A 227,200-nucleotide genomic window follows, 5' to 3' on the forward strand; every position below is an offset into this window, starting at 1 on the left:
GATTTTTTTTGCCGGTAAGAAACACGCTAAGTGATGAAAGGGCTGAATGTCAGCCAATAAAAAACCCCGGACTCGCCGAGGTTTGATGTTTACTGACTTGCTAAAGCTTACGCGCTTTCCGGACGTGTTGCCGGTGCGGTGGCTTGATGCGTTGCGCTATGACCACCCGCAGAACCACGTCCATCAAAGTCGAACGGTGGACGAACCCATTCGCTGTGACGAGCCGGCTCCGGTTGCCACGCTGGTGCAGGCGCTTTGGTCATCGGTGCAGTAGCATGATGTTTAAAGCGTGTTTCAGCTGTGGTTACTGCAGTGTCACGTGCCGCAACTGGCGCATGAGGTTCAGTTACCGGCGTGACTTCAGCAACAGCCGCCACTGGCGCAGCCAGAACCTCTTCAACCTGAGCTTCCACTGCTGGCGAAACATCTGCCGGTGCCTGCTCAACCACCGCAGCCACTTCACTGGCTTCTGGCTTCGCTTCTTCAACGATTGCCGCAGGCTCAGCTTCAGCAGCAATTTGCTGTGCAACAGGTTCATCGGCAGCAGTAATCACCGCGGGCTCTTCGTTGACTGGCGCAGCAATTGGCGAGACGTCATCAGTGTTTACCACTGGCACATCAATATGCGCCTGCGGTTCAGCCTGATGTACTGCCTCTTCTGCAGCTGCCTGCTCAACGGCCGGTTCAACAGCGGCAACTTCAGCGGGTTGTTCCACGGTCGCTGCGGCTTGTTGGTAGCCATAATCCGATACCTCATGCATGGCATCTTGCGTGGTGTATTCTTCCTGCGCTTGTGCCACCGGATAGTTAAGCCACACTTTTCCTGAGGCCATTTCTGGGGAAGCAGCAGCAGATTCCAGCGGCATCGGAGACTGCGTTGGGTAACGCTCATCACGATAACGGCGGCGGCGCTGACCACTCACGCGCAGGTGACGCGGTGAACGACGTGAACGACGCGGCATATTGGCGTTGTCACGGTTATCGCTATCATCTTGCTCGTCATTACTGGCTTCAGGTTGCTCGTGGTACTGGGTACGTGGCGCAGTTTCTACAGCAGCTTCATGCACAACCGGAGCGGGCGTTTCGGCTGCAACTTCACTGTTTTCGCCAACCCGCACACGTTGAGACAGCTGACGCTGTTTACGACGTGGCATCACTTGTACACGTTCTTCTTCCTGAGCAACGCTTTCATCGATGACATCCGCTTTTACTGCGGGTTCAGCGACTTTCTGATCCTGCTGTTGCGCACGTTTCTCTTCCTGACGACGACGCTGGCGCTCGGCGCGCTGTTCGCGGCGCTGCTGCTGCTGCTCATCGCGCTGCTCAAGGGCTTCATCGCTCAGCACAGGACGAGCTTCACGCGGCTCGCTATTTTGACGCTTGTTGCGACGATTATCCTGATTGTCACGCGGTTCGCGGGATTCACGTGGCTCACGCGCTTCACGCGGCTCGCGAGGTTCACGACCTTCGCGCACCTGCTGGCCATTCTCACCATTGCGCGGAGTGCGTTCGCGACGGTTGTTGCGACGATTGTTATTGTTGCGACGTTCGCCACGCTGCTGGGTATTTTCAGATTCAGCCGCCGCTGGTGCTTCTTGCTGAGTTTCAGCAGGCGCTGCAGCTGGTGTATCACCGGCGAACATCTTCTTCAAACCGTTCAGCAGACGGGCAACGAAACCAGTGCTGGTGACAGCCGGAGCGGCAACTGCGGGTTTGGTTTTCGCTTCCGCTGCAGGCTGAACGTCTTTCACCACTTCAACCGGTGCTGGTGGTGCATCTGGCATTGCGAAAGCGGCTAGTGCTGGCTGCTCCGGACGACGACGCTCAGCGTGCTCTTCTTCAGAAGGCAGCGCCATTTCCGCTTCGTGCAGTTTCGGCAGATGATAGCTAAGAGTTTGCGTCTCTTCGCCGTTGCGTACGCGCAGCACAGAGTAGTGTGGCGTTTCCATCTGATCGTTTGGCACGATGATGGCTCGCACGCCGCCCTGGCGTTTCTCGATGGCGCTGACTGCATCACGCTTTTCGTTCAGCAGGTAGGACGCCACCGGGACGGGAACAATCGCATGGACTTCTTTGGTGTTGTCTTTCAGCGCTTCTTCTTCAATCAGACGCAGAATCGACAGCGACAGTGATTCGTTATCACGGATGGTGCCGGTACCGCTACAGCGAGGGCAGACGTGATGGCTGGATTCACCCAATGATGGGCTGAGGCGCTGACGCGACATCTCCAGCAAACCGAAGCGGGAAATGTGGCTGATCTGGATGCGAGCACGATCCTGGCGCACCGCTTCACGCAGACGATTTTCCACGGCGCGCTGGTGGCGCACTGGCGTCATATCAATGAAGTCGATAACAATTAAACCGCCGAGATCGCGCAGACGCAGTTGACGCGCAATCTCATCGGCCGCTTCCAGATTGGTATTGAAAGCTGTTTCTTCGATATCGCCACCGCGGGTCGCGCGTGCGGAGTTGATATCAATAGCGGTCAATGCTTCGGTGCTATCAATAACAATTGAACCGCCTGACGGCAGACGAACTTCACGCTGGAAAGCGGATTCAATCTGCGATTCGATTTGATAATGGCTGAACAGCGGGATTTCACCGGTGTACAGTTTGATTTTGCTGCTAAAGTCAGGACGGCCGAGGGCAGCAATATGCTGACGCGCCAGATCCAAAACTTTCGGGTTATCGATGAGGATTTCACCAATATCCTGACGCAGATAGTCGCGGAAAGCGCGCACGATCACGTTGCTTTCCTGATGGATCAGGAAAGGGGCCGGGCGACTGTCTGCGGCTTTTTTGATTGCTTCCCAGTGTTTCAAACGGAAGCTGAGATCCCACTGTAGCGACTCGGCAGATTTACCGACGCCAGCGGTGCGGACGATTAACCCCATACCGTCTGGCAGTTCCAGCGCGGAGAGGGCTTCTTTCAACTCGGTACGATCGTCGCCCTCTATACGGCGAGAAATGCCGCCAGCACGAGGATTGTTCGGCATCAATACCAGATAGCTACCGGCTAACGAAATAAAGGTTGTCAGTGCTGCACCTTTATTACCGCGTTCCTCTTTATCAATTTGAACGATAACTTCCTGACCTTCACGCAGCACATCTTTGATATTCGGACGACCATGTGCATTGTAGTTGGATGGGAAATATTCGCGGGAAATTTCTTTTAGAGGGAGGAAACCGTGACGTTCTGCACCGTAATCGACAAATGCAGCTTCAAGGCTCGGTTCAACGCGGGTGATTTTACCTTTGTATATGTTGGCTTTTTTCTGTTCGTGTCCAGGACTTTCAATATCCAGATCGTACAGACGTTGTCCATCAACCAGGGCAACGCGCAACTCCTCCTGCTGAGTTGCGTTTATTAACATTCTTTTCATCGTGACTTACTCGTTATTCTCACATGAGTGATGTAGCTGCGGGCATCGTTACCCTGGACGAGAATCAACCGATGGCCCCGTGTCTTAATGCACTGACGTCAACCTCACGGTTGTCGGCGGCTAAAGGGGCGCAAATCTTGTCGGTGGCCTGTTTTTCATAAGGAAATCCAGCGCCTGAAGGTGGAAGTGCTACAGAGTATTCAGAAATCCACGCATCCTAGTCTGTCGTCCAGGCCGCAACCCGCAGCCCGCTAAGTGCCTGATTTAACATTACGTCTTACGCCATTGCTGCGTGTCCGTTCAATCCGGCAAAATGACTTATTTCGCTCTTTTTCCTGCCTGAATCTTTCCAGGGCAGAAACCCCTGCATTATTCCATTGCTCACCAACATATAGCAAGGCGACTTTTGCCAAGCTGCGAAGTTTATTCATCCATAACCTGTTCATTTGCAGGGCTAATCATCGCATCGGTGAAAATGTCGCCATTTTCACCGTTTAACTGTGCGACAAAGAGAGAGTTAAGCACAGAAAAAGGGGTGGCGCTATCCGGGTACACTATTTAGAATCGCCGCCATGAAAACAGAGAATCCGGGCGTACAGTATGTCGCCATCACGGCTGAAAATGCCGGACAACGTATTGATAATTTTCTGCGTACCCAGCTCAAGGGCGTGCCGAAAAGCATGATTTATCGCATTTTGCGTAAAGGCGAAGTGCGGGTGAATAAAAAGCGGGTTAAACCTGAATATAAGCTGGAAGACGGCGATGAGCTCCGTATTCCCCCGGTGCGCGTTGCTGAACGCGAAGAGCAGGCGGTTTCACCTAAGCTGGATAAAGTAGCTGCGCTCACCAATGCCATCCTTTATGAGGATGATTATTTACTGGTGTTGAACAAACCATCAGGTACGGCGGTACACGGTGGCAGCGGATTAAGTTTTGGCGTGATTGAAGGACTGCGCGCCTTACGTCCAGAAGCGCGCTTCCTTGAGCTGGTTCACCGACTCGATCGCGACACTTCCGGCATCTTGCTGGTGGCTAAAAAGCGTTCGGCGTTGCGTTCGCTGCATGAGCAACTGCGCGAGAAGGGCATGCAAAAGGATTATCTGGCGCTGGTACGCGGTGATTGGCCATCGCATTTGAAAGTTGTTCAGGCACCGCTGCTGAAAAACATTTTGCAGAGCGGCGAACGCGTGGTGCGCGTGAGTGCAGAAGGCAAGCCTTCGGAGACGCGTTTTAAAGTTGAAGAGCGATTCGGTTTTGCGACCTTAGTCAAAGCCAGCCCGGTAACGGGCCGTACGCACCAGATCCGCGTCCATACGCTGCACGGCGGCCATCCGATCGCTTTTGACGATCGTTATGGCGACCGTGAATTTGATGCGCAACTGGGCTCAACCGGCCTATCGCGACTTTTTTTACATGCTGCCGCGCTGACTTTTACCCATCCTAATACCGGCGAACTCTTGCGAATGGAAGCGCCATTGGATGGCGCTTTGAAGCACTGCCTTGCCCAGCTGCGTCAGAAAAAAGCCTGATGACCAGGGTATCAACTCAATGCGTTGATGCCCGCACTTCTTAACATTTCGTTTAACGCAATCAGCGGTAAGCCAACTAAGGTATTGGGATCGCGGCCTTCCAGTCTTTCAAACAGGCAAATACCTAATCCTTCGCTTTTGAAACTGCCTGCACATTGAAGCGGCATCTCCTTCTCAACATATGCGTGAATCTCTGCGCGACTTAACGTGCGAAAATGTACGGTAAAAGGTTCGCAAATCACGGATTGTTTGCCGCTCTGCGGCTGGATGAGCGCCAAACCCGTGTAAAATGTGATCGCATTGCCGCTCGCCGCCGCCAACTGCCGACAAGCCTGCTCCACGGTATAAGGCTTACCCGCAATCTCACCATCCAGAACGCACACCTGATCTGAACCGATAATCCAGCTATCAGGGTAATGCTCAGCCAGCGCCTGAGCTTTGGCTAATGCCAGGCGCTGCACCAGTTCTGGCGCAGATTCATTGAGATACGGCGTTTCATCACTGTTGGGGGCGGCTGTTATAAAAGGCAGGCCCAGTTTGGCCAGCAATGCCTGACGAAAAGGGGAGGTGGATGCTAAAACTAAAGGTGTCATCATTTTTTTTCAGAATAGATAGCGTAAAGATGACAGTCATTTTAAACTATGCGCCGCACTGGATGCGACTAACGGGTGAAAGATGCCGTAAACCGGCCTTTTTCTTTGACTCTATGACGTTACAAAGTTAATATGCGCGCCCTATGCAAAAGGTAAAATTACCCCTGACGCTCGATCCGGTCCGCGCCGCGCAAAAACGCCTTGATTATCATGGTGTTTATGCACCTGAATTGGTGGCGCGCTTGGCCGAAACGGTCGTGAGTGTGGACAGTGATGTTGAATGCGATATGTCGTTTGCGGTTGACAACCAGCGCCTCGCCGTTCTGCAAGGAACAGCCGAAGTGCAGGTGACTTTGTCATGTCAACGCTGCAACCAGTCGTTTCCACGTCATGTTCACGTAAGCTATTGCTTCAGTCCTGTCTCTTCTGATGAGCAGGCCGAGGCACTACCGGAAGCCTACGAGCCAGTTGATGTCAATGATTTTGGTGAGATCGACTTGCTGGCGGTGATCGAAGATGAACTCATCCTCGCGCTGCCCGTGGTTCCGGTGCATGATTCTGAACACTGTGAAGTGTCCGACGCGGACATGGTATTTGGTCAATTGCCTCCCGAGGCAGAAAAACCAAATCCGTTTGCCGTATTAGCCAGTTTAAAGCGTAAGTAATAGGAGTAAGGTCCATGGCCGTACAACAGAATAAACCAACCCGTTCTAAGCGTGGTATGCGTCGTTCACACGATGCTCTGACCACTGCTGCTCTGTCAGTAGATAAAGTTTCTGGCGAAACTCATCTGCGTCACCATATCACTGCGGATGGTTACTACCGCGGTCGCAAGGTTATCACCAAGTAATCCTCGCGATTACACAAGGCGATACCTTGACACGTTTGACCCTGGCAGTTGATGCCATGGGCGGGGACTTCGGTCCCTGCGTGACAGTGCCTGCATCCTTGCAGGCACTGGCCTCTCATTCGGAGCTGGTTCTTCTTCTGGTCGGTGATCCCGACATCATCTCGTCATTTCTTGCCAAAGCGGATTCCTCGTTACAGAGGCGTGTGCAGGTCATCCCTGCCGAATCGGTTATTGCAAGTGATGCCAAACCTTCTCAGGCAATTCGTAATAGCCGCGGCAGTTCGATGCGTGTGGCGTTAGAGTTGGTCAAAGAAGGTAAAGCGCAAGCCTGCGTTAGTGCGGGAAATACCGGCGCGCTGATGGGCCTGGCGAAAATGTTGCTTAAGCCGCTGGATGGGATTGAGCGTCCGGCGTTGATGACGGTGTTGCCGCATCAGCAGCATGGCAAAACGGTGGTGCTGGATCTCGGTGCTAACGTTGAGTCTGACAGCGATATGCTGGTGCAGTTTGCGATTATGGGCGCGGTCATGGCCGAAGAAGTGCTGGAAATTGCTCAGCCTCGGGTTGCACTGTTGAACATTGGTCAGGAAGAGACCAAAGGATTGGAAACAATCCGCGCCGCATCTGCGGTGCTACGAGCGTCACCGCAAATCAACTATATTGGTTACCTTGAGGGGAACGATCTCCTCACCGGCAAAACGGATGTGCTGGTCTGTGATGGCTTCGTGGGTAACGTCACGTTGAAGACCATGGAAGGCGTGGTAAGAATGTTCCTCTCTCTGCTGAAATCGTCAGAGGAAGGAAAAAAACGGGCCTGGTGGCTAAGATTGCTGGGGCGCTGGATTCAAAAGCGTCTGGCAACGCGTTTCGGCCACCTCAACCCCGACCAGTACAATGGCGCTTGTCTGTTAGGATTGCGCGGGACAGTGATCAAAAGCCACGGTGCGGCGAATCAACGTGCATTTGCCGTGGCGATAGAGCAGGCAGAGCAGACGGTGCGAAAGCAAGTCCCAGAGAGGATTGCGGCGCGCCTTGACACTGTATTAGCCAGGAGTGACAAAGCGTAGATGTTTACCAAAATTATCGGTACGGGCAGCTATTTGCCTGAGCAGATTCGCTCCAATGCGGATCTGGAAAAAATGGTCGAGACGACGGACGAGTGGATTGTCACCCGTACCGGTATCCGTGAGCGTCGTATTGCCGCTCCGGAAGAAACGGTTGCCACCATGGGCTTCACCGCAGCACAGCGTGCGCTTGAGATGGCGGGTGTGCATGCGAATGACGTTGGCCTGATTATTGTGGCCACTACGTCCTCGAGTCACGCTTTCCCAAGCTCAGCCTGCATGATCCAGCAAATGCTGGAGATTGAAGATTGTGCTGCTTTTGATTTGGCTGCCGCCTGCGCAGGCTTCACCTATGCGCTGAGCGTTGCCGATCAATACATTAAAAATGGCGTGGTTAAGCATGCGCTGGTGATCGGTGCAGATGTGCTGGCACGTACGCTCGATCCCAACGATCGTGGCACTATCATTCTGTTTGGCGATGGCGCGGGAGCTGTTGTTCTGAGTCAGAGCGAAGAGCCGGGTATCCTCTCTACTCATCTGCATGCCGATGGTCGCTACAGCAAATTGCTGACGCTGCCATATCAGGATCGCGCCCATCAGGATGAGCCCGCTTACCTGACAATGGCGGGTAATGAAGTCTTCAAAGTGGCCGTAACTGAACTGGCACACATCGTTGACGAAACCCTGCAGGCTAACAACCTTGATCGTGAAATGCTCGACTGGCTGGTTCCGCATCAGGCGAACCTGCGCATCATTAGCGCAACGGCCAAAAAACTCGGTATGGGCATGGATAAAGTCGTAGTCACACTGGATCGTCACGGTAATACCTCGGCCGCTTCCGTGCCAAGTGCACTGGACGAGGCGGTGCGCGATGGCCGTATCAAGCCGGGACATCTGATTTTGCTGGAGGCCTTCGGTGGTGGTTTCACCTGGGGTTCCGCACTGGTTCGCTTTTGATTGACAGGAACGAAAGATGACGCAATTTGCTTATGTTTTTCCTGGACAGGGATCGCAGACCGTCGGCATGTTAGCCGACCTGGCTGCTGAAAACCCGCAGGTTGAAGCCACTTTTGGTGAAGCTTCCGCTGCGCTGGGTTATGACTTGTGGCAGCTGGTCCAGCAGGGGCCAGCTGAAGAGTTGAATAAAACCTGGCAGACGCAGCCAGCGTTGCTGGCCGCTTCTGTGGCTATTTATCGCGTATTGCAAAGCAAAAATGCGGTAAAACCCACGCTGATGGCAGGTCATAGCCTGGGTGAATACTCAGCGCTGGTTTGTGCCGGCGTGTTGAATTTCGCTGATGCTATCAAGCTGGTTGAGCTGCGCGGGAAATTGATGCAGGAAGCCGTACCGGAAGGTACCGGCGCGATGCAAGCCATTATTGGCCTGGACGATGCATCGATCCGTAAAGCCTGCGAAGAAAGTGCGCAAGGCCAGGTGGTTTCACCGGTTAACTTCAACTCGCCAGGCCAGGTGGTTATCGCCGGTAATAAAGAAGCGGTTGAACGTGCTGGCGCAGCGTGTAAGGCTGCAGGCGCCAAACGTGCGCTGCCGCTGCCGGTTAGCGTGCCGTCGCACTGCGCGCTAATGAAACCCGCTGCGGATAAACTGGCGGTTGCGTTAGAAGCTATCACTTTCAACGCGCCTAACGTACCGGTTGTGAACAATGTTGACGTGAAATGTGAAACCGATGGCGCGGCAATTCGTAGCGCGCTGGTCCGTCAGCTCTACAGCCCAGTGCGCTGGACCGAATCGGTCGAGTTTATTGCTGCGCAGGGCGTTGAACAGCTGCTCGAGGTTGGCCCAGGCAAAGTGCTGACCGGCTTGACCAAACGTATTGTGGATAGCCTGAGCGCTGCTGCAGTGAACGATCCTGCTTCACTGAGCGCAGCCCTTTCACAGGAATAAGAGGAAAAACATGAGCTTTGAAGGTAAAGTAGCGCTGGTTACCGGTGCAAGCCGTGGTATCGGTCGCGCCATTGCGGAAACGCTGGCTGCGCGCGGTGCTAAAGTGGTGGGAACCGCCACCAGTGCAAGCGGTGCGGAAGCAATCAGTGCTTACCTCGGCGACAAGGGCAAAGGCCTGCTGCTGAACGTAACCGATGCGGCCTCAATTGAGAGCGTGCTCGAACAAGTTCGTGCTGAATTTGGCGAAGTGGACATTTTAGTCAATAATGCAGGCATTACGCGTGACAATCTGTTGATGCGCATGAAAGACGATGAGTGGGCGGATATCCTTGATACCAACCTGACATCGGTGTTCCGCCTTTCTAAGGCGGTTATGCGTGCCATGATGAAAAAACGCGTGGGCCGTATCATTACCATCGGTTCTGTAGTTGGAACCATGGGTAACGCGGGTCAGGCAAACTATGCGGCAGCAAAAGCAGGTTTGATTGGCTTTAGCAAATCACTGGCGCGAGAAATTGCGTCACGTGGCATTACTGTAAACGTCGTGGCTCCGGGCTTTATCGAGACGGACATGACGCGTGCACTGAACGATGATCAACGTTCGGGTATTTTGGCAGAAGTTCCAGCAGGCCGTTTAGGCGACCCGCAGGAGATTGCCAATGCTGTTGCATTCTTAGCCTCTGACGAAGCAGCCTACATCACGGGTGAGACGCTTCATGTCAATGGCGGTATGTACATGGTCTGATAATCACGAAATGATTTGCTTTATCTGAGGTAAACACCGCAGAATAACGCAAAATCGTGGTTAGACCAGCCGGGATTTTGTTGCATCTTTTTCAACATTTTATACACTACGAAAACCATCGCGAAAGCGAGTTTTGATAGGAAATTAAATAGTATGAGCGATATCGAACAACGCGTTAAGAAAATCGTAGCTGAGCAGCTGGGTGTTAAAGAAGACGAAGTGATCAACTCTGCTTCTTTCGTAGAAGACCTGGGTGCAGATTCTCTTGACACCGTTGAGCTGGTAATGGCTCTGGAAGAAGAGTTTGATACTGAAATTCCAGACGAAGAAGCTGAGAAAATCACTACCGTTCAGGCAGCGATCGACTACATCAATAGCCATAAAGGCTAATGAATATCTTCAGGCGGTCATCTCGACCGCCTGAGTTTTATGTTTGCCCCACATAGCGTTATTTTTTCCCTCCCTGGAGGACGTGCGTGTCTAAGCGTCGTGTAGTTGTGACTGGTCTTGGCATGTTGTCTCCTGTCGGCAATACCGTAGAGTCTACCTGGAGTGCTCTCCTTGCCGGTCAGAGCGGCATTAGCCTGATCGACCATTTTGATACTAGTGCCTATGCAACGCGTTTTGCAGGCTTAGTAAGAGATTTCAATTGCGATGATTTCATCTCGCGCAAAGATCAGCGCAAGATGGATGACTTCATCCAATACGGCATCGTTGCGGGTATTCAGGCTATGGCAGACTCAGGTCTGGTCGTAACCGATGAGAATGCTGGTCGCATTGGTGCGGCAATCGGTTCTGGCATTGGCGGACTGGGTTTGATCGAAGATAACCACAGCTCGCTGGTCAAAGGTGGACCGCGCAAAATCAGCCCCTTCTTCGTGCCTTCTACCATTGTAAATATGGTGGCCGGTCACCTCACCATCATGTATGGCCTAAAAGGTCCTAGCATCTCAATCGCGACTGCGTGTACGTCTGGTGTGCATAACATTGGTCACGCTGCGCGTATCATCGCGTATAACGATGCTGATGTGATGCTGGCAGGTGGTGCGGAGAAAGCCAGTACGCCATTGGGTGTGGGTGGTTTTGGTGCTGCACGTGCGCTCTCCACGCGTAACGACAATCCGCAGGCGGCGAGCCGTCCGTGGGATAAAGATCGTGACGGTTTCGTGTTGGGTGATGGTGCAGGCATTGTCGTACTGGAAGAGTACGAACACGCTAAGAAACGCGGCGCGAAAATTTATGCTGAAATCATTGGTTTTGGTATGAGCAGCGATGCTTACCACATGACGTCACCGCCAGAAGATGGTTCAGGTGCAGCAGCAGCGATGGTTAACGCACTGCGTGATGCACAGCTGAACGCTGAGCAGATCGGTTATGTCAACGCGCATGGCACCTCGACGCCAGCCGGTGATAAAGCGGAAGCTCAGGCGGTGAAATCGGTGTTTGGTGCTGCGGCTCATAGCGTGATGGTGAGCTCAACCAAATCGATGACGGGCCATCTGCTGGGTGCAGCAGGCGCGGTAGAAGCGATTTATTCGATTCTGGCGCTGCGCGATCAGGCGGTTCCACCAACGATTAACCTCGACAATCCTGACGAAGGTTGTGACCTGGACTTTGTGCCACACACGGCGCGCCAGGTCAGCGGATTGGAGTATACCTTGTGTAACTCCTTCGGATTTGGCGGCACTAACGGCTCGCTGATCTTCCGCAAAGTTTAATCGCTACTTAGCTGAACAGAGGCCCGCAATGCGGGCCTTTTTTATATTTTGACACGCAGTAGCGTGGAATTTTACGTGCTGCAGTGGTATTGAAAACAGGCACAACGCTCAGGGTAATCAACATGTGGATAAACGGGGTAAAGCAGACCGAACTTTCAGCACGCGATCGCGCTGTGCAATTTGGTGATGGCTGTTTTACTACCGCGGCGGTGGTTAATGGCCAGGTTGTCATGCTTGCTGCCCATCTGCAACGCCTTAAAGATGGCTGTGAAAGGTTATTGATGCGCATTCCGGACTTGCAGCAGCTGGCTAAAGAAATGCAGCAGGCTGCTCATGGGCAAGCACAGGCGGTGCTAAAGGTGATTTTGACGCCAGGCGCAGGTGGCCGCGGTTACAGCCGTAGCGGCTGCACCATGCCTACCCGCATCCTTTCGCTTTCTCCCTGGCCACATCATTATGCCGCGCTGCAACAGCAGGGTGTCGTGCTAAATACCAGCCCTGTTCGCCTGGCGCGAAATCCGCTGCTGGCCGGCGTTAAGCATCTCAATCGCCTGGAGCAGGTGCTCATTCGGCACCATCTTGATCAGACGGGCGGGGACGAGGCGCTGGTGCTTGACACTAACGGGACGGTGGTGGAATGCTGTGCGGCCAATTTATTCTGGCGCAAAGACAATACCCTTTATACGCCGCGCCTGGAGCAAGCCGGTGTAGATGGCATTATGCGCCGTTATCTGCTGGCAGAAATGGCGGCATCTGGCCAGAATTGTCAGCTGATAGATAGCCGCAGGGAGGAGGTTTTGAATGCCGATGAAGTGGTGATCTGCAATGCCCTGATGCCGGTTTTACCCGTGCGACAAATTGACGATGTTTCGTTCACCGCACGTTCGCTGTACCAGCAACTGCGCACCAGTTGCCCGACGATGGAAGTATCATGACTCGAATGAAAAAGATTCTCGCAGGTGTAGTGGCATTAGCGGGGCTCGCCGCCGCCTTTAGCTATTGGCAGGTTCAACGCTTAGCTGATGCACCACTCACTTTGCAACAGGAAACCATTTACACATTGCCGGCCGGTAGTGGCCGCGTGGTATTGGAAGCCCAGCTCGAAAGCCAGCACATTATTCCCACCAGTATCTGGTTTGGTCCGCTATTAAAACTGGAGCCAGAACTGGCAAAGTTTAAAGCAGGCACCTATCGGCTGGAAAAAGGCATGACGGTACGACAACTGCTGCAACTGCTGGCCAGCGGTAAAGAAGCTCAGTTTCCGGTACGCTTTGTTGAAGGTTCAAGGCTGAAGGAGTGGCTGGCTGAGTTGCGCAAGTCGCCTTACCTCAAACACACGCTCACCGACGATGAGTTTGCCACCGTTGCCACGGCGCTCAAAATTGAGCCCAGCCAACTCGAGGGCAGTTTCTATCCCGATACCTATCTTTATACGGCAAATACCAGCGATGTGGCGCTGCTGGAGCGGGCTCATGCACGCATGAATAAGCTGGTTGATGAGATCTGGCAGGGCCGCATGGATAACCTGCCTTATAAAAAAGAGCAGGATCTGGTGACCATGGCGTCAATCATTGAGAAAGAAACGGGCGTCAGCGAAGAGCGCGCACGCGTGGCATCAGTATTCATCAATCGCCTGCGTACGGGCATGAAACTGCAGACCGATCCTACGGTGATTTACGGCATGGGTGATAGCTATACCGGCTCGTTAACGCGTAAAGATCTCGAAACCCCAACCGACTACAATACCTACACCATTAGCGGTATGCCTCCGGGTCCGATTGCCATGCCGAGCCGTGCTTCGCTTGAGGCGGCAGCACATCCAGAGAAGACCAATTACCTCTATTTTGTCGCAGATGGTAAAGGCGGCCACACTTTCACGACTAATTTGGCCAGTCACAACAAAGCGGTGCAGGTTTATCGGCTGGCAATGAAGGAAAAAAATGAAAAGTAAGTTTATCGTCATTGAAGGCCTTGAAGGCGCAGGTAAAACCACTGCGCGTAATGTGGTAGTCGCTGCGCTGCATGAACATGGCATCAATGATGTCGTCTTTACCCGTGAGCCAGGTGGAACGCCGCTGGCGGAACAGCTGCGTGTACTGGTTAAGCAGGGTATTGATGGTGAACAGGTCACCGATAAAGCCGAATTGTTGATGCTTTATGCGGCTCGCGTGCAGCTGGTGGAGAACGTGATTAAACCAGCACTAGCACGTGGTGCATGGGTGATTGGCGACCGCCACGATCTCTCTTCTCAAGCGTATCAGGGCGGCGGACGTGGTGTAGATGCAAAATTAATGACCACGCTACGCGATGCGGTCCTCGGTGATTTCCGGCCCGATCTCACGCTTTACCTCGATGTCACGCCAGAAGTGGGTTTGCAGCGCGCCCGAGCTCGCGGCGAGTTAGATCGTATTGAGCAAGAGTCGTTACGCTTCTTTGAGCGTACACGTGAATGCTATCTGGCATTAGCCGCGCAGGATCCTTCTATCCTCACTATTGATGCGACGCAAAATATTGATGAGGTGACATTGTCACTTAAAACGGCGCTGCGTCGCTGGCTGGCAGGTCAATCAGCATGAACTGGTATCCCTGGTTGAATCAACCTTACCGACAGATTATCGCCCGCCATCAGAGCGGTCAGGCACATCATGCGCTGCTGGTGCAGGCTATCGAGGGAATGGGCGATGATGCGCTGGTTTGGGGCGTCAGTCGCTGGTTGATGTGTCTGCAGCCTGAAGGGCTAAAAAGCTGCGGGCATTGTCACGGCTGCCAGCTGATGCAGGCGCATACCCACCCTGATTGGTATCGGCTCGAAGCCGAAAAGGGCAAATCGTCGCTAGGCATCGATGCGGTGCGAGATGTAACCGAAAAGCTGTATCACTTTGCCCAGCAGGGCGGTGCGAAAATCGTCTGGCTGCCTGATGCTTCACAGCTCACTGAAGCCGCAGCCAATGCGTTACTGAAAACGCTGGAAGAGCCGCCGGCGAACTGTTGGTTCTTCCTCAGCGTGCGTGAGCCTTCACGCTTGCTGGCTACGCTCCGCAGCCGCTGCATGACATGGCATCTTTCACCACCGGAAGAAGCGCATAGTCTGCAGTGGCTGCAGAAACAGCAGCCGCAACCGGAAGCCACGCTGCGTGCGGCACTGCGCTTGAGTAATGGCGCACCGGCGGCCGCACTGGCGCTGTTACAACCTGAACGCTGGCAGGCGCGTGAAAAATTGTGCGAAATGCTGATCAGCGCGCTCAATAATGATGTGCTGCAGCTGCTGCCGGCGCTCAATGCAGAGGATGTGGCTGAGCGACTAAGCTGGCTGATTTCTCTGCTGGTTGATGCAATGAAAGTGCAGCAGGGGGCAAGTCAGTGGCTCAGCAACGGCGATCGCCCGGATGTGGTTGCACAACTGGCGCAAAGGCTGAACAGCGGCGCGTTAAATAGCAGCGCACAGCAATGGATGCAGTGTCGGGATCAACTGCTACATGTGGCAGCCCTTAATCGTGAATTAATTTTGACTGACCGTTTGCTTGCTTGGGAGCGTTTACTCGCACCCGCCGTGGTCGGCTAAGAGAGAAAGAGAGAAGTATGTTTATTGTGGATTCACACTGCCATCTTGATGGCCTTGATTATGAAAAACATCATCGCGATCTCGATGATGTTATTGCCAAAGCGGCGGCGCGTGATGTGAAGTTTATGCTGGCAATCGCGACGACGCTGCCGGATTACTACAAAATCAAACAGCTGGTTGGCGATCGTGAAAACGTAGCGTTAGCCTGCGGCGTGCATCCGTTGAATCAGGAAACACCCTATGATGTTGAGGAGTTTCGCCGGCTGGCGGCTGAAGAGCGCGTGGTCGCACTCGGTGAAACCGGGCTGGATTATTTCTATCAACAAGAGACCAAAGCGCAGCAGCAAGCATCGTTTCGTGAGCATATCCGCACGGGCATTGCGCTGAATAAACCGATTATTGTTCATACCCGCGACGCACGTGAAGATACGTTGGCGATTTTGCGTGAAGAAAACGTAGAGAAATGTGGCGGTGTGCTGCACTGCTTCACTGAAGATAAAGAAACTGCGGCGAAGCTGCTGGATTTGGGCTTTTATATCTCTTTCTCAGGCATTCTCACTTTTCGCAATGCCGAACAAATTCGCGAAGCGGCGCGCTATGTACCGCTGGATCGTATGCTGGTGGAAACCGATTCTCCCTATCTGGCACCCGTGCCACACCGTGGTAAAGAGAATCAACCGGCATTTACCCGCGATGTGGCAGACTACATGGCGGTATTAAAAGGCGTCGATATTGAGACGCTGGCCGCTGTGACGACGGAAAATTTCTCCCGCCTGTTCCATATCCCAGTGAGTCGTCTCAGTAGCTAACGACTTTATTTCAAATACTGTAATTAATCAGAAAACCATCGGCTGCACTGCATCTTAACGGGTGCAGGCAGCGTTTTATTGCTGTTTTTTAAGCCGGATCTGTAAGAAACAACTGAAAAGACGCGGCCACTCTTAGCGAAATGTGATGGCCGTCAATTTAACAATTAGCGATTTATTTTACTCTTCGTAATAAATCAAAAGACGCTCAGCGTCACCCGGCGAAGGATCCTCCCCCTAAGCCATGCGCACTGCGCAAAAAAATTGCACTCATACTCAGGAGTTTCTATGTTCAAGAACGCATTTGCGAACCTGCAGAAAGTAGGTAAATCGCTGATGTTGCCGGTATCGGTTCTGCCGATTGCCGGTATTTTGTTAGGTGTTGGTTCTGCAAACTTTAGCTGGCTACCTGCCGTGGTTTCGCATGTGATGGCGGAAGCGGGCGGTTCGGTATTTGCTAATATGCCACTGATCTTCGCGATCGGTGTGGCTCTTGGCTTTACCAATAACGACGGTGTTTCAGCACTGGCTGCGGTAGTGGCTTACGGCATCATGGTGAAAACCATGGCGGTAGTAGCACCGTTAGTGCTGCATTTACCGGCTGCGGAAATCGAAGCCAAGCATCTGGCGGATACCGGTGTGCTAGGCGGGATCATCGCGGGCTCAATTGCTGCCTATATGTTCAATCGTTTCTACCGCATCAAGCTGCCTGAGTATCTTGGCTTTTTTGCGGGCAAGCGCTTTGTCCCGATCATCTCCGGTCTGACGGCGATTTTCACCGGTGTGGTGCTGTCATTCATCTGGCCGCCAATCGGTACTGCTATTCAAGACTTCTCCCAGTGGGCTGCCTATCAAAACCCGGTAGTGGCCTTTGGCCTTTACGGCCTGATTGAGCGTTCGCTGGTACCATTTGGTCTGCACCACATCTGGAACGTACCTTTCCAGATGCAAATTGGTGAATTCACCAATGCAGCCGGTCAGGTGTTCCACGGTGATATTCCGCGCTATATGGCGGGCGACCCAACGGCAGGTAAACTGTCAGGTGGCTTCCTGTTCAAAATGTATGGTCTGCCAGCGGCAGCGATTGCGATTTGGCATTCAGCTAAACCAGAAAACCGCGCCAAAGTGGGCGGCATCATGATCTCAGCGGCGCTGACCTCGTTCCTGACCGGTATAACCGAGCCGATCGAATTCTCCTTCATGTTCGTCGCGCCGATTCTGTATGTGATCCATGCGATTCTGGCTGGCCTGGCATTCCCAATCTGTATCCTGCTGGGCATGCGTGATGGCACCAGCTTCTCACACGGTTTGATCGACTTTATCGTACTGAGCGGCAACAGTAGTAAAATCTGGTTGTTCCCGATTGTCGGTATTATCTACGGCCTGATTTACTACAGCGTATTCCGTTTCCTGATTGTAAAACTGAACCTGAAAACACCGGGTCGTGAGGACACAGCAATGGAGCAGAGCAGCGCAACCGGTAGCGAAATGGCGGGCAAGCTGGTTACCGCGTTTGGTGGTAAAGAGAACATCACTAATCTGGATGCCTGTATTACCCGTCTGCGTGTGAGCGTGGCAGATGTGGGCAAAGTGGATCAGGCTGAACTGAAAAGCCTCGGCGCAAGAGGTGTGGTGGTAGCAGGTTCAGGTGTTCAGGCAATTTTCGGTACTAAGTCCGATAACCTGAAAACTGAAATGGATGACTATATCCGCAGTATGTAACCTAAGTTGGCAGGCAGAGCCGGTGCGATGAAGCGCGTCAGATCGTAAAGACGCCATAAACCATCCCTGGGGCTCGCCCCAAGCCATCCATGGCTTGAGATGCTTTACTCCTCTGCCGCCGCTTCAACGCACTTTACTTTCGGTGCCTAAAAATGCCCTCTAGTGAGGGCATTTTTTATTACAAGTAGACCCGCAAATATTCCGTCAAACATAGCAGCGCCATTGCCTGGCCATACGGCATCGAGGTAAGCGGTATCTGGCGGTAATACTCCAGATCGCTGCCCATTGCCGTGCCGAACGACACCTGTTTTAACTCCCCATCCCGATCAATATTGCCGATAACGCCGCACAACGCTTTCTCCGCCAGCGGTAAATACTCCGGCGAGAGATAACGTTTACGCACAGCTTTGAGAATGCCATAGGCGAAACCGGCGGTAGCAGAGGCTTCTGGGTAGCTATTGGGATCGTCGAGCAAGGTATGCCACAGGCCGCTGCTGTGTTGACAGGCACTTAATGCCTTGACCTGGCTCTCCAGCACCTGTTGCAGGAAGCGGCGTGTGGCGTGCTGTTGCGGCCAGTTCATCATCTCGAGGAAGTCCGGAATGACGATGGTGACCCAGCTGTTACCGCGCGCCCAACGCGCGTTGGCAAAATTATGTCGCCCCTCAAACGTCCAGCCGTGGAACCATAGGCCGGTTTGGCGATCCATCAAATATTGGCTATGAACCAGGAACTGATAGCTGGCTTCTTCCACAAACTCTGGGCGATCGAGCAGCTGACCAATTTTCGCCAGCGCCATCACGCTCATCATCAGCGTATCGTCCCACAGTTGCTGGGTATTCTCGTTGTTATAGACGATGTGCTGCAACCCGCCTTGTTCAGTACGCGGCATCTCATACATCACCCATTCAGCCCAGCGCTCAAGCACCGGGGGCCAGGCCGCATTGCGTGTTTCTTCGTAGCGATAGGCTAGCGTCAGGAACGGACAAACGGTATTGACGTTCTTCGTCGGGGTGCCTTCCGCGAGCCGCGTAGTGAACCAATCATCAATGATTTTTGACGTCGCCCGATCGCCGGTCTGCTGATAATAGTGCAGCATGCCGTACAGACCGATGCCGTGCGTCCACTCCCAGCCGGCCCAACCTTTGGTATCGATCACGCGCCCATCGTCGAGGCGCAGCAAAAATTCCCCGCTGTGATCGGTAATGTTCACCAGATTCTGCGTGAGTTGTTGAATCAACTGCACCAGTTCGGTTCGAGGTAGGAGATATTCAGGCTGACGCAGCAGCGCGCTGTGCTTTACAGGAAATACAGTCATGGTTCATTCCTATCATTAATCAGGGTGGTCGGTAGAGTAGGTAAAGATCGCGGTTGGCTCGGCAGCGGTGGGGCTGCGGGTTTATGACGATTGAGATAACCGACGTTGTTATTGCCCCACAGATTTTCATACGGCATGCCCGCCAGCATTTCGACGACGCCACGAGCCTGTGGCGTAATGCGTTCAGGCACCACGCGTCCGGCTGCACGCATCTTCAGCGTCTCTTCACGTAACACGGTGTGAGTGTGCAGGTTGAGCTTGAAACGCAGTGAGATAATGAAGCCGCAGGCCAGCACGCAAAGGGTGCCAACGCTGAGAATCGCCAAAATGGTATGGCCGACGGCAGGCACCTGGGTGGCCTGGCCGGAGGAGAAACCGGCCAACTGCAGCACGATGCCGACGAACATCACCGCGCCAGCCTGCGACGCTTTGCGCGTTAATGTCATGATGCCAGCAAAAATGCCTTCGCGACGCTGGCCGGTAATCACTTCATCGACGTCAGCAATATAGGTATAGGTATTCCAGGGTACATAGTTGATGCCGCCGCGTCCCAGACCTGCCAGGCCGGAAATCAGTACCAGCAGCGCGAAGTTGTCGTTCATGCCGGTGTACCACAATCCGGCATAGGAGAGGGCGCTGAGGCCAAACAGCACCACCACCATGCGATAGGCTGGCGCGGGACCAAGCCGAATACAGAGTGGAATCATCGCCATCACCGCAATAAACTGCATTACTGCCATGGTGCCCATCAGGTTTGAGGCAATTTGCGCACTTTGCATCAGCACAAACACCACATACCAGGTGAATACCGCGTTAAACACGTCCTGCGCGATGTAACCACCGAGATACATGCCGAGATGTTGGCGGAAAATACGAATACGCAGCGTAGAAGCCAGCTCGGTGTAAAGACGTTTTAGGCTTTGCATCAACGTTAGCCGTGATTTCTCCTGTTCCGCCCGGCGTGATTCTGCAGAGAAATCATCAGGATCGCGTTCCCAGGTAAACACCCATACCAGCGTCAGCACCAGCGCACAAATTACCGAGAACACCAGGCTGGCGTAGAAGAAGGAGATCGGATTCTCTTTGCCAAACCAGCCAATTAGCACGCCCGGCAAGAAAGCTGCCAGGATCGCCGAAAGCTGTGCCAGACCAATGCGTGCGCCGGAGAAACGGGTTTTCTGCTTAAAGTCATCGGTCATTTCCGGCACCAGCGTTTCGTATGGCACCAGAATCATGGTGTAGACCATATCGAACAGCAGATAAGTCAGCAGATACCACCAGAAGCTCATATCGCTGACCCACATCAGGCTATAGCTAAACACGCACGGGATACCGAGCAGGATAAAGAATTTGCGACGACCAAAGCGTTTGCCAAGCCAGGTCGATCCAAAGTTATCGGTCAAAAATCCCATCAGCGGGCTAACCACCGCATCCAGCACGCGGGCGGCAGCGAAAATAAACGTCGCCTGAATCGGCGATAGCCCACAAAAGGTGGTGTAGAAGTAGAGCAGCCAGGCGGCAGTTAGCGCCGTGGTGCCCGCCCCGAGGAAGTCCCCGGAACCATAGGCCAGATAGTGGCCCAGGCCAATCTTACGAGAGCGCATGGCAGGTTCTCCTTGAAATAGGCGGTAAACACGTCCCTCATCACTCCGTACAGCGTGATCGGATTGGATTGAAAATAGAGCGGCTTAAACCGGCAAACCTTCGCGATTTCGCAAGGTATTGCGCGGTGGTGGCAAAATCACAAAGAAAATGGCGAGATATCTCTAATTTATAAAACAGCGTTTCATTTTTGTGGTTAATGAAGTGTTAGAAATGCGAGTTGCAGCACAAGGCATGGCGAAGTGAAAAAGCGGTGTAAAGGCAGCCATTTAATGCAAGAAATGTGGTCCTGAGGTTGAAAGAAATGGAATTCCTCACGCATACTGCCTGACTGAACTCAGGCTTAAGGAAATGCACCATGGCTGAAGAAACCATTTTCAGTAAAATCATCCGTCGCGAAATTCCCGCTGACGTGGTTTATCAGGACGAACTGGTCACCGCCTTCCGCGATATCGCGCCCAAAGCGCCCACCCATATTCTGATCATCCCCAACGTACTGATTCCTACCGCCAACGATGTGCAGGCCGCTCATGAACAGGCGCTGGGCCGCATGATCACCGTAGCCGCGAAGATCGCGCGTGATGAAGGCATTGCCGAAGATGGCTATCGCCTGATCATGAACTGCAATAGTCATGGCGGGCAGGAGGTTTATCATATCCATATGCACCTGGTCGGCGGTCAGCCGCTGGGCCCGATGCTGGCTAGCTAACTCAGGCGGACCCGGTTATGCGTCAATGGCTGAGTGGCTTACTGTTGCTAACCCTTGCAGGTTGCAGCAGTGATAAGCCGATGATTAATACTTCGCAGTCGCTGGTTATGGAATCGGCGGTGCTGTCAGCAGGCATCATTACTGACTCTCCTAAGCTGACAGAGCAGGATGGCCAGCAGCGTGCCTTAAGCGTGCTGCAAAACCTGCGTGAAACGCCGGTAAAAGTGCACTATCGTTTCTATTGGTATGACGACAAAGGATTGGAAATCACGCCAGAAGAGCCGGCTCAGACACTTATTGTACCGGCGCATGGTAGCGTGGAAGTGGCCTCACAAATGGGTAATCCGACCGCCAGCAAGGTGCGTCTCTATCTTTATCTTTAAGGAGTAAGCTGTGATTCGCAGTGTAAAACGTTCGGGCGCATTGCTATTTGCGCTAATGCTTACCGGTTGCGTGGTGCAACAACAGACTCCGGCACCGGTTGAACCGACACAGCCGACCACACCCACTCAGCCGGTAGAACCGCCAACGCAGCCGGTGCCGCCGCCGCAAACCGTGCCGCAGCCGCCGAAGCTAAAAACCATCAACTGGGATGCCAGCGTGCAGCCGCTGGTTGGCAACATGGTGCAATCATCAGGGGTGAACCCTGGCAGCGTGCTGCTGGTGGATCGCATCAAGAACAGCACCAATGGTTCGCTGCAAACGGATAAAGCCACCGATGCCATTCAGAATGCGCTGGCTAACAACGGTAAATTCACGCTGATCACGCCGGAGCAGCTGGCGCAGGCCAAACAGACGCTGGGTTTATCGGCGGATGACAGCCTTAACTCGCGCAGTAAAGCGATTGGTCTGGCACGCAACGTGAATGCGCAGTATGTGTTGTACAGCAATGCGCAAGGCGATGTGAAAGCACCTACCCTGCAAATGCAGCTGATGCTGGTGCAAACCGGCGAAATTATCTGGTCAGGAAACGGTGTTGCTCAACCCTGATCCTCAGCTGCAAAAAATGATTCAGCAACAATGGCCGACGGCGCAAGCTGCCGGTCATTTTTTCGCGCTGCCGGGGCTCAGCGGGCAAAGCGTGCACGTGCAAACCCAGCAGGGCGATGTGCTGGCGCGTCGTGCGCCGCCGCAGCCGATTCCGTTTGTTGACCGCCAGCGCGAATATCGCGTGCTGCGGCAACTGCGGCACGCGCAGCTGGGACCGCAGCCGCTGGCGTGGCGCGCTCCGTGGCTGCTGCAAAGCTGGTTGCCGGGAGAAGTGCTGACGTCCTCACAATTCAATCAGCAGCGTGCAGCCGTGCTAGCGCTGCTGCATCGTTTGCATCAACAGCCGCTCACCGGCTATCGTTTGCGCCTGACACCGCTGCTGCAGCGTTACTGGCAGCTTTGCCAGCAGCGGCACTGGCGCTGGCAGCGGCGTCTGCAACGTTTGTTACAGCAGGGCGAGCCGCAGCCGTTGCGGCTGGCGCCGCTGCATATGGATGTACATGCCGGTAATCTTGTCGCTACACCTGATGGCTTACGTTTGATCGACTGGGAATATGCCGCTGACGGCGACGTGGCGCTGGAACTGGCAGCGGTATGTGCGGTAGATGGAGACACGCGATCGGCCTGGGTGAGCGGTTACGCCGAGCGCGCCCATCTTGATGAACAAACGCTGGCCCGACAGATGCAGCGCTGGCAGCCATGGCTGCAGCTGCTCATGGCGAGTTGGTATCAGCTGCGAGCCGAGCAGAGTCACGACGACACCTTACAACAGCTGGCGCAGGCCAGCTGGCACGACCTTTAACCTGGGATTTTAATCATGACCATAAACACGCCTGGACCGCTGATGCTCGACGTTGAGAGCTATGAGCTTGATGCCGAGGAACGTGAGATTCTGCAGCATCCGCTGGTAGGCGGGCTAATCCTGTTTGCCCGTAACTTCCACGATGTTGACCAACTGGCAGAGCTGGTGCGACAGATTCGCGCCGCTTCGCGTAATCGTTTGGTGGTGGCCGTGGATCAGGAAGGCGGCCGCGTGCAGCGTTTCCGCGACGGCTTTACTCAGTTACCGGCGATGCAATCTTTCGCTGCGCTGAACGATCTCAATAGCGCAGGTGAACTGGCACAGCAGGCAGGCTGGCAAATGGCGGCGGAGATGATCGCCATGGACATTGATATCAGCTTCGCGCCCGTGCTGGATATTGGTCACATCAGCGCGGCAATTGGCGATCGTTCATTCCATGAAGATCCTACTATCGCGCTGCAGGTGGCGCGTCGCTTTATCAACGGCATGCATGAAGCCGGCATGAAAACCACCGGCAAACACTTCCCCGGTCACGGCGCGGTCAGCGCCGACTCGCACAAAGAGACGCCGCGCGATAACCGCGATGCCGCCACGCTGCGTCAGCATGATATGGCCATCTTTAAGCAGTTGATTGACGAGCAGCTCCTCGATGCGGTGATGCCGGCGCACGTTATCTATACTGAGGTGGATCCGCTTCCTGCCAGCGGTTCGCCATACTGGCTGCAAAGCGTGCTGCGTAAAGAACTCAGCTTCAACGGCGTGATTTTCTCCGACGATTTGTCAATGGAAGGCGCCGCCGTCATGGGCAGCTACGCCGAGCGCGCGCAGCAGTCGCTGAATGCCGGTTGCGATATGATCCTGGTGTGCAATCAGCGCGCGGGCGCGGTAAGCGTGCTGGATAACTTGACGCCGATCGGGGCAGAGCGGGTAGCGCAGTTGTACCATCAGGGTCGTTTTACCCGTCAAAGCCTCTTGGCAAGCGAGCGCTGGCGGCAAAATCAGCGTCAGCTGAGCGCGTTGCAAGAGCGCTGGCTGGCGCACAAAGCTTCGGGCAGATAAGCGCCGCTGCCCGGATTTCATTCCACGCTGAGGATTATCATGATCATCTATCTGCACGGTTTTGATTCCAACAGTCCGGGCAACCATGAAAAGGTGCTGCAGCTGCAGTTTATTGACCCGGACGTCAGATTAGTCAGCTATAGCACCCGCCATCCCAAACACGACATGCAGTTTCTGTTGAAAGAGTGCGACAAGCTGTTGCAGCAGGGCGACGATGCGCATCCGCTGATTTGCGGAGTGGGCCTGGGTGGCTACTGGGCCGAACGCATTGGTTTTCTTTGCGGCATGCGGCAGGCGATTTTTAATCCTAATCTGTTTCCTTTCGAAAACATGGAGGGAAAAATCGACCGCCCGGAAGAGTATCTCGATATTGCCACCAAATGCGTCAGCGATTTTCGTGAAAAGAACCGTGAAAAGTGCCTGACTATCCTGTCGCGCCATGATGAAGCGTTGGACAATCAGCGCAGTGCGGCGCACTTGCAGCCGTTCTATGGAATTATCTGGGATGACGAAGCCAGCCATAAATTCAAAAATATTGCGCCGCATTTACAACGGATTAAAGCCTTCAAACTCCTCGCCTGAACCCCTGTGCGCCGTGTGATGCGGCGCAAAGAATGTGTAACATTCTGATAATGCAGTTGAAAGATTGATCCACATCAATTTTCTTATGTTATGTCTTCGACGCCGTGATATTCTGCCCCTAGCTCGCGATTTAACGTCGCCAACCCTATGTTTATTAAGGTTTTTATTAACCATTAATTAACTATTGGTTTACAACTTTGAGGGGGTCTTTGTTGACTATATCTATGGAAAAAATCGTTATCATCGGCGGTGGTGCTGGCGGCTTAGAGCTGGCAACGCAGCTCGGCCACAAGCTAGGACGTAACAAGAAAGCCGAGATTATTTTGGTCGATCGTAACCACAGTCATCTGTGGAAGCCGCTGCTGCATGAAGTGGCGACCGGTTCGATGGATGAAGGCATTGATGCGCTGAGCTATCTGGCGCACGCGCGCAATCACGGCTTCCAGTTCCAGCTGGGATCGCTGACGCAAATCAATCGTGAAAACAAAACCCTTGAGCTGGCCGAGATTCGTGATGCGGAAGGCGCACTGTTAGTGCCGCAGCGTGAGCTGGCCTACGATCGCCTGGTTATCGCACTGGGCAGCACCTCAAATGACTTCGGCACGCCGGGCGTAAAAGATCACTGCATCTTCCTTGATAACCCGCATCAGGCGCGTCGTTTCCATAACGAAATGCTCAATTTATTCCTGCGCTTTTCAGCTAGCGAAGGCAGTCTGGAAAAAGTGAACATCGCCATTGTCGGCGGCGGCGCTACCGGCGTGGAACTCTCTGCTGAACTGTATAATGCGGTGAAACAGCTGCACAGCTACGGCTATAAAGGCCTGGACAGCTCTTCGCTGAATGTCACACTGGTGGAAGCCGGTGAACGTATTCTGCCGGCGCTGCCACCGCGTATTTCTGCCGCGGCGCATCAGGAGCTGACTAAACTCGGCGTGCGCGTATTGACGCAAACCATGGTCACCAGCGCAACGGAAAAAGGGTTGAACACGAAAGGTGGCGAATTCATTGATGCCGATCTGATGGTGTGGGCGGCCGGTATTAAAGCCCCCGATTTCCTGAAGGAGATTGGCGGGCTGGAAACCAACCGCATCAATCAGCTGGTGGTGAAAGAGACGCTGCAAACCACGCTGGATGATGACATTTACGCCATCGGTGATTGTGCGTCCTGTGCGCTGCCGGGAGGCGGGTTTGTGCCGCCGCGCGCGCAGTCAGCGCACCAGATGGCTTCCCGCGCGCTGGAGAATATCCTCGCGCAGCGTAAAGGCAAGCCGCTGAAAGCCTATGTTTATAAAGATCATGGTTCGCTGGTATCCCTGTCGCGCTTCAGCACGGTGGGCAGTTTGATGGGCAACCTGATGCGCGGTTCGATGATGGTGGAAGGGCGCATTGCGCGTTTTGTCTACATTTCTCTGTATCGTATGCACCAGATTGCGCTCCACGGATACTTCAAAACCGGCTTGATGATGCTGGTGGGCAGCCTGAACCGTGTCCTGCGTCCGCGCCTCAAGCTGCACTGATGATTTCGGGCGGCGCAACGCCGCCTGAAGCGCCTTGCCCCGCCGTGACCCGCTGAAAAAGGTGCTTTCAGCTTAAGGTTACGGCGTTATTTCATCCGCTCTCAGAACTCTCCTAAAAGCTGGCCCTGATGGGTTTCCGCTGCGTTTCCTCCATTAATCTGATGTTGCAATTACGGGCCATCTGTAAAACTTATTACCAACAACACGGCGCGGCGCGCACGCCGGTTTTGCCTCGGCTACTCAGGATTTCGTAGCGGCGGGAATGCGCGGTAACAATCTTCAGGAGGACATTCCTGTGAATAAATCAATGTTAGCGGGTATCGGTATCGGCGTAGCAGCAGCGTTAGGTGTTGCCGCAGTCGCCAGCATGGATGTCTTCGACCGTGGTCCGCAATACGCACAAGTTTTGTCGGCGACGCCGATTAAAGAGAGCATCAAGCAGCCGCGACAAGAGTGCCGCAACGTGACGCTCACGCATCGTCGAGCCGTGCAGGATGAGAACCGCATTGCAGGTTCGGTACTGGGTGCGGTCGCAGGCGGCGTGTTAGGCCATCAGTTTGGTGGTGGACGCGGTCGTGATGTGGCGACAGTAGCGGGTGCGCTGGCCGGTGGTTACGGCGGTAATCAGGTGCAAGGTGCGTTGCAGGATCGCGATACCTACACCACCAACGAGCAGCGTTGCAAAACGGTATACGATAAACAGGAAAAAATGCTGGGTTATGACGTGACCTATAAAATAGGCGACCAGCAGGGCAAAATCCGCATGGAAAATGACCCTGGCACCCGCATTCCGCTCGACCGTAACGGTCAGCTGATCCTGAATTCGAATCAGGCCTAATTGGGCAAAGATACATCACAGCAGCTGTAATAATAAAAGCGCCGAAAGGCGCTTTTATTATTGGATTCATTGCGGTTTGCCGGGGGGCGCCATAAATGGCGCCCCTACAACCTCAAACCCGGTTTTTAGCCAGCTCGCTGACAAAACCTTGCACCCACTCCATGCGGATTTTACGGTCGGCCATATCGCGGGTGAACTTCAACCGCGTTGGGCCATCCAGCTTCCACTGCTTTGGATCCTTCTGCAGCAGCCCAATCAGCCAGCCTGGATCGACGTGGTTCTGCGGCGCGAATTCAAAGAAACCGCCTTTCTCGCTGGCTTCAATTTTACGAATACCTAATTCACGGGCCACCAGTCGCAGACCGGCAATGTCCAGCAAATTACGCGCCGCATCCGGCAGCTTGCCGAAGCGATCAATCATCTCGACCTTAAGTTCCGCCAGATCCTGCTCATCCGCCGCACTGGCCACGCGTTTATACAGTGACAAACGGGTGTTCACATCGGGGATAAAATCATCCGGCAGCAGGGCGGGCATGCGCAGTTCGATTTCGGTTTGATTGCTGGTGAGATCTTCCAGCGATGGCTCGCGACCCGCTTTCAACGCATCCACCGCGTTCTCCAGCAGCTCCATATACAGCGTGAAGCCGATGGTTTCCATCTGTCCGCTCTGATCTTCGCCGAGCAGTTCACCGGCACCGCGAATCTCCAGATCGTGTGTCGCCAGCGCGAAACCGGCGCCGAGATCTTCCAGCGAAGCGATGGCCTCAAGGCGTTTCTGCGCATCGGTGGTCATCGCTTTCGGATGCGGCGTCAGCAGCCACGCATACGCCTGATGATGCGATCGGCCAACGCGGCCACGCAGCTGATGCAGCTGCGCCAAACCAAAGTGGTCGGCGCGCTCGATGATGATGGTGTTGGCGCTTGGCACGTCGATGCCGGTTTCGATGATGGTGGTACACACCAGTACGTTAAAGCGCTGATGGTGGAAATCGTTCATCACCCGCTCCAGATCGCGCTCGCGCATCTGACCGTGGCCAATGGCGATACGCGCTTCCGGCACCAGCTCTGCCAGCCGCTGTGCTGCCTTTTCAATGTTCTCCACGTCATTGTAGAGGTAGTAAACCTGGCCGCCGCGCAGCACTTCGCGCAGGATCGCCTCGCGCACTACCAGGCTGTCATACTCGCGTACAAAGGTTTTCACCGCCATACGTCGTGCCGGCGGCGTGGCAATAATCGACAGATCGCGCATGCCGCTCATCGCCATGTTCAACGTTCGCGGAATCGGCGTGGCGGTGAGCGTCAGGATATCCACGTCGGCGCGCATCGCCTTAATACGCTCTTTATGGCGCACGCCAAAGCGGTGCTCTTCATCGACGATCAGCAGGCCGAGATCGTGCCATTTCAGATCGTTCGACAACAATTTATGGGTACCAATCAGAATATCGATTTTGCCTTCACGCGCCTGTTCCAGCACCTGACTTTGCTCTTTCGCGGTGCGGAAGCGCGACAGCATCTCAATGCGCACCGGCCAGTTGGCGAAACGATCGCGGAAGTTATCGTAGTGCTGCTGTGCCAGCAGCGTGGTCGGCACCAGCACGGCAACCTGTTTGGCATTTTCGACCGCGAGGAACGCGGCGCGCATCGCCACTTCGGTTTTACCAAAGCCCACGTCGCCGCACACCAGACGATCCATGGCCAGCGGCTGGCACATGTCGCTCAATACGGCATTGATGGCTTGGCCCTGATCCGGCGTGGTTTCAAACGGGAAGCCTTCGCAGAACAGCTGATATTGATCGCGATCGTGCTTAAAGGCGAAGCCGGTTTTGGCAGCGCGCTGAGCATAGATATCCAGCAACTCTGCCGCCACGTCGCGCACTTTTTCCGCGGCTTTCTGTCGCGCACGTGACCAGGCATCGCTGCCCAGCTTATGCAGCGGCGCATTCTCATCTGCGCCACCGGCATAGCGGCTAATTAAATGCAGCGACGAAACCGGCACGTACAGTTTGGCGTCGCCGGCATAGGAGAGCATCAGGTATTCCGCCACGATGCCGCCGGCTTCCAGCGTGGTGAGGCCGATATAGCGCCCAACGCCGTGCTCCAGATGCACCACCGGCTGGCCGGGATGCAGCTCGGCGAGGTTGCGGATCAATACGTCTGGATTGATGGTGCGGCGATTATCCTGGCGGCGGCGACTGACGCGCTCGCCGAGCAGATCGCTTTCGCAGATCAACGCCAGCTGGCGTTGGGTATCAATAAAGCCGCGCTCGCTGGCGCCGATCATCAGGCTGAGCGGCTGATCGACGGCTTGATCGAAGTGATCGATGGCGCGTGGACGCAGTTTGATACGCGTCAGCAGCTCTTGCAGACTTTCGCGGCGGCCTTCACTCTCCACCGAGAAAATCACCTGGCCGCTGAACTGCTCCAGGAACTGACGCAGGAGATCGAGCGGTGCTTTGGCCTGCGCCTGCACGGTTAATTCCGGCAGCGGCTGATAACCAAGGTTGGTATTGGCGGCTTTCTCCGACAGCGTCTCGCTGCTGAGCTGCATGCGCGGCCAGGCTTTCAGTTCACTGAGCAGCGCATCGGGGCGCAGCCACAGCGTCACCGGCTCCAGCAGCGGGCGCATCGGATCGATGCGGCGATTCTCGAAGCGCGCGTTGGCATCAAGCCAGAAGCGCTCGGCGCTCGCCAGTAAATCGCCGCTGTTGAGCAGCAGCGTATTGCCTGGCAAATAGCTGAACAGCGTCGGCAATTCCTGCTCGAAGAACAGCGGCTGCCAGTATTCAATACCGGCAGGCAGCGTGCCTTTGCTCACCTGCTGATAGACGTGCTCCGGTTCGCGGCGCACGTCAAAGGTTTCGCGCCAGCGGCTGCGGAACAGCTCGATGGCGGCTTTATCCGTCGGGAACTCATGTGCCGGTAGCAGGTTGATGGCGTTGACCGCTTCCAGCGTGCGCTGGGTATCAACATCAAACAGGCGCAGGCTATCGATTTCGTCATCAAAGAAGTCGATGCGGTAAGGCTGATCGCTGCCCATCGGGAACAGATCGAGCAGCGCACCGCGCGTGGCATATTCGCCATGCTCCATCACCTGATCGACATGGCGATAGCCGGCCTGCTCCAGCTGATCGCGCAGCGCATCGCGCGACAGCTTCTGCCCTTGCTGCATCACCAACGCATGACCGTGCAGGAAGCTGTGTGGACAGACGCGCTGCATCAGCGTGTTGACCGGCATAATCAGCATGCCGCGCGTTAAGTTCGGCAGCTGATAGAGCGTGGAGAGGCGAGCGGAGATAATGTCCTGATGCGGCGAGAAGCTGTCATAGGGCAGCGTTTCCCAGTCAGCGAGATGAGTAACCGGCAGATCGGTAAACTGACGAATCTCCTCCTGTAGACGCAGGGCAGATTGCATATCCGGGGTAATCATCAACACCGGACCGTTATGGCGTTCGGTGATGCTGGCACACTCAAGCGCCTGTGCGGCACCGACTAATTGGCCGAGCTGGCGATGGTCACCGGCTTTGACTGGCAGGGTATAACGACTCTGTTCCGACATGGGATCTCGACATTCTCTCCTTGGATTACAGGGCGTCATCATTCCATAATCCGCCCTGCGGATCATCTGTCGTTTCTGAGTTTCTGCCTGGTCGCCATAAATGACGACCCTACAAAAACGCGGAGGGTCGCCATTCATGGTGAAATAACGTAGGGTCGCCATTCATGGCGACCACAAATCACTTACTCGATTGCTGTGTGTAGTGCATCCGGGGGCGATCGACATTGGCCCATGACAGCTCTTTTTCCAGATGATAGCTGTGGTTGCCGTCATCCCATTTCACGTAATAGCCAGTGGGTGAATCGCCCTGTTCAAAAACGTTCACAATCTCCCCTCTGATCTCGCCCGATTTATGTTTAACGATGCTGCCTTTAGGAAATTTCAACATAGTCTGTACTCCCGCGCTGTGCGCTTACATCGGTACAATCGGTGCTTAATCTACTGCTTCATCACTAAGTCTACGCCAGCCCATGGGCAATAAATGTACAAATAACATCATTAATTTGTCGCAATTTTATGCATAGCCACCTGCTGGGACGGTTTTTGACACAACTTTGCCGGATACTCAGAGGGTTAGAGGTTTCATAAAACAGACGCCTCCTTTATCATCCCACTACTTATTTTCAGGCAACTGCCAAGACGGATCTCATGTATCAACCAGTCGCGTTATTCATCGGTTTACGCTACATGCGTGGACGTGCCTCAGACCGCTTTGGTCGCTTCGTCTCCTGGCTCTCTACCATTGGTATTACGCTCGGCGTGCTAGCGTTGGTTACCGTACTATCGGTGATGAACGGTTTTGAGCGCGAGCTGGAAGGCAACATTCTTGGCCTGATGCCGCAGGCGCTGGTCACCAGCGAGAAAGGCAGTATCAATCCGCAACAGCTAACGGCACAGGATCTCAAGCTGCAAGGCGTAACGCGCCTGGCGCCGCTCACGACGGCGGATGTGGTATTGCAGAGCGCACGTAACGTCTCAGTGGGCGTGATGCTGGGTATCAATCCTGATGAACAGGATCCGTTGACGCCGTTCCTCGTCAACACTCAGCAAAGCGTGCTGCAACCCGGACAGTATAACGTCATCCTCGGTGAACAGCTGGCAGCGCAGCTTGGCGTGAAGCGTGGCGATCAGCTGCGTTTGATGGTGCCTTCCGTCAGCCAGTTTACGCCAGTCGGTCGCTTGCCGAGCCAGCGTATTTTCACCGTAGCGGGCACCTACGCGGCGAACAGCGAAGTCGACGGCTATCAGATTCTGGTCAATCAGCAGGATGCATCACGCATAATGCGCTATCCGCTTGGCAACGTCACCGGCTGGCGTTTGTGGCTGGATAAGCCGCTGAACGTCGATGCGCTAAGCCAGCAAAAGCTGCCAGAAGGTCTGACGTGGAAAGACTGGCGCGAGCGCAAAGGCGATCTATTCCAGGCGGTGCGCATGGAGAAAAACATGATGGGGCTGCTGCTGAGTCTGATCATTGCGGTGGCCGCCTTCAATATCATCACGTCTCTGGGCCTGCTGATCATGGAGAAGCAGGGCGAAGTGGCGATTTTACAAACGTTGGGCTTAACTCGCCGTCAGATTGTGGCGGTATTTATGGTGCAGGGCGCCAGCGCCGGAATTATCGGCGCGCTGCTCGGCACTGGGCTCGGCGTGCTGCTGGCCAGCCAGCTGAATAATTTGATGCCGGTGATCGGCCTGTTCCTGGATGGCGCGGCGCTGCCGGTCGACATCAACGTGTTGCAGGTGATCACCATTGCGCAGGTTTCCATGGCCGTTGCGCTGCTTTCTACCCTTTATCCGTCGTGGCGCGCTGCCGCCGTTCAACCCGCTGAGGCTTTACGTTATGAGTAATACTCCTTTGTTGCAGTGTCGTGACCTGTGCAAACGCTATCAGGAAGGCAGCGTGCAGACCGATGTGCTGCGCAATGTGGCTTTCAGCCTGCAGCCGGGTGAACTGACGGCGATTGTCGGCAGCTCAGGTTCGGGTAAAAGTACCTTGCTGCACCTGTTGGGCGGCCTGGATGCGCCCACCTCGGGCGATGTGATTTTCGATGGTAAATCGCTGAATGCGATGTCATCCGCCGCTAAGGCAGAGCTGCGCAACCGCGAGCTGGGCTTTATCTATCAGTTCCACCACTTGCTGCCGGACTTTAGCGCACTGGAGAACGTGGCGATGCCGCTGCTGATTGGCAAAATCGGCAAGGCAGAAGCAGAATCCCGCGCGCGTGAAATGCTGGCGGCGGTAGGGCTGGATAAACGTGCCGCACATCGGCCTTCTGAGCTATCGGGCGGTGAACGTCAGCGCGTGGCGATTGCCCGCGCGCTGGTGAACCGTCCGCGTTTGGTGATGGCTGATGAACCCACCGGTAACCTTGATGCACGCAACGCCGACGCTATCTTCGAACTGCTGGGCGAGTTGAACGTGAAGCAGGGCACCGCCTTCCTGGTGGTGACGCACGATCTGCAGCTGGCGAAACGCCTGAGCCGCCAAATGGAGATGCGCGACGGCGAGCTGAGCGACCAACTGACGCTGGGAGTGATCTGATGGGTTCATCCTTATCCCTGCTGCTCGGGCTGCGTTTTAGCCGCGGTCGGCGGCGTGGTGGCATGGTCTCGCTGATCTCCATCATCTCTACCATCGGCATTGCGCTGGGCGTGGCGGTGCTGATCATCGGCCTGAGCGCGATGAACGGTTTCGAGCGAGAGTTAAACAACCGCATTTTGGCGGTGGTGCCGCACGGCGAAATCGAACCGGTTAATCAGCCGTTCCGCAACTGGCAGCCGATGATTGCGCCCATTGAACAGGTCTCGGGCATTGCCGCTGCGGCGCCGTATATTAATTTTACCGGGCTGATTGAGAGCGGTGCGAAGCTGCAGGCGCTGCAGGTGAAAGGCGTCGATCCGCAGCAGGAGTCACGGCTGAGCGCCTTGCCGAGCTTTGTCGCCGGCGATGCGTGGTCACAGTTTGCGGCCGGTAAACAGCAAATCATTCTCGGTGGCGGTATTGCTAAATCGCTTAACGTCAAACAGGGCGATTGGATCACCATCATGATCCCCAATAACGATGGCGACAATAAGCTGCTGCAGCCGAAACGTATTCGCCTGCAGGTTAGCGGCGTGCTGCAGCTCAGCGGTATGCTGGATCACAGCCTGGCGCTGGTGCCGCTGGCCGATGCGCAGAAATATCTGGATATGGGCGACAGCGTCAGCGGTATCGCGCTGAAGATGAATGACCCGTTCCAGGCGCAAAAGCTGGTGCGCGACGCCGGTGAAGTGACGCATTCGTACGTCTATATCAAGAGCTGGATTGAGACTTACGGCTACATGTACCGTGACATCCAGATGATTCGCGCCATTATGTATTTAGCCATGGTGCTAGTGATTGGTGTGGCGTGCTTCAACATCGTCTCAACGCTGGTGATGGCGGTAAAAGATAAAAGCAGCGACATCGCCGTGCTGCGCACGCTGGGCGCTAAAGATGGCCTGATTCGCGCCATCTTTATCTGGTACGGTTTGCTGGCGGGTCTGCTTGGCAGCGTCAGCGGCGTAGTGGTTGGCGTGCTGGTGGCACTCAATCTCACACCGGTAATGCGCGCGTTTGAGCACATTACCGGGCATCAGCTGCTGGCGGGCGATATCTACTTTATCGATTTCCTGCCGTCCGAGCTGCACTGGATTGATGTGATTTCGGTATTGGGCACTGCGATAGTGCTGAGTTTGATTGCCAGCTGGTATCCGGCACGGCGCGCCAGCCGTATCGATCCGGCCCGCGTGCTCAGCGGCCAGTAACGTCATCGCGCAGCCGCTTTAGCGGCTGCGCACATTTTCAGCGTCTGCCGCATGCAGCCGTCATACGCAGCCGCTATTATCGGGCAGATTAGCCCGAAAAATACCCGAAGCGCGGCGATCAACGCCGCAGATTAAGGAGCTTTTATGCGCATACCGCGCCGCCGCCTACGACTCGCCCGCGACAAAAAAAACCGCCGCAAAGTGCATCAGCGCTTTCGCCAGCGCATCTTCGAGCGCGATCGCAAAGCTGAACTCGCCGCGCATCCGCAGCCGCGCGTGGTGGTGCTGACCGGCGCAGGGATTTCCGCTGAGTCCGGCATTCGTACCTTCCGTGCGGCTGATGGCCTGTGGGAAGAGCATCGCGTCGAGGATGTCGCCACGCCGGAGGGTTTTCAGCGCGACCCGGCGCTGGTGCAGGCATTCTATAATGCGCGCCGCCGCCAGCTGCAGCAGTCGGAAATTCAGCCGAATGCCGCACACAAAGCGCTGGCGGAGCTGGAACAGGTGCTGGGCGATAACTTCCTGCTGGTGACGCAGAATATCGACAATCTGCACGAGCGTGCGGGCAGCCAGCGCGTGCTGCATATGCATGGCGAACTGCTGAAAGTGCGCTGCGTGCACAGTGGACAGGTGCTCGACTGGACGGGAGATCTCACCCCGGACGATCGCTGCACCTGCTGCCAGTTCCCGGCGATGCTGCGTCCGCATGTGGTGTGGTTCGGTGAAATGCCGCTGGGGATGGAAGAGATTTATCAGGCGATTGAACGGGCAAACCTGTTTATCGCGATTGGCACCTCAGGCCACGTTTATCCCGCCGCCGGTTTTGTCCATGAGGCGAAGCTGCAGGGCGCGCACACCGTGGAGCTGAATCTGGAACCCAGCCAGGTCGGCAACGAGTTTGCTGAGAGTAAATATGGATTAGCCAGTGAAGTGGTCCCGGAGTTTGTGCACACGTTTTTGCGTGGGTTGTATAAGTAAGAGCTGTGCGCGCTTTCCCTCATCCCAACCTTCTCCCGCCAGCGGGAGAAGGAGCTAAAAACAGCCCTCTCCCGCTGAAGGCGTGAGCTATTTTAGATCCCTCTCCCGCTTGCGGGAGAGGGCAGGGTGAGGGGAATCACGCAGAGGACTAACGTCCCGCCTTCAATTTCTGAAACAACGTCTCATACTGCACGCTGGCATCACCCACATCGTTCTGCCACTCGCCGTTCTTGATCACCGCCTCAGAAGGATAGAGCGAAGGATCGTTCGCCACTTCCTGCGGCAGTAGCTTCTTCGCCGCCAGGTTTGGCGTTGGATAACCAATGGTTTCAGCCACCTGCGCTGCCACTTCCGGACGCAGCAGGAAGTTAATCAGTTTCAGCGCACCTGCGCGGTTTTTCGCATTGGCCGGAATCGCCAGATTATCCATCCAGAAAATGCCCCCTTCCTGCGGCCAGATAATCTGTAGCGGCGTGCCGGCCTGGCGCGCAACGTAGGCTGATCCGTTCCAGATCATGCCCACATTCACTTCGCCTTCCATAAACGGATTGCCCGGATTATCGGAGTTGAAGGCCAGTACGTTCGGCATCAGCTTTTTCAACTCTTCATAGGCGGCTTCGATCTGTTGAGGATCGCGTGTATTACCGGAGTAGCCCAACTTGCGTAGTGCCATCTGGAACACTTCACGTGCATCGTCGGTCAGCAGCAGGCTCTGCTTGTACTCCGGCTTCCACAAATCGCCCCAGCGCGTAATGCTTTTGGCATCGATCTCATCAGTATTCACACCAATTGCCGTCGCGCCCCAGATATAGGGGATTGAGTAATCATTGTTGGGATCGAACGGTTTGTTCAGCAGGTTAGGATCGAGATTCTTAAAGTTGCTGAGCTGAGATTTATCAATCTTCTGCAGCATCCCCTCATTACGCATTTTGGCGACGAAGTACGTCGAAGGCACTACCAAATCGTAGGCGCCATCTTTCCAGGTTTTCAGCTTGGCATACATGCTCTCATTGGATTCGTAGGTGGAGTAAATCACCTTGATGCCGGTCTCTTTAGTGAACTGCTCCAGCAGTCCCGGCGGAACGTATTCCGTCCAGTTATAGAAGTAGAGCGTTTTACTGTCATCTGCCTGCGCGCCCTGCATGCCCAGTGCCAGCGCCCCAGCCGCTAGCCAGTGAGACCACTTTTTCATGGATAATCCTCTATTTAGTTTTATCACGGAGCAACAGCTGACTGAGCGCCACCAACAGTAGCGACAGCAGCAGCAAAATTGTCGCCAGCGCGTTCACTTCCGGTGACACGCCAACTTTAACCATCGAATAGATTTTTAGCGGTAAGATTTCAAAACTCGGGCCGGTGACGAACGAGGAGACCACTACATCGTCCATCGACAGCGTAAAGCTGAGGAGCCAACCCGCCGCGACCGCAGGCAGCGCCAGCGGCAGCAAAATTTTGCGCAAGATAGTGACTTCGCTGGCGCCGAGATCTTTTGCCGCCTCCAGCATACGCACATCAAATCCTTTCAGGCGCGAATAGACAGTGATCACCACAAACGGTAGACAAAAGGTGATGTGTGAGAACAGCAGCGACCAGAAACCAAGCGAAATGCCCAACAGCATAAACAGCACCAGCAGGGAAATCGCCATCACGATATCGGGCGACATCATCACCACAAACAGCATGCCGCTGACGAACGGTTTACCGCGGAAGCGATAACGATAGAGTGCAACAGCGGTTAGCGAGCCAATGATGGTTGCGCAGCTGGCCGACAGCACGCCCATCAGTAAGGAGTGCTGTGCGGCCTGAATCAGGCTGTCGTTATTCATCAACAGGCGATACCACTGAGTGCTGAAGCCCTGCCAGTTGATGCCAAACCGTGAGCTGTTAAAGGAGTTGACGATCAGAATAATGATCGGGATGTAAAACCAGGCGTAAATCATGGCCATGAAGCCGCCGCGTAGCCAGCGCGCCATCATTGCAGATCCACCTTGCTGTTTAGCATACGTGCCGCGCGCCAGTAGGCCAGCAGCATTAAACCCATTAACAGCGTCATCACGATACTGGTGGCCGCGCCAAACGGCCAATCGCGGATGTTGAGGAACTGGCTTTTTATGACGTTACCAATCAACAGGTTTTTCGCGCCGCCCATTAAATCGGAGACGAAGAACAGCCCCATCGCCGGGATAAACACCAGCAGGCAACCGGCGACAATCCCCGGCATGGTGAGTGGCAAAATAATGCGCAGGAACGTTTTCAGCTTGTTGGCACCGAGGTCACGTGCGGCTTCGAGGCAGGATTTGTCCAGCTTCTCGAGGCTTGAATAGAGCGGCAGCACCATAAACGGCAGCAGGATGTAAATCAGCCCGAGGATGACCGCTTCTGAGGTGTACATAATGCGGAAGGGTTTATCGATCACGCCGATCCACAGTAAAAACTCATTCAGCCAGCCGCGTGTGCTGAGAAAAATCTTCAGGCCGTAAATGCGGATCAGCGAGTTGGTCCAGAACGGGACAATCAGCAGGAACAGCATTAGCGCACGCAGGCGTGCCGGCAATTTGGTCAGGCACCAGGCGAACGGATAACCGAGCAGCAGGCAGCACAGCGTGGCGATAAATGCCATGTTCAGCGAGTGCAATAACACATCGGCGTAGAGTGGATCGAGCAGGCGCGTGTAGTTATTGAGGGTAAAGGCCATGCTGACAAAATGCGCATCGTCGCGCGTCAGGAAGCTGGTGACGAAAATCATCAGGTTGGGCAACAGCACAAACAGCGTCAGCCAGCTGACGTTCAGGGCGACAATCACTTTCTGTAGACGATTACGCATCCGTTTCATACGGCAGCACCACCTCCCAGTTCGGCACCCAGCTGACGGCCATTTTCTGGTTCAGCGAATGGTCAAAATCGGGATCGTCTTCGTTGAAAAATTCGCTCACCGTGAGCAGCTTACCGTTCTCCAGCTCAACGGTGGATTCCAGCGTCATGCCTTTATAGTTGCGTTCACGCACGTAGCCAACCAGATTGTCGCTGCGGCTGTCGTGATCGATCTCCTCCACGCGCAGATCTTCCGGGCGCAGCAGGACATGCAGCCGATCGCCGAGCTTCACCGCAAAATCACAGTGGAGGTCACATTCCCGGCCTTCAACCCGCGCGCGGATACTGGGGGCATTATCGCTGTTGAGCACCTCGGCATCGAACACGTTAATCTCGCCGATAAAGCGCGCGACAAACAGGTTGGCCGGTTCTTCATAGATTTCGCGCGGCGTGCCGTCCTGTTCAATGCGGCCATCGCGCATCACCACGATACGATCTGACATGGTCAGCGCTTCTTCCTGATCGTGGGTAACGAAAACAAACGTGATGCCGAGCTTGCGCTGCAGCGCTTTCAGCTCATTTTGCATCTGACGACGCAACTTATAATCCAGCGCTGAGAGCGACTCGTCCAGCAGCAGCACTTTCGGGCGGTTGACCACCGCGCGCGCAATCGCCACGCGCTGCTGCTGCCCGCCTGAGAGCTGATGCGGACGGCGATCGGCAAAGCTCTCCAGCTGCACCATCGCCAGCGCATCGTTGACGCGTGTGGTGATCTCGGCCGCCGGGGTTTTCTGCATGCGCAGGCCAAAAGCCACGTTTTCAAACACCGACATGTGTGGAAACAGCGCATAGCTCTGAAACACGGTGTTGATATGGCGATGTTCAGCCGGCAAATCGGTGATGTCGTTATCATCAAGGATGATGCGACCGTGGTCGGCCTCTTCCAGCCCGGCTATCAGGCGCAAGATGGTGGTTTTTCCGCAGCCGGAGGGGCCGAGCAGCGTGATAAATTCGCCGTGACGGATGGTCAGGTCGAAGTCAGAGATGATGGTTTTGCCATCGAAAGCTTTACTGATGCCAGAAAGCGTAACCAGCGCGAGATCGCGTGTTTGCGTCATTTTAGTCACTCAGTCTGATGGTGAATCAGGTTACAGCATAGCCGCTGAAGACGACATGCCGTGATGAAGGGCGCGATAATACCGCAAAAATGCGTCAGCGCCATGTTTTGCCACGGATTTACCTTGAAAACGCTGAAAAATGCCGGAGTATGCGTATCGGATATGTCGAACAGGCGACAGTGTGCAAATTTTCAGCGCAAAAGACGTTGAGAGAGCTAACCTGAAGGATAATGATTTGACGCAACATGGTGGTCTTAAGCCGCCATGATAATGATGCAGGTTCTTTAGAGGGATGACAAATGGATCAATTACTTGAGCGTTTTCTCAGTTATGTGGCAGTAGAAACTCAGTCAAAACCTCAGGCGCGTCAGGTGCCCAGCAGTGAAGGGCAGTGGATCCTGGCACGTCAATTACAGGAAGAGCTGATTGCACTTGGATTTGTTGATGTTTCATTGAGTGACCACTGCTGCGTTATGGGCACGCTGCCGGCCAACGTCGACTGGGCTACCCCGGTGATCGGCTTTATTTCGCATATGGATACCTCACCGGATTTCACAGCCAAAAACGTTAATCCACAGATTATTGAAAACTATCGCGGTGGCGACATTGCTTTAGGCATCGGCGATGAAGTTCTGTCGCCGGTGATGTTCCCAATCCTGCATAAACTGGTGGGTCATACGCTGATCACCACCGACGGTAAAACCCTGCTTGGGGCGGATGACAAAGCCGGCATCGCCGAGATCATGACGGCGATGGCGCGCCTGGCGAACAGTGATATTCCGCACGGCGCGATCCGTGTGGCGTTTACCCCTGATGAAGAGATCGGCCGCGGTGCTTCGCACTTCGATGTTGAAGGTTTTGCCGCCGATTGGGCCTATACCGTTGACGGTAGCGATCTCGGAGAATTCGAGTTCGAGAACTTTAACGCGGCGACCGCGATGGTGAAAATCACCGGTAATAACGTGCATCCGGGCAGCGCTAAAAATGTGATGGTCAATGCGCTGGATCTGGCGATGCGTTTCCACGCGGAGCTACCGCCAAAGGAGAAGCCGCAATATACCGATGGCTACGAAGGCTTTTTCCATTTGCATACCATTAAAGGCACGGTTGAGCATGCCGAGTTGATGTATCTGATTCGTGATTTCGATGCGGATAGCTATGACAAACGCAAGCAGCTGCTGGAAGAGATCGGACAGCGCGTCAGCAAAGGGTTGCAAAGCGAGTGTTCGGTGAAAGTGGAAATTACCGACAGCTATCGCAATATGCGCGAGAAGGTTGAACCGCATCCGCATATCATTGAGTTAGCGCTCCAGGCAATGCGCGATTGCGGCATTGAACCAAACGTCAAACCGATTCGCGGCGGCACCGACGGCTCTGCACTGTCGTGGAAAGGTCTGCCATGCCCGAATCTGTTCACCGGCGGCTATAACTATCACGGCAAGCACGAGTTCGCTTCGCTTAATGTCATGGCGCAGTCGGTAGAAGTGATTGTGCGTTTGGCTGAGCTGGCGGGGCAGAAGAAAGGGTAGCAACAGGATGCGCATAAATGCGCATCCTATAACATTGTACGGTCGCCATTCATGGCGACCGTAACACCAACTTATTCGCCGAAGAACCAATATCCGCTATTCACCAGCGCAGCCAGCTGCGCCAGCATTGAGGGATCGTCCAGCGCATCGCCAAAATCTTCCAGCGTCAGCACATGATGATGTGCCAGTGCCGCCAGCACTTGCGGATGGGTGCAGCTGATCGATTCGCCGTTTACGAACACGGTATCGCCCAAGGTTAATACGCGCAGGCCACCAAGACGCGTCAGCGCGTCGCCCTGTTGCAACGCATCATAGATTTCATCCGGCTGATAAGGCGGTTCCGGCGGTGCGATATCCAGCTCGTGACGCGATTGGGAAATAAACTCGCCAAACCACTGGTTAAACTGCTCCGGCTGATTAATGACATCAATCATCACTTTGCGGATGCCTTCCAGCTCTGACGGCAAGATTTGCGATGGGCAATCACGCGATGGCACATCCGGATCGCTATAGCGATAGCTACCCAACTCGTTGGCCAGCATATGATCGGCAAAGCCGCTGATCAGCTCGCGACCATTTGGCGCGCGGAAGCCCACCGAATAGTTGATAGCATTTTCCAGCGAGTAGCCTTCATGTGGGAATCCAGGCGGAATATAGAGAATATCGCCGGGCTCCATCTCTTCATCAATGATGGCGTCAAACGGTTCAACCTGCAGCAGATCCGGGTGCGGACAGTGCTGTTTCAACGGCACTTTCTCACCTACGCGCCAGCGACGGCGACCGGTACCCTGAATAATAAACACGTCATACTGGTCGAAATGCGGGCCAACGCCGCCGCCGGGCACGGCAAAGGAGATCATCAGATCGTCAACGCGCCAGTCAGGCAAAAAACGGAACGGGCGCATCAGCGCGGCAGAAGGTTCATGCCAGTGGTTTACCGCCTGTACCAGCAGTGACCAATTGCTCTCACCAAGATGATCGTAGCTTTCAAACGGGCCATGACTGACTTGCCATTTGCCATTGTTATGGCTAACAAGGCGGCTATCCACCTCATTTTCCATCGCCAAACCGGCCAGCTCATCAGGAGAAATAGGATCTACGAAGTTTTTGAAACCCCGCTTGAGCACTACCGGGCGTTTCTGCCAGTAGCGCTGAATAAAATCGGGCCAGTTGATGTCGAGCTGATAGTCCATACGAGGATTCCGTTTGCGGCAAAGAATGAAGGCAAGTATAACAGTCTGCGTCCCTTTCTACTCGCGGTGATGCTCACCTTCCTGACGTTGAAAAATCACTTCCATGCGTGCGCCGCCGAGCGGGCTGGTGGTGGCAATCACCTGACCTGCATACTGTTCGAGGATATCGCGTACCACGGCTAAACCTAACCCCTGGCCGGGACGCAGGGTATCGGCGCGCTGACCGCGCACGAAAATCAGATCGCGTTTGCTTTCCGGAATGCCAGGGCCATCATCGTCGATAAACAGATGCAGCGCTTTATCAGTTTGGCGGGCGGTGACTTCAATAAATTCCAGGCAATATTTGCAGGCGTTATCCAGCACGTTGCCCAGTACTTCCATAAAATCGTTTTGATCGCCGATAAAGGTCAGCTCAGGTGAAATGTCCAGGGTGATCTCCACGCCTTTACGCTGATACACCTTATTCAACGCCGAACACAGGCTATCGAGCAATGCCGATACCGAATGCACATCGCGCTGCAACGGATTGTGGTCGGCCTGCATGCTGGCACGATGCAGGTAATAACCAATTTGCTGCGAGATACGGCTGATCTGTTCCAGCATCACCGGCTCGGCTTGTTCCACCGTCAGCTCTTTGCCGCTGCGTAACGAACGCAGCGTACTTTGCAGCACCGCTAACGGGGTTTTCAGGCTGTGCGTCACGTCCGAAAGCGTGGTGCGATAGCGCGTATAGCGCTGGCGTTCATTGGTCAGCAGCAGGTTGAGATTTCGCACCAGGCTCCGCAATTCCAGCGGCGGGTTATCATCAAGATTTTCGCGGTGGCCCGTTTCCAGCTCGCGCACCTGCGAGGTGAGATCGCCAATCGGCCGCAAACTCCAGTGCGCCGCCAGCCACAGCAGGGGAATGACCAACAGCAGATTGGCGGCCAGCACATAGCTAAACCACGACCACACCACATCGGAATGCTGCAGTTCCTGCGGGATTGAATCGACAACCACGATCGTCAGCGCGGGTAAATTGGTGGTGGCATCGTAGCGATTCACCGCCACCGAGTGCGTAAAGGTGTCGTTGCTGTCACTGTCCAGCGCGTGCAGTCGCTCTTTTGCTAGTGGGTTATTGCCCATCGCCGCCATGCTGGTGCTGTTGTTGGTATCGATTTCGTAAAAGTCAGGCTTAAGCAGCCACTCGCGGCGAATCTTTTTACGAATATCAGGCACATCGCGCTGTTGCCACAGCAACTTGCCATGCTCATCGTAAATAAACACCAGCGTAGGGAAGTTGAGCGTCATACGCTCAGGCTGGCCGATGGTGAGTTTATTGTCTTGCCACTGTGCCAGCGTGAAGAACAGATTGCTCTCGCCACGCATCACGCGATAGGTGTTTTTATCGAAGCTGACAACATAGCCCACCACCGCCACCATGCCGTAAGAGAGCGATAAAAACAGGACAATCGCGGCGGTTGCCAGCAGAAAGCGAGCACGCAGCGAGAAGGGGCGAAAGCGCTGGAACCACGTCATAAATTAGAGATCAAAGCGATAACCCTGGCCGCGCACGGTGTTAATCACTTCGGTCGGATAGAGGGAAAGAATTTTTTTACGCAGACGTCCCATCAATACATCAATGGTATGGCTTTCGCGCAGTTCGGCATCCGGATAAAGCTGCAGCATTAGGGAATCTTTACTTACCACTTTACCGGCATTGCGAATCAAGGTTTCAACGATGGTGTATTCAAACGCGGTCAGTTTGACCGGCTCATCCTGCACAGTCAGCTCGCGGCGTGATAAATCCACCTGGAATGGCGGCATGGAGATGATTTGTGAAGCATGTCCGCTGTTGCGACGCATCAGCGCCTGCAAGCGAGCAGCCACTTCTTCAATATGGAACGGCTTGGTGACATAGTCATCGGCACCGGCTTCCAGCGCTTCGACTTTCGCCTGCCAGCCTTCACGGGCGGTTAATACCAGAATAGGTTGGCGGACGGCATCGCTTCGCCAGCGACGAATCAACGACATGCCATCTTCGTCGGGTAAACCCAGATCGACCAGGGCGATATCAGGGATATGCTCTTGCAGGAAATAGTCAGCTTCTTTGGCATCTTCTGCGGCATCGACCTGATGGCCCATTTCACGCAGTTGCACGGCGAGATGATGGCGCAGCAGTGCGTTATCTTCCACAACCAGAACACGCATAGTATTTCCTTAGCTTCCGACTCAATAATGATGGAGAAAAGTATATGCGAAGCCAGCTAAACAAGAGATCAACGTTTGTTAATAGAGGCGTGCCCAGCATTGAACACGCCTGTTGTTGAGATTTACTGCAAATCATCAACCATCTGAATCGCACGGCCAAGGTAGTTGGCTGGCGTCATCTGCTTCAGACGCACTTTCTCCTCTTCCGGCAGCGCCAGGCTATCAATGAAGGCCTGCATACCGGCGGCATCAACGCGTTTACCGCGCGTCAGCTCTTTCAGCTTTTCGTACGGTTTTTCGATGCCGTAACGACGCATCACGGTTTGAATCGGCTCAGCCAGCACTTCCCAGTTGTGATCCAGCTCATCCAATAGACGATCGCGGTTCACTTCCAGTTTAGAGATGCCTTTCAGCGTAGCTTGATAGGCGATCAGTGCATAACCGATGCCAACGCCCAGGTTACGCAGCACGGTAGAATCGGTGAGGTCACGCTGCCAGCGGGAAACCGGCAGTTTGCTGGCCAGATGCTGCATCATCGCGTTGGCCAATCCGAGGTTGCCCTCGGAATTTTCGAAGTCAATCGGGTTCACTTTGTGCGGCATGGTTGATGAACCGATTTCACCAGCGATAGTTTTCTGCTTGAAGTGATTCAGCGCAACGTAGCCCCAGATATCACGATCAAAGTCGATGAGAATGGTGTTGAAACGCGCGATGCAATCGAACAGTTCTGCAATATAGTCGTGCGGTTCAATCTGCGTGGTGTACGGGTTCCACGTGATGCCCAGCGACGTGACAAACTGCTCGCTAAGCTGATGCCAATCAACTTCCGGATAGGCAGAGATATGAGCGTTATAGTTGCCGACGGCACCGTTGATTTTGCCCAGCACTTCAATTTTGCTCAGCTGACGCAGCTGGCGTTCCAGACGGTACGCCACGTTTGCCATCTCTTTACCCATGGTCGACGGTGTAGCCGGCTGGCCGTGGGTACGCGACAGCAGCGGAATGTCGCGATATTCGTGCGCCAGGCCTTTTACGGCATCGATGAGTTTATTCCAGAACGGCACAATCACATCGCGACGTGCCGTTTCCAGCATCAGCGCATGCGAGAGGTTATTAATATCTTCAGAAGTACAGGCGAAGTGGATGAATTCAGACACCGCATGCAGCGCGGGCACATCGGCCACTTTCTCTTTCAGGAAATACTCCACGGCTTTTACGTCGTGGTTGGTGGTGCGCTCGATGGTTTTGATGCGTGCGGCGTCTTCTTCGCTGAAATTGGCGACAATAGCATCAAGGAAAGCGTTTGCGTCGGCATCAAATGCAGGAACTTCCTTGATCTCTACAGTCGTGGCCAGTTTTTGTAACCAGCGAACCTCAACCTCAACGCGGAATTTCAGCAATCCAAACTCGCTGAAAATGGCGCGCAGTGGGCTGACTTTATCGCCGTAACGACCATCGACAGGTGAAACGGCGGTCAGAGAGGATAATTCCATCAGTGCAACTCCTGAATCGTTTAACAATGATGCCGGGGCAGCGCTTAATACGCCGGGCCCAGGCGGGATAAAATGGTTTTCGCTTCACCCAGCAATCGCTGGCGCGAGAACATCAGCTGCAGGCGGCCACCGCCAACCTGCTGCCACAATACTGCAGAGCGAATACCGGCCAGCAATGCGGCGCGCACTTTACTCTGCACTTGAGAATTCTGTAATACCTGCGGCGATCCGGTTACCTGAATGCGCGGCCCTAATGGGCTAATCACATCCACGTAAATCCCAGCCATGGCGCTGGCGATGGTATCGGACTCCAGCTCATAATGCGCCAGCTGACGATCAAGCTGGCCGATACGCTGTGCCAGCGTATTCAACGCGCTTTTGTTGCCGTGAAGCTTGCGCTCCAGCACCATCATACTCAGGGTGTAGCGCGTCAATTCCGCACCCGCGCCCTGGCGGCTGCTGCTGTTCAGCACCGCCATCAGGGTTTCTAACCCCAATTTCAAATTGGCTTCGTCATTGCCATATACCGCCAGCGTCGAACCGGGGTTGAGATCGAGCAGACTGCGCAGCGACACGTTCAATGCATGGGTGTTGCATTGCCCCTGATGCGCAAGCTGTTGCACTACATGTGCGGCCTGGCAAACGCCGGCCAACGCCAGCGTAATCTCATAATAGTTCTTAGCCACGCTTAACTCCTGTCATCGCGTCGGACAGCCCCGACCTTAGGCTTCTGCCAAAGGCAGGCGTTGTTCGATAATACCGCCACCAAGGCACACTTCGCCGAGATAGAACACGGCAGATTGGCCAGGCGTGACGGCCGCAACCGGCTCGTCAAATCGGACTTCAATGCGGTCTTCGCCGTGCGGAATGATTTCGCAGGGAATATCGGTTTGACGATAGCGGGTTTTTACCGTGCAGCGTAGCGGGGCCGCGATAGGCTGACGATTGACCCAATGCAGCTGCTGGGCAATCAAGCCGACCGACATCAGGCGCGGATGGTCGCCACCTTGCGCCACGATCAGGCGATTGCGCGCCACATCTTTGTCGACCACATACCAGGGATCGTCGTTGCTCTCTTTACGACCACCGATACCCAAGCCTTTACGCTGGCCGAGCGTGTGATACATCAGGCCCTGATGTTCACCAACGATTTCGCCGTCAACGGTTTCAATCTCACCCGGCTGGGCTGGCAGATAGCGGCCAAGGAAATCGCGGAATTTGCGCTCGCCGATAAAGCAGATGCCGGTGGAGTCTTTTTTCTTCGCCGTGATGAGATCGAGCTGCTCAGCGATGCGGCGTACTTCCGGTTTCTCCAGTTCGCCAACCGGAAACAGACTTTGTGCGATCTGCTGGTGGCTCAGGGTATAGAGGAAGTAGCTCTGATCTTTATTGCCGTCGAGGCCGCGCAGCAGGTGACTCTGACCGTCAACATCCTGACGGCGCACATAGTGGCCAGTGGCGATGAAGTCTGCGCCGAGATCGTCTGCCGCGAATTCGAGAAAAGCTTTGAACTTGATCTCTTTGTTGCACAGGATGTCAGGATTCGGCGTGCGTCCCGCTTTGTACTCTTCCAGGAAGTGTTCGAACACGTTGTCCCAGTATTCAGCGGCGAAGTTAATTTTGTGCAGTTTGATGCCGAGTTTGTCACACACGGCTTGTGCGTCAGCCAGATCATCGGCGGCGGTGCAATACTCCTCGCCGTCGTCTTCCTCCCAGTTCTTCATGAACAGGCCTTCCACCTGATAGCCCTGCTGTTGCAGTAACCAGGCGGAAACGGAAGAATCGACGCCGCCGGACATCCCGACGATCACTTTTTTCTGGCTGTTGTCAGACATGACGCACTCTTAAATTACGATAAAAACAGGCGGCGCATTCTATCATGCAGAAGCGGGGCGCGCACCCTCATGAAACGGCCACTGGAACGGCGCGACCAGTTGCAGCGGATAACGCGCGCCTTGTTGCCACAGTCGTACGCTCTCTGCCACCAACGGCGACCGCAGGCGATTGGCCGTCAGAATCTGCTCTGGCGGCAGCCACCAGCAGCAATCGATGTCGCGATCGTGCGGTGAGGTTTCCACTTTTTCCGCCAGATCGAGGCCAAACAGGAAACGCACAAAAGGTGTATCGTCCGGCGCAATCCACTGCTGCACGCCGAGAAAATAGTCGGGTTGGGCATCAATGCCCGTCTCTTCAAACAGTTCGCGCTGCGCTGCTTCGAGCAGGGTTTCATCGGCTTCAAGATGACCCGCTGGCTGGTTCCAGGTAATACGGCCGTGTACGCGCTCTTCTACCACCAGTAAATGTCCCTGGGCCTGCACAATACAAGCGACCGTTACATGAGGTTTAAACATCCTTCCTCCAAAATTGTTAACTAAAAGTTATTAAACGGCGGCGCTGATATCGCGCCATTCGCCCGGTGATAAATCGCCTAACTGATGCTCACCCATCGCAAAGCGAATCAGGCGTAACGTAGGGAAACCAATGTGCGCGGTCATACGACGTACCTGCCGATTGCGCCCTTCAAATAACGTGATTTTCAGCCAGCTAGTGGGGATGGCTTTGCGCTCACGAATCGGCGGCTGGCGCGGCCACAGCCACGCAGGCTCGGTCACAAACTCAATTCCCGCCGGTAAGGTTGGACCATCATTCAGCGTCACGCCGTGACGTAATAGGGATAAATCTGATTCCTGCGGCGCACCTTCAACCTGCACAAAATAGATCTTCCCGGTGCGCTTGCCGGGCTGCGTCAGCTGGGCCTGCAGCGCGCCATCGTTGGTTAAAATCATCAACCCTTCACTGTCGCGATCGAGGCGGCCCGCGGCATAAACGTCACTTACCGGCACAAAATCTTTCAGCGTGCGGCGTCCAGCCTCATCGCTGAATTGCGGTAAAACATCGAAAGGTTTGTTAAAGAGTATGACGCGTCTTGGGCCTTTCGGGCGGGTATCTCGGCGCACAGGCTTACGCGTTGGGGCGTTAGCACGCTTATCCTGGTGAATTCGTTGAGAAGTTTTTCGCATGGGCTTTGCAGTCGGAAACATTCGGCGCATTATAGCGCGAAACTACGGTGATTGGCGTAGCGGAAATAATCAAGTAGTATTGACCCGCATCTTACAAATCATTAACAAAAAATCGCTCGAAGGAGAGGTTGATGGAAAGCAAAGTAGTTGTTCCGGCGGAAGGTCAAAAAATCACCCTGGATCAGGGAAAACTGAATGTTCCGAATAACCCGATTATTCCTTACATTGAAGGTGACGGTATCGGCGTTGATGTTTCCCCGGTAATGTTGAAAGTGGTTGATGCCGCTGTGAAGAAAGCCTACAACGGCGAGCGAAAAATTTCCTGGATGGAAATTTACACCGGCGAAAAATCAGTAGAACTCTACGGCCAGGACGTCTGGCTGCCGCAAGAAACCCTCGATTTAATCAAAGAGTACCGCGTTGCCATTAAAGGCCCGCTGACTACCCCAGTTGGTGGCGGTATTCGTTCCCTTAACGTTGCGCTGCGCCAGGAGCTGGATCTGTACGTATGTCTGCGTCCGGTTCGCTACTACAAAGGCACACCAAGCCCGGTTAAGCGTCCAGAAGATACCGATATGGTGATCTTCCGTGAAAACTCAGAAGATATCTATGCAGGTATCGAGTGGAAAGCGGGCACGCCTGAAGCCGATAAAGTGATCAAGTTCCTGCGTGAAGAGATGGGCGTGAAGAAAATTCGCTTCCCAGAGCAGTGCGGTATCGGCGTTAAGCCTTGCTCGGAAGAGGGTACCAAACGTCTGGTGCGCGCAGCGGTAGAGTACACCATCACCAACGATCGTGATTCTCTGACGCTGGTTCACAAAGGCAACATCATGAAGTTCACCGAAGGTTCTTTCAAAGACTGGGGCTACCAGTTAGTGAAAGAAGAGTTCGGCGGCGAGCTGATCGATGGCGGCCCGTGGATGAAGTTTAAGAACCCAAACACCGGTAAAGAGATCATTGTTAAAGACGTGATCGCCGATGCCTTCCTGCAGCAGATCCTGCTGCGTCCGGCTGAATACGACGTTATCGCCTGTATGAACCTGAACGGCGACTACATCTCTGATGCCCTGGCGGCACAGGTTGGCGGTATCGGTATCGCACCGGGCGCAAACATCGGTGACGAATGCGCGCTGTTCGAAGCGACGCACGGTACAGCACCTAAGTATGCTGGTCAGGACAAAGTGAACCCAGGTTCAGTGATTCTGTCAGCAGAAATGATGCTGCGTCATCTGGAGTGGTTCGAAGCGGCTGACCTGATCGTGAAAGGTGTTGAAGGCGCTATCGCTAACAAAACCGTGACTTACGATTTCGAACGTCTGATGGACGGCGCTAAGCTGCTGAAATGTTCAGAGTTTGGTGACGCAATCATCAATAACATGTAATTTGCCTGACGGCAGAAAACATAACGGGAGCCAGTGGCTCCCGTTTTTTATTCACGTGTTATGAGTTTGCGAAATTATAAAATTTTTTCTGATAAATAATGGGTTTTGTTAATACTTACTTTTTCTTCTTTAATAAAAAATCACTCACGATAAATGCCACGACAAGATATACAGCTGATGAAATTAACGCATATTCTGGCCAGCAGCGGGCAGCAATAACGGCAAAAATAACGGCAGTTAGTATGGGCAGGCGAACGCCAAATAATTCCCATATGAAGTCCTGAAGCCAGGCTTTATAGGTTTTTTTCATGATGCAACGTTTAGAATAATAGAGACTCTATCTCCTGCTTTTTGACCGGTAAAAACATCAAAAACTTCCTCAATATGAATTTCTATCAGCACGTTATTGATCATATCCCCCACAGCTTTGCTGTTTATCCTGACAACAGGGAGCCAATGGCTCCCGTGATGTTTATATCATCCAGTCTGCTGCTCATCTGAATTTGTCGTCTGCGCACGCGCTTGCGACAGCCGCCAGAAATCGCTACCGCCTGGATGTTGGTACATTCGCAATGAAAACTGACCGATAATCGCATAGATATACTCGAAAATGGCCGATTGTGAATTCTCGTAGTCAACCCATAGCACCGATGAGGTAAAGCAGTACACCTCCACCGGCAGGCCTTCAGGTGAAGGTTTCATCGCTCGCACTACGATATACATATCTTTTTTAATATCGTCGCGCTGCGACAGCCACGCCGTCAGGTATTTGCGAAAAACAGTTAAATTGGTGATGCCGTTTTCCGCAAACCAGCGCTCATTGACCGCATTCGTATCGCGCCCATCCATCAGCGCGGAAAGCTGTTCACTGACGCCGCGAATCTGGCTCATCTGCTGCACCATGTCGTGATCGAGAAAACGGATCGACATCTGATCGAGATGGAAGCTGCGCATAATGCGGCGCGCACCCGATGAGAACATCGCTTGCCAATTGGTATAGGTTTCTGTGAGGAAGTTTTTAGTTGGGATGCGCGACAGCGTGTTGTCCCAGTTGCGGATCGTAATAGTATGCAGCGCAATATCGATCACTTCGCCGCTGATCCCGTTATCGGGCATTTCAATCCAGTCACCCAGCTGCAGCACGTCATTTGATGACACCTGAATATTTGCTACCAATGACATTAGCGTATGCTGGAACACCAACATTAATACCGCAGCCACCGCACCCAAACTGGAAATGATAATCACCGGTGATTTATTCGACATAATCGCCAAAATCATGATCGCCGAAATAATGTGCACCAGAATTTTACCGATCTGAATATAGCCTTTGATCGAGTGATTCTTACGTTTGGCTTTTTTCGAGTAGGAGTTATTAACAATCTCCAGCACTTCGGTAAAGAACAGCGATAAATACACGAAGAACAGAATGCCGCAGATGGTCTTGATCGCGATTAACAGATGTTCGGGCAAATCCGGCATAAACTGCAGCAGATAATAGACCGTAATCACTGGAATGAAATTGGAGAGCTTTTCAGATAAGCGGACATCTTTATCGAGCGGCACTTCATTCTTGTGCGCGCTGAAGAACACCTTTCTGACCACTTTAACGATAAAGAATTTGCAGATTAGATGGGCGATCATGCCAGCGACCATCAGGATTAGCAGGCTAAAAGCGGCAGACAATACCGTATTGCCCTCAATAAAATTTTGGATATTACTTAAAAAAGTCATTTCAACCACATACCGGACAGTGTTGAGGAGAATTCAAACATAATTGGCGTCAAGGGCGATATGCGACGCGTGCGTAATACGCTACCTGACTGCGGGTTTACAATCCCTTTCCTGGAAGTTTGAAACAGCTAGCATTTAAACATTAACGGTAGTGTGCGTTATCTCATAAACCGCTATCTTCATCGCATTCGTGAGAGGAGGTGGTATGCAAGGTGTCATTAAGTTCGTCAAAGGTTGGCTGCTGTTTTCGCTGCTGTGGGGCATTTTTATGTGGTTTGTCTCCTGGCAAGCGCAGGGTAAAGAGATGGGCATGGTGATCGTGATGAGCTTATATGCGGGATTAATTTATCAGGCGTTAATGACCATGGTGGCGCGCTATAAAGCACGACGTGCACAGATCTGATGAGAAATGAAGCCTGATGAGTAACGGGGCCCTGGAGGCCCCGTTTTGACGGATTATTTCCGTCCGAGCAGGAAACCGACAATCACGCCAATGCTGGCTGCCACGGCCAGGCCGGTTGCTGGATTATCACGCACCGATTTCACCACGCAATCCGCTGCATCCTGAACCGCATAGCTGGCCTGAGAGGGATAACGGCGCGCTGCGCCTTTCGCTTGCTGACGGCGTGAACCGGTGACTTCGCCAAATTTTTCCTGAACGGCACCCGCCGCTTCGTTCAATTTTGCTTCCGCTTTATCGCTCATGTTAACTCCCTGATAGTGGTGGATGTCTTACTTAGCGTAGTCAGAGAAACTGCAGTCAGCAAATGACGCAGCGGGAAAGGTTGTAACAGCAATTTGCAGTAAGCAAAAATTCTGTCCAGACTAAAAAGCGGTCAAGTGCATTCAGCACGCAGGTTAACGGGCGATTCAAAGCGGAGGAATCATGAAGCGCGATGTATTAAACGAAGACGATTATGATGAAGTATGCCGCGTGATCGGCGATGCCGTCATTGTATTAACCGAACTGGGACATGAAACCCGTCGGGCGGAAATCACCAGGCTGCTGCAACGTACACGTCATCAGCGCGCCCATGATGAGCGTGATGAACAGCGTATGCTAGAGCACGCCATTCGGCTGGTTAAGCCGTAATCTACTCATCCACGACATGGTTAGCTTTTATCTCGATACGCCGGATACCAGCTGACCAGAAAATGGCGCAGATGATCAAAACACCACTCCGCATCCTCGGCCTGCTGGCAGTAATAGCGCAACGTCACTTTTTCATAGTGTCGATGCCGGAGGTGAAGCGGTGACCAGCCCCAATCCAGCACGGCGCGCGCATAATTGATTAACGTTCCACTCTGCATGTTGTGCTGCTTTTCCTGACGGCTCAGGTAAACCTCAAATGCCTGATCGAGGCTTTGTGTCTCTTCACGGCTGGCAGTGGATAGGGTTGGGCGAAAGGCGATATCGATAAAACCGCATACGCCATCCTCACGCCGCTGCCAGTCGCAGGCCAGCGTCATGAATAAGCCGTCCTGCAAATTGACCTCTTCGAGCAAGCGCCGCATATTTTCGGAATACTTTCCCGCAGCGATCTCGTCAATGCGACCGGTTTCTAACGTGAGGTCAAATCCGCAGGGATTCACCGAACCATCCACATTGGTGGTGGCAGGGAAGGGGAAATCGATATAACCGTTATTATCCAGACTTTTTTCCATCATGCAGGTCCGCAGCGTGAGATGGGCAGACAATAAACCATCTCACGTCGTGACGCACGGCTTAAGGGCACGTCCAGGTAATCATGGTGTTCTGATAAGGATTGATCAGGCGAAACTGTTTATCCGATAGTCGCTGGGCATAGAAGCCTTCGGCAGTAATGGCCGAGGGCACATACTGAAAGCGATCGGTGGAGTGCAGCGTACCGCTTTGGACTTTTACCCCATCGCGCGTAACGGCAAAGGCGTTGACCAAATCGAAGATTCGCGCCTGGGTATTGCCCATCGACTGACCATAAATTGTCGAAACCTCACCAGGACAGTCGACACCTTTTGGTGTCGAACTGCAGCCCGCTAAAACGAAAAGGGTGAGTACAACTGTGATTCGCCACATGAGCACCTGCTTCATTCCCTGGTTTGCCATGGCACGCCAATGCGTACTGATAACTGGATCATAGCAGGTCTGACGCTGCTTCCCATTTGTCATTTGTATAATCGTTAAGCGGAAGAAATGTAAAGGGGTGACTTTACTAGCTGATAAACGGTATTCTTGCCAGCGTTGCGCACCGGGTAAGCAAAACAAGGGTAAATGAATGAAAGAAGAAGAAGCGAGTTTAATGATTCTTCAGCACGCGATCGACAAATTAGAAGCCGACAAAAAAAAGCAGGTCATGAACTGCGTAGCGGCCATTCAGGAAGTGATGCAGCGTTTTGAAGCCGAAGAGGCCGGCCTGGCCTTGATGTTAGTCGCCGCACAGGTGGCTGCAGAGTAAATCCTCTCTCCCTCGTCTCACCATAAATTCTGTCAAATAGCTTTGCTGCTGCTCAGTCGACAAGACTGATGCCCAGCAGCAAAGCTATTAAGTATTAATCTTTCTCCTGGTTTTCTTTCAGACAGTCTGTGCTACACCTGTTTGTGAATCCAAAAGGAGGATGAGATGAAAAAGACACTGTTTTTAGTGGGTACTTTTAGCCTTGGCCTGCTGCTGGCGGGTTGTGCATCCGATCACGTCTTGCATACCACCGATGGTCAAACCATTGTGGTTCAGGGTAAGCCGAAGGTCGATGACGATACCGGCATGATTACTTACAAAGATATTGACGGTAAAGAACAGCAGATTAATCGCAATCAGATCAAAGACATGAACTCGATAAACTGACCTTTCCAGTTTGATTTTTTTTAGTGCGGCCCGCGTCCTGCAGGCCGCTTGCCTTCATCATCCCCACAAATGTGTTACCCTTCTGCACGAAAATCCCAACGAAATCATCATTTAACCTCAGCGGAGAATCCAATGAAGGCGATAGTTATGGCCGTTGGCGTGCTGGCTTGTCAGATTGCGCCCGCCTGGAGCGAAACCGAATATCAAATCACGTGTCCGGGTCGTCCTACCATGACGGTATCACGTGCCGAATACGGACTGAGCACCCTGATGTGGCCAGCGCGTCATTTTCAAATTGCTGCCGGGCAGCAGCGTACCAGTCTGAAAGAGGGTGACAAGGTTTCCATCACCCGCTTTCGCAATGGCGATCAGTTGATTGTGAACAAAAATAATCAAGAGACCTTTTTCGTCTACGCAGACAGCGATAAGCTGTTGCCCTGCAGTCGGACGGAAAAACGCGACGCGGAAATCCTTTCACTGGAACGTTATGACGATAGCGCCCGCCCAAACTCGTGATTGCCATTACAAGGAGCTCGTTATGCAACTCAGCATTACCGATAGCGTCTCTCATCAGGATCTTGATGAAGTCCGCCTTGGCCTCAACACCTACAATAGTCGCTTCATTAACGTTGATGAGTTAAAACCGATTGGCGTGTTTATTACCGATGCATCGGGCCGTAAACAAGGTGCATTAACCGGTTCCACTTATGGCAACTGGCTACGCATCGATATGCTGTGGGTCAGTGATGAACTGCGCGGGCAAGGGGCAGGCAGTCAGTTAATTCTGGCGGCAGAAGAGGAAGCGCGTGCGCGCGGCTGCCGCTATGCGCAAGTTGATACCGCCAGTTTCCAGGCGCGTCCGTTTTACGAGAAGCTGGGCTATACGTTACGGCTGAGTCTTGATCACTATCCCCGCCATCATCAGCGTCACTATCTCAGCAAAACGCTGTAGTTAAATCAGCTGCCGCTGACGCAGATCCAGCGGCGACTGTTCTGCTTCATCAATCGCTGCCAGCCAGCTTTGCAAGTTCACCTTTGCCCATGAAAGATGTCCGCGCGTGGTGCTCATCAACACCACATCGGGTCGCAAAGAGCGATAGAGCTCCAGCGACTGCTGCAGCTCAGTAAGGTTACTCTCCGGCATCAGTACGCTGATCCAGCGATTGTAGTCACGCGTGAGCGTATCACCCACAAACAGATAGGTATGACCCAGCGGGGAGCGATAAAGATAGCTGCTGCTGCCGGGCGTATGGCCGGGCGTCGGCAGCAGATGAAAATCGCCGAAATGCGTCTCTTGCTGGGTAAAGGTTTCATCTGGCTCAATAACCAAACTCACCGGACCCAGCGAACGGCTATGGCAGTAGAGCGCGCTATTAAAGCGTTGCTGAATGGCGCGCGCGCCGGGTGCCGCTTCATGCCAGTGCGTGAAATAGTGACGAATCACGCCACCCGCATCGTCGAGAAATTCGTGGTCGAGTGGATGCTCCACGCGCCCAATTAATAAATTGCCGCGTGGATGGCGCAGCATAAAGCCATGCATCATTAAATCGCTTGCCGTTTGTTCGGCAGGGAATTCTGGCGTGGAGATCCACAAATCGTCGTACAGTGGCTTCATTGTCGGTCTCCTGCGGCAAAACGTTAGCGCAATGTCGGGTGGCCGGTGAAGGCGAGCTGTGCTTCTCCGCTCTCAATCTGCAACGTGGCGCTGGCACCCAGCGGCAGCGTCACGGTATCAGCATCGTGTCCAAATGCCAGATCGCTAATCACGGGGATATGGTACTCATCACGGACGCGCTGCCAGACGGTGGAAAAATCAAAACCATTGTCGTAGGCCGACAGCGACGTACTGGTAAAGCTGCCGGTGATAATTGCTTTCTGGCGCGGCAAAATGCCACTCTGCTGTAGCTGAATCAGCATGCGTTCAATGCGGAAGGGATGTTCATTAACATCCTCGATCACCAAAATCCCGCCTTCGATCTGCGGCATCCACGGCGTACCAATCAGCGAGCAAATCATGGCCAGATTGCCACCCCATAACGTACCGTGCCAGCGGCCGCGATCCGGACTCTCACTTGGCCAGCTAACGTTGACTGTAGGTGAAGTTAGCGCTTGCCAAAAGTGGTACTGAGTAAATTCAGATAAAGCCTCTGCGCCGAAATTGCCCGCCAGCATTGGCCCACTGAAAGTAATCAAGCCCGTTTGCGCCAGCAATGCCAGCTGAATGGCGGTGAAATCGCTGTGTCCACATAGCGCCACCGGCTGATTAAGCAAGCGACGTTGCAGGCCGATATAATCAATCTTATCGAGCAAACGTGATGCGCCATACCCGCCGCGTACTGCCAGCATGATATCGGGCAGAGGTTCCAGTGTTGCCAACTCATTGATATCATTCAGCCGCTGCGCATCATCGCCGGCAAAACGTTGATAGCGGCGAGTAATCGCGGATTGATTCTGCAGATGATGGCCTGCGGCCTGTAAACGACTGACCGCGCGCTGGGCGGCATCCTGATTGTGGCAATAGCCGGAAGGGGCGATTAAACGTAGCGTGCGGGGCGTGAACATAACTTCCATCCTGCTGTCTATTTGCCTGCCGATGATGACGAAATGCGTTAACGAAGTCACGGCGGCATAAGGTTTTTTACCGATTTAGGATAAACGGTAATTTTGCATCGCGCTGCGCCAGGTATGATAGCTTGCGCCAACCCTATTGCGGAACCAAAAATCAGTGAAAATTCGCCTACTTATGCTTTCTGCACTGTTGCTAGCTGGCTGTTCAAGCGAGCCGGAGAAAACGGCACTGCCCGAGAAGAATACGCCATTAACGCAGGCACCCCCCTCGAAAGTAAATGATGCATGGTCAATGTTTACCGAAGATGCCGCCAGTCATTATGGCGTTGATGAGAAGTTAATCAGCGCCATTATTAGTGTCGAATCCGGAGGCAATCCCACCGTAGTGAGCCGCTCCAATGCGGTTGGTTTAATGCAAATTAAGGCTTCGACCGCCGGCCGTGAAGTTTATCGTACGCAGGGCCGTCGTGGTCAGCCATCCTCTTCAGAGCTGCGCGATCCGGCAAAAAACATCGATATCGGGGCCGCGTATCTGAAAATTCTGCAGGATTCAGCGTTAGCCGGCATTCGCGATCCGCTGACGCTGCGTTACGCCACCATTGTTTCCTATGCGAATGGTGCGGGTGCGCTGCTGCGCACCTTCTCGCGTGACCGCGATCGTGCCATTGCGATGATCAACGCCATGACGCCGGACGAGTTTTACCAACACGTACAGAACAAACATCCGGCGGCGCAGGCCCCGCGTTATCTGTGGAAAGTCACCACCGCGTACCGCACCATCGGTTAATGTGCGTAGGGTCGCCATTCATGGCGACCTGGTTAACAACCGCAATATTCATGGCGACCTGGCTAACAGCCGCACCACATCAACCCTCTGCCAATAATCGCGCCGTCGGATAATCGACAATCAACACCTGTACATAGCCGCCGCGCAACGCGCCGCGAATCGCCTGCGCTTTCTCTTTGCCGCCGGCGAGTGCCACCACTTGCGGACAGCGTTTAACCTGCGCCAGCTCCATACCAATCACCGGATCTTCTGCCGCGCTCAGCACCGGCTGACCATCGGCATCGAAATAGTGCAGGCAAATATCACCCACCGCGCCACGCTCGGCCAGCGTGCGCAGCATCTCGCCGTCGTAATAGTTGCCGGAGTTACGCAGCAGGGCGGATGGCTCAAGATCGCCAATGCCGACAATCGCCAAATCCACCTGGTCAAACTTCTCCAGTACCACCGCCACCTCGGGATTAACCGACAAACGCTGGCGATCCTGCACCGAATGCTCAATCGATTGCGATGGCAAAAGCCATGCTGGACAGTTCAGCAGCGCCGCCAGATTTTGCGTCAGGATCGTCGCCTGCACGTTGCCATTGGCGCCAACCCCGCCCAGCAGCTGAATCACCCCTTTGCAGGGGGCGCTCAGCGGATGCAGCGCATCCACCATAGCGCGGATGGTGCCGCTCCATGACGAAATGCCAATCAGCTCATCGGCGCGCAGACGCGTTTCCAGATAGTGCGCGGCAGCGGAACCGATCGCCTGTTTGATCTGCAAAGCCGATGCCTGATCCGGCACATCCACCACAATTACCTGCGGCAGTTGATACCGTTGCTCAATGGCTTTTTCCAGTTCGGGAAACACGTTGGCAGGCGGCACAACGCTGATCTTCACCACGCCTTCTTTCACGCTGCGATTGAGAATACGTGATACGAAGGATTGTGACAGCTTCAGCAGCTGCGCAATGTCGGACTGCTTCCTGCCTTCCACGTAATAGAGCGTGGCGATTTTCACCATCAGCCGCTGTTCATCCTGTTTTGCCATGGTTTTTTCTCTCTCTTAACCTGCCTGGTATTGTTAATCAGCCGCTGATAAATAACAACGCAGAACATTTTGTGATCGTTTTCGCTTTTTAAACATCGCGCATTGGACGTGCTCATTAAGGCAGCGCATAGTCACTATGCATATAAAATCATAATTGAATATATATTCAATCGGAGATCGCCAATGAAAGCCTCTGTTCTTAAAGTCTCTCTACTTGCTTCACTCATATTGATATCGGCAGCGTCGCTGGCGGCGGATAAGGGGCTGCTGGCCATCATCACGCCATCACATGACAACCCGTTCTTTAAAGCGGAAGCCGACGGCGCGCAGGAAAAAGCCAAAGCGCTGGGCTACACCACGCTGGTGGCCTCGCATGATGATGACGTCAACAAGCAGAACCAGTTGATCGAAACCGCTATCGCGCGCAAAGCCAAAGCCATCATCCTTGATAACGCCGGCGCTGATGCCACCGTTGGACCGGTACAAAAAGCCAAAGATGCCGGTATTCCCACCTTCCTTATCGATCGTGAAATCAACAAAACCGGTATCGCCGTGGCACAAATTGTCTCCAACAACTATCAAGGCGCACAGCTCGGTGCGGAGAAGTTCGCCAAGCTGCTGAACGGCAAAGGCGATTATGTGGAGCTGCTGGGTAAAGAGTCGGATACCAACGCGGGCGTGCGTTCGCAGGGTTATCACGATGTGCTGGACGATTATCCCGATCTGAAAATGGTGGCACAGCAGAGTGCCAACTGGAGCCAAACCGAAGCGTTTAGCCGGATGGAAACCATCCTGCAGAAGAACCCCAACATTGTCGGCGTGATCTCCGGTAACGACACCATGGCGCTGGGTGCGGAAGCGGCGTTAAAAGCAGCGGGTAAAACCAACGTGATTATCGTCGGCTTCGACGGCAGTGATTACACCCGCGACTCCATCATCAACAAAGGCAATATCAAAGCTACCGTGCTGCAGCCGGGCTGGGATCAGGCGCAAATGGCGGTTGAGCAGGTGGATTATTACCTGAAGAACGGCAACGCGCAGAAAGAAGAGAAGCAGCTGATGGATTGCGTGCTGATTGACGACAGCAACGCCTCGAAGCTGAAAACCTTCAAGCTGGCGCAATAAGATGGTGGTCGGCATGAAGGAGAAGATGTTGGTCGCGCTGCTGACGCTGATGTTAACCGCCTGCACCGTGGTAGATCTGGATGCCAACGGCAATCCCATCATGCCGAAAGATCCTCACGCGCAGCCGGGTTACCGCGATCAAACCCCGCAGCAGATCGCGGAATCGAGCTGGGCCAGCCGCGTGCAGCAGCCCGCAGAGAAACAGGCGCTGAGCTGGGCCGATATGGAAACCAAAAGTCATACCGTCAAACCGGGCGGCAGCGCAAGCGTGTTCGTGCGCGCCTCTGGCACGGTGACGGCATTTGACAACAGCAATGAGCGTGAGCGCAGCCTCACCATGACCATCAACGGCAAGCCGGTGAAGGTGTTGATTGGCCCGGTGTTGCGCGGCAATGCCATTCGCGACGCCGCCGGCTTTCGTTTTGAAGAGTTCACCAATCAGGTGCAGTACGCGCAGCTGACCAAAGCGCTCAATCGCCATGCGGTGCAGCAGTTGCCGACGGTTGATGCCAGCTGGGTCGGCAAACCGGCGCAGGCGCTGTTAGCCGTCAGCATGGGCGCGGGCACGGTGGACGATGCAGTGGCACTTCAGCTGCAGCAGGGGAATCCATGATGAGCGATGAAATCATTCTGCAGGCGAACCAGATGTCGATGCTGTTTCCTGGCACGCTCGCGCTAGATCGCGTGGATTACCGCGTATGGCGCGGCAAGGTCAACGTCATCATTGGCGAGAACGGGGCGGGTAAATCGACGCTCATGAAAATTATCGCCGGCGTGCAGCAGCCGACCAGTGGTGAAATGCTGCTTAACGGGCAAAAAGTGGCGTTCAGCAGCACGCGTGACGCCGCGCGCCACGGCATCGGCATGGTGCATCAGGAACTTAACCTGTTTGAAAACCTCAGCGTGGCAGAGAACATTTTTCTTGGTCGCGAAATTCAGCGCGGCATACGTCCGATCAACGAAACCGAGCAGAAACGCCGCACCGCTGCGCTGATGCAGCGCCTCGATCAGCCGATTTCACCGGATGAGAAGGTCGGCAACCTCAAAGTTGGCCAGCAGCAGCTGGTGGAGATCGCCAAAGCGCTGGCGGAGGATGCTGACATTCTCATCCTCGACGAACCCACCTCGGCGCTGAGCAAAACCGAAGTAGAGATGCTATTTCGGGTGATCCGCGAACTGACGCGTCAGGGCGTTTCCATCATCTACATCTCGCATCGGCTGGAGGAGTTGATGGCGATTGGCGATGTGATCACCATTCTGCGCGACGGCCGGTTTCAGGCTGAAGCCCAGGTGAGCGATATCGACGTGCCGTGGATCGTGCATGAAATGCTCGGCAGCGATCCGGTCAACACCTTCCTGCCAGCGAACCGGCAGTTTGGCGCACCGGTGCTGGAAGCCGAACACATCACCTGCGTCAGCCCGAATGGCAATACGTTGGTGGATGACGTCTGTTTCCAGGTGCGTTCCGGCGAAATCGTCGGCATTTACGGCTTAATGGGCGCCGGGCGCACCGAGCTGTTTGAGTGCTTACTCGGCACCCAGCGTAACTATTTGGGCAAGCTGTGGCTTGATAGCAAACCGCTGCCGACGCGCCTGCCCACCGCAGAACGCATCCGCATGGGGATGAGCCTGGTCCCGGAAGATCGCAAACGCTCAGGCATTTTTCCCATCTCGTCGGTGGCGAGCAATCTGACCATCGCCAGCCTGTGGCGACGCCTCTCCCATCGCACCGTGATTTCTGAACAGGCCGAACGCGACGTGGTGGCCAGCACCGTTGGCAATCTGGCCATCAAAATCTCCTCGCCGGATGTCGCCATCAGCGCGTTAAGCGGCGGTAATCAGCAGAAAGTGGTGATTGGCCGCTCGCTGCTGACCAACCCGCGCTTGCTGCTGCTGGATGAACCGAGTCGCGGCATTGACGTCGGTGCAAAAGGCGAAGTGTTCCGCATGATGGTGAAGTTATCGGAGCAGGGCATTGCGGTGGTGTTCTCCACCTCGGACCTGAAGGAAATTATGGCCGTTGCCGATCGCATCCTTGTGATGTCCGGCGGCAAACTGACTGCTGACCTGCCGCGCGCTGAAGCGGAAGAGGCGGCGCTGGTTAAAGCAAGCGCACAAGGGTTCTGATATGAAAAATAACGGCGCGCTCGCGCTCTCAACGCCGGGCAAAGCGTTCAATTCACGCGAAAGCCTGATATTGCTGTTGTTAAAACTGCGCACCTTTATTGCGCTGTTTCTGATTGTTGGCTTCTTTGCCATCACCGTGCCGGATTTCCTTGCGCCCGGTAGCCTGGTGATCATGGTGAAACACATCGCCATTAATGCCTTCCTCGCGCTTGGTATCACCTTTGTCATTATCACCGCGGGCATCGATCTTTCCATCGGCGCAACGCTCGGGCTGTGCGGCATGATTGCCGGTTGGCTGATTACCAAAGGCATTGTGCTGCCGATGTTCGGCATCGCCATCTTCCCCAGCGTGTGGGTGATTGTGCCCATCGTGCTGCTGATTGGCGGCGTGATTGGCGCAGCTAACGGCTGGATTATCACCCGCTACAACGTGGCGCCATTTATCTGCACGCTCGGCACCATGTATATCCTGCGCGGCACGGCGATGCTCACGTCGGGGGGCGAAACCTTCCCCGGTCTGCAGGGCAATGCGCTGCTGGGCAATACCGGATTCGACAAGATTGGCGCGGGCTATTTTCTTGGTTTGCCATGGGCCATCTGGATGATGGTGCTATTGGCGCTGATCATTGCTTACGTCGCGCGGCGCCTGCCCTTTGGCCGTCAGGTTTATGCGATTGGCGATAACGAACGCGCGGCGGAACTCTCGGGCGTGAAGGTGAAGTCGGTAAAAATCTGGGTATACGCCATTTCCGGCTTCTGTGCGGCCATTGCTGGCATCGTGGTCTCGTCACAGCTGGTGGCCAGCCATCCGGCTAACGGCACTTCATTTGAAATGAACGCCATTGCTGCCGTGGTGCTCGGCGGCACCTCGCTGGCCGGTGGGCGCGGCACCATTCTCGGCACGCTGATTGGTGCTTTCGTTATCGGCTTTCTCGCCGATGGTTTGATCATGATGGGTGTCAGCGAGTTCTGGCAGATGGTGATTAAAGGCATCGTGATTATCGTGGCGGTGATCATCGACCAGATGCAAAGTCGCATGCAGCAGAAAGCGGCAGTGGTGGCACAAAAAGCGGTGATTGAGGAGAGTGCCAGTCCGGCAAAAAGGTAATCGGTTGGATGCAGACGTAGTGAGTCTGCACCTTTTTTTCTTTATCAAGAATATATATTCATTATCGATTTAAAATTCAGAGGTATTTATGAATCCTTTCAACTACTCGATAGCGGATCTGGCTGCCAAAGCGCGTGCCGTGCGCCGCCGCATCATCCAGCTTAATGCAGGCAGCCCGGCAGGTGGGCACACGGGGGCCGATCTCTCTCAGGTGGAGATTTTGACCGCGCTCTATTTCCGCATCCTTAACTGCGCGCCGGATCGCACCAACGATCCACAGCGCGACATTTATATTCAGTCGAAAGGCCACGCGGTTGGCGGTTATTACTGCGTGCTGGCGGAAGCGGGTTATTTCCCCACCGAATGGCTGCCAACGTATCAGCATGCGGATTCACCTCTGCCGGGCCATCCGGTACGGCAGAAAACGCCGGGCGTTGAGCTGAACACCGGCGCGCTGGGTCACGGTTTACCGGTCGCCGTCGGCATTGCCTTAGCAGCGAAGAAAGATAACAGCGACCGACGCATATTTGTCGTCACCGGCGACGGTGAACTGGCGGAGGGCAGTAACTGGGAAGCGGCGCTGGTGGCGGCGCATTACGGCCTCGATAACCTGGTGATCATCAACGACAAGAACAAGCTGCAGCTGGCGGGCCATACGCGCGACATCATGAACACCGATCCGCTGCCGGAAAAATGGCGCGCCTTTGGCCTGGAGGTGAGCGAGTGTAGCGGCAATGACATGGCTGCCGTGGTTGAGGCCATCGAAAAGCTGCCACGTAACGGCGGCAAGCCGCAGGTGATTGTGGCGCATACCGAAAAAGGCTTCGGCATCTCCTTTATTCAGAGTAAACCGGAGTGGCATCACCGCGTGCCGAAAGGCGAAGAGATTGCATTGGCATTGGAGGAGCTGAAAGATGAGTAATGCAAAACACCTGGCGACGGTGATGGTCGAGGCATTTATCGATGCGGTGAATCGCGGCGTTGATTTAGTGCCGGTGGTGGCGGATTCGACCTCAACCGCCAAAATCGCGCCGTTTATTCAAGCGTTTCCCCATCGCCTGATTAATGTCGGCATCGCAGAACAAACGCTGGTGGGCACCGCCGCCGGTCTGGCGATTGGCGGCAAAGTCGCCGTCACCTGTAATGCCGCGCCGTTCCTGGTTTCCCGCGCTAATGAGCAGGTAAAAGTCGACGTCTGCTACAACAACACTAACGTCAAACTGTTTGGCCTGAATGCTGGCGCCAGCTATGGGCCGCTGGCCAGCACCCATCACAGCATCGACGACATTGCCGTGATGCGCGGCTTCGGCAACATCGAAATCTATGCGCCATCCTGCCCGCTGGAGTGTCGCCAGATCATTGAGTACGCGCTGGCGCATGTCGGCCCAGTGTACATCCGTCTCGACGGCAAAGATCTGCCGCAGCTACACGATGAAAACTATCAATTCCGTCCCGGCCAGATTGATGTTTTACGTGAAGGTGATGACATCGTGCTGGTGGCGATGGGCTCGACGGTACACGAGGTGGTTCACGCCGCCGAGCAACTGCATGCGCAAGGCATTAGCGCGGGTGTGATCGCCATTCCATCGATTCGACCTTGTGATACCCAACGGCTGCGCGAGCTGTTAAATCACTATCCAGCGGTCATCACCGTAGAGGAGCATAACGTTAACGGCGGCGTCGGCAGCCTGGTGGCAGAAGTGCTGGCTGAAGGTGGCTGTGGTATCCCGCTATTACGTTTGGGCATACCGGATGGCGAGTACGCCATTGCAGGCGATCGCGCTTCAACGCGTGCTCGTCATGGCATTGACGCAGCCAGCGTGGTGAAGCGTGCACTGCGCATCTGTGCAGGAGCGTAAAAATGGCAGGTTCGTTGATACTGGCGATTGATGAAGGCACCACCAACGCGAAAGCGATTGCGGTAGATCGCGCTGGAAACGTGGTGGCGCGCGCTAGCCAGCCGCTGACGCTGGAACATCCCCAGCCGGGCCTGTCCGAGCAGGACCCGCTGGCGATTTGGCAGGCGGTAAAACAGGTGGTGAGTGCTTGCCTGGCGCAGTGCGCAGGCGCGGAGGTGGCAGCGGTGGCGATCAGTAACCAGCGCGAATCGGTACTGATCTGGCAACGACATAACGGCGAGCCGTTGACGCCGCTCGTGAGCTGGCAGGATCGTCGCTCGGAAGCCTGTTGCCGTGATTTACGTATGGCGGGTAAAGCGCCGCGTATTACGGGTCTGACTGGATTAGCGGTCGATCCAATGTTTCCTGCCGCCAAACTCACCGGCATGCTCGCCGCGCTGCCGAAGGGTTTGGTGCGGGCGCAGGCCGGGGAACTGTGCATCGGCACGGTAGACAGCTGGCTGAGCTGGCAGCTGAGTCAGGGCGAAAGCTTCGTTACCGATCATGCTAATGCGGCGCGCACCCAACTCTATAACCTGCACAGCGGCGACTGGGATGATGAACTGCTGGCGTTATTCCACATTCCACGCGCGGCGCTACCGCAGATTGTGCCGTCGGCCAGCGCCCATGGCGTGGTAACACGTCATGATATTCCCGGTTTAACGCCAGGCACGCCAATTCTGGCACGCATCGGTGATTCGCACGCTGCGCTGCAAGCGCAGCGCAGCGGCAACGAGGAGGTGGTGAAAGCGACTTACGGCACCGGGTCGTCATTAATGATGTCAATGGCGATGCCGTTGCTCACCGAAAATGGCCTCAGCACCACGGTAGCCTGGCACGACGGGACGCTGCGCTACGCTTTTGAAGGCAACATCACCCATACCGGATCGGGTGCCGCGTGGCTTGGGCGCATGCTCGGCGTTAGCGATCCGCGCGAACTTACGGCGCTGGCCCAGCGCAGCGAGCACAATCAGGGCATCTATTTTGTGCCAGCGCTCTCCGGCCTGGGTGCGCCATGGTGGGATCTTAAAGCGCGCGGTATGGTGTGCGGGCTGACCGATGCGGCGACGCCAGAAGTACTGGCGCGCGTGGCGCTGGAATCGATCGCTTTTCAGATTGCGGATGTGTTTTTCGCGATGGAACAGGCTAGCGGCGTGCGGTTGCCAGCGTTGTGCGTTGATGGCAGCGCCACGGAAAACAGCTGGTTGATGCAGCTGCAGGCGGATGTATTGCAGCGGCCACTTAAGCGAGCGCCAACGGCGGAAGTCTCCGCATTGGGCGCAGCGTTATTGGCGGGCCGCCAACTTAACTGGTGGCAACAGGGCAGTGAGATGCAGGCATTGCAGGGCGGCAGCGTCATTGTGCCGCGTGAAGATCAGGCGAAAAGCATGCAGGATAATTATCAGGGCTGGCTCGATGCGGTGGCACGCTGTCGCTATCAGCCGCATTGACCGGTGCGATTTTCGTAGGGTGCGCATTGATGCGCACCTGGGTTACTGGAATCGATTCGCTTTATCACGCGCCAGACGCTCCAGCGCAAAAATCACCTGCTGCAGCTGACGTTCCTGAAGGGGCTCGATGGCGGTAAAGCGGAAGCTCAGGCGAGGCGTCACGCGGGTTTCATTCTTGCTGGTAACGATGCTACGTTCGCCAATGTGCAGCAGCTGCGCAGTCACCTCGAAGTGACCATATTCCGCCAGGTCAACGCGGAGATTTTTAAAGGTATCGCCGCGATTCAGACCCTCAGGCAGCGCTTCGTCCAACAGCACGCCAACGCCGCCCAGTGATAGGTCCTGCAGACGGAAACGCGCAGTGCGGCCGTCGGGCCATTGACTGTGGCAATAAAAAACGGGCTCCAGCGGCGCGTTTACGCGGAAAAATTCGCGGCGCTGAATCTGCCACACCAGGTCGGGCAGCGAGGCGGCGAAAGCAGGCAATCCTTCGAAGTCGATACGCTGTAAACCGCTGAGGCCAAACTCCACTTTCGCACCGTGTGTTTCTGCGGCGATATTCACTTCGCCCCCCTGCAGCGCTAAATCGTTATCAAGCGCGTTGCTGCCAAGGTCAAAGATCACCTGGCCCTCATCGGCTGCCAACAGGCGGCTGATAAACTGCCCACGTGAGAAACTCACCATCAGCGGCGTTTGAAAACGCAGCAGGTCCTTCATGACCCCCAAAACCGCTAATGTGCCTCGCTTGAGGTATTGTTCTTTATCGGCTTCACCCACGTCCTGCTCCACTTATCCGATTATTGTTTTACGCGCGCCAAAGTTATCCGTCAGTTATCGGCACCGCTACGCTAAGCTTTAACATGCCAACGATGTCTTACTGTGACAATTTGCGAGGCAGATCAAAAAATCCCGTCTATACTTGTTGCGGTGAACACATTGATTAATAACGTAAGGAGCAGTACATGGGTATTCTTTCATGGATTATTTTTGGTCTGATTGCCGGTATCATCGCTAAGTGGATTATGCCGGGCAAAGATGGCGGCGGCTTTATCATCACCGTGGTATTGGGTGTGGTAGGTGCGGTGGTCGGTGGCTGGATCAGTACCCTGTTTGGTTTCGGTAAAGTTGACGGTTTCAACTTCGGCAGTTTCGTGGTGGCGGTAATTGGTGCCATCGTGGTGCTGTGGATTTACCGCAAAGTTCGAAGTTAACAACGCAAAAATGATTTAATGAAATCCGCCATCCTTGCAGGGATGGCGGATTTTTTTATGCCAGGTTAAAAGTCGTAGCCCACCGTTGCCATTACGGTGCGCTCGGCGCCGCGATAGCAATAGCCGGTGCCATAACAGGCCGCCAGATACTTTTTATCCGTCAGGTTGTTGGCATTGACCTGCAGCCAGGCGCCTTTCAGCTGTGAATTCCACGCACCAAGATCCGCGCGTACCGATGCATCAAACAGCGTTACGGATGGCAAACGCGTGGTGTTTTCGTTATCTGCCCACTGTTTGCCAATATAGCGCACGCCAGCACCAGCGCTTAAGCCATAATCAAACTGATAATGACCCCATAAAGACGCCATGCTGTTCGGCGTGACATACGGCGTATGGCCATCGTTGCCGTCCACGGAATCTTTGAAGCGCAGATGATTCAACGTGTAACCGGCGATGGTGCTGAAACGCGAGGTCAGCTGATTGCGTGCTTCCAGCTCAATACCCTGTGAATGCACTTTGCCCGATGGCGTATAAGTACCGTCCAGCACGTTACGGTTGGCGACATCATCCTGGGTCAAATCGTATAAGGCGATGGTGTACATATCGCGCGTCCCGACCGGCTGATATTTCACACCCGCCTCATACTGCTCGGAAGTGGTCGGTTTCAGCTGATTACCATTAGGATCGGTTAATGACGCTGGCGTAATCGCCTGGCTCCAGCTGACGTAAGGCGATACGCCATTTTCGAAAGCATACAGCAGTGCGGCGCGTCCGCTGATGTGATCGTCCTGACGACGGCTGGTGCCGTTTTCCGACACGATGCGATCATAGCGACCGGAAAGATCCAGATGCCAGCGATCGAGCTGCAGCTCATCTTGTAAATACAGGCCGGTTTGATAGTAGCGGCGCGTTTGCGAGGTCCAGGCGAAGTCCGGCATGATGCCCACTTCATCGCCGTTCCAGGCATTCAGCGAACTGGCGGCTCCGCTGGCTTCGGTAATGTCATTTTTGTAGCGATGATACTCGGCACCCAGCGTCACGCGATGCTGCACGGCGCCCGTCGCGAAATCGGCCTGCAATTGGTTGTCGTTAGCCCATGCGCTCAGTGAAGAACGTTCGCCGGAGAAATAGCGATTCAGCAGGTCCGGATTGGTGGCATTCCAGCCAATTTGATACACCTGATCAAGCGCGGTATTCGAATGGCTATAGCTGCCGGTAGAATGCACGGACCATACATCGTTAAAGCGATGTGAGAAGTCATAGCTATAAATCTGTTCGTGGCGCTTGAACTGATCGTAGGCGCTGTCGCCCTCGTAGAAACTGTCGCTCAGCTTACGGCCATTGTGGCTGTAAAGCGTACCTTCAGCCGGCACCGAACCGTGATAGCCGCCAGAAGGATCTTTTTGCAGATAGGCGCGCAAGACTAAATTGGTGTCTTCACTCGGCTGCCACATCAGCTGCGGTGAAATCGCATACTTCTCTTCACGGGTGTGATCGTACTGGGTATCGCTGTTACGCGTGATGCCGGTTAAGCGGAATGCCCACTGATCGTTGATGGCGTTGGTGTAATCAAACGCGGCGCTGTTGGTGGCGTTGGTGCCGGTCGAAAGGCGGAAATGGCCCTCTTCAGCGAACTGCGGACGCTTACTCACCATATTCACTAGGCCGCCAGGTACGGTTTGGCCGTAGAGCGCGGAAGAGGGGCCTTTTATCACATCAATGCGATCGAGAAACCAGTTATCCACCTGCAGGATGTTGAAACTGCCGCCATCGCTCATGACGCGCAGGCCATCGAGGAAGGTGTTATCAACATCGCCACCGTGGAATCCACGCAGGGCGATGGTGTCGTAGCGCGTAGCGGCACCGCCAAAGTTGGTGAATACGCCTGGCGTGTAACCGAGCGCCTGATTGAGATCCTGTGCGCCCTGATCTTCCATCTGCTGACGCGTCACCACCGAAATGGACTGCGGCGTCGTGATCAACGGCTGATCGGTTTTACTGGCACCGCTGCTGCGCGTGGCGAGATAGCCTTGCGTGGGTGATGTTGCGCTCTCTTGCGGCTGAGCCGTGACAACAATCGATTCTTCAGCGAAGGTTGCGGCGGGTAATGCCAACGCAAGTGCGCACAGCATGCGGCCACGTTTCAGGGTAAACAGCGATGTCATGAGGGTTCCTGTTGTTATTAATGGGAATAGGTATCGATATTAGATTGAGAATTATTATCTTTTAATGCGGGTGTTTCAAGGTGTGAATTTGTTGTAAGAAGGTTGTGAGAAAAAGGCACAGAGTGGCGAGTGGATTGCCTTTTATGGCATGAGGTTGGTGGATTAAGCGCAAGCTTGGTCGCCATGAATGGCGACCTTACGACAGGATGAAGTGGTTTTTGTAGGGTGCGCATTGATGCGCACCGGGAACCGATGAGGAAATAACTTACTTAACGCTGGTCAACGCCGGCATATTGGGAATATCGCCGGCGCTATTACAGGTTTTGTCTTTCGGGCAATATTTGTCGAGCAGTTTCAGCGTCACGCCGTTGGTCCAGCCAAAGCCATCCTGCAACGGATATTCACCGCCGCCACCGCCGCCCAACTGAGCGCCTTCAACCACGTACTTCTCAACCAGCTTATGCTCCTTGTCATACGTCGCCTGTACGTTTTGCAGGAAGCGTTGACCAATCTGCTGTGCCAGCTTCGGTTGCTTATAATGCTCGAGACCTTCCACCGCAACCCATTGCAGCGGTGCCCAGCCGTTTGGCGCATCCCATTGCTGGCCGTTATTTACCGTGGTCGTTACCAAACCGCCCGGCTTCAGCAGCTGTTTCTCGACTGCGGAAGCGGTGCGTTCGGCTTGCTTATCGCTCGCCACCTGCATGTAAAGCGGGAACAGCGTCGCCGCCGTCAGCTGTGGATGAATCTGCTTTTTCTGGAAGTCGTAATCGGCATACCAGCCTTGTTTGTCGTTCCACAGATAGCGATTGATAGCCGCCTGACGTTTTTCCGCATCCGCCGCAAACGCTTTGGCTTTGTCATCCTGCTTGTCCAGTTTTGCTGCTTTGGACAGCGTTTGCTCCAGATGGAACAGCAGGCTGTTGAGATCGACCGGCGCTAGCTGGGTGGTGCGGATTGAGGCCAGATTATGCGCATCGGTAAACCAGCGCGAACTGAAATCCCAGCCTGAAGCCGCGCCCGCACGCAGGTCGCGATACACCTGCTGCTTATTACGCTCTGGCGCTTTGTTCGCCGTCGTCACGTCATCCAGCCAGGATTCGGTACGCGGCGCATCACGATCGTCCCAGTAACGGTTCAGTAGCGTGCCATCGCTAAGTTTGATAACACGTTTGCTGGCCTGGCCGGGCGCCACTTTGTCGCTATCCGCCATCCAGTAGTCGTACTCTTTCTGCAGCTGCGGCAGGTATTGGCGATAGACATCATCACCGTTATGCGTCGCTAACAGGTCAACCATTAAACTGAAGAACGGTGGCTGCGAGCGGCTGAGATAGTAGCTGCGGTTGCCGTTAGGAATATGACCATATTTGTCGAGCTCGGTAGCGAAGTTCTCCACCATATCCTGCACGCGATCCCAGTGGCCGCTCTCGGCCAGGCCCAGCATGGTGAAGTAGCTATCCCAGTAATAAACCTCGCGGAAACGTCCGCCTGGCACTACGTAGGGTTTCGGCAGCGGCAGCAGTGAATCGTACTGGCTGGCGCTCTGTGCGGTGCGCGTCAGCACCGGCCACAATCCATTGATGTGTTCGCGCAGGCTTTGACCGGCGGGCGGCACATATTTGTCCTGCTCTTGTGGCAGCGTAAAGTTGCTATCGACAAAATGCTTGAGATCAAAATTGCGCTGGCCTTTTTGCATCTGCCAGTCGGCCAGAATCGAAGAAGGATTCGATTTCGGTACCGCGTCGGCGAAGGTTTTCTGATCAGGGTAAAATTTAGCCTGCTGAACCGCATTGAACAACGGTCCCAGGCGCACATCCGGTGGCTGCGGTTGGTTGCTTAGCATGCGGCTTTGGTCATCGGCGTGTGCGGCACTGGCACCCGCCAGCAGCGCGGCACTCAATAAAAAAGTCAGACGCGCGGGCGTAAATACGGCATTTTTTATCATCGGTTTTTCTCCTTGTCCGAAAAGGTGGCGTGCTAACGCATTGACCACCCGAACAACTTTAGTCGTTATCGCGCCGCTTAGCCTCGCATAGCGGTGGAAATGTGAAGCATCCTGAATTAATCACGCGAGAAATTGCGTGAGGCGACGGTTTTTGCTTGCCCTGTATCGCTATTTGCCTGAGGCTGAAGGCAAAAAAAGGAGAGCAGTATGGAGATTATCTGGTATCACCCGTCGCTGGCGCCGCAAAGCTGGTTGGACGGTTTGCAGCAACGTTTACCCGAAGCGCGCGTGCGCCAGTGGCAGCCGGGCGACAATGCGCCGGCCGATTACGCGGTGGTACGTTCCCCGCCCGTTGAGATGCTGGCGGGGCGTGAGCTAAAAGGCGTGTTTGCGATGGGGGCAGGAGTAGACGAAATCCTCAAACAGCTGCGCGACAACCCCCAGATGCTAGCTGATGACGTGCCGCTGTTCCGCCTGGAAGACACCGGCATGGCGCGTCAGATGCAGGAGTATGCCAACTGGTGCGTGTTGGGGTGGTTCCGCCGTTTCGCTGAATACCGTCAGCAGCAACAGCGGGCGCAGTGGCAGGAGCTTGACGCTATCGATCGCGAAAACTTCACCATTGGCGTGTTGGGCGCGGGTGTCCTTGGCCGCAGCGTGTTGGAAAGCCTGCGTCAGTGGGGATTCCCGTTGCGCTGCTGGAGCCGCTCCGCCAAACAGATTGACGGCGTGCAGAGTTTCCACGGGCGCGATCGGCTGAATGCTTTCCTCGATGGCACCCAGGTGCTGATCGATCTGCTGCCCACCACACCGGAGACCACGAACTTAATCGATAGCCAATTGCTGCGCGTGTTGCCGCACGGTGCCTGTTTCCTTAATCTGGCGCGCGGTGCCCATGTGGTAGAAGCCGATTTGCTGGCCGCGTTGAACAGCGGCAAGCTTGCCGCCGCAGCGCTGGATGTGTTCCAGACCGAGCCGCTGCCGCAGGATCATCCGTTATGGTCTCATCCGCATGTCACAATTACGCCACATACTGCGGCCATTACTTTACCGGGTGAGGCGATGGATTACATTGCGGCTGCCATACTTGCTGTGCAGCAAGGCCAACAGCCGAGCGGTTTGGTCGATCGCCGACGCGGTTATTAATTCACATTGAGTCAGGAGATGAAGATGTATCCCGTTGATTTACATATGCATACCGTCGCCAGTACCCATGCTTACAGCACGCTGCATGATTATGTCGCTCAGGCGAAACAAAACGGCTTGAAGCTGTTTGCGATTACCGATCACGGTCCGGATATGGCCGATGCGCCGCATTATTGGCACTTTGTCAACATGCGTATCTGGCCACGCGTGATTGATGGCGTCGGCGTGTTGCGCGGTATTGAAGCCAACATTAAAAATCAGCAGGGCGAAATTGATTGCAGCGGCCCGATGCTGGACGCGCTGGATTTGATCGTGGCGGGCTTCCATGAACCGGTGTATGCGCCGCGCGATAAAGCGCATCACACCGAAGCGATGATTGCGGCGATGGCGGGCGGGCAGGTGCATATTATTTCGCATCCCGGCAACCCGAAGTTCCCAGTGGATATCCGCGCAATTGCTGAAGCTGCGGCGCATTACGATGTGGCGCTGGAGATCAATAACTCCTCGTTCACCCATTCGCGTCCGGGCAGCGAACCGAACTGCCGCGCCATTGCGGAAGCGGTGCGCGATGCGGGTGGTCGTCTGGCGTTTGGTTCTGATTCGCATACGGCATTCACGCTCGGACATTTCGAACACTGCCTTCGCATCACCCGCGAAGTGGATTTTCCTGAAGATCGCGTGTTAAATGTCACGCCGCGTCGCCTGCTCGATTTCCTCGAACAGCGCACCGGCAAACACATTGCTGAATTTGCTGATTTTTAACTTTTTTGCCTCAAGGAATTCTGTTGCATGAATGAGTTTTCCATTCTCTGCCGCGTCATCGGTTCGCTGTTTAATCGTCAACCTCAGGATCCGCTGTTGGTGCCGCTGTTCACTCTGCTGCGTGAAGGCAAACTGCAACAGCAGTGGCCGCTAGAGCAGGACGAACTGTTGTCGCGTTTGCAGCAGAATAGCGATCCGCAGGCGCTGGCTGCTGACTACAACGCGCTGTTTGTTGGCGGCGAGTGCAGCGTTCCGCCGTATGCGTCACAGTGGCCGAACGGTGTCGCTGAAGCGGACGTGCGCGCATTTCTTAGCGCACGCGGCATGCCGCTGAGCGACGCACCGGCCGATCATTTCGGCGTGCTGCTGCTGGCGGCATCGTGGCTGGAAGATCAGTCGGCAGAGGATGAATCCGCTGCGCAGCTGGCGCTGTTCGACGAGTATCTGCTGCCGTGGTGCGGCGCCTTCCTTGGCAAAGTGGAAGCTCACGCTACCACGGCATTTTATCGCACGCTGGCGGCGCTCAGCCGGGAAGCGATTCAGGCGATGTACGACGAGCTGAACGAAGAGCAGGGCGACGACGCCTGAGTATCACCAGCTTGCTGCGCTGCTGCCGAGCTTCACGCCTGGCGTAGCGCAGATCATTGGCGTGCCGGGCAGATATGCCGCGGCACGCAATCTCTCTGCAATCCCCCACTGATTAATCTCAATGGTGCTAAGTGCGTCATCGTGCTGTGCATGAATACCGTTTTGCCGATTTCCCGGTGCGGCGCCGTGCTGCTGCAACAGACGCGCGGTGCGGGCCAGTGACAAACGTGCCTGCCAGCCCACCCCTTGCGTGAGACGCTGACGTAAACCTTCCAGCACCGCCGCCGCCATCAGATAGCCGGTTGCGTGATCGAGCGCTTGCACCGGCAGCGGTGTCGGCTTGCCGCTGCCGCTCCAGCGCATGCCTTGCTCGGCAATACCGCAGCCCATCTGCACCAGGCTATCGAATCCGCGCCGGTTGCGCCACGGGCCGCTCCATCCCCACGCATTCAGGCTGACATCCACCAGCCCTGGCGCCAGCTGGCGTCGGGCATCCGCATCCAGCCCCAATTTTTCCAACGCATCAGCGCGGTAACCGTGTACCAGTACATCGCTGTGCTGCAATAGCTGGCACAGCTGTTCGCGGCCCGCGCGGGATTTGAGATCGAGACGCGCGCAGCGTTTGCCGTAGGTGATATCTTCTTCCAGCGTCGGCTCCTGCCAGTTCGGGGGATCGATGCGCAGCACCGTTGCGCCAAGGCTGGCAAGAAAACGTGTCGCCACCGGGCCGGCAATGATCCGCGTGAGGTCCAGCACGCGTACGCCGAGCAGCGGCCGCGCGGGGGATAATGGCCAATCTGGCGTTGGCGCTGCGTCGCTGGCCTGCTGGGCGATCAGCGCTTCCTGTTGCACCGCGCTGCCTTGCGGGTGCTGCAGCCATTGCGCTTCGCTGCGCATCTGCGCGGCGCAGCCGCCTGCCTCAATCACCGCCTGTTCCAGCGCGGCGGCGGGCCAGCGCGCCACGGCATGTGCCAAAGCGGCTCGGTTGGCCTGTTGGCCAAGCACCTGCTCCATTGCCGCCCGATGATGCGCGGCGTTGGTATGCAGGCGGATCCACCCGTCGGCGCTGGCATAATCACCGGCAAATTCATCCCAAAGCGCGGCAGGTGGACGATTCAAGGGGACAACGCTGTGTTGAAACCAGCGTGAAGCGAGGCGTACATTGACGCTCACCGGCCGGGATTGGCCAAGTAAATCGCTCAGCGCCTGGCTGGCGAGGCCAATACTGGTGGCCGCCAGTTCGCTAACGGCGAAGGCAGAGGCGAAGGTATCGGGTTGGAGAAAAGTGAGCGTGGGAAGCGGGTCCGCGCCACGCAATCCCTGCCACATTTGCTGCCACAGCGCGGCAGCACGTTGATAATCCATGTTGAGTCTCCGGATAACGCGCGAAACTCAAGCATAGCAGAGCGAATTTAACGACGGCGTAAACGCGGAAACCGCGCGTGCATGCGCAGGTTGCGCAGGTTAATCACCGCAATTGCCGTACCTAAAATCACCAGCGAAGCGCCGAGAATTTTAAAGCTGTTCATGCTATCGCCGAGCACCAGCACGCCCATCAGCACCGCCAGCACCGGCGTCAGCAGCGAGTAGGGCATGATCAGGTTGACGTTATATTTCTTCAGTAAGGCGTACCACAGCGTATAGGCCACAATAGACGAGGCGATAGCGCTGTAAAGAATGCCAAACCAGCCGCGCCAGCCCGCGTGGCTCAGCGCATAAAACTGCTGTGATTCAGTGAGCCAGGAAGCCGCGCCAACGATGGGCACGGCGAGGAAGGAGATCCAACCGGTGAGCGTCAGAGGTTTGATCGGCGGCGATTTTTTTACAATCATATTGCTGATTGCCCAGCCAAAGGCGCTGCACAGTAAGATACATAACACCCACCAGGCAGGAATGGTTGGACTGCCCGAGAGCACCGCCACGCCGCTTAACGAAATGGCGATACCTATCAACTGCACCAGCCGCAGTTTCTCTTTCAATATTACCATCGCCAGCAGCATGGCAATCGGCGTACCGAGTTGCACCACGATGGCTCCGGTGCCGGCATCGGTGTAGCGCATGCCAACAAACAGCAGCGAGAAGTGCATAAAGCCGAAGGTGAACGCCAGCGTCAGCAGCCAGGGGAGTTGCTGGCGGGTGATGCGGCAGAAGGGGATCAGCACAATCGCCACCACCACAAAGCGCATCCAGGTAAGAAACAGCGGCGGAAGTTCCAGTAATCCCCACTTTACCGCCACGTTGTTGAAGGCCCAGATGGAAACCACCATCAGAACCATAAAAAAATGCCGCACTGCCACAATGTCTTCCTTCACGGATTAATCAAAATAAGCTCCGCCTAATGATGGCATGAAGGTGATGACTTCGGGCACAGGCGGCAAAATTTTTTCTTTCGCGCATGCGCTTATGCAGGAAAAAATAAGACATGTCGCTGATTTACTGGCAAAGTGGATGTCCGAAACACGACCATTATGAGGAACGTATTCGGCATGACACAGACCCGCGCTTTACCCCTTGCCCTGATTCAACTCGACGTTCCGCCGCAGCAGGTTGTGGCGCAAATTGGTGAACAACCTCAGTGGTTTATCGACGCGCTGCAACTGCAGCCCGATGACTATGTGATTGTGCGTCCGCATCTTGGCGATGATTTTCCGGCGTTTGACCGCGTCAGCGGTGCGATTCTTAGCGGTTCCTGGGCGATGGTGACCGATCACGCCGACTGGAGCGAACGTACTGCCGCATGGATCCGGGGCGCGCTCGAAGCCGAATTGCCGCTGCTTGGCGTCTGCTACGGCCATCAGCTGATGGCATATGCGCTGGGAGGCAAAGTGGGCGATAATCCGAATGGTTGGGAGCGTGGGCTCAAACCGCTCACGCGTAGTGAATGGGCAAAAAGCGATCCGTGGCTGGCCCCTTTGCCGGGTGAATTCCAGGCGTGGCTGTCACATCGCCAATCGGTATTAACGCCGCCGCCCCATGCGCAGGTGCTGGCGAGTTCGGCGCTCGATGGCTGCCAGATTTTGCGTTATTCACCGCAGGCGCTGTCGGTACAATTTCATCCCGAGTTTACCCGCAGCATCATGACTGCCTGTTTACCGGCTGGCATCAGCGATGACGGCACGCCATTAACGGGCGAAGATTGGTCACGTGAACTGTTGCGCAGCTTCTGGCAGCAAACGCGGCCGCAGCCGCGCGAGCAGGCTCAAGGTGCGTAATGCCGCGTGCAGCGGTAAACCCATGCGGGTGGCATGTTCTTCAGCACGCGTTGGCGCTCCCAGGTAAAGTAGCGTGACAAATTAGGCTGGGTAAACGAGGTGTATTGAAACTGCACAAATACGCCGCGTGGACCCAGCGCATCATGCACCGCATTCAAAATGTTATCGCGCGTTGCCGGCGGCAATGACAGCAGCGGCAAACCAGAAAAAATCACATCATATTCGCCGGAAAGATACTCCGCAGAACAGGCGCGCACCTGCATGCGCGGGTCCGGTAAACCGCGCAGGCTTTTAACCAGCTCCGGGCTAATCTCGAACACATCCAGCTGGGCTTGCGGCGACATGCGGGCCAGCAAATGGCGTGTCAGTACGCCGTCACCGGCGCCGAGTTCAGCGATACGCAAACTGTGATCCCAATTCACCGCATCACACATGGTGCGGCACAGCGCGGCGGAAGAGGGCGTGATGCTGCCCATTTTGCGCGGGTTGCGGATAAATTGCTGAACAAAGTTCGCTTTGGCGCGCATTAACGTCAGGGCTGAAGCCAACATCTGTTTCTCCTGGTTAGTATCCTGCTTCATATTGACCGCATATTTCGCCTATGTTTCGTTTTTTGCAGCATCACCGGGAAAACTCGGAATTATCTGGCGCCTGTTGCGCAAAAGCGCGCAATAAATAACGTAATGCCGATCGGTTAAGCGCGTTGTTTATCGCGCATCGCACCCTCTATTGCGCCGGATTCCCACGGTGAGGTCACAGTTTCCGGCTCTGCGATCTGACAGGCTGGCATTGATCGCTCAATGTTAATAACAAGTTTCACAGTTGTTAATAGCCACTCAGTCCCGCAAGGAGGAATACCATGCGTTACGCTGCTCCAGGAGAACAAGGTTCTCTCATTACTTTGCAATCGCGTTATGGCAACTTTATCAACGGCGAATTTGTTGCGCCGGTGAACGGTAATTACTTCGTCAACACCTCACCGATTAATGCTTCAACCATTGGCGAGTTTCCACGTTCGGATCGTGCGGATATCGATAACGCCGTAGCAGCGGCGCAGGCGGCGGCCGATGCATGGGGCAAAACCGCACCGCAGGCACGTTCACTGGTGCTGCTCAAAATTGCCGATCGCCTTGAAGAGAATCTGGAATACATCGCGGTCAATGAAACCTGGGATAACGGTAAACCAGTGCGCGAAACGCTGGCGGCCGACCTTCCGCTGGCGGTCGATCACTTCCGCTATTTCGCCGGTTGCGTGCGGGCACAGGAAGGCACCGCCGCAGAGATTGATGAATTCACCGCCGCCTATCACTTTCACGAACCGCTCGGCGTGGTGGGCCAAATTATCCCGTGGAACTTCCCGCTGCTGATGGCCGCGTGGAAACTGGCTCCGGCGCTCGGCGCAGGCAACTGTGTGGTGCTAAAACCCGCCGAACAAACGCCACTGTCGATTACGCTGTTTATGGAGGTGATCAAGGATTTGGTGCCGCCAGGCGTGATTAACGTGGTCCACGGCTACGGCAAAGAGGCCGGCGAAGCGCTGGCGTCGCATCCGGGGATCGCCAAAATCGCCTTTACCGGTTCCACCGCAACCGGTGGTCATATTCTCGAGCTGGCCGCGAAAAGTTTGATTCCGTCAACCGTCGAGCTGGGTGGTAAATCGCCAAACATTTTCTTCGAAGACATCATGGATGCCGAAGAGAGCTTTATCGAGAAGGCGGCAGAAGGCGTGGTACTCGGCTTTCTCAATCAGGGCGAAGTGTGTACTTGCCCATCACGCGCGCTGGTGCAGGAGTCGATCTTCGAGCCGTTTATGGCGGCGGTAATGAAACGCATCAAAACCATCAAACGTGGCGATCCGCTGGATACCGAAACCATGATTGGGGCGCAAGCGTCGCAGCAGCAGTTCGACAAGATCCTCTCCTATCTGGAAATTGCGCAGCAAGAGGGCGCGCAAGTGCTGCACGGTGGCGGGGTGGAGAAAATCGGCGAGGAGTTTGCCAGCGGCTACTACATCCAACCGACCTTGCTGAAAGGCGATAACAGCATGCGCGTGTTCCAGGAAGAGATCTTTGGGCCGGTGGTTGGCGTGCTCACCTTCAAAGATGAAGCGGAAGCGCTCGCCATCGCCAACGACTCGATTTACGGCCTGGGTGCAGGCGTGTGGACGCGGGATATTAATCGCGCCTATCGTATGGGACGCGCGATTAAAGCTGGACGTGTGTGGACCAACTGTTATCACCTCTATCCAGCGCACGCGGCGTTTGGTGGCTATAAGAAATCGGGAATTGGCCGTGAAACCCACAAAATGATGCTCGATCATTATCAGCAGACCAAAAATCTGCTGGTGAGTTACAGCACCCAACCGCTGGGCTTCTTCTAATCGACGGCGGCAGCGGGGCGAACCGCTGCCGCCGTCATCACAGCGTCATTTAGGCGTGTCACAGTGCCTGAATCACGAATACAGATTTTTCCTCATGAAATTAAGCCAGGTCTTGCCGATAGTAATGACTCAGAACGAGTAAAGTGATGCACTGCTTTTAAGGAGAAAAGATGAATACGCTGTATGACTTTGCGGAACTGCACGATGAAGTGCTGGATGCCGAGGAACAAAACATCATTACCGTGAATTTGCCAGGGCGTCAGGCAATTTACGTGATTGGTCAGAATGACGACGATGTGGATATGCTGTTAGACGTGCAAATTTGTGGTGTGTAGACCCACGTAGATGATGAGAAACGAAAAAATCCGCAGCCATTGAGCCGCGGATTTTAGTTTGAGGCAGGTAAAGGGTTACTTCACGCAGGCCGCGCAGTTATTGTGAATCTGCTGGAAGAAGTCGTTACCTTTGTCATCCACCAGAATGAACGCCGGGAAGTTTTCCACTTCAATCTTCCAGATCGCTTCCATGCCCAGTTCGGCATACTCCACGCATTCCAGACTCTTAATACTCTGCTGCGCCAGCACGGCTGCCGGGCCACCGATGCTGCCAAGGTAGAAACCGCCGTGTTTGTGACACGCATCGGTAACCTGTTTGCTGCGGTTGCCTTTGGCCAGCATCACCATGCTGCCGCCGTTGGCCTGCAGCAAATCAACGTAGGAATCCATACGACCCGCAGTCGTTGGGCCGAGTGAACCGGAAGCATAGCCTTCTGGCGTCTTAGCCGGACCCGCGTAGTAAACCGGATGATCCTTGATGTACTGCGGCAAACCTTCGCCGTTATCAATACGCTCCTTCAGCTTGGCGTGCGCGATATCGCGCGCCACGATGATGGTACCATTCAGTGACAGACGGGTTGAGACAGGATAGGCCGACAGTAGCTTCAGGATCTCGCTCATTGGCTGGTTCAGGTCAACATGAACCACTTCACCTTCGCCCTGCTGGCGCAGTTCTTCCGGGATGTAGCGGCCAGGATTGTCTTCCATCTTCTCAATCCAGATACCTTCGCGGTTGATTTTGGCTTTGATATTACGGTCTGCGGAGCAGGAGACGCCCATGCCAACCGGGCAGGAGGCGCCGTGACGCGGCAGACGTACCACGCGGATATCGTGCGCGAAGTATTTACCACCAAACTGCGCGCCCAGGCCAAGTTCCTGCGATGCTTTCAGCAGCTCTTCTTCCAGCTGTACGTCGCGGAAAGCCTGACCATGCTCATTACCTTCGGTCGGCAGTGAATCGTAGTAGTGCGTTGATGCCAGCTTAACGGTTTTCAGCGTGCTTTCCGCTGAGGTACCGCCAATAACGAAGGCAATGTGGTATGGCGGACAGGCTGCAGTACCCAGCGACATCATTTTATCGACCAGGTAGTTCTTCAGCTTCGCAGGGGTAATCAACGCTTTAGTTTCCTGATACAGATAGGTTTTGTTAGCGGAACCGCCACCCTTAGCGATGCACAGGAATTTGTATTCGTCGCCGTCGACGCTGTAGAGGTCGATCTGTGCCGGCAGGTTGGTGCCGGTATTCACCTCTTTATACATATCCAGCGCGGCGTTCTGGGAATAGCGCAGGTTATCTTCGATAAAGGTGTTGTAGACGCCTTGCGACAGCGCGGCTTCATCGCCACCGCCGGTCCAGACGCGCTGGCCTTTTTTACCCATGATGATCGCGGTGCCGGTATCCTGGCAGGTTGGCAGTACGCCTTTCGCGGCAATCTCAGAGTTGCGCAGGAACTGCAGGGCAACGTATTTATCGTTTTTGCTGGCTTCGTCATCGGCGAGGATCGATGCCACTTGTGCCTGATGCGAGGCGCGCAGCATGAAGGAAGCATCGTGAAATGCCTGCTTTGCCAGCAGCGTCAGCGCTTTGGGATCCACTTTCAGCACTTCTTCACCATCGAAGTTGGCCACGGAGACGTAATCGCGGCTCAGCAGATAGTATTCGGTATCATCTTTGGCGAGAGGAAAGGGATCTTGATAATAGAAGGGTTTGTTCGACATGTTGGCTCACTTAGCTTCGTGTTGCCCGCCAGCATGACGGGCGACAAATTAGGCGATCTGTTATTTGGTTTTCTCTCGCCAGCCCTCCGCAGGGGCTGACTGGCGAGTATCATAACATTTTCACGGTAATGCGCGGCTCCGTTTTAACACCGAAGCAACATCATCAGAACATCATCACCATCCATGGATAGGCGACAACCATCAGCAGAACCAGGAATAACGCACCGAAGATGGTACCAAGACGCCAGTAATCTTTAGTTGGCAGATAGCCGCTGCCGTAGTAAATCGGGCTTGGGCCGGTGCCGTATGGCGTAATAATGCCCATCACACCTAAAGAAACACACATCATCAGACAGAATACCGGCATGTTGATGCCTGGGATTGATGCTGCAATGGTCAGCATGGCAGGCAGCAGTGCGGTGGTGTGCGCCGTGGTGCTGGCAAACAGGTAGTGCAACAGGTAGAAGGCAACCAGCAGGACCACAGCAGAAACTTGTGGGTCATAGCCCTGCAGTAACATGGCACCCTCTTTACCCAGCCAGGCGATGAAGCCAACGCGGGCTAAACCATCAGCCAGCGCAACCAGCGTGGCGAACCAGGCGAAGGTGTTCCACGCCGCTTTATTGCTGGTGATGTCATTCCAGTTCAGAACACCAGTCCACAGCATCAGCACAATAACTAACAGCGCGGCCATGGCTGGCTCAATCCACGCGGTAGCGAAGATCCACATCATCAGTGCGGCAACAACAAAGCCCAGCAGCAGGATTTCATTGCGTTTCAGTTTGCCCAGTTTAGCCAGCTCAGCGGTGGCCCAGCGTGGCACTTCATCATTGACTTTCACTTCTGGCGGATAGAGCCAGTAAGCCAGCAGCGGCATGGTGAGAATCAGCAGCACGCCCAGCGGCAGGAAGGCGAGGAACCACATGCCCCAGGATATATCGAAACCGACCACGCTTTTCACCAGCGCCAGCGCCAGCAGGTTAGGAGCCAGTGCTGAGAGGAACATGGAACTGGTGATACAGGCGGCGGTGATCGCTACCCACATCAGATAAGAACCAATTTTACGCGCGCTCGGATCGTTCGGTTTTGAACCGTACAGCGGCGGCAGGTTAGCGATAATGGGGTAGATAGTACCGCCACTGCGCGCCGTGTTTGAAGGCGTAAACGGCGCCAGCAGCAGATCGGCGAAGGTAATGGCATAACCGAGCGTCAGGCTGCGACGGCCGAGATATTTCACCAGAATCAGCGCCAGACGGCGGCCGAACTGGGTCTTATCGTAGCCCGCGGCGAACATAAAGGCACCGAAGATCAGCCAGACCGTAGAGTTGCCGAAGCCACTTACTGCCCATTTGAACGACTGCGCCGCCGTTTTGAACTTGGGATCGGCCAGTTCCGCCGGGCTAAACAGCACCCATTGGCTGAACAGCGCAATCACCACCACGCCGGTTAAGCCGATAACGGCGCCCGGCAATGGCTCGAAGATCAGCCCGACAATCACGCCGACAAAAATAGCGAAGAAGTGCCACGCATAAGGTTCCAGTCCCGCAGGGGTGGGAACCAGCAGCAACAGCACGGCCACAATAATTGGCAGGCACAACATGATCAGGCGGTTCTTTTTCCCCGGCGCCGCAGGCGGCGCTTGTAGGGATTCACTCTGGGTTGTTTGTGTGTTCATAGTTTTGGTCTGCAAGTTATGGAGAATGCGTTTGTACGCCCCGAATCAATCCGATTTTTTTAGTTACAAAACTCTTTTAACAGATTAGCCGTGACATTTAAAACTGGCTTTTAAATAAATCGCTTTCAGGAAAATTTGATACGCGAATTATCAATTGAATGTGGCTATGATGCGATTAATTAAAATATCTATTTTGATCCAGATCAATAAAATTTATTAGTGGGTTTTTTGCTTTAAGCATGCGTGCATTAATAAACGAACCATTAGGTGAAAAATAACCGTGCGGTGTTAACGAAACGCCAAAAATCAAGCAAAAAAGAGCGGGAGGAGGCATTTTATCTTTATGATAAGGCTGGATTTGTTTTAAATGTAAGGAAAAAGTTGATTTTTGTCAAGTATTGGTTAAAACTTAGCGAAGCGAAGCTTTGAGACATGAGCATCAAATATTATTTCCAAAGGTAAAACTTATATAACTAACGAATAAGGTTATGTAACTAAATAAAATGGTATATTTACACCATGAAATCGGACCACTTAAATAATTATAAAATCTCCGAACCGCCAAAGAATTGAATACAAAGTTTCTTAATTTTGGAGTTGCTCATCATGAATACGCTCACCCCGATTCTTAATCCGCTTACGTTACCGAAAGGTGCAGTGCTTAAAAACCGCCTGGTTATGGCACCGATGACCACCTGTACCGGTTACTTTGACGGCGGTGTTACCAGTGACCTTGTCGAATATTACCGCGTACGTGCCGGCAGCATCGGTACCGTCATTGTTGAATGCTGTTTTGTCGATAACCGTGGTCCGGCGTTCCCCGGCGCGCTCGGTATCGATAGCGATAACAAAATCCCCGGTCTGGCAAAAATTGCGCATGCCATCAAATCGCAGGGTTCAAAAGCGATTCTGCAGATTTATCATGGCGGCCGTATGGTGGAACCTGCGCTGATTGGCGGTAAAACGCCGGTTGCGCCAAGTGCCATTGCGGCGCCACGTGAGGGTGCAACCAAGCCGCAGGCATTGACCGCAGAAGAAGTCGACGTGATGATCACCAAGTTTGGTGATGCGGTGAACCGTGCCATTAAAGCCGGCTTCGACGGTGTCGAAATCCATGGTGCCAACACCTATTTGATTCAGCAGTTCTATTCGCCTAATTCCAACCAGCGCGACGACAAATGGGGCGGCAGCCGCGATAACCGCGCCCGCTTCCCAATGGAAGTGCTAGAGATTACCCACAAAATGGCTGACCGCTTCGCCGCGGCGGATTTCATTATTGGTTATCGCTTCTCACCGGAAGAGCTGGAAGTCCCTGGCATCCGCTGGGATGACACGCTTTATCTGCTGGAGAAACTGGCGGAACGTGGTCTGGACTATGTGCACTTCTCTGTCGGCCAGCTGCTGCGTCCGTCTATTGTCGACACGCAAGATCCGACCCCGTTAATCACCAAATATCTGGCACAGCGCTCACCTAACCTGGCAAAAGTGCCGGTGATTGGCGTTGGCGGCGTGGTGAATAAAGAAGACGCGGAGAATGCGCTGGAGCATGGCTTTGATCTGGTCGCGGTAGGTAAAGCCTGCATTGCCTATCCAGACTGGACCGACCGCGTCATGAAGAATGAGCACATGGAGCTGTACATCGACAGCACCAAGCGCGAAGCGCTCACCATCCCAGAACCGCTGTGGCGCTTCTCGCTGGTGGATGCCATGATCCGCGACGTCAGCGATACCGGTCGTAAATACAAAGCCGGCGTTTATCAGGCGAAAGTTGAAGCCGAAGCGCTGAAGCTGAAAATCAACGTCACGCTCGACACCGACCGTATCACCGATATCTCGCTGGTGCCGGACCCGAGCCTCGACGTCGATTTCACCAGCACCTTTGAAAGCCTGCGTGAACGCATTCTGGTGGCGAACAGTCCACACGTTGATGCCATTACCGGCGCCACCACGCAGAGTGAAGCGCTGAAGAAAGCGGTATCCCGCGCCATGACCACCTCGAGCAAAGAGTATGTGATTGAAGAGGGTGGCAACCCGAACGCGCCGGTCAATTACGATGTGGTGGTAGTCGGAACCGGTGGTGCCGGTTTGGCGGCGGCGATTCAGGCGCATGACGATGGCGCACGCGTCGTGATCATCGAGAAGATGCCCACCATCGGCGGTAACACCATCAAAGCGTCGGTCGGCATGAACGCGGCAGAAACCCGTTATCAGAAGCTGAAAGGCATTGAAGACAGCAAAGAGTTGTTCTACGAAGAGACGCTGAAAGGCGGCAAATTCAAAAACAATCCGGTGCTGCTGCGCGAGTTTGTTGAGCAAGCGCCCGAAGCGATTGAGTGGCTGGCGGCGAAACAGATTGAACTGTGCGACATCACCATCACCGGCGGTATGAGCATCGATCGTACGCACCGTCCGGAAGATCGCTCAGCGGTGGGTGGTTTCCTGATCAGCGGCCTGGTGAAGAACGTTAATCAGCGCAATATCGAAGTGCTGTTGGAAACATCGGTCGCCGAAATTTTGATGGAAAACGGTGCGGTCACCGGCGTGAAAGTAGTGGATGAGTATAACGATAGCCGCATCATCAACGCGAAAAGCGTGATTGTGGCGACCGGCGGCTTCAGTGCTAACCGCGAAATGGTGGTGAAATATCGCCCTGAGCTGGATGGTTTCGTCACCACGAACCATAAAGGCGCAACCGGTAGTGGCATCGCCATGCTGCAGCACATTGGTGCGGATACCGTCGATATGGGCGAAATCCAGATTCACCCAACGGTTGAGCAAACCACCTCGTACCTGATTTCCGAAGCGATGCGCGGCGGCGGGGCGATTCTGGTGAGTCAGGCGGGCAAGCGTTTCTATAACGAAATGGAAACCCGTGACAAAGTCTCTGCTGAGATCATTGCGCTGCCAGAGAAGAGCGCATGGATCGTGTTTGATGAGCAGGTACGCGCCAATAACAAAGCGGCGGATGAATATATCGCCAAAGGTTTCGTGATCAGCGCACCCACGCCGCACGAGCTGGCGGTGAAACTCAACATGGATCAGGAAGCGCTGCAAACTACGCTGGGTCGTTACAATGAGTTCGTGGCGAAGCAGGATGACGAAGACTTTGGCCGTAAAACGGCGCTGCGTCATCCGCTGAATAAAGGTCCGTACTTTGCGATTCGTATCGCACCGGGCGTGCACCACACCATGGGCGGCGTCACCATCAACACCGATACTGCGGTGCTGGATGCACAGAAAGCGGTGATTCCAGGTGCGTGGGCGGCAGGTGAAGTGGTCGGCGGCATCCACGGTGCAAACCGCATCGGCGGTAACGCGGTGGCAGATATCATCATCTTTGGTATCAAAGCTGGTCACAATGCCGCTAAACTGGCGCTAGGACACTAAGCTGTAAAGATGCCCGCCTCGTGCGGGCATCATTTTCTTTAGAGGCATGCAATGACCGCTGGCGTCTTTTCTTACTCTGCCGTGCTCATGGGTTCGCCCATTCTGCTTAAACTCTTCGATGACAATCCCACGTTAGCCCGCCAGGTTTTTCAACTCATTAAACAGCAAGAAAATCTCTTCACCGTTAATCGCGCTGAATCTGAAGTGATGTCGATCAATCAGGCGGCTGGTCATCATCCGGTGGTGGTGAGCGAGCCGGTATTTGCCTTAATCAGCGTGGCACACGCCGTGAGTTTGCTGCCGGAAAGCGCGTTTAATTTCACTATCGGGCCGGTGGTGAAGCGCTGGAAAATTGGATTTCAGGGGCGCGCGGTGCCGCCGGCAAACGAGATTGCTGCTCTATTGAAACTGACCGATCCGCATCAGGTGGTGCTTAATTCCGCCGATTGCTCGGTATTTCTGCAGCAGCCGGGCATGGAGATCGATCTGGGTGCCATCGCCAAAGGCTATATCGCCGATCGCGTGCAGGCATTTCTGCGCCAACAGGGCGTGCAGCAGGCGCTAATCAATCTGGGCGGCAACGTACAAACGCTGGGCTCGCCGCCGCATGAGCCGCAAGGTTGGGGCATCGGCCTGAAAAAACCGTTTGGCCGCGACGATGAACTGTTAGGCGTGCTGCAGGTGCAGGGAAAATCGGTGGTGACGTCGGGGATTTATGAGCGCTATTTTGAGTTGGATGGGCGCTGCTGGCACCATATTTTTGACCCGCAAACCGGTTATCCGCTCGATAACGAATTGCTGAGCGTGACGGTGATTTCCGATCGCTCAATTGATGGTGATATCTACACCACGCTGTTGTACGGCATGGGCGTAGAGCAAGGGCTGGCGTATCTCGCTGACCAGCCCGACATCGATGCGGTATTTGTCACGCGCGATCGGCAGATTATCTGCTCCTCGCCGCGCCACTTCCAGTTCCAGCAGCGCGATTTCGCCTGGCAGCTGCGTTACTGACAATATTGCTGCAGCAGCGAATGGTACTCCGGCTGCAGGCGATAGCGATATACCGGTCGACCGGTCGCGCCATAGTGAATGCTGGTAAACAGAATATTAATCTGCGCCAGCCAAATCAGATATTTACGACAGGACACGCGCGAAATATTCACTTCCGCCGCCAGCTCATCGGTTGAGAATTCGTGACCTGGATGGGCATCAATCCACTGACACAGCGTGCGCAGCGTCTGCGGCGTTAAGCCTTTTGGCAGGCGCTTATTGTCGTGCTGCGTTGCCGGGCTGCCGTGAATCAGCAAATCAACATCGGACTGCTGATAGTAATGCTGATTGTCCATCAGCGATTTCTTCTGTCGCCAACCGGTCAGTGCCTCTTCAAAGCGCGGGAACTGGAATGGTTTGATCAGATAATCCACCACGCCGTAATGCAGCGAAGTTTTGATATTCTCCGCATCCGCGGCGGACGAAATGATGATCACTTCGACTGCGCTCTGCGCCGTGCGCAATTCCGGCAACAGATCGAGACCATTTTCCTGCTGCATATAGATATCCAGCAGCACCAGATCGACCTCGGTATCACTGTTAAACAGGATCTCTTTGGCCTGCTTCAGCGTTGAGGCGGTGCCGCAGCAGTTAAAGCCCTGTATTTGGCCGATATAAGCGCGATTCAGCTCGGCGACCATGGCGTCATCGTCGACCACTAGCACATTGATCATGCGGATTGGTTTCCTCCATCCCAGGGAAGTTGGACTAAAAATTGGGTAAAGACCCCGGCTTCTGACTCTACGCTCACGCTGCCGCCGAGGTTTTCCGTTTGCTGCTTCAGCAAAAACAGCCCGACGCCGCGATTTTCACCTTTGGTAGAGAAGCCTTTTTCAAAAATGGTATTCAGGCGTTCAGCTTCAATACCGGGACCGTCGTCACTCACTTCACACGTCAGCCAGCCATTCTGATAATGCAGCATGACGTGGATCTCACCCTCAACCTGCTCGCTGAGCGCATCAAGGGCGTTCTCAATCAGATTGCCGATCACGGTGATCAGGGCCGCCATTTGTTGCTCATTGCCGCTGTCAGGCAAGAAACTGGCATCGCTAATCGTGAGGCGATGGCCACAATCTGACGCGCGATTAATTTTACTCAACAGAAAACCCGCAATCACCGGCGACTTAATTTTATCGAGCAGGAAGCCAATTTCGGTCTGATAATTGTTGGCGGTCTTGAGAATATAGGTTTCTACCTGCGCGTAATTTTTCATGTGCAGCAGGCCTAAAATCACATGCAGCTTATTCATAAACTCGTGCGAACGTTCACGCAACGCGTCAACGTAGTTTACCATGCCCGTCAGGCGCTGCATTAGCTGACTGATTTCTGTTTTATCCCTGAAGGTACACACGGCGCCGATAATCCGCCCCTGATTTCGCACCGGTACGGTATTGCTCAGTAATACGCGCCCATTCACATTAAGCTCTTCATCACGGCGCGCTCTCCCGTTGTGCAACACATGCTGCAGATGATCGTTGATCACCGAAGCATCATAAATACGGTCGCCGCTCATCATGCCGCTGGCCATCGGATCGTTAAGCAGTGAACGTGCCGCCTGATTCACCAGCGTCACCTGCGCCTGGTCGTCCATTGCCACCACGCCTTCTTTCAGCGAGTTGAGAATCGCCTGGCGCTGTTCGAACAGCGTCGAAATTTCGTAGGGTTCAAGACCAAACAGAATGCGTTTCAGCACGCGTACTAAGACAAAGGTACCGATAGCGCCCGCCAGCGTACCAATAAAAATGGTCCACAGGATACTCCAGCGGCTCTGGTTGATCTGCACGGTGACGGCATCCAGCGAGATGCCAATCGCCACCACGCCAATCTGCTGATGCTGCGCATTGAAAACCGGGGTGAAGACGCGTAGCGCTTTCGCCAGTGAACCTTGATTCACCGAGACGTTCTCATGGCCGTGCAGTGCCGGCTCAATATCTTCACCGATGAAGTGTTTACCAATCAGTTCAGGGTTGCGATGCGAATAGCGGATGCCGTCCATATTGGTCACCGTGATGAACAACAGGTTATTGCTCTCCTCAACGGCTTTGGCAATCGGTTGGATGCGCGTACCATTGGGCGGATAGGCTAAAGCGCGCTGTATTTCGGGCGAATCCGCCAGGGTGCGCGCCACCGCCATGGCTTTATCTTCCAGCTGCGCGCGGGTTGAGGCGCCAATCTGGAAAAAATAAAACATGTGCACGCTGAGCAGCACCAGCACAATGACCGCGCTGAGCATCAGGGTAACCAGCGTATTAAGCTTCATCGGCTGCTTACGCGCCGCGATTCCTTGCTGTGAAGAAGACATGATCGCTCTCGGTAGAGAAGAGGGCGCTTAGTATGACGGATAATAGAGGGGAGGTCGCGTACTCTCATCCATGGGATCGTGCCGGGTTTGATTGTGTAGGGTGCGCATATACGCGCACCTGGGGTTCGGAATTAACTCGATTTAACGCGATTAGCAAAGCTCTTACGCAGCTTCTGCAATTTCGGTGGGATCACCGCCATGCAGTAACCGTTGCGCTGCCCGGCGCCTTCCCAATAATCCTGATGATATCCTTCCGCCGCATACCACTCTTTCAGCGGCTCGATGGTGGTCACCACCGGATCGCTCAGGCCTTCCTGCGCGCGCGCAATGGCGGCAATCGCTTCGGCTTCCTGCTCGGGGTTGGCGGGGAAAATCGCCGAACGGTATTGCGTGCCAATATCGTTACCCTGGCGGTTCAGCTGGGTTGGATCGTGGGTAGCAAAGCTGATATCCAGCAGATCGCCATAGCTCACCTGCGCCGGATCGAAACCAATGCGAATCGCCTCCGCGTGGCCCGTAGCGCCGCTGCACACTTGCTCATAAGTCGGATTCGGACGTGCGCCGCCGGTATAACCGCTCTCGACTGACTCCACGCCAATCACATCTTTAAAAACTGCTTCGGTACACCAGAAACAGCCACCGGCGATCACCGCATATTCGGTTGCCATTGTTTTTTACTCCTGTCAGGGCGAAAGCATCAAAGTGGGGTCAAGCCTATAGCAATTCAAGCAGTTAAATTAACATTTCTGGCTTAAAGTCATCGCGCTTATCGAGCAGTAATTTGCTCATCACGCTAAAGCGGCCTTCGCCCGTGTAGTGCAACGTGGGCGGAAACTCTGGCGTGTCGGTGACATGCGCTTTAACGATCTCGAAAATGAAGAAGTTGTAATTATTCACCATCGAATCGTCATACAGCTGACACTCAAAGCTGGCAAAACACTCATTAATTAACGGGACATTGACCACGCTTGCCGGTTCAGGCGTCAGTTTAAAGGCATCAAACTTATCAAGGCGATCGCCGTGGCTATTACCAATCGCCACCACGTTGTCGACCAGATCCGCCGATGGGACGTTGATCACGCACTGGCCGCTCTGGCGGATCAGGTCATGGCTGTGGTTGCCGCCAGCGATCATGCAGCCAACCAGCGACGGCGAAAATTCCAGAATGGTGTGCCAGCCGAGCGTCATGATGTCGCGTCGATCCTCATACTGAGAACTCACTAACACCACCGGACCCGGCTCCAGATATTTACGCGCTTTGCTGACCGGAAAGTCGATTTTATGCATCGGGCTTCTCCTGTTGTAGGTAGCGATGTTCTAAGTGTAGCTGCCAGCCTTTACTGGGCGGCAATTTCGCGGCATGTTAATGCGTCATCTTATCTGGAGCTGTTTTATGGAATCTGTGTGCGCATCGACATCCCGCCCGACCTTACATCTGCTCTGTGGCAAAATTGCTGCCGGGAAATCAACGTTGGCCCATCAGCTGGCGCAGCACACGGGTGCGGTGATCGTCAGCGAGGATGCGTGGTTGGCCCATCTGTTTGCCGAAGAGATGCATGATGTGGCTGATTATTTGCGTTGTGCGGGTAAGTTGCGTAACGCGATGACGCCGCACCTGATCGCCTTGTTGCAGCGTGGCGTTTCGGTCGTGCTGGATTTTCCAGCCAATACTGTCAATCAACGGCAGTGGATGAAGGCGGTGATCCACAGCGCCGGGGCAGAGCATCAGCTCCATTATCTTGATGTGCCCGATGATGTGTGTAAAACACGCCTGCATGCGCGCAACGCCAGCGGGCAGCATGACTTCGCCGCAACCGATGCGCAGTTTGCGCTGATCAGCAGCTACTTCGTTGCGCCCCAGAGTGAAGAGGGCTTTAACGTGGTAACGCATAGCGAATTAAGCAGGTAAATGATGAACCCTTCTTTATGTCAGACGCTCAATCTCACCTATCCGATTATCCAGGCGCCGATGGCGGGCGTCTCCACGCCGGAAATGGCGGCGGCGGTCAGTAACAGCGGCGCGCTGGGATCGATCAGCGTAGGTGCTTCAACGCCGCAGCAGGCGGATATCATGATCCGTAAAACACGTTCTCTGACCTCCGCGCCCATTAACGTCAACGTCTTTTGTCACGCGCCGGTACAGCGCAATGCGCAGTTAGAACAGGCGTGGATTACACGCTTCCAGCCCGTATTTGAGCATTATGATGCGGCGCTGCCCGCGTCGCTGTCGGAGATTTATCAAACTTTCCTCGATAACGACGCGATGCTGGAGGTGCTGCTGGCTAACGCACCTGCCGCAGTGAGTTTCCATTTCGGGTTACCTTCCGCCGCATTTGTGCAGCGATTAAAAAGCCGCGGCATTATTACGCTGGCGAGCGCAACCAGCCTTGCGGAAGCACAGGCTATCGAAGCCGCCGACATCGATTTTATTGTCGCGCAGGGCATTGAGGCCGGGGGACATCGCGGGATGTTTAATCCTGCAGATGAAGATCAGCAGCTCAGCACCTTTACGCTGGTACAAACGCTTCGCAAGGTTTCGCGCCTGCCATTAATTGCCGCGGGTGGGGTGATGGATGGTGCGGGAATTGCTGCCATGCTCAAGCTGGGCGTGGCGGGCGTACAGTTAGGTACCGCGTTTATCTTGTGCCCGGAATCAGCCGCCAATGCGGCTTATCGTCAGGCGTTAAACAGCGAGCAGGCCAATAGCACCGAGATTATTGCGGCCATCTCTGGCCGTTCGGCCAGATGTATCACTAACGATTTTTGCCACCTGGCGCGTGGATTTGCGCAGGATTCCATTCCGCCTTATCCGCTGGCCTACGCGCTAGGCAAAGCGCTGGCTGCCGCTGCAGCGGCCAAAGGTGATCATGGATTTGGTGCTCAGTGGGCCGGTCAGGGCGCTGCACTGGCGCGAGAGATGCCTGCGGCAGAGCTAGTGAAAACGCTCGTTGCGGAGTGGCAGGCGGCGTAAGGCGGCAAAAGCGCGTTCATTGACGCTCAGCGTTCAGTAGCGGGATAACAAAGTCGATGAAGGCACGCACTTTGGCAGGGGGAAGGTGCCGCGAAGGATACAAGGCGTAAAGCGGAAAACGCTCGCCTTGCCATTCGGTGAGTAATTCTACTAAGCGGCCTTCAGCAAGCAGCGTTTCAATACCGCTGGCTTTGATGCGCGCAATACCGGCACCCGCCAGACAGGCCGCGAGCAGCGTGCCGGATTCATTGACCATCAGGCGGCTGGAAATTTTGGCCGCAACCACGTCGCCATTTAAACGGTACTCCCACTCGAGCGGCAACCCGGTCATGGTGCTTTTCATCTGGATACAGGCGTGATGAGCCAGATCGTCAGGTGTGGCAGGTTGGCCATGCTGACGCACATAGTCTGGCGATGCGACCGTCACCGTGCGCGTCTCCAGTAGCTTGCGTGCAACCAGCGAAGACGTGGGTGGATGCCCAAAGCGCACGGCAATATCAAAACCTTCAGCCACCATATCGCCAAGCCGATCGCGCACCACCAGCTCCAGAGCAATCTCCGGATAGCGCTGCATAAACCTATCAATATGCGGCGCCAGAATGTGGCGTGAGAAAAAGGGATCAACATTAATGCGCAGCCGCCCATGTATCGCGGTGGAAGCGCCGGAGGCCAGACTCACCGCATCGCCAATGCCCGCCAGCAATGGGCTTATCTCTTCATACAGTGTCCGCCCCTCATCTGTCAGGGTGACGGCGCGGGTGGTTCTGTCAAACAGTCGTACGCCGATGCTGGTTTCCAGACGTGTCACCGCACGACTTACGCCAGAGGGCGACAAATTGAGCGCGTCAGCCGCGCGAGCAAAACTGCCGCTGTGTACGATAGCGGCTAACACGCTGATATTTGACAACAAACGGCCATCAATGCTCATCAAAATTTCTCACATACGCAGGGTGATTCTATGTCATCAAAGTAATGAGTCGATGTGCATTCTGTCAATTAACCGGGTTTCCTATACTGCCGTCCGTACCGTTTCTTTAAGCAAACAGGAAATTAACCCATGTATGTGATCACTGGTATTACCGGAAAGGTTGGCGGCGCAGTTGCGCGCGCCTTACTCAGCAACAATCTTCCCGTGCGCGGCGTAATGCGAGATGTCAGTAAGGCTGCCCAGTGGCAGGACCTGGGCTGTGAGGTTGCCTTTGCCGAAATGAAGGATGCCAGCGCATTGGCCGATGCGTTTAACGGTGCGACTGGCGTGTTCATTCTTCCCCCGTCGGATTTTGATCCCGCGCCGGGATTTCCCGCCGCCCGCCTCATCATTGATGCAGTGGTCCAGGCTATTCGTTGCGCATCGCCTGAGAAAGTGGTTTGCCTCTCGACCATTGGTGCTCAGGGCGAGAAAACGAACCTGTTAACCCAGCGTACCCTGCTGGAGCAGGCGCTCAATGCACTGGATCTGCCGGTTACTTTCCTGCGTCCGGGCTGGTTTATGGAGAACTGCGCATTAGATGTCGTCTCTGCGCGTGATAATGGTGTGATTCACAGCTATTTGCATCCGCTGGATAAAGCGGTACCGATGATCGCCACCGCTGATGTCGGCACCCTGGCCGCAATGTTGCTGCAGCAAGAGTGGCAGGGGAAACGCATTGTTGAGTTAGAAGGCCCGCAGCGCGTGACACCCAACGACATTGCTAACACGTTTGCCTCCATTCTAGGGCGCCCGGTGGCTGCGGAAGCCGTCGAGCGTGATGCGTGGGAAGCGATTTTTCGTTCGCAGGGGCATCAGCATCCTTTACCGCGCATGCGGATGATCGATGGCTTCAATGAGGAGTGGATCTGCTTTGAAAAGCCGCAGGCAGAACGGGTAATGGGTGAGACGGAACTTGAAGTGGTGTTGCGCGCTTTGCTCAAAACCGCAGGCTAATGAAATCGGCGCCAAAGAAAATCTGCACCGCTAAGCCCTTCGGTGCAGATTTTTCATCCTTTCACTCTCGGTTTTCAGGGCTCATCAATACGCGCGACTTTTAATGTGGTTTGTTCCCCGTGACCATACACTTTTCCGCTGACGCGGACTTTGTCATCTGCCGAATAGGTTTTTCCCTTAAAGGCGTTTGCGTCTGCGATAATCGTTACGTTTCCGGTGTTATCGCGAAATTTGTAACTGTCACCTTTTAATTTTTCGACGATATATCCCTCCAGCGTAACGTATCCTCCCTGACGGAAATCCCGTATTTGGGATATTGCGGTCTGTCCGGTATCTTCAGAACCTTTGTAACCCGCATCCTGTTTATTCTGCGGCGGCGGGGTTTCCCCGGCTTTGAATCCACCTTCAGCGGCACTCACACCTAAACTAAACATCATTATTACCGAAGCCAAAATAATAGGTTTCATCGTCTCTCCATGGATTTATTCGTTCATGCTGGATTAAGTCTGGCACAAATATTCACGATTGCACTGCAAGCGCACCGGTAATAACAAACGCCACTTCTGAGTATTTATGCCAGGGTATAAAGGTGACTTTTTTATCAATCGGGATAAGCGAGCCATTTCATTCGCGGTGCGCTTATTAGCACACCTAAAATTAAATCCCATTAATTAGGACAATAACGCATGAAAGCTATCGTCTATAACGGACCTTTTGATGTATCGGTAAAAAATGTACCGGATGCCAAAATTGTCCGCCCAACAGATGCGCTGATTCGTATTACGACCACGAATATCTGCGGCTCAGATTTACATATGTATGAAGGGCGTACCAGCTTCGAAGAGGGGCGTATTTTTGGTCATGAAAATCTTGGAGAGGTGATTGAAGTTGGCAGCGGAATAGAACGTATCAAGGTCGGAGACTACGTTTGCATGCCTTTTAATGTCGGATGTGGTTTCTGTGAAAACTGTGAAAAAGGCTTAACCGGCTTCTGCCTGACAGCCAATCCGGGCACAGCGGGGGCTGCCTATGGATTTGCCGAGATGGGCGCCTGGGAAGGGGGCCAGGCCGAGCTGCTGCGGGTGCCTTTTGCCGATTTCAATTGCCTTGTGCTTCCTCCGGATGCGCAAGAGAAGGAGGAGGATTATGTCATGTTGTCAGATATCTTCCCCACCGGCTGGCATGCGACCGAACTCGCAGGTATGCGGCCCGGCGATAGTGTAGCCATTTATGGGGCCGGGCCAGTAGGCTTGATGGCGGCCCATTCCGCCGTGATCAAAGGGGCGTCACAGGTCTTCGTGGTGGATACGCATGCCGACCGTCTTGCGCTGGCAGAGAAAATGGGCGCTACGGCAATCAATGCCGTGGGGGAAGATGCCGTTGAGAAAATTCTTGCGCTGACCGATGGCCGTGGTACGGATTGCGGCTGCGAATGTGTGGGCTACCAATGCTGTAATCGGCATGGGCATGAAGACAATAGCGCGACGATGAATAGCCTGGTCGCCTCGACCAAAGCAACCGGCGGTATTGGCGTGGTGGGGGTATTTATTCCGCAGGATCCAAACGCAGCCAGTGAGCTGGCAAAGGTCGGTAAAATGCCGTTTGATTTTGGTAGCTTCTGGTTTAAAGGGCAGTCAATTCGTACTGGCCAAGCGAATGTAAAAGCGTATAACCGCCAGTTAGCCCGGCTAATTGCAACAGGTAAAGCTCAGCCGGGCAGTATTATCTCTCATCGCTTATCGTTGGAAGAGGGGCCCGACGGCTACCGTCATTTTGACGATCGCGACGATGGCTGGACCAAGGTTATCCTTAAACCCTAAATTGCCCGCTTGTGGCGCCACGGTCGCCATCCTTTACGCGATGTCGACCGTGACGATTAACCCGGCCTGCAACCAGAAAAGAGATGTCCCTGATTAATCCACTCTGACAAGCTATTATTTGCGTCAAGTCAACCTAAGCGAAACGGGTATTTAGTGACTGAACGAGTAAGTCTAAAAAAATAATTAAACGCTTCGTTTAAAATTACGCCTCTTTAAATCAATGTTATTGATTCATTCGCGCATCATTTATACATGAAGCGGCAATCTTTCTGATTTTATGCTCTACAGTTAATGGGGTCTTAACCTGAAGGAGCATGTGACATGTCGAAAGAAAAAAAAGAACAGAATTTAGAACATACCGCCCCGCATAAAGGGCCTGAAACATCTCAACCGGGATTAGGGGATTTAGCGCCGCAGGGCGGAGGACATAAACCTGCGGCAGAACCGACGCCACCGGGCAAACAACCCACTGCACCGGGCAGCCTTAAAGCCCCCGAGACGCAAAATGCGAAACTTGAGCAGCTTGATGAGTATCGTAAAAATGGCGAAAACGCCGGGCTTACGACCAACCAGGGCACGCGGATTGCAAACGATCAGAACTCGCTTACCGCGGGTTCGCGTGGGCCAACGTTGCTGGAAGACTTTATCATGCGTGAAAAAATCACGCATTTTGACCATGAACGTATCCCAGAGCGTATCGTCCATGCGCGTGGTTCAGCCGCACACGGCTATTTCCAGCCCTATCGTTCGTTAGAAGCCCTGACCAAAGCCGGCTTTCTCAGCGATCCCGACAAAACCACACCTGTCTTCGTGCGCTTTTCCACCGTGCAGGGGGGCGCCGGATCGGCCGATACCGTGCGTGATATCCGTGGATTCGCCACCAAGTTTTACACCGATGAGGGCGTGTTTGATTTGGTCGGCAACAATACCCCGGTATTTTTCATTCAGGATGCGCACAAATTCCCGGACTTTGTTCACGCGGTAAAACCCGAGCCGCATAACGAAATTCCACAGGGACAGAGCGCACATGATACTTTCTGGGACTATGTGTCGCTGCAGCCTGAGACGTTGCATAACGTGATTTGGGCGATGTCCGATCGCGGTATTCCGCGCAGTTATCGCACCATGGAAGGATTTGGCATTCATACCTTCCGCCTGATTAACGCGGAGGGTAAAGCCACCTTCGTGCGATTCCACTGGAAACCGGTTGCCGGTAAAGCCTCGCTGTTGTGGGATGAAGCACAGAAGCTTACGGGCCGCGATCCCGATTTCCACCGCCGCGATCTGTGGGAAGCGATTGAAGCCGGTGATTACCCGGAATACGAATTAGGCCTGCAGCTAATACCTGAGGAAGACGAGTTTACATTCGATTTTGATATTCTTGATGCGACAAAACTCATTCCTGAAGAGCTGGTACCGGTTGAGCTGGTCGGTAAAATGGTACTCAATCGCAATCCAGACAATTTCTTTGCGGAAACCGAGCAGGTAGCGTTCCATCCGGGACACATTGTTCCGGGACTGGACTTCACCAACGATCCGTTGCTACAGGGACGACTGTTCTCCTACACCGATACGCAAATTAGCCGCCTCGGTGGCCCCAACTTCCATGAGATCCCGATTAACCGTCCGGTTTGCCCTTACCATAATTTCCAGCGACAGGGCATGCATCGTACGGAAATTGACACTAACCCGGCCAACTATGAACCCAACTCGATCAACAATAACTGGCCGCGCGAAGTCCCACCGGCGGCCAAACAGGGTGGATTTGAAAGCTATCAGGAGCGGGTGGAAGGCAGCAAAGTACGCGAGCGCAGTCCGTCGTTTGGTGAATACTACTCCCAGCCAAGGCTGTTCTGGCTGAGCCAGACAGCGGAAGAGCAGCAACATATTATTGGCGCTTACTCGTTTGAGCTCAGTAAGGTGGCGCGTCCTTATATCCGTGAGCGCGTCGTTGATCATCTGCTGCAAATCGATGTCAACCTGGCGCAAGGCGTGGCGAAAAATCTGGGCCTCAAGCTGAGCGATGAGCAGCTTAAGACGGCGCCGCCAAAAGATGTGAATGGCCTGCAAAAAGATGAAAGCCTGAGTCTGTATGCGCAGCCGAGTGGTGACGTTAAAGGTCGCCAGGTGGCCTTACTGCTCAGTGACGGCACGAAAGCAGCCGACGTTCTTGCCATCCTTCAGGCACTGAAGGCAAAAGGTGTGCATGCTAAACTGCTGGCCGCGCATATGGGGCAAGTGCTGGCCGATGATGGTTCCGTTCTGCCGATCGACGCGACCTTCACCGGACTTCCTTCGCTCACCTTCGACGCGGTGATTGTGCCTGATGGCAATATCGATGCGTTACTGCTCAGCGGTGATGCGCGCTATTTCTTGCTGGAAGCCTATAAACACCTCAAAGCGATTGGCCTGAGCGGCGATGCGCGTCGGTTTAAAGCGCAGTTCAACGTGCAGGACAGCGAAACGGAGGAGGGGCTGGTGGAAGCCGCCAAAGCGGAGGGAACATTGATGGATGATTTCCTGACCGTAATGGCGTCCCACCGGGTCTGGTCGCGCAGTAAGAAAGCATTGACTGTAGCGGCATAAAAGCCGTGGGCGGAGTGAATTGCTCCGCCCTCTGCAGGCTATTTTTCCGGCTGGTGAGTGTGGGCGTCGGTCACCATTGGCTTAATCTCAAATACGCCTTGCGAGGCCATCACAGAACAGCTTAGTGCGGCCGCCAACGTTAACCCAATCCATATCTTCTTCATCGGTCCTCTCCCGCAAAAATATTATTTCACTTTCAGGTTTAGCATTGTTTATTTGAAAGTCGAGCATGATGAGGATTTTAAGAAATATCCTTCCTGATAAGTTGGATTAAAGGTGAATTTAAGTATCACCCGAAATCATTTATTAAGGTAACCAGTTATTCCTGATTGCCGCGTTAACGTGTGATTTTCATTTTTATTCTAAAATCTGAACTAGCCTTGATCGTGGCAGTTATTTAGTGGCTGCATTCGGCGTCCACATCGTTAAACTCTTCAGGAAAACCATTTTGGAAAATCAGCAATATTCTCATCCGCAACGTATTAATGGATTCGCCGGACTGGGTGACTATGCGGCAATTGGGGAAGGACGATCCGTGGCGCTTATTGCGCCAGATGGTTCTATCGACTGGTGGTGCGCACCTAATCTCGATTCAAAACCCCTTTTTGACCAAATACTTGATCCACAGATTGGCGGTTTCTTTCAGATCGTCCCCGTGGCGGATTACCGCGTCACGCGCAACTATCGCGAAAAAAGTAATGTGCTTGAGACCCGTTTCGATACCGATAGCGGGTCGGTGCTGCTAACAGAATCGATCAATAGCACGCTGGCAGGGCGCTTACCCTGGAGTGAACTGGCCAGGCGTATTGAGGGGCTGGCAGGTGAGGTGACCTTAAGAATTACGCTGCGCTTCGGCACCGCCGCCGAGACGCGTTCCCCGTGGATTGCGGACAGCGCACAGGGCAAGGTGTATCACATTGCCGATTTGATGGCGATGCTGCGCACCAGTGAAGACATTATTCTCGATCATATCGACGATGAATTAGTGACCGGCACGCTCACCGTGAGCAAAGGCGCACGTTCGCTTTGTGCCCTGCTGGTAACGGAAAAAGAGCCGCTGGCGGTCCCGGACATGAATGCCATTGATGGCCGCATCGAAACCAGCGACACGGCATGGCGTGACTGGGTCAACAGCCTGAGCTATAGCGGCCGTTATGCGCCGCTGGTGATACGTTCGGCGCTGTCGTTGAAATTTCTCTGGTACTCGCCGACGGGCGCGCTGGCGGCGGCCGCCACCACATCACTGCCTGAAGGTCTCGGCAAAGAGAAGAACTACGACTACCGCTACGCCTGGGTACGCGATGCCTGTCTGATCATTAAAGCCTTTATTTGCCTGGGCGCGCTGGAGGATTGTAAAGCCGCGTTCTCCTGGCTCACGCAGACCATCATCGATCATGGCGTACGGCTCCGCGCCTGCTACACCCTGGAAGGTGAGAAAGTCCCTGAGGAGCGCTATCCAGCGTTACGCGGCTATCAGGATTCGCAGCCGGTGCGTATTGGTAATAACGCGCGCGATCAGGTTCAGCTCAGCATGTACGGCGATATGCTGGCCACGGCGCAGGGCTTCGTGGAGGCCGGACACGTGCTGGATCTCACCACCGCGCGCCTGCTGGGTGAGCTAGCAAACTGCTGTGCGGATAGCTGGCGCCAGAAGGATTCTGGCATTTGGGAGTTGCCGGAAGAACAGCACTATACCCATTCGAAGATGGCATGCTGGCTGGCTTTAGATCGTGCGGTGGTATTGGCCGAAAAGAAATACATTGAGCCCACCTGGGTTGAACGCTGGAAACGAGAACGTGACCGCATTAGCCACTGGATCGAAACGCACTGCTGGTCTGAGACGCTGCAGAGCTATACCTTTTATGTGGGCAGTGATGAGCAGGTCGATGCTGCGCTGACGCTGATGCACCATTATGGCAACAGCGTTAATCCGCAAAGGATGCTCTCCTCTTATCGCGTAATCCGTCGCGAACTAGGGAATAACGGTGCGATGCTTTATCGCTATAGCAACGTAGATGAAGAGGAGAGTACTTTCCTGGCGTGCTCTTTCTGGATGGTGGAAGCCTGGGCGGCCATGGGCGATGGCGCCGGTGCAGAAGCGATGATGGAAGAGATTTTGGTCGCGCTTAATCGTCAGGGTAACGTCGACATTTTCAATGAAATGTATGATGTCCGCACGCAGTCATGGCGAGGGAATATGCCTCAGGGGCTCAGCCATCTGGCGCTGATCTTCGCGGCTCAGGGCATTAGTCATGCTCTGAAGCCATCATAAAAAAGCCCGCATAGCGCGGGTTTGGTCGATGCTGCGGCCCAACGATCGCGTATGTAACGCGTGCGGTATGAGTCGACCACGGAAAGTGGTCGACTCATACTACCGTACTCGCTTGTAACGGTCATAGGCGGTAGTGATGGCGCGCTAACCTGCCATTATCTGCGAGTCACCGCGGCGTTTTAAGCGGTTTTATTGATATTTCATCCCAGCCGATTATCCGCAGAGACTAATCTGATAGTTCACCTTCACTCGCTGATTTATCCACCATCAACTTCCCCTCTGTTATTTACATGCTTAACTCTGTTGTGGGCTTAAAACAGAGGACACAATGCCGTTAAAAAGGAAAATGGATAAAAAGGTCAACACCGAATCTGGCCTGCTGAAAAGCATTGTGCTGTCCGGTCTCTTCCTGATCCTCACGGTGGTCGGTATGAGTCTTTGGACGCTACGAGAAGACTGGCTGGCCACGGTGCATCAAACGCAGGAAACGGCGATGAATCTCGCCGTGTCGCAGTCGCGCCAGGCGGAAGATACCTTTCTCCAGGCAGAACTTTCGCTGAGACAGATACAGCGCGATCTGCAACTGCAGTTGGCGACAGGGATTCAGGGGGCGGATCTGAGCCATACTATGCGTGAGTTGCAGCACCGCCTGCCGCAACTGCACGGACTGTTTTATTACGATGCGGACGGCACATGGACCGCGACCTCTGCCGATCGCGTGCCCAGCAACATCAATAACGCCGATCGTGAATACTTTACTTATCAGCGCAGCAACCGACGCAATAACCTGCACATTGGCCCGGTGATTCGCAGCCGCAGCACGGGCGATCTGGTAATCCCCGTTTCCCTGCGGGTGAGCGATGCCAGTGGCGGATTCAAAGGGGTATTGTTGGCGACCATAAAGGTGGATTACTTCCGTCGTTTTTACAGCTACTACGAGCTCGGCAAACGCGATGTGCTGGTATTAATGTTGTCCGACAGCACCGTGCTTTATGCTCGTCCGATGCCAGACAGTTACATTGGTAAAGATCTCTCCTCAAGTCCGCTGTTTCAGCATATGCTCGCCAAAATGGATCGCGGCAGCGGTCAATGGAAGGCGGCGCTGGACGGGCAAGCGCGGATCTTTGGCTTTGCGCGTTCTGACCGCTATCCGATCATCGTCGCCGCGGGTTACAACGCCGACGATCTCTTTAGCATTTGGATTAATGGGCGGGGGCAGGACATTATCCTCAGCCTGATTCTGCTGTTGACCATCTTATTACTGGGGACGTTTCAGCTGCGTCATGCACGGCGCGTATTGCGCTATCAGCAGGAACTGACCAGCCTACGAGATGAGCTGCACAAGGCCAATCTGTCGCTGAACAAGCTCGCACATATTGACGGGCTTACCGGGTTAGCGAATCGCCGGGAATTCGATCGCTTCCTCCGTGAAGCGCTGGGCAACGCGGCCGCAAGCGGTAAACCCCTTTCGCTCATCATGATCGATATCGATTTTTTCAAACATTACAACGACACCTACGGACACATTGCGGGAGATGAAGGGTTGAAGGTGATAGGTGAGCTACTGGCTTCGTTATCCGTGAGGCGATCGGATATGGCGGCCCGCTACGGTGGTGAGGAGTTTGCGCTTATCTTGCCGGATACCGCATTCGATGAGGGGATAGCGCTGGCTAACCGCGCGGTAGAAGCCGTGAGGATGATGAAGCTGCCCCATGCTTCTTCACCGCTCGGTCACGTGACGCTTAGCGCCGGCTGCGCCACGACGTCCACGCCCGCCACGGTTTCCGCAGTAAAACTGCTGGAGCATGCCGACCATGCTTTGTATAGGGCGAAGCGTGGCGGGCGTAATCGTGCGCAAGGGATCGATGTGCCGGCGTTGCCAGAGCAGAGAAGGGAGTAACCGACTGACATTCTCGTCTCTGGCTTATTCCACCGTCGGCAGCTGATAGTTGATATATTGACGAAGCGCTTCGTGCATTTGGCTATTTAGCTCATCATCTAACCCGCGCTCTTCATATTCTTTTGCTAGCTGAATGATAACCTCATCATATTTTCCCTTAAAGGTGATGTTATTTACCGCAACTTGCTTGATCATCAGTTCGCGCAAGGCAGCAACTTCGATTTCCAGCCTGTTTACGTTCTCTTCAAGTTCTTTCACTCTCTCTTCACTCGACATACTGCCTCCGGGTGTTAATCAAATTTAACGGTGTAGGGGAAGGATGATATAGCCAGAATATCGCATTGGCCTGTTATTAATTCAAGGGAAAGGAAACGGTTAACGTTACCTTATTAACAATTTGCATTGGCTGGTAATAACCCATTCATGAGAAATAATTGGCCTCGATTATTTAGCGATAGGCGTCAATAAACCGAAGCGCATCGAGGTTACTTTGCCACGGGAAGATCGGATAAACGTGTTGTATATGCCGGTGAAAGCATCTCACGCTTCATTGCCCAGGGCTTCTGGATACCCTGTCCGGCAAACCATAACGCACCGCGCTGGTGGGCATTCATCTTGTCGATCAGTGCCATTAGCTGCTCGCTGTTGTGACGCGGCTGATATTCGGCAAACAGGTCGAACTGCGCCACGCCATCGCTGAAAAAATCCCCCAGCATCACGCCGCCTTTCATGTAGCGCTTACCGGGAACCCAGATGCGATCCAAACAGTTAAGCGTCGCCTGAATGATGTCACGACTATCGGCAGTTGGCGTAATAAGCGTCTGGCTAGCGGCATTCGCATAATAGGGATGATGCGGATCGTGTGGGCTGGTGCGAATAAAGGTGCCAATATGGCGACAATATTGCCGCTCGCTGCGCAGCTTTTCGGCGGCGCGGGCAGCGTAATTGGCAATAGCCTCGCGCATATCGTGATAGTCGGTAATGCGGTCGCCAAACGAGCGCGAGCACAATATATTTTGCCGATTCGGGACCACCTCATCAAACGCCAGGCAAGGCTCACCGCATAATTCACGTACGGTGCGCTCCAGAACCACGCCGAAGTGTTTGCGGATCAACGCTGTGGGCGTTTCAGCTAACTGCAGCGCGGTATCAATGCCCATGAGATTGAGCTTTTTCGATAAGCGGCGACCAACACCCCATACCTCTTCAACCTTGACCCGCTTCATCAATTCACGCTGGCGCAGCGGTGCGGAAAGATCCATCACATTCTCGGCTTTGGTCCAGCGCTTGGCGGCCCAGTTGGCCAGTTTGGCGAGGGTTTTGGTGGGGGCGATACCGACCCCCACGCGCAGATGCGTGTCCTGATAGATGCGATCGCGAATATCCCGCCCCAGCTGTTCTAGCGTCATACAGGCGTTGATGCCGGTGACATCAACAAAGGCTTCATCAATGGAGTACTCGTCGACGCGTGTGGAGATCAGCGCCAGCGTCTCCATCACGCGCCGCGACATATCGCCATAAAGCGCATAGTTGGAGGAGAACACCACCACGTTATGGCGCGTTAACTCTTCGCGATGTTTAAAGTAGGGCGCACCCATTTTAATGCCGAGCTTTTTGGCTTCTTTACTCAGCGAAATAATACAGCCGTCGTTGTTGGACAGCACCACAATCGGTTTGCCGCGCAGATCCGGGCGAAACACGGTTTCGCAGCTGGCGTAGAAAGAGTTCACGTCCACTAAGGCAAACATTAGCGGCCCAACGTTTTGATCACGTGTTTGACGATGCCGAAGACTTCGAACTGATCCACATCGGGAATGGGGATGATCGCATGGGCCGCATTCATGGGTTTGAGATGCAGGTAGGGCCGCAGCATAAGTTGTTTGACGGTGAATTCACCCGAGAGAGAGGCGACCACAATATCGCCGTGCCTGGGCTTGGGGGAGCTGTCTACCACCAGCAGGTCCCCCTCCGCAATACCGCCTTCAATCATGGAATCACCGCTTACTCTGATGAAGTAGGTTGAACTGGGGTGATCCACTAAAAAGTGGTTGAGGTCAATGCGCTGTTCAACGTAGTCCTGAGCCGGCGAGGGAAAGCCACAGGGCACCCGGCTAATGAATAAAGGAAAGTCTACAATGGCACGGATTTCCGCGGGCTGATAAAACTGCATGGCTGCGATCTCAAATTATTACTGTATGTGTATACAGTAATATCGAGTGGGCAGGTTGATCAAGCCAGTACCGGCGACTATCTGCAAAACACTTGGCAGGAAAGGGAATTTAATTTTAGTGAGAGGCCGCGGCTTGCCCATGCAGAGGCAAGCCATAAACGGGATGCGAAGGCTAAATCATCATCCCCAAAATCTGCAGCGTGCTCTGCTGCGAAGCGGTGATGAATGGAATGTCTTTGATGTGTTGCATGCCGAAGGCTTCATAGAACTTACGTGCGCGGACATTCTCGCCTAATACTTCCAGCCACAAGTAGCCTTCGCGCTTATCGCGTGCCTCATTAATAATGCTCTCGAACATCCATCTGCCGTAATTCTTGCCGGTTTCTTCCGGGTTGAGGTACAGCTTGTTCAGCAGTGCGCCGCTCATGCCTGAATCCGGTACCGGTGTGTTCCAGGTGACTTTGGCAAAGCCAATGGGTTTGTCCGTCTCGGCGATAAGCCAGCTCTCATTCGGTGCGGCCAGACTGCTGGCAAGCTCGATGAGGCCGTACTCTTTGTCGATAAAGGCATCCAGTTCTTCTGCGGAAACCCACATATGCTTGAAATGCGCACTGTAGGTCATGCGTCCCAGCTGGTGCAGCAGCTCTGCATCCTCCGCCTGGGCTTTACGTATGGTGAACTCCATGCCAGCTATCCTTTCTCATTCTTGTTATTAACCTTATCGTCGGTCATCACAATCATGACCGAAGGGCACTTACCATAGCGTGTTAGTAACAAAAACCCAAGAAAACAGGCGATTACTGTTAACAAATGCGTGCAGCAACGGCGTCGATCTTTATCTTCTTACTCAATGACCCGATAATACCGCGGTATCGTTGCAGCACGCGCTGCGTAAGGCGGGAAGCCGATGATCTATAGTTAACACTGAGAAGCAAGCGTAAGCCCATATTCTCAGGAGGTAAAAGATGTCAGATTCGCAACCTAAAATTATCGGTGAAGCGGCCTACGCCTTGCTGGTACGTCGCGAGGAAGTCAACGTCTACTCGCTGCTGGCCGAACTTGCGCGCATGTCGGAAAACGAGAAAAGTCGTCAGCGGCTGGAGCGCATTGCGCATGCCCGCCAATGGTTAATGGCGCATCGTCAGCCGGCAGAAAGCGATAATCGCGCCCATTCGGCGTTACGTGGCCTGAGTCGACAGGAAGGGAGCGTTAGAATGCCCTCTGCGGATGGAGACGACAGTTGACGCCACAGGGCTCACGCGCCGGTCGCTGCCGGCGCTGGGCTCACGAATTTGGAAATAATAAGTTTCCAATTATCCGAATCCGCTCCCATTAGCACTTTTTGCAACAAACACCCCCGTATAAGTTCAGTAAGCTTTTTGTACAGCTTTAGATTAACCTGTACAACTTTCATTAGGTCAGCTGACCTAACATTTTAATTTATTGGGGTCAATTATGCGTCAGAACGGATATACGCCAAGTTCAGTCGAGGCCATTGCCAACTATTTCAGCAAAGCGTCTCTGCCATCGCAGCAAGAAACATTAGGACAGGTCGTGGTCGAAATCCTGCGTGAAGGACGTAATCTGAACCGCAAATCGCTTTGCACCAAGCTTCTGCGCAGACTTGAACTCGCTTCCAATGCGGAAGAAGAGCACCATTATCATCAGTTGATCGGTCTGTTGTTCGAACGTGAAAGCTAAGAACTGATTTGACGTCCAGGTTGTACAACTATAAGACTTTACTCTGATAACGCACTTCCTTGTGTATGACCTGTGACAGGCTGTACTGCGCTACACTGACTTGTGTAGCGCACCCATTTTGCCGTGTGCCGGGTTGAGGGCGAAGCGGCATTCAGAGATTCGTTATGAATAGAAGTGAATACCAGAAAATAATCGATGAAATAATCGGGGAAGCGGCGCTAGTGCTGTTGCAAAAGGCGGGGCCGGTAAATACTCAAGCGCTGATTGATCAGCTTATACGTATGAAAGAGCAGAGCACCGACCACGAACAGCGTGAAGCGATTATCGCCGCTATTACCGATGTGCGTAACAGCATCCTGGCGGGTAAAAAACTGCGGGAAGAGCAACCAAACAGGGACAATGTTCTGCCGCTATTTGGTGATAAGGAACAGTCTGGCAGCAACCGCAAGCATTAAGCGTTTGCCTCGTGTTTAGTGAATTATCATTTGAACGTATCGCTATCAGTACGGGACTGGAATCATGTCGGAAAATCACGACCTCTACTCTGCACTGCCTGACATTGAGTTGGCAGAGCATTTTCGCAATGCAGACAGCAGCCTAAAGCATGAATCGGCAGTATTGGATAGAGTTATTCGCCACGTGCTGGCCACCGAAGGGCGCGTCAGTAATAAATCGATCATTCTCTGCCTGATTATGGCACTGGAATCTGCGGATACCGATGCTGAAGGCGATATCCTGCGTAGAACGCTGGAAATCGTTGTGGGCTATACGCCAGACGATGCCTGATAGTTGATTTTTGTCCCCCCAGCCGTGGGGGGCAATTTAGTGCATCATACCTGCCAGTAACCGCATCGCGGCATCGCACAGGCGCCGCAATTCTTTATCCTTTGTCCCTGACTTCATTACATGAAGCGATAAAGAAATATCATGCGCTTTGAAAACGCGCTCCTCCCTGATGAACTCCGCGACGGCCATACCGATGAGCGCATAAAGGTCCGGTGTTGGACGGTTTTCATCTCTCAACATCACCTCCGATGCTTGTATATATATACAGTCTGGCATAGGGAAATAGGCGGCGATACCTTTTTCGTGCGTTGTGTTGAGGGAAGGAATAAATAAGCGAAGCGTTAATTAAGCGATAATGTGTGATAAATGCGCGGGTTAAGCCAAAATATTATCGTGAAAAAATTTACTCTTTTTTCAATAGCGCCGCTTTCTGTTTCGCTCTATCAATGTTAAATCTGTGTAACCAGGTGCGAAACTGCTTCAGCTGGGCTTGTGAGGAGCTTTCATTAGAAAGCGTGCAAATATAAAGCTGACTCTGCGTATGATTATTCATACCCAGCGCATAGAATTCACTTTTATTTTCACGGTGTTGCAACTCAATTCCCGTGAAATGCATTTCTTTGCGCAAATGCAGAATAGCTTCGAACTTTTTAAAGTCCATCATCATGCCCTTATTATTCTAAGTTGATAGCAAGAGGAGCTGGCTTCATATAGCGTAAACCTACGCAGAGAGTAAGCCAGCACATGTTGAACTGAGTCGCTTAAATCACGGATAGCCACGTTTCGCGACGGATCGCTTCAGCCATTTACGTTTACTCCCGCTTTGCTTATCCATCGCTAATGCGCTGGCGCTGGCAGGATCAAAAAGTGACAGGCTTTCTATCTGGTGCACCATAATCACTTTACGAAATTCCAGCGCGCTTTTCGGCGTGGAAGAGAAATCAATACTGTGATTGTGGTACCACTTACTGTAGTTATGCTCGATCGCCAGATTCAGTGTACGGGCGTCGCGATAACCGCTGAGCATCGGAATCAACACAATATTTGCCGTGTTGGCATATTCGAACGTAGCGGCATGAATCATACCAATATATATACGCTTTGATTTCAGCGTCACCCACGCTAATTCACCTTCTTCCATGCACTGTAGTAACAGCTGCTCAATGCCATTAGAGCGCGAAAGTCGCTGATAAAGCTCTTTGCGGCTGCCCGGATTGAGGCGTGCGCTGACAGCCCAGTTAGAGCGATACATACAAAACAGAATGGCGAAGGCCAGCATTAATACGACCGGTGCCTGAATGCCTAAAAAGCTCCAGGTCATGAAATCGACATTCCAGTGAACATTCTCCATCGACGACAGCGCAAAAGCGTTGTTCACCCCCGATGCGATAAGCAATATGAGCCAGATTATTCCCGTTGCCAGCACGCCTTGTAGCACAAATATGCAGCCATAAAGTGCAATAAGAAAATAGACATCCCAGCCGAACGAACGCTTAATCTTTAAGCGACTCGACATATCACGACTGGTATACCAGTAGCCGCATACCATCATGACCATAAATATTGCGGTACCCATTTAAATATCCTTCAACGTCATGACATGCTGAGCAAAATCGCGCTGTACTTCAGGGCTCAATGCATTTACCGAGGCGTTACCATCTTCATCGATAATTATTCTGTCGCCTTCCTGTATCGATTCCTGAATATCCTGGCGAGTCATCACTTGCACCAGCGCCTCTGGACTACCGAACATAGACGTTAAAAAACCAAACATAGCGAGGGATCCTTTTATTCATGCCAACACAAACTATGGCACATCCCTCGACGGCTACGCGCTTAAAGGCGGCGTGATGGATGATATCGGTAACTTTCCGGATTAATCTGCCAGCAGGTAATAAAAACGGAGAGGAATAAATAGACAGCAGCCATAATAAATTACAGCTGCTTTTATTTTTGCGATCAGAAAAGCTCAAGATAGAGTGATTTAATCATCTCAACGCTACACTCACGCGGATTTCCACCGGTGCAAATATCGTCATAGGCGGCCGCGGCCAATGCTGCGGCATCCTCCACCCGCATACTGATATCGCGTAATTTGAGCGGAATACCGATGTCACGATTGAGGCGGGTCACGGCGTCAATCGCCAGCGTACGCGCCTCCGATAAAGAACATTCATAGGCACCTTTGATACCCAGCGCATGCGCGATATCGCGGTATTTCTCGCCGGTATATTCCGCATTGAAAGCCATAATATGCGGGAGCAACACGGCGTTGGCGATACCGTGCGGTGTTCCATAAAAAGCGCCCAGCGGGTGCGCCATGCCGTGTACCAGCCCCAGTCCGACATTGGAAAAGCCCATACCAGCAATGTATTGCCCCAGCGCCATATCGGCCACGCCGGCTGACACACCTTTCACGGAATCACGCAGCGAACGGCCAATAATCTCAATCGCTTTGAGATGGAACATGTCGGTCAGTTCCCAGGCGCCGCGGGTAATAAATCCTTCAATGGCGTGGGTCAGTGCGTCTACGCCGGTTGCCGCTTTCAGGCTGGCTGGCATGCTGGCCATCATGTCGGGATCGATAATAGCGATCGCCGGGATGTCATGCGGATCGTAGCAGACAAATTTGCGTTTCTTCTCTTCATCGGTGATGACGTAATTGATCGTGACTTCTGCAGCCGTGCCGGATGTGGTGGGCACAGCAATAATTGGCACCGAGGGATGGCGCGTAGCGGCACCACCTTCCAGCATGCGCACGTCGGTAAATTCGGGATTAGCAATCATCATACCGATGGCTTTGCAGGTGTCCTGCGGCGAGCCACCGCCCACGGCAATCAGATAATCCGCGCCCGCACGGCGAAATGCAGTGACGCCTGCGTGTACCACCTCTACGGTTGGATTGGGGATCACGCGATCATAAACCTCATAATCCAGGCCGTTTTGCGCCAGCAGGTCGGTAATGCGGGTGGCGACAGAAAACTTGATCAGATCTTTATCCGTGACCACCAGCGCTTTGGTAAAACCGCGCTTGTTAATCTCATCAACAATGGCGTTGATAGCACCCGAACCAAAGTAAGCCGTTTCATTGAGGATCATTCTGTTAATCATGTTAATTACCTTCACGTAGATGCCATATTTGAGTTTTTTTGATTAAAATCATCAAGATAAAGTGATTTAACCCTATTTAGATCTACGGGGTAAAAGGGATGTTTATATTGCGTTTCCTCAATAAAAGCGCTGTTTCCCGCCTGCTGGACTGGCGACGCGCAAGTGAGAGGAAAGTAACGGAGAGTCAAAGAGTGCGCAGGGCGGAAATGGCGAAAGGCTGCCAGAGATGCAGCCAGCGTTGGCGGGGGCGATCAGGAACCTAAACGCATATTCTCGGCGCGTTTTGCGGTGTCATAAACATATTGCAGCATGGGTTCCAAATCGGTATCGGGGCCGGAACTGATAATCTTGCCGCGCAGCCACTCTATTTCGCTGGTGATATCCGGAGGGAAAATGGTGTTGTTCTGCGCATTGCGCAGCCACTTAAGCAGAAAGTTATTCTTACCGCGTACGCCACCCGACTTTTTCGTTTTGGCATTGATTTTCAGCGCAATCAAAATGCAGTAATAGAAGTGAACGCGCTGGCTGTAGTTTTGCGGCATCATTTTCTACCTCCCACCCTGACATGGCCAAAATGTGAAGTTGATCGGTTTTCCATCATCCTGATTCCTGCCTGAAGTCATCTCAATGCGCTGATTTATGCTCTCAAGAGCCGTAACTCCGCACTGTCACCGCGCGGTAGACGCACCATATGACAATCTTTGCCGCCGAATCAAGTCGGCTTAATCTGGGAAATGTTTGCCGGCATGGTGGTGTCCGACGAGGTTGTGGCAGTCAGAAAACTAAGCGAAGCGCCTGAAAAGCCACGGATGCAATTTTTTTCCTGCCTGAAGCTTAAAACGGCCACTTATCCTATAGCGAAGCCGTATGCATCTGGCAATATCGTGATCTACGTCTACACTTAAAGCTGACGATGTTCGCTGTCAGGTTGCCATGTGAGTCCAGATCATGTTTGTTTGTGGGGAGTTAACTATCGAAATACCGTGTTGTCGGCAAAATCTCCTCGCACGCCATTCTGCGGTTTTTAACCGCCTCTCTCATTCAACTTGTCTCCGAACATCCACAGAAGCGAAACCCCAGGATACAGGAGGAGAGTCGTGACCCCCGCGGTTAATCAGAACAACACGTTGCCGTCGTTGAGCGGCGGACTTTATGCCTTCTTTTTTGACGTCGACGGTACGCTGGCGGCGATTCAGTCGCAGCCCGAGTCGGTTTCAATTCCCGCCTCGGTTCGCCAGCACCTGCAACACATTTCCAATCTTAGCCACGGCGCGTTAGCACTGGTCTCTGGACGCCCGATTGCGCAACTGGATGAACTGGTTGCGCCACTTGAAGCGCCAGCGGCCGGCGTGCACGGCGCTGAGCGGCGTGATGCCAGCGGACGCGTCCATCGTCACAGCTTGCCGGGCGATATCGCCCATACCTTGCAAACTGAGCTGCAGCAAACGCTGGATCAATGGCCCGACACGCTGCTGGAAGTCAAGGGTATGGCTTTCGCGCTGCACTATCGCAATGCGCCGCAGTACGAAAACGCCATTATGCAGCTGGCGGAAGATGCCGTTGCACGTTTTCCCGAGCTGGCGCTTCAGCCAGGAAAATGTGTCGTAGAACTGAAACCGCAGGGCATTGATAAAGGTGCCGCGGTGCGTGAGTTTATGCAGGAAGCCCCCTTTATCGGACGTATTCCGGTATTTGTGGGAGACGACCTGACAGATGAAAAAGGATTTCTCGCGGTGAACGCGATGCAGGGGATTTCTGTCAAAGTCGGTGAAGGTGCCAGCCACGCACGCTATCGTCTGAACAGCGTTGAGGCAGTGTGGCACTGGCTTGAACAACTATTATTACAACTAGAACATGACAATGTTGGTAAGGAGTTTAGGTTATGAGTCGTTTAGTCGTCGTATCTAACCGTATCGCTATTCCCGATGGCAGCAAGGCCAGCGCAGGCGGACTTGCTGTCGGTATTTTGGATGCACTGCAAGATACCGGAGGATTATGGTTTGGCTGGAACGGAGAGATTAGCGAGTTCTCTGGTGAAGATGAGGATGAAGAGCTCACGCAGCTCGAGCATAACGGAATTACCTACGCGTCATTGCCGCTCAATCAGAACGATTACGATCAATATTATCTCCAGTTTTCGAATACCGTGATTTGGCCGGCCTTCCACTATCGCCTTGATCTGGTTGAGTATCAACGTGAAGCCTGGGACGGTTACTGCCGGGTTAATACCTTACTGGCGCAGCGCCTAAAACCGCTGCTGCAGCCGGACGATATTTTGTGGATCCACGATTATCATCTGCTGCCGTTTGCTGCCGAGCTACGTAAACTCGGCATTAATAACCGCATTGGCTTCTTCCTGCATATTCCGTTCCCGACGCCAGAGATCTTCAACGCTCTGCCGCCGCATCAGGAGCTGCTGGAGATGATGAGCGATTACGATCTGCTGGGATTCCAGACAGAATCCGATCGCGTTGCGTTCCTCGATAGCCTGAGCCAGCTAACGCAGTTGCAGAATAAAGGTGAGAAAAAGCACCGTGCCTTTGGCAACACCTTTATGACCGAGGTGTATCCCATTGGTATCGAGCCGGACACCATTAAAGAGATGGCTGAAGGACCATTGCCACCGAAAATGGCCGCGATGAAACGCGATCTGGGTGATTTGCAAAACATTATTGCCTGCGAGCGTCTGGACTATTCAAAAGGTCTGCCAGAGCGTTTTCTGGCATACGAAGCCTTGCTGGCGAATTTCCCGCAGCATCGGGGCAAAGTGCGTTACTCGCAGATTGCGCCAACCTCACGCGGTGATGTGCAGGCGTATCAGGACATTCGTCACCAGCTGGAAACCGAAGCGGGGCGCATTAACGGTAAATACGGCACCTTGGGCTGGACGCCGCTTTATTATCTCAACCAGCACTTCGATCGCCGCCTGTTAATGAAGATCTTCCGCCTGACCAACGTTGGCTTGATAACGCCATTACGTGATGGGATGAATTTGGTGGCGAAGGAGTATGTTGCGGCGCAGGACCCCGATAACCCAGGCGTACTGGTGCTGTCGCGCTTTGCCGGTGCGGCGCAGGAGCTGACGTCCGCGCTGATCGTTAACCCTTACGATCGTGATGACGTAGCGGCCGCGCTGGATCGCGCCTTGACCATGCCGCGTACCGAGCGTATTTCGCGCTACAACGACATGATGGCCGTGTTGCGCAAACAGGACATTTCACATTGGCGTGAAAGCTTCCTGAAAGATCTGAATACCTTGCCGGTGCGTAGTGAAGATCACGGTACGGTAAATAAAGTCGCTACCTTTCCCAAATTAGCGTAAGACAGACCCTTTGGTCATGTAGGGCCGCCAACAATGGTGTAATGCTCGTCAGTTAAGCATGAATCGGTCACCATGAATGGTGACCCTACGTGGATATCGCCGGGTTTTCGTAGGGTGCGCATTCATGCGCACCTGCATAAACAGGCATTTTTTTGCTTAAGTGAGCGGCATTACGCCAACAATGGTGGCCCTACACGCATCGCATACCCCACAAACTACCCGCTCTCCATTTGCAGCCTGCCACTTTATTAGCCTGAATCGTGTCCTGCTGCCCGCTGTACTGCAAAGCGTTTTCACGCGCCACCATAACCTGACGAAATCGATTTCATTTCTTAATGCCGTAATGGGCTGACACATCAGAAAAAAAGCACATTTTGGTTAAAAAGCAGGCAGTCAAACGGCAAAAAGCGTTTTTTTTTGTCGCAACCCTAAAGATTCGTCGTGGCACGCCGATAGTTATCGTGAGATAAACCGCAAATCCGCTGATTCATTCATTTCTCTAATGTAACGCTCTGTTACATACCCTGTCGTACGCTAAACACTCCCTACGATCTACTGACAGTTCCCTGGCGCAGCGCGCCCAGTCTTCACGCTTCGCTTGCGGCATAGTAATGGTGCTTGCAGGCAATATTCCCTGTAAGTGATTAATTTAGAAGCGAATAATTTCGCTCTGTTTCGGAGTATTATCCTGCATATAACGGCTATTACAGCGGGATATAGCACTAATAGTGCAGATGGGCAGATAACTGATCGTGTGGTAATGGCAATCTCCGGCAGAGACTAAAACCGGTGACGCGTCGATGAAATATTAAGGAAACAATTCGAATTCGTACAAAAAACGCACAACATAAAAGCGATGCTGAAGGTTTCAGAAAAAAATTTGCCTTAAAAGTGTGACACAGATCACACTTTATCTAAAATTTCGCGCCACTCACGTTGTATGTCGAAATCAGACGATATAGATTTGCCTTGTTTTCGGAATAGTCTTAAAAAACTGTAAGCAGACGTCACGGAAGATGGTTACAACTCAAGCAAAGAATGGCCTGGAGTTTTGATTACTACTGATCAGCGTCCTGACAGGAAATGAAACGGTCAGGAACGCGTTGGCTCAAGCCTGATTATTTTTTTGCCATCTTTAGATTTACCAACCAGCAGCCCGAACCATAGAACATTTAATTCTGTGGCCGTATATGTGTCGCGTCTATCAGGATGGAAAAAAATGGGTACATCAGAATTACTAAAACATATATATGACATCAATTTGTCATATTTGCTTCTTGCTCAGCGTTTAATTAACCAGGAAAAAGCTTCAGCAATGTTTCGTTTAGGCATCGATGAATCGATGGCGGATGCATTGTCACAATTAACTTTACCTGAGATGGTAAAATTAGCGGAAACCAATCAACTGGTTTGCCAGTTCCGCTTTACCGATCACAACCATATTAATCGTCTGACCCAAGAGTCACGCGTGGATGACTTGCAGCAAATCCACACCGGTATTTTATTATCCAGCCGCTTACTGCGTAACGCGTCGAAAGATGACGTTTCTGCGAAGAAGAGGGCCGTTTAATGAGTGAAAAAAGTATTGTTCAGGAAGCGCGCGATATTCAGCTGGCAATGGAGCTGATTACATTGGGCGCGCGTCTGCAAATGCTCGAGAGCGAAACGCAATTGAGCCGCGGACGCCTGATTAAATTGTACAAAGAATTACGCGGTGCACCCCCACCGAAAGGCATGCTGCCATTCTCAACCGATTGGTTCATGACCTGGGAACAAAATATCCACTCCTCTATGTTCTGTAACGCCTGGCAGTTCCTGTTAAAAACCGGATTAAGCAGCGGCGTTGAAGCGGTTATCAAAGCGTATCGTTTGTACCTTGAGCAGTGTCCGCAATCGGACGAGGGCCCGCTGTTGGCGCTGACGCGCGCATGGACCCTGGTGCGATTCGTTGAAAGCGGCATGCTGGAACTTTCTGACTGTAAGTGCTGCGGTGGTAGCTTTATCAACCACGCACACCAGCCAGTCGGCAGCTTTGTCTGCAGCCTGTGCCAGCCGCCATCACGTGCCGTAAAAAGACGTAAACTTTCTGCAGATTCTGCCGATACCTTTCCACAACTGCTGGATGAACAGGTTAAACGCGCCGTTTAAGTTTGTTCGCATCGTGGAAAACATCCAGCAGCGGTTAATACCGCTGCTTTTTTTTTTGCCTGCGATTAGCGAATAACACCTGCGGCTCTCTGGCTTAACTTCCATCAACACGTTACGGACGTAAGGATTTTTTGTGCTGATTATTCTGGGTTATATCGTGGTCGTCGGTTCCGTGTTGGGCGGCTACATGATGGTCGGTGGACATTTAGGTGCGCTTTATCAACCGTCGGAGCTGCTGATTATCGGCGGGGCCGGTATTGGTGCCTTTTTAGTCGGCAATAATGGCAAGTCGATCAAGAAGACATTAAAAGCGTTGCCATTGTTAATGCGCGGCTCGAAATATAACAAAGCCGTATACATGGATTTAATGGCGCTGCTTTATCGACTGATGGCGAAATCACGCCAGCAGGGCATGCTGTCATTAGAACGCGATATTGAAGACCCGAACCAGAGTGAAATTTTTGCTAACTATCCGCGTATTTTGTCCGATAAACAGTTGGTGGACTTTATTACCGACTATTTACGTTTAATGGTTAGTGGAAATATGAATGCATTCGAAATCGAAGCCCTGATGGATGAAGAGATCGAAACTTACGAACACGAGTGTGAAGTACCAGCGCAAAGTATATCTGCAGTGGGTGATGGCTTACCGGCTTTCGGCATCGTGGCGGCGGTAATGGGCGTGGTTCACGCGCTGGCCTCGGCCGATCGTCCTGCGGCAGAGTTAGGGGCATTAGTGGCCCATGCGATGGTCGGTACTTTCCTCGGCATCCTGCTCGCCTACGGCTTTATCTCGCCGCTGGCATCCGTGCTGCGTCAGAAATGTGCCGAAACCACCAAGATGATGCAGTGCGTGAAAGTGACATTGCTCTCCAGCCTGAACGGCTACGCGCCGCAGATTGCAGTCGAGTTTGGTCGCAAAACGTTGTATTCCGCCGAGCGCCCGTCGTTTACCGAACTGGAAGAGCACGTGCGTAACGCGAAGAACCCGGCGAAACAAACTTCGGATGAGAATTCATGAAAGCTGGCAATCGCCCCATTGTGCTGGTTAAAAAGCGCAAACATAAAGGTCACCATGGCAGCCACGGTTCGTGGAAGATTGCCTATGCCGACTTTATGACGGCGATGATGGCGTTCTTTATGGTGATGTGGCTGCTCTCCATCTCCAGCCCCAAAGAGTTGGTACAAATTGCGGAATACTTCAAAACCCCGCTGCGGGTGGCATTAACCGGCGGCCAGCGCAGCAGCGACAGTGAAAGCCCAATCCCTGGCGGCGGTGACGATCCCACGCAGCAGAAGGGAGAAGTGAAGAAAATCGTTGATATGGATGCGCAGAAAAAAAAGCTGGAAGAGATTCGTCTGAATCGTCTGCGTGAAAAACTCGATCAGCTGATTGAAGCCGATCCGCGTCTGAAAGCACTGCGTCCGCACCTGATCATTAATATGGTGCAGGAGGGGCTGCGTATTCAGATTATCGATAGCCAGAATCGCCCGATGTTTAAAACCGGCAGTGCGGAAGTTGAGCCTTACATGCGCGATATTCTGCGCACCATCGCTCCGGTACTGAACGATATTCCCAACAAAATTAGCCTGTCAGGCCACACCGATGATATCCAGTATGCCAACGGCGATCGTGGCTACAGCAACTGGGAACTGTCGGCAGATCGTGCCAATGCCTCACGTCGTGAGTTGATGGTCGGTGGGTTGGACGGCAGCAAAATGCTGCGTGTGGTCGGTATGGCCGACACCATGAAGCTGAAAAACCGTGGTGCTAATGATGCAGTCAACCGCCGCATTAGCCTGCTGGTGTTGAATCACGACACCGAAGCGGCGATTGAAAAAGAGAATGCCGAGAGCGATGCCGTACAGGTGAGCGACCCGGCGCAAATAATTCCCGACATTACCGCACCGGCTGTACCGGCTGCGCCGACTGCTCCGACAGGTTCCACTGCGACACCGGCTGCGCCGGCTGCGACAGCGACACCTGCGGCAGTGGCCACTCCGGCGGCTGGCGCGGTGACACCAGACCAACCCTCACAGCCGAGGTGATCCCGTGAGCATGGACATCAGCGATTTTTACCAGACGTTTTTTGATGAAGCCGATGAGCTGTTAGCGGATATGGAGCAACACCTGTTGGGACTCGATCCCCAGGAGCCCGATTCCGAGCAGTTGAATGCCATTTTCCGCGCCGCCCACTCCATCAAAGGGGGCGCCGGTACGTTTGGCTTTACGGTTTTACAGGAAACCACCCACATCCTGGAAAACATTCTGGATGGTGCGCGCCGCGGCGAGATGCAGCTCAGCACCGATATCATCAACCTGTTTTTGGAAACCAAAGATATTATGCAAGAACAGCTCGATGCCTATAAAACGGCGCAGGAGCCGAATGCAGAAAGTTTTAAATACATCTGCGAAGCGCTGCGCCAGCTGGCCCTGGAAGCAAAAGGCATCGCGCCTGAAGCGGCAAAAATCGCCGAGGTGGTGGCCATCGCCGCGCCGGCTGCCACCTCAGGCCTGCGCCTGCAGCTGGTTGATCTGAAAGAAAAAGAACCGGAGCTAATGCTGGAAGAGCTCGGCAACCTTGGCACGGTCAGCAATGTGATAAAGAGCGCGAATTCACTCGAGGTCACGATTGATGGCGTGGGCCAGGATGACATCGTCGCCGTGCTCTGTTTTGTGCTGGAAGAAGCACAAATCCTCTTCCCGCAAGAGCGCGCCCCCGCTGCTGCCGAGACGCCGATGGCCGACGCGGTGGTCGCGGAACCGGCACCGGTACAAACTGCCACCGTGACCGAGATTACCCCCGCCGCGAAACGCGAGCCTAAGCGTGCAGCGGCACCGGCGAAAGTGAGCGAATCCAGCAGCATTCGCGTGGCGGTGGAAAAAGTTGACCAGCTGATTAACCTGGTGGGCGAACTGGTGATCACCCAATCGATGCTGGCGCAGCGTTCTGGCGCGCTGGATCCGGTGGCACACGGTGACCTGCTGAATAGCATGGGACAGCTGGAACGCAACGCCCGCGATTTGCAGGAATCGGTGATGTCGATTCGTATGATGCCGATGGAGTATGTCTTCAGCCGCTTCCCACGGCTGGTACGCGATTTGGCCAGCAAGCTGGGCAAAGAAGTGGAGCTCACGCTACTCGGCAGCTCGACTGAACTGGATAAGAGTTTGATCGAACGCATCATCGATCCGTTAACGCACCTGGTGCGAAACAGCCTCGATCACGGCATCGAAACCCCGGAGAAACGCCTCGCGTCCAGCAAAACCGCGGTCGGTAATCTCACGCTGTCTGCGGAACATCAGGGCGGCAATATCTGCATCGAAGTGATCGATGACGGTGCCGGTCTCAACCGCGAACGCATCCTGGCCAAAGCGCTCTCATCCGGCTTGCCGGTCAGCGAAAGCATGAGCGATGAAGAAGTTGGCATGTTGATCTTCGCCCCGGGCTTCTCCACCGCCGAGCAGGTTACCGACGTGTCAGGCCGTGGCGTGGGCATGGACGTGGTGAAACGAAATATTCAGGAGATGGGCGGCCACGTCGAAATTTCCTCGAAGCAGGGTAAAGGCACCACCATTCGCATTCTGCTGCCACTGACGCTGGCGATCCTTGATGGCATGTCGGTGCGCGTGGCGAATGAAGTGTTCATTCTGCCGCTCAACGCGGTGATGGAATCGCTGCAGCCAACCGCCGAAGAGTTGAAACCGCTGGCCGGCGGCGAGCGCGTGCTGGAAGTACGTGGCGAATATCTGCCGCTGGTGGAGCTGTGGAATGTGTTTGAGGTAGAGAACGCCAAAACAGACGCCACGCAAGGCATCGTGGTGATCCTGCAAAGCGCAGGCCGTCGCTACGCACTGCTGGTCGATCAGCTGATTGGGCAGCATCAGGTGGTAGTGAAGAACCTTGAAAGCAACTATCGCAAAGTGCCGGGCATCTCAGCCGCCACCATTCTTGGCGATGGTAGCGTGGCGCTGATTGTGGATGTCTCAGCACTGCAATCGTTGAACCGTGAAAAACGTGTGGCCGGTGCCGCAGCGTAATAGATAACCAAAGGGTAAAAAAATGACTGACATGGCAACCGTGACCAAAATCGCTGGCGAAACCGTTGGCCAGGAATTCTTAGTTTTCACTCTGGGTGATGAAGAGTACGGCATCGACATTCTGAAAGTGCAGGAGATCCGCGGCTACGATCAGGTCACCCGCATCGCCAATACGCCAGAGTTCATCAAAGGCGTCACCAATTTGCGCGGCGTGATCGTGCCAATTATCGACCTGCGAGTGAAATTCTCGCAGCCGGATGTGGAATATAACGAAAATACCGTGGTGATCGTGCTGAATCTGGTTCAGCGCGTGGTGGGTATTGTGGTTGACGGCGTTTCGGATGTGCTGTCGCTGACGCAAGAGCAGATTCGCCCGGCACCGGAATTTGCTGTCACCATGTCTACCGAATACCTCACCGGCCTTGGCGCGTTGGGTGAACGTATGCTGATTCTGGTCGACATCGAAAAGCTGCTGAGCAGCGAAGAGATGGCGCTGGTGGACAACCTGCGTTCCGCGTAATAAACCAACGGGTCGCTGCGGCGGCCCGTTATCATCACGTCTATGAACTAATTCTTTGTTAGTAAACAAGAAAATAGTAAAATACCCGCGTTTTTCCTCAATATTCCAGCCGCTCAGTCGATAACTGCTCTGTACGATTTTTCTTCATTTTCCAGGGCAAGCTATGTTTACGAAAATCCGCGTTGTGACCAGTTTATTGCTGGTGTTGTTGGTATTTGGTTTTCTGCAGTTGTCGTCCGGCTCGCTGTTTTTCAAAGCGCTGAGCGATGACAAAAACAGTTTTAACGTTTCACAGCTGGCGAGCAAAAATATCGCCGCCATTAACGATGCCTTCATGAGTCTGAATCAAAGCCGTGTGGTATTAACCCGCATCCAGCTCCGCATGGCAACCAGCAAGCTCAGCGGCAGTGAAGCGGATGTGGCGGGCTTGTATGAAGACAGCAAAGCCTTCCAAAAAGATGCGGCGGATAACTACCAGCTGTTTAAAGCCACGCCGGATACGCCGGGGCAGGATGCTGCGCTGAATCAGCGGGTTGATGATACCTATTCAGCTTACGCGCGCGCGCTGGCTCAGATGCAGGATGCGCTGGTGGCAAAAGATTTGGTGCAGGCCGGCAAGGTCCCGGTGGCGCCAAGCCAGAGTGCATTCCTGAAAGAGTACCGCCAGTGGCGTGCCGACCAGGACCGTTTAACGGCGGCGGGCGCGGCGGCCAACAGCCTGGCGTATCAGCACATGATATGGCTGCTGAGCGCGGTCATGGCGCTGGTGGTGGCCGTGATTGTGCTGTGCTGGTTTGGCATGCGCAAAATCCTGATTACCCCGCTCAACGCGAATATTCAACACATCCAGCATATCGCGCAGGGCGATCTCACCCAGCACATCGTTGTGACGGGCCGTAATGAGATGAGCCAGCTGGCGGCCAGCCTGCATGATATGCAGCAGTCGCTGGTGCGTACGGTGAGTGATGTGCGCGACGGTTCGGATGCCATTTTTACCGGAGCCAGTGAGATTTCCGCCGGTAATAACGATCTCTCGGCGCGTACTGAAGAGCAGGCTGCCTCACTGGAGCAGACCGCGGCCAGCATGGAACAACTAACCGCAACGGTAAAACAGAACGCGGAAAATGCGCGTCAGGCGTCGCAGCTGGCGCTGAGCGCGTCAGGAACCGCCCAGAAGGGGGGCGATGTGGTGCAGGGCGTGGTGCATACCATGAGCGACATCGCCGGTAGTTCGAGGAAAATTGCCGATATCACCAGCGTGATTGACGGCATCGCTTTCCAGACCAATATTCTGGCACTGAACGCTGCGGTAGAAGCCGCGCGTGCCGGGGAACAAGGGCGCGGATTTGCGGTCGTAGCGGGCGAGGTGCGTAATCTGGCGCAGCGTAGCGCTCAGGCGGCAAAAGAGATTAAAGCCTTGATTGAGGACTCGGTGAACCGCGTCAATTCAGGCTCGAAGCTGGTGGGCACCGCCGGTGAAACCATGAGCGATATCGTCAATGCGGTCACACGCGTCACCGATATCATGGGAGAAATTGCGTCGGCGTCAGATGAGCAGAGCCGCGGCATCGATCAGGTCGGCCAGGCCGTGACGGAGATGGATCGCGTCACGCAGCAGAACGCCTCGCTGGTGGAAGAGTCTGCCGCAGCGGCGGCCTCGCTGGAAGAGCAGGCGAGCCGCTTGAGCCAGTCGGTGGCGGTGTTCCGCGTGCCGCGTGCTGCATCTTCGCCGCCGCAGGCAACTGCGGGTATGCGTCACCCGCAGATTGCGCCGCCAACCCTCAGCGCACCGCGTAAAGCGGTGATCGCCGCAGCAGGCGACAGTAACTGGGAAACGTTTTAATTCGCTGAAAGTCCGGTCAGCATCAATACCGACCGTACACGATTGACCCGTAGGGTCGCCATTCATGGCGACCAGAACACCCCTGAAAATGCGCCTTTATCGCTCACCCGATAAAGGCGCATTTTTTTTAGTGTTAATTTCTTTAGTTATAAAACACTGCAATCACACTAAAACACAGAATTTTAATTCGTAAAGTCGCATGGGCACCCTGAAAAATTCAGGTTGCCGGTCGATAACTGGGGGAGCCGAAACACATTTCTGGAGACCCCATGTTAAAACGAATCAATGTTGTGACCAGTTTAATCGTCGTATTGCTGGTTTTTGGTGCTTTGCAGTTACTTTCTGGCGGCCTGTTCTGGTCCGCATTACAAAAGGATAAAGAGGCATTTGCCGTTGCGCAGATTTCAAGCAACAACGTGGCGGCGATGTCCGATGCCTGGATCGAACTGAATCAAACGCGCACGGTACTGAATCGCGCCATGTTGCGTATGCAAGGCACTATGGCCGCGCAGGCTAACGGCGGTCAGCTCGGCGCGCTGATTGCGCAAACCGAAAAACAGCTCGATGTCGCCGCGGGCCATTATCAGCGTTATGCCAGTTTGCCCGCCACGCCGGGCTTGCCGCAGGCGCTGCGCGATAAGTTAGAAGCCAACTACGCTGCGTTTAACGACGGGCTGAAAGCGATGCTGGAACGCCTGAAGGCGAACGATCTACAAGGCATGTTTGCGCAAAATATCGAAACCAAACAGGTGGCAATGAAAGCCACCTACGAAGAGTGGCGCAGCGCGCAAAGTGAGCTGGCAGCGGAAGGCGTGGCGCAAAATCAGCGTGCTTTCCAGACCATGATGTGGCTATTGGCGGCGGTTGCGCTGGTTGTTGTGGTGGTCATTATCGGCTGCTGGTTTGGCCTGCGCAGCGTGCTGATCCAGCCGCTGCATCAATTACTGGGACATATTCGTCATATCGCGGCGGGCGATCTTACCCAAACCATTGCGGTGGAAGGACGTAACGAAATGAGCCAGCTGGCGAGCAGCCTGCATGAGATGCAGCAGTCGCTGGTTAGCACCGTAAGCAATGTGCGTGATGGTTCCGACGCCATTTTCACGGGGGCCAGCGAAATTTCTGCCGGGAACAACGATCTGTCGGCGCGTACCGAAGAGCAAGCCGCGTCGCTGGAGCAAACGGCTGCCAGCATGGAACAGCTGACTGCCACGGTGAAACAGAACGCCGAGAATGCGCGTCAGGCATCACAGCTGGCGCTAAGCGCTTCTGATACCGCGCGCAAAGGTGGAGAAGTGGTAGACGGCGTTGTCCGTACCATGCATGACATTGCCGGTAGCTCGAAGAAAATCGCCGATATTATCAGTGTGATCGATGGCATTGCCTTCCAGACCAATATCCTGGCGCTGAACGCGGCAGTGGAAGCGGCGCGTGCCGGTGAGCAGGGCCGTGGCTTTGCGGTGGTGGCTGGTGAAGTGCGTAACCTCGCACAGCGCAGCGCCCAGGCGGCGAAAGAGATCAAAGGGCTGATTGAAGATTCAGTTAATCGCGTGAATAACGGCTCTCAGCTGGTGGGCACCGCTGGTGAAACCATGAATGATATCGTCGGCGCGGTGACGCGTGTCACCGATATCATGGGTGAAATTGCCTCGGCTTCCGATGAGCAGAGCCGTGGCATCGACCAGGTAGGGCAAGCGGTAACCGAGATGGATCGCGTCACGCAGCAGAATGCCTCGCTGGTGGAAGAGTCCGCCGCTGCTGCCGCTTCGCTGGAAGAGCAGGCCAGCCGTCTCAGCCAGTCGGTGTCGGTGTTCCGCATTCCGCGTGCATCGCAGGCTCAGCCAGTTAAAACTCCCCTCGCGCGTCAGGTCATCAACGCGCCGCGCAAAGTGGTTGCCGCGCCGGTCAGCGACGGTAACTGGGAAACGTTTTAACGCTGAGTAGCAGGTCGGCATACATGCCGACCCTACGAAATCGGTACTTCAGCCGCAGGGTCGCCATTGATGGCGACCTCCTTCCTCTTTCCCTCCACGAACACACATAAAGATCCCCTCGCATACGCCGATAACAGGAGCGTTCCGCCAACCAATGAGGTGTTTATGTTTAGTCGTATTCGTGTTGTTTCCGGCCTGCTGTTTGTGCTGGCGCTGTTTGCCTTACTGCAGCTGTTTTCGGGGGGAGTGTTCTATTCCACGGTGAAAGCCGATAAAGATAATTTTGCCTATAACCAGCGTCTCAGCACGCTGCAGCGGGCGATGGGCACCTCATGGGTATCGCTGGTGCAGGCGCGTAATACGCTGAACCGTGCGGGGATCCGCTATCTGCTGGACAGCCAGCAGGCGGGATCGGGCGCTACCGTAAAAGATCTGGTGGCGCTGGCAAGTGAGGAGTTGAAAAACGCGGATGCGGGGTTCGCCGAATTTAACGCCAATTTGTCCGAAAAGGGCAAAACGGCGGAAAACGTGCTGACGCTGCAGGCCAACTACAACGCCTATCGTGGGGCGCTGAGCGAGCTGATCGATTTCCTGGGAAGCGGGAATTTCAAAGGATTTGTCGATCAGCCGACGCAAGGATTCCAGGACAAATTTGCTAAAGATTACAACGCGTGGATGGCCTACAACATCGTACTGGCCAATAAAGGGGTGGAGTCCAATAACGCGGCCTACAGCCAATCCATCATGCTGGTGGTTGGCACGTTGCTGGTGACCTTGCTGGTGATTGCGCTGGTATGGAGCGGCATGCGCAGCGTGCTGATCCGTCCGCTGAAGCAGAGCATCGAGCATATCCGTCATATCGCCCGCGGTGACTTGACGCAGCAGGTGGAAATCAACGTGCGCAATGAGATGGGTGAGTTGCTCACGTCGCTGCAAGAGATGCAGCAAGCGCTGGCGAGTACGGTGCGTACCGTACGTGATGGCTCCGATGCCATTTATACCGGTGCCAGCGAAATCGCCATGGGCAATAACGATCTCTCCTCGCGTACCGAGCAGCAGGCGGCCTCGCTGGAAGAGACAGCGGCCAGCATGGAGCAGCTTACCGCCACGGTGAAACAGAACGCGGAAAACGCCCGCCAGGCATCGAAGCTGGCGCTAACCGCCTCAGAAACTGCGCAGCAGGGCGGCAAAGTGGTGGATGGCGTGGTTACTACCATGAAAGAGATTACCGGCAGTTCGAAGAAAATCGCTGACATCATTAGCGTGATTGATGGCATCGCCTTCCAGACCAACATCCTCGCACTGAACGCAGCGGTTGAAGCCGCGCGCGCCGGTGAGCAGGGCCGTGGTTTTGCTGTGGTGGCGGGTGAAGTGCGCAGCCTGGCACAGCGCAGTGCGCAAGCGGCCAAAGAGATTAAAACCTTGATTGAAGACTCGGTTAGCCGCGTCAACACCGGCTCAGTGCTGGTAGAGAGCGCTGGCGAAACCATGACGCATATCGTGAATGCGGTCACGCGCGTCACCGACATCATGGGCGAAATCGCCTCGGCGTCGGACGAGCAGAGTCGTGGTATCGATCAGGTTGGACTGGCGGTGAATGAGATGGATCGCGTCACGCAGCAGAACGCCGCGTTGGTTGAGGAGTCTGCCACTGCCGCCGCCGCGCTGGAAGATCAGGCAAGTCGACTGAAACAGTCGGTTGCGGTGTTCAATATTGGTAAAGAATTTGTCGTTCAGGCCGTTAACGTATCTACAGCGGCAAAAAATTTGCGTTCGGTAGCGCCAAAAACACTGGCACAACCCGCAGGCGCACGTAGCTCTGACGATAACTGGGAAACCTTTTAACCCTTGTGGCCGCCGCAGGGCGGCCCCTAAGCATGGCGCGACTGGCAGCACAGTAGCAACCGCAGTATCACAATTTAATCAGTTTGTTGCCGGGTGACCTGAAATGAAGAAATCGACGTTATTGGATCAAAGTGAAGCGACAACGCTGCTCTCGCAAATGGTGCAGCGTTTACCGCTCTCGGATACTCATTTTCGTCGTATTAGCCAGCTGATCTATCAGCGAGCGGGCATTGTGCTGGCCGACCATAAGCGCGAGATGGTTTACAACCGTTTAGTGCGCCGCCTGCGTATGCTGAATATTGATGACTTTGGCCGCTATCTGGCGCTGCTGGAACAGGACCAAAACAGTGCGGAGTGGCAGGCATTTATTAATGCGCTGACCACCAACCTGACCTCCTTCTTCCGCGAGGCGCACCACTTTCCGATCCTCGCGGAACATGCGCGCAAGCGTACGGGTAATTACAGCGTCTGGAGCACGGCCGCCTCAACGGGCGAAGAGCCATACTCCATTGCCATGACGCTGGCAGAAACGCTGGGCACCGGCCCGGGCAAGTTCCAGGTGCATGCCAGCGATATCGATACGCAGGTGTTAGAAAAAGCCGTTGCCGGCGTCTATCGCCAGGAAGAGCTGCGCACCTTGTCGCAGTCGCAGCTGCAGCGCTTTTTCCTGCGCGGTACCGGTCCGCACGAAGGCATGGTGCGCGTGCGTCCTGACCTCGCCAACATGGTGAACTATACGCAACTGAATTTACTGGCTCATGATTGGGCGTTGCCCGGTCCGTTCGACGCCATTTTTTGTCGCAACGTGATGATTTACTTCGATAAAGAGACGCAGGAACAGATTCTGCGCCGTTTCGTGCCCCTGCTGAAACCCGGCGGCCTGCTGTTTGCCGGGCATTCAGAGAACTTTAGTCAGATCAGCAAAGAGTTCTGGCTGCGTGGACAGACAGTCTATGGACTGAGCAAGGAAAGACGATGAGCAAAATCACCGTGATGTGCGTGGATGACTCTGCGCTAATGCGTCAGCTGATGACGGAAATCATCAACAGCCATCCCGATATGGAGATGGTCGCGAGTGCGCCAGATCCGCTGGTGGCACGGGATTTAATCAAACAATACAACCCACAGGTGCTAACGCTGGATGTGGAAATGCCGCGCATGGATGGCCTCGACTTCCTTGAGAAGCTGATGCGCCTGCGTCCGATGCCGGTGGTGATGGTCTCTTCACTGACCGGCAAAGGCTCTGAAGTGACGCTGCGCGCGCTGGAGTTAGGCGCGGTGGATTTCGTCACCAAACCGCAGCTCGGCATCCGCGAAGGCATGCTGGCCTATAGCCAGATGATTGCCGATAAGATTCGCGCCGCAGCGCGCGCCAAACTGCATGCGCGTGCGGCCTCGCCGATGCCGGTGACGCTTAAGGCCGGTCCACTGCTGAGTAGCGAAAAGCTGATTGCCATCGGCTCTTCCACCGGCGGCACCGAGGCGATTCGCCACGTACTCCAGCCGCTGCCGGCCACCAGCCCGGCGCTGCTGATTACGCAACATATGCCGCCAGGGTTTACCCGCTCGTTTGCCGAGCGGCTGAACAAGCTGTGCCAGATCACCGTGAAAGAAGCGGAGGATGGCGAGCGTATTTTGCCGGGCCATGCCTATATCGCGCCGGGCGCAATGCACATGGAACTGGGGCGCAGTGGCGCCAACTATGTGGTGAAACTGAATGACGGTCCGCCGGTGAACCGACACAAGCCCTCGGTGGATGTGTTGTTCCGTTCGGTGGCGATCCATGCAGGACGAAATGCGGTTGGGGTGATCCTGACGGGGATGGGGAATGACGGCGCGGCCGGGATGCTGGAAATGCATCGCGCGGGTGCCTGGACCATCGCCCAGGATGAAGCCAGCTGCGTGGTATTTGGCATGCCGCGCGAAGCGATTGCGATGGGCGGCACCAGTGAAGTGGTCGATTTAGGCCACATCAGTCAGCACATGCTGGCGAAAATTAGCGCCGGACAGGCATTGCGAATTTAACGAGCCCGTCCTGCTGGACGAGACAACACAGGAGTAGATATGGCTGATAAAAATATGCGCTTTTTGGTGGTGGATGACTTCAATACGATGCGTCGTATCGTCCGTAACCTGCTAAAAGAGCTGGGATTCAATAACGTCGAAGAAGCAGAAGACGGCGTGGATGCGCTGACCAAACTGCGTGCTGGCGGCTTTGATTTCGTGGTCTCTGATTGGAACATGCCCAACATGGACGGTCTGGAACTGCTGCAGACCATTCGTGCAGATGCCGCGCTGAGTAAACTGCCGGTGCTGATGGTGACCGCCGAAGCGAAGAAAGAAAACATCATCGCGGCAGCACAGGCGGGTGCCAGTGGCTACGTAGTGAAACCGTTCACTGCCGCCACGCTGGAAGAGAAGTTAGGCAAAATATTCGAAAAACTGGGTATGTAAGGAGATGTGATGAGCGACCTTCCGAAATCAACCGAAGAAGCCTCGGCACACGACATTATTACCCGCATCGGCTCACTGACGCGCATGCTGCGTGACAGTCTGCGTGAGCTCGGGTTAGACCAGGCGATTGCTGAAGCGGCGGAAGCGATTCCTGACGCGCGCGATCGTCTGGACTATGTTGTGCAAATGACGGCGCAGGCGGCTGAACGTGCGTTGAACTGCGTTGAAGCCGCGCAGCCACACCAGGACCAAATGGAAGCCAACGCCAACCAGCTGAAAGGCCGCTGGGACGCGTGGTTTGAAAATCCGATTGAACTGACCGATGCGCGCGAGTTGGTTTCGGATACGCGCCAGTTCCTGACTGACGTTCCGGGACACACGTCGTATACCAATAAGCAGTTGCTCGAAATCATGATGGCACAGGATTTCCAGGACCTTACCGGTCAGGTGATCAAGCGCATGATGGATGTGATTCAGGAGATCGAACGTCAACTGCTGATGGTGCTGCTGGAAAACATGCCAGAAGCGAACGCGGCGGCCCGTAAAGAGGGCAATAGCCTGCTGAACGGTCCGCAGATCCATGCCAATGCACCCGGCGTGGTGGCGAACCAGGATCAGGTTGATGATCTGCTTGATAGCTTAGGGTTTTAATTTTTGGCTAGCGGTGGGCATAAATGCCCACCCTACAAAACTGCGTAGGGTGGGCATTTATGCCCACCTGGTCAACGCGTGCCGTAACATCACGATGCCGCACGTTTTCTTAACCCTTCCGCTCAGCAAAATCGTTGTCCCCGGCTCGTCATTGTCCTAATCCGCACCCGACATCCCCGGCACTTAGCGCAGAATGTGCTACGGTAGACAGATGCAATTTTGTGATCTACCTCTAATTATGAGCTGAGCCGAACCCTATTTTTGACTATGTTATCTACTTTGCTATCACTCAAAAGCGTGCGTTACGTTTCTGGCATATCCTTACTGGCCGCTGCCACGCCCGCTCTGGCGCTGATTACCGATACTAAACTCTCGGATACGCCGTTTAGCGATCCCACACGTTTTCAGAAAATGGCCGATGCGTTGCCAGCATTGGGCTATCAGGATGAAACGGCGGCATTCGATAAAAAACTGGCGACCATCGCGAAAAGTATTGGCGAAGCCAGCCAGAACAGCAGTGATGATAATGCCCTGAGCCAGCAAGCCAGCCTCTGGGCTTTTAATCATTTCCGCGATGAGGTGGGAAGTCGGCTGGTGGATGAAGGGCAGTCGCTGCTGTCACCTTATGGCAGAGCGCAGATCGACTTTAACGTCGATATCGACGGAAACTTCAACGGTAGCGGCGCCTCACTGCTGACACCCTGGGCCGATAACTACCGTTATCTGACGTTCAGCCAGGTGGGGTTTCATCAGACCGATGATGGATTGGTGGGCAACGTTGGCCTTGGCCAGCGCTGGGTCGCGGGTAAATGGTTGCTGGGTTATAACGGTTTTGTCGATCGTATGTTCAATAGCGGGCAGCAACGTGCCTCGCTGGGAACGGAAGCGTGGGGCGATTATCTGCGTTTTTCCGCCAATTATTACACCCCGCTGTCAGGGTGGCAGGATCGCGATCCCTTCCAGCAGCAGCGTCTGGCGCGTGGCTATGACTTCACCACGCAGGGCTATTTGCCTCAGTATCGTCAGTTAGGCGCATCGGTCAGCTGGCAGCAATATCTGGGGGATGACGTTGATCTCTTTAGTTCCGGTAACCGCTACCATAATCCTTCAGCGCTGACGTTTGGTGTGACCTATACGCCGGTGCCGCTGGTCACGCTGTCGGCCAGCCATAAAACCAGCGATACCGGTGAAAGCCAGGATCAGCTGGGCTTACGCCTCAACTACCGTTTTGGTGTGGCGCTGAGCCAGCAGTTGAGCCCCAATAACGTTGCGGAAGCACACTCGCTGCGCGGCAGCCGCTACGATAATGTCACGCGTTCCACCACGCCGGTGCTGGAGTTCCGTCAGCGTAAAACGCTATCGGTATTTCTCGCTACGCCGCCGTGGCAGCTGAATGGCGGGGAAAGTTTGCCGCTTAAATTGCAGATTCGTAGCACCAATCCCATCGCGAAAGTGCTGTGGCAGGGCGATACCCAGGCGCTGAGCCTGACGCCAGGCGCAAATCCGAATGATCCACAGGGCTGGAGCGTGATTATCCCCGCGTGGGATAGCTCGCCAGGGGCTCGCAACAGTTATCGCTTGTCGGTGATGCTGGAGGACACTAAGCAGAATCACGTCACATCGAATGAAATCATCCTACAGCTGCAGCCGCCATTCTCGCTGGATCAGGACCAGGAGAGCCGCTTTAATTTGCTGGCACCATGAGAAAACAAAAAAGGGCAGCTTGCGCTGCCCTTTGCTCATCTTCAGCCGACACTAGCCGAAGCTGCCATGAGGGTACTGCCGGTTAAAACTGATACACCAAACCTACCGCGGTCACATCGTCAGTTGGAATATTCAGCGCATTGTTGTCTTTCAACAGGTTGATTTTATATTCGCTGTACACGGACATGTTTTTGTTGAAGTAGTAGGTTACGCCGACTGCAACGTATTTAAAGATGTCAGCATCGCCAATATTTTCAATGTCTTTGCCTTTCGACGAGACATAGCCAACAGAGGGACGCAGGCCGTTCAGGAACTGATACTGCGCAACCGCTTCAAAGTTCACTGCTTTGTTCGCAAAGCCACCGCTAATTGGCGTGGCGTTCAGCGTTTCGCCGTAGATGGTGGCCAGGTAGATCTGGTTAGCATCGTATTTCAGGCCGGCAGTCCAGTGCTGTGCTTTCTCGCCTTCACCACGTGTGGCCAGGTTCTGCGCATTGGTGCGATCCAGGCTGGCGTATGCGCCGACCAAACTCAAACCGAAATCGAAATCATAGGAGGTAGAGAGCGCGTAGCCATCCCCATTCGAACGGCGCACGGCGACACTCGGATCGGTGCGATCGTTTTTACCTTCATACTGAGCGGCCACGCTCCAGCCTTTTACCAGACCGAAGAAATCTTTATTGCGCCAGGTCAGCACGCCGCCCGAGCGGCCAGAAAGAAATGCATCGGTATAACCGGAATCACCGCCGAAGAATGGCAGCATATCGGTATAGCCCAGCACGTCATAGATCAGGCCATAGTTACGACCATAATCCACGGAACCGAACTGACCAAACTTCAGACCGGCAAAGCCCAGACGGGTTTTGTTGCCGGTCTGCGCGTCGCTGCCTTCAGAGTTGCTCAAGCTGTACTGGTACTGCCACTGACCATATCCGGTCAGTTGGTCATTAATTTTGGTTTCGCCTTTAAAGCCCAGACGGGTATAAGACGAATTATCACCATCGGCCGCATCGTTATCAGAAAAAAGATGCGAGACGTTAATTTTGCCGGTCAGATCCAGCTTATTGCCATCTTTGTTATAGATTTCGGCGGCCTGAGCCGTAGAAAGTCCCAGCAGTAAAGGCATCACTGCTGCCAGTAAGGAGCGCTTCATCATTTAATTTTTACCCTGTGATATTTTTTAATTTTATCCCCAGCTTTGGGGTGAAAAGAAAATGACACAAAAGGTTCAAGATCGACAGTGCAATATATGTAACTAAATATTTCCAATTGGCTTTTTGTGTGATTTTTAATCTTTAATTCCATTATGCGGAATTTTACACTGGAGAAACTTATCCATAATAAGCAAGAGTTAAAACTCGAATTAATACCTAGTTGATTGATATTAATGCAGTTTTTATAAATTGAAGATGCGTAAATATCTTAAATTCATTGTTGGTTAAATAGCACAAGCCTATGCATTATTGTTCGAAAGGAAATATTCAAATCTGGCTAATCATTAGCATGGTAATTACTTGGTTCATGGCTTTGTGTCTGTTTATTTCCATTATGATAATAACCTTCGTCATGAAATGATATTGAACGTTGGATAAACGCATGCCTGCTTAAATAATATTCAATCCCGCCACGCAATTGTTAAAACACTCTGACATTGAGCACGCCCGGTTCGACCCACTTTTTATCTTTATTTGCACCACGCGCGAGCATGTATGCCCCAAAAAAGTGCTTCAGCTGCGCCTTTTTGGCGAAATATTTCCTGTGCGATCACAAAAGCAATATTTCATTTTGCAGATGCATAAATCCGCTAAATAAATCTCTGGCGTTCAACGTTCATCAGACATTTATTCACTTTTTATGCAATTTATGTGAATAGTGGTGGTGATTAAGTTATTGATATTTCGTAGTGTCCAGGCATTTATGCATTTTCCCTGCTGGCTGGCACGCTAACTGCAATATACAGTAGAGCGGTCACTTAACATTTTTAACAATTTTAAAACAAAGGCTTTGCTAAATGTGAAGCAGGAGAACGGGCTATGTCACTGCAGGTTTCGCGTCACGATTTCGATCAATGGATGATGCCGGTTTATGCTCCGGCGGCTTTTGTACCGGTACGCGCTGAGGGCTCGACGCTGTGGGATCAGCAGGGAAAAGAGTATATCGATTTTGCCGGCGGCATTGCCGTTAACGCGCTGGGTCATGCACATCCTGCGTTACAACAGGCGCTGACTGAGCAAGCCGGTAAATTGTGGCATACCGGGAATGGCTACACCAATGAACCGATCCTGCGTCTTGCCAAACAGCTGATTGATGCCACTTTTGCCGACCGCGTGTTCTTTTGTAACTCCGGTGCTGAAGCGAATGAAGCGGCACTTAAGCTGGCGCGTAAAACGGCACACGATCGTTTCGGGGCCGAGAAAAATGGCATCGTGGCGTTTAAGAATGCCTTCCACGGCCGCACGCTGTTCACCGTGACTGCGGGTGGGCAGCCAGCTTACTCCCGTGATTTTTCTCCGCTGCCTCCGGCGATTGACCATGCTGTCTTTAACGATTTGGCGTCAGCGGCGGCGTTAATTAATGATCAAACTTGCGCGGTGATCGTCGAGCCTATCCAGGGTGAAGGTGGCGTGCTGCCTGCCGACCCTTCCTTCCTGCGCGGCCTGCGTGAACTGTGCGATAAACATCACGCGGTGCTGATCTTTGATGAGGTACAGAGCGGCGTAGGCCGTACCGGTTCGCTGTATGCCTACATGCACTACGGTGTGACGCCAGATGTGCTCACCACCGCTAAAGCGCTGGGTGGCGGCTTCCCGATTGGTGCCATGTTAACGCGCGAAGATTTGGCGCAGGTGATGGGCGTGGGTACGCATGGCACCACCTATGGCGGCAACCCGCTGGCCGGTGCCGTGGCGGGAAAAGTGATGGAGCTGATCAATCAGCCTGATTTCATGGCGGGCGTTGCCGAGCGTCATCAATGGTTTGTCGCCGCGCTGCAAGAGTTGAATCAGCGTCTGCCGGTATTTAAAGAAGTACGCGGCCTTGGCCTGTTAATTGGCGCGGTACTCAATGACGACTTCGCCGGTAAAGCCAAGCAGTTCAACCTTACTGCCGCCGAAGAGGGCGTAATGGTTCTGATTGCTGGCGCCAACGTGGTGCGCTTTGCGCCCGCGCTCAACATCAGCGAGCGTGAGGTGAAGGAAGGATTGGCACGCTTCGAACGTGCCTGTGAACGCGTGCTCAAAGGAGCCACATCATGATGGTCATTCGCCCCGTCGAACGTGACGATCTTGCGCAGTTATTGTCGCTGGCGGGCAAAACTGGAGGCGGCTTAACCTCGCTGCCTGCGGATAGCGATACGCTTAAAGCCCGCATTGAGCGGTCGCTGCTCACCTGGCAAGGCGCGCTGCCGCGTGCCGAACAAGGCTATGTGTTCGTGCTGGCCGACAGCGAAGACAATCGCGCCGTCGGCATCTGTGCCATTGAGGTCGCCGTTGGCTTGCAGGATCCCTGGTATAACTTCCGCGTGGGGACGCAGGTGCATGCCTCGAAAGAACTTAACGTTTACGCCAGTTTGCCCACGCTATCGCTGAGCAACGATCACACCGGCAGCAGCGAGATGTGTACCCTGTTTCTCGATCCCGATTACCGCGATGGCAAGAATGGTCATCTGCTATCGAAATCGCGCTTTCTGTTTATGGCTAACTTCCGCGATCGCTTTATGAAACGTGTTGTCGCGGAGATGCGTGGCGTCAGCGATGACAACGGGCATTCACCATTTTGGGATAGCGTAGGTAGCCGCTTCTTCTCCATGGAGTTCAGTAAAGCGGACTTCCTCAGCGGCACCGGACAGAAAGCGTTTATCGCCGAGCTGATGCCGAAACATCCGCTCTACATTCACTACCTGTCTGAAGCGGCGCAAAAAGTGATTGGCGAGGTTCACCCCAAAACGGCGCCGGCGCGCGCGGTGCTGGAGGCAGAAGGATTCCGCTACCTCAACTATGTCGACATCTTTGACGGCGGCCCCACGCTGGAGTGCGAAATCGATCGCATCCGCGCCATTCGCAAGAGTCGGCTACTGCATGCCGCCGAGGGAGAAGCCGAGGAGAGCTGGCCGCTTTGCCTGGTGGCCAATGCAGATTACCAACATTTCCGGGTAGCGATGCTGCCGGTAGATATCGCTTCCGGCGTGGTACGTCTTAATGAGCGCCAGCGCACGGCGCTGCACTGTAATAATGGCGATGAGCTGCGTGTGGTCACGCTGTGTCGCGAGGAGAAAAAAGCATGACGCATTTTATTAATGGTCAATGGGTGACCGGCGGCGCTGACGCCTTGAGCAAAAACAATCCGGTTACCGGCGAGACACTGTGGCAGGGCAAGGCCGCCAGCGGTGAGCAAGTAGCGGCAGCCTGTGAAGCGGCGCGCGCGGCGTTCCCGCAGTGGGCGAGAATGCCTTTTACGCAGCGTCAGGAACGGGTAGAGCGCTTTGCGCGTTTACTCGAAAGCCATAAAACCGCGCTGGCGGAAACCATCGCGCAGGAAACCGGCAAGCCGCGCTGGGAAACCCTGACGGAAGTGCAGGCGATGATCAATAAAATTGCCATTTCAATTAAGGCTTACCACAGTCGCACCGGCGAGCAGGCGGAAGGTGAAAGCTCACTGCGCCATCGTCCACACGGCGTGCTGGCGGTGTTTGGTCCTTACAATTTCCCCGGCCATCTGCCAAACGGTCATATTGTACCTGCGTTGCTGGCAGGTAACTGTGTGGTGTTTAAGCCGAGTGAACTGACGCCTAAAACCGCCGAAAAAACCGTTGAGCTGTGGCAGCAAGCGGGATTACCCGCAGGAGTGATTGCGTTGGTGCAGGGCGGCCGTGAAACGGGTCAGGCGCTGGCGAACGCGTCACAAATTGATGGCCTGCTGTTTACGGGCAGCGCCGCCACTGGATACCACCTGCATCGTCAGTTTGCCGGCCAGCCGGAAAAAATGCTGGCGCTGGAGATGGGCGGCAACAACGCGTTGATTGTCGACGATCCTGCCGATCGCGATGGCGCGGTGCATATTGCCATTCAGTCGGCCTTTATTACTGCTGGACAACGTTGCACCTGTGCACGTCGTCTGCTGGTGAAGCGGGGTGCGGCAGGTGATGCCTTCCTGCAACGTTTAGTCGAGGTGTCCGCACGCCTGCAGCCTGGCGCGTGGAACGCCGAGCCGCAGCCGTTTATGGGCAGCGTCATCTCGCCAGCGGCGGCCGGACAGATTTTTGCCGCCTGGCAGCAGCACGTTGAACGCGGCGGCAAAGTGTTACTGGCGATGCATTGGCCGGATCGTGACAGCGCAATCATCACCCCGGGCATTATTGATATGACGGATGTTGCTGACCTCCCCGATGAGGAGGTGTTTGGTCCGCTGTTGCAGGTGATTCGCTATGACAGCTTTGAACAGGCGATTGCTATCGCCAATAACACTCGCTATGGCTTGTCATGCGGCTTGATTTCACCGCAGCGCGCGCAGTTTGATCAACTGTTACTGGAGGCGCGCGCCGGGATTGTTAACTGGAACAAACCGCTCACCGGCGCGGCCAGCACCGCGCCATTTGGTGGCATTGGTGCCTCGGGCAACCACCGCGCCAGTGCGTGGTATGCAGCAGATTACTGCGCCTGGCCGATGGCCTCGCTGGAAAGTCCAAGTCTGGCAATGCCTGCCAGCTTGTCGCCGGGACTCGATTTCTCGCCACAGGGAGCAAAATAATGAAAGCGTTTGAAGCCAACTTTGATGGATTGGTCGGTTTGACGCACCATTATGCCGGGCTGTCGTTTGGTAATGAGGCGTCGACGCGCAATCAGCTGCAACCTTCGAATCCGCGTTTGGCGGCGAAACAGGGGTTGCTGAAGATGAAAACGCTGGCTGATATGGGCTACGTGCAGGGGGTCATCCCGCCGCATGAGCGTCCTAATCTGCCGCTGCTGCGTCAGCTTGGCTTTAGCGGCAGCGATGAGCAAGTGCTGGCGCAAGCGGCAAAGCAGGCACCGCAACTGCTTTCATCGGCTAGCTCGGCTTCAGCTATGTGGGTGGCGAATGCCGCTACGGTTTCTCCCTCGGCTGACAGCGCCGATGGTCGCGTCCACTTCACCGTCGCCAACCTCAATAACAAATTCCACCGCGCTATCGAAGCGCCGGAAACGGCCGATCTTTTGCGCGCCATTTTCCGCGACACGCAGCACTTCAGCGTGCACGATGCGTTACCACAGGTGGCGCAGTTTGGTGATGAAGGTGCGGCGAATCATAATCGCTTTGGCGCTGACTATGGTGAAGCTGGCGTGCAATTGTTTATCTATGGTCGTGATGGCCAGCAGCAGGGTGCCACACCTGCACGCTATCCGGCACGGCAAACGCGTGAGGCCAGCGAAGCGGTGGCGCGTTTGCATCAGCTTAACCCTGAGCGCACGCTGTTTGCCCAGCAGAATCCAGCGGTTATTGACCAGGGCGTATTCCATAACGACGTGATTGCGGTGAGTAATCAGCAGGTGCTGTTCTGCCATCAGGATGCATTTGTTAATCAACCGCAACTGCTCAACGATCTCGCCGCGCGCGTCAGCGGTTTCCAGCCGATTGTAGTGCCGCGTGATAGCGTCTCGGTTAGCGATGCAGTAAATACGTATTTGTTTAACAGCCAGCTGTTACAACGTGCTGAGGGTGGCATGCTGCTGGTGCTGCCGGAAGAGTCGCGTCAACATGCTGGCGTGTGGCGCTATCTCAGTGAGCTGGTGGAGAGCGGCGGCCCCATTCGTGAACTTAGCGTGTTTGACCTGCGAGAAAGTATGTTTAACGGTGGCGGTCCAGCATGTTTACGCTTGCGCGTGGTGTTAACGGAAGCTGAGCGCCAGGCGCTGAATCCAGCCGTACTGATGAACGATCGTCTGTTCGCCACATTGAATGATTGGGTTGACCGTCACTATCGCGATCGCTTAACCCAGGCGGATTTAGCCGATCCGCAGCTTCTGCGTGAAGGGCGCATTGCGCTGGATGAGCTGACGCAGCTGCTAGACTTAGGCAGTGTCTACGCGTTTCAGCGTTAACGCCGGGGCGAGAGGTTCGCCCCACGTCGTTAAAAAAGGAGTGAACATGCAGGATTTTTTACAGCAGACACTGTCTGGTGTGCCGCCACAGCAAAAAGAGGGCAGCAACGAACATCTCCGCTGGCAATGGCATAATGAGGGACTGTTGTCCCTCACACCGCATACCGCGACGCAGCAGGCTTTGGTGCTTTCCGCTGGCATTCACGGCAATGAAACCGCGCCGGTTGAAATTCTCAACCTATTGCTGACGCCGCTGTTAAAAGGTGAAAAGCCGCTAGCGGTGCGCCTGCTGGTGATTTTAGGTAATCCCGCGGCGTTACGCAGCGGTAAACGCTATCAGCAATACGATATCAACCGGCTGTTTGGCGGACGCTGGCAGCAGGTGGCTGATGTGCCGGAAGCGCAGCGTGTGTTACAGCTGGAGCAGGAGCTGGAGAATTTCTGGCGTGCCTGCCTCGATCATGAAGTGCGCTGGCATCTCGATCTGCATACTGCTATTCGCGGCTCATATCATGCGCGATTTGGCGTGATGCCGCTCAATCCGAATCCGTGGCCTGAAGACTTTATGCATTGGTTAGCGGCGGCGGAACTGGAAGCGCTGGTGTTCCATCGTTCACCCGGCGGGACCTTTACCCATTACAGCTGTGAACACCATGATGCGGCGAGCTGCACGCTGGAGCTGGGAAAAGCTTTACCTTTTGGTGAAAACGATTTGAGCCAGTTTGCTGGGGTACAGCAGGCGCTGGCGGCGCTGCTGTATGGCGAGACGTTGCCGGAAGTGCGTGAACGTCCGCGTCATTATCGCGTGGCGCAGCAAATTACCCGCCACGGTGAGAAGTTTGTCCTGCATATGGGGCCGGAAACCTTGAACTTTACCGCCTTCCCGCAGGGCACGCTGCTGGCAGAGGAGGGCGACACGCGCTATTACGTGCAGCAAGCGCGCGAATTTGTGCTGTTTCCCAATCCTCACGTCGCACCAGGATTACGCGCAGGACTGATGCTGGTGGAAGAGAATGAGCAGACGCAGGCGCTGGCGCTTTAATGTGCTTTCACCTTCACCCTAATCCTCTCCCGCCGATGGGAGAGGGACATTTCGGAGATGACGCTGGCACCGCGCACATTTCCCTTTCTGAAAACCGACAATGCCGTTACACTCCTCCTTAATTCCTGCCTTTTTCCTTTGATTGTCATAAACTTTTTCAAATCCTCACGCATTTCTTCGCTTTCTCTCCATGATTGCCTGATTTTTGTCTTTTATGCTTTCAGGGCTTTACTCAGCCTCTGAGTAGTTGACGTTCAGCGTCGTATGCTTGTTTCCGAAGACGCGACACAGGCTGTCGTCATTAAACTGATAAGTAAGGACAATATTATGCGTAAATTAACTTCTGTTTTCCTGGCTACCGCAATGGCTCTTGGTGCTGCAAATATCGTCCATGCTGCGGCAGACAATCTGACTCCGCCGCCAGCGGGCAGTGAAAAACCGATGCACAAGCCGCCGATGCGCCATCACGGCATGGAGATGATGTTTAAAGGACTGAATCTAACGGATGCGCAGAAAGCGCAAATCAAAACTATCCTGCGAGATAGCCATAAAGAGATGAAACGCCCGTCGCTGGAAGAGCGTCGTGCTGACCATGCCATCATCGCTTCCGATACCTTTGACCGCGCGAAAGCCGAAGCGCAGGCCGAGAAGATGACCGCGAACGCGAAAGATCGCGCTCTGCAGATGATGGAAACCCAGAACAAAATCTATAACGTGCTGACGCCAGAACAGAAAAAACAGTACAACGCGAACTTTGAGAAACGCTTAACGGAAAAAGGTCCGCACGATGGCAAAACCCCGCCAGCGCCGGCTGATGCTGAGTAAGCATTTTCGCTAACTGAATAGAGACCGCCGACGTTGTCCATTGCGTTCGATGCTTTGGGCAACGTTGGCGGTTTTTTTTATAGCTCGATCAGCGGGAACACGCCTGAGAGCAGCGGACGGCAGAGGATTTTGTAGCCATCATGATCAAAGCCGTGCGAGGCACGCTGCAGCTGCCGCGCTTCGGCTTCGCTACTCACCGAACCCAGCCAGAACCAGTGATCGATCACATGGATTTGCGTAATATCGGCACCGCGCTCCACCATGCCAACCGGACCTTGCCACGGCCAGCACAGGATACGCATCTGCTCTAAGGCGGCATGCAGACGCTGCTGATGCGCAGCAACCGACTCCTTTCCGCAGCACGCGCCGGCACAGCGATTAAGCGCCGCACGAAAACAACCTCGCCCCGGACGCAACGATTCCAGTCCCAGCAGGCCGTGACACAAGCGCTGCTCATCGGCAAGCGTTTTCAGTTTCTCCAGCGCGGCAAAGCGGCTACGAAACAGGCCATAAAGGTTGGGCGAACGGGAGAAGTCGAGATCCTTCGCATAAACCACCTGCGGCGCGCCGTCGCCTAATTGCAGCGAACAGAGCTGACGATTTTTACGAAGTCGCTTGTTGAATAGCGGCTGCTGAGTTTTGATCATTTGTGCTTCCAGCAGCTGCGCACCGACATCTCCTGCGGTGGGGATCCAGGTCACGCGCCGCGCCTGACGCAGCATGCTGGCTTCATCTGGCGTACGAAAATGTGCCATGACCCGACTGCGCAGGTTAACGCTTTTGCCGATATACAACGGCAGATTTTCATTTTCGCCATGGAAGGTATACACGCCTGGCTGGTTAGGTAACCCTTCCAGCCATTGACGTAGATGTTCGGGATATTGATAGATTGCTGCCGCATCGAAATCGAGGCGGTGGCTGGCTGCACGTCTGACCAAAGCACACTCCGATTACTGGTTGTCCATCCAGTGTATCAAAGTGTGCTTTTTCTCGCCAGTCAGCGGGGAGGAGAAAGTTTCCCGCATTGACGGCGGGAAAGGAGGAGCGCTTACTTCTTCCAGAAGTCGTCGAACACGGTAATCGGCGGACGACGTTTGTGCTCGGTTTTCAGATACCAGCCTTCAATAGTTTTTGCCGCGGCGGCATCAATGGTTTTGCCTTCCAGATAAGCGTCGATTTGCTGATAGGTGACACCAAGCGCCACTTCATCCTGCAAGCCGGGGCGATCATCTTCCAGATCGGCCGTCGGATGCTTCAGATAGAGATGTTCCGGGCAGCCGAGCGTTTTCAGCAGCTGTTTGCCCTGGCCTTTGTGCAAGCGGAAGATCGGATTGATATCGCTGCCGCCATCGCCGTATTTTGTGAAGAAGCCGGTGATCGCCTCAGCCGCATGATCCGTTCCTACCACCACACCTTTGGTCATGCCGGCAATGCTGTACTGCGCTTTCATGCGCTCACGGGCTTTCTCATTGCCACGCACGAAATCTGAAACGGTAATACCCGCCTCTTTCAATGCACGTTCACTGGCCAGGATCGCTTCTTTAATATTCACCACCAGCGTGCGGTCCGGCTGGATAAATGCCAGCGCATCCTGACAATCCTGCTCATCGGCCTGCACGCCATACGGCAAGCGTACGGCGATAAAGGTGTAGTCATTATCGCCGGTCTCTGCACGCAGTTCGCGAATTGCCGTTTGTGACAAAATGCCGGTAAGCGTGGAATCCTGGCCACCGCTGATACCGAGGACCAGCGTTTTCAAAAACGGGTGGGCTTGCAGATAGGATTTCAGGAAATCAACGCTGACGCGGATCTCCTGCTGCGGGTCAATAACGGGCTTAACACCAAGGGCTTCAATGATTTCCTGTTGCAATGACATGGACCTCTCCTCAAGTCAGTAGCCTGACGGCACAATGCGAATCATCTGCTAAAGCTAACGCCTCTGTCCCCAAACAACAAGCCGCACGGATTATTGTCGAAGTTAAAAGCTTACAAATCAGGCGCTTTTTGATTTCTGTACCAATATATTGAACGACACAATCGCCAGCATGAAGCAGCCAAAAATCGTGCCCGTCATGCTCACCACCGAGGTGCCGCCCAGGCCGGTGATTGGCACGCTAATGGCACCAAAGGTAAACATACACACGCCGATAACCGCCGATGCGCTGCCCGCACGATGTCCCTGGCTCTGCATTGCCAGGGAGGAGGCTGTAGTGGCAATCACGCCATTACTGGCAATGGTGAAGAATAGGGCCACCAGCAGGATCGGCAGCGCGGCACCTGTTAGTCCAGCCAGCAGTAAACAGCTTGACGCCACAAACGCCAGCGTAAGACCACCTTTCAACACGCGATATTCTCCCCACAGCGGGCAGAGGCGTGCACTGGTTTGGGATGCAATAATCAGGCCGAGGCCGTTGGCGGCGAAGCAGAAGCTGAATGCTTGCGGCGTGAGTCCGTAAAGCTGCTGCAGCACAAACGGTGACGCCCCGATGTAGGCAAACATACCGGACATCATGAAACCCTGCGTCAGGCAGAAGCCCATGAACTGACGATGCGTCACCACCTGGCCCAGTGCTGCCCACGCTGAAAAAATCGATCCCTGGCTACGACGTTCGGCCGGCAAGGTTTCATGCAGCTTCCAGCGCGTGAGGAAAATTAACACAATGGCAATGCAGCCGAGCACCACGAAAATGCCGCGCCAGTTAAGCACCGTCATTAACGCGCCGCCCAGCACCGGCGCACCAATCGGTGCCAGGCCGTTGACCAGCATCAGCAGAGCAAAGAAACGCGTTAATTCATGGCCGCTGTACATATCGCGGGCAATGGCGCGCGACAGCACGGCGCCGCCCGCACCGGCCAATCCTTCAAACAGACGAGCCACCAGCAACGCGTTGATATCTTTTGCCAGCGCGCAGCCAATCGAGGCAATAAACAGCAATATCAGCGATAACAGTAACGGACGGAGGCGACCAAATTTGTCGCTCATTGGTCCAAACAGCAGCTGACCGGCTCCCAAACCGAGCAGACCTGCCGTTAGGCTCAGCTGCGCCGTGGCCGTTTCGGTGTGCAGATCGCGCGCCAGTTCCGGCAGCGCAGGTAGATAAAGATCGATACAAAGTGGCCCGAGTGCCGCGAGCAGCCCCAGCGTAATGGCATAAACCAGGCGGTGAGAAGGTGCAGGTGTCATTTATCCTCAGTCTTAATTCATTGCTATCGGTATTTTTTCGCGGGTGATTATACGAACCCCGGCGCATCAACACAGCATTTTTACGAAAACCTGACGCTTAAGATTTTGGTGAAATTTATCCCATAAAGTTGATAAATCTGGATTTATGTTCCAGGCTTACTTCACATGGACAAAAAAACGAGGAACAACAACATGAATAAAGTGATGGGATGTATCGCTGCCGCTATGACGCTGGCAGCCCTGTCGGGTTGTACGACTTATGACAAAGCTGAAAGCTACGTAACCAAGCCGGTGGTAAAGGATGTGAAAAAAGGCATGACGCGTGATCAAGTGCGTCAAATTGCAGGTCCAGCCTCAACCGAAATCACCATGGTTCATGCGCGCGGTACCTGCCAGACTTACGTGATTGGCGAGCGTGACGGTAAACCGCAGACCTACTTCGTGAGCTATAACGATACCGGTCGCGTGATGAATTACGGCTTCCAGAGCTGTAAGGATTACGATACCGACCCGCAAGCGGCGCAATAAGCGCAGCAGAATAATAAACGGCCCGTCATTGACGGGCCGTTTTTCGTTGCAGGCTTATAAGCCGTAAGGGCGAGGCACTTCAATATAGCTGCCGCCGATTTCGCGCTGGTAGTAATGGCCTTCCTGCACATAGTAGCGCTTGCCATTGAAATCGAGCACGCGCATGCCGCCAGCGGGCGGGCTGTCAGGCGGTTGTACTACCACGTAAGTGTCGCCCTGACGCTGATAGTAGCTGCCATTCAGCATGTAGTAGGTGAGTCCGCCAATCAGCACCGCCGTTGCCGCTTCAGGTAAGAAGCGTAGCGGGCCAGGCCCACCCCAATGCGGGCCTCTTCCCCAATGGGGACCAGGGCCCCAACCGCCGGGATACGCATGACTGATAGCTGGTGTTAATAAGGTTAACGCCAGCACCGAGGCGATAACATTTTTCATCGGTGATTCTCCTGCTGTGATTAGCAGCAGAATTGGCCTTCTGGCGGCAAAACTCAAGCGAAAAGCGGTCGATTTTTCCTCTTTTTACTATGCTTAACGCTTTCCTGACACAGCCGCCATGATTGGGGTGAATTGGGGAGAAAAGGACATAAAAAAACGGCAGGCCCATTGGCCTGCCGTTATGTTAATGCGATGCGTTAGCGGTGCGCCAGTTCAGCGTGTTCGTCGCTCTCCAACACTTTTTTGTCGGTCAAACCGAGCCAGCGGCTGGTGAGTGAACCGGCCGTCATTGAACCATTAACGTTGAGCGCGGTACGGCCCATATCAATCAGCGGCTCGATGGAGATCAGCAGCGCGACCAGCGTGACCGGTAGGCCCATCGCCGGCAACACGATCAGCGCGGCAAACGTTGCACCGCCACCGACGCCCGCCACACCGGCGGAACTCAGCGTCACGATACCCACCAGCGTGGCAATCCACATCGGATCGAAGGGATTGATGCCAACCGTAGGAGCAACCATCACCGCCAGCATCGTCGGGTACAAGCCCGCACACCCGTTTTGACCAATGGTGGCACCAAACGATGCAGAGAAGCTGGCAATGGATTCGGGTACGCCGAGGCGACGCGTCTGCGTTTCCACATTCAACGGAATGCTCGCGGCGCTGGAGCGGCTGGTGAAAGCGAAGGTGATCACCGGCCACACTTTACGGAAGAAGCGCATTGGGTTGATACCGTTGACCGACAGCAGCAGGGCGTGCACGGCAAACATAATGGCCAGACCGAGATACGATGCAACAACAAAACCACCCAGCTTAATGATGTCCTGCAGATTGGAGCCGGCCACCACTTTGGTCATCAACGCCAGCACACCGTACGGCGTCAGCTTCATGATCAAACGTACCAGCTTCATCACCCAGGATTGCAGAGTATCGATCGCCACCAGCACGCGCTCGCCTTTGACCTTGTCATCTTTCAGTAGTTGCAGCGCCGCCACGCCGAGGAAGGCAGCGAAAATCACCACGCTAATGATGGAAGTAGGGTTGGCACCGGCCAGATCGGCAAACGGGTTTTTCGGAATAAACGACAGCAGCAGCTGCGGCGTGCTGAGGTCAGCGACTTTACCAACATAGTTGCTTTGAATCGCACTCAGACGCGCGGTTTCCTGCGCACCCTGTACCAGACCTTCAGCGCTTAGGCCGAACAGGCCGGTAACCAGTACGCCGACCAGCGCGGAAATCGCGGTTGTCACCAGCAGCACGCCAATGGTTAGCACGCTGATTTTACCCAGCGATGAGGCATTATGCAGACGCGCAACGGCGCTCAGAATCGAAGCGAAAACCAGCGGCATCACAATCATCTGCAACAGCTGAACGTAGCCATTACCGACGATATTGAACCAACCAATTGACGCTTTTACCGTGGCGCTGTTTTCGCCGTAGATGGTTTGCAGCGCCAGACCGAAGGCCACGCCTAATACCAGACCGGTCAGCACGCGCTTTGACAGGCTCCAGCTTTGGTTGCCAATGCGGTTCAACAGAATCAGTAGCGCGATAAACGCCACAATATTAATGATTAGGGGAAAATCCATGCTCAACTCCAGAGTGTGCCGCGCCAGCAGATTATGATGGTGCGGATAACAGTAAGTCCCCGTTAGGGAATATTTAGAATGTTATCAGTTCAGCGTTGGGCGGGCTTATACCCAAAAAGAATGTTTTATAACTTTATCGCTGTATTTGTGTGGTTATTGACCGTTTCGACCATTAACCATGCGACCGACGCCATTTTGTAGCGTATTGAACAGTTGTTCCGGCCAGCCATTGGCACCAAAAGAGGGCATTCCGGGCGGGAACCATAAGGCATAACCGACCAGCGCGAGACAAAGCGCGCGTTCAAGTTGGTTACCTTTTTGACTATTAAGAATTGGTAAGCGGAAGCGCCAACGGCAGGGCCACAGCAGCGGCACGCCTGCGGGGGTGAGCATATCGGCCACGATGTGGCTGAGATAGCCAAGCGTCATGCCTTGCAGCACATCAGCGGGCAAAAACCAGTCGGCAGGCACGTTAATCTGGAATAGCCACAACCCCACCGCCACGGCCAGTAAACTGTGAGTAAAGCCGCGGTGACCAAAAGCGCGGGCAATGGGGTGCGATAGCCACCTTAGCCGCTGGCCTAACACGGATTTAGGGTGATCGATATCGGGAAGCAGGCAGGTTAGCAATGCAGCAGGCACCAAATGCCACCAGTCGGCGCTGGCCAGGACTGGCGTCAGTTCCGCACGCTTGGCAAAAATGGCGCTGGCAATGGCAAAAATGATATGGCCTTCGGCCGTCATGATGGAACCTGGCTGCATAAAACTGTCGATGCATCCAGTATAGGGATTTATCCAGTAAATGAGAATGGTGACGCTGTAACGAAGCGTTAATAATTTCTGCTTTCCCGCGCCACAATGACGCGGGAAAATAAGGGGTTAGCTTAGCGTGCTAACCATCCGCCGTCGACAGCCAGCGTGTAACCGTGCACGTAGTTTGCAGCGCTTGAGGCGAGGAAGACAATCGGCCCCATCATGTCGTCAGGAATGCCCCAGCGTCCGGCAGGAATACGGCCTAAAATCTCCTCATTGCGCGCTTCATCACTGCGCAACTGCTCAGTATTATTGGTCGCCATATAACCCGGCGCAATGGCGTTGACGTTGATACCGTGTTTTGCCCATTCATTTGCCATCAGGCGTGTTAAGCCCATCACCGCGCTTTTCGAGGCGGTATAGGAGGGCACGCGAATGCCGCCCTGGAACGAGAGCATTGAGGCAATATTGATGATCTTGCCGCCATGGCCTTGCGCGATAAACTGACGCGCCACCCGCTGCGACAGGAAGAACAGACTCTTACTGTTAATGTTCATCACATCATCCCAATCTTTTTCGCTGAAATTAAGCGCATCTTCGCGGCGAATAATGCCAGCGTTGTTGACCAGAATATCAATACGACCGGCGTGGGCTACCGCCTGTTCAACAACGTGTGGAACCACGGAAGATTGTGTGAGATCGGCTTGTATCGACCAGAAGCGGCGTCCTAGCGCCGCGACTTTAGCTTGGGTATCGTCAGGCCCCGCGCGGTTGACGCCAATAATGTCACAACCCGCCTGCGCTAAACCGAGCGCCATGCCCTGGCCCAGTCCGGTATTGCAGCCGGTAATCAGCGCCACTTTGCCTTCCAGATTAAATGCATTGAGTATCATGATTGCTCCTTGTTAGCGCAGCGCGCTGATGTTGACGTGGTCCATGTCATCAAACACCTGGTTTTCACCCACCATCCCCCAGATAAAGGTATAACGCTGCGTACCGACGCCAGCATGAATCGACCAGCTGGGGGAAATCACCGCCTGCTCATTGTGTACCAGCAAATGACGCGTCTCTTGCGGCTGGCCCATCATGTGGAATACCGCGCTGTCATCGGCCATATCAAAGTAGAAATAGACTTCCATGCGGCGCTCATGCGTGTGACACGGCATGGTATTCCACAAGTTACCGTCATCGAGGCGGGTTAAGCCCATGGTCAGCTGGCAGGTAGGCAACACATCCGGCACGATGAATTTATTGATAGTGCGACGATTCGAGGTGGCGGCATCGCCCAGCGTGGCTTTAACAGCTTCGTTGAGGGTGATTTTTTTGTCAGGATAACGCGTGTGCGCCGGTGCGCTGTTGTAGTAAAACTTCGCGGGATGATGGGCATCGCTGCTGCGAAAAATCACGCTCTGCGCACCTTGCCCAACATACAGTGCTTCCTGCTGGCCAATCTCCCAGGTTTTGCCGTCTACTTCAATTAAGCCCGGTCCGCCGATGTTAATCACGCCGAGCTCGCGGCGTTCGAGGAAGTAACTGACGCCTAACTGCTTGCCGACTTCATGGCCAATAGTGACTGCAGTGTGCACCGGCATTACGCCACCGATGATGATGCGGTCAATATGGCTGTAGGTGAGGGTGTAATTGTCAGCGTCGAAAATTTTCTCGATGAGAAACTCGCGGCGTAAACCGGCGGTGTCGAGGGTTTTGGCGTGATCGCTGTGTATGCTTTGACGAACGTCCATCTCAGGCCTCTCAAGAGTCAAAGGAAGTGGTCCCGATGCGGGTCTTTGGGCATCTTAGGCAGGATGGGATGCGAATTCAATAAAAATGAAACGATGTTTTATTTATTTGGGCAGTTGATCAAATTGCATAAAAAAGCCCGCGTTCAGCGGGCGACGGTTAACCGTGCAGATGCTCGGGTTTGAGCTGGGTTAAATCATCAAGAATAACATTCGCCAGCGACCAGCGCGCATCATCACGATGTTCGGGCGCAGGTACTACAATCGAACGCATGCGTGCCGCTTTGGTGGCGATCATGCCGTTGAACGAGTCTTCCAGCGTTACGCAGTTCAAGGGATCAATCCCCAGTTTGGCTGCCGCATCCAGGTAAACCTGCGGGTGCGGTTTGCTGTAGGGCAACGCTTCGGCTGAAGCCAGCACGTCAAAGTAGCTGCGCAGGTCGAACATCTCCAGCACGCGTTCCAGCATGTGCAGGGGCGAAGCGGAGGCGAGACCGATTTTCAAACCTTGCTGCTGGCACAGTTGCAGTGCCTGCTCCACGCCCGGCTGCAGCGGACGCGTCTCTTCAACCAGCGCGATCGCACGCGCAATGATGCGCTTTGTCACTTCCTCCTGGTCCGGACCGCTCCAGGGCAGCGCTTCAAACCACATGCGCACGGTTTGATCGATGCGCAGACCTAGCGTATCCGGTAATTCATGGCGGCGGGTGATATTCACATTGAGGCTGGCGAAAATATCCAACTCAGCCCGATCCCATAACGGTTCAGAGTCAATCAACAATCCGTCCATATCAAAGATGGCGGCCAAAACAGGACGACGGTATGACATAAAACTGCTCCCTAAGACATTTTGCTTACCTTAGCACGAGTGCTCAAAAAAGCCGACTTACGGCAGGTTACGCATTTTTCAGGAAAAATTGCGATAGTGCAGGTAGACTTAGGCAAAACGATGATCAGTTCAGGGAGACTCCATGACTTACCAACAGGCTGGCCGCATCGCCATCCTTAAGCGCGTGGCTGGTTGGGTGATTTTTATACCTGCATTGCTGTCCACCCTTATTTCGCTACTGGGTTATATGTTTAAGCACAGTGAAAAGCAGCCCGGCATTGATGCGGTGATGCTCGATTTTGTGCATGTGATGGTCGATATGGTGAAATTCAATACGCCGTTTCTTAACGTGTTTTGGCAGAACTCGCCGATACCGGAATTTCACGGCGGCACGAATGTGGGCTTTTGGCTGATCTACATTCTGATTTTTGTTGGCATCGCGTTACAGGCTTCAGGCGCACGCATGTGGCGTCAGTCACGCCACATTAAAGAAGGTATTGAGGATCAGTTGATTCTGGAGCAGGCCAAAGGAAGTGAAGGGCGAACGCGTGTGCAGCTGGAAGATAAAATCCACATACCGCGTCACACCATTTTCTTACAGATTTTTCCGCTCTATATTTTGCCCGTCATTATCGCTATCGCCGGATACTTCGTGCTGAAGCTGCTCGGTATGTTGTAAAGCGTCAGGCCGGTCTGGCCTGACGTTCTCCCAATACATCTTCATCTAACAACTGGCCGACGGCCAATTGCGCTGCGCCGGTCCAGTTGCCGCCAAAGACATTGGCGCGATTGAGCAGGTAATAGAGCTGATAAACGGGCTGTCGCTGCGAGAAACCGTCCGCCAGCGGCCACACAGCCTGGTAGCCATCAAAAATCTCACGCGGAAGATCGGCGTAGTAGCTCAGCATCGCCAGGTCGCATTCACGATCGCCCCAATAACAAGCCGGATCAAAGAGCCAGGGCCCGTTCGCGCTGCCCGCACAGTTGGCTGGCCATAAATCGCCATGCAATAAAGAAGGCTGCGGGTGATGGTTGGCCAGCGCGCGCTGTACGCAATCAACAATCAGTTCGGTATCGCCGTAATGCACGCCTTTTTCCGCTGCTAACTGCAGCTGCCAGCCGATGCGTTGTTCAGCGAAAAACACCGACCAGCGGCGTAGCCAGCTATTAGGTTGTGGTGTGGTCGTGATGTTGTTGTCGAAATCGAGGCCAAATTGCGGTTGCTCGCTCCATTGATGCAGATGCGCTAATTGCTGGCCGAGCTGAAAAGCACTTTGATGATTGAACGGCTCGGGCGAGATGTACTCCAGCAGCAGGAAGCTGGTGTCGCGATCGTTACCGACGCCATACACTTTTGGCACCCGTACGGTCTGCGTGCGCGCTAACAGATCAAGCTGGTCCGCTTCCCAGCTAAATAGGGTGAGCATATCGCGAGTGTTGCATTTAACGAACACATCTAACTCGCCATAACGAATGCGCCATGCCGGATGGACATCGCCGCCGGGCAGTTCCTGACGTTCGGTAATGTCGGCATCGCCGGCGTACTCGCTTAACAGTCGACTAATGGCTGACCACATCGGGTAATCCTCTTTATTCGCTGTGTAAGTTCGATTGTAACGCGCAAAACTTCAGCAAACCTGACGTCGATGCCGTTTTTTGCAATGAGTCAGGATTGTTCTTTCAAAAAAGCTTCCAGCGTCGTGATTTTAACCTCAGGTTTATGTTTCAAGGCAATTTCGGCATAGCCCGCCGCTTGCTCTGCCACTTCACGTTCCTCTAAAGCACTGACGAAACCGAAGCTATTGGTTCCCAGTTCGTGTGGATGGCCGTCATCATCGCTGAGAGTGGTGCTAAATCCAGCATTGATCATTGCACTGTTAACCGACTGGAGGTCACCCAATCCATTTTCTTGATACTTCAACGTGACAATGTAACGTTTGACATCATGGTCGCTCATTATTCACCTCATTGTTATCGAACAGATTTCAGCGTAGACCAGCAGGCAACATAGAGCGAATTTTAGGCGATTTAACGCTGCTAAGTGGAGGGTAAATCTTCGTCAATAAGGTTCGGAAAATTCTTGTGGCTTTTGGGCTGCTATTTAATTAATTGCCTCCTATAATGCGCAGCGAAAATGGGAAGATTCCCATTAAATAAGCGCTTCAGCGACTTTTTAGGCTTTTTTTGTGAGTACATGCTTTTTTACAAAACTTACGCTAAATTGCATTGCTTGGCCGGAGAAACGCTTCAAACTCTTCGTTTTTTAAACTGTCGTACGGGTTACTTTTAATGAAAGCCTTCAACAAGCTGTCCGCTGTTTTATTGCTCTCTGCTGGAGCATTTTGTCACCAGGCATTTGCAGATAACGCCGTTTTCACCTCTATGGATGACCCTTCCACGGCAAAAAAACCGTTTGAAGGCAATCTATCAGCGGGTTATCTGGCTCAAACCGGTAACACCACCAGCTCGTCGCTGAGTGCTGCTACCAATATGACATGGTACCAAACCAATACCGCATTGAGTCTGTGGGGCAACGCTTCGAACAACTCTTCAAATGATGAGCGTTCGTCTGAGACCTACAACATTGGTGGCCGTAGTCGTTATAACCTCAACAGCGCCGATTACCTGTTTGGCCAGGCAAGCTGGTTGAGTGACCGTTTCAACGGTTATGACTCACGCGATGTACTGACTGCCGGTTATGGTCGTCAGATCCTTAACGGTCCTGTTCACTCACTGCGTGCTGAAGTCGGTCCAGGTGTGCGTTACGACGACTTCCATGATGGCGGACATGAAACCAAAGCGCTGGGTTACGGTGCGGTGAGCTATCAATGGCAGCTGACGGATACCACCAAATTTATTCAGGGTGTATCTGTGCTGAGCAGCTTCGGTGAAGACACCACGCTGAACTCAGAAACTGCGCTGCAGGTGGCGATTAATGACCACTTTGCGTTGAAACTGGGTTACAACGTGACCTGGAATAACAATCCGCCAGAATCTGCACCGGATCGTACTGATACCAAAACGACGATCCAGCTCTCATACGCAATGTAAGCGAGCCCGATATAAATCACCGCTGCCAGGCCTGTGCCTCGCGGCGGTTTTTTTTATTTCTCTTTAGCTTAGCGAATCTCTGCACGGGTTTTGATCGGCAGCGAAAGCTGCTATTATCATCGCCGCTTTACATTCCTGGCGTCATTCCGACAACGTGGGTCTGACATTACGCCGGGTTACTTATTACCAAACTGATTGTTGCATGTAGGCTTTCGTGTGGCTTACCACTGCAATTAAGGATATGAAATGCCAGTAATTACTCTTCCTGATGGCAGCCAGCGCAGCTTTGACCGTCCCGTCAGCGTAATGGATATCGCTTTGGATATTGGGCCGGGTTTGGCGAAAGCCTGTATCGCCGGTCGCGTGAATGGCGAATTGGTTGATGCGGTTGATCCGATCACCGAAGATGCTCAGGTAGCGATTATTACCGCTAAAGACGAAGCCGGTTTAGAAATCATTCGTCACTCTTGCGCGCACCTGTTAGGGCATGCGATTAAGCAGCTGTGGCCAAACACCAAGATGGCTATCGGCCCGGTGATTGATAACGGTTTCTATTATGACGTTGATCTGGACCACACCTTAACGCAGGAAGATCTTGAGCTGCTGGAAAAGCGTATGCACCAGCTGGCTGAAAGCAATTACGATGTGGTTAAGAAGAAGGTGAGCTGGCAGGAAGCACGTGATGTGTTTGCTGAGCGTGGCGAAAGCTACAAAACCACCATTCTTGACGAGAACATCAGCCATGACGATCGTCCTGGCCTGTATCATCATGAAGAATATATCGACATGTGCCGCGGTCCGCACGTGCCGAACATGCGTTTCTGCCATCACTTCAAACTGCAGAAAATCTCCGGGGCTTACTGGCGCGGCAACAGCGATAACAAAATGCTGCAGCGTGTTTACGGTACGGCCTGGGCGGATAAAAAGCAGCTGGCTGCTTACTTGCAGCGCCTGGAAGAAGCGGCAAAACGCGACCACCGTAAAATCGGTAAGCAGCTTGATCTCTACCACATGCAGGAAGAAGCGCCGGGCATGGTGTTCTGGCACAATGACGGCTGGACCATCTTCCGCGAGCTGGAAGTGTTTGTGCGTACCAAGCTGAAAGAGTACGACTATCAGGAAGTGAAAGGTCCGTTTATGATGGACCGCGTGCTGTGGGAAAAAACGGGTCACTGGGAAAACTACAAAGAAGCGATGTTCACCACCTCATCCGAGAACCGTGAATATTGCATCAAGCCCATGAACTGCCCAGGCCACGTGCAGATCTTTAACCAAGGTCTGAAATCCTATCGTGACCTGCCGCTGCGTATGGCGGAATTTGGTAGCTGTCATCGTAACGAACCTTCAGGTGCGTTGCATGGCCTGATGCGCGTGCGTGGCTTTACTCAGGATGATGCTCATGTCTTCTGTACCGAAGATCAGGTACGTGATGAGGTGAACAGCTGTATCCGTATGGTATACGACATGTACAGCACCTTCGGTTTTGAAAAAATCGTGGTGAAACTGTCGACCCGTCCGGAAAAACGTATCGGAACCGACGAAATGTGGGACCGTGCGGAAGTAGATTTAGCAGAAGCCCTGAAAGAGAATGAGATTCCATTCGAATATCAGCCGGGAGAAGGTGCATTTTATGGCCCGAAAATTGAGTTTACCCTGTACGATTGCCTCGATCGCGCCTGGCAGTGTGGCACCGTTCAGCTAGACTTCTCCCTGCCTAAGCGTCTGGACGCTACTTATGTAGGCGAAAACAACGATCGCCAGACACCGGTAATGATTCACCGTGCAATTCTCGGTTCGATGGAGCGCTTTATTGGCATCCTGACCGAAGAATTCGCAGGATTCTTCCCGAGCTGGTTGGCGCCGGTGCAGGCTGTGGTGATGAATATCACCGATAGTCAGTCAGAATATGTCAGCGAATTGACAAAGAAATTGCAGAATGCGGGCATTCGTGTCAAAGCAGACTTGAGAAACGAGAAGATAGGCTTTAAAATCCGCGAGCACACATTACGTCGCGTCCCTTATATGCTGGTTTGCGGTGACAAAGAGGTGGAAGCAGGCAAAGTTGCCGTGCGCACCCGCCGTGGTAAAGACCTTGGGAGCATGGACGTAGATGTGTTTGTTGAGAAGCTGCAACAAGAGATTCGCAGCCGACATCTTCACCAATTAGAGGAAACAGGTTATTAAAGGCGGAAAACGAGTACAACCAACACGTCCGAACCGTATCAACGGCGAAATCCGAGCCACCGAAGTGCGCTTAACTGGCGTAGACGGTGAGCAACTTGGCATTGTCACCTTGCGTGAAGCCATTGAGAAAGCTGAAGAAGCTGGCGTAGATTTAGTTGAAATCAGCCCGAACGCCGAACCGCCGGTTTGCCGTATTATGGATTACGGCAAGTTCCTTTATGAAAAGAGCAAGTCTTCTAAGGAACAGAAGAAGAAGCAGAAAGTTATCCAGGTTAAGGAAATCAAATTCCGTCCTGGTACCGATGATGGCGACTATCAGGTCAAACTACGCAACCTGATTCGCTTTCTGGAAGAGGGCGATAAAGCCAAAATCACGCTGCGTTTCCGCGGTCGTGAGATGGCGCACCAGCAGATCGGTATGGAAGTGCTTAACCGCGTCCGTAAAGACCTGTGTGAAGACATGGATTTGGCGATTGTCGAATCCTTCCCTTCGAAGATCGAAGGTCGTCAGATGATCATGGTGCTCGCTCCTAAGAAGAAGCAGTAGGCCTTCAAGTAATAAAACCGCGCAGCGCTTGCGTTGTGCGGATTTTTATTCGCCTATCTGATTCATTTTATTAACAATGCGAAGTGGATATTTGTAAAAATGCCAAAGATTAAAACTGTACGTGGCGCCGCTAAGCGCTTCAAGAAGACCGCTTCTGGTGGCTTCAAGCGTAAGCACGCAAACCTGCGTCATATTCTGACTAAAAAGTCTACTAAGCGTAAACGTCACCTGCGTCCGAAAGGCATGGTGTCTAAAGGCGATCTGGGTCTGGTTATTGCCTGCCTGCCGTACGCATAAGTAAACTTTTTATAAATTTGCCTGAAAACGTTGCGTAACGGCCATTGGCTTGCAGGGTATAAGGCGTCACAGAATATGATATAGGAGAGCTCACATGGCTCGCGTTAAACGTGGTGTAATTGCTCGCGCACGTCACAAGAAAATCTTAAAACAAGCTAAAGGCTACTACGGTGCACGTTCACGTGTATACCGCGTTGCTTTCCAGGCTGTTATCAAAGCTGGTCAGTATGCTTACCGTGACCGTCGTCAACGTAAGCGTCAGTTCCGTCAACTGTGGATCGCACGTATCAACGCTGCGGCTCGTCAGAACGGTATCTCTTACAGCCGTTTCATCAATGGCCTGAAAAAAGCCTCGATTGAAATCGACCGTAAGATTCTGGCTGACATCGCTGTATTCGACAAAGTGACATTTACTGCACTTGTTGAAAAAGCAAAATCAGCTCTGGCGTAAGTCAGTTGAAAAAGGGAGCTTGCTCCCTTTTTTATTGCCTGCAACTCACGCAAAAGATTGACATTTTGGCCGCTGCGCATTTCAATAGTGCGTTTTCTATCATTACCAGGTAACGCAAGCATGCATGCTGCAATTTTCCGTTTCTTTTTTTACTTTAGCGCCTGAACATCAGGGGCTTTTGCGCATTAAGAAAAGAAACGAAAAATCGCGCTGAAAGCCTCCCTCGTGGAGGCTTTTTTGTTTCTGGCGACACTTAATCGGATCACACGATCCCAACGAGAACTGACCAGCCCGGCTGGAAGAAGAGGAAATCATGTCCCAACTCGCAGACCTGGTGGCCCGTGCCACGGCCGCCATCGACGAGGCGGCGGATATCGCTGCTCTGGACGCCGTGCGCGTCGAATTTCTGGGTAAGAAAGGGCACCTGACGCTGCAAATGACCACCCTGCGTGAATTGCCGGCAGAAGAGCGCCCGGCCGCAGGTGCGGTTATCAACGACGCCAAGCAGCAGGTGCAAGACCGTCTCACTGCCCGTAAAGAGACGCTGGAAAGCGCCGAGCTCAACGCGCGTCTGGCTGCCGAAACTATCGATGTGTCATTGCCGGGTCGCCGCGTTGAGAATGGCGGCTTGCATCCGGTGACGCGTACCATCGATCGTATCGAAAACTTCTTTGGCGAATTGGGTTTTGCGGTGGTAACCGGGCCTGAAATCGAAGACGATTATCACAACTTCGATGCATTAAACATTCCGGGCCATCACCCGGCACGTGCCGATCATGACACCTTCTGGTTTGATGCCACGCGCCTGCTGCGTACCCAAACCTCAGGCGTGCAGATTCGTACCATGAAAAATCAGCAGCCGCCAATCCGCATCATCGCGCCAGGACGCGTTTATCGTAACGACTACGATCAGACGCACACGCCGATGTTCCATCAGATGGAAGGTCTGATCGTCGATAAAGACATCAGCTTCACCAACCTGAAAGGCACGCTGCATGATTTCCTGAACAACTTCTTCGAAGAGAATCTGCAAATCCGCTTCCGTCCTTCTTACTTCCCGTTTACCGAACCCTCTGCTGAAGTGGACGTGATGGGTAAAAACGGCAAGTGGCTGGAAGTGCTGGGCTGTGGGATGGTACATCCCAATGTTTTGCGCAACGTGGGCATCGATCCGGAAGTGTATTCCGGCTTTGCCTTTGGCATGGGCATGGAGCGTCTCACCATGCTGCGCTACGGTGTGACCGATCTGCGCGCCTTCTTCGAAAATGATTTACGTTTCCTCAAACAATTTAAATAAGGGCAGGTTATCCAATGAAATTCAGTGAACTCTGGTTACGCGAATGGGTAAATCCAGCCCTGGATAGCGCTGCGCTGTCTGAGCAAATCACCATGGCCGGACTTGAAGTCGACGGCGTGGAGCCGGTTGCCGGTGCGTTCCACGGTGTTGTCGTGGGTGAAGTGGTTGAGTGCGGCCAACATCCTAATGCTGACAAACTGCGCGTTACCAAAATCAACGTCGGTGGCGATCGCCTGCTGGATATCGTCTGTGGCGCACCAAATTGCCGTCAGGGTCTGAAAGTCGCGGTTGCCACCGTTGGCGCGGTACTGCCGGGTGATTTCAAAATCAAAGCGGCAAAACTGCGCGGTGAACCCTCTGAAGGCATGTTGTGCTCGTTCTCGGAACTGGGTATTTCCGACGATCACAGCGGCATCATTGAGCTGCCTGCCGAGGCACCGGTTGGTGCCGACATCCGTAGCTATCTGCAGTTGGATGACAACACCATCGAAATTAGCGTGACGCCAAACCGCGCCGATTGCCTCGGCATCATCGGTATTGCGCGTGACGTCGCGGTACTGAACGGATTACCGTTGACTGCACCGGCCATTGAGCCGGTTAACGCGACCATCGCCGATACGTTCCCGATTCGCGTCGATGCGACCGCCGCGTGCCCACGCTACCTTGGCCGCGTGGTGAAAGGGGTGAATGTAAAAGCCGCCACGCCGTTGTGGATGCGTGAGAAGCTGCGTCGCTGCGGCATTCGCTCAATCGATCCTGTCGTCGATATCACTAACTATGTGCTGCTGGAACTGGGCCAACCGATGCATGCGTTTGACCTCGATCGCATCGAAGGCGGCATCGTGGTGCGCATGGCGAAAGAGGGCGAAGTGCTGACGTTGCTGGATGGCACCGAAGCCAAACTGAGCAGCGATACGCTGGTGATTGCCGATCACCACAAAGCGCTGGCGATGGGTGGCATCTTTGGTGGCGAGCATTCTGGCGTCAACGAAGAGACGCAAAACGTCCTGTTCGAATGTGCCTATTTTGATCCGCTGGCAATTACCGGCCGCGCGCGTCGTCAGGGCCTGCATACCGATGCCTCGCATCGCTACGAACGTGGCGTCGATCCGGCGCTACAGCACAAGGCGATTGAACGCGCCACGCAGCTGCTGCTGGATATCTGTGGTGGCGAGGCGGGCCCGGTGATCGATCAAACTGACGCGAGTGCACTGCCGCCGCGCGCCACCATTACGCTGCGTCGTGAAAAGTTAGATCGCTTAATTGGTCACGTCATTGCCGACGAGCAGGTGACGGATATCCTGACGCGTCTCGGCTGCGAAGTGACGATCGGCAAGGGTGAATGGCAAGCCGTTGCGCCAAGCTGGCGTTTCGATATGGCCATCGAAGAGGATTTAGTGGAAGAAGTCGCGCGTATTTACGGCTACAACAACATTCCCGATGTGCCGGTTAAAGCCAGCCTGATCATGACTCAGCATCGTGAAGCTGATTTGTCGTTGAAGCGTGCGAAAAATCTGTTGGTCGATAAAGGCTATCAGGAAGCAATTACCTACAGCTTCGTTGATCCGAAGGTACAGCAGTTGCTGCATCCGGGCGAAGAAGCGCTGATTCTGCCAAGCCCCATCTCCAGTGATATGTCGGCGATGCGTCTGTCGCTGTGGACCGGCTTACTAAGTGCGGTGGTGTACAACCAAAACCGTCAGCAGGGGCGTGTACGCCTGTTTGAGAGCGGCTTGCGCTTTGTTCCTGATACACAGGCCGATCTGGGCATTCGCCAGGATCTTATGCTGGCCGGTGTTTTAAGCGGTAATCGCTACGAAGAGCATTGGGATCTGGCGCGTCAGACGGTTGACTTCTATGATTTGAAAGGCGATTTAGAGTCGCTGCTGGATTTGACCGGTAAACTTGATGAGATTTCCTTCCGTGCGGAAGCCAATCCGGCGCTGCATCCAGGACAAAGTGCCGCAATTTATTTACGCGGCGAACGAATCGGATTTATCGGGGTGGTTCATCCAGAGCTGGAACGTAAGCTGGATCTTAACGGTCGCACCTTAGTGTTTGAACTGCTTTGGAATAAGGTCGCAGACCGCGTCCTGCCTGATGCGCGCGAGATTTCCCGCTTCCCGGCAAACCGTCGTGATATCGCCGTTGTGGTGGCTGAAAACGTGCCTGCAGCAGATATCATTGCGGAGTGTAAGAAAGTTGGCGTAAATCAGGTAGTTGGCGTAAACTTGTTTGACGTGTACCGTGGTAAGGGCGTAAACGAAGGCGAAAAGAGCCTGGCGATTAGCCTAATTTTGCAGGATACCAGCCGGACACTCGAAGAAGAGGAGATTGCCGCGACCGTTGCCAAATGCGTTGCGGCATTAAAAGAGCGATTCCAGGCAACCTTGAGGGATTGAACCTATGGCGCTTACAAAAGCTGAAATGTCAGAGTACCTGTTTGAAAAACTCGGGTTGAGCAAACGCGATGCCAAAGAGTTGGTGGAACTTTTTTTTGAAGAGGTTCGCCGCGCGTTGGAAAACGGAGAACAGGTAAAGCTGTCCGGATTTGGTAACTTTGATCTGCGTGACAAAAACCAGCGTCCGGGCCGTAACCCGAAGACGGGGGAAGATATTCCTATCACCGCGCGCCGAGTGGTGACATTCCGTCCGGGACAGAAGTTGAAAAGCCGCGTCGAGAACGCGACACCCAAGGATGCTGACTAATTTCAGTACGACAAAAAGGCCGCTTAGCGGCCTTTTTTTTGCCTGAAAATTGGCCGTTCTGCATGATTTATACATGATGTAAGGATTTCGTAAGTATGCAGAAAATATGACGAAAATCGGGACCCGCTGATAGTGACCGCTGCAAGCTATTTGTTATAACAGCGCCATCACATTACAAGAGGTTTCGCTGATGAAAAAGACAGCACTTTTATTAAGCATCCTATTAGGGATGCCGCTGCTGGCAAGCGCCAACGTGTCCGTTAATATCAATTCGCCGGGCGTTTCGATTCATATCGGCGATCAGGATAAGCGCGGCTACTATTGGGATGGCTATGACTGGCGTGCGCCAACGTGGTGGAAGCAGCATCACAATCAGCGCATTGGCACCAAGGGTCCGCACGGCTACTGGAATGGTAACGGTTGGCAGGCGCAGCATCCGGGCAATGGGCCGCACAAGGAGAATCCGCGTCAGCCGCATCCGCAGCAGCGCCACGATCAGCACGATGATCATCAGCAGCATGATAATCACGGTCAGCCAATTCCCCCGCATCAGTAATGCACTTCCAGCGGCGCCTGCACAGCGCCGCTTTCTTTTTGCTGCAATCCCACTACAATCAAATCTCTGTTTTCTCAGCCAATCTTACCTATGACTCTGCTGGATCAGCTTGCCCGTCAGGCAAATCGCCGCAGTCAGCGCTGGCTCATCGCACTTAGCGTGCTGTTAATGCTGCTCATCGGACTTAGCCTGTGTGCCGGTGATAGCTGGATTTCTCCTGGCCAATGGTTTTCGACCCGTGGCGAGCTGTTCGTCTGGCAACTGCGTATGCCGCGCACGATGGCGGTGCTGCTGGTGGGCGCGGCGCTGGCGGTGTGCGGGGTAGTGATGCAGGCGCTGTTTAATAATCCACTGGCTGAACCGGGTTTACTTGGCGTCTCCAACGGTGCAGGCATTGGATTGGTATTAGGCGTGATGCTCGGCAACGGTTCGCTCTGGAGCTTAGCCCTGGCGGCGATGGCGGGAGCCTTACTGATCACGTTGATCCTGCTGCATTTTGCCCATAAACAGCTGTCAGTGAGCCGTTTGCTGCTAACCGGCGTGGCGCTGGGCATTATCTGTAGCGCCATCATGACGTGGGCGGTGTACTTTAGCACCAGTCTCGATCTGCGCCAGCTGATGTACTGGATGATGGGCGGCTTCAGCGGCATTGACTGGCGCTATGGCGGGATGATGCTGGCGCTGCTGCCGGTAACGCTATTGCTGCTAACTACCGCACGAACGCTGAATTTACTGGCGCTGGGCGAAACCTCGGCGCGTCAGTTGGGATTACCTCTGCTGCTGTGGCGCAATCTTCTGGTACTGGCGATGGGATGGCTAGTCGGCGTGAGTGTGGCGATGGCCGGTGCGATTGGTTTTGTTGGCCTGGTGATCCCGCATTTATTGCGGCTGAGTGGGTTTAGCGATCATCGTTATCTGCTGCCCGCCGCGGCGTTGGCCGGTGCGGGTGTGCTACTTGGCGCGGATATCATTGCGCGGCTGGTGCTCACCTCCGCTGAACTGCCAATTGGTGTCGTCACCGCCACACTCGGCGCACCCTTGTTTATTGTGTTATTAGTGAAGTCTTCGCGCTAGCTTTGGCTGGCAACTTGTTATCAACAACAGGAATCGACTATGAGCATTTATCAAACTGCACTGGTTACGCTGGATGGTGAGAAAACCTCTCTGGCAGAGTTTGAAGGCAAAGTACTGCTGGTCGTAAACGTGGCGTCAAAATGTGGTCTGACGACGCAGTATGAGCAGCTAGAATCGCTGCAGAAGGCCTGGCAGGATAAGAACTTCAGCGTACTGGGCTTTCCGTGTAATCAATTCCTCGAGCAAGAGCCGGGCAGCAATGAAGAGATTAAAACCTTCTGCAGCACCACATATGGTGTGACCTTCCCGATGTTCGATAAAACCGACGTTAACGGCGAGCATCGTCATCCTTTATATGCCCAATTGACTGCGGCGCAACCGGTGGCGCAACGCCCGGAAGGCAGCGGTTTCCTTGAGCGGATGGAGAGCAAAGGCCGCGCGCCGAAAGCGCCGGGCGACATCCTGTGGAATTTCGAGAAATTCCTCATCAATAAGCAGGGCAAAGTGATTGCGCGCTTCTCGCCGGATATGACGCCAGACGATCCTATTATCCTGAAAAGCATTGAGCAGGCGCTGGCCGGGTAAATGGTATTGCAGTGTCAGGGAGTCAGCGTCCCAGGACGGTTGGCTCCCGTTGACCTGAACGTCAATGCCGGTCAGCTGGTGCACCTGGTCGGGCCGAACGGCGCAGGGAAAAGCACTTTGCTGACTGTGCTTTCTGGCCTGCTATCAAGCCAGGGTACGATTCTGCTGGATGGCAAGCCGCTGTCCGCCATGAACGGTGCTGCACTGGCGCAGCTGCGTGGCTGGTTGCCGCAGCAGCAGATAGCGCCGGGACAAATGCCGGTATGGCACTATTTGCGCATGCACGCTGCCACGGAGGCGGTACAAGCGGACGCTATTTTGCACGACGTGTTAGACCAGCTCGGCCTGCAAGACAAATTATTGCGCAGCCTAACGCAGCTTTCCGGCGGAGAGTGGCAGCGCGTACGCCTGGCGGCGGTGGTTATGCAAATTCATCCGCAGCTCAATCCACGCGGGAAAGTATTGCTGCTGGATGAGCCGATGAGTGCACTGGACGTGGCACAGCAGCGGGCTGTTGACAGGTTGCTGGCAGAACTTTGTCACAGCGGTCTGGCGATTGTTGCCAGCGGGCACGATCTCAATCACAGCTTGCGCCATGCCGATCGTGTGTGGTTAATGCACCAAGGCAAAGTCGTGCGCCAGGGAAGCGGCAAAGAGGTGTTAACCGCAGCCCAATTAGCGCCGCTCTACCAAACCACGTTTGAGCAAATCGATACCCCACAAGGGCCGCTGCTGTTTATTCCCTGAGACCTTATTGCACGCTGAGGCGCTTTGCCGCTAAAGTGTTTGCCGAGCGAGGGATGAAGGAAAACACTGATGCGGCTACTGATTTTTATTCTGGCACTGTTGTTGGCGGGCTGTAGCCATCACGCGCCGCCACCCAATGGTCGCCTGTCTGACTCCATCACCGTCATTGCCCAACTTAACGATCAGCTGAGCCGCTGGCGGGGAACGCCGTATCGTTATGGCGGTCTTAGTCGCGGTGGCGTCGATTGTTCTGGCTTTGTCTATCTCACTTTCCGCGATAAATTTGATATGCAGCTGCCGCGCTCAACGATCGATCAGACCGATATTGGTACGCGCATCGACAAGGATGAACTGCTGCCAGGCGATTTGGTGTTCTTTAAAACCGGCAGCGGTGAAAATGGTTTGCATGTGGGTATTTATGATACAGATAATACCTTTATTCACGCCTCTACCAGCCAGGGTGTGATTCGCTCTTCGCTGGATAATGTTTACTGGCGTAAAGTATTTTGGCAGGCGCGTCGCATCTAAACGCGGTTTACTTGTGCGTTAAAAGGCGCGAAAAAAGAAAGGTTATCTCACCCTGAATTAATTCCGAATTGTGCCGATATTTAACTATCATTTAAAATGGCACTTTACCCGCCATCGATTTAATACTAAAAATAAAGCTAAGTTTATTTAATTGGTATGGACATTAACCCCGGCTATTTGGCTTAAGTGTTATTTACGGCTTAAAACAGCGTAATAGTACAAAAAACGTCTTCTCTTCTAACGTTTGGTCCTATTGCCTGACTGTTTTCGTTGATATACGATGCGCTAATTGCCACTGCCTCTGGCTTGTAAAATGAAAGTCCATTTATCTGCCGACTATCAGTCGGAAACCTGGTTTTATCCAGCATACTCTCCGACGGGCCAACTGACCGCGGTGGAGCTGGTTACGCAATTTGTTCATGATAGCGCGCCTATTACGCTGCCTCAGGATCTGCTGTTGCCACAGTTAGATGATGCTCAGCAATTGCGTTTGCTCCAGAGCCAGCTTTCATTGCTGGAAAAGTACCGCGACTTTTTTGAGCTTAATCAAATTATCGCTTTGGTTCGTATTGATGATTCGATGGCAAATACGCTTTTATCCAGCGAGTTTTTGTTAAGGAAATTCAAACAAATTTCTTTTCTTGTTTTGGATATCAGTGAAGCATTTCCACAATTATCATTGGGTAAAGAGCAACCGTTGCTCGCGGCTTTACAGCGGGAATTCCGCTTATCGCTTTCTCAATTTGGTGCAGGAAAAGCACCGGCAACCGCGGTGTACGATAATCTGTTTAGCGTGCTAAAACTGGATAAAACCTTTATTCAAGAGTTGGCTAAACGTGCATCCTTTACGCCATTTATTCAGACGGTTATCGATAACTTTTCGGATTTTGCCGAGCAAATTATTATTTGCGGCATTGATGATAATTTGATGCTGGAAAAAATGACCACGCTTCGCGGCGCACATCTGCAGGGTAGCCTGTTTCCGGTGGTAAAAGCCGACCGATTAAGCGATCTCATTTATTCCGATCTTAATTTACACACGCCTTCTCAGCAGTAATCCTTTCACCTGTCATCCTGGCAGCGTCAGCGTTACACTCTTCCTTATGTTAAAAACTCAATGCTGGTGCCTTATCTAAGTGCACCTTCAGGAGTATCGATGCAATTTACTAATAGCTGGCAGCAAGAATTAACTGGATTCTACACCGCACTGGACCCAACGCCGCTGGCGGGAGGACGACTGTTTTACCACAATGCTGCGCTGGCAAAGGAGATGGGGTTAGATGATGCTCTGTTTCAGGGCAGCGGTCATGGCGTGTGGTCAGGACGTGAAATGCTGCCGGGTATGTCGCCGCTGGCGCAGGTCTACAGTGGCCATCAGTTTGGCGTCTGGGCCGGGCAGTTGGGTGATGGGCGCGGTATCTTACTCGGCGAGCAACAGCTGGCGAATGGACGCAAGCTTGATTGGCACTTGAAAGGTGCGGGGCTAACGCCTTATTCGCGTATGGGTGACGGACGCGCCGTCATCCGCTCCAGCGTGCGCGAGTTTCTCGCATCAGAGGCGTTGCACCACCTTGGCATTCCTACCACGCGTGCGCTGGCATTAGCGATTGGTGATGAGCCCGTACTGCGTGAAACCCAGGAGCGCGGCGCGATGCTAATGCGTATCGCCGAGAGCCATTTGCGTTTCGGCCATTTTGAACACTTTTATTACGGCGGCGAGCAGGACAAGGTACGCATGCTGGCGGATTACGCTATTCGCCATCACTGGCCCCACCTGCAGGATGAGGCCGATCGCTACCTGCTGTGGTTTACCGATATCGTTAAACGCACGGCCGGATTAATAGCACTTTGGCAAAGCGTTGGCTTTGCGCATGGCGTGATGAATACCGATAACATGTCGATTCTTGGCTTGACGCTGGATTATGGGCCTTATGGATTCCTTGACGACTATCAGCCCGGTTACATCTGTAATCACAGCGATTATCAGGGGCGCTACGCCTTCGAAAATCAGCCAATGATTGGTCTGTGGAATCTGAATCGCCTGGCTCACGCGTTATCCGGCCTGATGACCACCGAGCAGCTCAAGCAGGCACTAAGCCATTATGAAAGCGAGTTGATGCGCGTTTGGGGTGAGAAGATGCGTGCCAAACTCGGTTTGCTGACCGCAGAAAGTAATGACAACACCATCCTGACCGGCTTGCTGGCGCTGATGACGGCAGAGCGCAGCGATTACACGCTGACTTTGCGCATGCTTAGCGAGACGCAGCAGGATGAAACCCGCTCGCCGCTGCGTGATGAGTTTATCGACCGCGCCGCTTTTGATGGCTGGTATAGCGATTACCGCCAGCGCTTGTTACGCGATCAGGCTAGCGACGAGCAGCGTCAGGCGGTGATGAAGGCGGCCAATCCAGCGCTGGTATTGCGCAATTATCTGGCGCAGCAGGTGATTGAAGAGGTAGAGAAAGGCGAAACGGCCGCATTAGAAAAGCTGCATAACGCACTGCAACAACCCTATAGCGATGCGGCCGTGAGCGCGGAGCTGCGCCAACGGCCGCCTGAGTGGGGCAAAACGCTTGAGGTAAGTTGTTCGAGCTAGGCGTTAATTAAAGCGGCTGTCGACTGCGGCAGCCAGTTTTTCCAGCACCTCAGCGCTCTCTTCCCAGCCGAGACACGGATCGGTGATTGACTGACCATAGATCAGCGTTTCGCCGCTGACCACTTTCTGATTCCCTTCCTGCAGGAAACTCTCAATCATCACGCCCGCGACCGCTCGCGAACCGGCGCGGATTTGCGCCGCCACATCATCGGCGACATCACGTTGGCGACGATGCTGTTTCAGGCAGTTGCCATGGCTGAAGTCGATCACCAGCTGTTCTGGCAGATTGAAATCGCGCAGGTTGGCCGCCGCCGCCGCCACGTCTTCAGCGTGATAGTTTGGCTGACGACCGCCGCGCAGAATGACATGACCATGTGGATTGCCGCTGGTTTGATAAATGGTCATCTGACCGTTTTTATCCGGCGACAGGAACATATGACTGGCGCGCGCGGCGCGGATCGCATCAACCGCGATTTGCACGTTACCATCGGTGCCGTTTTTGAATCCCACCGGGCAAGAGAGCGCTGAAGCCATCTCACGGTGTATCTGGCTTTCAGTGGTGCGAGCACCAATGGCGCCCCAGCTAATCAGGTCGGCAATAAACTGGCCGATCACCATATCTAGGAATTCGGTGGCGGTCGGCATGCCCAGCGCGTTGATGTCCAACAGCAGTTTACGTGCGATAGCGATACCGCGATTCACATCGTAGCTGCCATCCAGATCGGGATCGGAAATAAGACCTTTCCAGCCAATCACGGTACGCGGTTTTTCGAAGTAGGCGCGCATCACGATCTCCAGCCGATCCTGATGACGTTCACGCAGTTCATTCAGACGTTTAGCGTATTCAATCGCTGCTTTAGGATCGTGTAGCGAGCAGGGGCCAATAATGACCAGCAAACGCGGATCTTCGCCGGTCAGAATACGTGCAATACGTTGACGGGCCGCGGTAACGTTGGCGGCGATTTCCGCCGAAATAGGATGTTCATGCGCGAGCGCAGCTGGAGTCAGCAGGCTGCCGATGCGCGCAGTGCGCAGTTCATCAGTCTTGTTCATTCGGATTCTCAAAAAATGGTTCTTCGCAGCGGTGAAATACCGGGAAGTGATGGTGATCACAATAAACCATTAGCCTGCGAATTCAACCTGCTAAAAACAAAGGTCTTAAAACAAGACGGAAGCCAGGCTTTACGATCGTATTACCGATGAGGTCACCATAAATGGCGACCCTACGTTTACAGAGCTGGGTTTTTGTAGGGTGCGCATTCATGCGCACCTGCATAATCAGGCAATGATTTGCTTGAGTGAGCGGCATTACGCCATAAATGGCGACCCTACAGAAGGCAGTTAATACATGCTACGACTCAGGCCCATGATATCGAGGATTTTGGTGGCAATCTCTTCCACCGAATAGTTGGTACTGTTGAGGTAACGAATTTGGTTGGTGCGGAAGAGCGCTTCTACTTCTCCCACTTCCAGACGACATTGGCGCAGCGAAGCGTAACGAGTATTTTCCGCACGCTCCTGACGAATTGCTTCCAGACGTTCCGGATCGATAGTTAATCCAAACAACTTATGCTGATGCGCACGCAGCGCCGGCGGCAGCTTCAAATTGTCCATATCATCGGCGATAAACGGATAGTTAGCGGCCCGCACGCCAAACTGCATCGCCAGGTACAAGCTGGTGGGCGTTTTACCGCAGCGCGACACGCCAAGCAAAATTACCTGTGCATCTTCAAGGCCGCGCAGGGAAATGCCATCGTCATGCGCGAGGGTATAGTCGATTGCCGCGATGCGCGCGTCATATTTGCCAAGGTTACTGGCAGTCAAACCATGCGTACGGTGCGCCACCGGCATCGAAGCCACACCTAATTCGCTTTGTAACGGTGCCACCAACGCTTGCACGATATCCTGACAAAAGCCTTCGCTCTCCAGGATAATTTCACGCACATCGGGCGTGACAATCGAAAAGAATACCAGCGGCCGCACGCCGCTCTGCTGATAGAGTGCATTAATCTGCGCTTTCACAGCTTGTGCACGCTGAACATTCTCCACAAAGGGTAGCGTGACGCTGTTGGTGATAACCGGGAACTGTGAAAGCACCGCGTGCCCCAGCACTTCGGCAGTGATGGCGGTACCATCAGAAATGTAGAAGACGCTACGTTCAGTGCTCATAGTCTGCTTAACCCTCATGTCTATAAATGACAGATATCATCAACCTTACTATTTCATTTTAAAGTGATAAGAAATGAAATATCCATACTGTTTACTGCTCGTTGGCGAAAATGAGCACGTTGATAATCAATATTAGATGAAATGCTGTTTTGAAAAGCGTTATTTTCGCGCATTTTCTTTTTCGCGCATGAAATAAAGTTTGCAGGCGTTGCGCAACGTAAACCAATCGCTAACCCTCTGAAAAAGGGAAAAATAACGATATAGCAGTTTGTTAGCATTAAATAGGCCGTTTGCGCAACATCATTAATTCTGGGTACTAATCCTATTTTGCCGCTCTTTTCCTGCTTTAACGATTCAACACTTAGTCTTTATTTATGGGTTGTGCCAAGCTGTTTCTGCGAATAGCAAAATGTTCCATGTGTGAACCAATCATTTAAAAGGATAATCTCAATGTCCATTCAAGACCAACAGTCGCTAGTGCTCTGGTACAACCAGCTTGGCATGCATGATGTTGATCGGGTGGGAGGCAAGAACGCTTCCCTCGGAGAAATGATTACGAATTTGTCGTCGCTGGGTGTTTCCGTTCCCAACGGTTATGCGACCACATCTTACGCGTTTAATCTGTTTCTCGATCAAAGCGGACTGAACCAGCGCATTTATGATTTGCTGGATAAAACGGATGTTGATGATGTTGCTGAGCTCGCGCAAGCGGGTAAACAGATTCGTCAATGGGTGGTGGACACGCCATTCCAGCCTGAGCTGGAAGCGGCGATTCGCAGTGCCTACGAACAACTCTCTGCTGATGATGCCGAAGCCTCCTTCGCTGTGCGTTCGTCGGCCACCGCCGAAGATATGCCCGATGCCTCGTTTGCCGGTCAGCAGGAGACTTTCCTGAACGTGCAGGGTTATGACGCGGTGATTATCGCGGTTAAGCACGTATTTGCTTCCTTATTTAACGATCGCGCCATCTCTTACCGTGTGCATCAGGGCTACGACCATCGCGGCGTCGCGCTCTCTGCAGGTATTCAACGGATGGTACGATCGGATCTCGCATCGTCCGGCGTGATGTTTACCATTGATACTGAATCGGGCTTTGATCAGGTGGTGTTTATCACCTCGGCGTTCGGTTTGGGTGAGATGGTAGTGCAAGGCGCTGTCAACCCGGATGAGTTCTACGTGCATAAACCGACGCTGGCAGCCAATCGCCCAGCGATTGTGCGCCGTACCATGGGCTCGAAAAAGCTGCGCATGGTCTACGCCGATTCACAGGAACATGGCGAGCAGGTGCGCATTGAAGACGTCGAGCAAGAGCAGCGCGACCGCTTCAGTTTAACCGATGACGAAGTGCAGGCGCTGGCGCGTCAGGCGGTGCTGATTGAACAGCACTACAAGCGCCCAATGGACATTGAGTGGGCGAAAGATGGCCACACCGGTAAGCTGTTTATTGTGCAGGCGCGGCCGGAAACAGTGCGATCTAATGGCCAGGTGATGGAGCGCTATACGCTGCAAGGCAAGGGCAAGGTCGTAGTAGAAGGACGCGCCATAGGCCATCGCATTGGTGCCGGTGAAGTTAAAGTTATCCATGACATTAGTGAAATGCACCGCATTGAAAAAGGCGATGTGCTGGTCACTGACATGACCGATCCCGATTGGGAACCGATCATGAAGAAAGCCTCAGCGATCGTAACCAATCGCGGTGGACGAACCTGTCATGCGGCCATTATCGCCCGTGAGCTGGGCATCCCTGCCGTAGTGGGTTGTGGTGATGCGACCGACCATCTGAAAGATGGCCAGAAGGTGACGGTGTCCTGTGCCGAGGGTGATACCGGTTATGTGTATGGTGAACTGCTGGACTTTGAAGTCACCAGCTCGCAGGTGGATACCATGCCGGATCTGCCGCTGAAAATTATGATGAACATCGGTAACCCCGATCGCGCCTTCGACTTTGCCTGCTTGCCGAACGAAGGTGTGGGTCTGGCGCGTCTGGAGTTCATCATTAACCGCATGATTGGCGTGCATCCGAAAGCGCTGCTGGAGTTCGATCAGCAAACGCCTGAGCTGCAGCAGCAGATTCGCCAGATGATGAAAGGTTTTGATGACCCAATTGAGTTCTACATCGGTCGTCTGACCGAAGGGATTGCCACCCTGGGGGCGGCGTTTGCGCCGAAGCGCGTTATCGTTCGTCTCTCTGATTTCAAAACTAACGAATACGCTAACCTGGTGGGCGGCGAGCGTTATGAACCGGAAGAAGAGAACCCGATGCTGGGATTCCGTGGCGCCGGCCGCTATGTGGCTGACAGCTTCCGCGACTGCTTCAAGCTGGAGTGTGAGGCGGTGAAACGTGTGCGCAATGAAATGGGATTGACCAACGTCGAAATCATGATCCCCTTCGTGCGTACAGTGGATCAGGCCGAAGCGGTGGTTGCGGAGCTGGCGAAAAATGGCCTGAAGCGCGGCGAAAACGGTTTGAAGGTCATTATGATGTGTGAAATCCCTTCAAATGCCTTGCTGGCAGAGCAGTTCCTCGAGCACTTTGATGGCTTCTCGATTGGTTCCAACGACATGACGCAGCTGGCGCTGGGTTTGGATCGCGACTCCGGCGTGGTGTCAGCGCTGTTTGACGAGCGTAATGATGCCGTCAAAGCATTGCTTTCCATGTCCATTAAAGCCGCGAAGAAACAAGGTAAATACGTGGGGATCTGTGGTCAGGGTCCATCTGATCATCAGGATTTTGCCGCGTGGCTGATGGAGCAGGGCATTGACAGCCTGTCCCTCAATCCAGACACGGTAGTAGAGACATGGCTGAGTCTGGCAGAACTGAACGCCGCGAAACACTGATCAAGAGGAATAAAGACACGTTAGAGGTGAATCTAATGTGTTCTTGATGAAATCATTAAGGCCAGCGCTGCTGGCCTTATCTTTTTACGTGAAAAACAGGCAAAAAAAAGCCCATCACAGGGGATGGGCAAAGACTACACACAGCAATTCTTCACTTTACTCAGGGGAATAAGGTTGTTTAGAAATCAGTAGCTTGATTTCAAACATAGGAAACATGTTATTCATCAGGCCTTGTGGCGTCTTTAAGAATCCTCTTATTAGTTTAAAGCTGATAATCTTTCATGGTCATTTTCATCGGTGTACCCCCTTGATTCAGTCCGAAAAATAATCATTCCATTAGCCAAACCCCGCTAAAGCCGCTAAAACATCGTTTTTTCTTAAAAATCGCTTATGAAAAAAAATAATTCCTGCGGGGTAATGACCGATGATGATGAAGTGGCATTAGGCCGGTTAAAGTAAGGCCAATCTAAAGCGGAGAAATTGCAATGTCGCTTTGCAGAGCGTAATGCTTACGGGGCGGGGGTAAAGCGGGTCGCCATTCATGCGCGGCGACCCTACAACGGTGCGCGACAAAACTTAATGTGGGTGTTCTTCGTGATCGTCAAGCGCTTCGATAGCCGTTTGCATATCATCATCCGGCTCGGGTGCTTCATGCATCCACACCGTTACCAGGCGATAAGAGACCGCCAGCACCACGGGGCCAATAAACAGCCCAATCATGCCAAAGGCAATTAAGCCACCAATGACGCCGGAAAGAATCAGGATCATCGGCAAATCCGCGCCCATACGAATCAGTACCGGCCGCAGCACGCTATCCAATGTGCCTACCACGCAACTCCAGACTAATAGCACGGTGCCCCATGTGGTATCACCGCTCCAGTACAGCCAGATAATGGCCGGGACCAACACCACCAGCGGGCCGAGTTGCACCAGGCAAGTCAGAATCATCAGCACGGTTAATAATGTGGCATAGGGGATACCGGAAATGGCCAGGCCAATGCCGCCGAGCACGCCCTGTACCAGCGCCGTGACCACCACGCCAAGCGCCACGGCACGAATCGCCTGACCTGCCAGCAGCACGGCGGCATCACCGCGGCGACCACTCATACGGTAAGCAAAATGTCGGATGCCTTGCCCAACTTGCTCCCCGCGCCAATACAGCAGCACGCTGAACAGCAACATCACGACGAGATGCATCATGAAGCGGCCAAAGTGTCCGGCCTGCGCCACAAAGAAGCCGGTAGTACGACCTATATAAGGTTGTACCTGGCTCAACATCGCCGATCCTCCGCCATCCACTAATTTGTGATAGCTCGAATAAAGCTTGTTGCCACCATAAGGAATGTCACGTAGCCAGGCAAAATCGGGCATCACCAAATGGCGTTGCGTTGCCCAGGCGATCACCGGCGCGCTGTTATCAATTAAGCTGCTTACCAGCAGGGCGATAGGAATAATGAACAACAGCAAGAGCAGTAGCGTCATGGCAATAACCGCCAGCGAGCGTCTTCCCCACATCAGTTGTTGCAGGCGGATCATCAATGGCCAGGTAGCGATCACCACCATGCTGGCCCAGGCGAAGCCCAGAATAAACGGCTGAACCACCCACAGACAGGCGACGATCATGATCAGAATGAACATCAACGAGAACAGCATTTGCGGTAAATCCATACCGCGTTGCAGGCTTTTCATCACAACATTTAACCTCGATTGAATCCTTCAGAGTGGGGCTGAACGGCCCTAATTAATGATGATCTATTTCCGGGAAATTAAACAGGAATAGCAGCGGCGGCCATGCGCTTTCCTGAAAAAACAGCGTGCGGCAAAAAAGTATGATAAAACCAAGGGCTGAAAAAAATCACGACGCAAACGTTTACAACATCTCGGTCACTCAATAATGATCCCACAGATTTCTCAGGCACCGGGCCTCGTTCAACTGGTGCTGACATTCCTGCAGTCCTTAAAAGAGCAAGGGTTCACTGGCGATACGGCCACCAGCTATGCCGATCGCCTGTCGCTATCCACCGATAACAGTATTTATCAACTGCTGCCTGATGCGGCGCTGTTTCCGCGATCGACGGCTGATGTGGCGCTAATTGCGCGTCTGGCCGCAGAAGCGCGCTTTAATAGCCTGGTCTTCACCCCGCGTGGTGGTGGCACCGGTACTAACGGGCAATCGCTTAATCAGGGCATCGTGGTTGATATGTCGCGCTACATGAACCGCATCCTCGAAATCAACACCGAACAGGGTTGGGTGCGGGTTGAAGCGGGCGTGGTGAAGGACCAACTTAATGCGTGGCTAAAACCTTACGGCTTCTTCTTCTCGCCGGAACTCTCTACCAGTAACCGCGCCACCTTGGGTGGCATGATCAATACTGACGCCTCCGGGCAAGGTTCGCTGGTGTATGGCAAAACCTCCGATCACGTCGAAGGGCTGCGCGCGGTGCTGTTAGGCGGCGATATCCTCGATACGCGCGCGATGCCAACCGAACTGGCAGAACAGCTGGCGAGCACGCCAACCGCTGAAGGGCGCATCTATCAGCAGGTATTAACGCGCTGCCGTGAACAGCGCAGTTTGATTCTGGAAAAATTCCCTAAGCTGAACCGCTTTCTGACCGGTTACGATCTGCGGCATGTGTTCAGCGATGATCTGCAAACCTTCGATCTCACGCGCCTGTTATGCGGTGCGGAAGGTACGCTGGCCTTTATCACTGAAGCGCGTCTTGATATCACGCCCATTCCCAAAGTGCGTCGTTTGGTGAATATCAAATATGATTCGTTCGACTCGGCGTTACGCAATGCACCTTTTATGGTGGAAGCCAAAGCGCTGTCGGTGGAAACGGTTGACTCGAAAGTATTGAACCTGGCGCGTGAAGATATCGTCTGGCACTCGGTGCATGAATTGATTACCGATGTGCCAGACAAAGAGATGCTGGGCCTGAACATCGTGGAGTTTGCCGGTGATGATGCCGAACTGATCGAGCAGCAAATTGCAACGCTGTGCCTGCGTCTGGATGCATTAATGCTGCAGCAATCCGGCGGCGTCATTGGTTATCAGCTGTGTAACGATGTGGCCGGCATTGAGCGCATCTATAACATGCGCAAAAAAGCGGTGGGCCTACTAGGTAACGCCAAAGGGCGCGCTAAGCCGATACCGTTTGTTGAAGATACGGCGGTACCGCCAGAACAGCTGGCCGATTACATCGTTGAGTTTCGCGCGCTGCTCGACAGCCACGGCCTGAGTTACGGCATGTTTGGCCACGTGGATGCGGGCGTGTTGCACGTGCGTCCGGCGCTGGATATGTGCGATCCGCAGCAGGAGCTGTTGATGAAGCAGATCTCCGATGAAGTGGTCGCGCTAACCGCCCGCTACGGCGGTTTATTGTGGGGCGAGCACGGCAAAGGTTTCCGCGCACAGTACAGCCCGGCATTCTTCGGTGAAACGCTGTTCAATGAGCTACGTCGTATTAAAGCGGCGTTCGATCCCGACAACCGCCTCAATCCTGGCAAGATCTGCACACCGCTGAAGAGCAACGAACCAATGATGCAGGTGGATGCGGTGAAACGCGGTACCTACGATCGTCAGATTCCCGTCACGGTGCGCAATGAGTGGCGCGGTGCGATGGAGTGTAACGGCAACGGTTTGTGCTTCAATTTTGACGTGAACAGCCCGATGTGCCCGTCGATGAAAATTACTCGTAATCGCATTCATTCGCCGAAAGGCCGCGCCACGTTAACGCGTGAATGGTTACGTTTGCTCTCTGAGCAGGGGGTTGATCCTCTGCAACTGGAACATGCTTTGCCCAAACAGGGTGCCAGCCTGCGCACCTTGATTCAACGCACGCGTAATTCTTGGCACGCGAAGAAAGGGGAATATGACTTTTCCCATGAGGTAAAAGAGGCGATGTCGGGCTGTCTGGCCTGTAAAGCCTGTTCGACGCAGTGCCCAATCAAGATTGATGTGCCGAATTTCCGTTCGCGCTTTTTGCAGCTTTATCACACCCGCTATTTGCGTCCAGTGAGCGATCATCTGGTGGCAACCGTTGAGAGTTATGCGCCGTTGATGGCGAAAGCCCCTAAGGTGTTCAACTTCTTCCTGAAACAGCCGTGGATGCGCGATCTCAGTAAAACGCACATTGGTATGGTGGATTTGCCGCTGCTGTCATCACCGAGCCTCAAGCAACAGTTGAGCGGTCATCCGGCGATGAACCTCACGCTGGAGCAGCTAGAGGCAATGGAGACCACACAACGTGAAAACTGTGTGCTGGTGGTGCAGGATCCCTTTACCAGCTATTACGAAGCGCAGCTGGTGACCGATTTCGTCAAGCTGATCGAAAAGCTCGGTTATCGCCCGGTGCTACTGCCGTTCTCTCCCAATGGCAAAGCGCAGCATGTAAAAGGCTTCCTGCAGCGCTTTGCGCGTACCGCCAGTAAAACTGCGGATTTCCTCAATCGCGTGGCGAAACTTGGCGTGCCAATGGTGGGCGTCGATCCGGCAACGGTGCTTTGTTATCGCGATGAGTACAATCAGGTGCTGGGCGAGCAGCGCGGTGAGTTTAACGTGCAGCTGGTGCACGAATGGCTGCACACGGCGCTGGCTGAGCGTGCGGTGCAAACTGCCAGCGGCGAGGCTTGGTATCTGTTCGCGCACTGCACCGAGGTAACGGCACTGCCCTCCACGCCGAATCAGTGGCAGGGCATTTTTGCTCGCTTTGGCGCAAAGCTGGAGAACGTCAACGTGGGCTGTTGTGGCATGGCAGGTACTTACGGCCATGAAAGTAAAAATCTGGAGAATTCGCTGGGGATTTACGAGCTGTCATGGCATCCACAGCTGCAAAAGCTGCCACGTCAACGCTGCCTGGCTACCGGCTTCTCCTGTCGCAGTCAGGTGAAGCGCGCGGAAGGCAACGGGATGCGTCATCCGTTGCAAGCATTACTGGAAATGATGTAAACAAATTGTAGGAGTCGTCACAAAGCTGGATTAGAATATCCAGCCTGCGTGACGGACGAAATCACTCTGCAGGCGGGTAGCTTGATCCCACTCGCCGCTGAGCGCCAGTTGATGACACAAACGTGTTAATGACAGGCGCGCCAGTTGATAGGCCTGAATGCGAAATAAACGGTCACGATCGGCATTGCCCATCTCCTGGACTAAGCGGTGATGGAGCTTACCCATGGCGTGCAAAAAACTGTGGTCGTCACCATTTATCTCACAGATTTCTGCCATGTCGAGACAGGTGTCGTTGAAACGGCGCAGTTGTTCGAGGGTGCAATCGGTACGGTTGAGCTTTGCCTGAGCCATATAGAAGTCCACGGTGATATCGCGCACCGCAAACTTATAGTCGTCGATTTTATGTTGTAACCAGGCTGAGACGGTAAGCGTCATATCGCCACCTTAAATAGGTTAATGATAATCATTATCATATTCAACCGTGTCAGGAATGCAATTCCCGCCGTGAATTTTATTGATTCCCTCTGCCTGTTAATAAAATCGGCAATAACAATTTCTTTACATACTAGAAAGGCGTAACCTATCAATTATGAATGAAACGTAAAATTGATTTATAAAATTTTGCGCCAATTTAAGGGGTTACGTTGCAGTGGTGCGCACGGGAAGGCCGCCGTCAATCTGCTTTGAAGCGACTATGCTTAATAAAGCAGCAGTAAAAATAGCACGAGATGATTATCCCTGCAAAACAAGAGGTTGAAGTGATATCTGATATCACTACCATAGGGGGATAGCCTGAAAAGGCCCAGACTTACGAGGTAGCACAATGTCATCAGTTAATGCCGACTCTTTTTCACCCGAAGATTTCGTCTGGAAAGGGCTCACGCTGACCGAATCGGCAGCGAAACAGATTCTTAACCTGGTAGAACAAGACCCTGAAGTCAAGGGTTTGAAACTGGGTGTGAAAACGTCCGGCTGTGCCGGTTTTGGGTACGTTATGGACCTGGTGAAAGAGCCTGCCGATGACGACCTGCAGTTTGAGCAGTTTGGCGCAAAACTGTTTGTGCCGCTTCAGGCGATGCCGTTTGTTGACGGTACCGAGCTGGATTATGTCCGCGAAGGTCTTAACCAGATTTTTAAATTCAACAACCCTAAAGCTCAACACGCCTGCGGGTGCGGTGAGAGCTTTGGCGTCGAGTAAGTGAAATATGTCACGACACAGCGAAGCATCTGACGATGTACAAATGTGGGAAGGCAAGCTCAATTATAAAGAGGGCTTCTTTACCCAGTTACAAACCGATGAATTTGCCCACGGCATCAATGAAGATGTGGTGCGCGCGATTTCGGCCAAACGTAACGAACCTGAATGGATGCTTGAATTTCGTCTGAAGGCGTTCCGCGCCTGGGAACAGATGGAAGAGCCGCACTGGCTGAAAGCGCACTACGAAAAACTGGATTATCAGGATTACAGCTACTACTCCGCGCCGTCCTGCGGCAACTGCGATGACAGCTGTGCGTCTGAACCCGGCGCTACCCAAACTTCCGGCAGCGTCGCGTCCAGCGATTATCTGACTCAGGAAGTGGAAGATGCGTTCAACCAGTTAGGTGTTCCGGTGCGTGAAGGACGTGAAGTCGCGGTCGACGCTATTTTCGACTCCGTTTCCGTCTCAACAACTTACCGCGACAAGCTGGCCGAGCAGGGCATCATTTTCTGCTCCTTCGGCGAAGCGATTCACGATCATCCTGAGCTGGTACAGAAGTATCTTGGCACGGTCGTGCCGCCAAACGATAACTTCTTTGCTGCGCTGAACTCCGCTGTGGCCTCCGACGGTACCTTCGTTTACATCCCGAAAGGCGTACGTTGTCCGATGGAGCTGTCGACCTATTTCCGCATCAATGCGGCAAAAACCGGTCAGTTCGAACGCACCATTTTGGTGGCCGACGAAGACAGCTACGTGAGTTATATCGAAGGTTGCTCGGCACCGGTGCGTGACACCTATCAGCTGCATGCCGCTGTGGTTGAAGTGATTATCCACAAAAATGCCGAAGTGAAATATTCCACCGTACAGAACTGGTTCCCGGGCGGTGAAGGCGAGGGCGGTATCCTCAACTTCGTGACCAAACGTGCGCTGTGCGAAGGCGATCACAGTAAGATGTCCTGGACGCAGTCCGAAACGGGTTCAGCGATCACCTGGAAATATCCTAGCTGCATCCTGCGCGGTGATTACTCGATTGGTGAGTTCTATTCCGTTGCCCTGACCGCCGGTCGCCAGCAGGCGGATACCGGCACCAAGATGATTCACATTGGTAAAAACACCAAGTCGACCATCATTTCAAAAGGGATTTCTGCCGGTAAGAGCCAGAACACCTATCGCGGCCTGGTGAAAATCATGCCAACCGCCACCAACGCGCGTAACTTCACCCAGTGTGATTCGATGCTGATTGGTGCTGAGTGCGGCGCGCACACTTTCCCGTACGTGGAAACGCGCAACAACACGGCACATCTGGAGCACGAGGCGACCACTTCGCGCATCGGTGAAGATCAGATGTTCTACTGCTTGCAGCGTGGCATCAGCGAAGAAGATGCGATTTCAATGATCGTTAACGGCTTCTGTAAAGACGTTTTCTCCGAGCTGCCACTGGAATTCGCCGTGGAAGCGCAAAAATTGTTAGCTATCAGCCTTGAGCACAGTGTGGGCTGATGCCCGTTGCCGGAAGCAATGTGAAGGAAAGAGTATGTTAAGCATTAAAGATTTGCAGGTTAGCGTTGAAGACAAAGAGATTTTGCGCGGTCTGAACCTTGAAGTTAAGCCGGGTGAAGTCCATGCCATCATGGGACCGAACGGTTCCGGTAAAAGTACGCTGTCAGCAACGCTGGCTGGCCGTGAAGATTACGAAGTCACTGGCGGTTCGGTCACCTTTAAGGGCAAAGATCTGCTGGAGCTGGAGCCCGAAGAGCGTGCCGGTGAAGGCATCTTCATGGCGTTTCAGTATCCGGTAGAAATCCCGGGCGTCAGCAACCAGTTCTTCCTACAGACTTCCGTCAATGCGGTGCGTAAATACCGTGAACAGGAGCCGCTGGATCGTTTCGACTTCCAGGACTTTATCGAAGATAAAATCCAGCTGCTGAAGATGCCGGAAGATCTGCTGACCCGTTCAGTAAACGTCGGCTTCTCCGGTGGTGAGAAGAAGCGTAATGACATCCTGCAGATGGCGGCACTGGAACCTGAGCTGTGCATCCTTGATGAAACCGACTCCGGTCTGGATATCGATGCGCTGAAAATCGTGGCAGAAGGCGTGAACAGCCTGCGCGACGGTAAGCGCTCTTTCATCATCGTTACGCATTACCAGCGCATCCTGGATTACATCAAGCCAGATCATGTACACGTGCTGTATCAGGGTAAAATCGTTAAGTCTGGCGATTTCTCACTGGTTAAACAGTTGGAGGAGCAAGGCTATGGCTGGCTTACCGACCAAGAGTGATAACGCTCTGCAGCAGTGGCATCATCTGTTTGAATCGCGCGGTGAAGTCCGTTCACTGCAGGCACAGCAGCACTGGCAGCAACTGATGCGTGTCGGCCTGCCGACGCGTAAGCATGAGAACTGGAAGTACACGCCGCTTGATGGTCTGCTGGCGCAGCAGTTTGTGCTGCCTCAGCCGCAGGACGTGAGCGCGGAACAAGTTGATGCGCTGGCATTGCCAATTGATGCGGTGCGTCTGGTGTTTGTTGATGGCCGTTTCCATGCCGAGTTAAGCAGTCGCGATACTGGCCTGTTTGAGATTCAACATGCGCAAGCCTCCGATCGTCGTCCGTTACCGGCACCTATTCAGCCGGAAGTGTTCCTGCATCTGACCGAAAGCCTGGCAGAAGAGGCCACGACGATTCGTCTGGCGCGTGGCAAATCAGCGGCCAAACCGCTTTATCTGCTGCACATTACCAGCGGTCAGGATGCAGGCACCACTACCGTGCATCATCGTCACCATCTGCAGCTGGAAGCCAGCGCAGAAGCGGAAGTGATTGAACACTACGTCACTCTGAATGATGTGGCGCATTTTACCGGCGCACGTTTTACCTTCGACGTGGCCGATAACGCTAAACTGCAGCACATCAAACTGTCATTCGAGAGCGAGAAGGCTTATCACTTCGCGCACAATGACGTGGTGATGGGCCGTGATGCGAATGTGTCAACCACCAGCTTCCTGCTGGGGGCCGGCTTATCGCGCCACAACACCAGTGCGCAGCTGAATGGCGAAAATACCAATCTGGCGATTAATAGCTTGTCATTGCCGGTGAATCAGGAAGTGTGCGATACCCGCAGCTACCTCGAGCACAATAAAGGCCACTGCATTAGCCGTCAGATGCACAAAGTTATCGCGCGCGACAAAGGGCGTGCGGTGTTTAACGGTATGATTAAAGTGGCACCTCACGCGCTGAAAACCGACGGCCAAATGACCAACAATAACCTGTTGCTGGGCCGTTTGGCGGAAGTGGACACCAAGCCGCAGCTGGAAATCTACGCTGATGACGTGAAGTGCAGCCACGGTGCGACCATTGGTCGTATTGATGAAGAGCAGATGTTCTATCTGCGCTCGCGCGGCATCGATGAGACCGCCGCCCAGCGTATGATCATTCATGCTTTTGCCGCTGAACTCACCGAAACGCTGGAGAATCCGGTACTGCGTCAGGTGGTGCTGCAGCGCATTGCCGCGCGTATCCCGGGAGTTGAGTCATGAGTTTCGATCTCGAACGCATCAGAGCGGAATTTCCGATTCTGAAACGTGAGGTCAACGGACATCCGCTGGCCTACCTTGATAGCGCGGCCAGCGCACAGCGCCCGCTCGCGGTCATCAATGCGGAAAGCTATTTCTATCAGCACGGCTATGCAGCCGTGCACCGCGGTATCCATTCGCTGAGCGCGCAGGCGACTACCGACATGGAGAACGTACGTCATCAGGCGGCGCGTTTCCTCAATGCTGCTACGCCCGAAGAGATCATCTTCGTCAAAGGCACCACTGAAGCCATCAATCTGGTGGCGAACAGCTGGGGTGGCAGTCAGCTGCAGCCGGGCGATAACATCATCGTTACCGAGATGGAGCATCATGCGAACATCGTGCCGTGGCAGATGGTGGCACAGCGCACCGGCGCAGAGATTCGCGTACTGCCGCTTAATGCGCAGGGTGAACTGGCGCTGGAGCAGCTGAGCGGCTTGATCGACAGCCGTACCCGTTTGTTGGCGGTGACTCACGTTTCTAACGTGCTCGGCACGGTTAACCCGGTGAAAGCCCTCGTCGCGCAGGCCAAAGCGGCCGGCGTAGTCACCCTGGTGGACGGCGCGCAGGCGGTGATGCATCACACGGTGGATGTGCAGGATATTGACTGCGATTTCTACGCGTTCTCAGGCCATAAAATTTATGGTCCGACTGGCATTGGTGTGTTGTACGCGCGTAAAGCGTTGCAAGAGATCATGCCACCGTGGGAAGGCGGCGGTTCGATGATTTCTGAGGTTGTGTTGCCAACGGGCACCACCTGGAATACTGCGCCGTGGCGTTTTGAAGCGGGTACGCCCAATACCGGCGGCATCATCGGTCTTGGTGCAGCGTTAACCTGGATCACCGAGCTGGGCCTTGATGTGATTCACCAGCGCGAATCAATGCTCATGCGCTATGCGTTGGATAAGCTGGCGTCGGTACCGGATCTGATTATTTATGGTCCGGAAAGCCGCAGCGGTGTGATTGCCTTTAACCTCGGCAAGCATCATGCGTTTGACGTTGGCAGCTTCCTTGATCAATACGGTATTGCGATCCGCACTGGCCATCACTGCGCGATGCCGCTGATGCGTCATTATGCGGTGCCGGCAATGTGTCGTGCCTCCTTCGCGTTGTACAATACCGAAGAGGAAGCCGATCGTCTGGCCGCAGGTTTAACCCGTATTCATCGTCTGCTGGGTGGTTGAGCAGATTTCAGGAGTGATTCATGGCGAATTTGCCAGATAAAGAGAGACTGGTGCGTAACTTTAACCGTTGCGCAAACTGGGAAGAGAAGTACCTCTACATCATTGAACTCGGTGGGAAATTACCAGAATCCTCCGAAAGCTTACAGCAGCCTCAATACGTAATTTCAGGTTGTCAGAGCCAGGTGTGGATACGCATGACACCACAGGCGGATGGTACCATCGCTTTCGAAGGTGATAGTGATGCTGCCATTGTTAAAGGCTTGATTGCTGTGGTATTTAGCCTGTATCAAGGGCTTAAGGCGCCGGAGATTCTCGATCTCGATGTGCGTCACTGGTTCGGCGAATTAGCGCTAACCTCACATCTCACCCCCTCGCGTTCGCAGGGGCTTGAAGCGATGATTCGCGCGATCCGTCATAACGCTCAGAGCCTCAGCTAAGTTACACTCTCCAGACCCCGGCTTGACCGGGGTCTGTTCTATCCGACAAAGAGAAAATTGCATGAAACCTGCCTTACGTTTAGCCGGTGCATTGCTGTTGTCCTGTTGCGGACTCTCTGCACCTGCATTTGCAACGGAATATCCCCTGCCTGCCGATAACAGCCGTTTAATTGGCGAGAATACCCTGACCATCGTACCAGATGACAAAAGGCCGCTAGAGCGCATTGCAGCGCATTACAAGATAGGCTTACTTGGCATGCTAGAGGCCAATCCTGGCGTCGATCCCTGGCTGCCGAAAGCGGGCACCCAATTGACCGTACCGCTACAGATGCTGCTTCCCGATGCGCCACGTGAAGGAATCGTCATTAATCTTGCTGAGCTGCGGCTTTACTACTATCCCAAAGGCGAAGATCGTGTCGTGGTCTACCCGATTGGTATCGGTCAGTTGGGCGCAATGACGCCAACGATGGTCACCAGCATTAGCCAGAAAATCCCAAATCCAACCTGGACACCGACCACCAATATCCGTAAACGCTATGCCAAAGAGGGCATCACCTTACCTGGCGTGGTGCCAGCAGGACCGGATAATCCCATGGGCCTGTTTGCCATGCGTCTGGCGCGCGGTACCGGGCAGTACCTGATTCACGGTACCAATGCGGATTTCGGGATTGGTATGCGAGTGAGTTCGGGCTGCATTCGTCTGCGTCCTGATGATATAGAAGCACTGTTTAATAGCGTGCCAAAAGGAACGCGCGTGCAGGTCATCAACCAGCCAATCAAGTATGCGATCGAACCTGACGGTAAGCGTTACGTTGAGGTGCATCAGCCATTGTCGCGCAATGAAAAGGACGATCCGCAAACGATGCCGATTGCACAATCCACCGCGCTGAAATCTTTCATTAAGAGCGCCGGGAGCGATACGGCCCTGATCAAGGAGGCGATAACGCGCCGTTCTGGTATGCCGGTGTTAGTGAGCAGCGGAGAGCCGGTAACGGATGAGGCAGAGATACAGCAGGGAAGGGGTTCGGAGCAGACAAAGATTGTCGAGGCCAAAGGTGAAGCGGTGACGCCACCTTAAATTCGGGCCAGCGCATCACAGAATCAAGACAAAAAAAATGGTGCCACATGGGCACCATTTTTCAAACCAGAACTCTTACTTACGGTAAGAGTGAGCCTGGTTGTCCAGACGCTGGTTAGCGCGAGCTGCGTCATCTTTAGCAGCCTGAACGTCAGAACGGATTGCGTTCACGTCGTTGCTCAGCTGATCAACTTTAGCGTTCAGAGTCTGAACGTCTGAAGACAGCTGATCGATTTTAGCGTTGCTTGAGCAACCAGCCAGCATAGTTGAAGCCAGGATTACCGCGCCCAGTACCAGTTTAGTACGATTCATTCTTTATACCCTCTAGATTGAGTTAATCTCCATGTAGCGTTACAAGTATTACACAAAGCTTTTTGAGTTGAGAATAAATTTTTGATGAGAACATGCTTAAATTTGATCGTTCGCTCAAAGAAACAGCATTTAACAGAAGATGATGAAAATAATTAGCTAAAACAGAGAGATTTAATCGGACTAACCTTAATCATACGAGATTTTGAATAGTTAATTTCGATTGGAAATTTCTACTATTTGTATTACCCGAGGAATAAAAAAAGCGCCTGTAAAAGGCGCTTTTTAAATAAATATTCAGTAGGTAATCAGAGTACGTGCACAGAAGCGGTGTTTGTCGTTCCGCTTGGTACTAATGCACCTGATACCATTACCACAACATCGCCTTTTTGCGCATATCCGCTTTCCAGCGCCATTTCTTTTCCAATGCGGTAGAAATCATCAGTTGAGGCAATTTCTTTAACCAGATGCGTTTCGATGCCTTTGCTCAGAATCAGCTGGCGAGCAGTGGTTTCATTGGTGGTCAGCGCCAGAATGGTGGCATCCGGGAAATATTTACGGATAGCTTTCGCTGATTTACCACCTTCGGTGGCTACAACAATCAGTGGAGCTTCCAGCTTCTCGGCAGTTTCCACCGCGCCACGGCACACCGCTTCGGTGATGCGCAGTTTACGTGAGTCCTGCAGTGAATCGATGCGGGATTTCATCACGCGATCGGTACGCTCACAGATGGTTGCCATGATGGTAACCGACTCCAGCGGATAACGGCCTTTTGCGCTCTCGCCAGACAGCATTACCGCATCGGTACCATCAAGGATGGCGTTAGCCACATCGCCTGCTTCCGCGCGGGTAGGGCGTGGGTTTTTGATCATGGAATCCAGCATTTGCGTTGCGGTGATAACCACTTTGCGTGCTTTATTACATTTTTTGATCATCATCTTCTGCGCGAAGATCACTTCTTCAACCGGGATTTCAACGCCCAGGTCGCCACGTGCCACCATGATGCCGTCAGAGGCTTCCAGGATTTCGTCAAAGTTGTTCAAGCCTTCCTGGTTCTCGATTTTCGAGATGATCTGAATGTGCTCGCCGCCGTGAGCTTTCAGGTGCTCACGGATTTCCAGCACGTCAGAGCGCTTACGGATAAAGGATGCTGCAACAAAATCAACGTTCTGCTCGCAGCCGAAGATCAGGTCGCGTTTATCTTTTTCGGCCAGCGCAGGCAGCTGAATGGAAACACCCGGCAGGTTAACGCCTTTGTTCTCACCCAAATCACCGTTGTTCAGTACATTACATACCACGGTATTTTCAGTGACTTCCGTTACCTGCATACCGATCAAGCCATCATCGACCAGCACGGTGTTACCAATTTTCAAATCTTCGGTGAAACCGGCGTAGGTCACGGCAACACGTTCGCTGTTACCAATTACCGATTGATCGGTGGTGAAGGTGAAAGTTTGGCCCGCTTTCAACGACACATCGTTGCCGCCTTCCAGCTTCATGGTGCGAATTTCTGGGCCTTTGGTGTCCAGCAGAATGGCGGCCTGACGACCGGTTTTTTCCATAACGGCACGCATATTAGTGATGCGTTGACCATGCTCGGCGTAATCCCCATGAGAGAAGTTCAGGCGCATAACGTTCATGCCTGCTTCCAGCAATTGGGTCAGCATCTCTTCAGATTCGGTTTTTGGGCCGATAGTACAAACGATTTTGGTCTTTTTCATGTCAGGTTTTCTGTAAGTTGTGATGGATGATAAAGGTCGGAATTCGATGTATACGGCACCGAAGTGAGAATGTGTATGGTGTTGGAACGGATTTCACAGAAATAAGAATAGGAGACGAAAGCAAAGCGTGCAGAGAAGTTATGCAGTACGCGAGAGAACTGGCTGAGCAGTGTTGCGCAAATTATGTGAGTTGTTTGCATAGGCACGTTAGCGCTGAAACCTTTCAGGTGGAACAACGCGGCATAGTATAGTCGCTAAGTATGCGAAAACCAATATAAAAGCGGCGCCAGAAAAACGATGCAGATCAAGAAAAGGGTGTTGCGCAAGGAGATAAACCAGAGTGGTGCGCTCTAATGGACTCGAACCATCGACCCCCACCATGTCAAGGTGGTGCTCTAACCAACTGAGCTAAGAGCGCATTCAGAAAATTCAGTAATTGGTGCGTCCGAGTGGACTCGAACCACCGACCCCCACCATGTCAAGGTGGTGCTCTAACCAACTGAGCTACGGACGCACTTGGTGCGCTCTAATGGACTCGAACCATCGACCCCCACCATGTCAAGGTGGTGCTCTAACCAACTGAGCTAAGAGCGCAACACGCTGTCAGGGCGACAGCGGGGACGAATATTAACGGCAGGCCGTGATGCTGGCAAGGGGAAAAAGCGATTTTCCCCGGTGACTGACCAGCAACTGTGCTATGCGTCGTTTTTTTCGCCGCTGGGAACCAAATAATGCACGTTCAGGAACTTAGCGCGCAGCACGTGCCAGAATGACCTGCGCGGGCAAGCGCTGTAAACGACGTATACGCCAAATCATCATTACGGCTGCCGAGGTGAGTCCGACAATAAAGCCGCACCAGAATCCGGCAGGACCGAGCTTCGGTAATACCCAATCTGTCATCGCCAGCACATAACCCACGGGCAAACCCAGCACCCAGTAAGCAATAAAGGTGATGAAGAAGATGGAACGGGTGTCTTTGTAACCACGCAGTATGCCGCTGCCAATCACCTGAATCGAGTCGGAGAACTGATAGAGAGCCGCCAGCAGCATCAGCTGCGCAGCAAGGGTAATCACTTCCGGATTCGCGGTATACAGCGCAGCGATATCATGACGGAAGATCACGGTAAACGTTGCCGTGAGCACCGCCATGCTGATGCCTACACCCTGTCCAGTCCATGCGGCGACCCGCGCCTGTTCGGTCGATCCTTGCCCCAGCCGATAGCCAACACGAATGGTCGTTGCCACACCCAGCGACAGCGGCAAGACAAACATCAGCGAGCTGAAGTTAAGCGCAATTTGATGACCCGCGACTTTGACAATGCCGAGCGGTGACACCAGCAGAGCGACGACGGCAAACAAGGTCACTTCAAAGAACAGCGCTAAAGCCACCGGCAAGCCCAGCGTGAACAGGCGAGACAGGATAGCTCTTGAAGGCGCAGACCAGCGTGCGTTCATACAGATATCGCGCATACTCGCCATGCGTTTCACCCAAAAGCGCATCACCAAGAACATTACCCAATAGACCGAAGCCGTTGCAACACCGCAGCCAACCCCGCCCAATGCCGGCATGCCAAAGTGACCATAGATGAATACATAGTTAAGAGGAATGTTCACCATTAATCCGAGGAAGCCGAGCAGCATCGCAGGCTTGGTTTTCGACAAGCCTTCACACTGGTTACGCATTACCTGGAAGAGGAGATAACCGGGCGCTCCCCACAGCAACGCATGCAGATACCCTTCGGCTTTCGCGGCCAACGCAGGATCAATATCATGCATGGTGTTAATGAAGTAGCCGGCGTTCCACAGCACCACCATAATTAATAGTGCGACGCCGATCGCCATCCAATATCCCTGACGCACTTGTTCCGCGATGCGTTCACGTCGTCCTGAACCGTTGAGTTGCGCAACGGTGGGCGTCAAAGCCAGCAGTAGACCATGGCCAAACAGAATGGCGGGAAGCCAGATAGAGGTGCCGACAGCAACGGCGGCCATATCCGTGGCGCTTACCGCACCGGCCATAACAGTATCTACAAATCCCATTGCAGTCTGAGCCACCTGAGCAAGGATGACCGGGATCGCAAGGGCCAGCAATTGACGCGCTTCTGTAAAATACTTCTGCACGTAACACCTGCTTAATTTAAGAAGAGAGCGGGGAGAAATCCCCAAAGAATGCGCGGCATAGTGTAGCGGTCGCGATGGCTTCCGCCAAACGTTGTTCGCATTTTGTTTCGTTATTTGTGTAAAGTTTGAACTCCGCCAAATTAAGCTGTGGCTGACAAGCTGTGATAAACTGACGCAAACTTTGCAGAGGCTGAGATTATGTTTACTGGAATTGTGCAAGGCACGGCTGAGATTGTTGCCATTGAAGAAAAAGAGCTGTTTCGCACTCATACTGTACGTTTACCCGCAAATCTCTTGCCGGGTCTGGCGCTGGGCGCATCAGTGGCGCATAACGGCTGCTGCCTGACCGTGACAGAGATTAAGGGCGATCTTGTTAGCTTTGATTTGATCAAAGAAACACTGCGCATCACCAACCTTGGCGAATTAAGCGCCGGTGATGTGGTGAATATTGAACGTGCGGCGAAGTTCAGTGATGAAATTGGCGGCCATTTAATGTCCGGTCATATTATGACCACGGCGGAGATCTGCAAAATAATCCAGTCAGAAAATAATCGCGAAATCTGGTTTAAATTGCAGGACGCCAGCCAGATAAAATATATTCTGCATAAAGGTTTTGTGGGAATAGACGGAATAAGTCTGACGGTAGGCGATGTCACTAAAAGCAAGTTTTGTGTCCACCTCATCCCAGAAACATTAGAGCGTACCACCCTGGGCGCCAAGAGATTGGGTCAAAAGGTCAACATTGAGATCGATCCCCATACCCAGGCGATTGTGGATACCGTTGAACGCGTACTGGCTCAGCGAGAAGCGGCCTTAATTCACGCGGATAGCACAGAATAACGCAATAAAAAAGGCGCCATTTGGCGCCTTGATTTTTTCATCAGATGATTAACGCGCTACGCGCAAACCACCCTCTTTACCGCGACTGAATACGACCTGCCAAAGCTGAATATCACGCGCGCGGAATGCACCCGCGCAAGCATTGAGATAATAATCGAACATGCGTTTAAACCGTTCACCATATTTCTCGGCCAGCTGTGGCCAGGCAATTTGGAATCGTTCATGCCAGGCCATTAACGTCGTATCATAATCTGCGCCAAAGTTATGCCAATCTTCCATAACGAAATGAGGCTCACTGGCTTCGGCGATTTGTCGAACAGACGGTAGACAACCGTTCGGGAAGATATATTTGTCAATCCACGGATCAACGTTCATATCCGTGCTGAGGGCACCAATGGTGTGCAGTAAAAATATGCCGTCTGGTTTTAGGTTGCGATCGGCAACTTCAAAATAAGTGGCATAGTTTTTCGGCCCGACGTGTTCAAACATGCCGACGGAAACAATACGATCATATTGCTGATTAAGATCGCGATAATCCTGCAGCAAAATCGTCACGTCTAATCCTTCACAGCGTTGCTGTGCCAATTTCTGCTGCTCGGCAGAAATGGTAACGCCATGCACCTTCACGCCATAATTACGTGCGGCATATTCCGCTAATCCGCCCCAGCCGCAGCCAATATCGAGAAGTGTCATGCCGGGCTCGAGTTGCAGCTTACGGCATATCATATCCAGTTTTGCCTGCTGCGCATTTTCCAGCGTGTCCGCATCTTTCCAGTAGCCACAGGAATATTGCATATAGGGATCGAGCATCAGTGAGAAAAGATCATTACCCAAATCGTAATGTTCTTTACCGACAATCCAGGCACGCTTTTTCGACTGTAAATTAGTAAGACGTGCCGCTGCAATTCGCAGCGTGTCTTTGAAATGACGCGGTAATTGTTTATCCAGATGGTGTTTCAATACGCGATGGAAGAACATATCGAGCTGTTCGCACTCCCACCAACCATCCATGTAACTTTCACCTAAGCCCAGTGAACCTTCTTCCAGGACGCGTTTAAAAAAATCTGGATGCTTTACCTGAATATCCCAGGGACGAGTGCCATTCACTGCAATATCAGCGCGCTCTAGCAGTTCATTGACGATACGATACCAGTGGTTTTCTTCAAGGCTCACTTCTTCTATAACAGATGAACTCATAGCTTCTCCATCACCTTCCGATCTGAACCTGAGAAATAGAATAGTCAATTTCTCAAGAGCTGTGAGAGAACTCACGGAAATTCCGTGCGCCAGAAATCCGACGTTTTACAGAGGTATGCTTTTGAATTGAACAGTTTGACGCAACACAGCAGCATCGTGCAGACGCCATCCCACGACAGAGTCGTAAAGGTATTACATTTATATTATTGATTTATAGCAGAAATACTGACCCAGTGATTATATGCTCACGTGGGTCAATATTCAACGGCTTATCGTTAGTTTGCTAACGATAATCGTTGCCTTAATGATTATCTTCGCAGGGACGGGAAGTGTGGGCAATATCACTTTGTGCGCTTACACCGCGTTGGCAGACAAAGCCAACCCAAGCGAGTGCGACGGTTGCTACCATGACAAGTGTGGTGTTGTAGAGCGCATGCGCTAATCCAGCAGAGACCAGCAGGCTGGCAACAAAACACAGACCTAGCTGGAAAAGGTTTTGCAAACCTGCTGCTTTCCCGGTCGCATGCGGGAAAGGAGAGAGCGCGCTAGCCACCACAATGGGATAGATTGCGCCATTAGCGAGCGCCATGCCGCAGAAAGGCATCAGCAATGCAAACAGTGGCGTTGCTGGCATTAATGCCACCACAAACAGGCTAAGGATGCTCAAACTGTAAAGCACCAGCAACCATGGCAACAATTGAGCGCCTTGATAGCGGTTGAGCAGCGCGCGGCAGCCAAATCCGCCCATTAAAAAGGCGATGGTTTGAGGAATATAGCTCAGCCCAATATCGGCAGGCGTTAAGCCGGCGGCGGCGAGAATAAAGGGCGAACCGGTCAGCCAGGCAAAGAAACTTGCGGAGCAGGCTGAATAAATCAAGACGTTACCACTATACACTCGCGTGCTAAGTAAAGTTAGCCAGCCGGGCTGGGTGCTCTTAGCAACGTTTTCGCGTTTCGGCGAGGTTAACCGCAGCGTGCCAACCAGCAATACCACCGCGACAAACGTGAGGGTGATAAAAATGCTGCGCCAGTGGAAGTGACTGATTAGCCAGGCTCCCAGCAGCGGAGCGAGCGCCGGTGACAAGGCGACCAGCGGCATAATCGTGGCAAAAACTTTATGAGCCTGTGCTTTTGGATAGCGATCAACGACTAATGCCTGCCAGCTCACCGCTGCAGCACATACCCCAATCGCCTGCACAAAACGTAACGCCAGCATCAGGCGTACATCGGTCACCCAAAGCATACCAAGACAGCCAAGTGCAAAGATGGCTAAGCCCGCCAGCAGAATAGGTTTACGACCGTAGCGATCTGACAGCGGTCCCCAAAAGACCTGCGCACAAGCAAAGCCGGCAAGGAACAGACTCAGGCTGGCACTGATGGTGCCCGGTGCAGTGGCAAAATCACGTTGCATATCGCCAAAGGCGGGTAAATACATATCCGTGGCAAGAAAGCCGAGCATGCTGAGCACGGCAAGGTAGGGCATAAATGCTTTAGACGACAACATCTTATTTCTCTTATGGGCAGGTTGAACGCGGGGGAGTGTAAAAGGATGCAACACGCTTTGTGAAACGCTAATATTTGCACAGTGCTGTTAAATTTTTTGAAGGTGAATTCATGTGGTCAGAATACGCGCTTGAAGTGGTAGATGCCGTAGCGCGAACCGGCAGCTTCAGCGCCGCGGCGCAGGAGTTGCACCGTGTGCCTTCTGCCATCAGCTATACCGTACGCCAACTGGAAACCTGGCTGGCGGTACCGCTCTTTGAGCGCCAGCATCGGGAAGTGGTAATGACACCGGCAGGTGAGCATTTTGTGCGTGAAGGACGATCTGTTATCAAAAAAATGCTCGCAACCCGCAGGCAGTGCCAGCAGCTGGCCAATGGCTGGCGCGGTGAGTTGAGCATCGCCATTGACTGTATTGTAAAACCGCAGCGTACGCGGCAATTAGTGAAGGACTTCTATCGCCATTTCCCGGACATGGAGTTGATCATCAGTTATGAAGTGTTTAATGGCGTCTGGGACGCGTTAGCTGATGGACGCGTTGATGTCGCGATTGGCGCCACTCAGGCAATTCCGGTTGGGGGACGTTTTGCTTTTCAGGATATGGGGGCGCTTAACTGGCGCTGTGTCGTGAGTCCTCATCATCCTTTAGTCAGTAGCGTTGAACTGGATGATGAAACTCTGCGGGCATGGCCTTCGCTGGTGCTAGAAGATACCTCGCGAGCGTTGCCGCGCCGCATGACATGGACGCTCGATAATCAGCGGCGCCTGGTGGTGCCAGAATGGGAAACCGGGCTCGACTGCTTGCAGGCAGGATTGTGCGTTGGGATGGTGCCGGGCCATTTAGCTCGACCGCTGCTGGATAACCACGCGTTGGTGGAGCTGCAATTGCCGCAGGCCTTTCCAGACAGCCCCTGCTGCGTTAGCTGGTCAGAACAGCGCGCGTCGCCGGCGCTGGATTGGCTATTAGCCTATCTCGGGGATGCCGAAACGCTGAACCACGAATGGCTCAGCGAAGTGACACACTAGCGACGATAGTCGCGGAATGGCCCGTCTGCCACGGAGCGGCGCTCAATCAGCGTGGGTTGAACCTCAATGGTTTGTGGCTCTTCACGCTTGCTGGTGATGCGATCGAGCAGCATCTCCAAAGCTTTTTCACCTAATTCGGCTTTAGGCTGATGCACGGTGGTCAGGGCGGGCGTGAAATAACGCGCGTTGCGCACGTTATCATAGCCAATCACTGAGATATCCTGCGGCACGCGCAAACCCATTTCATCTGCTGCGCAAATTGCGCCCATCGCCATAATGTCACCACCGCAGAACACGGCGGTGGGGCGCTGTTTCTGATTAAGGATTTGCTGCATCGCCTGATAACCCGATTCCGGTTCAAAGTCGCCCTGAACGATCCATTCCGGGCGCACAGTGATGCCCGCTTCATTCATCGCCTGAAGGAAACCGGCATGGCGTCCGCCGCCGGTATTGCGCTCCAATTGCCCCGGAATTGCGCCAATGTCGCGGTGACCACGTTCAATCAGATATCGCCCAGCGAGATAGCCACCCTGGAATGCATTATCCTGCACGGTATCGGTAAAATCGCCGCGCGAAGCGCCCCAATCCATAACAACCATCGGGATATTGCGATTTTCTTCAAGCATTTGCAGCAAATCATCGGGGTATTCTGAACACATCACGAGCAATCCATCGACACGCTTCTGCGCCATCATGGAGAGATAAGCGCGCTGCTTTTGTAAGTCGTTATGCGCGTTACCCAGAATCAACGTATAGCCGCGATCGAAGCAGTGATTTTCTACCGCTTCAATAATTTCGGCAAAATAGGGCGCTTCACTGGACGTCGCCAGCAGGCCCAACGTTTTGGTGTGATTGACTTTCAGGCTACGCGCCACGGCGCTTGGCGAGTAGTGCAATGCTTTGATCGCTTCCCATACGGCGTTACGCGTCTCTTCTGCTACGAAACGCGTTTTGTTGATGACATGCGAAACCGTGGTGGTCGAAACACCCGCGCGTTTTGCCACATCTTTAATTGTTGCCATGAAAATGGTACTCCTGGGCTTATCGCAACTTACTGATAAGTATATTGTTAAACGTTTGCGTCTGCTAATGCTTTTATCGCCCAAAATAAGGGGCAAAACGGTGTGGTTTAGCAGACAAAATCACTTTATCGCGCTGTAAACACAGCCTGCACAAAATGTGTTGCGCAACGAAAGGCGGCGATTCTAGCAAGCCCGGGCGGATAACACGAGATTTTTGCCCATCGCTGTGCGAAAATCGCTTTAACCCTAAGAAATGTGTGACTAAGGAGGAGTAATGAGTACGGATTTGAAGCTGGCGCTAATGACAACCGTTGGTGCTCTGTTAATGATTATTGCCTTTAGCTTTACTGCAATCATGCATTAATAAAAAAAGCCGGAGCAGCTCAATGCAGCGTCCGGCTTTTTTCTGCGCGTTGCGCAACAACTAACGAATGGTTTTCGGCGTCATCATACGACGCGCCCCAACATAGTGTTTCTGCCAGTAATCCTCACCCAACGCGCTAATCTGAATATCTTTGCCGGTACGCGGCGACTGAATGAATTTGCCATTTCCGAGATACACGCCAACATGATCGGCAGTGCCACGATTATTGATGCGGAAGAACACCAAATCACCTTTTTCCAGCATTTCACGCTTAATTGGTGCAGCATCGCGCAGGTGATACATCTCATTGGCGGTGCGCGGGAACTTGAACTTCACCAGATCTTTATAGGCGTACCACACTAGGCCGCTGCAGTCGAAGCCGGTATGCGGGGAGGTGCCGCCCCATTGATAAGGTTTGCCGAGCTGGCCCATTAATTTTGTCATCGCAGTTTCACGCGCCTTTTGATAACGCTGGCGATGCGCCTTGCTCATTTTGATGCCGGTGAGCGGCAATGCTTCATCATCAACGTCGACGTCTGCGGCTTTTTTTATCTGTCGTTGATGACCATATTTCTTCGTCGTGGGTTTTAGCAGGGATTTTTTGCGGCTGGTTTTAGTCAGTGCGATTTCTGGCTTTGCCTGTTTTTTAATTTTGAGTTTTTGGACGGCAGGCAGCCGCGATTTTTTCGTAGTGGTTTTCACCGGACGTCGTTTGCGGCGCTCGTCTTCACGTGCGCTCTTTTTCTCTGCTTTTTGCGAGCTGGCATTAACCGGCGCATGCGGAGACGCAGAGGCCACGTTAAAGAACAGTTGGGCAAAAGCCAGTATGAAAAGCGTAATCAGTAAACGCATAATCCGGTTATAGGTTCAGCAGGCTGGCAACAAACAGACTGCGGCAGAGTGAGAGTAATCTGATCAAACGATCAGCGCCGAGGCAATTCTAATCCACTTTTTTTCCAAAAGGTAAGGCCTTTTTCCATTAAACTGTTACCAGATTGATTCTGTCGCAAAAATGAGCTAATTCAGCTGGTTAACGCAGCGAAACTATTGCTAATTATTAATTTAGTCATGCCTATTAATGATATGAAAATGTTATTTGTGGCGGCCCAACTTAACAAACATGGCGATTCCCCGACGCTAACGTAAAATCCCGTTTTCAGTACGGGAGCGAAATCGCTACAATAAACAAACACGAAGTGAAGCATTAAGGAAGGCAATAATGAGTACTGTTGAAAAAATTCAGCGTCAGATCGCAGAAAATCCGATCCTGCTGTACATGAAAGGTTCGCCAAAGCTGCCAAGCTGCGGTTTCTCGGCGCAAGCCGTGCAGGCGCTTTCTGCGTGTGGTGAGCGTTTCGCCTACGTGGACATTCTGCAGAACCCGGATATCCGCGCTGAAATGCCTAAGTACGCTAACTGGCCAACCTTCCCGCAATTGTGGGTAGATGGTGAACTGGTTGGCGGCTGCGACATTATCGTTGAGATGTTCCAGCGCGGCGAACTTCAGCCCCTGCTGAAAGAAACCGCAGAGAAGTATAAAGAAGCGGAATAATGAAGGAGGCCGACAACGATGTCGGCCTTTTCTTTTACTCTTTGGACGATGCGTCTTCCTTCGGCGCTTCATCAAAAGCCAGCGGCCAGCCGCCAAGGCGCTTCCAGCGGTTCACCAGTTCGCAGAACAGCGTTGCGGTTTGCTCGGTGTCATACAGTGCCGAGTGCGCCTGAGTGCTATCAAAATCCATTCCTGCCGCTTTACAGGCTTTCGCCAACACCGTTTGCCCGAACACTAAACCGCTTAACGCGGCCGTATCAAAAGTGGCAAAAGGGTGAAAGGGATTGCGCTTCAGGCTGGCACGCTCGGCGGCTGCCATCACGAAGTTGAGATCGAAAGTGGCGTTATGCGCCACGATAATGGCGCGATTGCAGCCGCTGTCTTTTGTGCCTTTGCGCACCATTTTGAAAATGGCATGCAGGGCTTCGTATTCACTTACGGCGCCGCGCAGCGGATTAGTGGGATCGATACCGGTAAACGCCAGCGCCGCTGGATTAAGAATGGCGCCTTCAAACGGTTCCACGTGGAAATGCAGCGTTTCATCACGATGCAACCAGCCATCTTCATCCATCTTGAGCGTGGTGGCCGCAATTTCCAGCAGCGCATCGGTTTGCGCGTTAAAACCGGCCGTTTCGACGTCGATCACTACAGGATAAAAACCGCGGAAGCGTTGGTGGAGAGCGTTTAAAGCGTTCGATTCAGACATCAGGATCTCATGGCAATAAATAGGGCAGCGCGCATTATGGCAAAAATCGCAGGAGGGTGCAGCAGGAGAGGGAAGTCAGCCCGCAAATAAGCAGGCTGACAAGCAACATTAGTTGCCGAGGCCGTGACCGGCATGTTTGTTTTCAATCAACTCGATTTTATAACCGTCTGGATCTTCAACAAACGCAATAATGGTGGAGCCGCCTTTAACCGGGCCCGCTTCACGCGTCACATTGCCGCCAACGCTGCGGATACGTTCGCAGGTGTCAGCCACGTTATCCACGCCCAGCGCGATATGACCGTAAGCATTGCCGATGTCGTATTTATCCACGCCCCAGTTGTAAGTAAGCTCAATCACCGCGCCTTCACTCTCTTCGGTGTAGCCAACAAACGCAAGGGTGTATTTGTACTCGGTGTTTTCGCTCTGGCGCAGCACGCGCATGCCTAGCACACGGGTGTAGAAATCGATTGAACGTTGCAAATCGCCAACGCGTAACATGGTGTGAAGTAAACGCATAACATCCTCTTTTTTAAAACGTCATCAGTGAATGACAAGACAACTTAGTATACACACTGATGAAACAACGCTGCCGCCTATCCACAGCGGCAGCCATTACTTACAGCGTTGGATAATCGGTATACCCTTCTGCTCCGCCGCCGTAGAAGCTTTCTGGACGCTGTGGGTTGAGCGGGGCATCTTGCTGCAGACGCGCCACCAGATCCGGGTTAGCGATAAAGTCGCGACCAAAGGCCACGGCATCAATCAGGCCGCGCGCGATCAGATCGTCGGCTTTTTCAATGGTATAAGCGCCAGCGCCAATGATCACGCCAGGGAACAGCGCACGCACTTTCTCGCGGAAGGCATCGCTGTAAGGCTGGCCACCCGCCCAGTCTGGCTCGGAGAGATGCAGATACGCCAGGCCACGTTTGCCCAGTTCCGCGATATACCACAGTGCGGCTTTCTCTTCTTCCGGGCCATTTTCCAGGTTCTGGAAGGCACCGATAGGCGAAATACGGATGCCGATGCGATCGGCCGACCAGTTGGCAATCGCCGCATCCACCACTTCCAGTGCGAAACGGCCACGTTTCTCGATGGAACCGCCGTATTCATCGTTGCGCTGGTTTGAGTCTGGCGCGAGGAACTGATGCATCAGATAACCGTGTGCAGAGTGCAGTTCCAGCAGGTCAAAGTCCGCTTCGCGTGCATTTGCCGCCGCCTGGCCAAAATCTTTCACAATCTGCTGAATTTCAGCTACCGACAGTTCGCGTGGCAGCGACGTATCCTCACGATAAACGCTGCCATCGGCGGCACGCAAAGAGGTGCGGGTGCCTGCGGCCAGCGCGGTTGGTGCCACCGGCGCTTTACCTTCTGGCTGCACGCTGTTGTGAGAAATACGGCCGGTATGCCACAGCTGTACAGCGCTGTGACCGTGCGCAGCGTGGATACCTTCATTAATTAATTTCCAGGCGGCGATTTGCGGCTCAGTGTGCAGACCCGGCGCACCGGCATAGCCTTTCGCCTGGAAAGAGATCTGGGTTGCTTCGGTGATGATCAAACCGGCACTGGCACGCTGCTGATAATATTCAGCCATCAGCGGCGTGGGGATATCGCCCGGTTCAATACTGCGCAGGCGCGTCAGCGGGGCCATGAAAATGCGGTTTGGTACGGTAATCGCGCCCACTTTCAGTGGGGAGAACAACTGCTTACTCGCCATAATGACTCCTCTGGGAAGACCGGTCGTCTAGTAACTACGGTTTTTTAAAAAATCAGCGACTTATCAGCCACTGTTCGATAGTTTCAAGAGCCAGGCTAATGGGGCCAGGCTCGCGGGAAATCTTGCTTTGTAAGCTGGCACCCAGCCAAAGTAAGTAACAACGCTGTGCCAGCTGCTGCGGCGTTTGGTTAAAAGGCAACGGCTGCTCAGCCGCTACCTGTGTTAAGCAGCGCGTGTAGGCGGCAATAATCGCATTAGCGCCATGCTGCAATGCATCACGCATCGGCTCGGAGAGATCGCACACCTCTGCGGACAATTTCACGCCCAGGCAACCCACAATATGGCCCTGCTCGATAAACAGCGTTTCGGCATAACGAAAATGCTGTAGCAGACGCTCAGTCGGCGTAAGACCCGGCTGGTTTAATTGCTGTTCAATCTGCTGTAAAAAGTTGGCGAAGTAGCGTTCAAGCAACGCCACGCCGAACGCTTCTTTTGAGCGGAAATAGTGATAGAACGAGCCTTTGGTGACGTCTGCCAGCGCCAGCATCTCGATCAACCCCATGCCGGTAAAACCGCGCTGCAAACAAACCTGCTCGCCAGTAGCGAGCAGATGTTCACGGGTGTCGATGCGTTGCGATGTCTTATTCATGGCACGCAGGTTATTAGACCAGTCAGTCTAATGCAACTGTCCGGCTCAGCTTTGGCACGATCTGATCATATCCAGCTGCGGCTGGTACGCCTGTGTTTGCACGTTAAACATGGCAAGCACCGTATGGAAGAGATTGTCCTGCGAGACTTTCGCGTCCGCTGCTTGCTGGCGCAAACAGGATGCGTTGATGTGCAAGGCGGCGGCATAGCCGGGTGACATCCACAGCAGCAGAGGGATGTGCGTTTGCTGGGTTGGGGCAAAAAGATAGGGCGCACCGTGCAAATACATGCCGCGTTCGCCGAGTGATTCGCCATGGTCAGAGAGATAAATCAGCGCCACATTAAAGCGGTCGCTTAGCCCTTTCAGTTTATCAATGGTGCGGCTGACCATATCGTCGGTGTAGAGCAGCGAATTGTCGTACGTATTGACCAGCGCCTGATGGTCGCAATCCTGGATTTGGTTGCTTTCACAGGTTGGTGTAAACCGGCGGAACTGCGCGGGGTAACGCTGATAATAGGCTGGACCGTGGCTGCCCATCTGATGCAGCACAATCATCCCGTCGTTGTGTAAGCCAGCAATATAGTTATCAAGGCGGTGCAGCAGTACATCATCCTGACAGAAACCGTCATGACAATATTCCGGCAATTTCCATTGGGTCATGTCCGTGTGCGGTACACGATCGCAGGCGCCTTTACAGCCACCGTCATTTTCACGCCATAGCACGCTGACACCAGCGTGGGCAAGGATGTCGAGCACGCCTTCCTGATGATGCGCCAGATTCGCGTCATAGTGCACGCGTGGCATATTCGAAAACATACAGGGCACTGAAATGGCGGTTTCTGTACCACAGGAGGTGGCATTTGGATAATAGATCACCTGCTGTTTTTTCAGTTCAGGGTTAGTTTCTCGCCCATAGCCCCCGAGTGAAAAATTCTCCGCACGCGCGGTTTCACCCACCACTAATACCACCAGCGTTTTTTTGGCTGCTGCGCTAATTAACGGGCCTTTGTGTGCATCCTGTCCGATTTTTACCAGCGCCTGGTCACCTTGCAGATAGCGCTGATCGACATAATGGCCAGTACCGCTGACGATATTGGCTGGCGTAATCATTTTCACCAGACCTTTGTTATTGCGGATCAGCGAGGCGTAATCTTTGTAAAACAGTACCGCCATCAGCAGAATCAATAATATCGCGCCCAACGCGCTGACCAGCCGTTGTAATAGATTCCACCACCAACGTTGTCCCCGACGAATGCGCACTAAACAGAGGACGACGGCCGGTATCACGCCCATTAAAAACATCCATACCACATAGCGACTGCTTATCAATGCCCCGGCTTCTTGCGGATCCGATTCAAAGACATTTTGCATCATATTGGCATCGATAACCGTGCCGAAACTGTGCATGAAATAGTTGGCGGCAGCGCTGATGAAGACCAGCACAATCAGCAATGGCTTACGGATATAAGGCCATGCAGCAAGCGAGAAAAGAAAATAAAAAGCGCAGGCGAGGACGACTGGAATACTGGCGGCAAACAGATAGTCGTGAAGATGATCGTAGGAAATCATTTCCCAGGCGCGCAGCAAGAAAAGTGCATTCAGTACGAATGCGAAGAACAGAGCAGCAATAAGGTTAAACCCGCTGGTGCCGCACTGCAGTGTGTTCGGGAATCTCATGAAAACTCAACGGTAGGGAGTAGTGTGACAATCGTATGAAGACAATATGAGGAAAACCTTAACCAAGGTTAAACATACCCAATCTAAAACATCATCTTGCTGGATATTTGGTAAACAGTGGTTACGAAGTGCGGCGATGTATTGATTGCGAGCAATTAACGTTTACTCTTTGTACTATGTCATCAAGCTGTGATCGCTGTGCAACCAGATGTTAATTCCGGAGTGGATGTGGCCGAACAATTAGAGTTCTTTCCTGTTCCCAGCCCGTGCCGTGGCATTTGCCAAAGTGATGCGCGTGGCTATTGTCGTGGTTGTTTGCGCAGCCGGGAAGAGCGCTTTAACTGGATGAAACTCACCGATGCGCAAAAGCGAGATGTGCTGCGTTTATGCCGTCAACGCTGGCTGCGGTTGCATCGCCAGCAGAAACTCGATGAAGATCATGATCCGCAACAACCAGAGCTGTTTTAACAAAGCGCTGGATTGCCGTTCCGTTATACTCCTGCTTTCGCCATCTGGATTTGTGATTGAGGGAGTTTAACCATGTTACAACCGCAACTAATTGCACCGCAGGGACCGTCTTTTTCACCGCTGATTGCGGGCTACTGGCGCTTGATGGAGTGGGGCATGACGCCACAGCAGGTCGTGCAATTCATTGAGCACCATCTTTCTCTCGGCGTCACCACCGTCGACCACGCCGACATTTATGGCGATTATCAGTGTGAAGCCGCCTTTGGCGCTGCGCTGCGGCTGGCGCCGGGATTACGCGAAAAACTGCAGATCGTCACCAAGTGCGGTATTGCAACGCGTGCAAAACCAGAACACCGTATCGGTCACTACATTACCGAAGCCAGCCATATTCTGCACAGTGCCGAAAACTCGCTGCGTCATTTCAATACCGATTACCTCGATCTCCTGCTCATTCACCGTCCCGATCCGTTGATGGACGCGGATGACATTGCCCAAGCCTTTGTTGCACTGCATCAGAGCGGCAAGGTGCGCCATTTTGGCGTTTCTAATTTCACGCCTTCCCAATTCACACTGCTGCAATCGCGCTTACCTTTCAGTTTGGTCACCAACCAACTGGAAATTTCACCGCTGGAGCAAACCGCGCTGCTGGACGGTTCGCTCGATCAGTGCCAGCAGGGACGTATTCGCCCCATGGCATGGTCGTGCCTGGGCGGCGGTCGACTGTTTAACGATCCGCATTATCAACCGTTGCGTGATGAGCTTGAACAGGTGAAGCAGGAAATTGGCGCGCGCAATATCGAGCAGGTGGTGTATGCGTGGGTGATGAAACTGCCAAGTCGTCCACTGCCGATTATCGGCTCAGGTAAAACCGAACGCGTTACCGAAGCGGTGGCAGCAAGCCAGTTAACGCTTGATCGCCAACAGTGGTTCCGTATTCGTAAAGCCGCAATCGGCTACGATGTGCCCTGAAGCGTAAAACTGCGTCAAATTACGGCAGCCTGGATGAAAGCGGTCCAGGCTTAGTGAGTATCTCAACCGTAAGGAGACGTTATGAAGAAAACCCTGATTGTTATGCTTGCTCTGGCCTGCGCCGCTGGCGCGCAAGCTGCCTCTGAAGAAGTCACGCTGCATCAAACCACGGCGCAAGGCATTGGCGCGGCCATAGGTAAAGTCACCATTAGCGAAACACCCTATGGTCTGCAATTTACGCCCGCCTTAACCGGTCTGAAGCCGGGCATTCATGGTTTCCATGTGCACGCTAAAGGTAGCTGCGAACCGGGTGAGTCCGATGGTAAAACGGTAGCGGCCGGCGCGGCGGGAGGACACCTCGATCCGCAAAACAGCGGCAAACATCTTGGGCCTTATGCCGATGGGCATCTGGGCGATCTGCCCGCGCTGTTCGTCACGGAAGAGGGCAAAGCGGATTATCCCGTGGTTGCACCACGCATTAAATCTCTCAGTGAAATCAAAGGTAAAGCGTTAATGGTGCACGTTGGCGGTGATAATCATGCCGACCATCCGCAACCGCTCGGCGGCGGCGGGGCACGTTTCGCCTGCGGCGTCATTTAACGGCTGGGGCGGCAGCGCCTTGTCGCCCTCATTAATCGCGCCTGAAAAAAGTTGACCCATTTTGTTGCTACTCTCTGCGTTTTTTCCGTCCTATGATATTGATTCAGGAATAAAACGTGCAGGGGCAGGAATGAAAACGCGTGGGATGATGCTGTTATGTTTATTGTTGGTAGGATGCGATCAGCCGAATGACACGCAGCTGCGTCTGGATGCCAGCCGGCAATTGCAGCGCACCATCGATACTAATCCGCTACGCAGCAGCTGTGAAAATATTGCCCGCGGTCGCGAATGGTTGACTCAGCACACCGTTGAGCGTCTAAAAGCCCAGGGCTGTGAAAATGTATTTCGTAGCGCCACCGAAACCAATTTTGTCCGCAGTGAAACGTATCGTCATGCAATGACGGTAGTTTGTGGTGCCATTGAGGGGAAAAGTTTCACGGGGAGCACGCTGAATCGACGTTTTATCTACTCTTCTGAAGAGAGGGCGCTGGTGATCGAGCCCATGTCCGATCAGGATAAAACCCGGTTTGAAGGTCAGAAATCGCTGCAACAGCTGCAGGACGATTTCAACCGTCAAACCAGCCAGTATTGCCAGTGATCAATCCGGTACTGCCTGCGCTAACTGTGCAAGTGAGCAGCGCAGCCGCCACAAAATACCGGCCAGAGTGTTGGCTTCGCTCTCCGGCTGCCGTTGAAGCTGATTAATCATCGTTTCCAACTCATCCAGCGTGGCTTGTAACGCAGTGTGATGTACGCCACGCAGGCTCATAATGCGCTGTAAATCCTGCAGGCCGCTATCGCGCATCTGAGTTAAGGTCGCGGATGCGGGCTGCCATTCGCGGAGTTGCCAGACAATGTGCGAACAGTTAAGCAGCACCACGCCCCAGCGCAATAGCCAGACTCGTGCCTGCTCATCGCGGCTACTGCTTAGCTGACTAATGTGGTGATAAATCTGCGATTCAAAATGGCTTTCACTCAGCCGTGGATGGCGACGTAACTGATCGAGGAAGGCATGACGCAGGGCGCGAATATGGCGACGGCTGCGGCGTGCATCGGAACTGGGACGCAATACCTGAAAGGCTAACCACGCTAATAATACCCCGCACACTTTGGCCAGATTATCATTCAGGAAGCTTTGAAAATCCCAATCCGGCGGATTGGTAACGGCAATAAACGATCCCATAAAAACAATAAATTGCCCCCACATGCCTGCGCGCTTCTTCTGCTGCAGTTTGAATAACTGCAAAGTGATGAGCAGCGGGAAGAGCACCAGTAAAAATTGCCACAGCGCGCTAATCTGTACCATCAGGCCAAACTGCAGCACAAAGCTAAACACGGATAGCCATAGCAAGGTTTTCAGCAGAAGCGATACGCTACCACTCGGCGAAGGCGCGGAGGAGTAGAGCACGCAGGCAATCGCCGTCAGCGTTAGCGCGGCAGCGCCTGAATCCCACTGGGTGATGATCCAAAAGGCGCAGCCGAGCATGATCACGCTAAAAGTGCGTAATGCGCTCCAGCCGGCTTCTGCGCTATCACTCTCGCGCGCCAACGAAGGGGCATATGGCGGCTGGAAGCGGGTATCAGCGTCGGCGCGTTCAATTAAACGAATCCAGCGATTTACATTGAGGTATACCCAGCAAAAATAGCGCAGGCGCTGTACAAAGGCGCGCTGGCGAAAATCGCCGGTTGCGGGCGGCGTAATGCCGCGCAGGATCAGCGCCAGCCGGTACTTATCACACTGTGGTGCGGCGAGCTCTTGCAACAGCTGAGACATCGCATTGTAGAGTTCCGGTGGCGCATCGGGCCAGTTAAGCAACATCCGGCGCAGACTGGAAAGGACGCTGGTAAGTCGCAGCTGCTGATGAAGCACATAGTTCAGCACGTTGTTCTGCCGGCGGAAGCGGTAATGACTCCAGAATGCCTGGATACGCAGCAGGTTCATCGTCAAAATCTGGCTGATGACATTCTCATGCGCGGTACGGACGTTATCGGTGCTGCCCTGCTGCAATAGCAGCACCGCATGATCCAGCAGGCGCGCATGCATCTGGCGCAGCGAAGTCATCAGTGCGCTGCCATCAGACGTACTGGGCAGAATCATCATCATGAGTCCGGCGCACAGAATGCCTGAGATGACTTCACAGACACGCGCCTGGGCGATATCCCACAGCTGGGTCACGTCGGTGATATTTACGCTGCTAAAGGCAATAATAGCGGCGGTGTAGCCCGCCAGCGAGAACGCATAAGCGACGTTATTTTGGTAGTGATTGGCAATCCAGGTGCAAAATGCCAGCCAGCCGGCCATGAAAAAGGCAAATAGCCAGGGTTCGTTTAGTGTATGTCCGGCAATCAACAACGCCGCTGAGGCACCAAGCAGGCTGCCGACAATACGTCCCAAACTTTTACTGATCGCACCGCCAACGGTGGGGAAACTCACTACCGCCGCCGAGGTCATCGCCCAATAAGGCTCGTCAAGTTGCAGCGCATAGGCGATGGTCAATGCCAGGCACATCGCAATAGCGTTGCGCAACGCGTAGCGCCACTCGCCACCGGTTGCTTTTATCCAGGGTAAATTTTGCCAGGCCAGCCACTGAAAATTCATCGCGGCCTCAGTGGGCAATAGAAATGGTGCAGGTGGTGCCTGCGACCAGCGCCATGCCATCCGGCAGCGCGTCCAAACGAATACGTACCGGCACGCGCTGCGCCAGACGCACCCAGGGCACGTTGGGCTTAATATCGGGTACCAGGCCACCATCGCTGGCGACGCTCTGGTCATAAATCGCACGGCCAATACTTTCCACCTGGCCTTTTAAGCGTGCGCCGTTGCTGTACAACACAATGTTTGCCGCCGCGCCGGGTTGGATGTGACGCAATTTAGTCTCTTCGAAATAACCCATCACGTAATAAGAGTGGCTATCGACTAATGCGAACAGCGGCGTGCCGGCGCTGGCATAGTTGCCGGTGCGCAGCGTCAGGTTGCTGATCCAGCCATCGGTGGGCGCGGTGATGGTCGTTTGATCGAGGTTCCAGCGCGCCTGATTGAGACTGGCCTGCGCAGCTTTCGCTGTGGCTGCCGCCGCATTGGCAGTTAAGCGCGATGCGTCCATATCCTCCGCTGAAATCACATTGCGCGGCAGGCTCGCACGGCGATTAGCTTCATGCTGCGCCTTGGCGAGATCGGCCTGCGCTTTAGCCAGTTGCGCTTCGGCGTTCGCCTCGGCAATCTGCCATGGCACGGGATCGAGCTTGAGCAGCGTGTCGCCTTTGTGCACAAACTGATTATCTCGCACCTCAAGCGCCACAATGCGTCCTGAAACTTCGGGCGTGATATCAACCAGTTCGGCGCGCACTTTGCCGTCGCGCGTCCACGGCGATTGCATGTAGTAATTCCACATCCACCATCCCGCGAGTAAAGCCAGTGCAAAGATCACTACGGTTGAAAAGTATTTAAAAGGGTTGAATTTCATAGTGATTTATCCGAGGCTCAGTAACCACAATGCGCTCGCAACGCAAAGTACAAAGAGGGAAAGATCCATTAACGTGGGATGCCAGACATCGCCGGAGTACATCCAGCCACGCAATAGCGGGTGGATCAGCAGCCAGAAAAAGAAACCGAGCAGTACCGCTTTAAACAGCGGTGGAAAAAATAGCGAGGCGCCGAAAACCAGATCGGTTAGCGGTGCGCTGGTGGAAAAAGCGGTTAGGGACACGTGTCATCATCCTTTTTGACCGGGAATCATCTCAATAGAGTCTAGACAGCAAGCGTTTCGTCCGGGGTGGGATTTGTAATTTGCCCTGTAAACTCGCAGAATAGTGTAAAATCTGGCTTAATAGCTAGCAAGCTAATTATAAGGAGATGCAATGGATACGCCCTTGGGAACCGATCTATCTCGCTTAGTGCGCATTTGGCGCGCGTTAATCGATCAGCGTTTGAAACCGCTCGAGTTGACTCAAACACACTGGGTAACGTTACACAACATTCATCAACTTCCGCCAGAACAGTCGCAAATTCAGCTGGCAAAGGCGATTGGCATTGAGCAACCTTCGCTGGTGCGCACGCTGGATCAGCTGGAAGAGAAGGGGTTAATTACGCGCGCTACCTGTGCCAACGATCGCCGTGCTAAGCGTATCAAACTGACCAAGCAGGCTGAGCCTATCATTGAACAGGTCGAAAATGTGATTGATGCGACGCGCGATGACATTCTCTCCGGTATCAGCCTGGAGGAGATCAATCAGATGGTGACGCTGATTGCGCGACTGGAAAAAAACATTCTCGAATTTCACAACCGCGAGAAATAAAAAAACCGACGCCCAGCGTCGGTTTTTTTTATCTGCCTGCTTAACGTGGAGAAACGGTAACCTGGCTGCCGTTGGAGGCCATCACAACGCGCTGACCCACCGAGTAACGGCTGGCGGCCTGCTTCTGAACCACCATGATGGTGTTGCCATCATCCTTGCGGATCTCCAGCTCAACACCGTCAGATTTGTTGACTGCACCCTGAACGCCCTGACCGGCTACGCCACCGAGTACTGCACCGCCCGCAGTCGCCAGACTGCGTCCCGCACCGCCACCAATGGTGTTACCGAGGAATCCACCCAGTACCGCACCACCAATCGCGCCAATCACATTGTTCTCATCGCCACCCTGGATTTTTACCGGACGAACCGATACCAGCGTACCGTAAGAAACACTTTGTACTTGTTTGGCTTCGTTGGCACTGTAAACGTCCCCGGAGAGGGTGTCGTTGTTGGCACAACCTGCCAGAGTTAAGCCGGCTAATGCCACGGCTACATAACGCTTAATCATCAGAACGCTCCTTAATGCAAAATAACACCATGTTCTCATCCTGTACTGCAAAGAGTATAAGACAGAAAGCTAGTAATTGACGCTAAGTCCGAACAAAACGCGGCTGGGCGAAGCATAGACCATCTCCCCTCAACAAAAATTCAATTACATGACGAAAATATTTCTTCGCTGGAATAGATGGCGCAGTGACGCTGAAAAGCGGAATTTTATCATAGAATTAGCCTGTGTAATTTGCCAGGCTTAACCCAGATGATGTTAAGGGAGTGAACCGCGATGAAATCAGGACGCTATATCGGCGTGATGTCTGGAACCAGCCTTGATGGTGTAGACGTGGTGCTGGCAGCGATTGATGGCCAGATGGTGGCGCAGCAGGCCAGCTACTGCCATCCCATACCGCAGGACATACGGCAGCAGGTGTTGGCGATTTGCCAGGGACAAACGCTCACGCTATCGCAACTTGGGCAACTCGATACGCGTTTAGGCAAGCTGTTCGCCGACGCAGTGTTGACGCTGATGAAGCAACAATCGCTCGAGGCCAGCGACATCATGGCGATTGGTTGTCACGGGCAAACGGTATGGCATGAGCCGCAAAGCGATGCGCCGAATACCCTGCAAATTGGGGATAACAATCAGATTGTCGCCGCCACCGGGGTTACGGTGATTGGTGATTTTCGCCGTCGTGACATGGCGCTGGGTGGGCAGGGCGCGCCGCTGGTACCGGCCTTTCATCAGGCGCTGCTAATGGATAGCGTAGAGCGCCGCATGGTGCTGAATATTGGTGGCATCGCGAATCTCTCCCTGCTGATCCCCGGGCAACCGGTACGCGGCTTTGACACCGGTCCTGGCAATATGCTGCTTGATGCATGGATTTGGCGCAATAAAGGCCTGCCTTATGATAAAGATGCGGCCTGGGCGCGTAGCGGTCAGGTGGTTCCTGCACTACTGGAGTTGATGCTGAGCGATCCCTGGTTTGCACTGCCGCCGCCGAAAAGTACCGGGCGTGAATACTTCAATCTCGGTTGGATCGAACAGCAATTGCAGCGTTTTCCGGCGCTGGCTCCTCAGGACGTACAGGCCACACTCAGTGAACTCACGGCTCTGACCATTGCGCAACAGGTGCAACTTAATCACGGCTGCGACCGTTTGATGGTATGCGGCGGCGGCGGTCGGAACCCTCTGCTGATGGCGCGTCTCTCAGCACACCTGCCAGGCACTGAAGTGGGTAGCACCGACGAAGCGGGCATTCGCGGTGATGATATGGAAGCATTGGCATTTGCCTGGCTGGCGTTTCGCACGCTGAATGGTTTACCGGGAAACTTGCCGGCAGTAACCGGCGCACAACAAATGAGTGTATTGGGCGCGATTTATCCGGCCAATGCCCGACCAATACGTTAAGAGGTGAACATGAAAAAAAGGGTGATAGTGCTGACGAGCATTGCGATATTAAGCGGTTGCGGCATGCTGCATAAACCAGAGCAAACGCCGCAGCAGTTGCATTACCAGTGCGGCACGCTGCCGCTGACGGTCACGCAAGATAACGCAAAGCAGCAGGTAAGCTTTATTCTTGATGGCAAACCGCTGACGCTGACACAAACCGAAGCCGCATCCGGCGCGCGCTACAGTGATGGTACCTACGTCTTCTGGTCAAAAGGCGATAGCGCTTTTGTTGAACGTAACAACAAAATCGTGATTAATGATTGTGCATTGCAGAACGCGGATACGTCCGTTAAGTAAACGTCAGAGAATGAGAAACAGCATGAGCGACAGTGACAGCTTGCAAAATATTGCCCATCTGCGTCGTGAATACACCCGCGGTGGGCTGCGACGTAAAGATTTGCCAGAAACGCCTCTGGCGCTGTTTGAGCAGTGGTTGCAGCAGGCCTGTGCTGCACAGCTGCCCGATCCAACGGCGATGACGGTGGCTACCGTTGACAGCAGCGGTCAGCCGTATCAGCGTATTGTGTTACTCAAGCACTACGACGATAAAGGGATGGTGTTTTACACCAACCTTGGCAGCCGCAAAGCGCTACAGCTGGCTGAGAACCCGCGCATCTCGCTGCACTTCCCGTGGCACTTCCTGGAACGTCAGGTGATGGTGCTGGGTGAAGTGGAAAAACTGTCGCCGCTCGACGTGCTGAAGTACTTCAGTAGCCGCCCGCGCGATAGTCAGATTGGCGCCTGGGTGTCGAAGCAATCGAGCCGCATCTCGGCACGTGGCGTGCTGGAAGGCAAGTTTCTCGAACTCAAACAGAAATTCCAGCAGGGCGAAGTGCCGTTGCCAAGTTTCTGGGGGGGTTACCGCGTTAAATTTCATACCATGGAGTTCTGGCAGGGCGGCGAACATCGCCTGCACGATCGCTTCCTCTACCAGCGCACAGAAAATGGCTGGACGATTGACCGCTTAGCCCCGTAAAACTACGTTTTAACGCCTTTCAACGCTGGCGCAGTTGGCGTCAGCGCTTTATGCTATAGCCCTCTTTTTTTTCGTCTCCGCGCGTCGGCGGAAAGCTGTGTACCAGCCAAGGTGCAGTCTGATCAATTTGGAGTCAGTGATGACCAGCAGTAACCTGATACAACAATTGCAAGAAAGGGGCTTAGTCGCCCAGGTAACGGATGAAGAAGCGTTAGCAGAGCGACTGGCGCAAGGGCCAATTGCACTCTATTGCGGCTTCGATCCGACCGCTGATAGCTTGCATTTGGGCCATCTGGTGCCGCTGCTCTGCCTGAAGCGTTTTCAGGATGCCGGACACAAGCCGGTCGCGCTGGTGGGTGGTGCCACCGGCTTGATTGGCGATCCCAGCTTTAAAGCAGCAGAACGTAAACTCAACACCGCGGAAACCGTGGGTGAGTGGGTCGATAAAATCCGCAATCAGGTTGCGCCATTCCTGAGTTTTGATTGCGGTGATAACAGCGCCATCGCGGCTAACAACTATGACTGGTTTGGCGGCATGAATGTGCTGACCTTCCTGCGCGACATTGGCAAGCACTTCTCCGTAAATCAGATGATCAACCGTGAAGCGGTGAAACAGCGTCTGAATCGCGAAGATCAGGGTATTTCGTACACCGAGTTCTCCTACAACCTGCTGCAGGGTTATGATTTTGCCGAACTGAACAAGCGTCACGATGTGGTGCTGCAGATTGGCGGTTCCGATCAGTGGGGCAACATTACATCAGGTATCGATCTGACGCGCCGTCTGCATCAGCAGCAGGCTTGGGGGTTAACCGTACCGCTGATCACCAAATCTGACGGCACTAAGTTCGGCAAAACCGAAGGTGGCGCGGTGTGGCTGGACGCGAAGAAAACCAGTCCGTACAAGTTCTATCAATTCTGGATCAACACGGCGGATGCCGACGTTTATCGCTTCCTGAAATTCTTCACCTTCATGAGTATTGAAGAGATCAATGCGCTGGAAGAAGAAGATAAAAACAGCGGTAAAGCACCGCGTGCGCAATATGTATTGGCCGAGCAGGTGACGCGTCTGGTGCATGGCGAAAGCGGTTTGACGGCGGCGCAGCGTATTACCGAAAGCCTGTTCTCAGGCAGCCTGAGCGCAATGACCGAAGCTGACTTCGAGCAGCTGGCGCAGGACGGTATGCCAACCATTACGCTGAATGCGGAAGACGATCTGCAGCAGGCGCTGGTGGCAGCAGAGTTGGTACCATCACGCGGTCAGGCACGCACCATGATCGGTGCTAACGCGGTATCACTTAACGGTGAAAAGCAGTCAGATGCTGAGTACCGCTTCAGCGATAGCGATAAACTGTTTGGACGCTTCACGCTGTTGCGTCGCGGTAAAAAACATTACTGCCTGATTAACTGGCAGTAAGCGTTGAGGGCCGGCAACCGGCCCTTTTTTCATGGCAAGGCAGTACAGGGCAATAATGAAAAATATCCTCGCAATTCAATCTCACGTTGTTTACGGACACGCCGGCAACAGCGCCGCCGAATTCCCGATGCGCCGCATGGGCGCAAACGTTTGGCCGCTGAATACCGTGCAATTTTCTAATCACACGCAGTACGGTCACTGGACCGGCACCGTGATGCCTGCTACGCATTTGACGGATATCGTCAAAGGTATCGCTGCTGTCGATCGTTTAAAAACCTGTGATGCGGTGCTGAGTGGCTATTTAGGCTCGGCCGAGCAGGGCGAACAGATTCTGGAGATCGTGCGTCTGGTCAAAGAGGCGAATCCGAAGGCATGGTTCTTCTGCGATCCGGTGATGGGTCATCCGGAAAAAGGCTGTATCGTGGCACCGGGCGTGGCGGAATTCCATTGCAAAATGGCCTTGCCTGCGAGCGATATTATCGCGCCAAATCTGCTCGAGCTGGAAATGCTCAGTGGACATGAAGTATCCAATATTGAGCAGGCGGTGGTTGCCGCGCGCGAATTAATCGCGGTGGGCCCGAAAGTGGTATTGGTTAAGCATCTGGCGCGCGCCGGACGCCGTAGTGACCGTTTTGAAATGCTGCTGGTCACCGCCGATGAGTGCTGGCACATCAGTCGTCCGCTGGTGGACTTTGGCGTGCGTCAGCCGGTGGGCGTGGGCGATCTTACCAGCGGTCTGCTGCTGGTCGATCTGCTGCACGGTAAGTCGCTGCAGGATGCACTTGAGCACATCACCGCTGCGGTATATGAAGTGATGCTGAAAACCCACGAAATGGGCGAGTATGAATTGCAGCTAGTGGCGGCGCAGGACGCAATTGCTAAGCCGACCCAGCATTTCTCAGCCGAAAAGCTTTAAGCGCACACATTGTCGCGGCGCAGTTCATTGCGCGATAAATCGCGCCGCTACAGAATGTGCGGTGATTTAATGCCGCTCAGTTAGGCGTGAATCGGGCACCATGCATGGCGACCTTGGGTGGATATCGCCGGGTTTTCGTAGGGTGCGCATTCATGCGCACCCTGGCATCAATGTTTAAACCAAACCTTCTGCTTTCATCGCCGCTTGCACCGCAGGGCGCTCCGCCACGCGGCTAAACCAGGTTTCCAGCGCATCCAGTCCACTCAGATTCAACTTGATAGCTTTAGCCCAGCGGGTCACCACGAACAGATAGACATCCGCGACGGTGAAGCGCAGCCCCAACAGCCACTGCTTATCCTGCAGCGCCTGATTCACCGCCTGATACTTTTTCTCCAGCTGTGCACGCACAATGTTTTTGTACTCTTCTGGCGTATCCGAGCGAAACAGCGGGCTGAAACTCTTGTGCAATTCGCTACTCACAAAGCTAAGCCACTCCAGGGTGTGGTAGCGCGTCAGGCTGCCCGTCGGCGCCAACAGATTGCGATCCGGTTTGAGGTCCGCCAGATATTGCACAATAGCCACACCTTCCGTCAGTATGCTGCCATCATCTAACTGCAGTGCCGGCACTTGTCCTTTCGGGTTTATTTGCCAGTAATCGTCTCCCTGCTCGGTAACTTTCTTCTGCAGATCGACATTGACCTGCGTAAAGTCCAAATCGCATTCAAGCGCGACGATATGCGGTGAAAGTGAACAGGCTCCGGGCTTGCAATAGAGTTTCATCGAGGCTTCTCCTGAAGTGATGTTGCGATCGAGGTAGCATAAGTCTGCCCGCTATTTTTACCAATGATCGCGTTCAGGATTTGCGGTTATCCTTCAGCTTTTATTCAGCAAAGCAGGGCAGTAACGGCAGTTTTTCGAGCGCAAAATCCCAAAAATGCCGGACTTTGGGCGTCATATTTTTAACACGTTGTGTCACCAACTGTACCGGCAACGGTGCGGGTTCCCACTCAGGCAGTAAATGCAAAAGCTTACCATCATGGATATCGTCAATAACCTGATACGACAATAAACGACCGATACCCTGGCCGCTACGCAGGGCTTCCAGTTGGCTCTCCACATCATTTACACGTAGACGCGGCGCAATACGCACCCGCAAATCCTGGGCGAAACGCCATTCACGCGTATGACGCAGGCTCGTCACGATGGCATGTTGCGCGAGCTCAGCGGGATGCGTTGGCGTTCCAGCTCGTGTTAGGTATTCAGGACTAGCAACCAGCGTTGAACTTACGCTGCCAACCTGACGCGCCACCATCGAGGAGTCTTGCAGCTCGCCGATTCGCAGGGCGATATCCAGAGCGTTTTCGATCAGATCCTGATAACTGTCGCTCAGCACCACTTCTATCTGCATTTCCGCATGCCGCTGCAAGAAGGCGTTGACTAAGGGCATAACGTGCCGGCGGCCGAACTGCACCGGCGCCGTTACCCGCAGCAGGCCGTGCAGGCCACTATGATGAGCGCTGTCCACGGCACGCTGATAGTCACTCAGCAAACGTTGTGCCTGTTCAAACAGCTGCCAGCCGGCTTCCGTTGGTGCCAACTGGCGCGTGGTGCGCTCAATTAAGGTCGTTGCAAGACGCGCTTCGAGCGTATTCAGCGTACGGGTAATAACCGGTGGCGATCGCTGTAATAGACGCGCGGCACCCGCCAGGCTGCCTTGCTGAATGACAGCAACAAATACCTCTAGCTCATCAAACCTGTCCATGATTGTTCCCGTCTGCTAACCGTGAGCTGTCATGATGAAGTTAAGTGAGTGAAAAGCGAAGCGTTGACGGCAGAAAACGTTAAAGGAAAGGGGATGCGAACAATGGGAAGATGAGAGAGTGGGCGAAAAAAAGCCGGGACATGCCCGGCTTTGATTTTACTGATTCGCGCTAGCGCGTTTCAGTTCAGTTTGTTCATCATCCTGTGTCATGCGATTAAGCAGCGGCGCAGTGATCAACATCAGAAGAGCGATTGCGCCGGTGGCGATACCAATCTGCTGGAATACCTGGCTGTAAACGGCCAGCGAAGCGTGCGGATCGGTTACATTTTCGGGTACTGCCATCAGATTAGCGACTTTACCGGCAATCATCGCGGCACCGGCGGTGGTCAGGAACCATGAACCCATGATAAAGCCCATCAGACGCTGAGGGACCAGCTGCGCCACCATCGCCAGGCCCAGGCCGGAAATCATCAGCTCGCCAATACTCTGCAGGGCGTAGCTAATAATCAACCAGTTAACAGAGACGATCCCGGCGTCATTGGCAAATTTGGCACCAAACGGCAGCACCAGGAAAGCACCTGAACACAGCACCATACCGATGGCAAATTTGTGCGGCATCGGCATTTTGTCACCCAGCTTGTTATACACCGCGGCCAGAATCGGACTCGCCAGCATAATCCAGAACGGGTTCAGCGCCTGGAACTGTTCTGGCTCAAAAGTGATACCAAGAATCGCGTGTTCAACGTTGCGGATAGCAAAGAAGTTGAGCGAGGTTGGCATCTGCATATAGAGCACGAAGAACACAATCGCTTCAACCATCAGCAGGAAGGCGACAATCATCTTACGACGTGCAGCGCCCTTGAGAGCAAAGGCTTCTTTAGCGAAGATCACTACGATACCCGCGGCAATTACGCCCAGCGTCATGCGTGCGATGCTCTGGTGATGCAGCAGCCAGGCCGCCAGCGCAACCAACGCCACTACGCCGACCAGCGTCATCAGTAATTTACCCATCTGCAAGGGAGCAAAATCAGGCTTGGAGCCGTAATTCTTCACCAGACGCTGGCAGAATAGGAAGTTCAGCAGAGTGATGACCAGACCCACCACGGAGAGCGAGAACGCCGCGCCCCAGCCATATTTTGCCGCCAGCCACGGTGTCAGCATCATGGAGAACAGCGAACCAATGTTGATCGACATGTAGAACATGGTGAAAGCACCGTCGAGGCGCGCATCATCTTTCTCATAGCAGGTCGAAAGCAGGGAGGAGGGGTTCGCTTTGAACAAGCCGCTACCGACGGCGATGGTCGCCATGCCGATATAGACCATTGAGGTGTCATGGCCGGAGAAAGCGATCAGTGCGTAGCCCAGCGCCAGTACAATAACGCCCAGCACGATCACACGTTTGGTGCCCAGCACTTTATCACCGAGCCAGCCGCCAATGGCGACTAAACCGTAAACCAGCGCGCTAAACGAGGTAAACAGCGTAATGGAGTCCGCTTCGGACATCCCCAGCTGCTTCACCAGGTAAACCGCCATAATGGCCTGTAGGCCGTAGTAGCCAAAACGTTCCCATAGCTCGATGGAGAAGATCAGATAAAACGCTTTGGGTTGCTTAAAAGCGTTGAGGCTTGGCGCCCCTTCAGTGTGTTTGTTTGCAGTTGACACATGTACCTCAGTTTATACATAGCCTGTTTTGCGACAGGAATTAAGTCTGCGTCGGGCTGGGTAATCCCGCGCAACATTGTTATTAGAAAGGAAAAACGGCGACTAATTTGGCTGAATCAGTCCATCAGGGCAAGCATTTTCTGCACGCTGAAATACTTGCAATAGGTAGGGTTAATGCCGTTATACGAAGTTGTAAATCAGTGTTAAATCTTGCTGTGCCGTATTATATCAGGAGAAAGATGCTAAATGGAGATCTGGAAGCGCTTTTTCCTGATATAAACTGCTTCTGCGCTGTTTTTTGGAATATAACGCTAAAGTACGTAATTTATACCAATTATTTTATTGTCTATGCTCACAATGTAAGCACAATAGATTGATTGATGAGCATATTAAGCAGTCAAAAGATTCCAGAACGCTAATTAATTGATCCTGCGCACAAAACCACGAATTAATTAAATCGGCAAAAGAAGTAAACGTTTGCGCCGCTGGCGATTGTCGAATATTTCCTCACCTTAAGGCGGTTTATACCGCATAAAGATGCTGCTTTAAACGCAATGCGTGGAAACGAAAGGCAGAAAATGAAACCGGTTTTGCTATTTAGACAGCGTGGCAACTTTGCTGTAACCTCCTTTTTTCCCTGAAAGGACGTAATCATGACGCAGTCGATTCGTGTCGCCCTGATTGGCGATTACCGTGCAAATGCCGTAGCACATCAGGCTATTCCTCCCGCTATACAACTTGCCGCACAAGCCCTTTCCCTGAACGTCAACGCAAACTGGATTGCCACGCCTGAACTCGAGCAGCATAACCTCGCCGACTACCATGCGATTTGGCTGGTGCCGGGAAGTCCTTATCTTAATGATGAAGGCGTGTTTGCCGCACTGCGTTGGGTGCGTGAAAGCGGAAAGCCTTTTCTGGGATCTTGCGGGGGCTTCCAGTATGCCATCGTGGAGTACGCGCGTAATGTGCTGGGCTGGGCAGATGCCTCGCATGCCGAAACCGATCCTGCTGGCCGCTGGGTGATTGCGCCGCTGGCCTGTTCGCTGGTGGAACAGCGCGGTACCGTTAGCTTCCAGCCAGACTCGCGCATTGCGCGTGCTTATGGCGCCCTGCAGAGTGATGAAGGCTATCACTGCAACTTTGGCGTTAATGCGGAATTCAGTGATGCACTGGCGACACAAAATCTACGGGTGACTTCCTGGGATCTTGAAGGCGACGTGCGCGGCATTGAGTTAACCGATCACCCATTCTTCGTCGCCACGTTATTCCAGTCTGAGCGGGCGGCGCTACAAAATCGGTTATCACCGCTGGTGGTCGCCTGGCTGCAGGCCGCCGCAGGCTAAACCTGCACCTGACGACAATCGCGTAAAGCAGTCGGTCGCCATTCATGGCGACCGTTATTACAATAGCTGTAACAACGGTTTACGATCCCGGCCCGATTGATGATAGTAGTGGATCGCCTCGCGCCATTGTGCCAGCGGGAAAATCTCTACCTCACCGCAATCACTGACACGTAACAGCGGCCAAAGCGCCTAAAACCGCCGCCGTGGGCAGCGCTTGCCAAATCGATTGCCCGATGTCCCCGCCGACCGCATCAAACACGATATCGCAGTGCCGCGCGGCGATGGCGATGTCTGCACGCTGGGTTTCGAGCAAGGAAGCAATGCCTAACGCTTGCAACCAGCGCACGATTTTGCGTGGCTATCGGCAGCGTGTCACAGGTCGGTTTTGGCGTCGAACTCACACAAATCTTCGATCAGGCAGGATCCGCAGCGCGGTTTACGCGCCACGCAGGTATAGCGGCCATGCAAAATTAGCCAGTGATGACAATCAACCTTAAACGCGGCTGGTACCACTTTGAGCAGCTTATCTTCCACTTCCTCGACATTCTTGCCGGGGGCAAAACGGGTGCGATTGCTGACGCGGAAAATATGGGTGTCAACGGCAATGGTCGGCCAGCCGAACGCGGTATTAAGCACCACGTTGGCGGTTTTGCGGCCCACGCCCGGCAACGCTTCCAGCGCCGCGCGATCTTCCGGCACTTCGCCAGCGTGTTGCTCCAGCAAAATGCGGCAGGTCTTGATGACGTTTTCGGCTTTGCTATTAAACAGGCCGATGGTTTTGATGTATTCCTTCACGCCATCGACGCCCAACGTCAATATGGCCGCCGGCGTGTTCGCCACCGGATAGAGCTTAGCGGTGGCTTTATTGACGCTCACGTCTGTCGCCTGTGCGGAAAGCAGTACCGCGATCAGCAATTCAAACGGCGAGCTGAAGTTCAGTTCGGTGGTTGGATGCGGATTCTCATCGCGCAGGCGCGTCAAAATCTGGTGACGTTTCTCTTTATTCACACCACTTTCCCGGCTGCGCCCTGCGGCTCTACGTCTGGTGCTGCGGCGCGAAGGGCCGCGCGCTGTTTCATCTTCTGATCGATCAGGTATTTACCCGCCAACAACATGCCAAGGCCGATAAAGGCGCCCGGCGGCAGCATCGCCAGCAGCATCGGTGAATCAAAATGCACGACTTCAATGCGCAGCGCTTTGGCCCACGGGCCTAGCAGCTGATCCGCTCCGTTAAACAGCGTGCCGCTGCCAATCAGTTCGCGAATCGACCCCAGCGTCACCATCGCGCAGGTGGCGCCCATGCCGATGGCAAAGCCATCCAGCGCGGACAATGGAATGCTGCTTTTTGACGCAACCGCTTCGGCGCGGCCCACCACGATGCAGTTGGTGACGATGAGCGGGATGAAGATGCCGAGCGACTGATACAAACCGTATGCATAGGCATTGATCAGCATCTGCACGCAGCTCACCACTGACGCAATGATCATGACATAAATAGGAATACGGATTTCCGCAGGCACCCAGCGGCGCGAGGCTGAAATTGCGCTGTTGGTGATGGTCAGCACCAGCGTAGTTGCTAAACCCAGGCCTAAGGCGTTTGTGGCGGTGGAGGTGACCGCCAGCAGCGGACACAGGCCGAGCAGCTGGACCAGCGCAGAGTTATTTTTCCACAGTCCGCCGACCAGTAAATTTTTGGCTTCACTCATTTGCATCTCCACATTCAGGCAACGAAGCGAGCTTCGCTGGCAGTGTTTCAATTAGCAGCGCGGTGCGCTTAGTGGCATTCACCACGGCGCGAGGCGTAATGGTTGCGCCGGTAAATTGGTCGAATTCACCGCCGTCTTTTTTCACCGCAAAACTTTTATCATCTGCACCGTGGATCACTTTGCCGTTAAAGCTGTTGATCCAGTCGGAAATACGCAGTTCGATTTTATCGCCGAGCCCCGGCGTTTCATGATGCTCAACAACGCGCACGCCCAGCACTTTGCCATGGAAATCGGCACCAACTAACATCTGAATCGCCCCAGAATAGCCATCTGGCGCGGTGGTCTCAAGCGCCGCCGCCACCGGTTGGTCGCCTTTACGCGCGAGATAGAGATGGTGCGGCTTATCATTACCGAGCGCCACGGCATCAGTCACCAGAAAACACTCTTGCTGGATATGATTGTCGTACAGATCGGTCGGCACCACCTGATCTAACAGATTTTTTTGTTGCAGTGCAGTTTGATGTTCTACCGTGGGTTTCGTGACATAGTTAACCACCGCCGTCACGCCGGTGGTAATCACAGCAAAAGCTGCCAGCGTCACCGCATTTTTACGAATAGCCTCGATCATCTTCAATCCTTGCGATGGCCGTAAACGCGCGGCTGGGTGTAGTAATCAATCAGCGGCCCACAAATGTTAGCCAGCAATACTGCGAAAGCGACGCCGTCCGGATAGCCGCCAAAGCTACGAATCAACCACACCAGCAGGCCAATCAGCGCGCCGTAAACCAGGCGTCCGCGATTAGTGGTCGATGCCGTTACCGGATCGGTAGCAATAAAGAACGCACCCAGCATGGTGGCGCCGGAGAACAGGTGAATCAGCGGTGAATTCAGCGATTCCGGCGCGAACAGCCAGCCGAGCGTGGCGCAGAACGCCAGCGAAACCAGGAAACTTACCGGGATATGCCAGCGAATGGCATTTTTTGCCAGCAGCAATACGCCACCCAATAAATAACCGAGATTAATCCACTGCCAGCCCAGGCCGGCTAACACGCCGGTATAGATTGGCTCGGCCAGCAGCTGTTCGGCGCTGTGTCCGGCACGCAGACCGGTTTTGAACGTATCCAGCGGTGTCGCCTGGCTAACCCCATCAGCGCCGAGCTGAAGCTGCTGCATGGTCTCACCGGCCAGCGTGTGGTGGGTGAAGATCATGCTGAGCGAATCCATCAGACCGGGCTTGATGGCCTGTAAGCTATCAGGCGGCAGCCAGCTGGTCATCTGCACCGGGAAGGAGATCAGCAGCACCACGTAACCAACCATGGCTGGGTTGAACGGGTTTTGCCCCAAGCCGCCGTACAGCTGTTTGGCGATAACGATGGCGAAAATCGTGCCTAACACCACCAACCACCACGGCGCGAGCGGCGGCAGGCTGATACCCAACAGCAGCGCGGTAAGCAGAGCAGAGTTATCAGACAGGGTTGGCACCACCGGAGCTTTGCGCAGGCGCAGAATCGCCCCTTCGGTTGCCCATGCGGTGGCGATGGCCAGCAAAACCTGAATCAGGAATCCAATGCCAAAGAAATACCACTGTGCAGCCATGCCCGGCAGCGCGGCGAGTACCACCAACAGCATGATATTGCCGGTGCTGCGGCGGTTGTGGGTATAAGGAGAACTTGCAATACGAAAAGCCATTTATTCCTCAGTCGTCGAAGGCTGCTGCTGCGCTTTACGCGCTTTGGCACGGGCGACCGCAGCGGCAATCGCCGCTTTGCGTGGGTCGGCGGGGTCAGGAGAGGCAGCAGCCTCCACTTCAGGCGGTGTTGATACTTCTGACGGCTGCGCGGCAGAAGCCGCCGCCTTTTTGGCTTTAGCGCGGGCAATCGCCGCTTCAACTGCGGCTTTGCGTGGATCGACTTCGGGTTCAGCCGCCGGTGCGACTTCGGCCGGTTGCGCAGCGGCGGCCTTTTTAGCCTTAGCGCGGGCAATCGCCGCTTCAACCGCGGCTTTGCGCGGATCGACTTCCGGTTCAGCCGCCGGTGTGGCTTCGGCCGGTTGCGCGGCGGCGGCCTTTTTAGCCTTAGCGCGGGCAATCGCCGCTTCAACTGCGGCTTTACGCGGATCGACTTCTGCCTCCTCGGCCGGCGCTATCTCAGCTGGTTGCGCTCCGGCTTTTTTGGCTTTAGCGCGCGCAATCGCCGCTTCAACCGCAGCTTTGCGCGGATCAACAGATTGTCGGCTCAGCGCCTGAGTTTCGGCTTGTTTCTCGGCCTGCTGGGCTAAGGCCTGAGCATGACGCGCTTCGCGTTCGGCAGCATCTTGTTCCGGCGTTTTTTCCTGACGTGCTTTAATGCGTGCCACGGCAGCATCGCGTTCACCCTGATCGCTACTCGCCACGCGCTGTTTAGCCTGCTCATGGCGGGCTTCACGCGCCTGTTTTTCGCGTTCTAAACGCATCTGCCGCGCTTCAAAACGGGCCTTCGCTTCGGCGGTGCGCTGCGCCTCGAGGTCGATAGCGCGCAGTTCAGCCTTCTCCTGGCGATAATATTGCACCAGCGGAATGTTACTTGGGCAAACATAGGCGCAGGCGCCACACTCAATGCAGTCATCGATATGGTGCGCGCGGGCTTTGTCGTGATCGCCGCCCTGGCTATACCAAAACAGCTGCTGAGGCAGCAGCTTGGCCGGGCAGGCATCGGCGCAGGCACTGCAGCGAATGCAGGATTGTTCTTCCTGATCGTTGCCCATTTCGCTGGCGGAAGGGGCCAGAATGCAGTTGGAGATCTTCACCAGCGGCACATCCAGCGATGGCAGAGTAAAGCCCATCAGCGGACCGCCCATGACCACCATCTGACGTGATCCTGGCGTAAAGCCTGCGTGCTGCAGCAGGTGGCTAACCGGCGTACCAAGCCGTCCCCACACATTGCGCGGGCGTGCCAGCGCTTCACCGGTCAGCGTTACCACGCGTTCGGTAATCGGTTCACCGTCAACGATGGCGCGCTTCACCGCCCACGCGGTGCCCACGTTCTGCATCAGTACACCGATATCGGTGGATCGTCCGCCGTGCGGGACTTCGAGTCCGGTCAGAATTTGCGTGAGCTGTTTGGCGCCGCCGGACGGATATTTGGTGGGGATGACGCGAATTTGCAGTTCACGATCGCCGCCTAAGGCCTTTTTCAGCGCGGCAATCGCCTCCGGTTTATTATCTTCTATGCCGATCAACACCCGCTCAGCCTGCAGTACCCAGGCGAGAATGCGACAACCTTCCAGCACTTCTGCGGCGCAATCCTGCATTAAGCGATCGTCGGCGGTAATATACGGCTCGCACTCTGCAGCATTGATGATCAGCGTTTTGACGCCGCGCAGGCCGCCGCGCAGTTTGGTGGCGGTGGGGAAGCCCGCACCGCCCAGACCAGCAATACCGGCATCGTGGATACGCTTAACGACGTCTTCACGTGAGAGCGCGCGATAATCGGGCTGCGGATCGAGCGTGGTCCAGCGGTCTTCGCCATCGGCGCGCAGGAAAATGCACAGCTCCGATAAACCGGAAGGATGCGCCGTCATATGTGGTGCAATGGCTTCGATGGTGCCGGAGGTCGGCGCGTGCACCGGCAACATGCGTCCGCCGCCAAACGTCAGCGGCTGCCCGCGCAGCACCTTGTCACCGGGTGTGACACAAATTTCGCCTTCATGGCCAATATGCTGTTTCAACGGAATAATAAAGCGTTCAGGCAGCGGTAGCTGGCTGAGCGGCGTACCGTTTGACTGGGTTTTCATTTCCGGCGGATGGATGCCGCCCTGAAAATCCCACAGTTTCTCTTTGCGGAACAGGTTGAACAAATTAAGCATGGGTTTCTACCGGGATCACCCGTACAGGAATGGTGTCGAGATTCCACTTCCAGTTGGCCGTGGTGGTGGCAACCGGGCGCATCTCAATACAGTCGGTTGGGCAAGGCGCAACGCAGAGGTCGCAGCCGGTGCAGACGTCGCTCAGCACCGTATGCATAGCGCGCGTGGCGCCTACAATGGCATCAACCGGGCAAGCCTGAATACATTTGGTGCAGCCAATGCAGTTCGCTTCATCGATCCACGCCACGGTACGGATCGGCTCCAGCACCTCGGCACCGCCGTCCAGCGGTTGTGGTTCAACGTTGAGCAGCGATGCCAGCTTGAGCATGGTTTGCTCGCCACCGGGCGCACATTTATTGATTGCCTCGCCGTTATTACCCACCGCATCCGCGTACGGGCGGCAGCCGGGATAGCCGCACTGACCACACTGGCTCTGCGGCAGAATGGCATCAATCTGCTCAACAATTGGATCTTCTTCCACCTCGAAGCGACGCGAGGCGTAACCGAGCAGGGCGCCAAACACCAGGCTCAGCGCCGCGAGTACCGCAATAGCAATCCAAATCGCGGTCATTAGAATTTCACCAGCCCGGTGAAGCCCATGAAGGCCAGCGCCATCAAACCTGCGGTGATCAGCGCGATCGAATTGCCTTTGAATGGTGCAGGGACGTTAGCCAGCACTAAACGTTCGCGCATGCCGGCGAATAACACCATCACCAGCGAGAAGCCGAGTGAAGCACTGAAGCCATACAGCGCGGCCTGCAGGAAAGTGTGGTTCAGGTTGACGCTCAGCAGCGGCACACCCAGCACCGCACAGTTGGTGGTGATCAGCGGCAGGAAGATGCCCAGTAAACGATAGAGCGACGGACTGGTTTTACGCACCACCATTTCGGTGAACTGCACCACCACCGCGATGACCAGGATGTAGGCCATGGTACGCAGATAAACCAGATCGAGCGGTACCAGGATCAGATGATTCACCAGCCAGGCGCAGATCGCCGCCAGCGTGATCACGAAAGTGGTGGCAAGTCCCATGCCAATGGCCGTTTCCAGTTTTTTTGACACGCCCATAAATGGGCAAAGGCCGAGGAATTTGACCAACACGAAGTTGTTCACCAGCACGGTGCCAATAAAGAGAAGTAAATAATCGGTCATTTTTTAACCTGGGAAGCCGAAAGGCGTCTATTATCCGGAATTGAGAGGTGCATCTCAACCTTCACGCCGCTTGTGTGGTCGTTGAGAGCACTCAGAATTAAATTGCTGACGAAACTGGCGTCATTCGGGCTGGATAAACGTCTGTTTTACGCGTTGCGAGCGTTTGAAATAGGGCACAAACACTGCCGCAGCCAGCAGCGACAACAGCAATGTCTGAATCGCTTTACTGTCCGCAACCGGAGTAAACGCGAAGGTTTTTAGCGCCAGCAGCACGGTCATCAGCAACCACAGGATGTAATGGCGGGGTAATCGTTGCGAACGTTTACAGAAAATCCAGCACACCCAAATGCTGTAAAGCCAGACGACAGCAGCGGTGAGCAACGAAATGGACCATTGCGTCAGCAGCGTGCCGCCGTGTGAAAACAGCGTAGTACGCAATTCGGTATTAAATAGCGGGCTCAAATACATCGCCACGACAAGCGCACTGGTGAGCATGGTCATAATCAGCCACGCCAGCGGCAGCAGCAGCCAGCCAGCAATACGTGGCGGATTCACTTGTTTGATCATCTCAAAGATCCTGTTTGCGAAAAGAGGGCGATGCAGAGCGTATCATGTCCAAACGGGACACGCCCGACCTGGACAACGCAAAAGCGCAGATAAAGAGAGGGGGAATCAATTAAATCACGTAGCGCCATACAGTTTTAGGCACGCGTCCAAGATCGTACAAACGACCGCCTGAAACCAATTCGGCACGTCGATGGTCAGCCGCACGATACATATTGATGATCTCATTATCATCAGTCAGCGAATAATTGAGATGGTCATAGAGCTTTTCCAGACTATCGAGATTATTCACCTTACGGAATTTCAGCAGGTAATCTAATGCAGTCATGATTGCCATTTAAAAATAAAGTACTCGGAAGTGCCCAAGTATAGGGAGCGGGCGGCCAGAGTCCATACGCTGCTTATAAAAAAATACAAAATTCAGACAACATGCGCTAATTCGCTCATGAAAGGACACTTTTGTGACCTTTTAACTTTTTTAACGCGCATTTATTGCGCGATATCAGGCAAATTAAAACGCGCGATACCCGGGGTTGTGAGAAAAACTCACCATAATTGGCCTGTTAATCAAGGCCGCTATTTGTGCGTCTCTATAATAGTATTTTCCTCTAATGTCGCCGGGTAATTCGTTATTTATTCCGAGCAGGTTGGCAAAATCATGAACACGCAATGAAACTGTCATTCACAATCTGTGCGAATAATCACAAATCTCATAATTCCTCGCGGGTTCTGCCCACAACCATTCTTTACGTATTCGCTGTAATCGTTTCCAGTACTTTGCTGCATAACCGATTCTGTTTATTACATTTATTTAACGACTGAAGCGTTGAGCACCAGTCGTTTTGTCCATAACGATTAGACTTTATAAGTTATACCCATTCGCGTAACTCCTTTAATTCACTCTGATTTGTGAGGTATGTCGCGCTTGTTTACGCGCTTTTAGGCCAGGCTTAATTCGCGTTTTGTACCCCTACAGCACACTCCCTTCAGAGGAATGAAATTATGTGGAAACGTTTACTCTTAACCGCCATGGTGAGCTCGGCACTGAGTACGTCGGTGCTTGCCGCTGATATGACGGTGGGCTTCTCACAGGTTGGCTCGGAATCTGGCTGGCGTTCAGCGGAAACCAACGTGGCGAAAAGTGAAGCGCAGAAGCGCGGTATCACCTTGAAAATCGCTGATGGTCAGCAGAAGCAGGAGAACCAGATCAAAGCGGTACGCTCCTTCATTGCACAGGGTGTCGATGCCATCTTCATTGCGCCCGTGGTGCAAACGGGATGGGAACCGGTGCTCGAAGAAGCGAAAGACGCCAAGATCCCGGTGTTCCTGTTAGACCGCGCTATCGTGGTGAAAGACAAGTCCCTCTACATGGCGGTGGTCACCGCGGACAACGTGCTGGAAGGCAAGTTGATTGGCGACTGGCTGGTGAAAACCGTTGCTGACAAAAAATGTAATGTCGTTGAGCTGCAAGGCACGGTTGGCGCCAGCGTGGCGATTGACCGTAAGAAAGGCTTTGCCGAAGCCATCGCCGGCCACAACAACATCAAAGTGATTCGCTCGCAGTCGGGAGACTTTACCCGCAGTAAGGGTAAAGAGGTGATGGAGAGTTTTATTAAGGCGGAAAACAACGGCAAAAATATTTGCATGGTTTACGCACATAACGATGACATGGCCATCGGCGCCATTCAGGCAATTAAAGAAGCGGGCCTGAAGCCAGGCAAAGATATCCTTACCGGCTCGATTGATGGCGTACCGGATATCTATAAAGCGATGTTGGCTGGTGAAGCCAATGCCAACGTGGAGTTAACGCCAAACATGGCGGGGCCGGCCTTTGACGCCCTGGAGAAATTCAAGAAAGACGGCACGCTGCCGCCAAAAATCATCAAAACCGAATCGAAACTGTATCTGCCCGACTCCGCGCAGGCGCAGCTCGATACCAAAAAAGGCATGGGTTACTGATCCCCGCAACCGCCCTGCGGGGCGGTTTTTGATGACGTAAGGCGAGGTAGAACCTGATGAGCACCTCCGATGAAACCGCACTGCTGACCATCAGCGGCGTCAGCAAAGGTTTTCCCGGCGTGAAAGCGCTGGATAATGTTTCGTTCAGCATTCGCAAAGGCGAGATCATGGCATTGCTGGGCGAAAACGGCGCGGGCAAATCCACGCTGATCAAAGTGCTGACCGGCGTCTATACGCGTGATGCCGGCACAGTCACGCTCAATGGCAAGGCGATTACGCCACACAATACCGCCGATGCGCAGGAAATGGGCATCGGCACCGTTTACCAGGAAGTGAATCTGCTGCCGAACATGTCGGTGGCGGATAATTTATATATTGGCCGTGAACCGCGCCGTTTTGGCATGATCGACCGTAAACGCATGGTACGTGATGCGGATACGTTAATGCGCAATTACGGTTTTGCGCTCGATGTGACGCGCCCACTCGGCCACTACTCGGTAGCGATGCAGCAAATCATTGCGATTTGTCGCGCGGTGGATCTCTCTGCGCAGGTACTGATTCTGGATGAGCCAACCGCCAGCCTTGACGCCAGCGAAGTTGAAATGCT

Annotated in this window: 226 protein-coding genes, 3 tRNA genes, 1 other RNA gene and 1 other annotated feature (1 of these 231 running past the window's edge); of the genes, 130 read left to right on the forward strand and 100 right to left on the reverse strand. The window is 53.8% G+C overall.

The window, feature by feature from the left end; translation table 11 throughout:
• Nucleotides 1-107: 107 nt before the first annotated feature.
• Nucleotides 108-3,383, reverse strand: coding sequence for a ribonuclease E (gene rne / locus ACIP6T_RS03545; protein ID WP_400455387.1), 3,276 nt, complete (start codon nt 3,381-3,383; stop codon nt 108-110).
• Between the two features lie 572 nt (nt 3,384-3,955).
• On the opposite strand from rne, the gene rluC reads away from it, so the two are divergent.
• The gene (rluC, locus tag ACIP6T_RS03550; RefSeq protein WP_097094254.1) at nt 3,956-4,912 is read left to right on the forward strand and encodes a 23S rRNA pseudouridine(955/2504/2580) synthase RluC; all 957 of its coding nucleotides are present in this window, start codon (nt 3,956-3,958) and stop codon (nt 4,910-4,912) included.
• Between the two features lie 11 nt (nt 4,913-4,923).
• On the opposite strand, the gene ACIP6T_RS03555 is transcribed toward rluC, so the two are convergent.
• The gene (locus ACIP6T_RS03555) at nt 4,924-5,505 is read right to left on the reverse strand and encodes a Maf family protein (protein ID WP_400457008.1); all 582 of its coding nucleotides are present in this window, start codon (nt 5,503-5,505) and stop codon (nt 4,924-4,926) included.
• Nucleotides 5,506-5,648: 143 nt separating this feature from the next.
• Between ACIP6T_RS03555 and yceD the strand changes: the two genes are divergently transcribed.
• The 14 genes from yceD (at nt 5,649) to ptsG (ending at nt 17,878) form a co-directional block, all read left to right on the forward strand.
• Nucleotides 5,649-6,170 (forward strand): 23S rRNA accumulation protein YceD, encoded by a 522-nt coding sequence (gene yceD / locus ACIP6T_RS03560; protein WP_097094252.1) that lies wholly within the window; start codon nt 5,649-5,651, stop codon nt 6,168-6,170.
• Between the two features lie 14 nt (nt 6,171-6,184).
• Nucleotides 6,185-6,355, forward strand: coding sequence for a 50S ribosomal protein L32 (gene rpmF, locus ACIP6T_RS03565; RefSeq protein ID WP_007885783.1), 171 nt, complete (start codon nt 6,185-6,187; stop codon nt 6,353-6,355).
• Nucleotides 6,356-6,381: 26 nt separating this feature from the next.
• Nucleotides 6,382-7,422, forward strand: a complete 1,041-nt coding sequence (gene plsX / locus ACIP6T_RS03570; protein ID WP_097094251.1) for a phosphate acyltransferase PlsX — start codon at nt 6,382-6,384, stop codon at nt 7,420-7,422.
• On the forward strand, nt 7,423-8,376 hold the full coding sequence (locus ACIP6T_RS03575; protein WP_097094250.1) for a beta-ketoacyl-ACP synthase III: 954 nt from the start codon (nt 7,423-7,425) through the stop codon (nt 8,374-8,376).
• A gap of 16 nt (nt 8,377-8,392) precedes the next feature.
• Complete coding sequence (gene fabD / locus ACIP6T_RS03580; RefSeq protein WP_097094249.1) at nt 8,393-9,325, forward strand: ACP S-malonyltransferase; 933 nt, start codon at nt 8,393-8,395, stop codon at nt 9,323-9,325.
• Nucleotides 9,326-9,335: 10 nt separating this feature from the next.
• The gene (fabG, locus tag ACIP6T_RS03585) at nt 9,336-10,070 is read left to right on the forward strand and encodes a 3-oxoacyl-ACP reductase FabG (protein ID WP_097094248.1); all 735 of its coding nucleotides are present in this window, start codon (nt 9,336-9,338) and stop codon (nt 10,068-10,070) included.
• 153 nt (nt 10,071-10,223) lie between these two features.
• Nucleotides 10,224-10,460, forward strand: a complete 237-nt coding sequence (gene acpP, locus ACIP6T_RS03590) for an acyl carrier protein (RefSeq protein WP_097094247.1) — start codon at nt 10,224-10,226, stop codon at nt 10,458-10,460.
• Nucleotides 10,461-10,546: 86 nt separating this feature from the next.
• Nucleotides 10,547-11,788: a beta-ketoacyl-ACP synthase II gene (fabF, locus tag ACIP6T_RS03595; RefSeq protein WP_097094246.1), complete on the forward strand. Its 1,242-nt coding sequence runs from the start codon at nt 10,547-10,549 to the stop codon at nt 11,786-11,788.
• A gap of 122 nt (nt 11,789-11,910) precedes the next feature.
• Nucleotides 11,911-12,723, forward strand: a complete 813-nt coding sequence (pabC, locus tag ACIP6T_RS03600; protein ID WP_400455393.1) for an aminodeoxychorismate lyase — start codon at nt 11,911-11,913, stop codon at nt 12,721-12,723.
• Nucleotides 12,720-13,739 (forward strand): endolytic transglycosylase MltG, encoded by a 1,020-nt coding sequence (gene mltG / locus ACIP6T_RS03605; protein ID WP_345826881.1) that lies wholly within the window; start codon nt 12,720-12,722, stop codon nt 13,737-13,739. The genes pabC and mltG overlap by 4 nt, the downstream gene beginning before the upstream one ends.
• The gene (gene tmk / locus ACIP6T_RS03610) at nt 13,729-14,364 is read left to right on the forward strand and encodes a dTMP kinase (RefSeq protein WP_400455395.1); all 636 of its coding nucleotides are present in this window, start codon (nt 13,729-13,731) and stop codon (nt 14,362-14,364) included. Before mltG ends, tmk begins: the two co-directional genes overlap by 11 nt.
• Nucleotides 14,361-15,350, forward strand: coding sequence for a DNA polymerase III subunit delta' (gene holB / locus ACIP6T_RS03615; protein WP_345826879.1), 990 nt, complete (start codon nt 14,361-14,363; stop codon nt 15,348-15,350). The genes tmk and holB overlap by 4 nt, the downstream gene beginning before the upstream one ends.
• A 17-nt stretch (nt 15,351-15,367) precedes the next feature.
• Nucleotides 15,368-16,159, forward strand: a complete 792-nt coding sequence (locus ACIP6T_RS03620) for a metal-dependent hydrolase (RefSeq protein WP_400455398.1) — start codon at nt 15,368-15,370, stop codon at nt 16,157-16,159.
• A gap of 285 nt (nt 16,160-16,444) precedes the next feature.
• On the forward strand, nt 16,445-17,878 hold the full coding sequence (gene ptsG / locus ACIP6T_RS03625; RefSeq protein WP_097094240.1) for a PTS glucose transporter subunit IIBC: 1,434 nt from the start codon (nt 16,445-16,447) through the stop codon (nt 17,876-17,878).
• 178 nt (nt 17,879-18,056) lie between these two features.
• Here ptsG and ACIP6T_RS03630 read toward each other — a convergent pair whose 3' ends face one another.
• Both ACIP6T_RS03630 and ACIP6T_RS03635 read right to left on the reverse strand, forming a co-directional pair.
• Nucleotides 18,057-19,196, reverse strand: coding sequence for a glycoside hydrolase family 105 protein (locus tag ACIP6T_RS03630; protein ID WP_400455401.1), 1,140 nt, complete (start codon nt 19,194-19,196; stop codon nt 18,057-18,059).
• The gene (locus tag ACIP6T_RS03635) at nt 19,193-20,800 is read right to left on the reverse strand and encodes an MFS transporter (protein ID WP_097094238.1); all 1,608 of its coding nucleotides are present in this window, start codon (nt 20,798-20,800) and stop codon (nt 19,193-19,195) included. The genes ACIP6T_RS03630 and ACIP6T_RS03635 overlap by 4 nt, the downstream gene beginning before the upstream one ends.
• A gap of 356 nt (nt 20,801-21,156) precedes the next feature.
• Here ACIP6T_RS03635 and hinT point away from each other — a divergent pair, with 356 nt between their 5' ends.
• The 8 genes from hinT to ACIP6T_RS03675 all read left to right on the forward strand — a co-directional run bounded on the left by hinT (nt 21,157) and on the right by ACIP6T_RS03675 (nt 27,295).
• Nucleotides 21,157-21,507: a purine nucleoside phosphoramidase gene (gene hinT, locus ACIP6T_RS03640; RefSeq protein WP_097094237.1), complete on the forward strand. Its 351-nt coding sequence runs from the start codon at nt 21,157-21,159 to the stop codon at nt 21,505-21,507.
• Between the two features lie 17 nt (nt 21,508-21,524).
• A complete protein-coding gene (locus tag ACIP6T_RS03645; RefSeq protein WP_345826875.1) occupies nt 21,525-21,890 on the forward strand; it encodes a YcfL family protein in 366 nt (121 codons plus the stop codon).
• A gap of 10 nt (nt 21,891-21,900) precedes the next feature.
• Nucleotides 21,901-22,497, forward strand: a complete 597-nt coding sequence (gene lpoB / locus ACIP6T_RS03650; protein WP_097094235.1) for a penicillin-binding protein activator LpoB — start codon at nt 21,901-21,903, stop codon at nt 22,495-22,497.
• A gap of 16 nt (nt 22,498-22,513) precedes the next feature.
• Nucleotides 22,514-23,299, forward strand: a complete 786-nt coding sequence (gene thiK / locus ACIP6T_RS03655; protein WP_400455403.1) for a thiamine kinase — start codon at nt 22,514-22,516, stop codon at nt 23,297-23,299.
• A 15-nt stretch (nt 23,300-23,314) separates the two neighbouring features.
• Nucleotides 23,315-24,358: a beta-N-acetylhexosaminidase gene (nagZ, locus tag ACIP6T_RS03660; protein ID WP_400455406.1), complete on the forward strand. Its 1,044-nt coding sequence runs from the start codon at nt 23,315-23,317 to the stop codon at nt 24,356-24,358.
• A gap of 39 nt (nt 24,359-24,397) precedes the next feature.
• Nucleotides 24,398-24,940, forward strand: coding sequence for an alpha/beta hydrolase YcfP (gene ycfP / locus ACIP6T_RS03665; RefSeq protein WP_400455408.1), 543 nt, complete (start codon nt 24,398-24,400; stop codon nt 24,938-24,940).
• 224 nt (nt 24,941-25,164) lie between these two features.
• Nucleotides 25,165-26,457, forward strand: a complete 1,293-nt coding sequence (locus ACIP6T_RS03670; RefSeq protein ID WP_370659779.1) for an NAD(P)/FAD-dependent oxidoreductase — start codon at nt 25,165-25,167, stop codon at nt 26,455-26,457.
• 295 nt (nt 26,458-26,752) lie between these two features.
• Nucleotides 26,753-27,295: a glycine zipper 2TM domain-containing protein gene (locus ACIP6T_RS03675; protein WP_097097555.1), complete on the forward strand. Its 543-nt coding sequence runs from the start codon at nt 26,753-26,755 to the stop codon at nt 27,293-27,295.
• A 112-nt stretch (nt 27,296-27,407) separates the two neighbouring features.
• Here the strand turns inward: ACIP6T_RS03675 and mfd are convergent, their stop codons facing one another.
• Nucleotides 27,408-30,851: a transcription-repair coupling factor gene (gene mfd / locus ACIP6T_RS03680; RefSeq protein ID WP_400455411.1), complete on the reverse strand. Its 3,444-nt coding sequence runs from the start codon at nt 30,849-30,851 to the stop codon at nt 27,408-27,410.
• Between the two features lie 178 nt (nt 30,852-31,029).
• A complete protein-coding gene (locus ACIP6T_RS03685) occupies nt 31,030-31,239 on the reverse strand; it encodes a hypothetical protein (RefSeq protein WP_097094229.1) in 210 nt (69 codons plus the stop codon).
• A gap of 260 nt (nt 31,240-31,499) precedes the next feature.
• Here ACIP6T_RS03685 and lolC point away from each other — a divergent pair, with 260 nt between their 5' ends.
• The 4 genes from lolC (at nt 31,500) to cobB (ending at nt 35,615) form a co-directional block, all read left to right on the forward strand.
• Nucleotides 31,500-32,699 (forward strand): lipoprotein-releasing ABC transporter permease subunit LolC, encoded by a 1,200-nt coding sequence (gene lolC, locus ACIP6T_RS03690; RefSeq protein ID WP_400455413.1) that lies wholly within the window; start codon nt 31,500-31,502, stop codon nt 32,697-32,699.
• Nucleotides 32,692-33,393: a lipoprotein-releasing ABC transporter ATP-binding protein LolD gene (gene lolD / locus ACIP6T_RS03695; RefSeq protein WP_007885730.1), complete on the forward strand. Its 702-nt coding sequence runs from the start codon at nt 32,692-32,694 to the stop codon at nt 33,391-33,393. The genes lolC and lolD overlap by 8 nt, the downstream gene beginning before the upstream one ends.
• The gene (gene lolE, locus ACIP6T_RS03700) at nt 33,393-34,637 is read left to right on the forward strand and encodes a lipoprotein-releasing ABC transporter permease subunit LolE (protein ID WP_400455415.1); all 1,245 of its coding nucleotides are present in this window, start codon (nt 33,393-33,395) and stop codon (nt 34,635-34,637) included. Before lolD ends, lolE begins: the two co-directional genes overlap by 1 nt.
• A gap of 144 nt (nt 34,638-34,781) precedes the next feature.
• Nucleotides 34,782-35,615, forward strand: a complete 834-nt coding sequence (cobB, locus tag ACIP6T_RS03705) for a Sir2 family NAD+-dependent deacetylase (protein WP_097094226.1) — start codon at nt 34,782-34,784, stop codon at nt 35,613-35,615.
• Nucleotides 35,616-35,763: 148 nt separating this feature from the next.
• On the opposite strand, the gene potD is transcribed toward cobB, so the two are convergent.
• From potD to potA, 4 genes are read right to left on the reverse strand one after another with little or no spacing between them, the layout of a single operon-like run.
• Complete coding sequence (gene potD / locus ACIP6T_RS03710; protein ID WP_400455418.1) at nt 35,764-36,807, reverse strand: spermidine/putrescine ABC transporter substrate-binding protein PotD; 1,044 nt, start codon at nt 36,805-36,807, stop codon at nt 35,764-35,766.
• 10 nt (nt 36,808-36,817) lie between these two features.
• On the reverse strand, nt 36,818-37,591 hold the full coding sequence (gene potC, locus ACIP6T_RS03715) for a spermidine/putrescine ABC transporter permease PotC (protein ID WP_097094224.1): 774 nt from the start codon (nt 37,589-37,591) through the stop codon (nt 36,818-36,820).
• Complete coding sequence (gene potB / locus ACIP6T_RS03720; RefSeq protein WP_400455421.1) at nt 37,588-38,448, reverse strand: spermidine/putrescine ABC transporter permease PotB; 861 nt, start codon at nt 38,446-38,448, stop codon at nt 37,588-37,590. Before potB ends, potC begins: the two co-directional genes overlap by 4 nt.
• Nucleotides 38,432-39,544: a spermidine/putrescine ABC transporter ATP-binding protein PotA gene (potA, locus tag ACIP6T_RS03725; RefSeq protein ID WP_400455423.1), complete on the reverse strand. Its 1,113-nt coding sequence runs from the start codon at nt 39,542-39,544 to the stop codon at nt 38,432-38,434. Before potA ends, potB begins: the two co-directional genes overlap by 17 nt.
• Nucleotides 39,545-39,843: 299 nt before the next feature.
• Between potA and pepT the strand changes: the two genes are divergently transcribed.
• Nucleotides 39,844-41,073, forward strand: coding sequence for a peptidase T (gene pepT / locus ACIP6T_RS03730; RefSeq protein WP_097094221.1), 1,230 nt, complete (start codon nt 39,844-39,846; stop codon nt 41,071-41,073).
• Nucleotides 41,074-41,144: 71 nt separating this feature from the next.
• Here the strand turns inward: pepT and ACIP6T_RS03735 are convergent, their stop codons facing one another.
• The 8 genes from ACIP6T_RS03735 to rluE form a co-directional block, all read right to left on the reverse strand.
• Nucleotides 41,145-42,266 carry a JmjC domain-containing protein gene (locus tag ACIP6T_RS03735; RefSeq protein ID WP_400455425.1) on the reverse strand — a complete coding sequence of 374 codons (1,122 nt, stop codon included), beginning with the start codon at nt 42,264-42,266 and terminating at the stop codon, nt 41,145-41,147.
• A 57-nt stretch (nt 42,267-42,323) separates the two neighbouring features.
• Nucleotides 42,324-43,784: a two-component system sensor histidine kinase PhoQ gene (gene phoQ / locus ACIP6T_RS03740; protein WP_097094219.1), complete on the reverse strand. Its 1,461-nt coding sequence runs from the start codon at nt 43,782-43,784 to the stop codon at nt 42,324-42,326.
• Nucleotides 43,785-43,787: 3 nt separating this feature from the next.
• On the reverse strand, nt 43,788-44,456 hold the full coding sequence (gene phoP, locus ACIP6T_RS03745; RefSeq protein WP_097094218.1) for a two-component system response regulator PhoP: 669 nt from the start codon (nt 44,454-44,456) through the stop codon (nt 43,788-43,790).
• Nucleotides 44,457-44,578: 122 nt separating this feature from the next.
• Nucleotides 44,579-45,949, reverse strand: a complete 1,371-nt coding sequence (gene purB, locus ACIP6T_RS03750; protein ID WP_400455428.1) for an adenylosuccinate lyase — start codon at nt 45,947-45,949, stop codon at nt 44,579-44,581.
• Between the two features lie 44 nt (nt 45,950-45,993).
• The gene (gene hflD / locus ACIP6T_RS03755; RefSeq protein ID WP_400455430.1) at nt 45,994-46,635 is read right to left on the reverse strand and encodes a high frequency lysogenization protein HflD; all 642 of its coding nucleotides are present in this window, start codon (nt 46,633-46,635) and stop codon (nt 45,994-45,996) included.
• Nucleotides 46,636-46,671: 36 nt separating this feature from the next.
• Complete coding sequence (mnmA, locus tag ACIP6T_RS03760) at nt 46,672-47,784, reverse strand: tRNA 2-thiouridine(34) synthase MnmA (protein WP_400455431.1); 1,113 nt, start codon at nt 47,782-47,784, stop codon at nt 46,672-46,674.
• 42 nt (nt 47,785-47,826) lie between these two features.
• Nucleotides 47,827-48,300 carry an NUDIX domain-containing protein gene (locus tag ACIP6T_RS03765; protein ID WP_097094214.1) on the reverse strand — a complete coding sequence of 158 codons (474 nt, stop codon included), beginning with the start codon at nt 48,298-48,300 and terminating at the stop codon, nt 47,827-47,829.
• Nucleotides 48,301-48,330: 30 nt separating this feature from the next.
• Entirely contained in the window at nt 48,331-48,969 is a 639-nt protein-coding gene (gene rluE / locus ACIP6T_RS03770) for a 23S rRNA pseudouridine(2457) synthase RluE (protein WP_400455434.1), read from the reverse strand.
• A gap of 131 nt (nt 48,970-49,100) precedes the next feature.
• Here rluE and icd point away from each other — a divergent pair, with 131 nt between their 5' ends.
• Complete coding sequence (gene icd / locus ACIP6T_RS03775; RefSeq protein WP_097094212.1) at nt 49,101-50,351, forward strand: NADP-dependent isocitrate dehydrogenase; 1,251 nt, start codon at nt 49,101-49,103, stop codon at nt 50,349-50,351.
• A 115-nt stretch (nt 50,352-50,466) separates the two neighbouring features.
• On the opposite strand, the gene ACIP6T_RS03780 is transcribed toward icd, so the two are convergent.
• Both ACIP6T_RS03780 and ACIP6T_RS03785 read right to left on the reverse strand, forming a co-directional pair.
• Nucleotides 50,467-50,661 (reverse strand): hypothetical protein, encoded by a 195-nt coding sequence (locus ACIP6T_RS03780; RefSeq protein WP_345826868.1) that lies wholly within the window; start codon nt 50,659-50,661, stop codon nt 50,467-50,469.
• Between the two features lie 167 nt (nt 50,662-50,828).
• On the reverse strand, nt 50,829-52,085 hold the full coding sequence (locus ACIP6T_RS03785) for a mechanosensitive ion channel family protein (RefSeq protein ID WP_097094210.1): 1,257 nt from the start codon (nt 52,083-52,085) through the stop codon (nt 50,829-50,831).
• 205 nt (nt 52,086-52,290) lie between these two features.
• Here ACIP6T_RS03785 and ACIP6T_RS03790 point away from each other — a divergent pair, with 205 nt between their 5' ends.
• Nucleotides 52,291-52,488 (forward strand): DUF6404 family protein, encoded by a 198-nt coding sequence (locus ACIP6T_RS03790; protein WP_097094209.1) that lies wholly within the window; start codon nt 52,291-52,293, stop codon nt 52,486-52,488.
• A 53-nt stretch (nt 52,489-52,541) separates the two neighbouring features.
• Here the strand turns inward: ACIP6T_RS03790 and ACIP6T_RS03795 are convergent, their stop codons facing one another.
• Nucleotides 52,542-52,790: a CsbD family protein gene (locus ACIP6T_RS03795; RefSeq protein WP_097094208.1), complete on the reverse strand. Its 249-nt coding sequence runs from the start codon at nt 52,788-52,790 to the stop codon at nt 52,542-52,544.
• A gap of 181 nt (nt 52,791-52,971) precedes the next feature.
• On the opposite strand from ACIP6T_RS03795, the gene ACIP6T_RS03800 reads away from it, so the two are divergent.
• Entirely contained in the window at nt 52,972-53,178 is a 207-nt protein-coding gene (locus ACIP6T_RS03800; RefSeq protein WP_097094207.1) for a DUF2767 family protein, read from the forward strand.
• Nucleotides 53,179-53,198: 20 nt separating this feature from the next.
• On the opposite strand, the gene ACIP6T_RS03805 is transcribed toward ACIP6T_RS03800, so the two are convergent.
• Both ACIP6T_RS03805 and ACIP6T_RS03810 read right to left on the reverse strand, forming a co-directional pair.
• Complete coding sequence (locus tag ACIP6T_RS03805) at nt 53,199-53,750, reverse strand: hypothetical protein (RefSeq protein WP_097094206.1); 552 nt, start codon at nt 53,748-53,750, stop codon at nt 53,199-53,201.
• 61 nt (nt 53,751-53,811) lie between these two features.
• Nucleotides 53,812-54,141, reverse strand: a complete 330-nt coding sequence (locus tag ACIP6T_RS03810) for a hypothetical protein (protein WP_097097554.1) — start codon at nt 54,139-54,141, stop codon at nt 53,812-53,814.
• A 199-nt stretch (nt 54,142-54,340) separates the two neighbouring features.
• Between ACIP6T_RS03810 and ACIP6T_RS03815 the strand changes: the two genes are divergently transcribed.
• The 4 genes from ACIP6T_RS03815 (at nt 54,341) to ACIP6T_RS03830 (ending at nt 55,859) form a co-directional block, all read left to right on the forward strand.
• Nucleotides 54,341-54,520 (forward strand): hypothetical protein, encoded by a 180-nt coding sequence (locus ACIP6T_RS03815; RefSeq protein WP_008108187.1) that lies wholly within the window; start codon nt 54,341-54,343, stop codon nt 54,518-54,520.
• A gap of 165 nt (nt 54,521-54,685) precedes the next feature.
• Nucleotides 54,686-54,907, forward strand: a complete 222-nt coding sequence (locus ACIP6T_RS03820) for a YgdI/YgdR family lipoprotein (protein WP_097094205.1) — start codon at nt 54,686-54,688, stop codon at nt 54,905-54,907.
• Between the two features lie 132 nt (nt 54,908-55,039).
• The gene (locus ACIP6T_RS03825; protein WP_097094204.1) at nt 55,040-55,423 is read left to right on the forward strand and encodes a hypothetical protein; all 384 of its coding nucleotides are present in this window, start codon (nt 55,040-55,042) and stop codon (nt 55,421-55,423) included.
• 22 nt (nt 55,424-55,445) lie between these two features.
• Nucleotides 55,446-55,859, forward strand: coding sequence for a GNAT family N-acetyltransferase (locus ACIP6T_RS03830; RefSeq protein ID WP_097094203.1), 414 nt, complete (start codon nt 55,446-55,448; stop codon nt 55,857-55,859).
• On the opposite strand, the gene ACIP6T_RS03835 is transcribed toward ACIP6T_RS03830, so the two are convergent.
• Nucleotides 55,860-56,522, reverse strand: coding sequence for an MBL fold metallo-hydrolase (locus tag ACIP6T_RS03835; protein WP_097094202.1), 663 nt, complete (start codon nt 56,520-56,522; stop codon nt 55,860-55,862).
• 23 nt (nt 56,523-56,545) lie between these two features.
• A complete protein-coding gene (gene ldcA, locus ACIP6T_RS03840; RefSeq protein WP_400455439.1) occupies nt 56,546-57,469 on the reverse strand; it encodes a muramoyltetrapeptide carboxypeptidase in 924 nt (307 codons plus the stop codon).
• A gap of 163 nt (nt 57,470-57,632) precedes the next feature.
• Here ldcA and emtA point away from each other — a divergent pair, with 163 nt between their 5' ends.
• Nucleotides 57,633-58,262 (forward strand): membrane-bound lytic murein transglycosylase EmtA, encoded by a 630-nt coding sequence (emtA, locus tag ACIP6T_RS03845; protein ID WP_400455441.1) that lies wholly within the window; start codon nt 57,633-57,635, stop codon nt 58,260-58,262.
• A 79-nt stretch (nt 58,263-58,341) separates the two neighbouring features.
• Here the strand turns inward: emtA and ACIP6T_RS03850 are convergent, their stop codons facing one another.
• Entirely contained in the window at nt 58,342-59,292 is a 951-nt protein-coding gene (locus ACIP6T_RS03850; protein WP_097094199.1) for a sugar-binding transcriptional regulator, read from the reverse strand.
• A gap of 183 nt (nt 59,293-59,475) precedes the next feature.
• Between ACIP6T_RS03850 and ACIP6T_RS03855 the strand changes: the two genes are divergently transcribed.
• The 7 genes from ACIP6T_RS03855 to ACIP6T_RS03885 all read left to right on the forward strand — a co-directional run bounded on the left by ACIP6T_RS03855 (nt 59,476) and on the right by ACIP6T_RS03885 (nt 67,001).
• The gene (locus tag ACIP6T_RS03855; RefSeq protein WP_176519116.1) at nt 59,476-60,417 is read left to right on the forward strand and encodes a D-ribose ABC transporter substrate-binding protein; all 942 of its coding nucleotides are present in this window, start codon (nt 59,476-59,478) and stop codon (nt 60,415-60,417) included.
• 13 nt (nt 60,418-60,430) lie between these two features.
• Nucleotides 60,431-61,030, forward strand: a complete 600-nt coding sequence (locus ACIP6T_RS03860; RefSeq protein WP_400455444.1) for a DUF2291 family protein — start codon at nt 60,431-60,433, stop codon at nt 61,028-61,030.
• Nucleotides 61,030-62,544 (forward strand): sugar ABC transporter ATP-binding protein, encoded by a 1,515-nt coding sequence (locus ACIP6T_RS03865; protein WP_400457010.1) that lies wholly within the window; start codon nt 61,030-61,032, stop codon nt 62,542-62,544. Before ACIP6T_RS03860 ends, ACIP6T_RS03865 begins: the two co-directional genes overlap by 1 nt.
• 1 nt (nt 62,545) lies before the next feature.
• Nucleotides 62,546-63,652, forward strand: a complete 1,107-nt coding sequence (locus tag ACIP6T_RS03870; RefSeq protein ID WP_400455447.1) for an ABC transporter permease — start codon at nt 62,546-62,548, stop codon at nt 63,650-63,652.
• Nucleotides 63,653-63,740: 88 nt separating this feature from the next.
• Nucleotides 63,741-64,574 carry a transketolase gene (locus tag ACIP6T_RS03875; RefSeq protein ID WP_345826861.1) on the forward strand — a complete coding sequence of 278 codons (834 nt, stop codon included), beginning with the start codon at nt 63,741-63,743 and terminating at the stop codon, nt 64,572-64,574.
• Nucleotides 64,567-65,511, forward strand: coding sequence for a transketolase family protein (locus ACIP6T_RS03880; protein WP_400455449.1), 945 nt, complete (start codon nt 64,567-64,569; stop codon nt 65,509-65,511). The genes ACIP6T_RS03875 and ACIP6T_RS03880 overlap by 8 nt, the downstream gene beginning before the upstream one ends.
• A gap of 2 nt (nt 65,512-65,513) precedes the next feature.
• Nucleotides 65,514-67,001, forward strand: a complete 1,488-nt coding sequence (locus tag ACIP6T_RS03885; protein WP_400455451.1) for an FGGY family carbohydrate kinase — start codon at nt 65,514-65,516, stop codon at nt 66,999-67,001.
• A gap of 42 nt (nt 67,002-67,043) precedes the next feature.
• Here ACIP6T_RS03885 and ACIP6T_RS03890 read toward each other — a convergent pair whose 3' ends face one another.
• The gene (locus tag ACIP6T_RS03890) at nt 67,044-67,778 is read right to left on the reverse strand and encodes a flagellar brake protein (RefSeq protein WP_400455454.1); all 735 of its coding nucleotides are present in this window, start codon (nt 67,776-67,778) and stop codon (nt 67,044-67,046) included.
• 185 nt (nt 67,779-67,963) lie between these two features.
• Here ACIP6T_RS03890 and ACIP6T_RS03895 point away from each other — a divergent pair, with 185 nt between their 5' ends.
• A complete protein-coding gene (locus ACIP6T_RS03895) occupies nt 67,964-68,212 on the forward strand; it encodes a GlsB/YeaQ/YmgE family stress response membrane protein (protein WP_008102737.1) in 249 nt (82 codons plus the stop codon).
• Nucleotides 68,213-68,277: 65 nt separating this feature from the next.
• On the opposite strand, the gene ACIP6T_RS03900 is transcribed toward ACIP6T_RS03895, so the two are convergent.
• Both ACIP6T_RS03900 and treA read right to left on the reverse strand, forming a co-directional pair.
• On the reverse strand, nt 68,278-70,377 hold the full coding sequence (locus tag ACIP6T_RS03900; protein WP_345826859.1) for a TonB-dependent siderophore receptor: 2,100 nt from the start codon (nt 70,375-70,377) through the stop codon (nt 68,278-68,280).
• A 265-nt stretch (nt 70,378-70,642) separates the two neighbouring features.
• The gene (treA, locus tag ACIP6T_RS03905; RefSeq protein WP_400455457.1) at nt 70,643-72,322 is read right to left on the reverse strand and encodes an alpha,alpha-trehalase TreA; all 1,680 of its coding nucleotides are present in this window, start codon (nt 72,320-72,322) and stop codon (nt 70,643-70,645) included.
• 207 nt (nt 72,323-72,529) lie between these two features.
• Between treA and ghrA the strand changes: the two genes are divergently transcribed.
• The 3 genes from ghrA to ACIP6T_RS03920 are packed head-to-tail and all read left to right on the forward strand — an operon-like array spanning nt 72,530 to nt 74,818.
• The gene (ghrA, locus tag ACIP6T_RS03910) at nt 72,530-73,468 is read left to right on the forward strand and encodes a glyoxylate/hydroxypyruvate reductase GhrA (protein ID WP_345826857.1); all 939 of its coding nucleotides are present in this window, start codon (nt 72,530-72,532) and stop codon (nt 73,466-73,468) included.
• 24 nt (nt 73,469-73,492) lie between these two features.
• Complete coding sequence (locus ACIP6T_RS03915; RefSeq protein WP_097094190.1) at nt 73,493-74,230, forward strand: phosphatase; 738 nt, start codon at nt 73,493-73,495, stop codon at nt 74,228-74,230.
• Between the two features lie 27 nt (nt 74,231-74,257).
• A complete protein-coding gene (locus ACIP6T_RS03920; RefSeq protein WP_345826856.1) occupies nt 74,258-74,818 on the forward strand; it encodes a molecular chaperone in 561 nt (186 codons plus the stop codon).
• Nucleotides 74,819-74,821: 3 nt separating this feature from the next.
• Here the strand turns inward: ACIP6T_RS03920 and ACIP6T_RS03925 are convergent, their stop codons facing one another.
• Together ACIP6T_RS03925 and ACIP6T_RS03930 are read right to left on the reverse strand one after the other, a co-directional pair.
• Nucleotides 74,822-76,183 carry a CoA transferase gene (locus ACIP6T_RS03925; RefSeq protein WP_400455461.1) on the reverse strand — a complete coding sequence of 454 codons (1,362 nt, stop codon included), beginning with the start codon at nt 76,181-76,183 and terminating at the stop codon, nt 74,822-74,824.
• Between the two features lie 47 nt (nt 76,184-76,230).
• Entirely contained in the window at nt 76,231-77,115 is an 885-nt protein-coding gene (locus ACIP6T_RS03930; RefSeq protein WP_400455464.1) for a DMT family transporter, read from the reverse strand.
• A 189-nt stretch (nt 77,116-77,304) separates the two neighbouring features.
• On the opposite strand from ACIP6T_RS03930, the gene ACIP6T_RS03935 reads away from it, so the two are divergent.
• Nucleotides 77,305-78,030, forward strand: a complete 726-nt coding sequence (locus tag ACIP6T_RS03935) for a glutamine amidotransferase (protein WP_400455466.1) — start codon at nt 77,305-77,307, stop codon at nt 78,028-78,030.
• On the opposite strand, the gene ACIP6T_RS03940 is transcribed toward ACIP6T_RS03935, so the two are convergent.
• Nucleotides 78,018-78,581 carry a class I SAM-dependent methyltransferase gene (locus tag ACIP6T_RS03940; RefSeq protein WP_097094185.1) on the reverse strand — a complete coding sequence of 188 codons (564 nt, stop codon included), beginning with the start codon at nt 78,579-78,581 and terminating at the stop codon, nt 78,018-78,020. The two genes, ACIP6T_RS03935 and ACIP6T_RS03940, sit on opposite strands and share 13 nt — an antisense overlap.
• Nucleotides 78,582-78,889: 308 nt before the next feature.
• Here ACIP6T_RS03940 and ACIP6T_RS03945 point away from each other — a divergent pair, with 308 nt between their 5' ends.
• Together ACIP6T_RS03945 and ACIP6T_RS03950 are read left to right on the forward strand one after the other, a co-directional pair.
• On the forward strand, nt 78,890-80,410 hold the full coding sequence (locus tag ACIP6T_RS03945; protein WP_400455469.1) for an aldehyde dehydrogenase family protein: 1,521 nt from the start codon (nt 78,890-78,892) through the stop codon (nt 80,408-80,410).
• A 170-nt stretch (nt 80,411-80,580) separates the two neighbouring features.
• Nucleotides 80,581-80,745 carry a hypothetical protein gene (locus tag ACIP6T_RS03950; RefSeq protein WP_400455472.1) on the forward strand — a complete coding sequence of 55 codons (165 nt, stop codon included), beginning with the start codon at nt 80,581-80,583 and terminating at the stop codon, nt 80,743-80,745.
• A 75-nt stretch (nt 80,746-80,820) separates the two neighbouring features.
• Here the strand turns inward: ACIP6T_RS03950 and fumA are convergent, their stop codons facing one another.
• Both fumA and ACIP6T_RS03960 read right to left on the reverse strand, forming a co-directional pair.
• On the reverse strand, nt 80,821-82,464 hold the full coding sequence (fumA, locus tag ACIP6T_RS03955) for a class I fumarate hydratase FumA (RefSeq protein ID WP_097094183.1): 1,644 nt from the start codon (nt 82,462-82,464) through the stop codon (nt 80,821-80,823).
• A 163-nt stretch (nt 82,465-82,627) separates the two neighbouring features.
• On the reverse strand, nt 82,628-84,139 hold the full coding sequence (locus tag ACIP6T_RS03960; protein WP_097094182.1) for an anion permease: 1,512 nt from the start codon (nt 84,137-84,139) through the stop codon (nt 82,628-82,630).
• Between the two features lie 267 nt (nt 84,140-84,406).
• On the opposite strand from ACIP6T_RS03960, the gene ACIP6T_RS03965 reads away from it, so the two are divergent.
• The 3 genes from ACIP6T_RS03965 (at nt 84,407) to ACIP6T_RS03975 (ending at nt 88,537) form a co-directional block, all read left to right on the forward strand.
• The gene (locus ACIP6T_RS03965; RefSeq protein ID WP_400455474.1) at nt 84,407-84,568 is read left to right on the forward strand and encodes a hypothetical protein; all 162 of its coding nucleotides are present in this window, start codon (nt 84,407-84,409) and stop codon (nt 84,566-84,568) included.
• 177 nt (nt 84,569-84,745) lie between these two features.
• Nucleotides 84,746-87,526, forward strand: a complete 2,781-nt coding sequence (locus tag ACIP6T_RS03970) for a flavocytochrome c (protein ID WP_097094181.1) — start codon at nt 84,746-84,748, stop codon at nt 87,524-87,526.
• Nucleotides 87,527-87,577: 51 nt separating this feature from the next.
• Nucleotides 87,578-88,537 carry an FAD:protein FMN transferase gene (locus ACIP6T_RS03975; protein ID WP_345826852.1) on the forward strand — a complete coding sequence of 320 codons (960 nt, stop codon included), beginning with the start codon at nt 87,578-87,580 and terminating at the stop codon, nt 88,535-88,537.
• Here the strand turns inward: ACIP6T_RS03975 and dcuR are convergent.
• From dcuR to ACIP6T_RS03995, 4 genes are all read right to left on the reverse strand, one after another.
• The gene (dcuR, locus tag ACIP6T_RS03980) at nt 88,531-89,250 is read right to left on the reverse strand and encodes a two-component system response regulator DcuR (protein WP_097094179.1); all 720 of its coding nucleotides are present in this window, start codon (nt 89,248-89,250) and stop codon (nt 88,531-88,533) included. The two genes, ACIP6T_RS03975 and dcuR, sit on opposite strands and share 7 nt — an antisense overlap.
• Nucleotides 89,247-90,878 carry a sensor histidine kinase gene (locus ACIP6T_RS03985; protein WP_400455477.1) on the reverse strand — a complete coding sequence of 544 codons (1,632 nt, stop codon included), beginning with the start codon at nt 90,876-90,878 and terminating at the stop codon, nt 89,247-89,249. Before ACIP6T_RS03985 ends, dcuR begins: the two co-directional genes overlap by 4 nt.
• A 131-nt stretch (nt 90,879-91,009) precedes the next feature.
• Complete coding sequence (gene msrA, locus ACIP6T_RS03990; RefSeq protein ID WP_097094177.1) at nt 91,010-91,546, reverse strand: peptide-methionine (S)-S-oxide reductase MsrA; 537 nt, start codon at nt 91,544-91,546, stop codon at nt 91,010-91,012.
• A gap of 64 nt (nt 91,547-91,610) precedes the next feature.
• On the reverse strand, nt 91,611-92,165 hold the full coding sequence (locus tag ACIP6T_RS03995; RefSeq protein ID WP_400455479.1) for a flavin reductase family protein: 555 nt from the start codon (nt 92,163-92,165) through the stop codon (nt 91,611-91,613).
• A 106-nt stretch (nt 92,166-92,271) separates the two neighbouring features.
• On the opposite strand from ACIP6T_RS03995, the gene ACIP6T_RS04000 reads away from it, so the two are divergent.
• Together ACIP6T_RS04000 and ACIP6T_RS04005 are read left to right on the forward strand one after the other, a co-directional pair.
• Nucleotides 92,272-92,787 carry an ATP-binding protein gene (locus ACIP6T_RS04000; RefSeq protein WP_097094175.1) on the forward strand — a complete coding sequence of 172 codons (516 nt, stop codon included), beginning with the start codon at nt 92,272-92,274 and terminating at the stop codon, nt 92,785-92,787.
• Nucleotides 92,788-92,790: 3 nt separating this feature from the next.
• Nucleotides 92,791-93,849: an NAD(P)H-dependent flavin oxidoreductase gene (locus tag ACIP6T_RS04005; protein ID WP_400457012.1), complete on the forward strand. Its 1,059-nt coding sequence runs from the start codon at nt 92,791-92,793 to the stop codon at nt 93,847-93,849.
• Nucleotides 93,850-93,865: 16 nt separating this feature from the next.
• Here ACIP6T_RS04005 and ACIP6T_RS04010 read toward each other — a convergent pair whose 3' ends face one another.
• Nucleotides 93,866-94,777, reverse strand: a complete 912-nt coding sequence (locus ACIP6T_RS04010) for a LysR family transcriptional regulator (protein ID WP_097094174.1) — start codon at nt 94,775-94,777, stop codon at nt 93,866-93,868.
• Between the two features lie 129 nt (nt 94,778-94,906).
• Between ACIP6T_RS04010 and ACIP6T_RS04015 the strand changes: the two genes are divergently transcribed.
• On the forward strand, nt 94,907-95,773 hold the full coding sequence (locus ACIP6T_RS04015) for an NmrA family NAD(P)-binding protein (RefSeq protein WP_400455483.1): 867 nt from the start codon (nt 94,907-94,909) through the stop codon (nt 95,771-95,773).
• A 74-nt stretch (nt 95,774-95,847) separates the two neighbouring features.
• On the opposite strand, the gene ACIP6T_RS04020 is transcribed toward ACIP6T_RS04015, so the two are convergent.
• Nucleotides 95,848-96,240: a YgiW/YdeI family stress tolerance OB fold protein gene (locus ACIP6T_RS04020; RefSeq protein ID WP_400455486.1), complete on the reverse strand. Its 393-nt coding sequence runs from the start codon at nt 96,238-96,240 to the stop codon at nt 95,848-95,850.
• A 219-nt stretch (nt 96,241-96,459) separates the two neighbouring features.
• Here ACIP6T_RS04020 and ACIP6T_RS04025 point away from each other — a divergent pair, with 219 nt between their 5' ends.
• Together ACIP6T_RS04025 and katE are read left to right on the forward strand one after the other, a co-directional pair.
• Nucleotides 96,460-97,593, forward strand: coding sequence for a glutathione-independent formaldehyde dehydrogenase (locus ACIP6T_RS04025; protein WP_400455489.1), 1,134 nt, complete (start codon nt 96,460-96,462; stop codon nt 97,591-97,593).
• A 321-nt stretch (nt 97,594-97,914) separates the two neighbouring features.
• Entirely contained in the window at nt 97,915-100,179 is a 2,265-nt protein-coding gene (gene katE, locus ACIP6T_RS04030; protein ID WP_097094170.1) for a catalase HPII, read from the forward strand.
• A gap of 38 nt (nt 100,180-100,217) precedes the next feature.
• On the opposite strand, the gene ACIP6T_RS04035 is transcribed toward katE, so the two are convergent.
• Nucleotides 100,218-100,343, reverse strand: a complete 126-nt coding sequence (locus ACIP6T_RS04035; protein WP_320204454.1) for a hypothetical protein — start codon at nt 100,341-100,343, stop codon at nt 100,218-100,220.
• A 284-nt stretch (nt 100,344-100,627) separates the two neighbouring features.
• Here ACIP6T_RS04035 and ACIP6T_RS04040 point away from each other — a divergent pair, with 284 nt between their 5' ends.
• Both ACIP6T_RS04040 and ACIP6T_RS04045 read left to right on the forward strand, forming a co-directional pair.
• A complete protein-coding gene (locus tag ACIP6T_RS04040; protein ID WP_400455493.1) occupies nt 100,628-102,451 on the forward strand; it encodes a glycoside hydrolase family 15 protein in 1,824 nt (607 codons plus the stop codon).
• A 328-nt stretch (nt 102,452-102,779) separates the two neighbouring features.
• A complete protein-coding gene (locus ACIP6T_RS04045) occupies nt 102,780-104,351 on the forward strand; it encodes a sensor domain-containing diguanylate cyclase (protein ID WP_400455494.1) in 1,572 nt (523 codons plus the stop codon).
• 24 nt (nt 104,352-104,375) lie between these two features.
• Here the strand turns inward: ACIP6T_RS04045 and ACIP6T_RS04050 are convergent, their stop codons facing one another.
• From ACIP6T_RS04050 to ACIP6T_RS04065, 4 genes are all read right to left on the reverse strand, one after another.
• Complete coding sequence (locus ACIP6T_RS04050) at nt 104,376-104,627, reverse strand: hypothetical protein (protein ID WP_097094167.1); 252 nt, start codon at nt 104,625-104,627, stop codon at nt 104,376-104,378.
• 209 nt (nt 104,628-104,836) lie between these two features.
• The gene (umuC, locus tag ACIP6T_RS04055; RefSeq protein WP_400455497.1) at nt 104,837-106,099 is read right to left on the reverse strand and encodes a translesion error-prone DNA polymerase V subunit UmuC; all 1,263 of its coding nucleotides are present in this window, start codon (nt 106,097-106,099) and stop codon (nt 104,837-104,839) included.
• Nucleotides 106,099-106,521 (reverse strand): translesion error-prone DNA polymerase V autoproteolytic subunit, encoded by a 423-nt coding sequence (gene umuD, locus ACIP6T_RS04060; RefSeq protein ID WP_097094165.1) that lies wholly within the window; start codon nt 106,519-106,521, stop codon nt 106,099-106,101. The genes umuC and umuD overlap by 1 nt, the downstream gene beginning before the upstream one ends.
• Nucleotides 106,522-106,693: 172 nt before the next feature.
• A complete protein-coding gene (locus tag ACIP6T_RS04065; RefSeq protein ID WP_345826841.1) occupies nt 106,694-107,206 on the reverse strand; it encodes a GNAT family N-acetyltransferase in 513 nt (170 codons plus the stop codon).
• Nucleotides 107,207-107,486: 280 nt separating this feature from the next.
• Between ACIP6T_RS04065 and ACIP6T_RS04070 the strand changes: the two genes are divergently transcribed.
• From ACIP6T_RS04070 to ACIP6T_RS04085, 4 genes are all read left to right on the forward strand, one after another.
• A complete protein-coding gene (locus ACIP6T_RS04070; RefSeq protein WP_097094163.1) occupies nt 107,487-107,765 on the forward strand; it encodes a hypothetical protein in 279 nt (92 codons plus the stop codon).
• Nucleotides 107,766-107,976: 211 nt separating this feature from the next.
• Nucleotides 107,977-108,222 carry a regulatory protein YcgZ gene (gene ycgZ, locus ACIP6T_RS04075; RefSeq protein WP_097094162.1) on the forward strand — a complete coding sequence of 82 codons (246 nt, stop codon included), beginning with the start codon at nt 107,977-107,979 and terminating at the stop codon, nt 108,220-108,222.
• A 164-nt stretch (nt 108,223-108,386) separates the two neighbouring features.
• Nucleotides 108,387-108,677 (forward strand): hypothetical protein, encoded by a 291-nt coding sequence (locus tag ACIP6T_RS04080; protein ID WP_400455500.1) that lies wholly within the window; start codon nt 108,387-108,389, stop codon nt 108,675-108,677.
• A gap of 64 nt (nt 108,678-108,741) precedes the next feature.
• Nucleotides 108,742-109,008 carry a biofilm development regulator YmgB/AriR family protein gene (locus ACIP6T_RS04085; protein ID WP_097094160.1) on the forward strand — a complete coding sequence of 89 codons (267 nt, stop codon included), beginning with the start codon at nt 108,742-108,744 and terminating at the stop codon, nt 109,006-109,008.
• Between the two features lie 36 nt (nt 109,009-109,044).
• Here the strand turns inward: ACIP6T_RS04085 and ACIP6T_RS04090 are convergent, their stop codons facing one another.
• From ACIP6T_RS04090 to ACIP6T_RS04115, 6 genes are all read right to left on the reverse strand, one after another.
• Nucleotides 109,045-109,248, reverse strand: a complete 204-nt coding sequence (locus ACIP6T_RS04090; RefSeq protein WP_141400220.1) for a hypothetical protein — start codon at nt 109,246-109,248, stop codon at nt 109,045-109,047.
• A 163-nt stretch (nt 109,249-109,411) separates the two neighbouring features.
• Entirely contained in the window at nt 109,412-109,675 is a 264-nt protein-coding gene (locus ACIP6T_RS04095) for a hypothetical protein (protein ID WP_320204453.1), read from the reverse strand.
• A 99-nt stretch (nt 109,676-109,774) separates the two neighbouring features.
• Nucleotides 109,775-110,584 carry a hypothetical protein gene (locus ACIP6T_RS04100; RefSeq protein WP_097094157.1) on the reverse strand — a complete coding sequence of 270 codons (810 nt, stop codon included), beginning with the start codon at nt 110,582-110,584 and terminating at the stop codon, nt 109,775-109,777.
• Entirely contained in the window at nt 110,585-110,782 is a 198-nt protein-coding gene (locus ACIP6T_RS04105; protein WP_097094156.1) for a hypothetical protein, read from the reverse strand.
• Nucleotides 110,783-110,967: 185 nt separating this feature from the next.
• Nucleotides 110,968-112,119, reverse strand: coding sequence for a lactaldehyde reductase (fucO, locus tag ACIP6T_RS04110; protein WP_400455505.1), 1,152 nt, complete (start codon nt 112,117-112,119; stop codon nt 110,968-110,970).
• 251 nt (nt 112,120-112,370) lie between these two features.
• Nucleotides 112,371-112,661 (reverse strand): hypothetical protein, encoded by a 291-nt coding sequence (locus tag ACIP6T_RS04115; protein ID WP_097094155.1) that lies wholly within the window; start codon nt 112,659-112,661, stop codon nt 112,371-112,373.
• Nucleotides 112,662-113,216: 555 nt separating this feature from the next.
• Here ACIP6T_RS04115 and otsB point away from each other — a divergent pair.
• From otsB to ACIP6T_RS04195, 16 genes are all read left to right on the forward strand, one after another.
• Nucleotides 113,217-114,005: a trehalose-phosphatase gene (gene otsB, locus ACIP6T_RS04120; protein ID WP_400455507.1), complete on the forward strand. Its 789-nt coding sequence runs from the start codon at nt 113,217-113,219 to the stop codon at nt 114,003-114,005.
• Entirely contained in the window at nt 114,002-115,441 is a 1,440-nt protein-coding gene (otsA, locus tag ACIP6T_RS04125) for an alpha,alpha-trehalose-phosphate synthase (RefSeq protein ID WP_345826839.1), read from the forward strand. Before otsB ends, otsA begins: the two co-directional genes overlap by 4 nt.
• 1,219 nt (nt 115,442-116,660) lie before the next feature.
• A complete protein-coding gene (flhD, locus tag ACIP6T_RS04130) occupies nt 116,661-117,011 on the forward strand; it encodes a flagellar transcriptional regulator FlhD (RefSeq protein ID WP_008102850.1) in 351 nt (116 codons plus the stop codon).
• On the forward strand, nt 117,011-117,589 hold the full coding sequence (flhC, locus tag ACIP6T_RS04135; RefSeq protein WP_097094152.1) for a flagellar transcriptional regulator FlhC: 579 nt from the start codon (nt 117,011-117,013) through the stop codon (nt 117,587-117,589). Before flhD ends, flhC begins: the two co-directional genes overlap by 1 nt.
• Nucleotides 117,590-117,722: 133 nt before the next feature.
• On the forward strand, nt 117,723-118,610 hold the full coding sequence (gene motA / locus ACIP6T_RS04140; protein WP_097094151.1) for a flagellar motor stator protein MotA: 888 nt from the start codon (nt 117,723-117,725) through the stop codon (nt 118,608-118,610).
• Nucleotides 118,607-119,638, forward strand: a complete 1,032-nt coding sequence (motB, locus tag ACIP6T_RS04145; protein WP_097094150.1) for a flagellar motor protein MotB — start codon at nt 118,607-118,609, stop codon at nt 119,636-119,638. The genes motA and motB overlap by 4 nt, the downstream gene beginning before the upstream one ends.
• A gap of 10 nt (nt 119,639-119,648) precedes the next feature.
• Entirely contained in the window at nt 119,649-121,631 is a 1,983-nt protein-coding gene (gene cheA, locus ACIP6T_RS04150) for a chemotaxis protein CheA (protein ID WP_345829897.1), read from the forward strand.
• A gap of 22 nt (nt 121,632-121,653) precedes the next feature.
• Nucleotides 121,654-122,151: a chemotaxis protein CheW gene (gene cheW, locus ACIP6T_RS04155; RefSeq protein ID WP_097094148.1), complete on the forward strand. Its 498-nt coding sequence runs from the start codon at nt 121,654-121,656 to the stop codon at nt 122,149-122,151.
• Nucleotides 122,152-122,314: 163 nt separating this feature from the next.
• Nucleotides 122,315-123,994: a methyl-accepting chemotaxis protein gene (locus tag ACIP6T_RS04160; RefSeq protein WP_400455511.1), complete on the forward strand. Its 1,680-nt coding sequence runs from the start codon at nt 122,315-122,317 to the stop codon at nt 123,992-123,994.
• Nucleotides 123,995-124,263: 269 nt separating this feature from the next.
• Entirely contained in the window at nt 124,264-125,928 is a 1,665-nt protein-coding gene (locus tag ACIP6T_RS04165) for a methyl-accepting chemotaxis protein (protein ID WP_400455512.1), read from the forward strand.
• A 165-nt stretch (nt 125,929-126,093) separates the two neighbouring features.
• Nucleotides 126,094-127,773, forward strand: coding sequence for a methyl-accepting chemotaxis protein (locus ACIP6T_RS04170; RefSeq protein WP_400455514.1), 1,680 nt, complete (start codon nt 126,094-126,096; stop codon nt 127,771-127,773).
• Nucleotides 127,774-127,876: 103 nt separating this feature from the next.
• Nucleotides 127,877-128,752: a protein-glutamate O-methyltransferase CheR gene (gene cheR / locus ACIP6T_RS04175; protein ID WP_097094144.1), complete on the forward strand. Its 876-nt coding sequence runs from the start codon at nt 127,877-127,879 to the stop codon at nt 128,750-128,752.
• Nucleotides 128,749-129,798, forward strand: coding sequence for a chemotaxis response regulator protein-glutamate methylesterase (locus tag ACIP6T_RS04180; RefSeq protein WP_097094143.1), 1,050 nt, complete (start codon nt 128,749-128,751; stop codon nt 129,796-129,798). Before cheR ends, ACIP6T_RS04180 begins: the two co-directional genes overlap by 4 nt.
• A gap of 39 nt (nt 129,799-129,837) precedes the next feature.
• Entirely contained in the window at nt 129,838-130,227 is a 390-nt protein-coding gene (gene cheY, locus ACIP6T_RS04185) for a chemotaxis response regulator CheY (protein WP_007892562.1), read from the forward strand.
• A gap of 9 nt (nt 130,228-130,236) precedes the next feature.
• On the forward strand, nt 130,237-130,878 hold the full coding sequence (gene cheZ, locus ACIP6T_RS04190) for a protein phosphatase CheZ (RefSeq protein WP_097094142.1): 642 nt from the start codon (nt 130,237-130,239) through the stop codon (nt 130,876-130,878).
• A gap of 267 nt (nt 130,879-131,145) precedes the next feature.
• The gene (locus tag ACIP6T_RS04195; RefSeq protein ID WP_176519183.1) at nt 131,146-132,582 is read left to right on the forward strand and encodes a YchO/YchP family invasin; all 1,437 of its coding nucleotides are present in this window, start codon (nt 131,146-131,148) and stop codon (nt 132,580-132,582) included.
• 82 nt (nt 132,583-132,664) lie between these two features.
• Here the strand turns inward: ACIP6T_RS04195 and ACIP6T_RS04200 are convergent, their stop codons facing one another.
• Nucleotides 132,665-133,738, reverse strand: coding sequence for a porin (locus tag ACIP6T_RS04200; protein ID WP_400455517.1), 1,074 nt, complete (start codon nt 133,736-133,738; stop codon nt 132,665-132,667).
• Nucleotides 133,739-134,615: 877 nt separating this feature from the next.
• Between ACIP6T_RS04200 and ACIP6T_RS04205 the strand changes: the two genes are divergently transcribed.
• The 6 genes from ACIP6T_RS04205 to spy all read left to right on the forward strand — a co-directional run bounded on the left by ACIP6T_RS04205 (nt 134,616) and on the right by spy (nt 141,522).
• Entirely contained in the window at nt 134,616-135,836 is a 1,221-nt protein-coding gene (locus ACIP6T_RS04205; RefSeq protein WP_097094140.1) for an aspartate aminotransferase family protein, read from the forward strand.
• Entirely contained in the window at nt 135,833-136,864 is a 1,032-nt protein-coding gene (gene astA / locus ACIP6T_RS04210; protein ID WP_097094139.1) for an arginine N-succinyltransferase, read from the forward strand. Before ACIP6T_RS04205 ends, astA begins: the two co-directional genes overlap by 4 nt.
• Complete coding sequence (astD, locus tag ACIP6T_RS04215; RefSeq protein ID WP_400455520.1) at nt 136,861-138,327, forward strand: succinylglutamate-semialdehyde dehydrogenase; 1,467 nt, start codon at nt 136,861-136,863, stop codon at nt 138,325-138,327. The genes astA and astD overlap by 4 nt, the downstream gene beginning before the upstream one ends.
• Complete coding sequence (gene astB / locus ACIP6T_RS04220) at nt 138,327-139,655, forward strand: N-succinylarginine dihydrolase (RefSeq protein WP_400455523.1); 1,329 nt, start codon at nt 138,327-138,329, stop codon at nt 139,653-139,655. The genes astD and astB overlap by 1 nt, the downstream gene beginning before the upstream one ends.
• Nucleotides 139,656-139,701: 46 nt before the next feature.
• Complete coding sequence (gene astE, locus ACIP6T_RS04225) at nt 139,702-140,697, forward strand: succinylglutamate desuccinylase (protein WP_400455526.1); 996 nt, start codon at nt 139,702-139,704, stop codon at nt 140,695-140,697.
• Between the two features lie 327 nt (nt 140,698-141,024).
• A complete protein-coding gene (gene spy, locus ACIP6T_RS04230; RefSeq protein ID WP_097094135.1) occupies nt 141,025-141,522 on the forward strand; it encodes an ATP-independent periplasmic protein-refolding chaperone Spy in 498 nt (165 codons plus the stop codon).
• Between the two features lie 77 nt (nt 141,523-141,599).
• Here the strand turns inward: spy and cho are convergent, their stop codons facing one another.
• The 3 genes from cho to ACIP6T_RS04245 all read right to left on the reverse strand — a co-directional run bounded on the left by cho (nt 141,600) and on the right by ACIP6T_RS04245 (nt 144,706).
• On the reverse strand, nt 141,600-142,460 hold the full coding sequence (cho, locus tag ACIP6T_RS04235; RefSeq protein WP_097094134.1) for an excinuclease Cho: 861 nt from the start codon (nt 142,458-142,460) through the stop codon (nt 141,600-141,602).
• Between the two features lie 110 nt (nt 142,461-142,570).
• Entirely contained in the window at nt 142,571-143,398 is an 828-nt protein-coding gene (gene nadE, locus ACIP6T_RS04240; protein ID WP_097094133.1) for an ammonia-dependent NAD(+) synthetase, read from the reverse strand.
• 117 nt (nt 143,399-143,515) lie between these two features.
• Complete coding sequence (locus ACIP6T_RS04245; RefSeq protein ID WP_097094132.1) at nt 143,516-144,706, reverse strand: multidrug effflux MFS transporter; 1,191 nt, start codon at nt 144,704-144,706, stop codon at nt 143,516-143,518.
• Nucleotides 144,707-144,898: 192 nt separating this feature from the next.
• Between ACIP6T_RS04245 and osmE the strand changes: the two genes are divergently transcribed.
• Nucleotides 144,899-145,234: an osmotically-inducible lipoprotein OsmE gene (osmE, locus tag ACIP6T_RS04250; RefSeq protein ID WP_007892614.1), complete on the forward strand. Its 336-nt coding sequence runs from the start codon at nt 144,899-144,901 to the stop codon at nt 145,232-145,234.
• A 54-nt stretch (nt 145,235-145,288) separates the two neighbouring features.
• Here osmE and ACIP6T_RS04255 read toward each other — a convergent pair whose 3' ends face one another.
• The 6 genes from ACIP6T_RS04255 to hxpB all read right to left on the reverse strand — a co-directional run bounded on the left by ACIP6T_RS04255 (nt 145,289) and on the right by hxpB (nt 150,576).
• A complete protein-coding gene (locus ACIP6T_RS04255; protein ID WP_400455531.1) occupies nt 145,289-145,666 on the reverse strand; it encodes a DUF6515 family protein in 378 nt (125 codons plus the stop codon).
• Between the two features lie 197 nt (nt 145,667-145,863).
• A complete protein-coding gene (locus tag ACIP6T_RS04260) occupies nt 145,864-147,255 on the reverse strand; it encodes an L-cystine transporter (protein WP_097094130.1) in 1,392 nt (463 codons plus the stop codon).
• 153 nt (nt 147,256-147,408) lie between these two features.
• Entirely contained in the window at nt 147,409-147,999 is a 591-nt protein-coding gene (locus ACIP6T_RS04265) for a metal-dependent hydrolase (protein WP_097097547.1), read from the reverse strand.
• A 140-nt stretch (nt 148,000-148,139) separates the two neighbouring features.
• Nucleotides 148,140-148,901: a 2-dehydro-3-deoxy-D-gluconate 5-dehydrogenase KduD gene (gene kduD / locus ACIP6T_RS04270; RefSeq protein ID WP_345826832.1), complete on the reverse strand. Its 762-nt coding sequence runs from the start codon at nt 148,899-148,901 to the stop codon at nt 148,140-148,142.
• A gap of 12 nt (nt 148,902-148,913) precedes the next feature.
• Nucleotides 148,914-149,750 (reverse strand): 5-dehydro-4-deoxy-D-glucuronate isomerase, encoded by an 837-nt coding sequence (kduI, locus tag ACIP6T_RS04275; RefSeq protein WP_345826831.1) that lies wholly within the window; start codon nt 149,748-149,750, stop codon nt 148,914-148,916.
• Between the two features lie 157 nt (nt 149,751-149,907).
• Nucleotides 149,908-150,576: a hexitol phosphatase HxpB gene (gene hxpB / locus ACIP6T_RS04280; protein WP_345826830.1), complete on the reverse strand. Its 669-nt coding sequence runs from the start codon at nt 150,574-150,576 to the stop codon at nt 149,908-149,910.
• A gap of 142 nt (nt 150,577-150,718) precedes the next feature.
• Between hxpB and ACIP6T_RS04285 the strand changes: the two genes are divergently transcribed.
• Complete coding sequence (locus ACIP6T_RS04285; protein ID WP_345826829.1) at nt 150,719-151,255, forward strand: YniB family protein; 537 nt, start codon at nt 150,719-150,721, stop codon at nt 151,253-151,255.
• A gap of 4 nt (nt 151,256-151,259) precedes the next feature.
• On the opposite strand, the gene ACIP6T_RS04290 is transcribed toward ACIP6T_RS04285, so the two are convergent.
• Both ACIP6T_RS04290 and ghoS read right to left on the reverse strand, forming a co-directional pair.
• Nucleotides 151,260-152,153, reverse strand: a complete 894-nt coding sequence (locus ACIP6T_RS04290; protein ID WP_097094125.1) for a fructosamine kinase family protein — start codon at nt 152,151-152,153, stop codon at nt 151,260-151,262.
• Between the two features lie 89 nt (nt 152,154-152,242).
• The gene (gene ghoS, locus ACIP6T_RS04295; protein WP_345826828.1) at nt 152,243-152,533 is read right to left on the reverse strand and encodes a type V toxin-antitoxin system endoribonuclease antitoxin GhoS; all 291 of its coding nucleotides are present in this window, start codon (nt 152,531-152,533) and stop codon (nt 152,243-152,245) included.
• A gap of 332 nt (nt 152,534-152,865) precedes the next feature.
• Here ghoS and ACIP6T_RS04300 point away from each other — a divergent pair, with 332 nt between their 5' ends.
• From ACIP6T_RS04300 to ACIP6T_RS04375, 16 genes are all read left to right on the forward strand, one after another.
• A complete protein-coding gene (locus ACIP6T_RS04300) occupies nt 152,866-153,627 on the forward strand; it encodes a YdiY family protein (RefSeq protein WP_097094123.1) in 762 nt (253 codons plus the stop codon).
• Between the two features lie 246 nt (nt 153,628-153,873).
• Nucleotides 153,874-155,811 (forward strand): threonine--tRNA ligase, encoded by a 1,938-nt coding sequence (gene thrS, locus ACIP6T_RS04305; RefSeq protein ID WP_097094122.1) that lies wholly within the window; start codon nt 153,874-153,876, stop codon nt 155,809-155,811.
• Nucleotides 155,807-156,358, forward strand: a complete 552-nt coding sequence (gene infC, locus ACIP6T_RS04310) for a translation initiation factor IF-3 (protein ID WP_036621995.1) — start codon at nt 155,807-155,809, stop codon at nt 156,356-156,358. The genes thrS and infC overlap by 5 nt, the downstream gene beginning before the upstream one ends.
• A 99-nt stretch (nt 156,359-156,457) precedes the next feature.
• A complete protein-coding gene (rpmI, locus tag ACIP6T_RS04315; RefSeq protein WP_004157374.1) occupies nt 156,458-156,655 on the forward strand; it encodes a 50S ribosomal protein L35 in 198 nt (65 codons plus the stop codon).
• Between the two features lie 94 nt (nt 156,656-156,749).
• Nucleotides 156,750-157,106, forward strand: coding sequence for a 50S ribosomal protein L20 (gene rplT, locus ACIP6T_RS04320; RefSeq protein ID WP_007892678.1), 357 nt, complete (start codon nt 156,750-156,752; stop codon nt 157,104-157,106).
• 115 nt (nt 157,107-157,221) lie between these two features.
• Nucleotides 157,222-157,348: a sequence feature (Phe leader region), on the forward strand.
• Complete coding sequence (gene pheM / locus ACIP6T_RS04325; RefSeq protein WP_121626058.1) at nt 157,227-157,271, forward strand: pheST operon leader peptide PheM; 45 nt, start codon at nt 157,227-157,229, stop codon at nt 157,269-157,271. (Overlaps the previous feature by 45 nt.)
• A 71-nt stretch (nt 157,349-157,419) precedes the next feature.
• On the forward strand, nt 157,420-158,403 hold the full coding sequence (gene pheS / locus ACIP6T_RS04330; RefSeq protein WP_007892680.1) for a phenylalanine--tRNA ligase subunit alpha: 984 nt from the start codon (nt 157,420-157,422) through the stop codon (nt 158,401-158,403).
• Between the two features lie 14 nt (nt 158,404-158,417).
• A complete protein-coding gene (gene pheT, locus ACIP6T_RS04335; protein WP_400455541.1) occupies nt 158,418-160,805 on the forward strand; it encodes a phenylalanine--tRNA ligase subunit beta in 2,388 nt (795 codons plus the stop codon).
• Between the two features lie 4 nt (nt 160,806-160,809).
• Nucleotides 160,810-161,112 (forward strand): integration host factor subunit alpha, encoded by a 303-nt coding sequence (ihfA, locus tag ACIP6T_RS04340; RefSeq protein WP_007892687.1) that lies wholly within the window; start codon nt 160,810-160,812, stop codon nt 161,110-161,112.
• A 190-nt stretch (nt 161,113-161,302) separates the two neighbouring features.
• A complete protein-coding gene (locus tag ACIP6T_RS04345; RefSeq protein ID WP_400455542.1) occupies nt 161,303-161,668 on the forward strand; it encodes a DUF2502 domain-containing protein in 366 nt (121 codons plus the stop codon).
• Nucleotides 161,669-161,758: 90 nt separating this feature from the next.
• Complete coding sequence (gene btuC, locus ACIP6T_RS04350; RefSeq protein ID WP_400455545.1) at nt 161,759-162,742, forward strand: vitamin B12 ABC transporter permease BtuC; 984 nt, start codon at nt 161,759-161,761, stop codon at nt 162,740-162,742.
• 39 nt (nt 162,743-162,781) lie between these two features.
• Nucleotides 162,782-163,327 carry a glutathione peroxidase gene (locus ACIP6T_RS04355; protein ID WP_400455548.1) on the forward strand — a complete coding sequence of 182 codons (546 nt, stop codon included), beginning with the start codon at nt 162,782-162,784 and terminating at the stop codon, nt 163,325-163,327.
• Entirely contained in the window at nt 163,328-164,074 is a 747-nt protein-coding gene (btuD, locus tag ACIP6T_RS04360) for a vitamin B12 ABC transporter ATP-binding protein BtuD (protein WP_400455551.1), read from the forward strand. It abuts the gene before it with no gap.
• A gap of 69 nt (nt 164,075-164,143) precedes the next feature.
• Entirely contained in the window at nt 164,144-164,602 is a 459-nt protein-coding gene (locus tag ACIP6T_RS04365) for an NlpC/P60 family protein (RefSeq protein WP_097094116.1), read from the forward strand.
• A 313-nt stretch (nt 164,603-164,915) separates the two neighbouring features.
• Nucleotides 164,916-165,659, forward strand: coding sequence for an EAL domain-containing protein (locus tag ACIP6T_RS04370; RefSeq protein WP_097094115.1), 744 nt, complete (start codon nt 164,916-164,918; stop codon nt 165,657-165,659).
• Nucleotides 165,660-165,758: 99 nt separating this feature from the next.
• Nucleotides 165,759-167,198, forward strand: coding sequence for a YdiU family protein (locus tag ACIP6T_RS04375; protein WP_400455554.1), 1,440 nt, complete (start codon nt 165,759-165,761; stop codon nt 167,196-167,198).
• A 3-nt stretch (nt 167,199-167,201) separates the two neighbouring features.
• Here ACIP6T_RS04375 and ACIP6T_RS04380 read toward each other — a convergent pair whose 3' ends face one another.
• Together ACIP6T_RS04380 and ACIP6T_RS04385 are read right to left on the reverse strand one after the other, a co-directional pair.
• Complete coding sequence (locus tag ACIP6T_RS04380; protein WP_400455556.1) at nt 167,202-168,251, reverse strand: 3-deoxy-7-phosphoheptulonate synthase; 1,050 nt, start codon at nt 168,249-168,251, stop codon at nt 167,202-167,204.
• Nucleotides 168,252-168,539: 288 nt separating this feature from the next.
• On the reverse strand, nt 168,540-169,367 hold the full coding sequence (locus ACIP6T_RS04385) for a pyruvate, water dikinase regulatory protein (protein WP_097094112.1): 828 nt from the start codon (nt 169,365-169,367) through the stop codon (nt 168,540-168,542).
• 450 nt (nt 169,368-169,817) lie between these two features.
• Between ACIP6T_RS04385 and ppsA the strand changes: the two genes are divergently transcribed.
• Nucleotides 169,818-172,205 (forward strand): phosphoenolpyruvate synthase, encoded by a 2,388-nt coding sequence (gene ppsA, locus ACIP6T_RS04390; RefSeq protein WP_097094111.1) that lies wholly within the window; start codon nt 169,818-169,820, stop codon nt 172,203-172,205.
• A gap of 99 nt (nt 172,206-172,304) precedes the next feature.
• Here ppsA and rprA read toward each other — a convergent pair.
• Together rprA and ydiK are read right to left on the reverse strand one after the other, a co-directional pair.
• Nucleotides 172,305-172,412: antisense sRNA RprA (gene rprA, locus ACIP6T_RS04395), an RNA gene on the reverse strand.
• A gap of 369 nt (nt 172,413-172,781) precedes the next feature.
• Nucleotides 172,782-173,894, reverse strand: coding sequence for an AI-2E family transporter YdiK (gene ydiK, locus ACIP6T_RS04400; RefSeq protein WP_097094110.1), 1,113 nt, complete (start codon nt 173,892-173,894; stop codon nt 172,782-172,784).
• Between the two features lie 205 nt (nt 173,895-174,099).
• Here ydiK and ACIP6T_RS04405 point away from each other — a divergent pair, with 205 nt between their 5' ends.
• A complete protein-coding gene (locus tag ACIP6T_RS04405; RefSeq protein ID WP_400455560.1) occupies nt 174,100-177,153 on the forward strand; it encodes an FAD-binding and (Fe-S)-binding domain-containing protein in 3,054 nt (1,017 codons plus the stop codon).
• A 30-nt stretch (nt 177,154-177,183) separates the two neighbouring features.
• Here the strand turns inward: ACIP6T_RS04405 and ACIP6T_RS04410 are convergent, their stop codons facing one another.
• Nucleotides 177,184-177,588 (reverse strand): hypothetical protein, encoded by a 405-nt coding sequence (locus ACIP6T_RS04410; RefSeq protein WP_345826819.1) that lies wholly within the window; start codon nt 177,586-177,588, stop codon nt 177,184-177,186.
• A gap of 388 nt (nt 177,589-177,976) precedes the next feature.
• Here ACIP6T_RS04410 and sufA point away from each other — a divergent pair, with 388 nt between their 5' ends.
• The 7 genes from sufA (at nt 177,977) to ACIP6T_RS04445 (ending at nt 184,620) form a co-directional block, all read left to right on the forward strand.
• Entirely contained in the window at nt 177,977-178,351 is a 375-nt protein-coding gene (gene sufA, locus ACIP6T_RS04415; RefSeq protein WP_097094107.1) for a Fe-S cluster assembly scaffold SufA, read from the forward strand.
• Nucleotides 178,352-178,358: 7 nt separating this feature from the next.
• A complete protein-coding gene (gene sufB / locus ACIP6T_RS04420) occupies nt 178,359-179,852 on the forward strand; it encodes a Fe-S cluster assembly protein SufB (RefSeq protein ID WP_097094106.1) in 1,494 nt (497 codons plus the stop codon).
• Between the two features lie 34 nt (nt 179,853-179,886).
• The gene (sufC, locus tag ACIP6T_RS04425; protein WP_008102973.1) at nt 179,887-180,633 is read left to right on the forward strand and encodes a Fe-S cluster assembly ATPase SufC; all 747 of its coding nucleotides are present in this window, start codon (nt 179,887-179,889) and stop codon (nt 180,631-180,633) included.
• Nucleotides 180,608-181,885 carry a Fe-S cluster assembly protein SufD gene (gene sufD, locus ACIP6T_RS04430; RefSeq protein ID WP_097094105.1) on the forward strand — a complete coding sequence of 426 codons (1,278 nt, stop codon included), beginning with the start codon at nt 180,608-180,610 and terminating at the stop codon, nt 181,883-181,885. The genes sufC and sufD overlap by 26 nt, the downstream gene beginning before the upstream one ends.
• Complete coding sequence (gene sufS, locus ACIP6T_RS04435; RefSeq protein WP_345826818.1) at nt 181,882-183,105, forward strand: cysteine desulfurase SufS; 1,224 nt, start codon at nt 181,882-181,884, stop codon at nt 183,103-183,105. Before sufD ends, sufS begins: the two co-directional genes overlap by 4 nt.
• 20 nt (nt 183,106-183,125) lie before the next feature.
• A complete protein-coding gene (gene sufE / locus ACIP6T_RS04440) occupies nt 183,126-183,542 on the forward strand; it encodes a cysteine desulfuration protein SufE (RefSeq protein WP_097094103.1) in 417 nt (138 codons plus the stop codon).
• A gap of 61 nt (nt 183,543-183,603) precedes the next feature.
• The gene (locus ACIP6T_RS04445) at nt 183,604-184,620 is read left to right on the forward strand and encodes a L,D-transpeptidase family protein (protein ID WP_400455566.1); all 1,017 of its coding nucleotides are present in this window, start codon (nt 183,604-183,606) and stop codon (nt 184,618-184,620) included.
• A 75-nt stretch (nt 184,621-184,695) separates the two neighbouring features.
• Here ACIP6T_RS04445 and ACIP6T_RS04450 read toward each other — a convergent pair whose 3' ends face one another.
• The 6 genes from ACIP6T_RS04450 to ACIP6T_RS04475 all read right to left on the reverse strand — a co-directional run bounded on the left by ACIP6T_RS04450 (nt 184,696) and on the right by ACIP6T_RS04475 (nt 188,771).
• Nucleotides 184,696-184,932, reverse strand: coding sequence for a major outer membrane lipoprotein (locus ACIP6T_RS04450; protein ID WP_007892735.1), 237 nt, complete (start codon nt 184,930-184,932; stop codon nt 184,696-184,698).
• A gap of 305 nt (nt 184,933-185,237) precedes the next feature.
• The gene (gene pykF / locus ACIP6T_RS04455) at nt 185,238-186,650 is read right to left on the reverse strand and encodes a pyruvate kinase PykF (protein ID WP_097094101.1); all 1,413 of its coding nucleotides are present in this window, start codon (nt 186,648-186,650) and stop codon (nt 185,238-185,240) included.
• A 341-nt stretch (nt 186,651-186,991) separates the two neighbouring features.
• Nucleotides 186,992-187,068: transfer RNA gene (locus tag ACIP6T_RS04460), tRNA-Val, on the reverse strand.
• Between the two features lie 19 nt (nt 187,069-187,087).
• A tRNA-Val gene (locus ACIP6T_RS04465) sits at nt 187,088-187,164 on the reverse strand.
• Nucleotides 187,165-187,167: 3 nt separating this feature from the next.
• Nucleotides 187,168-187,244, reverse strand: a tRNA-Val gene (locus ACIP6T_RS04470).
• Between the two features lie 153 nt (nt 187,245-187,397).
• Nucleotides 187,398-188,771, reverse strand: coding sequence for an MATE family efflux transporter (locus ACIP6T_RS04475; RefSeq protein ID WP_400455568.1), 1,374 nt, complete (start codon nt 188,769-188,771; stop codon nt 187,398-187,400).
• A 198-nt stretch (nt 188,772-188,969) separates the two neighbouring features.
• On the opposite strand from ACIP6T_RS04475, the gene ACIP6T_RS04480 reads away from it, so the two are divergent.
• Entirely contained in the window at nt 188,970-189,611 is a 642-nt protein-coding gene (locus ACIP6T_RS04480) for a riboflavin synthase subunit alpha (protein WP_400455571.1), read from the forward strand.
• A gap of 48 nt (nt 189,612-189,659) precedes the next feature.
• Here the strand turns inward: ACIP6T_RS04480 and cfa are convergent, their stop codons facing one another.
• Nucleotides 189,660-190,808, reverse strand: coding sequence for a cyclopropane fatty acyl phospholipid synthase (gene cfa / locus ACIP6T_RS04485; protein WP_097094098.1), 1,149 nt, complete (start codon nt 190,806-190,808; stop codon nt 189,660-189,662).
• A gap of 301 nt (nt 190,809-191,109) precedes the next feature.
• On the reverse strand, nt 191,110-192,312 hold the full coding sequence (gene punC, locus ACIP6T_RS04490; RefSeq protein WP_345826815.1) for a purine nucleoside transporter PunC: 1,203 nt from the start codon (nt 192,310-192,312) through the stop codon (nt 191,110-191,112).
• 110 nt (nt 192,313-192,422) lie between these two features.
• Between punC and punR the strand changes: the two genes are divergently transcribed.
• Nucleotides 192,423-193,334: a DNA-binding transcriptional activator PunR gene (punR, locus tag ACIP6T_RS04495; RefSeq protein WP_097094096.1), complete on the forward strand. Its 912-nt coding sequence runs from the start codon at nt 192,423-192,425 to the stop codon at nt 193,332-193,334.
• On the opposite strand, the gene purR is transcribed toward punR, so the two are convergent.
• Complete coding sequence (purR, locus tag ACIP6T_RS04500; protein WP_097094095.1) at nt 193,331-194,356, reverse strand: HTH-type transcriptional repressor PurR; 1,026 nt, start codon at nt 194,354-194,356, stop codon at nt 193,331-193,333. The two genes, punR and purR, sit on opposite strands and share 4 nt — an antisense overlap.
• Nucleotides 194,357-194,630: 274 nt before the next feature.
• On the opposite strand from purR, the gene ACIP6T_RS04505 reads away from it, so the two are divergent.
• Nucleotides 194,631-194,720: a YnhF family membrane protein gene (locus ACIP6T_RS04505; protein ID WP_097094094.1), complete on the forward strand. Its 90-nt coding sequence runs from the start codon at nt 194,631-194,633 to the stop codon at nt 194,718-194,720.
• Between the two features lie 60 nt (nt 194,721-194,780).
• Here the strand turns inward: ACIP6T_RS04505 and ACIP6T_RS04510 are convergent, their stop codons facing one another.
• Nucleotides 194,781-195,572 carry a C40 family peptidase gene (locus tag ACIP6T_RS04510; protein ID WP_345826814.1) on the reverse strand — a complete coding sequence of 264 codons (792 nt, stop codon included), beginning with the start codon at nt 195,570-195,572 and terminating at the stop codon, nt 194,781-194,783.
• A 364-nt stretch (nt 195,573-195,936) separates the two neighbouring features.
• On the opposite strand from ACIP6T_RS04510, the gene ACIP6T_RS04515 reads away from it, so the two are divergent.
• Complete coding sequence (locus ACIP6T_RS04515; protein ID WP_175501675.1) at nt 195,937-196,272, forward strand: Grx4 family monothiol glutaredoxin; 336 nt, start codon at nt 195,937-195,939, stop codon at nt 196,270-196,272.
• 34 nt (nt 196,273-196,306) lie between these two features.
• Here ACIP6T_RS04515 and rnt read toward each other — a convergent pair whose 3' ends face one another.
• The 5 genes from rnt to eptA form a co-directional block, all read right to left on the reverse strand.
• Nucleotides 196,307-196,978 (reverse strand): ribonuclease T, encoded by a 672-nt coding sequence (gene rnt / locus ACIP6T_RS04520; protein ID WP_097094092.1) that lies wholly within the window; start codon nt 196,976-196,978, stop codon nt 196,307-196,309.
• A gap of 108 nt (nt 196,979-197,086) precedes the next feature.
• Nucleotides 197,087-197,494, reverse strand: a complete 408-nt coding sequence (gloA, locus tag ACIP6T_RS04525; protein ID WP_400455577.1) for a lactoylglutathione lyase — start codon at nt 197,492-197,494, stop codon at nt 197,087-197,089.
• A 100-nt stretch (nt 197,495-197,594) separates the two neighbouring features.
• Nucleotides 197,595-198,692 (reverse strand): alkene reductase, encoded by a 1,098-nt coding sequence (locus ACIP6T_RS04530; protein WP_400455579.1) that lies wholly within the window; start codon nt 198,690-198,692, stop codon nt 197,595-197,597.
• Between the two features lie 52 nt (nt 198,693-198,744).
• On the reverse strand, nt 198,745-199,341 hold the full coding sequence (locus ACIP6T_RS04535) for a TetR/AcrR family transcriptional regulator (protein WP_400455581.1): 597 nt from the start codon (nt 199,339-199,341) through the stop codon (nt 198,745-198,747).
• Nucleotides 199,342-199,386: 45 nt separating this feature from the next.
• Nucleotides 199,387-201,018, reverse strand: a complete 1,632-nt coding sequence (gene eptA / locus ACIP6T_RS04540; protein ID WP_400455583.1) for a phosphoethanolamine transferase EptA — start codon at nt 201,016-201,018, stop codon at nt 199,387-199,389.
• 228 nt (nt 201,019-201,246) lie between these two features.
• Here eptA and ACIP6T_RS04545 point away from each other — a divergent pair, with 228 nt between their 5' ends.
• From ACIP6T_RS04545 to ACIP6T_RS04560, 4 genes are all read left to right on the forward strand, one after another.
• On the forward strand, nt 201,247-201,486 hold the full coding sequence (locus ACIP6T_RS04545) for a DUF1289 domain-containing protein (protein WP_097097546.1): 240 nt from the start codon (nt 201,247-201,249) through the stop codon (nt 201,484-201,486).
• A 72-nt stretch (nt 201,487-201,558) separates the two neighbouring features.
• On the forward strand, nt 201,559-202,455 hold the full coding sequence (locus ACIP6T_RS04550; RefSeq protein WP_400455587.1) for an aldo/keto reductase family oxidoreductase: 897 nt from the start codon (nt 201,559-201,561) through the stop codon (nt 202,453-202,455).
• 81 nt (nt 202,456-202,536) lie between these two features.
• On the forward strand, nt 202,537-203,055 hold the full coding sequence (gene sodC / locus ACIP6T_RS04555) for a superoxide dismutase [Cu-Zn] SodC (protein WP_400455589.1): 519 nt from the start codon (nt 202,537-202,539) through the stop codon (nt 203,053-203,055).
• A 130-nt stretch (nt 203,056-203,185) separates the two neighbouring features.
• Nucleotides 203,186-203,653, forward strand: coding sequence for a hypothetical protein (locus tag ACIP6T_RS04560; RefSeq protein WP_400455592.1), 468 nt, complete (start codon nt 203,186-203,188; stop codon nt 203,651-203,653).
• Here the strand turns inward: ACIP6T_RS04560 and ACIP6T_RS04565 are convergent, their stop codons facing one another.
• From ACIP6T_RS04565 to ACIP6T_RS04575, 3 genes are read right to left on the reverse strand one after another with little or no spacing between them, the layout of a single operon-like run.
• Complete coding sequence (locus tag ACIP6T_RS04565; RefSeq protein ID WP_400455594.1) at nt 203,654-205,654, reverse strand: FUSC family protein; 2,001 nt, start codon at nt 205,652-205,654, stop codon at nt 203,654-203,656. It lies immediately after the preceding gene.
• Nucleotides 205,655-205,661: 7 nt separating this feature from the next.
• Entirely contained in the window at nt 205,662-206,519 is an 858-nt protein-coding gene (locus tag ACIP6T_RS04570; protein WP_097094084.1) for an HlyD family secretion protein, read from the reverse strand.
• A gap of 6 nt (nt 206,520-206,525) precedes the next feature.
• Nucleotides 206,526-206,762 (reverse strand): DUF1656 domain-containing protein, encoded by a 237-nt coding sequence (locus ACIP6T_RS04575; protein ID WP_097094083.1) that lies wholly within the window; start codon nt 206,760-206,762, stop codon nt 206,526-206,528.
• A 151-nt stretch (nt 206,763-206,913) separates the two neighbouring features.
• Between ACIP6T_RS04575 and slyA the strand changes: the two genes are divergently transcribed.
• Nucleotides 206,914-207,351: a transcriptional regulator SlyA gene (slyA, locus tag ACIP6T_RS04580; protein ID WP_007892783.1), complete on the forward strand. Its 438-nt coding sequence runs from the start codon at nt 206,914-206,916 to the stop codon at nt 207,349-207,351.
• A gap of 40 nt (nt 207,352-207,391) precedes the next feature.
• Here slyA and slyB read toward each other — a convergent pair whose 3' ends face one another.
• Nucleotides 207,392-207,859 carry an outer membrane lipoprotein SlyB gene (gene slyB, locus ACIP6T_RS04585; RefSeq protein WP_097094082.1) on the reverse strand — a complete coding sequence of 156 codons (468 nt, stop codon included), beginning with the start codon at nt 207,857-207,859 and terminating at the stop codon, nt 207,392-207,394.
• Between the two features lie 273 nt (nt 207,860-208,132).
• Here slyB and anmK point away from each other — a divergent pair, with 273 nt between their 5' ends.
• The 5 genes from anmK to pdxY all read left to right on the forward strand — a co-directional run bounded on the left by anmK (nt 208,133) and on the right by pdxY (nt 212,602).
• Complete coding sequence (gene anmK, locus ACIP6T_RS04590; RefSeq protein ID WP_097094081.1) at nt 208,133-209,254, forward strand: anhydro-N-acetylmuramic acid kinase; 1,122 nt, start codon at nt 208,133-208,135, stop codon at nt 209,252-209,254.
• Between the two features lie 63 nt (nt 209,255-209,317).
• A complete protein-coding gene (locus tag ACIP6T_RS04595; protein ID WP_400455598.1) occupies nt 209,318-209,593 on the forward strand; it encodes an MliC family protein in 276 nt (91 codons plus the stop codon).
• A 22-nt stretch (nt 209,594-209,615) separates the two neighbouring features.
• Nucleotides 209,616-210,272: a pyridoxamine 5'-phosphate oxidase gene (gene pdxH, locus ACIP6T_RS04600; RefSeq protein WP_097094079.1), complete on the forward strand. Its 657-nt coding sequence runs from the start codon at nt 209,616-209,618 to the stop codon at nt 210,270-210,272.
• Nucleotides 210,273-210,411: 139 nt separating this feature from the next.
• Nucleotides 210,412-211,686: a tyrosine--tRNA ligase gene (tyrS, locus tag ACIP6T_RS04605; RefSeq protein WP_400455601.1), complete on the forward strand. Its 1,275-nt coding sequence runs from the start codon at nt 210,412-210,414 to the stop codon at nt 211,684-211,686.
• 52 nt (nt 211,687-211,738) lie between these two features.
• Nucleotides 211,739-212,602: a pyridoxal kinase PdxY gene (gene pdxY / locus ACIP6T_RS04610; protein ID WP_176519181.1), complete on the forward strand. Its 864-nt coding sequence runs from the start codon at nt 211,739-211,741 to the stop codon at nt 212,600-212,602.
• 174 nt (nt 212,603-212,776) lie between these two features.
• On the opposite strand, the gene gstA is transcribed toward pdxY, so the two are convergent.
• From gstA to dtpA, 3 genes are all read right to left on the reverse strand, one after another.
• Complete coding sequence (gene gstA / locus ACIP6T_RS04615; RefSeq protein ID WP_097094076.1) at nt 212,777-213,382, reverse strand: glutathione transferase GstA; 606 nt, start codon at nt 213,380-213,382, stop codon at nt 212,777-212,779.
• A gap of 100 nt (nt 213,383-213,482) precedes the next feature.
• Nucleotides 213,483-214,364: a LysR family transcriptional regulator gene (locus tag ACIP6T_RS04620; RefSeq protein ID WP_400455603.1), complete on the reverse strand. Its 882-nt coding sequence runs from the start codon at nt 214,362-214,364 to the stop codon at nt 213,483-213,485.
• A 156-nt stretch (nt 214,365-214,520) separates the two neighbouring features.
• The gene (gene dtpA, locus ACIP6T_RS04625) at nt 214,521-216,026 is read right to left on the reverse strand and encodes a dipeptide/tripeptide permease DtpA (protein WP_097094074.1); all 1,506 of its coding nucleotides are present in this window, start codon (nt 216,024-216,026) and stop codon (nt 214,521-214,523) included.
• Between the two features lie 653 nt (nt 216,027-216,679).
• Here dtpA and ACIP6T_RS04630 point away from each other — a divergent pair.
• Complete coding sequence (locus tag ACIP6T_RS04630) at nt 216,680-217,369, forward strand: CTP synthase (RefSeq protein ID WP_097094073.1); 690 nt, start codon at nt 216,680-216,682, stop codon at nt 217,367-217,369.
• Between the two features lie 160 nt (nt 217,370-217,529).
• Here ACIP6T_RS04630 and ACIP6T_RS04635 read toward each other — a convergent pair whose 3' ends face one another.
• The 10 genes from ACIP6T_RS04635 to ydgT all read right to left on the reverse strand — a co-directional run bounded on the left by ACIP6T_RS04635 (nt 217,530) and on the right by ydgT (nt 224,962).
• The gene (locus ACIP6T_RS04635; RefSeq protein ID WP_400455606.1) at nt 217,530-217,715 is read right to left on the reverse strand and encodes a hypothetical protein; all 186 of its coding nucleotides are present in this window, start codon (nt 217,713-217,715) and stop codon (nt 217,530-217,532) included.
• 26 nt (nt 217,716-217,741) lie between these two features.
• Entirely contained in the window at nt 217,742-218,377 is a 636-nt protein-coding gene (nth, locus tag ACIP6T_RS04640; protein ID WP_400455608.1) for an endonuclease III, read from the reverse strand.
• Entirely contained in the window at nt 218,374-219,075 is a 702-nt protein-coding gene (locus tag ACIP6T_RS04645; protein WP_097094071.1) for an electron transport complex subunit E, read from the reverse strand. The genes nth and ACIP6T_RS04645 overlap by 4 nt, the downstream gene beginning before the upstream one ends.
• Entirely contained in the window at nt 219,068-219,703 is a 636-nt protein-coding gene (gene rsxG, locus ACIP6T_RS04650; protein WP_400455611.1) for an electron transport complex subunit RsxG, read from the reverse strand. The genes ACIP6T_RS04645 and rsxG overlap by 8 nt, the downstream gene beginning before the upstream one ends.
• A 2-nt stretch (nt 219,704-219,705) precedes the next feature.
• Entirely contained in the window at nt 219,706-220,764 is a 1,059-nt protein-coding gene (gene rsxD, locus ACIP6T_RS04655; protein WP_400455614.1) for an electron transport complex subunit RsxD, read from the reverse strand.
• Entirely contained in the window at nt 220,765-222,918 is a 2,154-nt protein-coding gene (gene rsxC / locus ACIP6T_RS04660; protein ID WP_400455617.1) for an electron transport complex subunit RsxC, read from the reverse strand. It lies immediately after the preceding gene.
• Nucleotides 222,911-223,489 (reverse strand): electron transport complex subunit RsxB, encoded by a 579-nt coding sequence (gene rsxB, locus ACIP6T_RS04665; protein WP_097094067.1) that lies wholly within the window; start codon nt 223,487-223,489, stop codon nt 222,911-222,913. Before rsxB ends, rsxC begins: the two co-directional genes overlap by 8 nt.
• Nucleotides 223,489-224,070, reverse strand: coding sequence for an electron transport complex subunit RsxA (gene rsxA / locus ACIP6T_RS04670; RefSeq protein ID WP_007893776.1), 582 nt, complete (start codon nt 224,068-224,070; stop codon nt 223,489-223,491). The genes rsxB and rsxA overlap by 1 nt, the downstream gene beginning before the upstream one ends.
• Before the next feature lie 120 nt (nt 224,071-224,190).
• Entirely contained in the window at nt 224,191-224,637 is a 447-nt protein-coding gene (locus ACIP6T_RS04675) for a DUF2569 domain-containing protein (RefSeq protein WP_345826795.1), read from the reverse strand.
• A gap of 109 nt (nt 224,638-224,746) precedes the next feature.
• Complete coding sequence (ydgT, locus tag ACIP6T_RS04680; RefSeq protein WP_097094065.1) at nt 224,747-224,962, reverse strand: transcription modulator YdgT; 216 nt, start codon at nt 224,960-224,962, stop codon at nt 224,747-224,749.
• 674 nt (nt 224,963-225,636) lie between these two features.
• Between ydgT and ytfQ the strand changes: the two genes are divergently transcribed.
• Together ytfQ and ACIP6T_RS04690 are read left to right on the forward strand one after the other, a co-directional pair.
• The gene (gene ytfQ, locus ACIP6T_RS04685) at nt 225,637-226,593 is read left to right on the forward strand and encodes a galactofuranose ABC transporter, galactofuranose-binding protein YtfQ (protein WP_097094064.1); all 957 of its coding nucleotides are present in this window, start codon (nt 225,637-225,639) and stop codon (nt 226,591-226,593) included.
• 56 nt (nt 226,594-226,649) lie between these two features.
• On the forward strand, nt 226,650-227,200 hold the start of the coding sequence (locus ACIP6T_RS04690) for a sugar ABC transporter ATP-binding protein (RefSeq protein WP_345826793.1). Its footprint extends 970 nt past the window's final position; 551 of the gene's 1,521 nt are visible here — the first part of the coding sequence; it begins with the start codon at nt 226,650-226,652; its stop codon lies off the right edge, out of view.

It is taken from the genome of Pantoea sp. NPDC088449, assembly GCF_044753225.1.
GTDB classification, from domain to species: domain Bacteria; phylum Pseudomonadota; class Gammaproteobacteria; order Enterobacterales; family Enterobacteriaceae; genus Pantoea; species Pantoea floridensis.

Excerpts from the sequence above, each read along its gene's own strand:
- ACIP6T_RS04370 (WP_097094115.1), top strand. The coding sequence starts at position 164,916 with ATGAAAGTCCATTTATCTGCCGACTATCAGTCGGAAACCTGGTTTTAT.
- ACIP6T_RS04020 (WP_400455486.1), bottom strand. The coding sequence starts at position 96,240 with ATGAAACCTATTATTTTGGCTTCGGTAATAATGATGTTTAGTTTAGGT.
- rsxB (WP_097094067.1), bottom strand. The coding sequence starts at position 223,489 with ATGACCGCGATTTGGATTGCTATTGCGGTACTCGCGGCGCTGAGCCTG.
- gstA (WP_097094076.1), bottom strand. The coding sequence starts at position 213,382 with ATGAAACTCTATTGCAAGCCCGGAGCCTGTTCACTTTCACCGCATATC.
- ACIP6T_RS04100 (WP_097094157.1), bottom strand. The coding sequence starts at position 110,584 with ATGGGTACCGCAATATTTATGGTCATGATGGTATGCGGCTACTGGTAT.
- ACIP6T_RS03925 (WP_400455461.1), bottom strand. The coding sequence starts at position 76,183 with ATGGATTATCAACGTGCTGCCGCGCTGTGGCAGCAAATGTGGCAGGGA.
- ACIP6T_RS04010 (WP_097094174.1), bottom strand. The coding sequence starts at position 94,777 with ATGAGCATTGATGGCCGTTTGTTGTCAAATATCAGCGTGTTAGCCGCT.
- ACIP6T_RS03815 (WP_008108187.1), top strand. The coding sequence starts at position 54,341 with ATGAAAGAAGAAGAAGCGAGTTTAATGATTCTTCAGCACGCGATCGAC.
- ACIP6T_RS03850 (WP_097094199.1), bottom strand. The coding sequence starts at position 59,292 with ATGGCAAAACAGGATGAACAGCGGCTGATGGTGAAAATCGCCACGCTC.
- acpP (WP_097094247.1), top strand. The coding sequence starts at position 10,224 with ATGAGCGATATCGAACAACGCGTTAAGAAAATCGTAGCTGAGCAGCTG.
- sufA (WP_097094107.1), top strand. The coding sequence starts at position 177,977 with ATGTCATCAGTTAATGCCGACTCTTTTTCACCCGAAGATTTCGTCTGG.
- ACIP6T_RS04095 (WP_320204453.1), bottom strand. The coding sequence starts at position 109,675 with ATGATGATGGACTTTAAAAAGTTCGAAGCTATTCTGCATTTGCGCAAA.
- ACIP6T_RS04480 (WP_400455571.1), top strand. The coding sequence starts at position 188,970 with ATGTTTACTGGAATTGTGCAAGGCACGGCTGAGATTGTTGCCATTGAA.
- ACIP6T_RS03795 (WP_097094208.1), bottom strand. The coding sequence starts at position 52,790 with ATGAGCGATAAAGCGGAAGCAAAATTGAACGAAGCGGCGGGTGCCGTT.
- sufB (WP_097094106.1), top strand. The coding sequence starts at position 178,359 with ATGTCACGACACAGCGAAGCATCTGACGATGTACAAATGTGGGAAGGC.
- msrA (WP_097094177.1), bottom strand. The coding sequence starts at position 91,546 with ATGGCAACCGAATATGCGGTGATCGCCGGTGGCTGTTTCTGGTGTACC.
- purB (WP_400455428.1), bottom strand. The coding sequence starts at position 45,949 with ATGGAATTATCCTCTCTGACCGCCGTTTCACCTGTCGATGGTCGTTAC.
- ACIP6T_RS03630 (WP_400455401.1), bottom strand. The coding sequence starts at position 19,196 with ATGACTGTATTTCCTGTAAAGCACAGCGCGCTGCTGCGTCAGCCTGAA.
- cheY (WP_007892562.1), top strand. The coding sequence starts at position 129,838 with ATGGCTGATAAAAATATGCGCTTTTTGGTGGTGGATGACTTCAATACG.
- tmk (WP_400455395.1), top strand. The coding sequence starts at position 13,729 with ATGAAAAGTAAGTTTATCGTCATTGAAGGCCTTGAAGGCGCAGGTAAA.
- ghoS (WP_345826828.1), bottom strand. The coding sequence starts at position 152,533 with ATGAGCGACCATGATGTCAAACGTTACATTGTCACGTTGAAGTATCAA.
- rsxC (WP_400455617.1), bottom strand. The coding sequence starts at position 222,918 with ATGCTTAATTTGTTCAACCTGTTCCGCAAAGAGAAACTGTGGGATTTT.
- flhD (WP_008102850.1), top strand. The coding sequence starts at position 116,661 with ATGGGTACATCAGAATTACTAAAACATATATATGACATCAATTTGTCA.
- potD (WP_400455418.1), bottom strand. The coding sequence starts at position 36,807 with ATGAAAAAGTGGTCTCACTGGCTAGCGGCTGGGGCGCTGGCACTGGGC.
- ACIP6T_RS04085 (WP_097094160.1), top strand. The coding sequence starts at position 108,742 with ATGTCGGAAAATCACGACCTCTACTCTGCACTGCCTGACATTGAGTTG.
- btuC (WP_400455545.1), top strand. The coding sequence starts at position 161,759 with ATGACTCTGCTGGATCAGCTTGCCCGTCAGGCAAATCGCCGCAGTCAG.
- lolE (WP_400455415.1), top strand. The coding sequence starts at position 33,393 with ATGGGTTCATCCTTATCCCTGCTGCTCGGGCTGCGTTTTAGCCGCGGT.
- ACIP6T_RS04595 (WP_400455598.1), top strand. The coding sequence starts at position 209,318 with ATGCTGCATAAACCAGAGCAAACGCCGCAGCAGTTGCATTACCAGTGC.
- ACIP6T_RS04345 (WP_400455542.1), top strand. The coding sequence starts at position 161,303 with ATGAAAAAGACAGCACTTTTATTAAGCATCCTATTAGGGATGCCGCTG.
- ihfA (WP_007892687.1), top strand. The coding sequence starts at position 160,810 with ATGGCGCTTACAAAAGCTGAAATGTCAGAGTACCTGTTTGAAAAACTC.
- purR (WP_097094095.1), bottom strand. The coding sequence starts at position 194,356 with ATGGCAACAATTAAAGATGTGGCAAAACGCGCGGGTGTTTCGACCACC.
- ACIP6T_RS03940 (WP_097094185.1), bottom strand. The coding sequence starts at position 78,581 with ATGTTGGCTTCAGCCCTGACGTTAATGCGCGCCAAAGCGAACTTTGTT.
- mnmA (WP_400455431.1), bottom strand. The coding sequence starts at position 47,784 with ATGTCTGACAACAGCCAGAAAAAAGTGATCGTCGGGATGTCCGGCGGC.
- ACIP6T_RS03855 (WP_176519116.1), top strand. The coding sequence starts at position 59,476 with ATGAAAGCCTCTGTTCTTAAAGTCTCTCTACTTGCTTCACTCATATTG.
- rluC (WP_097094254.1), top strand. The coding sequence starts at position 3,956 with ATGAAAACAGAGAATCCGGGCGTACAGTATGTCGCCATCACGGCTGAA.
- ACIP6T_RS04675 (WP_345826795.1), bottom strand. The coding sequence starts at position 224,637 with ATGATCAAACAAGTGAATCCGCCACGTATTGCTGGCTGGCTGCTGCTG.
- cheZ (WP_097094142.1), top strand. The coding sequence starts at position 130,237 with ATGAGCGACCTTCCGAAATCAACCGAAGAAGCCTCGGCACACGACATT.
- spy (WP_097094135.1), top strand. The coding sequence starts at position 141,025 with ATGCGTAAATTAACTTCTGTTTTCCTGGCTACCGCAATGGCTCTTGGT.
- ACIP6T_RS04620 (WP_400455603.1), bottom strand. The coding sequence starts at position 214,364 with ATGGACAGGTTTGATGAGCTAGAGGTATTTGTTGCTGTCATTCAGCAA.
- ACIP6T_RS03915 (WP_097094190.1), top strand. The coding sequence starts at position 73,493 with ATGTATCCCGTTGATTTACATATGCATACCGTCGCCAGTACCCATGCT.
- sufC (WP_008102973.1), top strand. The coding sequence starts at position 179,887 with ATGTTAAGCATTAAAGATTTGCAGGTTAGCGTTGAAGACAAAGAGATT.
- ACIP6T_RS04065 (WP_345826841.1), bottom strand. The coding sequence starts at position 107,206 with ATGGAGTTCACCATACGTAAAGCCCAGGCGGAGGATGCAGAGCTGCTG.
- katE (WP_097094170.1), top strand. The coding sequence starts at position 97,915 with ATGTCGAAAGAAAAAAAAGAACAGAATTTAGAACATACCGCCCCGCAT.
- yceD (WP_097094252.1), top strand. The coding sequence starts at position 5,649 with ATGCAAAAGGTAAAATTACCCCTGACGCTCGATCCGGTCCGCGCCGCG.
- astB (WP_400455523.1), top strand. The coding sequence starts at position 138,327 with ATGAAAGCGTTTGAAGCCAACTTTGATGGATTGGTCGGTTTGACGCAC.
- ACIP6T_RS04260 (WP_097094130.1), bottom strand. The coding sequence starts at position 147,255 with ATGGATTTTCCCCTAATCATTAATATTGTGGCGTTTATCGCGCTACTG.
- pykF (WP_097094101.1), bottom strand. The coding sequence starts at position 186,650 with ATGAAAAAGACCAAAATCGTTTGTACTATCGGCCCAAAAACCGAATCT.
- punR (WP_097094096.1), top strand. The coding sequence starts at position 192,423 with ATGTGGTCAGAATACGCGCTTGAAGTGGTAGATGCCGTAGCGCGAACC.
- anmK (WP_097094081.1), top strand. The coding sequence starts at position 208,133 with ATGAAATCAGGACGCTATATCGGCGTGATGTCTGGAACCAGCCTTGAT.
- ACIP6T_RS04050 (WP_097094167.1), bottom strand. The coding sequence starts at position 104,627 with ATGTCGAGTGAAGAGAGAGTGAAAGAACTTGAAGAGAACGTAAACAGG.
- ACIP6T_RS04170 (WP_400455514.1), top strand. The coding sequence starts at position 126,094 with ATGTTTAGTCGTATTCGTGTTGTTTCCGGCCTGCTGTTTGTGCTGGCG.
- ACIP6T_RS04405 (WP_400455560.1), top strand. The coding sequence starts at position 174,100 with ATGATCCCACAGATTTCTCAGGCACCGGGCCTCGTTCAACTGGTGCTG.
- ACIP6T_RS04105 (WP_097094156.1), bottom strand. The coding sequence starts at position 110,782 with ATGTTTGGTTTTTTAACGTCTATGTTCGGTAGTCCAGAGGCGCTGGTG.
- thiK (WP_400455403.1), top strand. The coding sequence starts at position 22,514 with ATGATTCAGCAACAATGGCCGACGGCGCAAGCTGCCGGTCATTTTTTC.
- cheA (WP_345829897.1), top strand. The coding sequence starts at position 119,649 with ATGGACATCAGCGATTTTTACCAGACGTTTTTTGATGAAGCCGATGAG.
- ACIP6T_RS04200 (WP_400455517.1), bottom strand. The coding sequence starts at position 133,738 with ATGATGAAGCGCTCCTTACTGGCAGCAGTGATGCCTTTACTGCTGGGA.
- ACIP6T_RS03995 (WP_400455479.1), bottom strand. The coding sequence starts at position 92,165 with ATGCATAAAATCGACTTTCCGGTCAGCAAAGCGCGTAAATATCTGGAG.
- ACIP6T_RS04445 (WP_400455566.1), top strand. The coding sequence starts at position 183,604 with ATGAAACCTGCCTTACGTTTAGCCGGTGCATTGCTGTTGTCCTGTTGC.
- pepT (WP_097094221.1), top strand. The coding sequence starts at position 39,844 with ATGGATCAATTACTTGAGCGTTTTCTCAGTTATGTGGCAGTAGAAACT.
- potB (WP_400455421.1), bottom strand. The coding sequence starts at position 38,448 with ATGAAACGGATGCGTAATCGTCTACAGAAAGTGATTGTCGCCCTGAAC.
- umuD (WP_097094165.1), bottom strand. The coding sequence starts at position 106,521 with ATGCAGTTTTATCAGCCCGCGGAAATCCGTGCCATTGTAGACTTTCCT.
- rnt (WP_097094092.1), bottom strand. The coding sequence starts at position 196,978 with ATGTCTGAATCGAACGCTTTAAACGCTCTCCACCAACGCTTCCGCGGT.
- ACIP6T_RS03870 (WP_400455447.1), top strand. The coding sequence starts at position 62,546 with ATGAAAAATAACGGCGCGCTCGCGCTCTCAACGCCGGGCAAAGCGTTC.
- ACIP6T_RS04450 (WP_007892735.1), bottom strand. The coding sequence starts at position 184,932 with ATGAATCGTACTAAACTGGTACTGGGCGCGGTAATCCTGGCTTCAACT.
- lolC (WP_400455413.1), top strand. The coding sequence starts at position 31,500 with ATGTATCAACCAGTCGCGTTATTCATCGGTTTACGCTACATGCGTGGA.
- ACIP6T_RS04645 (WP_097094071.1), bottom strand. The coding sequence starts at position 219,075 with ATGAGTGAAGCCAAAAATTTACTGGTCGGCGGACTGTGGAAAAATAAC.
- ydiK (WP_097094110.1), bottom strand. The coding sequence starts at position 173,894 with ATGAAAAGCCTGCAACGCGGTATGGATTTACCGCAAATGCTGTTCTCG.
- ACIP6T_RS03985 (WP_400455477.1), bottom strand. The coding sequence starts at position 90,878 with ATGTCTTCTTCACAGCAAGGAATCGCGGCGCGTAAGCAGCCGATGAAG.
- ACIP6T_RS04160 (WP_400455511.1), top strand. The coding sequence starts at position 122,315 with ATGTTTACGAAAATCCGCGTTGTGACCAGTTTATTGCTGGTGTTGTTG.
- dcuR (WP_097094179.1), bottom strand. The coding sequence starts at position 89,250 with ATGATCAATGTGCTAGTGGTCGACGATGACGCCATGGTCGCCGAGCTG.
- ACIP6T_RS04560 (WP_400455592.1), top strand. The coding sequence starts at position 203,186 with ATGAAAACGCGTGGGATGATGCTGTTATGTTTATTGTTGGTAGGATGC.
- ACIP6T_RS04045 (WP_400455494.1), top strand. The coding sequence starts at position 102,780 with ATGCCGTTAAAAAGGAAAATGGATAAAAAGGTCAACACCGAATCTGGC.
- ytfQ (WP_097094064.1), top strand. The coding sequence starts at position 225,637 with ATGTGGAAACGTTTACTCTTAACCGCCATGGTGAGCTCGGCACTGAGT.
- ACIP6T_RS04530 (WP_400455579.1), bottom strand. The coding sequence starts at position 198,692 with ATGGCGAGTAAGCAGTTGTTCTCCCCACTGAAAGTGGGCGCGATTACC.
- ACIP6T_RS04025 (WP_400455489.1), top strand. The coding sequence starts at position 96,460 with ATGAAAGCTATCGTCTATAACGGACCTTTTGATGTATCGGTAAAAAAT.
- ACIP6T_RS04015 (WP_400455483.1), top strand. The coding sequence starts at position 94,907 with ATGTATGTGATCACTGGTATTACCGGAAAGGTTGGCGGCGCAGTTGCG.
- ACIP6T_RS03555 (WP_400457008.1), bottom strand. The coding sequence starts at position 5,505 with ATGACACCTTTAGTTTTAGCATCCACCTCCCCTTTTCGTCAGGCATTG.
- ACIP6T_RS04115 (WP_097094155.1), bottom strand. The coding sequence starts at position 112,661 with ATGCCGCAAAACTACAGCCAGCGCGTTCACTTCTATTACTGCATTTTG.
- sodC (WP_400455589.1), top strand. The coding sequence starts at position 202,537 with ATGAAGAAAACCCTGATTGTTATGCTTGCTCTGGCCTGCGCCGCTGGC.
- ACIP6T_RS04035 (WP_320204454.1), bottom strand. The coding sequence starts at position 100,343 with ATGAAGAAGATATGGATTGGGTTAACGTTGGCGGCCGCACTAAGCTGT.
- ACIP6T_RS03865 (WP_400457010.1), top strand. The coding sequence starts at position 61,030 with ATGAGCGATGAAATCATTCTGCAGGCGAACCAGATGTCGATGCTGTTT.
- pabC (WP_400455393.1), top strand. The coding sequence starts at position 11,911 with ATGTGGATAAACGGGGTAAAGCAGACCGAACTTTCAGCACGCGATCGC.
- ACIP6T_RS04535 (WP_400455581.1), bottom strand. The coding sequence starts at position 199,341 with ATGAATAAGACATCGCAACGCATCGACACCCGTGAACATCTGCTCGCT.
- ACIP6T_RS03800 (WP_097094207.1), top strand. The coding sequence starts at position 52,972 with ATGAAGCGCGATGTATTAAACGAAGACGATTATGATGAAGTATGCCGC.
- pheS (WP_007892680.1), top strand. The coding sequence starts at position 157,420 with ATGTCCCAACTCGCAGACCTGGTGGCCCGTGCCACGGCCGCCATCGAC.
- ACIP6T_RS03835 (WP_097094202.1), bottom strand. The coding sequence starts at position 56,522 with ATGAAGCCACTGTACGACGATTTGTGGATCTCCACGCCAGAATTCCCT.
- ACIP6T_RS03765 (WP_097094214.1), bottom strand. The coding sequence starts at position 48,300 with ATGTTTAAACCTCATGTAACGGTCGCTTGTATTGTGCAGGCCCAGGGA.
- ACIP6T_RS04290 (WP_097094125.1), bottom strand. The coding sequence starts at position 152,153 with ATGTGGTCAGCCATTAGTCGACTGTTAAGCGAGTACGCCGGCGATGCC.
- sufS (WP_345826818.1), top strand. The coding sequence starts at position 181,882 with ATGAGTTTCGATCTCGAACGCATCAGAGCGGAATTTCCGATTCTGAAA.
- ACIP6T_RS03785 (WP_097094210.1), bottom strand. The coding sequence starts at position 52,085 with ATGACTTTTTTAAGTAATATCCAAAATTTTATTGAGGGCAATACGGTA.
- nadE (WP_097094133.1), bottom strand. The coding sequence starts at position 143,398 with ATGTCATTGCAACAGGAAATCATTGAAGCCCTTGGTGTTAAGCCCGTT.
- ACIP6T_RS04205 (WP_097094140.1), top strand. The coding sequence starts at position 134,616 with ATGTCACTGCAGGTTTCGCGTCACGATTTCGATCAATGGATGATGCCG.
- slyA (WP_007892783.1), top strand. The coding sequence starts at position 206,914 with ATGGATACGCCCTTGGGAACCGATCTATCTCGCTTAGTGCGCATTTGG.
- ACIP6T_RS04365 (WP_097094116.1), top strand. The coding sequence starts at position 164,144 with ATGCGGCTACTGATTTTTATTCTGGCACTGTTGTTGGCGGGCTGTAGC.
- mfd (WP_400455411.1), bottom strand. The coding sequence starts at position 30,851 with ATGTCGGAACAGAGTCGTTATACCCTGCCAGTCAAAGCCGGTGACCAT.
- ACIP6T_RS04005 (WP_400457012.1), top strand. The coding sequence starts at position 92,791 with ATGAACCCTTCTTTATGTCAGACGCTCAATCTCACCTATCCGATTATC.
- rluE (WP_400455434.1), bottom strand. The coding sequence starts at position 48,969 with ATGCGAAAAACTTCTCAACGAATTCACCAGGATAAGCGTGCTAACGCC.
- ACIP6T_RS04255 (WP_400455531.1), bottom strand. The coding sequence starts at position 145,666 with ATGAAAAATGTTATCGCCTCGGTGCTGGCGTTAACCTTATTAACACCA.
- sufD (WP_097094105.1), top strand. The coding sequence starts at position 180,608 with ATGGCTGGCTTACCGACCAAGAGTGATAACGCTCTGCAGCAGTGGCAT.
- rsxD (WP_400455614.1), bottom strand. The coding sequence starts at position 220,764 with ATGGCTTTTCGTATTGCAAGTTCTCCTTATACCCACAACCGCCGCAGC.
- lolD (WP_007885730.1), top strand. The coding sequence starts at position 32,692 with ATGAGTAATACTCCTTTGTTGCAGTGTCGTGACCTGTGCAAACGCTAT.
- tyrS (WP_400455601.1), top strand. The coding sequence starts at position 210,412 with ATGACCAGCAGTAACCTGATACAACAATTGCAAGAAAGGGGCTTAGTC.
- ACIP6T_RS04080 (WP_400455500.1), top strand. The coding sequence starts at position 108,387 with ATGAATAGAAGTGAATACCAGAAAATAATCGATGAAATAATCGGGGAA.
- fabD (WP_097094249.1), top strand. The coding sequence starts at position 8,393 with ATGACGCAATTTGCTTATGTTTTTCCTGGACAGGGATCGCAGACCGTC.
- punC (WP_345826815.1), bottom strand. The coding sequence starts at position 192,312 with ATGTTGTCGTCTAAAGCATTTATGCCCTACCTTGCCGTGCTCAGCATG.
- ACIP6T_RS03620 (WP_400455398.1), top strand. The coding sequence starts at position 15,368 with ATGTTTATTGTGGATTCACACTGCCATCTTGATGGCCTTGATTATGAA.
- ACIP6T_RS03900 (WP_345826859.1), bottom strand. The coding sequence starts at position 70,377 with ATGACATCGCTGTTTACCCTGAAACGTGGCCGCATGCTGTGCGCACTT.
- icd (WP_097094212.1), top strand. The coding sequence starts at position 49,101 with ATGGAAAGCAAAGTAGTTGTTCCGGCGGAAGGTCAAAAAATCACCCTG.
- astD (WP_400455520.1), top strand. The coding sequence starts at position 136,861 with ATGACGCATTTTATTAATGGTCAATGGGTGACCGGCGGCGCTGACGCC.
- phoQ (WP_097094219.1), bottom strand. The coding sequence starts at position 43,784 with ATGACGTGGTTCCAGCGCTTTCGCCCCTTCTCGCTGCGTGCTCGCTTT.
- fucO (WP_400455505.1), bottom strand. The coding sequence starts at position 112,119 with ATGATTAACAGAATGATCCTCAATGAAACGGCTTACTTTGGTTCGGGT.
- ACIP6T_RS04165 (WP_400455512.1), top strand. The coding sequence starts at position 124,264 with ATGTTAAAACGAATCAATGTTGTGACCAGTTTAATCGTCGTATTGCTG.
- ACIP6T_RS04510 (WP_345826814.1), bottom strand. The coding sequence starts at position 195,572 with ATGCGTTTACTGATTACGCTTTTCATACTGGCTTTTGCCCAACTGTTC.
- ACIP6T_RS03950 (WP_400455472.1), top strand. The coding sequence starts at position 80,581 with ATGAATACGCTGTATGACTTTGCGGAACTGCACGATGAAGTGCTGGAT.
- hxpB (WP_345826830.1), bottom strand. The coding sequence starts at position 150,576 with ATGTCATACCGTCGTCCTGTTTTGGCCGCCATCTTTGATATGGACGGA.
- thrS (WP_097094122.1), top strand. The coding sequence starts at position 153,874 with ATGCCAGTAATTACTCTTCCTGATGGCAGCCAGCGCAGCTTTGACCGT.
- ACIP6T_RS03685 (WP_097094229.1), bottom strand. The coding sequence starts at position 31,239 with ATGTTGAAATTTCCTAAAGGCAGCATCGTTAAACATAAATCGGGCGAG.
- btuD (WP_400455551.1), top strand. The coding sequence starts at position 163,328 with ATGGTATTGCAGTGTCAGGGAGTCAGCGTCCCAGGACGGTTGGCTCCC.
- flhC (WP_097094152.1), top strand. The coding sequence starts at position 117,011 with ATGAGTGAAAAAAGTATTGTTCAGGAAGCGCGCGATATTCAGCTGGCA.
- ACIP6T_RS03960 (WP_097094182.1), bottom strand. The coding sequence starts at position 84,139 with ATGAACACACAAACAACCCAGAGTGAATCCCTACAAGCGCCGCCTGCG.
- ACIP6T_RS03970 (WP_097094181.1), top strand. The coding sequence starts at position 84,746 with ATGAATACGCTCACCCCGATTCTTAATCCGCTTACGTTACCGAAAGGT.
- ghrA (WP_345826857.1), top strand. The coding sequence starts at position 72,530 with ATGGAGATTATCTGGTATCACCCGTCGCTGGCGCCGCAAAGCTGGTTG.
- ACIP6T_RS03575 (WP_097094250.1), top strand. The coding sequence starts at position 7,423 with ATGTTTACCAAAATTATCGGTACGGGCAGCTATTTGCCTGAGCAGATT.
- potA (WP_400455423.1), bottom strand. The coding sequence starts at position 39,544 with ATGACGCAAACACGCGATCTCGCGCTGGTTACGCTTTCTGGCATCAGT.
- ACIP6T_RS03945 (WP_400455469.1), top strand. The coding sequence starts at position 78,890 with ATGCGTTACGCTGCTCCAGGAGAACAAGGTTCTCTCATTACTTTGCAA.
- ACIP6T_RS03645 (WP_345826875.1), top strand. The coding sequence starts at position 21,525 with ATGCGTCAATGGCTGAGTGGCTTACTGTTGCTAACCCTTGCAGGTTGC.
- ACIP6T_RS04000 (WP_097094175.1), top strand. The coding sequence starts at position 92,272 with ATGGAATCTGTGTGCGCATCGACATCCCGCCCGACCTTACATCTGCTC.
- fabG (WP_097094248.1), top strand. The coding sequence starts at position 9,336 with ATGAGCTTTGAAGGTAAAGTAGCGCTGGTTACCGGTGCAAGCCGTGGT.
- ACIP6T_RS03860 (WP_400455444.1), top strand. The coding sequence starts at position 60,431 with ATGAAGGAGAAGATGTTGGTCGCGCTGCTGACGCTGATGTTAACCGCC.
- ACIP6T_RS04300 (WP_097094123.1), top strand. The coding sequence starts at position 152,866 with ATGAAAGCCTTCAACAAGCTGTCCGCTGTTTTATTGCTCTCTGCTGGA.
- rpmF (WP_007885783.1), top strand. The coding sequence starts at position 6,185 with ATGGCCGTACAACAGAATAAACCAACCCGTTCTAAGCGTGGTATGCGT.
- ACIP6T_RS03635 (WP_097094238.1), bottom strand. The coding sequence starts at position 20,800 with ATGCGCTCTCGTAAGATTGGCCTGGGCCACTATCTGGCCTATGGTTCC.
- slyB (WP_097094082.1), bottom strand. The coding sequence starts at position 207,859 with ATGATTAAGCGTTATGTAGCCGTGGCATTAGCCGGCTTAACTCTGGCA.
- ACIP6T_RS04565 (WP_400455594.1), bottom strand. The coding sequence starts at position 205,654 with ATGAATTTTCAGTGGCTGGCCTGGCAAAATTTACCCTGGATAAAAGCA.
- ptsG (WP_097094240.1), top strand. The coding sequence starts at position 16,445 with ATGTTCAAGAACGCATTTGCGAACCTGCAGAAAGTAGGTAAATCGCTG.
- ACIP6T_RS03805 (WP_097094206.1), bottom strand. The coding sequence starts at position 53,750 with ATGGAAAAAAGTCTGGATAATAACGGTTATATCGATTTCCCCTTCCCT.
- rsxA (WP_007893776.1), bottom strand. The coding sequence starts at position 224,070 with ATGACCGATTATTTACTTCTCTTTATTGGCACCGTGCTGGTGAACAAC.
- astA (WP_097094139.1), top strand. The coding sequence starts at position 135,833 with ATGATGGTCATTCGCCCCGTCGAACGTGACGATCTTGCGCAGTTATTG.
- umuC (WP_400455497.1), bottom strand. The coding sequence starts at position 106,099 with ATGTTTGCCTTAGTGGACGTGAACTCTTTCTACGCCAGCTGCGAAACC.
- ydgT (WP_097094065.1), bottom strand. The coding sequence starts at position 224,962 with ATGACTGCATTAGATTACCTGCTGAAATTCCGTAAGGTGAATAATCTC.
- ldcA (WP_400455439.1), bottom strand. The coding sequence starts at position 57,469 with ATGTTCACGCCCCGCACGCTACGTTTAATCGCCCCTTCCGGCTATTGC.
- ACIP6T_RS03920 (WP_345826856.1), top strand. The coding sequence starts at position 74,258 with ATGAATGAGTTTTCCATTCTCTGCCGCGTCATCGGTTCGCTGTTTAAT.
- ACIP6T_RS03735 (WP_400455425.1), bottom strand. The coding sequence starts at position 42,266 with ATGGACTATCAGCTCGACATCAACTGGCCCGATTTTATTCAGCGCTAC.
- potC (WP_097094224.1), bottom strand. The coding sequence starts at position 37,591 with ATGATGGCGCGCTGGCTACGCGGCGGCTTCATGGCCATGATTTACGCC.
- ACIP6T_RS03810 (WP_097097554.1), bottom strand. The coding sequence starts at position 54,141 with ATGTGGCGAATCACAGTTGTACTCACCCTTTTCGTTTTAGCGGGCTGC.
- ACIP6T_RS03790 (WP_097094209.1), top strand. The coding sequence starts at position 52,291 with ATGCAAGGTGTCATTAAGTTCGTCAAAGGTTGGCTGCTGTTTTCGCTG.
- pheT (WP_400455541.1), top strand. The coding sequence starts at position 158,418 with ATGAAATTCAGTGAACTCTGGTTACGCGAATGGGTAAATCCAGCCCTG.
- ACIP6T_RS04355 (WP_400455548.1), top strand. The coding sequence starts at position 162,782 with ATGAGCATTTATCAAACTGCACTGGTTACGCTGGATGGTGAGAAAACC.
- cfa (WP_097094098.1), bottom strand. The coding sequence starts at position 190,808 with ATGAGTTCATCTGTTATAGAAGAAGTGAGCCTTGAAGAAAACCACTGG.
- eptA (WP_400455583.1), bottom strand. The coding sequence starts at position 201,018 with ATGAGATTCCCGAACACACTGCAGTGCGGCACCAGCGGGTTTAACCTT.
- ACIP6T_RS03880 (WP_400455449.1), top strand. The coding sequence starts at position 64,567 with ATGAGTAATGCAAAACACCTGGCGACGGTGATGGTCGAGGCATTTATC.
- holB (WP_345826879.1), top strand. The coding sequence starts at position 14,361 with ATGAACTGGTATCCCTGGTTGAATCAACCTTACCGACAGATTATCGCC.
- kduD (WP_345826832.1), bottom strand. The coding sequence starts at position 148,901 with ATGATACTCAATGCATTTAATCTGGAAGGCAAAGTGGCGCTGATTACC.
- ACIP6T_RS03935 (WP_400455466.1), top strand. The coding sequence starts at position 77,305 with ATGACACAGACCCGCGCTTTACCCCTTGCCCTGATTCAACTCGACGTT.
- cobB (WP_097094226.1), top strand. The coding sequence starts at position 34,782 with ATGCGCATACCGCGCCGCCGCCTACGACTCGCCCGCGACAAAAAAAAC.
- ACIP6T_RS04550 (WP_400455587.1), top strand. The coding sequence starts at position 201,559 with ATGTTACAACCGCAACTAATTGCACCGCAGGGACCGTCTTTTTCACCG.
- ACIP6T_RS04380 (WP_400455556.1), bottom strand. The coding sequence starts at position 168,251 with ATGAACAAGACTGATGAACTGCGCACTGCGCGCATCGGCAGCCTGCTG.
- ppsA (WP_097094111.1), top strand. The coding sequence starts at position 169,818 with ATGTCCATTCAAGACCAACAGTCGCTAGTGCTCTGGTACAACCAGCTT.
- fumA (WP_097094183.1), bottom strand. The coding sequence starts at position 82,464 with ATGTCGAACAAACCCTTCTATTATCAAGATCCCTTTCCTCTCGCCAAA.
- ACIP6T_RS03820 (WP_097094205.1), top strand. The coding sequence starts at position 54,686 with ATGAAAAAGACACTGTTTTTAGTGGGTACTTTTAGCCTTGGCCTGCTG.
- ACIP6T_RS04385 (WP_097094112.1), bottom strand. The coding sequence starts at position 169,367 with ATGAGCACTGAACGTAGCGTCTTCTACATTTCTGATGGTACCGCCATC.
- rsxG (WP_400455611.1), bottom strand. The coding sequence starts at position 219,703 with ATGATCGAGGCTATTCGTAAAAATGCGGTGACGCTGGCAGCTTTTGCT.
- motB (WP_097094150.1), top strand. The coding sequence starts at position 118,607 with ATGAAAGCTGGCAATCGCCCCATTGTGCTGGTTAAAAAGCGCAAACAT.
- ACIP6T_RS04505 (WP_097094094.1), top strand. The coding sequence starts at position 194,631 with ATGAGTACGGATTTGAAGCTGGCGCTAATGACAACCGTTGGTGCTCTG.
- osmE (WP_007892614.1), top strand. The coding sequence starts at position 144,899 with ATGAATAAAGTGATGGGATGTATCGCTGCCGCTATGACGCTGGCAGCC.
- cheW (WP_097094148.1), top strand. The coding sequence starts at position 121,654 with ATGACTGACATGGCAACCGTGACCAAAATCGCTGGCGAAACCGTTGGC.
- gloA (WP_400455577.1), bottom strand. The coding sequence starts at position 197,494 with ATGCGTTTACTTCACACCATGTTACGCGTTGGCGATTTGCAACGTTCA.
- phoP (WP_097094218.1), bottom strand. The coding sequence starts at position 44,456 with ATGCGTGTTCTGGTTGTGGAAGATAACGCACTGCTGCGCCATCATCTC.
- ACIP6T_RS04180 (WP_097094143.1), top strand. The coding sequence starts at position 128,749 with ATGAGCAAAATCACCGTGATGTGCGTGGATGACTCTGCGCTAATGCGT.
- ACIP6T_RS04245 (WP_097094132.1), bottom strand. The coding sequence starts at position 144,706 with ATGACACCTGCACCTTCTCACCGCCTGGTTTATGCCATTACGCTGGGG.
- ACIP6T_RS03875 (WP_345826861.1), top strand. The coding sequence starts at position 63,741 with ATGAATCCTTTCAACTACTCGATAGCGGATCTGGCTGCCAAAGCGCGT.
- ACIP6T_RS04375 (WP_400455554.1), top strand. The coding sequence starts at position 165,759 with ATGCAATTTACTAATAGCTGGCAGCAAGAATTAACTGGATTCTACACC.
- ACIP6T_RS03780 (WP_345826868.1), bottom strand. The coding sequence starts at position 50,661 with ATGAAAAAAACCTATAAAGCCTGGCTTCAGGACTTCATATGGGAATTA.
- ACIP6T_RS03975 (WP_345826852.1), top strand. The coding sequence starts at position 87,578 with ATGACCGCTGGCGTCTTTTCTTACTCTGCCGTGCTCATGGGTTCGCCC.
- mltG (WP_345826881.1), top strand. The coding sequence starts at position 12,720 with ATGACTCGAATGAAAAAGATTCTCGCAGGTGTAGTGGCATTAGCGGGG.
- pdxH (WP_097094079.1), top strand. The coding sequence starts at position 209,616 with ATGAGCGACAGTGACAGCTTGCAAAATATTGCCCATCTGCGTCGTGAA.
- rplT (WP_007892678.1), top strand. The coding sequence starts at position 156,750 with ATGGCTCGCGTTAAACGTGGTGTAATTGCTCGCGCACGTCACAAGAAA.
- ACIP6T_RS03885 (WP_400455451.1), top strand. The coding sequence starts at position 65,514 with ATGGCAGGTTCGTTGATACTGGCGATTGATGAAGGCACCACCAACGCG.
- ACIP6T_RS03895 (WP_008102737.1), top strand. The coding sequence starts at position 67,964 with ATGGGTATTCTTTCATGGATTATTTTTGGTCTGATTGCCGGTATCATC.
- ACIP6T_RS04285 (WP_345826829.1), top strand. The coding sequence starts at position 150,719 with ATGACTTACCAACAGGCTGGCCGCATCGCCATCCTTAAGCGCGTGGCT.
- rne (WP_400455387.1), bottom strand. The coding sequence starts at position 3,383 with ATGAAAAGAATGTTAATAAACGCAACTCAGCAGGAGGAGTTGCGCGTT.
- ACIP6T_RS04195 (WP_176519183.1), top strand. The coding sequence starts at position 131,146 with ATGTTATCTACTTTGCTATCACTCAAAAGCGTGCGTTACGTTTCTGGC.
- sufE (WP_097094103.1), top strand. The coding sequence starts at position 183,126 with ATGGCGAATTTGCCAGATAAAGAGAGACTGGTGCGTAACTTTAACCGT.
- ACIP6T_RS04090 (WP_141400220.1), bottom strand. The coding sequence starts at position 109,248 with ATGTTGAGAGATGAAAACCGTCCAACACCGGACCTTTATGCGCTCATC.
- astE (WP_400455526.1), top strand. The coding sequence starts at position 139,702 with ATGCAGGATTTTTTACAGCAGACACTGTCTGGTGTGCCGCCACAGCAA.
- ACIP6T_RS03830 (WP_097094203.1), top strand. The coding sequence starts at position 55,446 with ATGCAACTCAGCATTACCGATAGCGTCTCTCATCAGGATCTTGATGAA.
- ACIP6T_RS04070 (WP_097094163.1), top strand. The coding sequence starts at position 107,487 with ATGTCAGATTCGCAACCTAAAATTATCGGTGAAGCGGCCTACGCCTTG.
- ACIP6T_RS03670 (WP_370659779.1), top strand. The coding sequence starts at position 25,165 with ATGGAAAAAATCGTTATCATCGGCGGTGGTGCTGGCGGCTTAGAGCTG.
- treA (WP_400455457.1), bottom strand. The coding sequence starts at position 72,322 with ATGATAAAAAATGCCGTATTTACGCCCGCGCGTCTGACTTTTTTATTG.
- ycgZ (WP_097094162.1), top strand. The coding sequence starts at position 107,977 with ATGCGTCAGAACGGATATACGCCAAGTTCAGTCGAGGCCATTGCCAAC.
- ACIP6T_RS03825 (WP_097094204.1), top strand. The coding sequence starts at position 55,040 with ATGAAGGCGATAGTTATGGCCGTTGGCGTGCTGGCTTGTCAGATTGCG.
- ACIP6T_RS04410 (WP_345826819.1), bottom strand. The coding sequence starts at position 177,588 with ATGACGCTTACCGTCTCAGCCTGGTTACAACATAAAATCGACGACTAT.
- kduI (WP_345826831.1), bottom strand. The coding sequence starts at position 149,750 with ATGGACGTTCGTCAAAGCATACACAGCGATCACGCCAAAACCCTCGAC.
- ACIP6T_RS04630 (WP_097094073.1), top strand. The coding sequence starts at position 216,680 with ATGACGCAGTCGATTCGTGTCGCCCTGATTGGCGATTACCGTGCAAAT.
- otsA (WP_345826839.1), top strand. The coding sequence starts at position 114,002 with ATGAGTCGTTTAGTCGTCGTATCTAACCGTATCGCTATTCCCGATGGC.
- ACIP6T_RS04570 (WP_097094084.1), bottom strand. The coding sequence starts at position 206,519 with ATGAAATTCAACCCTTTTAAATACTTTTCAACCGTAGTGATCTTTGCA.
- hinT (WP_097094237.1), top strand. The coding sequence starts at position 21,157 with ATGGCTGAAGAAACCATTTTCAGTAAAATCATCCGTCGCGAAATTCCC.
- cheR (WP_097094144.1), top strand. The coding sequence starts at position 127,877 with ATGAAGAAATCGACGTTATTGGATCAAAGTGAAGCGACAACGCTGCTC.
- nagZ (WP_400455406.1), top strand. The coding sequence starts at position 23,315 with ATGACCATAAACACGCCTGGACCGCTGATGCTCGACGTTGAGAGCTAT.
- ycfP (WP_400455408.1), top strand. The coding sequence starts at position 24,398 with ATGATCATCTATCTGCACGGTTTTGATTCCAACAGTCCGGGCAACCAT.
- ACIP6T_RS04265 (WP_097097547.1), bottom strand. The coding sequence starts at position 147,999 with ATGACGGCCGAAGGCCATATCATTTTTGCCATTGCCAGCGCCATTTTT.
- rpmI (WP_004157374.1), top strand. The coding sequence starts at position 156,458 with ATGCCAAAGATTAAAACTGTACGTGGCGCCGCTAAGCGCTTCAAGAAG.